The 226,342-nt window shown below is 70.0% G+C and carries 220 protein-coding genes, 2 tRNA genes, 3 rRNA genes, 1 pseudogene and 1 riboswitch (2 of these 227 running past the window's edge); of the genes and pseudogenes, 137 read left to right on the forward strand and 89 right to left on the reverse strand.

Features of this window, described 5'->3' with window-relative positions; translation table 11 throughout:
* The 12 genes from KZJ41_RS02560 to KZJ41_RS02615 form a co-directional block, all read left to right on the forward strand.
* Positions 1–26 carry the final stretch of an enoyl-CoA hydratase gene (locus KZJ41_RS02560; protein WP_006947482.1) on the forward strand. It extends 754 nt beyond the left edge of the window, so the window shows 26 of its 780 coding nt (coding positions 755–780); the start codon falls outside the window, past its left edge; the stop codon is at positions 24–26.
* Positions 27–300: 274 nt separating this feature from the next.
* On the forward strand, positions 301–1,884 hold the full coding sequence (gene fadD5 / locus KZJ41_RS02565; RefSeq protein ID WP_006947483.1) for a fatty-acid--CoA ligase FadD5: 1,584 nt from the start codon (positions 301–303) through the stop codon (positions 1,882–1,884).
* Positions 1,885–1,955: 71 nt separating this feature from the next.
* Positions 1,956–2,765: an ABC transporter permease gene (locus KZJ41_RS02570; RefSeq protein ID WP_251550086.1), complete on the forward strand. Its 810-nt coding sequence runs from the start codon at positions 1,956–1,958 to the stop codon at positions 2,763–2,765.
* Positions 2,765–3,625: an ABC transporter permease gene (locus KZJ41_RS02575; protein WP_006947487.1), complete on the forward strand. Its 861-nt coding sequence runs from the start codon at positions 2,765–2,767 to the stop codon at positions 3,623–3,625. The genes KZJ41_RS02570 and KZJ41_RS02575 overlap by 1 nt, the downstream gene beginning before the upstream one ends.
* Positions 3,622–4,920, forward strand: a complete 1,299-nt coding sequence (locus tag KZJ41_RS02580; protein WP_251550088.1) for an MCE family protein — start codon at positions 3,622–3,624, stop codon at positions 4,918–4,920. Before KZJ41_RS02575 ends, KZJ41_RS02580 begins: the two co-directional genes overlap by 4 nt.
* The gene (locus KZJ41_RS02585) at positions 4,917–5,939 is read left to right on the forward strand and encodes an MCE family protein (protein ID WP_251550090.1); all 1,023 of its coding nucleotides are present in this window, start codon (positions 4,917–4,919) and stop codon (positions 5,937–5,939) included. The genes KZJ41_RS02580 and KZJ41_RS02585 overlap by 4 nt, the downstream gene beginning before the upstream one ends.
* Entirely contained in the window at positions 5,936–6,973 is a 1,038-nt protein-coding gene (locus KZJ41_RS02590) for an MCE family protein (RefSeq protein ID WP_251550092.1), read from the forward strand. The genes KZJ41_RS02585 and KZJ41_RS02590 overlap by 4 nt, the downstream gene beginning before the upstream one ends.
* Positions 6,970–8,097 (forward strand): MCE family protein, encoded by a 1,128-nt coding sequence (locus KZJ41_RS02595; RefSeq protein WP_251550094.1) that lies wholly within the window; start codon positions 6,970–6,972, stop codon positions 8,095–8,097. Before KZJ41_RS02590 ends, KZJ41_RS02595 begins: the two co-directional genes overlap by 4 nt.
* Positions 8,094–9,152, forward strand: a complete 1,059-nt coding sequence (locus tag KZJ41_RS02600; RefSeq protein WP_251550096.1) for an MCE family protein — start codon at positions 8,094–8,096, stop codon at positions 9,150–9,152. The genes KZJ41_RS02595 and KZJ41_RS02600 overlap by 4 nt, the downstream gene beginning before the upstream one ends.
* Positions 9,149–10,360, forward strand: a complete 1,212-nt coding sequence (locus KZJ41_RS02605) for an MlaD family protein (RefSeq protein WP_102800373.1) — start codon at positions 9,149–9,151, stop codon at positions 10,358–10,360. The genes KZJ41_RS02600 and KZJ41_RS02605 overlap by 4 nt, the downstream gene beginning before the upstream one ends.
* Positions 10,360–10,899 carry a hypothetical protein gene (locus KZJ41_RS02610; protein ID WP_006947497.1) on the forward strand — a complete coding sequence of 180 codons (540 nt, stop codon included), beginning with the start codon at positions 10,360–10,362 and terminating at the stop codon, positions 10,897–10,899. Before KZJ41_RS02605 ends, KZJ41_RS02610 begins: the two co-directional genes overlap by 1 nt.
* Positions 10,889–11,404: a hypothetical protein gene (locus KZJ41_RS02615; protein WP_251550098.1), complete on the forward strand. Its 516-nt coding sequence runs from the start codon at positions 10,889–10,891 to the stop codon at positions 11,402–11,404. Before KZJ41_RS02610 ends, KZJ41_RS02615 begins: the two co-directional genes overlap by 11 nt.
* Positions 11,405–11,449: 45 nt before the next feature.
* On the opposite strand, the gene KZJ41_RS02620 is transcribed toward KZJ41_RS02615, so the two are convergent.
* Both KZJ41_RS02620 and KZJ41_RS02625 read right to left on the reverse strand, forming a co-directional pair.
* Positions 11,450–11,590, reverse strand: coding sequence for a hypothetical protein (locus tag KZJ41_RS02620; RefSeq protein WP_006934528.1), 141 nt, complete (start codon positions 11,588–11,590; stop codon positions 11,450–11,452).
* 216 nt (positions 11,591–11,806) lie between these two features.
* Positions 11,807–12,040 (reverse strand): hypothetical protein, encoded by a 234-nt coding sequence (locus KZJ41_RS02625; RefSeq protein ID WP_029547149.1) that lies wholly within the window; start codon positions 12,038–12,040, stop codon positions 11,807–11,809.
* A gap of 257 nt (positions 12,041–12,297) precedes the next feature.
* Here KZJ41_RS02625 and KZJ41_RS02630 point away from each other — a divergent pair, with 257 nt between their 5' ends.
* The gene (locus KZJ41_RS02630) at positions 12,298–13,014 is read left to right on the forward strand and encodes a GAF and ANTAR domain-containing protein (protein ID WP_050034479.1); all 717 of its coding nucleotides are present in this window, start codon (positions 12,298–12,300) and stop codon (positions 13,012–13,014) included.
* A gap of 31 nt (positions 13,015–13,045) precedes the next feature.
* Here the strand turns inward: KZJ41_RS02630 and KZJ41_RS02635 are convergent, their stop codons facing one another.
* From KZJ41_RS02635 to KZJ41_RS02645, 3 genes are all read right to left on the reverse strand, one after another.
* On the reverse strand, positions 13,046–14,275 hold the full coding sequence (locus tag KZJ41_RS02635; RefSeq protein ID WP_251549569.1) for a transposase family protein: 1,230 nt from the start codon (positions 14,273–14,275) through the stop codon (positions 13,046–13,048).
* Between the two features lie 286 nt (positions 14,276–14,561).
* Positions 14,562–15,269 carry a type 1 glutamine amidotransferase gene (locus tag KZJ41_RS02640; protein ID WP_102800374.1) on the reverse strand — a complete coding sequence of 236 codons (708 nt, stop codon included), beginning with the start codon at positions 15,267–15,269 and terminating at the stop codon, positions 14,562–14,564.
* Positions 15,262–16,515 carry a Mur ligase family protein gene (locus KZJ41_RS02645; protein WP_006934534.1) on the reverse strand — a complete coding sequence of 418 codons (1,254 nt, stop codon included), beginning with the start codon at positions 16,513–16,515 and terminating at the stop codon, positions 15,262–15,264. The genes KZJ41_RS02640 and KZJ41_RS02645 overlap by 8 nt, the downstream gene beginning before the upstream one ends.
* A gap of 178 nt (positions 16,516–16,693) precedes the next feature.
* Here KZJ41_RS02645 and KZJ41_RS02650 point away from each other — a divergent pair, with 178 nt between their 5' ends.
* Both KZJ41_RS02650 and KZJ41_RS02655 read left to right on the forward strand, forming a co-directional pair.
* Positions 16,694–18,067, forward strand: a complete 1,374-nt coding sequence (locus KZJ41_RS02650; protein WP_006932597.1) for a TrkA family potassium uptake protein — start codon at positions 16,694–16,696, stop codon at positions 18,065–18,067.
* Positions 18,068–18,116: 49 nt separating this feature from the next.
* Positions 18,117–18,644, forward strand: coding sequence for a DUF488 family protein (locus KZJ41_RS02655; protein WP_006932598.1), 528 nt, complete (start codon positions 18,117–18,119; stop codon positions 18,642–18,644).
* On the opposite strand, the gene KZJ41_RS02660 is transcribed toward KZJ41_RS02655, so the two are convergent.
* From KZJ41_RS02660 to leuA, 3 genes are all read right to left on the reverse strand, one after another.
* Positions 18,641–19,423, reverse strand: coding sequence for a crotonase/enoyl-CoA hydratase family protein (locus KZJ41_RS02660; protein ID WP_065923115.1), 783 nt, complete (start codon positions 19,421–19,423; stop codon positions 18,641–18,643). The genes KZJ41_RS02655 and KZJ41_RS02660 overlap by 4 nt on opposite strands.
* 25 nt (positions 19,424–19,448) lie before the next feature.
* Positions 19,449–19,823, reverse strand: a complete 375-nt coding sequence (locus KZJ41_RS02665; RefSeq protein ID WP_006932600.1) for an SHOCT domain-containing protein — start codon at positions 19,821–19,823, stop codon at positions 19,449–19,451.
* A 155-nt stretch (positions 19,824–19,978) separates the two neighbouring features.
* Positions 19,979–21,787 carry a 2-isopropylmalate synthase gene (gene leuA / locus KZJ41_RS02670; RefSeq protein WP_050034480.1) on the reverse strand — a complete coding sequence of 603 codons (1,809 nt, stop codon included), beginning with the start codon at positions 21,785–21,787 and terminating at the stop codon, positions 19,979–19,981.
* Between the two features lie 355 nt (positions 21,788–22,142).
* On the opposite strand from leuA, the gene KZJ41_RS02675 reads away from it, so the two are divergent.
* On the forward strand, positions 22,143–23,360 hold the full coding sequence (locus KZJ41_RS02675; RefSeq protein ID WP_251550100.1) for a DUF4185 domain-containing protein: 1,218 nt from the start codon (positions 22,143–22,145) through the stop codon (positions 23,358–23,360).
* 15 nt (positions 23,361–23,375) lie between these two features.
* On the opposite strand, the gene KZJ41_RS02680 is transcribed toward KZJ41_RS02675, so the two are convergent.
* Positions 23,376–24,578, reverse strand: coding sequence for a low temperature requirement protein A (locus KZJ41_RS02680; protein ID WP_029547152.1), 1,203 nt, complete (start codon positions 24,576–24,578; stop codon positions 23,376–23,378).
* 175 nt (positions 24,579–24,753) lie between these two features.
* On the opposite strand from KZJ41_RS02680, the gene KZJ41_RS02685 reads away from it, so the two are divergent.
* Positions 24,754–26,019, forward strand: a complete 1,266-nt coding sequence (locus tag KZJ41_RS02685) for an aspartate kinase (protein ID WP_006932606.1) — start codon at positions 24,754–24,756, stop codon at positions 26,017–26,019.
* A gap of 5 nt (positions 26,020–26,024) precedes the next feature.
* A complete protein-coding gene (locus KZJ41_RS02690; protein ID WP_072634118.1) occupies positions 26,025–27,056 on the forward strand; it encodes an aspartate-semialdehyde dehydrogenase in 1,032 nt (343 codons plus the stop codon).
* Here KZJ41_RS02690 and KZJ41_RS02695 read toward each other — a convergent pair.
* From KZJ41_RS02695 to KZJ41_RS02710, 3 genes and pseudogenes are all read right to left on the reverse strand, one after another.
* A pseudogene (locus KZJ41_RS02695) lies at positions 27,032–28,479 on the reverse strand (thiamine pyrophosphate-dependent enzyme). The gene KZJ41_RS02690 and the pseudogene KZJ41_RS02695 overlap by 25 nt on opposite strands.
* A gap of 318 nt (positions 28,480–28,797) precedes the next feature.
* Positions 28,798–29,952, reverse strand: a complete 1,155-nt coding sequence (locus tag KZJ41_RS02705) for a 2-oxo acid dehydrogenase subunit E2 (protein ID WP_251550102.1) — start codon at positions 29,950–29,952, stop codon at positions 28,798–28,800.
* Between the two features lie 42 nt (positions 29,953–29,994).
* Entirely contained in the window at positions 29,995–32,346 is a 2,352-nt protein-coding gene (locus KZJ41_RS02710; protein WP_251550104.1) for a pyruvate dehydrogenase, read from the reverse strand.
* A gap of 265 nt (positions 32,347–32,611) precedes the next feature.
* Here KZJ41_RS02710 and KZJ41_RS02715 point away from each other — a divergent pair, with 265 nt between their 5' ends.
* Positions 32,612–33,088 (forward strand): Lrp/AsnC family transcriptional regulator, encoded by a 477-nt coding sequence (locus KZJ41_RS02715; protein ID WP_006932622.1) that lies wholly within the window; start codon positions 32,612–32,614, stop codon positions 33,086–33,088.
* 11 nt (positions 33,089–33,099) lie between these two features.
* On the opposite strand, the gene KZJ41_RS02720 is transcribed toward KZJ41_RS02715, so the two are convergent.
* From KZJ41_RS02720 to KZJ41_RS02740, 5 genes are all read right to left on the reverse strand, one after another.
* Complete coding sequence (locus KZJ41_RS02720; RefSeq protein WP_006932624.1) at positions 33,100–33,726, reverse strand: malonic semialdehyde reductase; 627 nt, start codon at positions 33,724–33,726, stop codon at positions 33,100–33,102.
* Between the two features lie 8 nt (positions 33,727–33,734).
* Positions 33,735–35,723, reverse strand: coding sequence for an acetoacetate--CoA ligase (locus KZJ41_RS02725; protein ID WP_251550106.1), 1,989 nt, complete (start codon positions 35,721–35,723; stop codon positions 33,735–33,737).
* Between the two features lie 107 nt (positions 35,724–35,830).
* The gene (locus KZJ41_RS02730) at positions 35,831–37,597 is read right to left on the reverse strand and encodes an FAD-dependent monooxygenase (protein WP_251550108.1); all 1,767 of its coding nucleotides are present in this window, start codon (positions 37,595–37,597) and stop codon (positions 35,831–35,833) included.
* Positions 37,590–38,480 carry a fumarylacetoacetate hydrolase family protein gene (locus KZJ41_RS02735; RefSeq protein ID WP_251550110.1) on the reverse strand — a complete coding sequence of 297 codons (891 nt, stop codon included), beginning with the start codon at positions 38,478–38,480 and terminating at the stop codon, positions 37,590–37,592. Before KZJ41_RS02735 ends, KZJ41_RS02730 begins: the two co-directional genes overlap by 8 nt.
* Before the next feature lie 55 nt (positions 38,481–38,535).
* A complete protein-coding gene (locus KZJ41_RS02740; protein WP_043801665.1) occupies positions 38,536–39,108 on the reverse strand; it encodes a VOC family protein in 573 nt (190 codons plus the stop codon).
* Positions 39,109–39,413: 305 nt separating this feature from the next.
* On the opposite strand from KZJ41_RS02740, the gene KZJ41_RS02745 reads away from it, so the two are divergent.
* From KZJ41_RS02745 to KZJ41_RS02770, 6 genes are all read left to right on the forward strand, one after another.
* Positions 39,414–40,688 (forward strand): CdaR family transcriptional regulator, encoded by a 1,275-nt coding sequence (locus KZJ41_RS02745; RefSeq protein ID WP_251550112.1) that lies wholly within the window; start codon positions 39,414–39,416, stop codon positions 40,686–40,688.
* A gap of 252 nt (positions 40,689–40,940) precedes the next feature.
* Positions 40,941–41,393 carry a flavin reductase family protein gene (locus tag KZJ41_RS02750; protein WP_044475691.1) on the forward strand — a complete coding sequence of 151 codons (453 nt, stop codon included), beginning with the start codon at positions 40,941–40,943 and terminating at the stop codon, positions 41,391–41,393.
* Between the two features lie 79 nt (positions 41,394–41,472).
* Positions 41,473–42,114, forward strand: a complete 642-nt coding sequence (locus tag KZJ41_RS02755; protein WP_006932643.1) for a 3,4-dihydroxy-2-butanone-4-phosphate synthase — start codon at positions 41,473–41,475, stop codon at positions 42,112–42,114.
* 121 nt (positions 42,115–42,235) lie between these two features.
* The gene (locus tag KZJ41_RS02760; RefSeq protein WP_251550114.1) at positions 42,236–43,399 is read left to right on the forward strand and encodes an acyl-CoA dehydrogenase family protein; all 1,164 of its coding nucleotides are present in this window, start codon (positions 42,236–42,238) and stop codon (positions 43,397–43,399) included.
* A 77-nt stretch (positions 43,400–43,476) separates the two neighbouring features.
* Complete coding sequence (locus KZJ41_RS02765) at positions 43,477–43,866, forward strand: nuclear transport factor 2 family protein (protein ID WP_029547162.1); 390 nt, start codon at positions 43,477–43,479, stop codon at positions 43,864–43,866.
* Positions 43,867–44,009: 143 nt separating this feature from the next.
* Positions 44,010–45,773, forward strand: a complete 1,764-nt coding sequence (locus tag KZJ41_RS02770; protein ID WP_251550116.1) for an FAD-dependent monooxygenase — start codon at positions 44,010–44,012, stop codon at positions 45,771–45,773.
* On the opposite strand, the gene KZJ41_RS02775 is transcribed toward KZJ41_RS02770, so the two are convergent.
* Positions 45,742–46,134 (reverse strand): SPW repeat protein, encoded by a 393-nt coding sequence (locus KZJ41_RS02775; RefSeq protein WP_006932652.1) that lies wholly within the window; start codon positions 46,132–46,134, stop codon positions 45,742–45,744. The genes KZJ41_RS02770 and KZJ41_RS02775 overlap by 32 nt on opposite strands.
* 101 nt (positions 46,135–46,235) lie before the next feature.
* Here KZJ41_RS02775 and KZJ41_RS02780 point away from each other — a divergent pair, with 101 nt between their 5' ends.
* The gene (locus KZJ41_RS02780; RefSeq protein WP_251550119.1) at positions 46,236–46,793 is read left to right on the forward strand and encodes a TetR/AcrR family transcriptional regulator; all 558 of its coding nucleotides are present in this window, start codon (positions 46,236–46,238) and stop codon (positions 46,791–46,793) included.
* 82 nt (positions 46,794–46,875) lie between these two features.
* Here KZJ41_RS02780 and couM read toward each other — a convergent pair whose 3' ends face one another.
* The 3 genes from couM to couN are packed head-to-tail and all read right to left on the reverse strand — an operon-like array spanning position 46,876 to position 49,183.
* Positions 46,876–47,355: a p-hydroxycinnamoyl-CoA hydratase gene (gene couM, locus KZJ41_RS02785; RefSeq protein ID WP_006932658.1), complete on the reverse strand. Its 480-nt coding sequence runs from the start codon at positions 47,353–47,355 to the stop codon at positions 46,876–46,878.
* A 29-nt stretch (positions 47,356–47,384) separates the two neighbouring features.
* Positions 47,385–48,275 carry a 4-hydroxyphenyl-beta-ketoacyl-CoA hydrolase gene (gene couO, locus KZJ41_RS02790; protein ID WP_006932660.1) on the reverse strand — a complete coding sequence of 297 codons (891 nt, stop codon included), beginning with the start codon at positions 48,273–48,275 and terminating at the stop codon, positions 47,385–47,387.
* Entirely contained in the window at positions 48,272–49,183 is a 912-nt protein-coding gene (gene couN / locus KZJ41_RS02795; RefSeq protein WP_029547165.1) for a 4-hydroxyphenyl-beta-hydroxyacyl-CoA dehydrogenase, read from the reverse strand. The genes couO and couN overlap by 4 nt, the downstream gene beginning before the upstream one ends.
* 115 nt (positions 49,184–49,298) lie before the next feature.
* Between couN and KZJ41_RS02800 the strand changes: the two genes are divergently transcribed.
* A complete protein-coding gene (locus KZJ41_RS02800; RefSeq protein ID WP_251550121.1) occupies positions 49,299–49,748 on the forward strand; it encodes a MarR family winged helix-turn-helix transcriptional regulator in 450 nt (149 codons plus the stop codon).
* A 39-nt stretch (positions 49,749–49,787) separates the two neighbouring features.
* Here KZJ41_RS02800 and KZJ41_RS02805 read toward each other — a convergent pair whose 3' ends face one another.
* The 3 genes from KZJ41_RS02805 to KZJ41_RS02815 all read right to left on the reverse strand — a co-directional run bounded on the left by KZJ41_RS02805 (position 49,788) and on the right by KZJ41_RS02815 (position 52,326).
* Positions 49,788–50,363 (reverse strand): AmiS/UreI family transporter, encoded by a 576-nt coding sequence (locus KZJ41_RS02805; protein ID WP_251550123.1) that lies wholly within the window; start codon positions 50,361–50,363, stop codon positions 49,788–49,790.
* A gap of 115 nt (positions 50,364–50,478) precedes the next feature.
* Positions 50,479–51,780 (reverse strand): acetamidase/formamidase family protein, encoded by a 1,302-nt coding sequence (locus KZJ41_RS02810; protein WP_251550125.1) that lies wholly within the window; start codon positions 51,778–51,780, stop codon positions 50,479–50,481.
* Between the two features lie 114 nt (positions 51,781–51,894).
* Positions 51,895–52,326, reverse strand: a complete 432-nt coding sequence (locus tag KZJ41_RS02815; RefSeq protein ID WP_006932669.1) for a MarR family winged helix-turn-helix transcriptional regulator — start codon at positions 52,324–52,326, stop codon at positions 51,895–51,897.
* An 86-nt stretch (positions 52,327–52,412) separates the two neighbouring features.
* Between KZJ41_RS02815 and KZJ41_RS02820 the strand changes: the two genes are divergently transcribed.
* Entirely contained in the window at positions 52,413–53,465 is a 1,053-nt protein-coding gene (locus KZJ41_RS02820) for a substrate-binding domain-containing protein (protein ID WP_006932670.1), read from the forward strand.
* A gap of 193 nt (positions 53,466–53,658) precedes the next feature.
* Here KZJ41_RS02820 and KZJ41_RS02825 read toward each other — a convergent pair whose 3' ends face one another.
* The gene (locus tag KZJ41_RS02825; protein WP_251550127.1) at positions 53,659–54,681 is read right to left on the reverse strand and encodes a helix-turn-helix transcriptional regulator; all 1,023 of its coding nucleotides are present in this window, start codon (positions 54,679–54,681) and stop codon (positions 53,659–53,661) included.
* 124 nt (positions 54,682–54,805) lie between these two features.
* Between KZJ41_RS02825 and KZJ41_RS02830 the strand changes: the two genes are divergently transcribed.
* The gene (locus KZJ41_RS02830; protein ID WP_251550129.1) at positions 54,806–56,254 is read left to right on the forward strand and encodes an amidase; all 1,449 of its coding nucleotides are present in this window, start codon (positions 54,806–54,808) and stop codon (positions 56,252–56,254) included.
* A 398-nt stretch (positions 56,255–56,652) separates the two neighbouring features.
* On the forward strand, positions 56,653–57,885 hold the full coding sequence (locus tag KZJ41_RS02835) for an SLC13 family permease (RefSeq protein ID WP_251550131.1): 1,233 nt from the start codon (positions 56,653–56,655) through the stop codon (positions 57,883–57,885).
* Between the two features lie 89 nt (positions 57,886–57,974).
* Here KZJ41_RS02835 and KZJ41_RS02840 read toward each other — a convergent pair whose 3' ends face one another.
* Both KZJ41_RS02840 and KZJ41_RS02845 read right to left on the reverse strand, forming a co-directional pair.
* Positions 57,975–58,304, reverse strand: a complete 330-nt coding sequence (locus KZJ41_RS02840; protein WP_251550134.1) for a hypothetical protein — start codon at positions 58,302–58,304, stop codon at positions 57,975–57,977.
* A 123-nt stretch (positions 58,305–58,427) separates the two neighbouring features.
* Positions 58,428–59,072 carry a dihydrofolate reductase family protein gene (locus tag KZJ41_RS02845; RefSeq protein ID WP_050034487.1) on the reverse strand — a complete coding sequence of 215 codons (645 nt, stop codon included), beginning with the start codon at positions 59,070–59,072 and terminating at the stop codon, positions 58,428–58,430.
* Positions 59,073–59,790: 718 nt separating this feature from the next.
* Here KZJ41_RS02845 and KZJ41_RS02850 point away from each other — a divergent pair.
* On the forward strand, positions 59,791–59,964 hold the full coding sequence (locus KZJ41_RS02850; RefSeq protein WP_006942037.1) for a hypothetical protein: 174 nt from the start codon (positions 59,791–59,793) through the stop codon (positions 59,962–59,964).
* Between the two features lie 57 nt (positions 59,965–60,021).
* Here KZJ41_RS02850 and KZJ41_RS02855 read toward each other — a convergent pair whose 3' ends face one another.
* The 5 genes from KZJ41_RS02855 to KZJ41_RS02875 form a co-directional block, all read right to left on the reverse strand.
* Complete coding sequence (locus tag KZJ41_RS02855; protein ID WP_251550136.1) at positions 60,022–60,861, reverse strand: CoA ester lyase; 840 nt, start codon at positions 60,859–60,861, stop codon at positions 60,022–60,024.
* A 27-nt stretch (positions 60,862–60,888) separates the two neighbouring features.
* Positions 60,889–61,677, reverse strand: coding sequence for an SDR family oxidoreductase (locus tag KZJ41_RS02860; RefSeq protein ID WP_251550138.1), 789 nt, complete (start codon positions 61,675–61,677; stop codon positions 60,889–60,891).
* 90 nt (positions 61,678–61,767) lie between these two features.
* A complete protein-coding gene (locus KZJ41_RS02865) occupies positions 61,768–63,129 on the reverse strand; it encodes an MFS transporter (protein WP_006942028.1) in 1,362 nt (453 codons plus the stop codon).
* Positions 63,130–63,167: 38 nt separating this feature from the next.
* Positions 63,168–64,172 (reverse strand): alcohol dehydrogenase catalytic domain-containing protein, encoded by a 1,005-nt coding sequence (locus KZJ41_RS02870; protein WP_251550140.1) that lies wholly within the window; start codon positions 64,170–64,172, stop codon positions 63,168–63,170.
* A 132-nt stretch (positions 64,173–64,304) separates the two neighbouring features.
* On the reverse strand, positions 64,305–64,841 hold the full coding sequence (locus KZJ41_RS02875) for a 2,4'-dihydroxyacetophenone dioxygenase family protein (RefSeq protein WP_006942026.1): 537 nt from the start codon (positions 64,839–64,841) through the stop codon (positions 64,305–64,307).
* 316 nt (positions 64,842–65,157) lie between these two features.
* On the opposite strand from KZJ41_RS02875, the gene KZJ41_RS02880 reads away from it, so the two are divergent.
* Together KZJ41_RS02880 and KZJ41_RS02885 are read left to right on the forward strand one after the other, a co-directional pair.
* Entirely contained in the window at positions 65,158–66,153 is a 996-nt protein-coding gene (locus KZJ41_RS02880; RefSeq protein WP_251550142.1) for a LacI family DNA-binding transcriptional regulator, read from the forward strand.
* Positions 66,154–66,419: 266 nt separating this feature from the next.
* Entirely contained in the window at positions 66,420–67,085 is a 666-nt protein-coding gene (locus KZJ41_RS02885; protein ID WP_251550144.1) for a GAP family protein, read from the forward strand.
* Positions 67,086–67,200: 115 nt separating this feature from the next.
* Here the strand turns inward: KZJ41_RS02885 and KZJ41_RS02890 are convergent, their stop codons facing one another.
* The 3 genes from KZJ41_RS02890 to KZJ41_RS02900 all read right to left on the reverse strand — a co-directional run bounded on the left by KZJ41_RS02890 (position 67,201) and on the right by KZJ41_RS02900 (position 69,727).
* On the reverse strand, positions 67,201–68,250 hold the full coding sequence (locus KZJ41_RS02890; RefSeq protein WP_006942020.1) for a nitroreductase/quinone reductase family protein: 1,050 nt from the start codon (positions 68,248–68,250) through the stop codon (positions 67,201–67,203).
* A 59-nt stretch (positions 68,251–68,309) separates the two neighbouring features.
* Complete coding sequence (locus KZJ41_RS02895; protein WP_006942019.1) at positions 68,310–68,525, reverse strand: hypothetical protein; 216 nt, start codon at positions 68,523–68,525, stop codon at positions 68,310–68,312.
* Positions 68,526–69,127: 602 nt separating this feature from the next.
* The gene (locus tag KZJ41_RS02900) at positions 69,128–69,727 is read right to left on the reverse strand and encodes a TetR/AcrR family transcriptional regulator (RefSeq protein WP_251550146.1); all 600 of its coding nucleotides are present in this window, start codon (positions 69,725–69,727) and stop codon (positions 69,128–69,130) included.
* A gap of 80 nt (positions 69,728–69,807) precedes the next feature.
* Here KZJ41_RS02900 and KZJ41_RS02905 point away from each other — a divergent pair, with 80 nt between their 5' ends.
* From KZJ41_RS02905 to KZJ41_RS02915, 3 genes are all read left to right on the forward strand, one after another.
* On the forward strand, positions 69,808–71,049 hold the full coding sequence (locus KZJ41_RS02905) for an oxygenase MpaB family protein (RefSeq protein ID WP_029547175.1): 1,242 nt from the start codon (positions 69,808–69,810) through the stop codon (positions 71,047–71,049).
* 131 nt (positions 71,050–71,180) lie between these two features.
* Positions 71,181–71,729, forward strand: a complete 549-nt coding sequence (locus tag KZJ41_RS02910) for a GNAT family N-acetyltransferase (RefSeq protein ID WP_251550148.1) — start codon at positions 71,181–71,183, stop codon at positions 71,727–71,729.
* An 80-nt stretch (positions 71,730–71,809) separates the two neighbouring features.
* Positions 71,810–72,217 carry a hypothetical protein gene (locus KZJ41_RS02915; RefSeq protein ID WP_251550149.1) on the forward strand — a complete coding sequence of 136 codons (408 nt, stop codon included), beginning with the start codon at positions 71,810–71,812 and terminating at the stop codon, positions 72,215–72,217.
* Between the two features lie 18 nt (positions 72,218–72,235).
* Here the strand turns inward: KZJ41_RS02915 and KZJ41_RS02920 are convergent, their stop codons facing one another.
* The gene (locus KZJ41_RS02920) at positions 72,236–72,916 is read right to left on the reverse strand and encodes an NUDIX domain-containing protein (protein WP_043802267.1); all 681 of its coding nucleotides are present in this window, start codon (positions 72,914–72,916) and stop codon (positions 72,236–72,238) included.
* Positions 72,917–72,992: 76 nt separating this feature from the next.
* Between KZJ41_RS02920 and KZJ41_RS02925 the strand changes: the two genes are divergently transcribed.
* Positions 72,993–73,991, forward strand: a complete 999-nt coding sequence (locus KZJ41_RS02925) for an ADP-ribosylglycohydrolase family protein (RefSeq protein WP_006942008.1) — start codon at positions 72,993–72,995, stop codon at positions 73,989–73,991.
* Positions 73,988–74,497: an O-acetyl-ADP-ribose deacetylase gene (locus KZJ41_RS02930; protein ID WP_006942006.1), complete on the forward strand. Its 510-nt coding sequence runs from the start codon at positions 73,988–73,990 to the stop codon at positions 74,495–74,497. The genes KZJ41_RS02925 and KZJ41_RS02930 overlap by 4 nt, the downstream gene beginning before the upstream one ends.
* An 84-nt stretch (positions 74,498–74,581) precedes the next feature.
* Here KZJ41_RS02930 and KZJ41_RS02935 read toward each other — a convergent pair whose 3' ends face one another.
* The gene (locus KZJ41_RS02935; protein WP_006942004.1) at positions 74,582–77,014 is read right to left on the reverse strand and encodes a glycoside hydrolase family 65 protein; all 2,433 of its coding nucleotides are present in this window, start codon (positions 77,012–77,014) and stop codon (positions 74,582–74,584) included.
* 37 nt (positions 77,015–77,051) lie between these two features.
* Positions 77,052–77,864, reverse strand: a complete 813-nt coding sequence (otsB, locus tag KZJ41_RS02940) for a trehalose-phosphatase (protein WP_050034495.1) — start codon at positions 77,862–77,864, stop codon at positions 77,052–77,054.
* Positions 77,865–78,042: 178 nt separating this feature from the next.
* On the opposite strand from otsB, the gene KZJ41_RS02945 reads away from it, so the two are divergent.
* The 19 genes from KZJ41_RS02945 to KZJ41_RS03030 all read left to right on the forward strand — a co-directional run bounded on the left by KZJ41_RS02945 (position 78,043) and on the right by KZJ41_RS03030 (position 94,133).
* A complete protein-coding gene (locus KZJ41_RS02945; RefSeq protein ID WP_006942001.1) occupies positions 78,043–78,420 on the forward strand; it encodes a metalloregulator ArsR/SmtB family transcription factor in 378 nt (125 codons plus the stop codon).
* 72 nt (positions 78,421–78,492) lie between these two features.
* Positions 78,493–78,822 (forward strand): hydrogenase maturation nickel metallochaperone HypA, encoded by a 330-nt coding sequence (locus KZJ41_RS02950; protein WP_161995087.1) that lies wholly within the window; start codon positions 78,493–78,495, stop codon positions 78,820–78,822.
* A 4-nt stretch (positions 78,823–78,826) separates the two neighbouring features.
* The gene (gene hypB / locus KZJ41_RS02955) at positions 78,827–79,654 is read left to right on the forward strand and encodes a hydrogenase nickel incorporation protein HypB (protein WP_251550150.1); all 828 of its coding nucleotides are present in this window, start codon (positions 78,827–78,829) and stop codon (positions 79,652–79,654) included.
* A 111-nt stretch (positions 79,655–79,765) separates the two neighbouring features.
* On the forward strand, positions 79,766–80,821 hold the full coding sequence (locus KZJ41_RS02960) for a hydrogenase expression protein HypE (protein ID WP_029547180.1): 1,056 nt from the start codon (positions 79,766–79,768) through the stop codon (positions 80,819–80,821).
* A gap of 24 nt (positions 80,822–80,845) precedes the next feature.
* Entirely contained in the window at positions 80,846–82,630 is a 1,785-nt protein-coding gene (locus KZJ41_RS02965; protein ID WP_029547181.1) for a nickel-dependent hydrogenase large subunit, read from the forward strand.
* A 3-nt stretch (positions 82,631–82,633) separates the two neighbouring features.
* Positions 82,634–83,506 (forward strand): NifU family protein, encoded by an 873-nt coding sequence (locus tag KZJ41_RS02970; RefSeq protein ID WP_029547182.1) that lies wholly within the window; start codon positions 82,634–82,636, stop codon positions 83,504–83,506.
* The gene (locus KZJ41_RS02975) at positions 83,506–84,132 is read left to right on the forward strand and encodes a DUF5947 family protein (protein ID WP_065923103.1); all 627 of its coding nucleotides are present in this window, start codon (positions 83,506–83,508) and stop codon (positions 84,130–84,132) included. The genes KZJ41_RS02970 and KZJ41_RS02975 overlap by 1 nt, the downstream gene beginning before the upstream one ends.
* Positions 84,129–84,800, forward strand: a complete 672-nt coding sequence (locus KZJ41_RS02980) for a DUF6084 family protein (protein WP_029547184.1) — start codon at positions 84,129–84,131, stop codon at positions 84,798–84,800. The genes KZJ41_RS02975 and KZJ41_RS02980 overlap by 4 nt, the downstream gene beginning before the upstream one ends.
* Entirely contained in the window at positions 84,797–86,170 is a 1,374-nt protein-coding gene (locus tag KZJ41_RS02985; protein ID WP_251550152.1) for a hypothetical protein, read from the forward strand. Before KZJ41_RS02980 ends, KZJ41_RS02985 begins: the two co-directional genes overlap by 4 nt.
* Positions 86,167–86,286: a hypothetical protein gene (locus KZJ41_RS28570; RefSeq protein ID WP_006941977.1), complete on the forward strand. Its 120-nt coding sequence runs from the start codon at positions 86,167–86,169 to the stop codon at positions 86,284–86,286. The genes KZJ41_RS02985 and KZJ41_RS28570 overlap by 4 nt, the downstream gene beginning before the upstream one ends.
* Position 86,287: 1 nt before the next feature.
* Complete coding sequence (locus tag KZJ41_RS02990) at positions 86,288–86,785, forward strand: hydrogenase maturation protease (protein WP_251550154.1); 498 nt, start codon at positions 86,288–86,290, stop codon at positions 86,783–86,785.
* A gap of 3 nt (positions 86,786–86,788) precedes the next feature.
* Complete coding sequence (locus KZJ41_RS02995) at positions 86,789–87,046, forward strand: HypC/HybG/HupF family hydrogenase formation chaperone (protein WP_006941975.1); 258 nt, start codon at positions 86,789–86,791, stop codon at positions 87,044–87,046.
* Entirely contained in the window at positions 87,043–89,385 is a 2,343-nt protein-coding gene (hypF, locus tag KZJ41_RS03000; protein ID WP_084648674.1) for a carbamoyltransferase HypF, read from the forward strand. Before KZJ41_RS02995 ends, hypF begins: the two co-directional genes overlap by 4 nt.
* Positions 89,382–90,137 carry a HypC/HybG/HupF family hydrogenase formation chaperone gene (locus KZJ41_RS03005; protein WP_006941967.1) on the forward strand — a complete coding sequence of 252 codons (756 nt, stop codon included), beginning with the start codon at positions 89,382–89,384 and terminating at the stop codon, positions 90,135–90,137. Before hypF ends, KZJ41_RS03005 begins: the two co-directional genes overlap by 4 nt.
* On the forward strand, positions 90,134–90,814 hold the full coding sequence (locus KZJ41_RS03010) for an SIS domain-containing protein (protein WP_006941965.1): 681 nt from the start codon (positions 90,134–90,136) through the stop codon (positions 90,812–90,814). The genes KZJ41_RS03005 and KZJ41_RS03010 overlap by 4 nt, the downstream gene beginning before the upstream one ends.
* Positions 90,811–91,896, forward strand: coding sequence for a hydrogenase expression/formation protein HypE (hypE, locus tag KZJ41_RS03015; protein WP_006941964.1), 1,086 nt, complete (start codon positions 90,811–90,813; stop codon positions 91,894–91,896). The genes KZJ41_RS03010 and hypE overlap by 4 nt, the downstream gene beginning before the upstream one ends.
* Before the next feature lie 16 nt (positions 91,897–91,912).
* On the forward strand, positions 91,913–92,185 hold the full coding sequence (locus tag KZJ41_RS03020; RefSeq protein ID WP_006941963.1) for a HypC/HybG/HupF family hydrogenase formation chaperone: 273 nt from the start codon (positions 91,913–91,915) through the stop codon (positions 92,183–92,185).
* A 27-nt stretch (positions 92,186–92,212) separates the two neighbouring features.
* Positions 92,213–93,346: a hydrogenase formation protein HypD gene (hypD, locus tag KZJ41_RS03025; protein WP_065923100.1), complete on the forward strand. Its 1,134-nt coding sequence runs from the start codon at positions 92,213–92,215 to the stop codon at positions 93,344–93,346.
* 46 nt (positions 93,347–93,392) lie between these two features.
* A complete protein-coding gene (locus tag KZJ41_RS03030) occupies positions 93,393–94,133 on the forward strand; it encodes a DUF6390 family protein (protein WP_051446126.1) in 741 nt (246 codons plus the stop codon).
* A gap of 6 nt (positions 94,134–94,139) precedes the next feature.
* Here KZJ41_RS03030 and KZJ41_RS03035 read toward each other — a convergent pair whose 3' ends face one another.
* The 4 genes from KZJ41_RS03035 to KZJ41_RS03050 are packed head-to-tail and all read right to left on the reverse strand — an operon-like array spanning position 94,140 to position 96,692.
* Positions 94,140–94,892 (reverse strand): energy-coupling factor ABC transporter ATP-binding protein, encoded by a 753-nt coding sequence (locus KZJ41_RS03035; RefSeq protein WP_144414996.1) that lies wholly within the window; start codon positions 94,890–94,892, stop codon positions 94,140–94,142.
* Positions 94,889–95,647, reverse strand: a complete 759-nt coding sequence (gene cbiQ / locus KZJ41_RS03040) for a cobalt ECF transporter T component CbiQ (RefSeq protein WP_251550156.1) — start codon at positions 95,645–95,647, stop codon at positions 94,889–94,891. The genes KZJ41_RS03035 and cbiQ overlap by 4 nt, the downstream gene beginning before the upstream one ends.
* Positions 95,644–96,006: a PDGLE domain-containing protein gene (locus tag KZJ41_RS03045; protein WP_006945654.1), complete on the reverse strand. Its 363-nt coding sequence runs from the start codon at positions 96,004–96,006 to the stop codon at positions 95,644–95,646. Before KZJ41_RS03045 ends, cbiQ begins: the two co-directional genes overlap by 4 nt.
* Complete coding sequence (locus tag KZJ41_RS03050) at positions 96,003–96,692, reverse strand: energy-coupling factor ABC transporter permease (protein ID WP_251550158.1); 690 nt, start codon at positions 96,690–96,692, stop codon at positions 96,003–96,005. Before KZJ41_RS03050 ends, KZJ41_RS03045 begins: the two co-directional genes overlap by 4 nt.
* A gap of 246 nt (positions 96,693–96,938) precedes the next feature.
* Between KZJ41_RS03050 and KZJ41_RS03055 the strand changes: the two genes are divergently transcribed.
* Positions 96,939–97,331 (forward strand): hypothetical protein, encoded by a 393-nt coding sequence (locus KZJ41_RS03055; protein ID WP_124258510.1) that lies wholly within the window; start codon positions 96,939–96,941, stop codon positions 97,329–97,331.
* Between the two features lie 117 nt (positions 97,332–97,448).
* Here KZJ41_RS03055 and KZJ41_RS03060 read toward each other — a convergent pair whose 3' ends face one another.
* On the reverse strand, positions 97,449–97,883 hold the full coding sequence (locus KZJ41_RS03060; RefSeq protein WP_251550160.1) for a hypothetical protein: 435 nt from the start codon (positions 97,881–97,883) through the stop codon (positions 97,449–97,451).
* A gap of 340 nt (positions 97,884–98,223) precedes the next feature.
* Here KZJ41_RS03060 and KZJ41_RS03065 point away from each other — a divergent pair, with 340 nt between their 5' ends.
* Entirely contained in the window at positions 98,224–98,565 is a 342-nt protein-coding gene (locus tag KZJ41_RS03065; RefSeq protein ID WP_072634159.1) for a DUF3703 domain-containing protein, read from the forward strand.
* Positions 98,566–98,613: 48 nt separating this feature from the next.
* On the opposite strand, the gene KZJ41_RS03070 is transcribed toward KZJ41_RS03065, so the two are convergent.
* The 4 genes from KZJ41_RS03070 to KZJ41_RS03085 form a co-directional block, all read right to left on the reverse strand.
* Positions 98,614–99,459: a PhzF family phenazine biosynthesis protein gene (locus KZJ41_RS03070; RefSeq protein ID WP_006945646.1), complete on the reverse strand. Its 846-nt coding sequence runs from the start codon at positions 99,457–99,459 to the stop codon at positions 98,614–98,616.
* A gap of 266 nt (positions 99,460–99,725) precedes the next feature.
* Positions 99,726–101,066, reverse strand: a complete 1,341-nt coding sequence (locus tag KZJ41_RS03075) for an MFS transporter (RefSeq protein WP_050034503.1) — start codon at positions 101,064–101,066, stop codon at positions 99,726–99,728.
* Positions 101,067–101,091: 25 nt separating this feature from the next.
* Positions 101,092–102,615 carry a long-chain fatty acid--CoA ligase gene (locus tag KZJ41_RS03080; RefSeq protein ID WP_006945643.1) on the reverse strand — a complete coding sequence of 508 codons (1,524 nt, stop codon included), beginning with the start codon at positions 102,613–102,615 and terminating at the stop codon, positions 101,092–101,094.
* Positions 102,616–102,664: 49 nt separating this feature from the next.
* The gene (locus KZJ41_RS03085; protein WP_029547195.1) at positions 102,665–103,831 is read right to left on the reverse strand and encodes an acyl-CoA dehydrogenase family protein; all 1,167 of its coding nucleotides are present in this window, start codon (positions 103,829–103,831) and stop codon (positions 102,665–102,667) included.
* Positions 103,832–104,028: 197 nt separating this feature from the next.
* Between KZJ41_RS03085 and KZJ41_RS03090 the strand changes: the two genes are divergently transcribed.
* From KZJ41_RS03090 to KZJ41_RS03105, 4 genes are read left to right on the forward strand one after another with little or no spacing between them, the layout of a single operon-like run.
* Positions 104,029–104,607 carry a TetR/AcrR family transcriptional regulator gene (locus KZJ41_RS03090; protein ID WP_006945640.1) on the forward strand — a complete coding sequence of 193 codons (579 nt, stop codon included), beginning with the start codon at positions 104,029–104,031 and terminating at the stop codon, positions 104,605–104,607.
* The gene (locus KZJ41_RS03095) at positions 104,604–106,109 is read left to right on the forward strand and encodes an NAD(P)/FAD-dependent oxidoreductase (RefSeq protein ID WP_251550162.1); all 1,506 of its coding nucleotides are present in this window, start codon (positions 104,604–104,606) and stop codon (positions 106,107–106,109) included. Before KZJ41_RS03090 ends, KZJ41_RS03095 begins: the two co-directional genes overlap by 4 nt.
* Positions 106,106–107,821: an FAD-dependent oxidoreductase gene (locus tag KZJ41_RS03100; RefSeq protein ID WP_251550164.1), complete on the forward strand. Its 1,716-nt coding sequence runs from the start codon at positions 106,106–106,108 to the stop codon at positions 107,819–107,821. Before KZJ41_RS03095 ends, KZJ41_RS03100 begins: the two co-directional genes overlap by 4 nt.
* On the forward strand, positions 107,814–108,440 hold the full coding sequence (locus KZJ41_RS03105; RefSeq protein ID WP_029547198.1) for an acetoacetate decarboxylase family protein: 627 nt from the start codon (positions 107,814–107,816) through the stop codon (positions 108,438–108,440). Before KZJ41_RS03100 ends, KZJ41_RS03105 begins: the two co-directional genes overlap by 8 nt.
* 16 nt (positions 108,441–108,456) lie before the next feature.
* On the opposite strand, the gene KZJ41_RS03110 is transcribed toward KZJ41_RS03105, so the two are convergent.
* Positions 108,457–109,254, reverse strand: a complete 798-nt coding sequence (locus tag KZJ41_RS03110; RefSeq protein ID WP_006945634.1) for a DUF5602 domain-containing protein — start codon at positions 109,252–109,254, stop codon at positions 108,457–108,459.
* A gap of 2 nt (positions 109,255–109,256) precedes the next feature.
* On the reverse strand, positions 109,257–110,057 hold the full coding sequence (locus KZJ41_RS03115) for a DUF5602 domain-containing protein (protein ID WP_006945633.1): 801 nt from the start codon (positions 110,055–110,057) through the stop codon (positions 109,257–109,259).
* 137 nt (positions 110,058–110,194) lie between these two features.
* On the opposite strand from KZJ41_RS03115, the gene KZJ41_RS03120 reads away from it, so the two are divergent.
* From KZJ41_RS03120 to KZJ41_RS03135, 4 genes are all read left to right on the forward strand, one after another.
* Positions 110,195–110,626, forward strand: coding sequence for a Fur family transcriptional regulator (locus tag KZJ41_RS03120; RefSeq protein WP_044476473.1), 432 nt, complete (start codon positions 110,195–110,197; stop codon positions 110,624–110,626).
* Positions 110,627–110,710: 84 nt separating this feature from the next.
* Positions 110,711–112,171, forward strand: a complete 1,461-nt coding sequence (locus KZJ41_RS03125; RefSeq protein WP_102800623.1) for a catalase — start codon at positions 110,711–110,713, stop codon at positions 112,169–112,171.
* A gap of 298 nt (positions 112,172–112,469) precedes the next feature.
* Positions 112,470–112,943, forward strand: a complete 474-nt coding sequence (locus KZJ41_RS03130; RefSeq protein WP_006945630.1) for a Dps family protein — start codon at positions 112,470–112,472, stop codon at positions 112,941–112,943.
* 143 nt (positions 112,944–113,086) lie between these two features.
* The gene (locus KZJ41_RS03135; protein WP_006945629.1) at positions 113,087–113,881 is read left to right on the forward strand and encodes a metal-dependent hydrolase; all 795 of its coding nucleotides are present in this window, start codon (positions 113,087–113,089) and stop codon (positions 113,879–113,881) included.
* Positions 113,882–113,895: 14 nt separating this feature from the next.
* Here KZJ41_RS03135 and KZJ41_RS03140 read toward each other — a convergent pair whose 3' ends face one another.
* Entirely contained in the window at positions 113,896–115,026 is a 1,131-nt protein-coding gene (locus KZJ41_RS03140) for an LLM class flavin-dependent oxidoreductase (RefSeq protein WP_006945628.1), read from the reverse strand.
* A 315-nt stretch (positions 115,027–115,341) separates the two neighbouring features.
* Between KZJ41_RS03140 and KZJ41_RS03145 the strand changes: the two genes are divergently transcribed.
* The 3 genes from KZJ41_RS03145 (at position 115,342) to KZJ41_RS03155 (ending at position 119,547) form a co-directional block, all read left to right on the forward strand.
* Positions 115,342–117,126 (forward strand): cholesterol oxidase substrate-binding domain-containing protein, encoded by a 1,785-nt coding sequence (locus KZJ41_RS03145; protein ID WP_006945626.1) that lies wholly within the window; start codon positions 115,342–115,344, stop codon positions 117,124–117,126.
* Between the two features lie 139 nt (positions 117,127–117,265).
* Positions 117,266–118,717, forward strand: coding sequence for a family 43 glycosylhydrolase (locus KZJ41_RS03150; RefSeq protein WP_006945624.1), 1,452 nt, complete (start codon positions 117,266–117,268; stop codon positions 118,715–118,717).
* Positions 118,718–118,782: 65 nt separating this feature from the next.
* Positions 118,783–119,547 (forward strand): maleylpyruvate isomerase family mycothiol-dependent enzyme, encoded by a 765-nt coding sequence (locus tag KZJ41_RS03155; protein WP_251550167.1) that lies wholly within the window; start codon positions 118,783–118,785, stop codon positions 119,545–119,547.
* Positions 119,548–119,559: 12 nt separating this feature from the next.
* Here the strand turns inward: KZJ41_RS03155 and KZJ41_RS03160 are convergent, their stop codons facing one another.
* The 3 genes from KZJ41_RS03160 to KZJ41_RS28410 form a co-directional block, all read right to left on the reverse strand.
* Positions 119,560–120,579: an ABC transporter substrate-binding protein gene (locus KZJ41_RS03160; protein WP_006945587.1), complete on the reverse strand. Its 1,020-nt coding sequence runs from the start codon at positions 120,577–120,579 to the stop codon at positions 119,560–119,562.
* A gap of 51 nt (positions 120,580–120,630) precedes the next feature.
* Positions 120,631–121,872 (reverse strand): fatty acid desaturase, encoded by a 1,242-nt coding sequence (locus KZJ41_RS03165; protein WP_251550169.1) that lies wholly within the window; start codon positions 121,870–121,872, stop codon positions 120,631–120,633.
* Positions 121,873–121,938: 66 nt separating this feature from the next.
* Positions 121,939–122,067 (reverse strand): hypothetical protein, encoded by a 129-nt coding sequence (locus KZJ41_RS28410; protein ID WP_256997136.1) that lies wholly within the window; start codon positions 122,065–122,067, stop codon positions 121,939–121,941.
* Positions 122,068–122,181: 114 nt separating this feature from the next.
* On the opposite strand from KZJ41_RS28410, the gene KZJ41_RS03170 reads away from it, so the two are divergent.
* Positions 122,182–122,904: a TetR/AcrR family transcriptional regulator C-terminal domain-containing protein gene (locus KZJ41_RS03170; protein ID WP_251550171.1), complete on the forward strand. Its 723-nt coding sequence runs from the start codon at positions 122,182–122,184 to the stop codon at positions 122,902–122,904.
* A gap of 20 nt (positions 122,905–122,924) precedes the next feature.
* On the opposite strand, the gene KZJ41_RS03175 is transcribed toward KZJ41_RS03170, so the two are convergent.
* The 3 genes from KZJ41_RS03175 to KZJ41_RS03185 all read right to left on the reverse strand — a co-directional run bounded on the left by KZJ41_RS03175 (position 122,925) and on the right by KZJ41_RS03185 (position 124,673).
* Positions 122,925–123,395, reverse strand: coding sequence for a DUF5994 family protein (locus KZJ41_RS03175; RefSeq protein WP_251550173.1), 471 nt, complete (start codon positions 123,393–123,395; stop codon positions 122,925–122,927).
* Positions 123,396–123,591: 196 nt separating this feature from the next.
* Positions 123,592–123,665: transfer RNA gene (locus tag KZJ41_RS03180), tRNA-Pro, on the reverse strand.
* 54 nt (positions 123,666–123,719) lie between these two features.
* Positions 123,720–124,673 (reverse strand): metallophosphoesterase, encoded by a 954-nt coding sequence (locus KZJ41_RS03185; RefSeq protein ID WP_102800625.1) that lies wholly within the window; start codon positions 124,671–124,673, stop codon positions 123,720–123,722.
* A 65-nt stretch (positions 124,674–124,738) separates the two neighbouring features.
* Between KZJ41_RS03185 and KZJ41_RS03190 the strand changes: the two genes are divergently transcribed.
* Positions 124,739–125,215: a GatB/YqeY domain-containing protein gene (locus KZJ41_RS03190; protein ID WP_006945572.1), complete on the forward strand. Its 477-nt coding sequence runs from the start codon at positions 124,739–124,741 to the stop codon at positions 125,213–125,215.
* Between the two features lie 43 nt (positions 125,216–125,258).
* On the opposite strand, the gene KZJ41_RS03195 is transcribed toward KZJ41_RS03190, so the two are convergent.
* Positions 125,259–127,610, reverse strand: coding sequence for a penicillin-binding protein (locus KZJ41_RS03195; protein WP_029547209.1), 2,352 nt, complete (start codon positions 127,608–127,610; stop codon positions 125,259–125,261).
* Positions 127,611–127,911: 301 nt separating this feature from the next.
* Here KZJ41_RS03195 and KZJ41_RS03200 point away from each other — a divergent pair, with 301 nt between their 5' ends.
* Complete coding sequence (locus tag KZJ41_RS03200) at positions 127,912–128,235, forward strand: WhiB family transcriptional regulator (protein WP_026137870.1); 324 nt, start codon at positions 127,912–127,914, stop codon at positions 128,233–128,235.
* Positions 128,236–128,260: 25 nt separating this feature from the next.
* Here the strand turns inward: KZJ41_RS03200 and KZJ41_RS03205 are convergent, their stop codons facing one another.
* Both KZJ41_RS03205 and KZJ41_RS03210 read right to left on the reverse strand, forming a co-directional pair.
* Positions 128,261–129,400 (reverse strand): ArsA family ATPase, encoded by a 1,140-nt coding sequence (locus KZJ41_RS03205; protein ID WP_006945569.1) that lies wholly within the window; start codon positions 129,398–129,400, stop codon positions 128,261–128,263.
* On the reverse strand, positions 129,397–130,410 hold the full coding sequence (locus KZJ41_RS03210; RefSeq protein WP_006945568.1) for an ArsA-related P-loop ATPase: 1,014 nt from the start codon (positions 130,408–130,410) through the stop codon (positions 129,397–129,399). The genes KZJ41_RS03205 and KZJ41_RS03210 overlap by 4 nt, the downstream gene beginning before the upstream one ends.
* Before the next feature lie 42 nt (positions 130,411–130,452).
* On the opposite strand from KZJ41_RS03210, the gene KZJ41_RS03215 reads away from it, so the two are divergent.
* The 3 genes from KZJ41_RS03215 (at position 130,453) to KZJ41_RS03225 (ending at position 131,958) form a co-directional block, all read left to right on the forward strand.
* Positions 130,453–130,617 carry a DUF4177 domain-containing protein gene (locus KZJ41_RS03215; protein WP_006945567.1) on the forward strand — a complete coding sequence of 55 codons (165 nt, stop codon included), beginning with the start codon at positions 130,453–130,455 and terminating at the stop codon, positions 130,615–130,617.
* A 5-nt stretch (positions 130,618–130,622) separates the two neighbouring features.
* A complete protein-coding gene (locus KZJ41_RS03220; RefSeq protein WP_006945565.1) occupies positions 130,623–131,102 on the forward strand; it encodes a RidA family protein in 480 nt (159 codons plus the stop codon).
* A gap of 67 nt (positions 131,103–131,169) precedes the next feature.
* The gene (locus KZJ41_RS03225) at positions 131,170–131,958 is read left to right on the forward strand and encodes an MBL fold metallo-hydrolase (RefSeq protein ID WP_102800627.1); all 789 of its coding nucleotides are present in this window, start codon (positions 131,170–131,172) and stop codon (positions 131,956–131,958) included.
* A gap of 62 nt (positions 131,959–132,020) precedes the next feature.
* Here KZJ41_RS03225 and KZJ41_RS03230 read toward each other — a convergent pair whose 3' ends face one another.
* Together KZJ41_RS03230 and KZJ41_RS03235 are read right to left on the reverse strand one after the other, a co-directional pair.
* Positions 132,021–132,695 carry a Crp/Fnr family transcriptional regulator gene (locus tag KZJ41_RS03230; protein WP_003935274.1) on the reverse strand — a complete coding sequence of 225 codons (675 nt, stop codon included), beginning with the start codon at positions 132,693–132,695 and terminating at the stop codon, positions 132,021–132,023.
* 198 nt (positions 132,696–132,893) lie between these two features.
* Positions 132,894–133,163: a hypothetical protein gene (locus tag KZJ41_RS03235; RefSeq protein ID WP_029547213.1), complete on the reverse strand. Its 270-nt coding sequence runs from the start codon at positions 133,161–133,163 to the stop codon at positions 132,894–132,896.
* Between the two features lie 72 nt (positions 133,164–133,235).
* On the opposite strand from KZJ41_RS03235, the gene nth reads away from it, so the two are divergent.
* The 4 genes from nth to KZJ41_RS03255 are packed head-to-tail and all read left to right on the forward strand — an operon-like array spanning position 133,236 to position 136,573.
* Positions 133,236–134,030 carry an endonuclease III gene (gene nth, locus KZJ41_RS03240; protein WP_037201375.1) on the forward strand — a complete coding sequence of 265 codons (795 nt, stop codon included), beginning with the start codon at positions 133,236–133,238 and terminating at the stop codon, positions 134,028–134,030.
* A 37-nt stretch (positions 134,031–134,067) separates the two neighbouring features.
* A complete protein-coding gene (locus KZJ41_RS03245) occupies positions 134,068–134,691 on the forward strand; it encodes a TlpA disulfide reductase family protein (protein ID WP_006945557.1) in 624 nt (207 codons plus the stop codon).
* The gene (locus KZJ41_RS03250) at positions 134,688–135,386 is read left to right on the forward strand and encodes a CoA pyrophosphatase (RefSeq protein WP_006945556.1); all 699 of its coding nucleotides are present in this window, start codon (positions 134,688–134,690) and stop codon (positions 135,384–135,386) included. Before KZJ41_RS03245 ends, KZJ41_RS03250 begins: the two co-directional genes overlap by 4 nt.
* A complete protein-coding gene (locus KZJ41_RS03255) occupies positions 135,383–136,573 on the forward strand; it encodes a MarP family serine protease (protein WP_006945555.1) in 1,191 nt (396 codons plus the stop codon). The genes KZJ41_RS03250 and KZJ41_RS03255 overlap by 4 nt, the downstream gene beginning before the upstream one ends.
* A gap of 12 nt (positions 136,574–136,585) precedes the next feature.
* Here KZJ41_RS03255 and KZJ41_RS03260 read toward each other — a convergent pair whose 3' ends face one another.
* From KZJ41_RS03260 to nhaA, 3 genes are read right to left on the reverse strand one after another with little or no spacing between them, the layout of a single operon-like run.
* Positions 136,586–137,530 carry an alpha/beta fold hydrolase gene (locus KZJ41_RS03260; protein WP_006945554.1) on the reverse strand — a complete coding sequence of 315 codons (945 nt, stop codon included), beginning with the start codon at positions 137,528–137,530 and terminating at the stop codon, positions 136,586–136,588.
* A gap of 8 nt (positions 137,531–137,538) precedes the next feature.
* Positions 137,539–138,039 (reverse strand): phage holin family protein, encoded by a 501-nt coding sequence (locus KZJ41_RS03265; RefSeq protein WP_006945547.1) that lies wholly within the window; start codon positions 138,037–138,039, stop codon positions 137,539–137,541.
* On the reverse strand, positions 138,036–139,253 hold the full coding sequence (gene nhaA / locus KZJ41_RS03270; protein ID WP_029547217.1) for a Na+/H+ antiporter NhaA: 1,218 nt from the start codon (positions 139,251–139,253) through the stop codon (positions 138,036–138,038). The genes KZJ41_RS03265 and nhaA overlap by 4 nt, the downstream gene beginning before the upstream one ends.
* A gap of 196 nt (positions 139,254–139,449) precedes the next feature.
* On the opposite strand from nhaA, the gene KZJ41_RS03275 reads away from it, so the two are divergent.
* Complete coding sequence (locus tag KZJ41_RS03275; RefSeq protein WP_006945544.1) at positions 139,450–140,823, forward strand: MFS transporter; 1,374 nt, start codon at positions 139,450–139,452, stop codon at positions 140,821–140,823.
* Positions 140,824–140,894: 71 nt separating this feature from the next.
* On the opposite strand, the gene acs is transcribed toward KZJ41_RS03275, so the two are convergent.
* Entirely contained in the window at positions 140,895–142,832 is a 1,938-nt protein-coding gene (gene acs / locus KZJ41_RS03280) for an acetate--CoA ligase (protein ID WP_029547218.1), read from the reverse strand.
* Positions 142,833–143,036: 204 nt separating this feature from the next.
* Here acs and KZJ41_RS03285 point away from each other — a divergent pair, with 204 nt between their 5' ends.
* Positions 143,037–143,789, forward strand: a complete 753-nt coding sequence (locus tag KZJ41_RS03285) for a hypothetical protein (protein ID WP_029547219.1) — start codon at positions 143,037–143,039, stop codon at positions 143,787–143,789.
* 409 nt (positions 143,790–144,198) lie between these two features.
* On the opposite strand, the gene KZJ41_RS03290 is transcribed toward KZJ41_RS03285, so the two are convergent.
* Positions 144,199–145,041, reverse strand: a complete 843-nt coding sequence (locus KZJ41_RS03290) for an HAD-IB family hydrolase (RefSeq protein WP_006941337.1) — start codon at positions 145,039–145,041, stop codon at positions 144,199–144,201.
* Positions 145,042–145,418: 377 nt separating this feature from the next.
* Between KZJ41_RS03290 and ssd the strand changes: the two genes are divergently transcribed.
* From ssd to KZJ41_RS03325, 7 genes are read left to right on the forward strand one after another with little or no spacing between them, the layout of a single operon-like run.
* Positions 145,419–146,492 carry a septum site-determining protein Ssd gene (gene ssd / locus KZJ41_RS03295; protein WP_006941338.1) on the forward strand — a complete coding sequence of 358 codons (1,074 nt, stop codon included), beginning with the start codon at positions 145,419–145,421 and terminating at the stop codon, positions 146,490–146,492.
* The gene (locus tag KZJ41_RS03300; RefSeq protein ID WP_050036261.1) at positions 146,489–147,661 is read left to right on the forward strand and encodes a TadA family conjugal transfer-associated ATPase; all 1,173 of its coding nucleotides are present in this window, start codon (positions 146,489–146,491) and stop codon (positions 147,659–147,661) included. The genes ssd and KZJ41_RS03300 overlap by 4 nt, the downstream gene beginning before the upstream one ends.
* On the forward strand, positions 147,658–148,458 hold the full coding sequence (locus KZJ41_RS03305) for a type II secretion system F family protein (protein WP_006941346.1): 801 nt from the start codon (positions 147,658–147,660) through the stop codon (positions 148,456–148,458). The genes KZJ41_RS03300 and KZJ41_RS03305 overlap by 4 nt, the downstream gene beginning before the upstream one ends.
* Positions 148,422–149,060 carry a type II secretion system F family protein gene (locus KZJ41_RS03310; RefSeq protein WP_029547221.1) on the forward strand — a complete coding sequence of 213 codons (639 nt, stop codon included), beginning with the start codon at positions 148,422–148,424 and terminating at the stop codon, positions 149,058–149,060. The genes KZJ41_RS03305 and KZJ41_RS03310 overlap by 37 nt, the downstream gene beginning before the upstream one ends.
* Positions 149,061–149,102: 42 nt before the next feature.
* Complete coding sequence (locus tag KZJ41_RS03315) at positions 149,103–149,306, forward strand: DUF4244 domain-containing protein (RefSeq protein WP_006941350.1); 204 nt, start codon at positions 149,103–149,105, stop codon at positions 149,304–149,306.
* A 17-nt stretch (positions 149,307–149,323) separates the two neighbouring features.
* On the forward strand, positions 149,324–149,638 hold the full coding sequence (locus tag KZJ41_RS03320; RefSeq protein WP_006941351.1) for a TadE family type IV pilus minor pilin: 315 nt from the start codon (positions 149,324–149,326) through the stop codon (positions 149,636–149,638).
* Positions 149,635–149,979: an Rv3654c family TadE-like protein gene (locus tag KZJ41_RS03325; RefSeq protein WP_044476208.1), complete on the forward strand. Its 345-nt coding sequence runs from the start codon at positions 149,635–149,637 to the stop codon at positions 149,977–149,979. Before KZJ41_RS03320 ends, KZJ41_RS03325 begins: the two co-directional genes overlap by 4 nt.
* Before the next feature lie 9 nt (positions 149,980–149,988).
* Here KZJ41_RS03325 and KZJ41_RS03330 read toward each other — a convergent pair whose 3' ends face one another.
* Positions 149,989–152,334 carry a DEAD/DEAH box helicase gene (locus KZJ41_RS03330; protein WP_050034521.1) on the reverse strand — a complete coding sequence of 782 codons (2,346 nt, stop codon included), beginning with the start codon at positions 152,332–152,334 and terminating at the stop codon, positions 149,989–149,991.
* A 391-nt stretch (positions 152,335–152,725) separates the two neighbouring features.
* Here KZJ41_RS03330 and KZJ41_RS03335 point away from each other — a divergent pair, with 391 nt between their 5' ends.
* The 4 genes from KZJ41_RS03335 (at position 152,726) to KZJ41_RS03350 (ending at position 157,422) form a co-directional block, all read left to right on the forward strand.
* Entirely contained in the window at positions 152,726–152,929 is a 204-nt protein-coding gene (locus KZJ41_RS03335; protein ID WP_003935252.1) for a cold-shock protein, read from the forward strand.
* A 129-nt stretch (positions 152,930–153,058) separates the two neighbouring features.
* Positions 153,059–153,646, forward strand: a complete 588-nt coding sequence (locus KZJ41_RS03340) for a hypothetical protein (RefSeq protein WP_029547224.1) — start codon at positions 153,059–153,061, stop codon at positions 153,644–153,646.
* A gap of 135 nt (positions 153,647–153,781) precedes the next feature.
* Complete coding sequence (topA, locus tag KZJ41_RS03345; RefSeq protein WP_029547225.1) at positions 153,782–156,715, forward strand: type I DNA topoisomerase; 2,934 nt, start codon at positions 153,782–153,784, stop codon at positions 156,713–156,715.
* 32 nt (positions 156,716–156,747) lie between these two features.
* Positions 156,748–157,422 (forward strand): AraC family transcriptional regulator, encoded by a 675-nt coding sequence (locus KZJ41_RS03350; protein ID WP_006940060.1) that lies wholly within the window; start codon positions 156,748–156,750, stop codon positions 157,420–157,422.
* A 4-nt stretch (positions 157,423–157,426) separates the two neighbouring features.
* Here the strand turns inward: KZJ41_RS03350 and KZJ41_RS03355 are convergent, their stop codons facing one another.
* Complete coding sequence (locus tag KZJ41_RS03355) at positions 157,427–157,813, reverse strand: VOC family protein (RefSeq protein ID WP_050034523.1); 387 nt, start codon at positions 157,811–157,813, stop codon at positions 157,427–157,429.
* A 94-nt stretch (positions 157,814–157,907) separates the two neighbouring features.
* Here KZJ41_RS03355 and KZJ41_RS03360 point away from each other — a divergent pair, with 94 nt between their 5' ends.
* The 6 genes from KZJ41_RS03360 (at position 157,908) to rrf (ending at position 165,441) form a co-directional block, all read left to right on the forward strand.
* Positions 157,908–159,095, forward strand: a complete 1,188-nt coding sequence (locus KZJ41_RS03360; RefSeq protein WP_029547228.1) for a DNA polymerase III subunit delta' — start codon at positions 157,908–157,910, stop codon at positions 159,093–159,095.
* 65 nt (positions 159,096–159,160) lie between these two features.
* Positions 159,161–159,233: transfer RNA gene (locus KZJ41_RS03365), tRNA-Thr, on the forward strand.
* Positions 159,234–159,519: 286 nt separating this feature from the next.
* Positions 159,520–159,717 (forward strand): hypothetical protein, encoded by a 198-nt coding sequence (locus KZJ41_RS03370; protein WP_029547229.1) that lies wholly within the window; start codon positions 159,520–159,522, stop codon positions 159,715–159,717.
* Positions 159,718–160,213: 496 nt separating this feature from the next.
* Positions 160,214–161,735: ribosomal RNA gene (locus tag KZJ41_RS03375) — 16S ribosomal RNA — on the forward strand.
* A 293-nt stretch (positions 161,736–162,028) separates the two neighbouring features.
* Positions 162,029–165,166 (forward strand): 23S ribosomal RNA (locus KZJ41_RS03380).
* Between the two features lie 158 nt (positions 165,167–165,324).
* A 5S ribosomal RNA gene (gene rrf, locus KZJ41_RS03385) occupies positions 165,325–165,441 on the forward strand.
* Together the 16S, 23S and 5S rRNA genes form the textbook arrangement of a ribosomal RNA operon.
* A gap of 540 nt (positions 165,442–165,981) precedes the next feature.
* Here rrf and KZJ41_RS03390 read toward each other — a convergent pair.
* On the reverse strand, positions 165,982–166,362 hold the full coding sequence (locus tag KZJ41_RS03390; protein WP_029540694.1) for a hypothetical protein: 381 nt from the start codon (positions 166,360–166,362) through the stop codon (positions 165,982–165,984).
* A 235-nt stretch (positions 166,363–166,597) separates the two neighbouring features.
* On the reverse strand, positions 166,598–166,939 hold the full coding sequence (locus KZJ41_RS03395; RefSeq protein WP_006930444.1) for a YciI family protein: 342 nt from the start codon (positions 166,937–166,939) through the stop codon (positions 166,598–166,600).
* 325 nt (positions 166,940–167,264) lie between these two features.
* Between KZJ41_RS03395 and KZJ41_RS03400 the strand changes: the two genes are divergently transcribed.
* Both KZJ41_RS03400 and KZJ41_RS03405 read left to right on the forward strand, forming a co-directional pair.
* On the forward strand, positions 167,265–167,906 hold the full coding sequence (locus KZJ41_RS03400; RefSeq protein WP_006930442.1) for a GntR family transcriptional regulator: 642 nt from the start codon (positions 167,265–167,267) through the stop codon (positions 167,904–167,906).
* 83 nt (positions 167,907–167,989) lie between these two features.
* Positions 167,990–169,171, forward strand: coding sequence for an MFS transporter (locus tag KZJ41_RS03405; protein ID WP_230304602.1), 1,182 nt, complete (start codon positions 167,990–167,992; stop codon positions 169,169–169,171).
* A gap of 4 nt (positions 169,172–169,175) precedes the next feature.
* On the opposite strand, the gene KZJ41_RS03410 is transcribed toward KZJ41_RS03405, so the two are convergent.
* Together KZJ41_RS03410 and KZJ41_RS03415 are read right to left on the reverse strand one after the other, a co-directional pair.
* A complete protein-coding gene (locus KZJ41_RS03410) occupies positions 169,176–170,537 on the reverse strand; it encodes a M1 family metallopeptidase (RefSeq protein ID WP_006930439.1) in 1,362 nt (453 codons plus the stop codon).
* On the reverse strand, positions 170,534–174,448 hold the full coding sequence (locus KZJ41_RS03415; protein WP_251550175.1) for a Pls/PosA family non-ribosomal peptide synthetase: 3,915 nt from the start codon (positions 174,446–174,448) through the stop codon (positions 170,534–170,536). Before KZJ41_RS03415 ends, KZJ41_RS03410 begins: the two co-directional genes overlap by 4 nt.
* A 248-nt stretch (positions 174,449–174,696) precedes the next feature.
* Positions 174,697–174,812, forward strand: a riboswitch (SAM riboswitch).
* A 66-nt stretch (positions 174,813–174,878) separates the two neighbouring features.
* Between KZJ41_RS03415 and KZJ41_RS03420 the strand changes: the two genes are divergently transcribed.
* Entirely contained in the window at positions 174,879–176,198 is a 1,320-nt protein-coding gene (locus KZJ41_RS03420; protein ID WP_029540699.1) for an aminotransferase class V-fold PLP-dependent enzyme, read from the forward strand.
* 55 nt (positions 176,199–176,253) lie between these two features.
* On the opposite strand, the gene KZJ41_RS03425 is transcribed toward KZJ41_RS03420, so the two are convergent.
* The gene (locus tag KZJ41_RS03425; RefSeq protein WP_006930436.1) at positions 176,254–176,727 is read right to left on the reverse strand and encodes a YbaK/EbsC family protein; all 474 of its coding nucleotides are present in this window, start codon (positions 176,725–176,727) and stop codon (positions 176,254–176,256) included.
* A gap of 65 nt (positions 176,728–176,792) precedes the next feature.
* Entirely contained in the window at positions 176,793–177,314 is a 522-nt protein-coding gene (locus tag KZJ41_RS03430; protein ID WP_006930435.1) for a 2-oxo-4-hydroxy-4-carboxy-5-ureidoimidazoline decarboxylase, read from the reverse strand.
* Positions 177,315–177,461: 147 nt separating this feature from the next.
* Here KZJ41_RS03430 and KZJ41_RS03435 point away from each other — a divergent pair, with 147 nt between their 5' ends.
* Both KZJ41_RS03435 and KZJ41_RS03440 read left to right on the forward strand, forming a co-directional pair.
* A complete protein-coding gene (locus tag KZJ41_RS03435; protein ID WP_006930434.1) occupies positions 177,462–178,292 on the forward strand; it encodes a crotonase/enoyl-CoA hydratase family protein in 831 nt (276 codons plus the stop codon).
* Positions 178,293–178,303: 11 nt separating this feature from the next.
* Complete coding sequence (locus tag KZJ41_RS03440) at positions 178,304–179,413, forward strand: SRPBCC family protein (protein ID WP_006930433.1); 1,110 nt, start codon at positions 178,304–178,306, stop codon at positions 179,411–179,413.
* Positions 179,414–179,467: 54 nt separating this feature from the next.
* Here the strand turns inward: KZJ41_RS03440 and KZJ41_RS03445 are convergent, their stop codons facing one another.
* The gene (locus KZJ41_RS03445) at positions 179,468–179,959 is read right to left on the reverse strand and encodes an inorganic diphosphatase (protein ID WP_006930432.1); all 492 of its coding nucleotides are present in this window, start codon (positions 179,957–179,959) and stop codon (positions 179,468–179,470) included.
* A gap of 170 nt (positions 179,960–180,129) precedes the next feature.
* On the opposite strand from KZJ41_RS03445, the gene dacB reads away from it, so the two are divergent.
* Genes dacB through hpt form a run of 4 tightly spaced genes read left to right on the forward strand, consistent with a single transcriptional unit; the run spans position 180,130 to position 184,143 of the window.
* The gene (dacB, locus tag KZJ41_RS03450) at positions 180,130–181,536 is read left to right on the forward strand and encodes a D-alanyl-D-alanine carboxypeptidase/D-alanyl-D-alanine-endopeptidase (RefSeq protein ID WP_029540702.1); all 1,407 of its coding nucleotides are present in this window, start codon (positions 180,130–180,132) and stop codon (positions 181,534–181,536) included.
* On the forward strand, positions 181,527–182,567 hold the full coding sequence (locus tag KZJ41_RS03455) for a zinc-dependent metalloprotease (RefSeq protein WP_006930430.1): 1,041 nt from the start codon (positions 181,527–181,529) through the stop codon (positions 182,565–182,567). Before dacB ends, KZJ41_RS03455 begins: the two co-directional genes overlap by 10 nt.
* A gap of 2 nt (positions 182,568–182,569) precedes the next feature.
* Positions 182,570–183,568 (forward strand): tRNA lysidine(34) synthetase TilS, encoded by a 999-nt coding sequence (gene tilS / locus KZJ41_RS03460; RefSeq protein ID WP_251550177.1) that lies wholly within the window; start codon positions 182,570–182,572, stop codon positions 183,566–183,568.
* Positions 183,569–183,588: 20 nt separating this feature from the next.
* Positions 183,589–184,143: a hypoxanthine phosphoribosyltransferase gene (gene hpt / locus KZJ41_RS03465; RefSeq protein ID WP_006930428.1), complete on the forward strand. Its 555-nt coding sequence runs from the start codon at positions 183,589–183,591 to the stop codon at positions 184,141–184,143.
* Here the strand turns inward: hpt and KZJ41_RS03470 are convergent.
* Entirely contained in the window at positions 184,131–186,275 is a 2,145-nt protein-coding gene (locus KZJ41_RS03470) for a protein kinase (protein ID WP_251550179.1), read from the reverse strand. The genes hpt and KZJ41_RS03470 overlap by 13 nt on opposite strands.
* A 224-nt stretch (positions 186,276–186,499) precedes the next feature.
* Here KZJ41_RS03470 and ftsH point away from each other — a divergent pair, with 224 nt between their 5' ends.
* The 16 genes from ftsH (at position 186,500) to KZJ41_RS03550 (ending at position 202,991) form a co-directional block, all read left to right on the forward strand.
* Positions 186,500–188,806, forward strand: a complete 2,307-nt coding sequence (gene ftsH / locus KZJ41_RS03475; RefSeq protein ID WP_065923084.1) for an ATP-dependent zinc metalloprotease FtsH — start codon at positions 186,500–186,502, stop codon at positions 188,804–188,806.
* 32 nt (positions 188,807–188,838) lie between these two features.
* A complete protein-coding gene (gene folE / locus KZJ41_RS03480; RefSeq protein WP_006930424.1) occupies positions 188,839–189,492 on the forward strand; it encodes a GTP cyclohydrolase I FolE in 654 nt (217 codons plus the stop codon).
* A gap of 32 nt (positions 189,493–189,524) precedes the next feature.
* On the forward strand, positions 189,525–190,346 hold the full coding sequence (gene folP / locus KZJ41_RS03485) for a dihydropteroate synthase (protein ID WP_044475554.1): 822 nt from the start codon (positions 189,525–189,527) through the stop codon (positions 190,344–190,346).
* Positions 190,343–190,711, forward strand: a complete 369-nt coding sequence (folB, locus tag KZJ41_RS03490; RefSeq protein WP_006930416.1) for a dihydroneopterin aldolase — start codon at positions 190,343–190,345, stop codon at positions 190,709–190,711. The genes folP and folB overlap by 4 nt, the downstream gene beginning before the upstream one ends.
* Entirely contained in the window at positions 190,708–191,232 is a 525-nt protein-coding gene (gene folK, locus KZJ41_RS03495; protein ID WP_050034528.1) for a 2-amino-4-hydroxy-6-hydroxymethyldihydropteridine diphosphokinase, read from the forward strand. The genes folB and folK overlap by 4 nt, the downstream gene beginning before the upstream one ends.
* Positions 191,232–191,696 carry a DUF3180 domain-containing protein gene (locus KZJ41_RS03500; protein ID WP_037200442.1) on the forward strand — a complete coding sequence of 155 codons (465 nt, stop codon included), beginning with the start codon at positions 191,232–191,234 and terminating at the stop codon, positions 191,694–191,696. The genes folK and KZJ41_RS03500 overlap by 1 nt, the downstream gene beginning before the upstream one ends.
* A gap of 130 nt (positions 191,697–191,826) precedes the next feature.
* Positions 191,827–192,636 (forward strand): DUF6779 domain-containing protein, encoded by an 810-nt coding sequence (locus tag KZJ41_RS03505; RefSeq protein ID WP_231772049.1) that lies wholly within the window; start codon positions 191,827–191,829, stop codon positions 192,634–192,636.
* Positions 192,637–192,765: 129 nt separating this feature from the next.
* Entirely contained in the window at positions 192,766–193,701 is a 936-nt protein-coding gene (locus tag KZJ41_RS03510) for a Rossmann-like and DUF2520 domain-containing protein (RefSeq protein ID WP_006930399.1), read from the forward strand.
* Positions 193,694–194,635, forward strand: coding sequence for a pantoate--beta-alanine ligase (panC, locus tag KZJ41_RS03515; RefSeq protein ID WP_006930397.1), 942 nt, complete (start codon positions 193,694–193,696; stop codon positions 194,633–194,635). Before KZJ41_RS03510 ends, panC begins: the two co-directional genes overlap by 8 nt.
* A gap of 32 nt (positions 194,636–194,667) precedes the next feature.
* A complete protein-coding gene (panD, locus tag KZJ41_RS03520) occupies positions 194,668–195,105 on the forward strand; it encodes an aspartate 1-decarboxylase (protein ID WP_029540720.1) in 438 nt (145 codons plus the stop codon).
* 2 nt (positions 195,106–195,107) lie between these two features.
* Positions 195,108–195,950 (forward strand): type III pantothenate kinase, encoded by an 843-nt coding sequence (locus KZJ41_RS03525; protein ID WP_006930394.1) that lies wholly within the window; start codon positions 195,108–195,110, stop codon positions 195,948–195,950.
* Positions 195,951–196,037: 87 nt separating this feature from the next.
* Entirely contained in the window at positions 196,038–196,481 is a 444-nt protein-coding gene (locus KZJ41_RS03530; protein ID WP_006930391.1) for a rhodanese-like domain-containing protein, read from the forward strand.
* A 91-nt stretch (positions 196,482–196,572) separates the two neighbouring features.
* Complete coding sequence (gene lysS, locus KZJ41_RS03535; RefSeq protein WP_065923081.1) at positions 196,573–198,081, forward strand: lysine--tRNA ligase; 1,509 nt, start codon at positions 196,573–196,575, stop codon at positions 198,079–198,081.
* 102 nt (positions 198,082–198,183) lie between these two features.
* The gene (locus KZJ41_RS03540; protein ID WP_006930387.1) at positions 198,184–198,540 is read left to right on the forward strand and encodes an Lsr2 family protein; all 357 of its coding nucleotides are present in this window, start codon (positions 198,184–198,186) and stop codon (positions 198,538–198,540) included.
* A 238-nt stretch (positions 198,541–198,778) separates the two neighbouring features.
* Complete coding sequence (locus tag KZJ41_RS03545; protein WP_065923080.1) at positions 198,779–200,209, forward strand: phospholipase D-like domain-containing protein; 1,431 nt, start codon at positions 198,779–198,781, stop codon at positions 200,207–200,209.
* A gap of 256 nt (positions 200,210–200,465) precedes the next feature.
* Positions 200,466–202,991: an ATP-dependent Clp protease ATP-binding subunit gene (locus KZJ41_RS03550; RefSeq protein ID WP_029540728.1), complete on the forward strand. Its 2,526-nt coding sequence runs from the start codon at positions 200,466–200,468 to the stop codon at positions 202,989–202,991.
* A gap of 70 nt (positions 202,992–203,061) precedes the next feature.
* On the opposite strand, the gene KZJ41_RS03555 is transcribed toward KZJ41_RS03550, so the two are convergent.
* A complete protein-coding gene (locus KZJ41_RS03555; RefSeq protein WP_050034530.1) occupies positions 203,062–203,655 on the reverse strand; it encodes a TIGR03086 family metal-binding protein in 594 nt (197 codons plus the stop codon).
* A gap of 93 nt (positions 203,656–203,748) precedes the next feature.
* On the opposite strand from KZJ41_RS03555, the gene KZJ41_RS03560 reads away from it, so the two are divergent.
* Positions 203,749–204,696 carry a YafY family protein gene (locus tag KZJ41_RS03560; protein ID WP_006930367.1) on the forward strand — a complete coding sequence of 316 codons (948 nt, stop codon included), beginning with the start codon at positions 203,749–203,751 and terminating at the stop codon, positions 204,694–204,696.
* A gap of 9 nt (positions 204,697–204,705) precedes the next feature.
* Here the strand turns inward: KZJ41_RS03560 and KZJ41_RS03565 are convergent, their stop codons facing one another.
* Positions 204,706–205,470, reverse strand: a complete 765-nt coding sequence (locus KZJ41_RS03565) for a PIG-L deacetylase family protein (protein ID WP_029540736.1) — start codon at positions 205,468–205,470, stop codon at positions 204,706–204,708.
* 106 nt (positions 205,471–205,576) lie between these two features.
* On the opposite strand from KZJ41_RS03565, the gene KZJ41_RS03570 reads away from it, so the two are divergent.
* Positions 205,577–206,776: an acyl-CoA dehydrogenase family protein gene (locus KZJ41_RS03570; protein WP_029540738.1), complete on the forward strand. Its 1,200-nt coding sequence runs from the start codon at positions 205,577–205,579 to the stop codon at positions 206,774–206,776.
* 24 nt (positions 206,777–206,800) lie between these two features.
* On the opposite strand, the gene KZJ41_RS03575 is transcribed toward KZJ41_RS03570, so the two are convergent.
* Together KZJ41_RS03575 and KZJ41_RS03580 are read right to left on the reverse strand one after the other, a co-directional pair.
* Complete coding sequence (locus KZJ41_RS03575; RefSeq protein WP_251550182.1) at positions 206,801–209,659, reverse strand: BTAD domain-containing putative transcriptional regulator; 2,859 nt, start codon at positions 209,657–209,659, stop codon at positions 206,801–206,803.
* A gap of 48 nt (positions 209,660–209,707) precedes the next feature.
* Positions 209,708–210,325 carry a YrhK family protein gene (locus tag KZJ41_RS03580; protein ID WP_006930360.1) on the reverse strand — a complete coding sequence of 206 codons (618 nt, stop codon included), beginning with the start codon at positions 210,323–210,325 and terminating at the stop codon, positions 209,708–209,710.
* A 133-nt stretch (positions 210,326–210,458) separates the two neighbouring features.
* Between KZJ41_RS03580 and KZJ41_RS03585 the strand changes: the two genes are divergently transcribed.
* Positions 210,459–210,899: an OsmC family protein gene (locus tag KZJ41_RS03585; RefSeq protein ID WP_006947898.1), complete on the forward strand. Its 441-nt coding sequence runs from the start codon at positions 210,459–210,461 to the stop codon at positions 210,897–210,899.
* A 79-nt stretch (positions 210,900–210,978) separates the two neighbouring features.
* Here the strand turns inward: KZJ41_RS03585 and KZJ41_RS03590 are convergent, their stop codons facing one another.
* Complete coding sequence (locus KZJ41_RS03590) at positions 210,979–211,482, reverse strand: DUF1990 family protein (protein WP_006947899.1); 504 nt, start codon at positions 211,480–211,482, stop codon at positions 210,979–210,981.
* A gap of 10 nt (positions 211,483–211,492) precedes the next feature.
* Positions 211,493–211,819: an antibiotic biosynthesis monooxygenase gene (locus KZJ41_RS03595; RefSeq protein ID WP_006947900.1), complete on the reverse strand. Its 327-nt coding sequence runs from the start codon at positions 211,817–211,819 to the stop codon at positions 211,493–211,495.
* A 32-nt stretch (positions 211,820–211,851) separates the two neighbouring features.
* Here KZJ41_RS03595 and KZJ41_RS03600 point away from each other — a divergent pair, with 32 nt between their 5' ends.
* Positions 211,852–212,592, forward strand: a complete 741-nt coding sequence (locus tag KZJ41_RS03600) for an alpha/beta fold hydrolase (RefSeq protein WP_006947901.1) — start codon at positions 211,852–211,854, stop codon at positions 212,590–212,592.
* On the opposite strand, the gene KZJ41_RS03605 is transcribed toward KZJ41_RS03600, so the two are convergent.
* Positions 212,593–213,483, reverse strand: a complete 891-nt coding sequence (locus tag KZJ41_RS03605; RefSeq protein WP_029540757.1) for an A/G-specific adenine glycosylase — start codon at positions 213,481–213,483, stop codon at positions 212,593–212,595.
* Between the two features lie 95 nt (positions 213,484–213,578).
* Here KZJ41_RS03605 and KZJ41_RS03610 point away from each other — a divergent pair, with 95 nt between their 5' ends.
* Positions 213,579–214,205 carry a carbonic anhydrase gene (locus KZJ41_RS03610; protein ID WP_006947904.1) on the forward strand — a complete coding sequence of 209 codons (627 nt, stop codon included), beginning with the start codon at positions 213,579–213,581 and terminating at the stop codon, positions 214,203–214,205.
* Positions 214,206–214,263: 58 nt separating this feature from the next.
* Positions 214,264–215,025, forward strand: a complete 762-nt coding sequence (locus tag KZJ41_RS03615) for a hypothetical protein (protein ID WP_029540760.1) — start codon at positions 214,264–214,266, stop codon at positions 215,023–215,025.
* Positions 215,026–215,067: 42 nt separating this feature from the next.
* Here the strand turns inward: KZJ41_RS03615 and disA are convergent, their stop codons facing one another.
* The gene (gene disA, locus KZJ41_RS03620) at positions 215,068–216,153 is read right to left on the reverse strand and encodes a DNA integrity scanning diadenylate cyclase DisA (protein ID WP_168579032.1); all 1,086 of its coding nucleotides are present in this window, start codon (positions 216,151–216,153) and stop codon (positions 215,068–215,070) included.
* A 97-nt stretch (positions 216,154–216,250) separates the two neighbouring features.
* Here disA and KZJ41_RS03625 point away from each other — a divergent pair, with 97 nt between their 5' ends.
* A complete protein-coding gene (locus KZJ41_RS03625) occupies positions 216,251–216,811 on the forward strand; it encodes a PaaI family thioesterase (protein WP_029540763.1) in 561 nt (186 codons plus the stop codon).
* Positions 216,812–216,820: 9 nt separating this feature from the next.
* On the opposite strand, the gene dinB is transcribed toward KZJ41_RS03625, so the two are convergent.
* From dinB to KZJ41_RS03640, 3 genes are all read right to left on the reverse strand, one after another.
* A complete protein-coding gene (gene dinB / locus KZJ41_RS03630) occupies positions 216,821–218,068 on the reverse strand; it encodes a DNA polymerase IV (protein ID WP_251550184.1) in 1,248 nt (415 codons plus the stop codon).
* Positions 218,069–218,093: 25 nt separating this feature from the next.
* Positions 218,094–219,512 carry a DNA repair protein RadA gene (gene radA / locus KZJ41_RS03635; protein WP_050034535.1) on the reverse strand — a complete coding sequence of 473 codons (1,419 nt, stop codon included), beginning with the start codon at positions 219,510–219,512 and terminating at the stop codon, positions 218,094–218,096.
* A gap of 92 nt (positions 219,513–219,604) precedes the next feature.
* Positions 219,605–220,243, reverse strand: a complete 639-nt coding sequence (locus KZJ41_RS03640; RefSeq protein ID WP_050034536.1) for a hypothetical protein — start codon at positions 220,241–220,243, stop codon at positions 219,605–219,607.
* A gap of 287 nt (positions 220,244–220,530) precedes the next feature.
* On the opposite strand from KZJ41_RS03640, the gene carD reads away from it, so the two are divergent.
* The 6 genes from carD to KZJ41_RS03670 all read left to right on the forward strand — a co-directional run bounded on the left by carD (position 220,531) and on the right by KZJ41_RS03670 (position 225,213).
* Positions 220,531–221,019: an RNA polymerase-binding transcription factor CarD gene (gene carD, locus KZJ41_RS03645; RefSeq protein ID WP_003935974.1), complete on the forward strand. Its 489-nt coding sequence runs from the start codon at positions 220,531–220,533 to the stop codon at positions 221,017–221,019.
* Between the two features lie 27 nt (positions 221,020–221,046).
* Entirely contained in the window at positions 221,047–221,739 is a 693-nt protein-coding gene (gene ispD, locus KZJ41_RS03650; RefSeq protein WP_006947915.1) for a 2-C-methyl-D-erythritol 4-phosphate cytidylyltransferase, read from the forward strand.
* Positions 221,740–222,216 carry a 2-C-methyl-D-erythritol 2,4-cyclodiphosphate synthase gene (gene ispF / locus KZJ41_RS03655; protein WP_029540770.1) on the forward strand — a complete coding sequence of 159 codons (477 nt, stop codon included), beginning with the start codon at positions 221,740–221,742 and terminating at the stop codon, positions 222,214–222,216. It begins immediately after the preceding gene.
* Between the two features lie 11 nt (positions 222,217–222,227).
* Entirely contained in the window at positions 222,228–223,622 is a 1,395-nt protein-coding gene (gene cysS / locus KZJ41_RS03660) for a cysteine--tRNA ligase (protein ID WP_029540772.1), read from the forward strand.
* Entirely contained in the window at positions 223,622–224,584 is a 963-nt protein-coding gene (gene rlmB / locus KZJ41_RS03665; protein WP_029540775.1) for a 23S rRNA (guanosine(2251)-2'-O)-methyltransferase RlmB, read from the forward strand. The genes cysS and rlmB overlap by 1 nt, the downstream gene beginning before the upstream one ends.
* Before the next feature lie 143 nt (positions 224,585–224,727).
* Complete coding sequence (locus tag KZJ41_RS03670) at positions 224,728–225,213, forward strand: hypothetical protein (RefSeq protein WP_029540778.1); 486 nt, start codon at positions 224,728–224,730, stop codon at positions 225,211–225,213.
* Positions 225,214–225,225: 12 nt separating this feature from the next.
* Here KZJ41_RS03670 and KZJ41_RS03675 read toward each other — a convergent pair whose 3' ends face one another.
* Positions 225,226–226,095, reverse strand: a complete 870-nt coding sequence (locus KZJ41_RS03675; RefSeq protein ID WP_251550186.1) for a biotin-dependent carboxyltransferase family protein — start codon at positions 226,093–226,095, stop codon at positions 225,226–225,228.
* A gap of 49 nt (positions 226,096–226,144) precedes the next feature.
* Positions 226,145–226,342, reverse strand: the 3' portion of a protein-coding gene (locus KZJ41_RS03680; protein ID WP_029540784.1) for an STAS domain-containing protein. It continues 234 nt past the right edge of the window; only the last 198 of its 432 coding nucleotides appear in the window; the start codon falls outside the window, past its right edge — the gene reads right to left on this strand; its stop codon occupies positions 226,145–226,147.

The following is a 226,342-nucleotide window of genomic DNA, read 5'->3' on the forward strand; positions in this document are numbered from 1 at the left end:
AGAAGCGCCCACCCCGATTCTCCTGACGATCGCTCGCATACTTCCAGGCCCGGGTGCCCGGGCCGCCGAGGGGCTAGTCTGCGCCGAGGATCTCTGTTATACCCCTGGGAAGCAGTAACATTCATGCCGGAGAGCGGTCCCGTGCTGCGTGCACCCGCCCCTGCATCGACGGTCAGATCGGATGAGAATTTCGATTAACAAAGTGGTGGCCGAATGTGGCCGATGCCTGTAATGTGCCTCACATCGAGAACCGGGATCGCGTCCCGTCGGCACCCCCGTCACGCCCCGAGAGGAACCCTCATGGTCACCCCGTCAGCCCTCGCCGAGACCCAGCGCCTGCGCCGCAACAACTGGAACAACCACGTCGCGCGGCACGCTCTGATGATCCCGGACCGCACTGCGCTGCGGTTCCAGGGCCGGTCGATCACGTGGGCGGAGTTGCACGAGCGGGTCGAGCGGCTCGCCGACGCCCTCGCGCGGCGCGGCGTCGGTTTCGGCGACCGGGTCGTCGTCCTCATGCTGAACCGTCCCGAGTATCTCGAGACCGTGCTCGCCGCCAACGCCCTCGGTGCGATCGCCGTCCCGGTCAACTTCCGCCTCACCGCACCCGAGGTGGCATTCCTGCTGCGGGACAGCGGATCCAAGGCGATCGTCGTGGAAGCGCCGCTCGCTCCGCTGGCCGCCGCGGCCCGTGCGGAGAGCGAAGGCCTGGAACTGTCCGTCACCGTCGGCGGCATCCCCGAGGGCGACGGCCTCGCCTACGAGGATCTGATCGCCGAGGCGGGCGACCCCCACCCGGCGGTCGACGTCCCGGACGACACCCCGGCCCTGATCATGTATACCTCCGGCACCACGGGCCGGCCCAAGGGCGCGGTGCTCTCCCACAGCAACATGTCCGCGCAGGCGCTCACGTGCATCCGCGCGTTCCACCTGTTCGACGAGTCCGGCGTCGGGTTCTGCGCCTCCCCGATGTTCCACATCGCCGCGCTCGGCGCGATGGCGCCCAACCTGATGCTGGGCGTTACCACCGTGATCCATCCGGTCGGGGCGTTCGACCCGAACGACCTGCTCGACGTCCTCGAGGCGGAGCAGGTCACCAACCTGTTCCTCGTGCCGGTGCAGTGGCAGGCGGTGTGCGCCGCCCAGCAGGCGAATCCGCGGAAGCTGGCCCTGACCAACATTTCCTGGGGCGCGGCGCCGTCGTCCGACACCATCCTGCGCGCCATGGCCGAGACGTTCCCCGACGCGTCGAACGTCGCGGTGTTCGGCCAGACCGAGATGTCGCCCATCACCTGCGTGCTGGACGGCGCGGACGCGCTGCGCAAGCTCGGTTCCGTCGGCCGCGTCATCCCGACGATCCAGGCGCGCGTCGTCGACGACGAGATGAACGACGTGGCGCCCGGTCAGGTCGGCGAGATCGTCTACCGCGGGCCCACCATGATGAGCGAGTACTGGAACAACCCGGCTGCGACGGCGGATGCGTTCCACGGCGGCTGGTTCCACTCCGGCGACCTCGTGCGCGTCGACGCGGAGGGATTCGTCTACGTCGTCGACCGCAAGAAGGACATGATCATCTCCGGGGGTGAGAACATCTACTGCGCCGAGGTCGAGAACGTGCTGTTCTCGCATCCGAAGATCCTCGAGGCGGCCGTGATCGGGCGTCCGGACGCGAAGTGGGGCGAGGTGCCGGTCGCGGTGATCGCGTTGCGGCCCGGCCACGACGATCTCACGCTCGACGAGTTGCAGCCGTTCTTCGACGCGCAGCTCGCGCGCTACAAGCATCCGAAGGAGGTCGTGATCGTCGAGGCCCTGCCGCGCAACGCCAGCGGCAAGGTCGTCAAGCACCAGCTGCGCGGCGGCCTGTCGGCGGTCGTGCAGGGCTGAAGACCGCAGGGGCCGAAGGGGTTCCATCGGGGGACGGGGGACGCCGCGATGACGCGTACGGGAGTGTGGGAGTGACGTTCGAGCTGCCCAAGGCGAGGGGGCCGGTGCACGACCTGGCGATCCAGGTGGGTGCGCTGGTGGGGTTCTCGGTGGAGACCCTCGCCACGACCGTGCGCGTCGTCGTCGGCCGTCGCCTCTCGCTCCGCGAGACGATCACGCAGTCGCTGTTCATCGCCAAGGTGTGCAGCGGTCCGGCCCTGCTGCTGATGCTGCCCGTGGGGGTGCTCATCGCGGTCTCCGTCGGATCCCTGGCGGGCCAGCTCGGAGCCGGCGCCTACTCCGGCGCGATCGTCGCCTTCGTCGTGGTCGGACAGGCGGCCGCACTCGTGTGCGCCCTCATGCTGGCCGGCGTGGGCGGCTCCGCGATCTGCGCCGATCTCGGCGCACGCACCATCCGCGAGGAGATCGAGGCGATGGAGGTGATGGGGCTGAACGTCATCGAGCGCCTCGTCGTGCCGCGGCTGCTCGCCGCGGTCCTGGTGTCGGTGATGCTCTGCGCGCTCGTCACGCTCGTCGGGGTGGGCGCCTGCTATCTGTACGAGATCTACCTCAACGATGCCTCCGGCGGCGGATTCCTCCGCACCCTGGGCGAATACGGCCGGTTGTCGGATTTCGCGACGGCGATGGTCAAGTCGGCGTTCTTCGGGATCACCTCCGCCCTCATCGCCGCGTTCAAGGGCCTGCACGCCAAGGGCGGTCCCAGCGGCGTGGCCGACGCCGTCAACGAGGCGGTCGTGCTGGCATTCGTCATGGTGTTCGTCGTCAACACCGTTCTGTCCCAGATGTACACCGTGATGGTGCCGGCCGTGAGGACGTACTGATGCTCTCCTGTTCGGCGGTGACACAGGCCCGGGCCGTCCATCGGTCGCTGACCGGGGTCGTGGGCGCGTTCGCCACGGTGGGCCGGCACGTGGTGTTCGCGGTCGAGGCGATCGCCGGTGTCCCCACGGCGCTGCGCCGCTACTTCAAGCACGTGATGTACCACGTGGGGGAGGTCAGCTTCGGCTACGCCTCCCTGCTCGCCGGGGGCGGCACCATCGGCATCGTGTTCGCGATGTCCGCCGTCGCCGCGATGATGGTCGGAGTCGAAACCCAGCGGGGTCTCGAACTGATCGGGATGACCTCGCTGTCGGGCATGCTCTCCGCTCTGGCCAACACCCGCGAACTGGCGCCGGTGGTCGCGTCCATAGCCCTGGCCGCGAAGGTGGGTACCGGCTTCACCGCGCAGCTCGGCGCCATGCGGATCTCCGACGAGATCGACGCCCTCGACGCCATGGCCGTGAAGTCGGTGCCCTTCCTGGCCAGCACCCGGCTCATCGCCACGGCCGTGTGCGTGGTCCCGATCTACATGGTGGGCCTGCTGTCCGCGTTCGTCGCGACGCGCCTCGTGGTCGTCACCTTCCAGGGCAACTCGGCCGGCACCTACGACTACTACTTCCACCTCGCGCTCTCCCCGGCCGACCTGTGGTACTCGCTGACCAAGGCCGTCGTGTTCGCGGTGATCGTCGGCATCGTGCACTGCTCGTACGGCTACCACGCCACGGGCGGCCCGGAGGGCGTCGGCCGGGCCGCCGGGCGCGCACTGCGCACCAGCATCCTGGCCATCGGCATCACCGACGTGGTCCTGACCTTCGCGTTGTGGGGTCTCGTGCCCACCGTGCCGGGGGTGGGGCTGGCGTGACGACCCAACGCGACCGGACGACTCCGTCCGGCACGGGCATCCCGCCGAACGGCCGGACCCGGTCCGCGGCGCCCCGCCGCAGTCGCCGGCTCGGACTGCGCACCGGCACGCTGGCCGTCGTCGGTGCGCTCGCCGTCGCGGTGCTCACCGTCACCGGCGGACTGCTCGTCGTCTCCGGATCCGGTGGGCTGTCGAGGGATCCGGAGATCACCGCCGTCGTCCCGGCCGGCGCCGGGGTGATCTTCGGTGCCGCGGGTGTGCAGTACCAGGGCGTGCACGTCGGCCGGCTCGCCCACCTGGACGCGGGCGTCACCGGCTCGCGTATCACGATGCAGCTCGACCCGGACGCGATCCGGAACATCCCGGCAGCCGTGCGGGTGCGGATCGTGCCGCGCACCCTGTTCGGTGACGTCTTCCTCGAACTGGTGCCGCCCCACGACCCCGCCGCCGGGCCGCGCCTGCGCGACGGTGCGCAGGTCACCGCGGACACCTCGGCCGAGGCCGTGCAACTGGCCGGCCTGTACTACACCACCACGGAGCTGCTGCAGGAACTGCGCCCGGACCGGCTCGCGGTCGCGCTCGACGCGATGAGCCAGGCGCTCGCCGGCCGCGGTGAGACCCTCGGCCGGACCCTCGACCGCACCGCCGCGCTCACCGAGCAGCTCGGTCCCCGGATCGACGCAGGCCTGGCGGCGTCGCCGCAGCTGGCGGCGGTGACCGAGGCCCTGGCCGCAGCGACGGACGACATGATCGGCACGATGCAGAACGCGGCCACGCTCTCCGAGATCGTCCTCGAGCGCCGGGACGGCATCGCGCGGCTGCTGCGCGGCGGCGCCGGCCTGGCCGCCGAGGGCTCCGCGCTGATGTCGGAGAACACCGACCGGATCATCTCGGTCGTCCGCAACGGCGGCCCGGTGCTCGGTACGTTCGCCGCGGACACCACCGGCCTCGACGACACCCTGCGCTACCTCACGACCTTCGGCGACGCCGGCGCGCGGGTCTTCGCCACCGGCCGGTTCGACATCACCGCGGTCGTGGATTTCTCCGATCCGATGCCGTATACCGCGGCGGACTGCCCGCGCTATCCCGGCCTCGACGGCGCGAACTGCGGTGACCCGGTCGACGGCCGGCCGGTCCTCTCGGCCGCAACCGAACGCGACACCCTCGGCTACCTGGAGCAGATCGCGGGCGGTGTGGATCCGTCCGACCCGAAGGCGACGGAGGTGGACCCGTCCACCGCGGCCTCGGTTCTGCTGGCACCCCTGGTCCGCGGCACGGAGGTGGCGGTCTCGTGAACACGCTGCTCCGGCCGGCGCTGCGCCTGGCGGCGTTCTGCACGGTGGGGGTCCTCGCCGCGGTCGTCGTCGGCAACACCCTCGACAGGACCGTCACCGGGCCCACCCGCGACTACGCCGCCGAGTTCACCGACGTCGAGGGGCTGAGCCCCGGCAGCGACGTCACGCTCGCCGGCGTGCGCGTCGGGCGCGTCTCGGACGTGAGGTTCGCCCCCCGGGACGACGGGACCTCGCGGGCAGTGGTGGATTTCGAGATCGACTCGGAATTCGAGCTCACCACCGATGTCACCGCCGACATCAACTACGGCGACATGATCGGCGTCCGGTACGTCGCGCTGACACTGCCGGAGCGCAGCACCGGCACGGTACTGCCGGAGGGCGCGACGATCCCGATCGAGCAGACCGCACCCGCCCTGGATCTCACCGCGCTCGTCAACGGATTCGAGCCGCTGTTCGAGTCGATCGATCCGGCGCAGATCAATGCGCTCGCCACCGCGGTGATCGAGGCGTTCCAGGGGCAGGGCGGCACCCTCGATTCCCTGCTGCTGCACATCGCCGCGGTCAGCAGCGACATCGCCGACCACGAGCAGGTCTTCGACAGTCTGGTCGGCAATCTCGAGACGCTCGTCGCCGTGGCGGACCGGCGCAGCGAGGACATCAGCCGGCTGCTCTCCGGGCTGGCCGTCGTCGGTGACGCACTCGCCGGGGACGGTGAGCAACTCGCCACGCTCGTCGACCGTGGCAGCACCGCGGTGCGTTCGACGGCGGTGCTCATGGCCGGCGCGATGGCGCCCCTCGACCGGTCCGTCACCGATCTGCGGGTGATGACCGACGCCTGGATCCCGCAGACGGAGAACTTCGAGCAGGCGGTGCGCCGGCTGCCGGAACTGGCCGACAGCCTCAACCGCATCAGCGACTACGGCGGCTGGCTGAACCTCTACATGTGCAACTTCACCATCAAGGCAGGCGATTTCGAAACCAACATCTTCGGTTCGACGTACTCGGAGGTGTGCCGATGAGGCGCGCGCAGCAGATTCGCGACGCGCTGCGGGCCGTGTTCGCGGGCCGCCGCGGCCGCGCCGGCAACCCGCTCGTCGTCGGGGCCGTGGGCATCGTCCTCGTCGCCCTGGTGATGACCGTCGCCCTGGCCGCGCCCCGGGCCACGTACCTGCTCCGGACGAACGGCTACACCGCGGAATTCGCCAACGCCGCCGGTCTGCAACCCAACGATCCGGTGTATGTGGCGGGTGTGCCCGCCGGACGGGTGGAGAGCCTCGAGCTCGCGGCGGACCGGGTGATCGTGGCGTTCCGCGTCGACGGCGGCCAGCCGCTCGGCGACCGGACGACCGCCGAGGTGCGGCTCAGGACCATCCTCGGGAAGATCTACCTGGCGGTGACGCCCGCCGGTGCCGGAGAACTGCCCGACGGGCGTATCCCCCTGGCGCGGACCTCCGTTCCGTACAGCCTCGACGACCTCGCGTCCGAGGCGCAGCACGTGGCCCGGGAACTCGACGTGCCCGCCCTCGAGGCGATGATGCACACCCTGGCCGAGGCCGTGCCGTCCGACCCGGGCCGGATCGCCGATGCGCTCGCCGGAGCCACCGCCGCGGCGGAGATGCTGTCCCGCAACGACGCCCGCATCCACTCCCTGCTGCAGGCGTCGAAGTCGCTCACGTCCATCGTGGCGGGCCAGAGCCGGGACGTCGAGCTGCTCGTGCAGAACGCCACGACCGTGGTGTCGATCCTCGAAGCCCGTAAGGAATCCCTCGTGCAACTCGTCGAGGATCTGCGGCTGCTCACCGAGCACACCGCGACGTTCCTGACCGACAACTCCGGCGAAATGGACGCGTTGCTGGGGAACATGCGGTCGGTGACCGACACGCTGAACCGCAACGCCGAGCAGATCGACGTGCTGATGACCCGGCTTCCGCCCGCCCTGCGCGCCGCGGCCGACGCCTCGGGCAACGGCAACTGGGTCGACGTCCACGCCCCGGCCGGGCCGATCCCGGACAACCTGCTGTGTGCCCTCGGAGTGATGGAGGGTTGCCGGTGACCACCGTCGGAACCACGCGGAAGACCCGGCTGCTGCGCGGCATCGGGATCGTCGTCGTCGCGGCGCTGTGTGCTGCCGCTGCCTGGTACGTGTTCGTCGGGACCGACCGCACCCGCACCGTGACCGCCGAGTTCGCGTCCGTCGGAGGCATCTACCCGGGGAGCAAGGTCGCGGTCCTCGGCCTGCCCGTCGGCACCGTCGAAGCCGTGGAACCGGCCGGAACGGTGGTCGAGGTGACGATGCGGATCCCCGACGACATCACGCTGACGGCCGACGTGTCGGCGTTCGTGATGAACCCGTCGATCATCAGCGACCGGTTCGTGGAACTGAGCCCGGTGTACACCGCCGGACCGCGGTTCGAGGGCGACGATGTCATTCCGCCCGAACGCAGTCACGCGCCGATCAACTGGGACGAACTGCTCGAGAGCGTCGATACGATCGCCGCGGCGCTGGGACCGGAATCCGGGTCGCTCGGATCCACCCTCGACCTCGCCGCCGGCGCCACCGCAGGTCTCGGGCCGGAGATCAACCGGGCGTTGCGCGCGCTCGGGGCGGCCGGCTCGGTGCTCGGTGCCCGGTCCGAGGACATCGGTGCCCTCGTCGACGACCTCGGCGTCGCGGTTGCCGCCGTCGACGCCCGGCAGGGCTCCCTGTCCGAGCTCGCCGGGGGGCTGTCCGAACTCGGCGCCGAGATGCAACGACAGAACCTCGACGTCGCCGGGCCGATCGGTCAGCTGACGACCATCCTCGATCGGCTCGACGTCCTGCTCGGCTCCCGCGGCGAGGACATCGCCGCCGTCGTCTCGAACGCCCAGGTCCTCACCGGGCAGTTCGCACAGCACGAGGTCGACTTCGCCGAGTTCATGGACGTGTTGCCGCTGGCGATGCAGAACATCGACAACACGATCGGCGCCGACACCACCGCGCGTATCCGCCTGAACATCTCCACCCAGGTCGGCCAGTTTCCCCGCGCGAGGGAACTCTGCGAGCGCGAGCGCCTTCCCCTGTGCACGGGCGCCGGCTTCACCAACCCGATCACCGTTCCCTTCGACCTGTCCGATCCGTTCCAGGACCTCGTGCCGGAGTCGCTCGACCGGGCGCTGAACGAGGGAGGCGTCCGGTGAGCCGTTGGGGGAGAACAGGATTCGTCGCTGCGCTGACCGCGGTGGCCGTCTCGGTGACCGGCTGCGGACTGGGTCTGCATCAGTTGCCGACGGGACGCAGCGGCGCCGGCGAGACCTACCGCGTGATCGCCGTGTTCGACGGAGCCGATCGGATCGATCCCGGCACCGAGGTGCGGGCAGGTCAGGCTGTGGTCGGCCGGGTCCACGGGATCTCGACGGACGGGCACCGGGCCTTCCTCGAACTGAGTTTGAGTGAATGGGCCGCGCTTCCGTCGAACGTCGGTGCCTCCGTGCGGCTCCCGTCCGCGCTGGGCAACCCGTTCGTCCAGATCGATCTGCCGGAGCAGCCGTCGCCGGAGTTGCTCGCCGACGGCGACGTCATCGACCGGACGGAGATGGGGCCGGAACTCGAGGCCACGTTCGCGATGCTCGGACAGGTGATCAACGGCAGCGGTCTGGACCAGCTGCGCACGATCACCACCGAGCTGAACGCCGCCTTCGGCGGCCGGGGGCAGACCGTTCGGGAACTGCTCGAGCGGACGGACCGGACGATGGCGCTGGCCGCCGAGAACGGCGACGACATCTCGCGGGCGCTGCGGGCCACCGACGCGGTGGCCGCGCGGCTGGCGCAGCAGCAACAGCTGATCGACGACGGTCTGGCGAGCAGCGCGGAGGTCGTGGACCTGCTCGCCGCTCAGGAGCAGGACCTCCGGTCGCTGGTCTCGAGCACCTCGTCGGTGCTCACCTCGCTGGACACGGTGCTGGCGGACTCCGGCCGGATCGGCGGAGCGGTCGACGACCTGGACGAAATACTGTCCGGGATAAGGGACTTCAACAACACCGTGGGGTCTGCGCTGACCAACATGAACGCCTTCATGGACGGCTTCGCGCGGTCCGTGCACGGCGACTACCTGTTGTTCGACGGCGCCCTGGACGTGCCGGGAGCGATCGACATGCTGCTCACCGGCGGCGTTCCGGTGACGATGCTCGGCGAGTCGCCGCCGGTCACCGTCCCGGCGGGGCTGCCGGACCTGCTTCGGGGCGGTGTTCGATGAAACGCCCGGTGCTGGTGCAGGTTTCACTGTTCGTTGTGGTAGGCCTGCTGGCCACCGCCTTCGGCGTCCGTTACGTCCTGGGCCCGCAGAGCTTCGGTGGCGGCATCGAGGTGCGAGCGCACCTGGTCGATGCCCGCGGTATCGGCCCCGGAACGACGGTGACCTACCGCGGGGTCGCGGTAGGGGAGATCGAATCGGTGACGATCGACGACGGCGGTCGCGGCTCGACGGCGGTGCTCGTGCTGGATCCGGACACCCGCATCCCGGTGGGCAGCACCGGACGGATCGCCACCGCGACCGCGATCGGCATCCTCACCCTCGACATCGAACCGCAGACCGCCGACGGCCCCTATCTGACGGACGGCCACACCGTCGAGGTCCCGGCGGACGAGCAGGGACTGCGCCTCGATCAGCTGCTCGTGCGGATGAGCGCACTGGTCGAGAGCATCGATCCGCAGTCCGTCGCCACGCTCGGCGAGACGTGGGGCACCGCCCTCGCCGGGACCGGAGCGGACCTGCAGTCGATGATCGAGAACGCCGACGCCCTCTCCACGATGGCATCCGAACGGGCGCCGGCCCTGGCGGCACTCCTCGAACAGGGTGTCGATCTGGTGAACACGCTCGCCGAGGACGCCGGCACCTTCCCGGGTGCGATGCGCGCCGTCCGGGACGTCTCCGACCAGCTCGTGGGCAGCCGGGACGCGCTCGTGTACCTGCTGGACCGGTCGCCGGACGCGCTGGCGAAGACGGAGGAGCTGTTCGCCGAGACCCGCGACGACTACGGGCTGCTGCTGACGAACCTGGTGACCGTGGGCGACGTGCTCGCCCCGCGGACCCCGGCGCTGGCGGCCGGCCTCGACTCGATCCCTGCGGCACTCGGCGATCTGACCTCGGTGGTCAAGGGCGACCGCGGCGACTTCTCGCTCGTCGCCACGCAGGGTCCGGTCTGCTACTACGACACACAGCGCCGCACGGTCGGCGACGAAAGCCCCCGCACGCCGAACCTGTCGCTCTACTGCCCGCCGGGCGAAGACCTCGCCCAGCGCGGCGCCCGCGTCGCGCCGCGGCCCGACGACCTCGGACTGCAACACCAGAGCACCCCGGGAAGGGTGACCGGGCCGGACATGGCGCAGGACCCGCTGCTCGTCCCGACCGGAGTCGAGGTTCTGCAGTACTGGCAGAAGCTGTTGGAAGGACTGGGTAACTGATGCCGACCACGGACCACACTGTCGACGACACCCCCGCGACCGCGCCGCCGGATCCGCCGGCCCCGCGCTCCCGGGTGCGGCGATGGCTGACGCCCGCACTGATCGTGCTGCTCGCCGCGGCCGCCGGCTTCTGCGGATTCCGGTGGTGGCAGGCCGAGCAGGCCGAGGGCCTGCGCGCCGACGCGCTGGACCGGGCGCGGGAGTACGCGATCGCCCTCGGCACCTACGACTACCAGCATTTCGACGATGCGCTGGCCGCGGTCACCGACGTCTCCACCGGGGAGTTCGCCGAGAAGTACCGCTCGGTGGCGGGGGACCTGCGCGGGCTCGTCGAGAACGGGCAGGGCGTGTCCGTCGCGACCGTGTCGCACGCCGCGGTCGAGACACTGGACGCGGATCGCGCGACGGTGCTCGTGTTCCTCGACCAGGACGTGAAGAACGTCGCGGTGCCGGACGGGCGGGTCGACGCGACGCGGTTCCTGATCACCCTCGCTCGAGTGGACGACCGGTGGCTGCTGCAGGGAGCGGATGCGAAATGACGGCGTGCGGGGCGGTGACATGCCGCGGGGCGGTGACATGCCGCGGGGCGGTGACATGGCGCGGCGCGGTGACATGGCGCGGCGCGGTGACATGGCGGACCTGACCGGACCCGGCGACGGTACGTCGGGACGGATCAGGAGGCTGACACAGGCCGCGCTCAACGCGGACGTGACGATCGCCCGGGTCGAGGGCGTGGCCGACGGGATCGGCGTCTCGCTCGCGAACTTCGACCGGGTGCTGGGGCGGTTCGACGAGCAGCTCGGGGACTTCGCCGTGGCGGTGGACCGGCTCGGCGCGTCGATCGACCGGGTGGACCTCACTCTCCGGAAGATCGAACGGATCGTGGACACCGCCGATTGGCTGCTCACCCCGGTGACGGCGACCCGCCGGCAGCTGACCCGGTTGCCGGCGGAGATACTGCCGGTTCTGCACGGACCGTGGCGCGACGTGTCGGGACTGGCCCGCACGGTGCTCCGAGGGCCGGGCCGTCCGGGCCCGGGCTGAGAAGACCCGCCCGGGAGAGGAGTCTCCCGGGCGGGTGCCGTCTCGTCAGTACCGGGGCCGGGGGCCCAGGTCGTCGGACAGGTGCGGATGCTCGGAATCCGATCGCACCAGGTAGGCCTTGAAGGCCGCGGTGCCGCCCAGTGCGGCACCGAGCAGTAGCAGTAGCTGGACCACGTTCGCGTTCATTTCGGTTCTCCTCTCGACGTGTGGCCCGAGTTGCCGAGGGTCAGTCGGCCGTCGGGTGCTCCTGCTGGTCGTGTTCCGCGAACATGGCCTCGATGCGGGCCTTGATCTCCTCGGTGCTCATGGAGCGACGGGCCGCGGCGACAGCGGAGGTGTGCATCTGTGGTGTTGTTCCTGTCTGTGGTGTCGGAATGGACGGGGCTCGGTCGACCGGGACGATCAGTTCGTCCGGAGGAAGGACACGAGACCAGTGACGGTGGTGGTGGTGCCGATCGCCGTCAGGCCGGTGACCATGAGGGCCGCGGCGCTGACGGAGACGGCGGTGCCGAGTGCGTGCCCGAGGGCGGAGCGCCACCCCGACGTCGATGCGCCGGTGGTGGACGTGAGCACCAACGGGGTGCTCCGGGCGTCCTCGTCGTGTGCTGTGTGGCGGCGCGTTGCCGTGCCTGTCATATTCGGTTTATCCCCCTGCAAACAAATCGTGACTTGGTTCACAAAACCAATGCCGATGTGTTGTACCGCATCACAGCGACCGGCGCCACTCGAACGGATGTCCAACTCGTGCCGCGGCACCGCCGGACCGCCCCGAATTCGCATGTAGGAAGCGAATTCGCCGTCCGGGCGAATAGGGGGGTGTTCCGGCGTCTCTGGTTGAATGGCGATCCGACGCCCCGCACGGAAGGGCGCGGCGAAGAGGTCGAGGAGCGCTCATGCAGAACGGACAGTCCGCGGCTGATCCGGCGACGGTGTTCGCCGCACTGGCCGAGATCGTCTATGGCGGCGCCGAGCCCTCGGAGGCGTACGCGGCGATCTGCGTGGCCGCCACGATGCTGGTTCCCGGCTGCGACCATGCGAGCCTCATGCTGCGGGAAGGCAGGGCGTACGTCACCGTCGGCGCCTCCGACGCCGTCGCGCGGCACGTCGACGACCTCGAGCGCGCCACCGGCGAGGGGCCGTGCCTGGATGCGATCGAGGAGGAGGCCGCCCAGATCGAGCCGGACCTGAGCGTCTCCGAGCAGTGGCCGCACCTGGCTCCCGGCGTCGTGAAGCAGACGCCCGTGCGGGGGGCGATGGGATTCCGGTTGCGGGTCGACGACCGCAAGGTCGGGTCGCTGAACCTGTTCTCCGACACGCCTGGGGCCTTCGACCTCGCGGCCGCCGCGAACGGCACCGTCCTGGCCGCCTTCGCGGCCGTCTGCGTCGCCGCCGTCTCCCGCGGCGAGGACGTCGCCTCGCTCCGCAACGGCATCGAGAGCAATCGGGAGATCGGCAAGGCGATCGGGCTCCTCATGGCGCTGAACAAGATCTCCGACGACGAGGCGTTCGATCTCCTCCGCCGGACGTCGCAGCAGGTCAACGTCAAGGTTGCGGAGCTGGCCCGCACCGTCGTCGACCAGCATCGCCGCGAGATCAAGGGGAGTAGCTGAACCCCGGATCCCACCCCCCTATTGCCTCATGTCAAGATGCGCGCGAGGTGCGCTTCGTTGACTCATTCAAGGATGCGCGCGTGGAGGAGGGCTCGACGATGGGGCTACGCCCCGGGCCGGCCTTGGCGGTGGTGAGCGTGAGCAGCTCGGCGGTCAGGGCCTGAATCTGCCGCTGGATCGCTGCCGGGTTGAGCGTGACGTAGGTGCCGGCGAGGATCGCCTTGTCCTCGGCCGCGACGGCATCGTGCCGCTCGACGCGACGATGCGGAGTGGTCGCGGTGTCGTACTTCTTGGTCACCTTCGCCCCGTCACGGACCTTCGAGATCAGCTTCTGCTGCGGGCAGAAGAAGTTCGACAGACTCGACTGCAGAACCCAAATACTGTTGAGCAACAACAACTCTGCCGATGTGTCGTAGCGGTGGTAGCCGACCACGGTCCGTACGATCGCCCAGTTCTTCTGCTCGACGTGCGCGCCGTCGTTGGAGTTGCCGGGCCGGGACCGTGTGAAGGTGATCTGCCGCTGCGCGCACCAGGCGAGCAGGTGATGGTTGATGAACTCACTGCCGTTGTCGGAGTCGACCCCGCGGATCGGGAACGGCAGGATGCCGGCGATCTCCTCGAGGGCGGCGAGCACCCACTTGCGCGCCTTGTTCGGCACGCTCCGGTTCTCCGTCCACCCGGTGGCGATGTCGGTGACCGTCAACGTGTAGGCATGGTCGCCGACCGCGTTGCCGCCCTCGTGCCCGACCAGGTCGATCTCCACGAACCCGGGCACCGCGTCGTCCCACTGCGCCCACGTGCGGATCGGGATCTGCGACTTGAGCAGCGACCCCGGCTTGGTGTGCGCTCTGCCCTTCGGATCGAGCCTGCGCCGGTCCTCGGCCAGCCGACGGTCGATGGTCGCCGCCGACATCGACACCAACAACGCTGCGGTGGCGTCGTCGATGCTCAACTCGCCGAACCGACGCAGGATCGGCACCAGGTCCGGCAGCACCGCCGCGAGGCGTTTACCCGCCGGCGCACCGAGCACCGCCCAGCAGAACCGCAGCGCCGCAACCACCTCCGAGCCGTACTTCGGCGATCTCGGGGTGCGTCCCCTGACCGTCGTGGGGTGCAACGCCTGCGTCAACGCCTTGCGGGCGTGGTTGCGGTGCCAGCCGGTCGTCGCACACAACTCGTCGAGGATCACACCCTTGGTGGCCTTGTCGGCCCGGGCGTACCGCGTCGCAATCGTCTTGGTCACGGCCTTGCGTTGACTCATCGACAGCCCCATCGTCCGGGCCTACAGCCCGGCCCAGGCCGGACACGGCAGGCGCTCCGTACGCGCGCATTCTCATTTGAGGCAACGACTACCTCTACGCGCGCATTTTGGATGAGTCAACGCGACCCCTTGCCATCGGGGTGTGATGCAGGTAACATCAGTAGTGCGAATCGAGCAGACGTCCGAGGACGACAGAGGCTCGTGAAGCAGAGATCCGGCCCGGAGGTTGCGAAAGCGATTCCCGGGCCGAACCCCTGTCCGGGGGTGGTCTCGTCCGAGCGGCGGGTCAGGCGAGCCGCTCGCGGCGCAGCTGCTCGACCTCCGGCAGGTCCAGCGGCGGCAGCGAGTCCACACCGAGCGCGCGGGTCAGCAGCAGGTCCGCCAGCTCGGGATTGCGGGCCAGCACCGGGCCGTGCATGTACGTGCCGACCACCGAGCCCTGGACGACCCCTTCGGCGCCGTCGCCAACGCCGTTGCCGACGCCCCGGGTGACCCGGCCCAGTGCGCGGGCGGCGGGGCCGAGAGTCGTTCCGCCGCGGTGGTTCTCGAATCCGGTCAGCGGCAGGCGCAGGCCCTCGACGAGGGGAGTGGTGACCACCTCGCCGATGGCCCGGGTCTGCTGCGGAGCGGTGGTCACGTCGAGCAGGCCGACGCCGTCGACGCGCTCGCCCGCCGACGTCTGGTACCAGTTGCCGAGCACCTGGATCGCCGCGCAGATCGCCAGCACCGGCGCCCCGCGTTCGACCGCCCGTTGCAGGCCCGGATGGTGCTGCAGGTGCCGAGTGGCGAGGCGCTGCGCCGAGTCCTCGGCCCCGCCGAGGGTGTACAGGTCCAGGGACTCGGGCACCGGGTCCGTCAGGTTGATCGACACGACCTCGGCGTCCTGCCCGCGCATCCGCAGGCGCTGCCGCAGGACCAGCGCGTTGCCGCCGTCGCCGTAGGTGCCCATCACGTCGGGCAGCACGAGCCCGATCCGCACGGTGGACTCAGACATGCGCGGCTCCCTTCGCCAGGGCGGTGTTCAGATCCCGGAACGCGGTGTAGTTGGCCAGGACCTCGACCCGTCCCGGCGGGCACGACGCGATGGCCCGGATCGGATCCGCCACCAGCGTGTGCTCGACCCCGGCGTAGGTCAGCCGTACGGCCAGGTCGGTGCCGCGCTCGCCGGACGCCACGACGTGCACGCCCTCGAAGTGCTCGAACCGCACGTCCCACAGCCACGACAGGTCCTCCCCGTCCGGCACCTGCCCGTTGACCGCGATGACGAGACCGTCGACCGTCGGGTCGATCATCGACAGGGCCTCCTGCCACCCGGCCGGGTTCTTCGCGAGCAGCATGTGCACCGAATGCGGACCCACCTGCACGGTCTTGTACCGGCCGGCGACCTCCTCGACGACACCCGCGGCCGCGACGGCCGCGGCCGGATCGGCGCCGAGGGCGACCGCCGCGGCCACCGCCTGAGCGGCGTTACCGCGGTTGGCGCGCCCGGGCAGGGTCAGCGTCATCGGCAGCACCAGACCGTCCGGCCCGTAGAGATTCTCGTCGTCGACCCACCAATCCGGTTCGGGCCGTGCGAAATCCGAGCCCGTACTGTGCCAGCGCCCGTCTTCCCAGAGGATCGGCTCACCGGTGCGGGGGCAGCTGACCGAGTCGCCCGACCAGCCGGCACCGGCCGCCACCCAGACCACGTTCGGGTGGTCGTAGGCGACGGAGGTGACGAGCACGTCGTCGCAGTTGGCGACGACCACCGCGTCCGGGTGGCGTTCGAGGCCCGCACGCAGCTTGCGTTCGATCATGTTGATCTCGCCCACGCGGTCGAGCTGATCGCGGCTGAGGTTGAGCAGCACGATCGCTTCGGGGTCGAGGGCGTCCGCGACGTGCGGGGTGTGCAGCTCGTCGACCTCGATCGCGGCGAGCGGCGCCTCCTGGTGGGCGACCAGCGCGGCGACGATGCCGGCGTCCATGTTCGCCCCGTCGGCCTGCGTGGCGACGGCGTCCATCGTCTCCAGGGCCGCCGCCGTCATCCGGGTGGTGGTGGACTTGCCGTTGGTGCCGGTGACCAGGACGGTGCGACGGCCGCGGCCGAGCTGTTCCATCAGGCGCGGATCGATCTTCAGCGCGACGAGGCCGCCGATCATCGACCCCTTGCCGCGCCCCGCCTTCTGCGACGCCCACGAGGCGGCCTTCGCCGCGCGCAGCGCCAGCCGCCCGCGCCCGGTGATTCGAGTGCTTGTACCCACGTCGCGAGTTTTCCACAGCGGCGCCTCCACCGCCGCGGCGCGGCCGTGTCCACCGCCGCGGCGCGGCCGTGTCCGCACGGTCACACGCCGCTACGCTGCGGGAATCGCTCACAGCGACCGCGCCGCCGGATGCGCCGCCGCAGGTTGCGTGGTCCCCTGAGGCGGGGAGGTGGTCGCCGTGGCGGAGGCGGATACAACCGGCGGGAACACCGGGACGTACGTCGTGGTGGGCGACACCACCGTCGCGCGCCGGGTCTGCGCCTCGCTCGTCGACCTCGGCTGCGCGGTGCGGCACGCGCCCCGGCCCGACGACGAGGAGCTGCGGGCCCTCCTGGACCGGCCGCCGGTCGCCGGGATCGCGGTGCTCCTGCAGGACGACGTGGTCGCGCTGCGGTATGCGCTCGCCGCGGCGCACCTGCAGCCGGACGCACCGATGGTCGCGACGATCTTCGACCGCACGATCGGCGATCAGCTCGCACGGTTCCTGCCGCAGTGCGACGTGACGTCGCCGGCGGATCTCGCCGTGGCCTCCCTGGCCGGGCCGTGCGTGGCACCCGGCCTGCTGGCCGTGACCTCCACCCGCGAACCGCGCGGCATCCGCGTGGCCGGCGACGTGCTCGACGAGGTGCCCGTCGCGGTACCGCGACGGATGGTGTGGCAGCGGTGGGCCGGGCAGCTCACCGCGGTGCTGCGCACCCACGAGACCGGCACCCGCATCCTGCTGGCCGGGCTGCTCGGCCTGGCGGCGGTGCTGTTCGGCGACTGGGCCTGGCTGACCTTCGGGGAGGGCAAGGGGGCGATCGACGCGTTCCACGAGGCGGTCCGCGTGGTTACGACGGTGGGCCCGGCGGCCGATCCGCACGGCAACGAGGCGTACGCCGCGATCGCGTCGACCGCGATGCTGGCGACGATCGTGTTCACCGCCATGTTCACCGCCGGGGTGGTGGACCGGCTGCTGGGCCCCCGCCTGACCGCGCTGCTCGGCCCCCGGTCGCTGCCCCGCTCCGGGCACGTGATCGTGGTGGGCCTCGGGCAGGTGGGCCTGCGGCTGTGCCGGGAGCTGCGGGACCTCGGCATCCCGGTGGTGGGCGTCGAGCGGGACACCAATGCCCGCAACCTGCGGCTCGTGCGCGACCTGAACATCCCCGCCGTGGTCGGCGACGGCGGCGACCGGCGGCTGCTCGAACGCGTCGGGGTGCATCGCGCGGCGGCGCTCGCCGCGGTCGGCTCCGACGACCGGGACAACGTCGCGGTCTCGCTCGCCGTCCAGGGCGTCGCGCCGGGCCTGCGGCTGGTGTTGCGCGCGGGCGAGCGCGAGGTGCTCGCCGAGACGGGCTCGCTGCTGCCGCTGGGCGTGATCCGCGACGTGACCAGCCTGAGCGCGACGTACGTGCTCGCGCGCCTGCTGGGTCGCGAGCCGCTGGGGGTGGTCGCCGGTGCGGTGCACGTGCACCTGCGCTTCCCGGACGGCCGGTTCGAGGAGCTGCCGATCGCGTCGCCGGGTGGATGCCGGCACACGTCGGCTGCAGGCGTGGGGACGAGCCTGCGGTAGCCGTCGGTGGTATGCCGGAGAGAACCGATCTGAGGGAAGGATCATCGAGGTGTTGCTCTCCGTGGGTCACGGACGGCTGGACCGGGCGCAGCTGACCGAGCTGCTGCGATCCGCCGGCGTGGAGTCGCTCGTCGACGTCCGGCGCTTCCCGGGCAGCCGGCGCAACCCGGACCTCGCCGGCGACGCGATGACGGAATGGCTGACCGATGCCGGCATCGGCTATCGGCTCGAGCGGCGGCTCGGGGGCCGGCGACGGCTACCCGCCGGGACGGCGCCCGAGGATTCGTGGTGGCGGGTCGAGCAGTTCGCTGCCTACGCCGCCCACACGCGCACCGAGGAGTTCGCCGACGCGCTCGACGGCCTGCTCGTGGAGTCCGCGCGGCGCCGGACCGCGATGATGTGCAGCGAGAGCGTGTGGTGGCGCTGCCACCGCCGCCTCGTCGCGGACATCGTCGTGTTGCGTTTCGGCCGCGACGTCGAACACCTCATGCACGACGGCCGCCTCGTCGCGCACGAGGCGGCCCCCGGAGCCCGCGTGCGGGCCGACGGCCATGTGGTGTGGGACGGCTCCGGCTAGCTGCCGGATTCGCCGAAGCTGCCGTGCCGCCCGGCGCCGGCGGCGAACCGGGAGGCGCCCTCGAGCGTGTCGTGGGCGAGGGAGACCGTGCCGTGCCGGAACTCGTTGAGCAACGCCTGGTCCTCGTCGAGACCGTGCTGTTCGAGCAGGGAGAGACGATCCCGGCGCAGGCAGGTCTGGGGGAAGGCGGCGATCTCGGCGGCGAGCGTGCGGGCCGCGGCGAGCGCCTGCCCGGCGGGCACGAGCCGGTTGACCAGCCCGATGCGCAGCGCCTCGTCGGCTTCGACGGGACGGCCGGTCAGGACGAGATCCATCGCGCGGCTCTCGCCGATGAGCCGCGGCAACCGCACCGTGCCGCCGTCGATCAGCGGCACGCCCCAGCGGCGGCAGAACACGCCCAGCACCGCCCCCTCCTCGGCGACGCGCAGATCGGCCCACAGCGCCAGCTCGAGTCCGCCCGCGACGGCGTGGCCCGAGATCGCGGCTATGACGGGCTTGGACAGCCGCATCCGCGACACGCCCATCGGCCCGTCACCGTCCGGGGCGACCCGGTTCGCGCGTCCCTCACTGATCGCCTTCAGGTCGGCGCCGGAGCAGAAGGTGCCTCCCTCGCCGTGCAGGACGGCGACCGCCGCCTCGTCGTCGGCGTCGAAGGCGCGGAAGGCGTCGGCGAGCGCCTGCGCCGTCTCCCGGTCGACCGCGTTGCGGACCTCGGGACGGTTGATCCCGATGGTGGTGACGGGCCCGTCGCGGCGGACCCGAACCGGATCGGACGTCATCGTCGTGATCCCCCCGGGGGCGGCGTCAGGCCAGCGCCTTGGCCTTGAGGGCCTGGTATTCGGCCTCGGTGATGGTGCCCGCGTCGAGCAGGGCCTTGGCGTCGGCGATGTGCTCGGCGGGCGACTTGCCGGCGACCTCGCGGATGTAACTGTCCTGGGCCTGCTTGACCTGGGCGTACTCCCGCGCGGAGCGCTCGGCCATGCCCTTGCCGTTGACGATCAGATAGATCAGGGCGGTCAGGAACGGCAGGAAGATCAGGAAGACGATCCAGATCGCCTTGATCCAGCCGGACTGCTGGTGGTTGCGGAACAGGTCCCCGATGATGGAGAAGAGCACCATCAGGTACGCGATGAACGCGAAGCTGACGATGATGAACCAGATGATGTCCCAGAAATCCATGTGACGCTCCCTTTCGTGGGGCACGTGCGGAGACGGATCCGAACCGAGATTCGCCCGGCCGACAAACGGACACGCGGCGGCACTCCTGCGAAAGAGTACCGCCGCGTTCGTCCGAATTCGCGCCGTTTGCCGCGGTGTTCGCGGGACCGGAGGGCTCAGTGGGCCCGGTTCACCGCCGAGACCACCGCGCGCAGCGACGCCGTCGTGATGGACGGCGCGATTCCGACACCCCAGACCAGGGCCGAGACCCCGTCGGGCCGGGTCACGTCCGCCTCGACGTACGCGGCCGCGAGGGCGTCGTCACCGGCCGACATGGCGTGCTCGGCGTAGCCGCGGACCGCCACCTGGTAGCCCAGGGTCTCCAGGGCGTCGACGAAGGCGGCGAGCGGGCCGTTGCCGGACCCGGTGATCTCCTGTTCCTTGCCGTGATACTTCACGACCGCGGTGACGGTGTCGGTGCCGTCGTCGGTCTCGGCCGCGGCGACCTTCTGCCGGATCCGCTCGAGCGGGGTGATCGGGGTCAGGTACTCCTCGTGGAAGATGTCCCACATCTCCTTGGGGCTGACCTCGCCGCCCTCACCGTCGGTGACGCGCTGCACCGCCTGCGAGAACTCGATCTGCAGCCGCCGCGGCAGGTTCAGGCCGTGGTCGTGCTTCATGATGTACGCCACGCCGCCCTTGCCGGACTGCGAGTTCACCCGGATCACGGCCTCGTAGCTGCGGCCGACGTCCTTCGGGTCGATCGGCAGGTACGGAACCGCCCAGGTCAGGTCGTCGACGTCGGTGCCCGCCGCGTCGGCGTCGGCCTTCATCATGTCCATGCCCTTGTTGATGGCGTCCTGGTGGCTGCCCGAGAAGGCCGTGTACACCAGGTCGCCGCCGTAGGGGTGCCGCTCGGGCACGGGCAGCTGGTTGCAGTACTCGACGGTGCGGCGGATCTCGTCGATGTTGGAGAAGTCGATCTGCGGGTCCACGCCGCGGCTGAACATGTTCAGGCCGAGGGTGACCAGGCACACGTTGCCGGTGCGCTCGCCGTTGCCGAACAGGCAGCCCTCGATGCGGTCGGCGCCGGCCTGGTAGCCCAGTTCGGCCGCCGCGACGCCGGTGCCGCGGTCGTTGTGCGGGTGCAGCGACAGGATGATCGAGTCGCGCTTGGCCAGGTTGCGGTGCATCCACTCGATCGAGTCGGCGTACACGTTCGGCGTGGCCATCTCGACCGTCGCCGGCAGGTTGATGATCACGGGGTTCTCGGGGGTCGCGCCCAGGGTGTCGACGACCGCGTCGCACACCTCCTTGGCGTACGACAGTTCCGTGCCGGTGTACGACTCGGGGGAGTACTCCCACCGCCAGTTCGTGTCGGGGTGGTTCTTCGCCTCCTCGAGTACCAGTTCGGCCGCGTCGGTGGCGATCTTCTTGACCGTGTCCTTGTCCGCCTTGAACACGACGCGGCGCTGCAGGATCGACGTCGAGTTGTAGAAGTGGACGATGGCCGTGTGGGCCCCGGCGCACGCCTCGAAGGTGCGCTTGATCAGCTCGGGGCGGGCCTGCGTCAGGACCTGGATGGTGACGTCGTCGGGAATCGCGTTGTCCTCGATGATCTCTCGGACGAAGTCGAAATCGGTCTGGCTCGCCGACGGGAAGCCGACCTCGATCTCCTTGTAGCCCATGCGTACCAGCAGGTCGAACATGCGCCGCTTGCGGGCGGGGCTCATGGGGTCGATGAGCGCCTGGTTGCCGTCACGCAGGTCCACGGCGCACCAGGCGGGGGCCCGGTCGATGACCTTGTCCGGCCAGGTGCGGTCCGGCAGCGTGACCGGCTCGACCTCCTCGGCGAACGGCCGGTACCGGTAGGTCGGCATCGAGGAGTTCTTCTGCGTGTTCCACGCCGGCTGATCGGCGGGGGCGGGCTTGCTCGGCGGCGTGATAGTGCGCGAGCCGGAGGTGAATGCGTCGGCGGGTGACATGACGTAACTCCAAAAAAAGGGGACCGGTGAGTCCGGATGAGGATACGACCGGCGCGACCACACCCCGCGACGGGAAGCCGGTCTGGTCAGATCCCGCCGCGGCGGCCGAGGAGAAGCGCGCGCTGCATGCCAGGCAGTGTACTCGCTCGCCCCCGCCGGAGCCCACCCGGGATGCGGGGATTTCGCTGCCGGGGCCGGGCGGAGCAGGCCGTGCGAACGTGACCCGATCGATACGGAGGGCGCTGTCGCGAGCCCCATCGATCCAATACGTTGACCTCATTCGTCACACAGACATCATTGGTCACAGGAGTATCAGGGAAGACGCGTTTCGGTCACCCGGCCGGGAGGAGGGCTCATGAGGGCGGTCCGGTCGGCGACGACGTTCTCCTCGGCGCTGCTGCTCGCGCTCGGCTGCGCGGTGCCATTTGCCGCCACCGCTCAAGCGGAACCGTGCGGGGGCTCCGGGTCCGGAAGCAGCGGCTTCGGCAGCAGCAACCCCGGTGCCGGGACGCCGCAGGGACCGCTGCCGACGATCACCTCCGGGCCCACCCGCACCGTCGCCTGGGTCACGGGACCGCGCAGCCCGAACCGGACCGACACCCGCTTCTCCGTCTCGGGCACCGACCTGGGAATCATGTGGGACAACGGCGGGACCGGCCCCGGCCGGCAGGTGCTCGCGGCCTTCGGAGACACCTTCGGCGACTGCTCGGTCGAGGGCGACGAATGGCGCCGCAACATCCTCATGCGCAGCGGCGACACCGAGCTGTCGGACGGCATCGCCGTGCCCGACCCCCGACCCGGGGATCGCTACTCCGGGGCGCCGGTGCTCTCCTCCGACCCGAACTTCGCCCGCGAGGTCCTCGGCAGCGTCGGCATCGACAGGGTCGAGACCACCGTCGTGCCCACCGCCGGCATCTCGGTCGGCGGCACGCAGTACATCAACTTCATGTCGGTGCGCGCCTGGGGCGAACCGGGCGAATGGTGGACCAACGCCTCGGCCGTCGCGTACTCGACCGACAACGGTGAGACATGGACCGTCGACCCGGCCACCGCGCGGGTGAACACCCCCGTCGAGGTCCCCGGCGTCCAGCAACTGGCGACGGGCAACAGCAACTTCCAACAGCACGCGTACGTGAAGCACGAGGGCTACGTCTACGACTTCGGCACGCCCGACGGGCGCTTCGGTCCGGCCTACGTCTCGCGCGTGCCCGAGGCGCAGATCCGCGACCTCACCGCCTACGAGTTCTGGACCGGCACCCACTGGATCCTCGGCGGGATCGATGCGGCGGTCCCCGTCGTCGACGCCCCGGTCGGCGAGATGTCGGTGCACTGGACCGGCAGCACCTTCGTCCTCCTCTACGGCAACGAGGAACGCGGGCAGATCGAGATGCGCACGAGCGCGCGCCCGGAAGGCCCGTGGAGCGCGCCGCGGGCGGTCGTCACCGGCGCCCAGATCGGCGGCCTGTACGCGCCGTACATCCATCCGTGGTCCAGCGGCAACGACCTGTATTTCGTCGCGTCCCGCTGGAGCGACTACAACGTCATGCTGCTGCGCACGACCGTCGCGGGATGAGCCGCCCGTCCGGTCTCAGCCCCCGTGACGGATCGTCTCGCGCGGCTCGGCGTAACGGACGGTCTCGTACCCGATGAGGACGAGCAGCACCGCCACCAGGATGCCGAGGGTCGCCAGCGCCGGGACGTGCCCCACCACGGGAAGGAGTGCGAGCAGGACGACCGCCGTCGTCGCCCGGGGAACCTCGACGCGACCGGTCGCGTAGGCGCGAAAGAACACCAGGGCGAGGAGATAGAGCGCGGCCCCGCCGTACAGGCCGGCCAGCGGCCAGCCCTGGAGGGGATCGGTGAGCCGATGATGGTTCCCGTCCCCGACGTAGGCGAGGATCTTCTTCAGGCCCAGCGAGAGCATGACGATTCCGATCACCATCGGCAGGTGGGCGTAGCTGTAGCAACGCTGGGCGATCCGGATCAGCCGGGTCCCGGTTGCCGCGTCGAAGACCTTCTCGACGGCCAGGGACGTGACGTCGAAATACGCCCACCACAGCAGCGCCGAGACGGACAGACCCAGCAGTGACGCGACGATGATCGCCCAGGAGATCGGCAGCGCCGCGACGCCGATCCCGATCGAGACGATCGACTCACCGAGGGCGACGATCACCATGAGTCCGTGCCGCTCCGCGAAGTGGCTCACCGAGCGGAGCCGCCACCCGGTGCCCCCGGCCAGGGTGCCGAGGTAGTCGCCCGCCAGGGCGAGGATCCACAGCACCGTCTGCGCGGGTCCGGACAGCTGCGAGGCGATCAGCAGGAACGCCGTTCCCGCCAGCATGCTCGGAAGGAATCGGAGCACCTGCCGCCGCAGCTGCGGATCGTCCCGGCTCAGGACGAGGAACGTCGACAGGTGGATCAGGCGCACGGTGAAGTAGCCGACCGCGAAGATCACCGGTCCGTCGAGGCCACCCGGCATGTCGTCGAACGCCTCGGGAATCGTCAGGGCGACGACGAACACGGCCCCCATCGCGGCGAACATCACCACTCGCATGAGGCCCTCGTCGGCGCGGGCGAGATTGCCCAGCCACGAGTAGCCGACCCACACCCACCACAGCACCGCCATGACGAGGGCGGCGCGCAGCACGTCGACGCCGCTGGTGTCCACCGCCATGAGGTCGGTGACCCGGGTCAGGGCGAAGACGAACACGAGATCGAAGAACAACTCGATGGGGGAGGCGGAGGAACGTTCGTCCAACGCTCGGACCTGCAGGCGTCTGCCGATGCTCACGCCGGAGATGCTGTCACCACCCGAGACCGCTGTCACGCCCGACGGTTCCGGCCCTCGCCGCGGGCCGGTAGCGGACGGCTGCCGGGTGCCGGGGCAGGTCGAGCCCCGTCCCTCCAGGCCGCATCGGTAAGCTGATCCCCTGGACTTGCACCCAAGACCCCGGAGGTTCGCCAGCGTGGCACTCGTCGTCCAGAAGTACGGAGGATCCTCGGTCGCGACGGCCGAGCGGATCCGGCGCGTCGCTGAACGGATCGTCGAGACCAAGAAGGCGGGCAACGACGTCGTCGTCGTGGTCTCGGCGATGGGCGACACCACCGACGAGCTGCTCGACCTCGCCCAGCAGGTGTGCCCGGCGCCGCCGGCGCGGGAGATGGACATGCTCCTCACCTCCGGTGAGCGGATCTCCAACGCCCTGGTCGCGATGGCGATCCACTCGCTCGGCGCCGAGGCGCGGTCGTTCACCGGCTCGCAGGCCGGCGTGATCACCACGAGCAGCCACGGCAACGCGAAGATCATCGACGTCACCCCCGGCCGCGTCCGGGCCGCGCTGGACGAGGGCAGCATCGTCCTCGTCGCCGGCTTCCAGGGCGTGAGCCAGGACAGCAAGGACATCACCACCCTCGGCCGTGGCGGCTCAGACACGACCGCCGTCGCCCTGGCCGCGGCGCTGAACGCCGATGTCTGCGAGATCTACACCGACGTCGACGGCGTCTTCACCGCCGACCCGCGCATCGTCAAGGACGCGCAGCGGCTCGAGAAGGTCTCCTTCGAGGAGATGCTCGAGCTCGCGGCGTGCGGCGCGAAGGTGCTCATGCTGCGCTGCGTCGAGTACGCCCGCCGCTACAACGTGCCCGTGCACGTTCGTTCGTCGTACACCACCAAGCCCGGCACCATCGTGTCCGGATCGATGGAGGACATCCCCGTGGAAGAGGCTCTGATCACCGGCGTCGCGCACGATCGCGGCGAGGCCAAGGTCACCGTCGTCGGCCTGCCCGATACCCCCGGTTACGCCGCGAAGGTGTTCCGCGCCGTCGCCGACGCCGAGATCAACATCGACATGGTGTTGCAGAACATCTCCAAGGTGGAGACGGGCAAGACCGACATCACCTTCACCCTGCCCAAGGGCGACGGCCCGCGCGCCGTGGAGCTGCTGAGCAAGCAGCAGGAGGAGATCGGCTTCACCCAGGTGCTGTTCGACGACCACATCGGCAAGGTCTCGCTCGTCGGCGCCGGCATGAAGAGCCACCCGGGCGTCACGGCGAAGTTCTGCGAGGCCCTCGCGGGTGCGGGCATCAACATCGACCTCATCTCCACGTCGGAGATCCGTATCTCGGTCCTCGTCGACGACACGGAACTCGACGACGCGGTGCGCGCCCTGCACGCCGCGTTCGAACTCGGCGGCGAGGAAGAAGCCGTCGTCCACGCCGGAACGGGACGGTAATCGCTGTGACCACTCTCGCTGTCGTCGGTGCCACCGGACAGGTCGGCATCGTCATGCGCACCCTGCTCGAAGAGCGCAACTTCCCCGCCGACCGGGTGCGGTTCTTCGCCTCGGCCCGCTCGGCCGGCAAGAAGCTGCCGTTCCGCGGTGAGGAGATCGTCGTGGAGGACGCAGCGGCGACCTCCGACGAGGATCTGAAGGGCATCGACATCGCCCTGTTCTCGGCCGGAGCGACCCTCTCGCGCGCGCAGGCGCCGCGGTTCGCCGCCGCCGGCGCGACCGTCGTCGACAACTCCTCGGCCTGGCGCAAGGATCCCGAGGTTCCCCTGGTCGTGAGCGAGGTGAACCCGCAGGAGGCGAAGAACCCGCCCAAGGGCATCATCGCCAACCCGAACTGCACCACCATGGCCGCGATGCCGGTGCTCAAGGTCCTGCACGACGAGGCCGGACTGCAGCGGCTGATCGTCTCGAGCTACCAGGCCGTCTCCGGCAGCGGCATCGCCGGCGTCGACGAACTGCTCGGCCAGGCGCGCGCCGTCATCGGCGACGCCGAGAAGCTGGTGCACGACGGCAGTGCCGTCGACTTCCCGGCCCCGGACAAGTACGTCGCGCCCATCGCGTTCAACGTGCTGCCGCTGGCCGGCTCCCTCGTCGACGACGGCAGCGGCGAGACCGACGAGGACCAGAAGCTGCGCAACGAGTCCCGCAAGATCCTCGGACTGCCGGACCTGCTGGTGTCGGGTACCTGCGTGCGCGTGCCGGTGATCACCGGCCACTCCCTGTCGATCAACGCCGAGTTCGAACGCCCGCTGTCGGTGGAGCGCGCGAAGGAACTGCTCGCGAACGCCCCCGGCGTGCGGCTCGTGGACGTTCCGACGCCGCTGCAGGCCGCGGGCCAGGATCCGTCGCTGGTGGGCCGGGTCCGTCAGGATCCGGGTGTGCCGGAGGGCCGCGGTCTCGCGCTGTTCGTCTCGGGGGACAACCTCCGGAAGGGCGCCGCCCTCAATACCATTCAGATCGCCGAGCTGCTGGTGTAGGTTCTTCGCCCCCGAGGGGGAGGTTGCCGCGACACGTCGCCGGCAACCTCCCTCTCGTCGTTCTCGGTGGGGCGTCGACGCATGGGCGCGGCGTTCCTCGTGCCGATTTCGCCGGCAGAGACGATCAGGACGCGTGTGTGTCCTCTGACGAGACCGGATGATCGGATTCGTCGAACGACGGCCTGTTCCCCTGAGCGAGCATGAGGTGGTCGTTGCTGGCGCCCGCTGCGATCACCGGCCAGACCAGGGCGGTGTCGTCGACGATGAGGTCGACGACGACGGGACGGTCTTCGATGGCGCGTGCGCGATGGTGTCCTCGAGATCCGCCTCGTGTTCGCAACGCAGCCGAGCGCTTCGGCGAGGAGGGCCAAGTCCGGGATGCGCCGCGAATGGGTGGCGAGGTCGACGCTCGAATAGCGGCCCTGGTAGTGGATTTGCTGGAGTTGCCGGACCATGCCGAGGTTGCCGTTGTTGATGATCGCGACCTTGATGGGATGCCTTCGACGGCGGCGGTGGCCAGTTCCTGGTTGGTCATCTGGAAACATCCGTCACCGTCGATCGCCCAGACCTCCCGATCCGGGGTGCCGAGTCTGGCGCCGAGTGCGGCGGGAACGGCGTAGCCCATGGTGCCGAGGCCGCCGGAGTTGAGCCAGGTGCGGGGCTTGTCGTAGGTGATGAAGTGTGCGGCCCACATCTGGTGCTGTCCGACTCCGGAGACGTAGATCGCGTCCGGGCCCGCCGTGCGTCCGATCGCATCGATGACGCGTTCGGGCGCCAGAGCGCCGGTGGGCGGGCGGGTGTTGCCGAGGGGGAAGGTGTCGCGTAGTCGGTCCAGATCGGCGTACCAGCCGGTCGGATCGGGTGCGGGAGGGCAGGCTGGGCGGGCGCGGATGTGGCGTATCAGGGAGCTGATCGTTGTCTTGCAGTCGCCGACGATCGGTACGTCGGCGAAGCGGTGCTTGCCGATCTCGGCCGGGTCGATATCGACGTGGATGACCCGGGCGTGCGGGGCGAACGAGGCGGGGTCGCCGGTGACCCGGTCGTCGAACCGTGCGCCGAGTGCGATCAGCAGGTCACTGCGTTGCAGGGCGGCGACGGCGGCGACGGTGCCGTGCATGCAGGGCATGCCGTAGTGCAGTCGGTGACTGTCGGGAACGCGCCGCGGGCCATGTGGGTGGTCACCGACGGGGATGCCGGTCTGCTCGGCGAGTTCACGCAGTTCGTTCGAGGCGTCGGCTTTGATCACTCCGCCGCCGACGTAGAGCACCGGGCGTTCGGCTGTGGCGATCAGGTCGGCTGCGGCCCGGAGCTGCTTGTCGTGGGGTTGCGTGATGACGTGGTACCCCGGTAGCTGTCGTTCCGCGGGCCAGGAGAAGGTGGTGCGGGCTTGCAGCACGTCCTTGGGAATGTCGACGAGCACCACGCCGGGTCGGCCGCTGGAGGCGATGTGGAAGGCGTCGGCGAGGGCTCGGGGGATCTCGGCCGGGTCGGTGAGCAGGACGTTCGGGACAGCTTCGAGACGCAGAACTGTCGTAGGAACGTACAGGTCGCGAAATCCACTTCATCGATCGGAGTGGTGGTCACCATCGCCAGAAGGCGTTGGTAGAACACCGCGGGGGTGAGGCCGAATTCGGGAAGGATGTACTCGTCTCCTCCGCCGAAGGGGGACCATTTGACGGCGAATGCCAGCAGGGTGCGATCGTCCGGGCTCACGCTTGCTCCTTCCGGGTGTGGTGGGCGGTCAGGTCAGGTCGGTTGTGGTGAAGCCGCATTCGAGGGTGTTCTTGACTGTGGTGAGGAAGCGGGCGGCGTCGGCGCCGTCGACGATGCGGTGGTCGTAGGTGATCGACAGGTAGGCCATCGAGCGCACGTCGATGCGGAGTTCACCGTCGGCTCGGATGGGGATCAGTCGTTCGACCACGGCACCGACGCCGAGGATGCCGGTCTGGGGCTGGTTGAGGATCGGGGTGTCGAACAGGGCGCCGCGGCTTCCTGTGTTGGTGAGGGTGAAGGTGCCGCCGGTCAGTTCGTCCGGGGAGATGGTGCCGGTGCGGACGCGTTCGGCCTTGTCGGCGATGGCCCGGGCGAGCCCTTCGATCCCGAGATTCTGGGCATCGCGGATGACCGGCACCATCAGCCCTTTGTCGCTGTCGACGGCGATGCCCAGGTGGCAATGGTCGAAATAGGTCACCTCGGTGACCTCGCTGTTCAGCGAAGCGTTCAGAATCCGGTGCTGCGCGAGCGCGTCGACGGCGGCCTTGGCGAAGAACGGCAGGAACGAGAGCTTGATGCCGGTGCGGTCGTAGAACTCGTCCTTGTGGGTGGTGCGCAACCGGGCGATGGCGGTGACGTCCACCTCGAACACCGTAGTCAGCTGGGCGGCGGTTTGTAGCGACTCGACCATTCGCCGGGCGATGGTGCGGCGGATGCGGGGCAGCTTTTCCACTGTGGTGTCGCCGGTCCCGGGGTCCTTCGGTTGTGGGGCAGCGTCTTTCGGTGTGGGGGGCGGTGCCGGGGGCGACGGCCGCAGGGGAGGAGCCGCCGCCACCGGCGCCACCGGCGCCGCCGCGGCCGGGGGTGCCGGATTCGCAGCAGGCACCGGGATGGGTGGCTCAGAGGGTGTATCCACCGATCCGGTGTCCGGTTCGGCGATGACGGCCAGGTCGGCGCCGACGGCGACGACGTCGTTCTCCTCGGCGAGGATGCGTTGCAGGACACCGGTGACGGGGGAGGGGATCTCGGTGTCGACCTTGTCGGTGGCGACCTCGAGCAACGGTTCTTCGGCGGTGACGTGGTCGCCGGGTCGTTTGAGCCAGCGGGTGACGGTGCCCTCGTCGACGCTCTCGCCGAGGGCCGGCATGCGCACGGTGGTGCCGGTGAGTTGTCCGGTGGTCATGGGGGTCTCTTCTGTTTCCGGTGATGCGTGAACGGTGCCAGGTCAGGGGAGGAGGTCGAGGGCGGCGGCGACGATGCTGTCGGTGTCGATGCCGTGGTAGCGGTAGACGTCGTCGAGCCCGCCGACCTGCCCGAACTTGCTGACGCCGAGGCAGGTGCTGCGCACCCGGTTGATGCCGGCGAGGAACGCGAGGGTGTGGGGGTGGCCGTCGAGGACGGTGACCATCGGGGTGGCGCGGTCGGCGGGGAAGAGCTGATCGAGGATCCAGCTCTGACCCGAGGCTCGGCCCTGGCGGGCCTGCCAGGCCTCGAACAGCAGTCCGGGGCTGGTGATGCACAGCACGTCGGCCGGCGCACCGGAGGCCTCGAGCCGGTCGGCGGCGGCGAGCGCCTCGGTGATCATCGCGCCCATCGCCACGATCGTGACCTGCGCGTGGTCGCGGCGCCGGATCGGGTAGCCACCGGCGACGACCTGGCGGCGGCGGCGTTCGCGCGCGGCCGGGTCGGTGGGCACGGCGGCAAGGGTCTGATCGACCGGGCGGGTGGACAGCCGCAGGTACGCGGAGGTGCCGTCGGGGCGGCCGAGCCGGGCGAGGGAGGCGAGCAGGGTCCATTCGACGTCGATCGCGAAGGCAGGTTCGTAGCTGATGCAGCCGGGTTGTTCGAGGCCGATCGAGGGGGTCTTGATCGACTGGTGCGCACCGCCTTCGGCGGCGAGGGTGACCCCGGAGGGGGTGCCGACGAGGATGGACTGTCCGCCGGCGTAGATGCCGTACGACCAGGGCTCGAGGGCGCGTTCGACGAACGGGTCGTAGAGCACCCCGATGGGCAGCAGCGGCTGGCCCCAGCGGCTCCAGGTGGCGCCGAGTTCGCCGATCAGTCCGACCAGGTTGGTTTCGGCGATGCCGAGTTCCATGTGCTGGCCGGTGGGGCGTTCGTTCCAGTGCATGATCGTTTCGGCGTCGTCGGCGAACCAGTTGTGCCGCTCGGCCGCCGACCACACGCCGACCTTGTTCACCCAGCCGCCGAGGTTGGTGGTGGAGCTGACGTCGGGGCTGACGGTGACCACCCGCCCGGCGGCCTCGGGGGCTTCGCGGGTCAGGTCCAGCAGTACCCGGCCGAGGGCGGCTTGGGTGGTGGCGGTGCCCTTGGGGGTGCGGCCGATATCGGTGGGAATCGTCAGGTTCGGCAGCGCCGGGGTCGCGTCGCGCCGCAGCCGATCGGCGGTGCTCTGGCACAGCTGTCCTGCTGAGGTGTCGGCCGCGAACCGGCCCCACGGGTGCTGCGGGTCCATTCCCAAGGCCGAGGCCAGTTGCGTGTATTCGTCGACGGTCAGCAGCGCGGAGTGGTTCTGCGGGTGGCCTTCGGTGGGCAGGCCGTAGCCCTTGATGGTGTAGGCGATGATCACCGTGGGGCGGGTGTCGTCGATCTGCCGGTACGCCTCCGAGAGGGCTCGAAGGTCGTGTCCGCCGAGGTTGCGGACCGCGGCGGTGAGTGTCGCATCGTCGAGGGTGGCGATCAGCTCGGCGATCTGCGTGCTGCCGGGGCCGTCGCCGGGCAGCCGGTCGCGGACCTCGGCCGGGGTGCAGCGCAGCAGCCGCTGGTATTCCGGATTCGGCATGTCCAGGATGCGGGTGCGCAGCGCATCCCCGCCGGGTCGGGCGAACAGTTCTTCGAGCAGCGTGCCGAATTTGACGGTGACGACCTGCCAGCCGGCGGCGTCGAACATCTTCTCCAGGCGGCGGGCGGCGATGTGGGGCACCACCCGGTCCAGGGACTGGCGGTTCAGATCGACGATCCACACCACCTCACCGAGGTCGGTGATACCGGGATCGAGGATGGCCTCCCAGACCGCGCCCTCGTCGAGTTCGGCGTCGCCGACCAGTGAGTACTGCCGGCCCCGGCCGGTGTCGCCGAGGTGGGTGTCGACGTAGCGGCGGGCCATCGCACCCCAGATCGGGGCGGTGGCGCCGATCCCGACCGACCCGGTGGAGTAGTCGACCGTGTCCGGGTCCTTCGACCGGCTCGGATACGACTGCAGGCCCCCGAACTCGCGCAGGGTGGTCAGGTACTTCTCGTCCAGTTCGCCGAGCAGATAGTTGATGCTGTGCAGCACCGGGGAGGCGTGGGGTTTGACCGAGACCCGGTCCCCGGGCTGCAGGTGCTCGAACCACAGGGTGGTCATGATCGAGACCATCGACGCGCAGGACGCTTGATGGCCACCGACTTTCAGGCCGGTGGGGTTGGGGCGGACCCGGTTCGCGTGGTGGATCATCGAGGTCGACAGCCACAACACCCGCTGCCGGATCGCCTCGAGGGCGGCAAGGTCCTCGGACGCACCGGTGTGGTCGGTGGGGTGCGGGGTCACGGAGTCGAGGGACACGGGCAGGGACATCGGAATTCTCCTTGAAGACAACAACGCGGAACCGGGCAGGACTACTGCATCAGGTGCCGAGGGGAGCCGGCTCGGCCGGCGACGGATGAGACGCGGCCGAGCGGCGAAGGAATGGGGATGCCCACCGGATTGTGTCTGGGAGGCTGCCCGACCTGCGGGGTGTTACAACAGTCCACCAGCGGGTGTCTGTTTGCGCAATACTGGAACCGAAAATTGAGCATTATGCACCCCGCTGGCGGGTGTGGACGAAAGGGAGGTGGGCACTGTGCCAAGCACACACCGAGCCGACCGGATCGACGCGCGAATCCTGACCGCCCTGTCCGACGACCCCCGCGCCACCGTCCTGGCGGTGGCCGAGCGAACAGGTCTGTCCCGCAACACTGTTCAAGCACGTTTGAGCAAGCTCGACGAGGCGGGGGCGCTGCGCTCGTTCGAACGCCGCATCGACCCGGCAATCCTCGGGTATCCGCTGCAGGCGTATGTGCTCACCAACGTCACCCAGCGCAAACTCGACCGGGTCGGGGCCGCACTCGACGCGATACCCGAAGTTCTGGAAGTGCACGGCCTCAGCGGCGTCGCCGATCTGCTCGTCCACGTCGCAGCCCGGGACGCGGACGATCTGTATCGCGTCGCCGGGGACATCCTGAACATCAAGGGCGTCAAACGCACCACGACGGCCTTGGTGATGCGCGAAATGGTGGACTACCGGGTCCGACCACTGCTCGACACGCTCGCGGAGTAAGTAACCCACGATCACTCCCAGCGGAGGCACTCGGTGTGCTCGAGGCGCGGAAGCCGCTCGAACCACGGATTCTGCCCCGGGTAGCCGATGTTGACGACCAGCAGCGACCGCCACTGCCCGTCGGGGAAGAAGTCGGCATCGAGTGCGGCGGCGTCGAAGCCGCTCATCGGCCCGGCCGCCAGACCGCGGGCCCGGACGGCGAGGATGAAGTAGCCGGCCTGCAGCGCCGCGTTCAGCTGGGCGGTGGCCGACCGGACTGCCTCGTTCGATTCGTAGAGCGGCCCGAGTTCGGGCTTGAACGGCAGCAGCGTGCCCATATGGTCGTGGAACCGGGTGTCGACGGCCAGGATCGCCGCGGCCGGAGCCGAAGCGGTCTTGGCCTTGTTGCCGTCGTTCATGTGGGCGACCAGACGATGACGCCCGGACTCGGTGCGTACGAACACCACTCGCAGCGGCTGAGTATTGGCCCCGGTCGGTGCCCAGCGTGCCAGCTCCCAGATCTCGGTGAGGTGTTCGTCGGACACCGGGATGGGTGCGAAGGTGTTCGCGGTCCGCGCCGCGGTGAACAACGCCTCGAGCGCCCGGTCTTCGACAGGCTCGAGCCGGTGGGGTGCAGGGTTCTCGACGGTGTCGGTCACGGCAGTCCTCACTGATCTTGTGTCTGGCGAGAGCGGTGAAAGGCGTTGGCATAGTCGATGTACCAGTCCAGAGCGTCGGTATCGGCGACGGTGGCCCGGTTCAGTGCAGTCTCCGGCGGGGCCCCTTGGATGAGCTTCTTGATCGGCACCTCGAGGCGCTTGCCGGTGCGGGTGGTGGGTACGGCCGGGACGTCGACGATCTCGTCGGGCACGTGGCGGGGGGAGACCTCGGTGCGGATGGTGGTGCGGATCTTGTCGACGAGAGCGTCGTCGAGGTCGTATCCGGGGTGGAGTACCACGAACAGAGGCATGTGGTAGCCGCCGTCGGGGAGTTCGGCGCCGATGACCAGGGCATCGGCGATCTCGGGGAGGGCTTCGACGGCCTGGTAGATGTCGGCCGAGCCCATCCGCACACCGCCGCGGTTGATGGTCGAATCGGAGCGGCCGTGGATCAGGCAGCTGCCGCGGTCGGTGACGGTGATCCAGTCGCCGTGCCGCCACACTCCGGGAAAGGTGTCGAAGTACGCGTCGTGGTAGCGGTGACCGTCGGGGTCGTTCCAGAAGTAGATCGGCATCGACGGCATCGGCGCGGTGATCACCATCTCCCCGACCTCGTCGATCACCGGGTGTCCCTCGGCATCCCAGGCCTCGACGGCGACGCCGAGGCACGGTCCCTGCAGCTCGCCCGTGTACACCGGCTGGAGGGGATTGGCCCCGACGAACGCGGTGGCCACATCCGTCCCTCCGCTGTCGGAACCGAGGTGCACATCGGTCTTGACTGCCTGATAGACCCAGGCCCAGGTGGAGTCGGGCAGCGGCGAGCCGGTGCTCATGATCGACCGCAGGGAGCCGAGGTCGAAGTCCTCACCCGGTGTGGCGCCGGCCTTTTCGCACAGGGTCAGGTAGGCGGCTCCGGTGCCGAAACGGGTGACGCGTTCCTTACCGCAGATACGGAACAGGGTGTCGGGGCCGTCGGCGGTGGGGCTGCCGTCGTAGGTGACGATGGTCGCGCCGGTGACCATGGCGTCGACGAGCATGTTCCACACCACCCATGCGGTGCTGGCGGCGATGAACACCCGATCGGTGGGGCCGAGGTCGTAGTGCAGGGCGTTGGCCTTGAGGGATTCGAGCAGGATGCCGCCGTGGGAGTGCACGATGCCCTTGGGCAGCCCGGTGGTGCCGGAGCTGTAGAGAATCCACAGGGGATGGTCGAACGGCACCTGCTCGTACCGAGGTTCGGCGTCACCGGTGATCAGCTCGGCGAAATCGAGGACACCGACGGGAAGCGGTGCCGTGCTGTCGAGGTGGCGGACCATGATGGTGTTTTCGACGGTGGGCAGGTGGGCCTGCAGCTCGGCGAGCAGGGCGCGGCGGTCGACGGTCTTGTGGTTGAACCGGTAGCCGTCGACGCCGATGAGCACGGTCGGTTCGATCTGGGTGAACCGGTCCAGCAGTCCCTTGAGACCGAAGTCCGGTGCGCAGCAGGACCACACCGTGCCGACGCTGGCCGCGGCAAGCACCGCGACCACGGTCGGCGCGATGTTCGGCAGCACCGCCGCGATCCGGTCGCCGGGGCGCACCCCCATGGCGCGGAACTGTGCGGCGAGAGTGGCGACCTGGGACACCAGCTGCGCCCGCCCGATCTCGGATCGGTGGCCGTCCTCGTCGAGCGAAATGATTGCCGGGCCGTCGGCGTCGATGTGCCGTAGCAGGTTCTCCGCCCAGTTCAGCCGCGCCCCGGGGAACCACTGCGCCCCGGGCATCTTGTCTGCGGCCAGCGCGGTGGAAGCGGGAACCGAGGCGAGGACGTCGAAGTACTCCCAGATCGAGGACCAGAATCCCTCCGGATCGGTCACCGACCATTGCCACAGCGACCGGTAATCGGTGGTGCTCACGTTCTTTTCGGTGGCGAGCCAGCGCTGGTACTGCGACATCCGGCAGGAGGCGACCCGCTCGGCAGCGGGAGACCACAACAGTTCGGGCTCGGGACCGGACATCGGTGGGGGTTTCCTTTCGACTGGTATGCCACCCCGGCGACCGACCGAGGTATGCGCTGGTGAGTGCGCGGGGAGTCGGTCGCCGGGACGGCGTGTGCGGCGTCGGCTCAGCGGGACAGGAGGGTGCCGACGGTGCGTGCGAGCTCGTCGGCCGGAGCGGCGGCGCGTTCGGCGCTGCGCCAGGCGACGTGGTTGTCGGGGCGGACCAGGATCGCCCCGTCTTCTGCGATCTCGCGCAGTTCGTTCCAGCGGCCGGTGGGATCGGTGTAGTCGGCGCCGTCGGCGATCGTGACGACCTTGATGCGGATCCCGAACTTCTTCTCGACCGTGTCGGCCGCGCTCACCCAGGCCTCGCTCTCGGCGCCGGTGACGAGCACGAAGGCGGTATCGGTTCCGGTGAGATCGTGGGTGGAGACCCGGCGGCCGTGGTGCTCGATCCAGGCGTGGGGAAGGCGGTGTCCGGGGCGGGTGGTGGGGAAGTACACGCTGCCCATCGGGTCCCGCGGCGGAGCGTCGCTGCCGTCGGGTACCAGGGCGCCGTTCTGGTAGGCGAAGCCGATCTCGAGGTCGTGCGCCTGGAACTCGGTGCGCTGGGTGTTGGCGACCTCGAACGCCCGCGCCCGGCGGGTTTCGCCCATGGGGGTGTCGGAGAAGAAGTCGCGGAACACCTGGGTGCGGAGCTCGAGAGGCTGATCGGGGCTCAGCCCGAGGCCGGCGTCGATGACCATGTGGTTGAGGAAGGTGAACATGGCCCAGTCGACGTTGCGCATGCCCACCAGGCGCCGTTCCGGCTCGTAGGTGTCGAGCAGCGCGGGCGAGGCGTCCCCCCGCAGGACCGCGGCGAGTTTCCACACCAGGTTGTGGGCGTCCTGGATCGCGGTGTTGAGCCCGAGACCGGTGGTCGGGGGGTGCCGGTGGGCGGCGTCCCCGGCGAGGAAGATCCGCCCGACCTGGTACTTGTCGGCGAGCACCCCTTCGAGGATCCAGTGGCTGACCTTGTGCACCTTCGGTTCGAGGTCGGGCAGCTTGAGCAGTTCCCGCAGCCGGGGAACGATGGCCTCTTCGTCGAAGCGGTTGGGGTCGTCCGGGCGGAAGGTGAAGTGGATGACGAACTCTTCCGAATGCTTGCCCCAGGTCGGTCCCATCGCGGCCATGGCGCCGCTGTGCCACGAGCCGGCCCCTTCCGGGTTGACCAGCCAGGTGATCAGCACGTCGTCTTCCCAGTACTGCGACAGATCCGCGGTGAAATGGGTGCTGACCATGTCCAGGATCCCGGTCGGGCCCTCCAGCGTCACCCCCAGTTCGGGGCCCACGGTCTTGCCGCCGTCCGCGGCGACCAGGTACTGGGCGTGGACGGTGTAGGTCTGCTGCGTGTCCCGGTCGAGGATGACCGCATCGACGCCGTCGTCGTCCTGGGTGAACGAGACCAGTTCCCGGTGGAAGTGGATCGAGCCCGGTGCGCGCTGCTCGGCGTGCGCGCGCAGCAGCGGCTCGAGCCGCACCTGCGGGTAGTTGCTCGACAGGCACGGGCTGTCGTCGGCGTACTTGTTCTCGAGGCCGCCGCCTCCGAAGGAGTCGAGGGTGAACAGGGTGCGGCCGTCGAGTTCGCCGTCGCCGCCCAGGGAGGTCACCCAGCGGGTCTTGCCCATGTTCTTCGGCGGCGTGCCGACCTCGTAGATCGAGTCCGCGACGCCGTACTGCCGGAGCACCTCCATGGTGCGCTGGTTGAGGTAGTGGGCCTTCGGCAGCGGCGAGGTGCCGGTGTGCCGCTCGACGAGATGGTGGTCGATGCCGTGCTCGGAGAGCAGGATCGAGGTGGTCAGGCCGCAGCCGCCGCCGCCGACGACGAGTACGGGAACGGTGATGTCAGACATGGTGCGTGCTCCTGGAAACGGTGGTGAGGGGGTGGGGGCGGCCGGTGGCGACGAAGCGGTGGCGCATCTCGCCGATGCCCTCGGCCCGGCTCACGAGTTCGTCGTCGGTGCCGATGAGGCGTTTGGGCTCGCGGGTGAAGCCGATGCCCGCGGGGGTGCCGGTGAAGATCAGATCGCCGGGACGCAGCGGCACGATCGACGACAGGTAGGACACCAGGATGGGAATGGGGAAGATCAGATGCCGGGTGCGGGAGTTCTGCATGAGTTCACCCGAGAGCACGGTGCTCACCTCGAGGTCGTCACGATCGGCGAACTCGTCGGGGGTGACCAGCACGGGTCCGATCGGCGCGAAGCCGGTGAAGGACTTGCCCAGGGCGAACTGCTGCGGCGGTGGTCCGGACAGCTGCAACTCGCGTTCGGAGAGGTCCTGACCGAGGGTGAGGCCGGCGACGTGGTCCCAGCCTTGCGAGACGGGAACGTGGCGGGCGTGTTTGCCGATGACCGCGACGAGTTCGACCTCGAAGTCCACCGAGCCGCCGGGGTGTTCGATGGTGTCGTACGGTCCGGCAATCGCGGCGGGGAACTTCGTGAACACGAAGGGCGCATCCGGGAGTTCGAGGCCGGATTCTTCGACGTGATCGGCGTAGTTCACGCCGACGGCGAAGATCTGGCCCGGCCGGGGAACCGGAGCGTGCAGCTCCGATTCGATCACCGAAGCAGCATTGGAGAAGTCCACTGTCCGGGCCCACGAGACGAACTCGTCCCAGCGCTCGAAAATCTGCTGGGGATCCGCAGAGAAACGCCCGGCGCTGGCGGTTTCGACGTCGACGCCGCGTCCGTCCGCGACGAGGGTGAGCCGGCCGGATTGATTTGCCACACGCATGAGAACGAGTCCTTCGAGAGACGATCGAGTGTCGGTATCGGTAGAGGCCGTCGGGTCAGCTGGTGAGCGCGACCATCGGATCGGGCAGATGGGGGCTGGTCTCGAGAGCCCAGGCATGGGTGGTGATCTCCGAGACCGGGGTGCCCATCGTGAGCGCCTCGCGCATCAACTCGGGGACGAACGACACACCGACGGGGTTGTTGCCGTATTCCGGCCCGTGCATGTACTCGGTCGCCTCCTCCGGGGTGGCGAAGTTGTCGATCTGCAGTTCGACGAAGTTCCCGTCCGGGTCCTGGTAGTACAGCGACGTGGTCACCCCGTGCTGGATCGGCACCTTCGGTTCGATGCCCTTGGCCTTGAGCATGTCGTACCGGTCGAGTAGATCCTGCAGGGTGTCGAAGGTGTAGGCGGTGTGGTGCATGCCGGCGGCTCCGGGGTTGCGCGGCGCCAGCTCGACGGGAGCGCCGAGCAGAGCAACCCGGTGATGCTCCTCGTCGAAGGTGATGAAGCACAGGCCGTGGCCCTCGTAGACCACGTGAGCGTCGAGGACGGTGCAGTACCAGTCCCGCATCTCGTCGAAACGACTGGTCTGCAGCACAACGTGAGCGAACTTGGGGGTGGAGGTCATCGGTGTCTCCTTCGGAGCTGAACGTGGTCGTCGGTGCGAGACCTCGCGCGAATCCGGGCGGATCTCCACGTGGGCCGCTCGGGCAACAGCGTGCTCAGGACGGGAACGCTGCTGTCTGTGGAAGCGACGGCGCTGCCGGGACGGATTCTTGATGTGGTCTCTGTCATGTGATCTGTTGCACAATTCCATCCGATGTCGCCTTGTGCGGCTACGGGCTGGAAGCCAAGAAATCCGGACAGAGTTGGTCTGGAGCCCAATAGAGTCGTCTACACACCGTGCCGGGGTCGGATCGGAAGGATGCCGAAGTGGCGCATTGGACAGATGAGCTCTCGGGAGCACGTGCACCCCAGGCCGAGGACGAGTGGCTGAGCCCGGATGCCGAGCGCGTCAGGGAGGCTCTCGGGGGCGGGGCGGTGACCTGGGCGGTCGAGGTCGGTCAGGACATCGCCGCCAGGATTGCCCAGAAGATACCGGCCCTGGCGGACGAGGCGGCTGGCATGGAGGCGGTACGTCGTGCCACCACCTCCACCACGCTGCGCGCACTGATGTTGGTGGCCGGTCTCGGCGAGCCCGAAGCCACGCTGGCCAGTGCCGAGGTGGGCGAGATCGCCCGGGACTTCGCTCGTCGAGGTATGGCCCTCGACGATCTGCTGCGTGCCATTCGCGTGGGGTACGCCGTGCTGGCCGCGGCCCTGCTCGACGCGGCGCGCCTTGTGCTCCCGCCCACGGAGAGCAGTGCCGAACTTCGGCGGATCTCGGTGTTGCTCTTCGAAGTGCACGACGACTTCACGGCCGTGGCTGCCTCGGCCTTTATCGAGGAGCAGAGTGTCTGGGCGGCGGGGGTGTCTGCAGCCCGATTCGATCTGGTGAACCAGATCCTGGGCGCCGAGGACGTCGATCGGGTCCACGCCGAGAAGGTTCTCGGCTATGCGCTCGCCGGCCCCCACATTGCACTCGTCGCGTGGAGCGGACCGCACTCCACCCGGGATCTGCGTGCCGTCGTCGACACCGTCCTGCGGCAGCGAGGCGTCCCGTCGGCCTCGTTGGTACTACCGGTCGGGCTCCAGACGGTATGGGCATGGGGAACCATGACCTCCGGGAGTTCGCCGCACCGGTATGCGCTACCCACGTTCGACGATGCGTTCGTCGTGGTAGGGGAGATGGGCGTCGGGGTGGAGGGCTTCCGTCGAAGCCATGCCGAAGCCAAGGCGGTCGAACGGCTGATCCGCCTTCGCCCGGGTCAGGGTCCCTGCACCGTGGCCCACGAACACGTCGCACTCGAGGTGTTGCTCCTGTCGGATCCGGACGCGGCAGAACAGTTCGCATCGCGGCTGCTGGGCCCACTCGCGCAGCGCGAACCTCGCATGGCAGAGCTTCGGTCGACGCTGCGCCGCTATCTCGACATGGATCACAGTCTGTCCAAGGTGGCTGCGGCAGAGCATATCTCGAAGAACACGGTGACCTATCGCGTGCACAAGGCGTTGAATCTGTGTGGTCATTCGGGGGAGACGACCACCGACCTGCGTGCCGCGCTCCGCATTCACGAGTGGCTTCGAGGAGATCCGCTCGCCCGAGAATAGCGCTCGGCGGTACCGGCATCCTGCGTCCGCAGGTTGGTCTGGAAACCAAGGTTGGTGCGCAACCTTAGGCTGCGCACCAATGCGCAAGGCGCAACCCGTGCGGTCTACTTGTGTCCTAGAACACAGCCGGCCACCGCGGTGAGAGCAGTCGAAGCGGGTCCCGGCGCCCCATCCTCCAGACCCGCGGCATGTCCCGCGGTCGATCGAAGGACACGTCCGTTGACCTCGCTCCAGGAAACATTCAAGAACGTGATGGCGCACGTAGCCACCCCCGTCGCCGTCGCAACCTCCATGGACGGCGGGCTGCCTGTCGGCACCACCGTCAGCGCCTTCCTCTCGCTGTCGATGAACCCTCCGATGGTCCTCGTCTCCCTCGACCGGGGGTCCGAAACCCTCGAACTCGTCACCGAGTCGCGCAAGTTCGGCCTGAACATCCTGTCCAGTGACCAACACAGCGCCGCCCTGAAATTCGCCACCAAGAACGGCCTCGGCAAGTTCCACGGGGTCCGCTGGGACATCGACCACGACCTGCCCCGGATCACCGGTGCGGCCGGATGGGTAGCGTGCACCGTCGAACGGATCCTCGAAGGCGGCGACCACATGATCGTGCTGGGCACTGTCGTCGCCGCCGAGCAGCGCGACAGTGACCCCCTCACCTATCACCGCCGCACCTTCGGCACCCACTGCGCGCTGGAAATGGTGTAACCGGACAGTGCCGGTCGGCAGCGTCTGTCGCTTCTGCCCCTGTTCCCCAGCGCCGAACACCCTCGAAGAGAGGAAAGTCATGACCACCTCCGTTGCATATGCCGCTCTCCCGCGGACACCGTGGTCGACTGCAGCCGAGGGCATGCGCGCCCTGGCACGAGGCGAACTGATCATCCTGCGGCACGGTGCTCGTCTCGTGCTCGTCGGATGTGCAGGCACCGTGACCACCGAGCAGATGGCCTTCGTCATTCGACACAGCACGGGATTCGTCCAAGTGGCCCTCCACGAGCGGGACTGCGACCGGCTCGGTCTGCCCGAAGCCACTCCGAGTTCGCGCGCACCGTCGGTATGCGCATACGGCCAATGTGTTGCCGTCGACGCTTCGGCCGGAGTCACCACCGGTATCTCCGGGGCAGACCGGGCTCTCACCGCCCGGGTGCTCGCGGATCCCCGCTCGAGCGTCGACGACCTCAGCAGGCCCGGGCACCTCGTCCCCGTGCGGGTCGATCCGCGAGTCCTGTGCGAACGACAGACAGTCGCCGCCTGCGCGCTCGCGCTGACCGATCTGGCACGGCCGGAATACTCCGGTGCGGTCTTCGCCGAACTCGACGGCATCAGCGACCCGGTGAACACCGCCGGCCCCCACGACGCCGAGGCACTGGCCGACAGCTACGACCTCACCCTCGTAGCACCCGACGAGCATCACGAACGCTCCCGCTGACCGCCACCCTTTTCCGAATCTCTTCCGATCCAGCCGATGTCGCGCACCCGAGGTGTGCGGTGCCGGCGTGGGTCAGCTCTCTGCGATCAGTTCGACCCCCCCATCCCGAAGCGAGGAAACCATGGACATCACCGCCGATCAACTGATGAGCCGCGTCAACGACCTGGTGCCGGCCTTGGCCGAACGCGCCCAGAAAACCGAGGAGAACCGAGCGCCGCTCGACGAAACGATCACCGACCTGATCGACTCGGGGATCCTGGCGACGCTGACACCGAAAGCGTACGGCGGGCTCGAACTCGGTCTCGACGTCGCAGCCGACATCGTTCGCGCCATCAGCGCGGTGTGCCCGTCGACGGGGTGGGTCACCTCCTTCTACATCGGCGCGGCATGGCGCGTGAACATCTTCCCCGAGCAGGCACAGCGGGAGATGTTCGCGGACAAGCCCTACACCCTCACCGCCGGCACTGCCGCCCCGCTGCGCGGAGTGCAGAAGGTCGAGGGCGGCTACCGGATCACCGGCCAGACCGCCTGGAACTCCGGTTCCGCCCACGCCGAATGGTTCACCTTCGCAGGAGTTTCCATCGAGGAGGGGCGCCCGCCGGCGCCTTTGTGGTTCCTCGTTCCTCGCAGTGAGGTCAAGATCCACGACACCTGGTACATCTCCGGCATGGCCGGGACCGCCAGCAACGACGTCTCCGTCGAGGACGTGTTCGTCCCCGACTACCGGACCGGCCCGTTCGACCTCGCCCTCGCCGGCACGGCCCCCGGCATGCTGATCCACGAGAACCCGATGTACCACCTGCCGTTCCTGCCCTTCGCGATGGCGGAGGTGACCCCCGTCGTCGTCGGCGCCATGCGGGGGGCGACGAACGCCTTCGTCGACCGCACCCGTCAACGGCAGGGAACCTTGAGCCAGGAGAAGGCCGCCGGCAAGCAGGCCGCCCAGATGCGGCTCGGCCGTGCCCTTGCCGCGGCGGACGCCGCAGAGACTCTCCTGCACGCCTTCTTCGAACGCCTCACCGCACAGCGTCCCGAGCAGTCGGATCCGCAGGATCGGGCCGAAATGAAACTGAAGGCGGCGTACATGACCGACCTGTGCCGCAATGCACTCACCGACATGGTGCGCGGCATCGGCGGCGACGGATTCCGCACCGCCTCGCCGATCCAGCGCTTCCATCGCGACCTCAATGTCCTGGCGGTACACGCCTTCCTCGACATCGACACCGCATCGGAAACGATGGGTCGCTTCACCCTCGACCTCCCCGTCGCCGACCCGCTGCTCTGACACACCCGAATCGGTCCACCCACACGCCTCCAGGTGCGCGACGTACGAGCACCTTCACCGCAACGGAAGTGAACGCCATGACATCGGATACGACCTCGCACGATCTCACCGCCCTCGAGATCACCCGCAACCTTCTTCATGCTGCGGACACCGATATCGCCCGATTCTTCGGGTACTTCTCCACGGACTGCATCTTCCGCATGGGGAACAACGACCCGGTCGAAGGAAGCGAGGCGATCCAGGAGTGGGTGGCGTCCTACCTGGGATCGGTCGCCGGAATGCGGCACGTCATCCTCGAAGAATGGTTCGACGGGAACGTCACCGCCTTGCATGTGAACGTCACGTACACGATGAACGACGGCACCACGTTCACCCTTCCCGCGGTCACCCGCACCCGCATCGAGGACGGGAAAGTGACCGAGTATCTGATCTTCATGGATCCCAGCCCGGTCGTCGCCGCGCGTTGACACCGAGAGGCGGCTGCTGCCGCAGACCTACCGGTGGCAGCCACCCGACTCGGTGACGCCACATCGCCCCACCCTGCGCATCCCCCACGCCCAGTCGTACTCCACGATCGCGTACGGGGTGGAACACCTCGAAAGGAACCACCATGAACCATCCCACAAGTCGCGAGCCGGAACAGGACTCGGTCGGCCCCGAGTCGTCGTCGACGAACGCCGCCACGGCGATCGATGTGTCGTCGCGGCGACCGGTGGTGATTTCCGGCGCGGGCCCGGTAGGGATGATTCTCGCGCTCGAACTCAGCCTGCACGGGATCCGCAGCACCCTCGTCGAACAGGCTCCGCAGACGACCCGCTTTCCGAAGATGGATCTGACGAATGCGCGCAGCATGGAGCTTCTCGACCGGCTCGGTCTCGTCGACGACATCCGGTCGGTCGGCGTCGCCCCGGAGCACTCGCACGATGTCGTCTTCTGCACCTCGATGGCAGGCCGGCAGGTAGGCCGCTGGAAGTACCCCAGCGTCGACGAGATGTCCGAGTGGATCGCGTCCAGGAACGACGGCACCACGCCGGCGCACGCCTGGCAGCGGGTCACCCAGATCGAGGTCGAAAAGCTGCTCATGCGCCGCTGTCTCGCAGACGAGAACATCGAGGTTCTCCGGCCCTGGCGCGTCACCGCCGTCACCCAGGACGACAGCGGCGTCCGGATCGAGATCACCTCCCCGGTCGACGGCACCGTCCACACACTCGCGGCGGACTACGTCGTCGGATGTGACGGCGCCGCCTCGGTCGTGCGCCGCGCCATGGGGCTGACCATGGAGGGCGAGCGCGGCGTCATCACGTTCTGCCAGGTGCATTTCAAGTCCCGGGATCTCGAGACCCTGCACGCGCACGGCCAGTTCTGGCACACCTTCTTCGTCGGCGGCGGCGTCGGCGCGATCATCGCCCAGGACGAACGCGACACGTGGACGCTGCAGACCAGCGCCATCACCGACGGTGTGCGGACCGAAGACATCGACAAGCAGGAACTGCTGGACGCGGTCTGCGGCCGGCACCTCGACGTCGACGAGGTCCTGCAGAGCAGTGTGTGGCACGCGAACGTACTCGTCGCCGACCGGTACCGCCTCGGTCGGCTGTTCGTCGCAGGCGACGCCGCCCACGAGGTCATCCCGACCGGCGGATACGGACTGAACACCGGCATCGCCGATGCCGTCAACCTCGGATGGAAGCTCGCCGCAGTCATCCAGGGATACGGCGGCAACGATCTTCTCGACAGCTACGAAACCGAGCGTCGTCCGGTCGCGGTCATGGCCCGGGACTGGTCGTTCCGCCATCTCGGCGTCCACGTCGAAGCCCAGCAGCTCGTCGACCGCGAACTCGTCGAAGCCGACACCGCCGAAGCAGACGAGCACCGGCACGCCCTGGAGGAGTACTTCGCTTCCCACACCGGTGAGCACGAGAGCTTCGGCGTGGAAATGGGGTATGTGTACGCCTCGCCGGTGATCGTCCGGGACGACAGTCCTGTCCCCGACAACGACGGTTCGACCTACATCCCCACCACTCTTCCCGGCGCACGCGCACCGCACGTGCGGCTGCCGGACGGCCGGTCCATGCTCGACGCCTACCGCGACACGTTCACGATCGTCAGCTTCGTCGGCAAGGACGCCGCGACGGAACTGGTCGATGCTGCAGCCGCCGCGAACATGCCCATTCGAGTGCTCGCGGTGGACGACACCACGGTGCGCGCCGTCTACGAGGCCGATCTCGTACTCGTGCGGCCGGACGGTCACGTGGCGTGGCGCGGAAACAGCATTCCCGAGGATGTGTCCGCGCTGATCGGGGCGGTCACCGGTCGAGTCGACACATCCGCGTGCTTGGCCATTACTTCTGTTCGAGGACCACAGTTTTCGTGATCGGGGACCGTCCCTGGGTCGACGCCGTGACGTCGGCGAACTCGTCGGCGAGGTAGGCGCTGCTGCCGACGAGCATGATGAGCGCGCCCGCGATCCACGCGGTCCAGGCCGCGCCGTCGCCGGCGAACTGCCCGATCCACGGCGAGATGAACAAGATCAGGCCGACGACGGACAGGGACCAGTGGTCCTTGGTCGGATCCCGGGCGATCAGCGACCACAGGGCGTAGATCGCGGCGATGGCGCCCAGTCCGAGAGTGACCCCGGAGCCGACGGGGGTGGTGTCGAACCATACCGATGCGGTCATGGTGACGATGCCCAGGATCAGGGCGATCGCTCCGGCCGACGAGTTCGAGATCTTCATGTGCGTCCCTCTCTTCGAATCGCTACATGTTGCGTAGCTACATATAGTGTAGCGCTATTGTAGGATTGTCGTAAGTCCAGACAGCGGACAGGAGGGGGCGCATGCGGCAAGGTGAGGGGACTGCCACGCCGGAGGAACGCATCGCCGACGCCGTGCTCGAGCTGCTGCGTCGCAAGGGGCCCAAGGCGGTGACGATCGAGGCCGTGGCCGCACACACGGGCATGGCCCGCACCACCATCTACCGCCGCTACCGCGACCGGGACGAGATGCTCACCGCGGTGATGGAGCCGATCGCGCAACCGTCGCCTCCCGCGCCGGATGCCACCGCGCAGCAGGTGCTGACGTGGCTGGCCGAGCAGTCCCTCCGTTCGGTCGACGGGGGCGTCGGCTTCGGCGGCCTCGCCGCGCTGGTGACCGATGCGGATCCCGCGTTCACCGGTCTCATCCGCTCGGTGCTCGTGCGCCACCGCAGCACCTTGACCGAGGTCGTGCGACACCACATCTCGCGGGGACTCGTGCGAGCCGACCTCGACGTCGAAACATTTCTGGACTGCATCGTCGGTGCCTACTTCGCGGAACGGGCCCGGAGCGGTGACATCGACGCCAACTGGAACGAACGGGTCGCGCAGACGCTGCTGCCCGCGTTCGTGCAACCGTGAGCCGTCCTGGAACGAGCGAATGTACCCTTCCCCCTTGTAGATCGACGGAAGGGTACATTCGCTCGGCTGCAGGCGGCGGCCGCTAATCGAACATGCGGTAGACCGCCTCGACGACGACGGCGGGCCGCTCGCTGCCCTCGAGCTCGATCATGCCGTCGATTGTGATCTGCACGCCGCCCTTCGGCAGCTTCTCGAGCGACTTCAGCGTGGCGTTGAGGCGGACCTTGCCGCCGGCCGGAACGGGGTTGGTGAAGCGGACCTTGTTCAGGCCGTAGTTGACGGCCATGGTCACGCTGTCGACCTTCAGCACCTCGCTCCACATCGGGATGATCAGCGAGAGCGTGAGGTAGCCGTGGGCGATGGGGCCGCCGAAGGGGCTTTCCTTCTTCGCCCGTTCGACGTCGAGGTGGATCCACTGGTGGTCGTCGGTGGCGTCGGCGAAGGTCTGGATGCGGTCCTGCTCGACGGGCAGCCACGAGCTGACACCGAGCGGTTGCCCGACGAGTGCCTCGAGATCGTCCAGGGTGGCGACGTGGGTGGTGGCGGTGGCGGGAATGGTCATGGGAACTCCTCGGTTCGCAGGTACCGACGTCAGCGCTCGATGCCGAGAACGCGCAGCGCGTTCTGCTTGAAGATCATCGGGGCTACGTCGGGTTTGATGTCGAGAGTGGCGAAATCGTTGCGCCATCGATCCACTTGGATGACCGGGAAGTCGGATCCGAACAGCACCTTGCGGCGCAGCATCGTGTTCGCTGCCTTGACCAGTTGCGGCGGAAAGTACTTCGGCGACCAGCCGGACAGGTCGAGGTAGACGTTCGCCTTGTGGGTGGCGATGGAGATCTGCGCGTCGACCCACGGTACAGCGGGGTGGGCCATGACGATGGTCAGATCGGGGAAGTCGGCAGCGACGTCGTCGAGCAGCATCGGGTCGGAGTAGCGCAGCTTGATGCCGTGCCCGCCGGGCAGCCCCGCGCCGATGCCGGTCTGCCCGGTGTGGAACAGGGCCGGCACCTGTGCCTCGACGAGGGCCTCGTACAGCGGGTAGAAGCGCCGGTCGTTGGGCTCGAAGCCCTGCATGCTCGGGTGGAACTTGAAGCCCTTGACGCCGTACTCGTCGACCAGGCGGCGCAACCGCTGGACGGCGGCCTTGCCCTGCAGGGGGTCGACGGAGCCGAACGGGATGAGCACGTCGTTGTTCTCGGCGGCGAACTCGGCGATCTCCTCGACCGAGTTCGGGGCGTGCCCGGTGGCCGACTGCGCATCGACGGTGAACACGACCGCGGCCATGTTCCGCTCGCGGTAGTGCTCGGCGATGGACTTGATGGTCGGGGTGCGTTCCTCGCCGGACTTGAAGTACTTCTCCGACGCGGCCATCAGTTCGTCGTCCATGGACCGGTGGCCGCAGCCGTCGATCTCGACGTGGGTGTGGATATCGAGGGCGTCGATCTTGTCGAAGTCGATGCCGTATTCGTAACGGCTCACTTGGCGAGCACCTCCTCGGGGAATTCCTCGCCGACGGACTCGACGCGGTCGGCGAACACGATGGGCCACTGGGCGGCGACGTCGTCGGCGGAGAAGCCGCCGTCGTGGAAGGCGGTGGCGGTCAGCTGCGGGTGCGACCACAGTGCGAGGCGATCCCCGCCGACGGAGAACGCCTGACCGGTGATGGCGGCGGCGTCGTCGGAGGCGAGGAAGGCGATCAGGCCCGCGACGTCCTCGGGGGTGCCCATGCCGACCTCGCGGCGGATGACCGCGGGCAGCTCGCCGGTCTGCTTCATCTGTTCGATGTAGGGCGCGAAGATCGGCACGGTCTCGGTCATCGCCGTGACGGCGACGGGGCACACGGCGTTGGCGGTGATGCCGGCGCGCTGCAGTTCCATCGCCCAGGTGCGGACCATGCCGACGACGGCGGCCTTGGCGCCGGCGTAGTTGGTCTGGCCGAAGTTGCCGCGCTGGCCGGCGGGGGAGCCGATGGCGATGATGCGCCCGCCCTCGCCCTGCTCGCGGAAGCGCAGCACGGCCTCGCGCACGCACGTGAAGGTGCCGCGCAGGTGCACGTCGATCACGGCGTCGAAGTCGTCGTCGGTCATCTTCCACAGCACCTTGTCGCGCAGGATGCCGGCGTTGGTCACCATCACGTCGAGGCGGCCGAAGTGCTCGACCGCGGCCGCGACGAGCTTCCTCGCCGTCTCTGTGGGGCCGACGGGGGCGACCACGGCGACGGCGCGTCCGCCCGCGGCGGTGATCGTCGCGACGGCGGCATCGGCGGTGGCCCGGTCGACGTCGTTGATCACGACCGCGGCGCCGTGACGGGCCAGCTCGGTGGCGTAGGCGAGGCCGAGGCCCTGTCCGCTACCGGTGACGACGGCGACTTTGTTGCTGAGGTCCACGAGATCCTCCGTTGCTCGAGCTGATGTACTCCCAATCACATAGGAACATCTATTATTGAAAAAGTCAACGATTGAGGAACTGTTACCCTGAGGGTCACGACGAAAGGCTGTCGGAATGGAACGTCGACGCGTCCTCGAGGACGACCTGGGATTTCTGCTGACGCGTGCCAGCGCGATGGTGGTGCGATCGGTGAACGAGGCCCTCGCCCCGCTCGGGCTGCGGGTGCGCCCGTACACGGTGCTCTCCCTCGCGTGCGACGAACCCGCCGGTGTGGCGCAGCGCCGCATCGCCGCGGACATGGGACTAGATCCCAGTCAGATCGTCGCGATCGTCGACGAACTCGAGAACCGTGGCCTCGTCGCGCGCACCGCGGATCCGGGCGACCGGCGCAACAAGCTCATCGTCGCCACCGACGAGGGGCGAAAGCTGTGCGACGAGGCGCGCCGGCTCAGCGAGGAGGTGTCGGACCGGCACTTCGCCGGCGTGAACCCGGCTCTTCTCACCGAAATGCGCAATGTGCTCGGCCGCATGGTTTTTCCCGAGTCGGTGAACTCGGTCTCCTGAACGGCCGCAAGCCGCCTCGCAGACGGCGCTGGGTGCATGTCAGCCTTGCCGGGCAGGAGTCGACGCATCGATCGATGCCGGACGGGTGACCAGCCACAGCGCCGCCACTACGGTGCCTCCGAGTGCGGTCGCGGCAAGAGCGGCGGCGGCGGAATCGATCCACAGTCCGGCAAGTGCGAGGCCTGCCGGAACAGCCGCGGTCAGCACCCCCTCCGTGATCGCCACGGCACCGGTGAAGCGGGTGAGTTCGGTGCGGCCGAGAGCCAGGACCAGAAAGAAGAGCAACCAAAGCCCGGCCCAGGCCAGCCAGAATACGACGAAGAGCCGGCCGCCGTCGTACCAGGTGCGGGCGGCAAACCCGACCGCGGCCACCGCAACGAAGAGGGAGAACCAGCCCAACCCTTCCGGAGGCCATCCCGTCGCAGCGTTGATCCCGACCCACAGGTACGTGAAGCCGAACAGGTAGAGACCGGCTGCCCCGGCGATTGCGGCGCCGCCACCGTCCGTGGTGACGATCAGGACGGTCGGGATCACCACCTGGAGGGTGCCGACGCACAGGTTCAGCGGCGCAGCGGCGCGGGCGGAGATCCGCCCGAGAAGCATGATGCCGTTCACGATCAGGACGGCACCGACGTAGAACAATCCGACATCGGTCATCTGCGGTCGCTTTCCGCCGAGGCGCCCGCGGTGCCGGGGTGTCCGAGCATCCCGGCACCGCGGACCCGTCGACTTACCGGGGGAGGATGTCCTTGTCGAAGATGTCGAGCGGAATCTTCAGCGTGACAGCCGCGTTCGGAATGTCGACGATGCCGCCGACGTGCATCTCGCACGGTGCGACGCTGATGATCGTGTACGCCTGCTCGGGCGCGTAACCGAACTTACCGAGGTAGTCGATCGCCTGTTCGACGGCGTCGACCGCGGCCATGGTGGTATCGATGTACTTCTGCTCCCGGCCGCGCGCGGACAAACCGGTGAACGACAGGTACCGGGTACCGAAGTTCGGGTCGACAGGAGAGGGTCGCAGCATCGGGTTCCGCACCCCGTACTTCGCCATGCCACCCTTGATCAGGTTGAACCGCAGCCACGTGGACCCATCCATTTCGATGGCGTTCCAGGTGATTTCACCATCGCCCTCGGCGAAGTGAAGGTCGCCGCACGAGAAGAGCGCCCCCTCGACGAAAACCGGGAAGTACACCCGCGAGCCGCGGGAGAGGTTCTTGATGTCGAGGTTGCCGCCGTTCTCTCGGGGCGGCACCGTGCGCGCCGCCGTGGCGGCGACCCGCGCCCATTCGTCGCCCTCCAGGGTGCGCAGCACCGACGTCGCGATCGCGTCCTCCCGCGGGCCGGCCAGGCCGTCGGCGATCAGCGGATCCTCCCGCTCGTTCCAGATCTGCAGCAGCTCGTGCGACGGCGCCACGCCGATCACACCGGGGTGGCTGATCGCGGGGATCTCCACGCCCGGGATCTGCCGGCTCGTCGCGAACAGACCGTGCAGGTCCCACACCGTCTTGAAGCCTCGAGGGAACCAGCTCGCCAGTGGTCCGCCCATTCCGGGCAGGATGTTCGAGTATCCGATACCCGAGAGCGGCTGCACGTCCAGAACATCGACCACCAGTAGGTCGCCGGGCTCGGCGCCGTTGACGTAGACCGGTCCGGCGATCGGATGGGTACGGGTCAGGTCCAGATCCCGGATGTCCTGGTCCTCGTCGGCATCCTGGAGCTGGTAGTCGTCGTAGCCGGGGGTTTCGAGGATCACCTCGTCACCCGGATCCAGTTCGTGCAGCGGCGGAATGTCGGGATGCCAGCGGTTGTGCCCGAGCTCCTTCTGCTCGGCAAGGGGGACGCCCACCTCGCAGCAGAATCTCGGAACGCCGAGATCGCGGTTGGGGAAACGGGATACGCCCGAGCGCGTGAAGTCCACGTCGGCTCCGAGCGAACGGGGGAGAGCAACATCGCTTGACATCTGTCCGACCTCCAATGGGGGATGTGCGTGGTGCGGCTCACAATTTACTTCCATTTGGAACTGTGTCAAGTGGAAATAATCTCGGAGCGGACGCCGCTACCTCCGTGCGCAGGGGTGCGTGGCGCGCGAGGAAAGCTGCCGCGCGGCACGCGGCAGCATCCGTGAGTCACACGGGGGCGACGGTCAGCGAGTGGTGAGCTTCTCCAGAAGCGTTCCCAGTTCACGCAGCTCCGCAGGCGCGAGCGGGGCGAACGCGTCCGCGAGCGCGGCGGTCACCGCCGGGGCGAGTGCACGATGACGAGCGATGCCGCGGGCACTGAGGCGGACCATCATGCGTCGCCGATCGTAGGAATCCAAGGTCCGGTACGCCAGCGCGGCGTCGACGAGCCGATCGACCGTCCGGGTCAGGCTCGGCCCCGGGATGAGGGTGACGGCGGAGATCGCACTCATCGTGGCCTCTTCCACGGAGGCGAGGTGGTCGACCACCCGCCACTGGTCGAGGGTGAGATCCGACCCGGTGAGGGCGCCCCGCACGGCCGCGCGGACCAGGGCGGCCGCCCGATCGACCGCCAGCGTATCCACCATGACCGCGTCGTCCCGATCAGCCTGCACCATGGGCACCCCTTGCTGAGACATCGTTCCGAACGCAATACTTCCAGATGAATATTCCACCGCGCGTGCAGCGGCCGCAAGGAGGCTCGATGATGTCGAGGAGCTATCGCATCGGACTGGTCATTCCACTGCGCGGGCCGGGCGGAATCTACGGTCCGTCGTGTGAGGCCGTCGCGAACCTCGCCGCCGCGACCCTCAACGACAACGGCGGCATCCTCGCCCGCGAGGTGGAAATCGAGGTGATCGACGCGAGCCTGCCCGCGCCGGAGCTTCGCGCCGAGATCGCTCGACTGCTGGCCGCAGACCGCATCCACGCGGTGACCGGCTGGCACATCTCGACGGTACGCGAGCAGCTCTCCTCGGTCCTGGCCCATCGGATCCCGTACGTGTACACCTCCCTCTACGAGGGCGGCGAGTCGCGTCCGGGCATCATCTGTTCCGGTGAAACCCCGGGCCTGCAAATCGGTCCCGCGTTGCGATGGCTGCGGGAGCACGCCGGCATCCGGCGGTGGACGGTCGTCGGCGCCAACTACGTGTGGCCGCGACGGACCGTCCCCGCCATCCGCGCCTACTGTCACGAGCTCGATCTGCAGGTCGTCGAGGAGATCTACGTCGACTACGGCACCACCGACTTCTCCCGGGTGCTGCCGCGTATCGAAAAGAGCGGCGCCGAGGGCACCGTCATGTTGCTCGTGGGTCGTGACGCAGTCGCGTTCAACCGGGCGTTCTGCGGACGGGGTCTGCATCAGCGGCTGTTGCGGTTCAGTCCGCTGATGGAGGAGAACATGCTACTGGCAAGCGGGGCGGACGCTACCGAAAACCTGTTCGTCGCCGCGAGCTACTTCACATCACTCGTCACCGCGTGTGCGCAGGATTTCATGTCCGCCTATGTCCGTCGGTTCGGTCCGGGCGCACCACCGCTGAACAACGCCGCCGAATCGTGTTACGAGGGCGTGACCACTCTCGCCGCGCTCACCGCCGCGGCCGGATCCAACACGATCGACGAGATCCTCCGTCACTCGGGCACATTGAGCTACGACGGCCCCCGCGGGTCGGTGCACGCCAGCGCCGGGTTGATGCACCAGGACGTGCACATGGCCGTGGCCGACGGGTACGAATTCGACGTCGTGGCCACGCTCTGACGCTCCTGCTCCGGGCGCAGGACTCCCGATGGTCATCAGCACAGGAGACCAGCCGGACAGATGCCATGCCTCGGTTCGAACAGGACTGGAAGCACATGCATTTCCGCGGGGATCCCGGGGCGGAGCAGGAACACACCGGCCGGTCCCACGGCGCCTCGGCGAGGATCGGACTCAGCGAGGCCATGGGCCGTGGTCACGACGCCGGCGCGTTGCCGGCGAGGACTGGCGGCGCGGCGCGGTCGACGAGCCGCAGCTTCCACTCGGCAGCACGCACGGCTGCAACCGTGCGGTTGGCGGCGCCCGTCTTGCGCAGCACGTGCTCCAAGTGGGTGGACACCGTCGACGGGCGGATTCCCAGCTCCCGACCGATAGCGGTATTCGACGCGCCGTCACGCACCAGGCCGAGCACCTGCAGTTCCCGCACGGTCAGACCGTCGGGCGGTGGCACGACACGCGCCCGCACGAGGACCCCTCCGCCGCGGGCGGGCGCTAGGTGGGCGTCGTAGACAATGCCGGTGGCGATGAGCAGGTAGTCGGCGGCGCGCCCGCGGCGACGCACCTCGGCCGCGACCGCACGCAGCCCGTCGCCCGCGGCTACGAGCGCGGCGGCGGCGGGCTCCGGGGGCGCGTCGAGGGGGCGGTCGATCGCGCCGGATGTGGCGACAACGAGCACGATCCCGCGCCCCGGATCTCGGTCAGCGGGGCCGGGCGCGGCAGCCGGGTCGACGACGCAGGCGAGGTCGGCGGCGAGCAGCGCCACCATGACCAGGTCTTCCCGATCGAACACCCGTCCACCGGCAGCGCTCAGGTTCAACATCCCCACATAGCGCCCGTCGGGGGCAAACAGGCATTGGCTGAGGCCGTCGGTGTACTGCTGCGGCACGATGACCTCGTCGAAGACGGGACCGTGGCGCAGCCGCGGGGGCACCGTGCACAGCTGCTGCGGCAGGCGCCGGCCGAGCATGTCGTCGAACAGCGGGTGGCGGGGCAGAAAGCGATTGATCGCGTCGACGATCGGCCGCGGGTAGCCGAGGCTGGAGGCGGTGCGGTGGCACCCGCGCGCCGCGTCCCAGCGAGAGATGGCGCCATGCGCGAACGGCACGCACGCGGACAGCTCGAACAGGACGCGAGCTGGGTCGGGCGGGTTGTCGTCGCGGGCGAGGCGTGCACTCAGTGCCAGCGCGGCCGCGAGGCGTTCCGTGTCGGCGCGGGACATGAGGTGATCATCCCCGGCGCGTCGCGCGTTGGCCAGGGGCATCGTTTCGGCGTTCGCGCATCGGTCGTTCGGCCGATGTTGTGTTACGGGCGTCACCCTACTGTCGGGCCGTTCGTTCCCCCGAATGGAGATCACCGTGGACATCAACGACTACACCGCGCACGACGCAACCGGCCTGGCCCGCCTCATTGCTGACAGGCAGGTGAGCCCGGCCGAGGTGCACGACGTCGCGGCGCGGGCGATAGACGCCGTCGATCCGGTTCTCGGCGCAGTCGCCGGCGAACGGTTCGCCACCCCGCTCGACCACAGCAGCGACGGCCCGTTCGCGGGCGTACCGTTCGCGATCAAGGACCTCATCGCGCACGCGGCCGGCGTCCCGCAGCGCAACGGAAGCCGGCTGTTCGGCGACGGTCTCGTGCCCGCGGAGGACACCTATCTGATGGCGCGTTTCCGCCGCGCGGGCCTGGCCACCATGGCCGTGACCACCACGCCGGAGCTGGGGTTCAACGCGTCGACGGAGGCGGCCGCCGCGTACGGGCGCCCCACTCGCAACCCGTGGGACACCGACCGCAGCCCGGGCGGGTCGAGCGGCGGGTCGGCGGCGCTGGTGGCGGCGGGTGCACTACCGATGGCACACGCCAATGACGGGGGCGGGTCGATCCGGATCCCCGCCGCCGCGTGCGGGCTGGTAGGCCTGAAGCCGACCCAGGGCCGCACCACCCCCGGACCCGAATACGCCGACCCGCTCATGGGCCTGGGCATCGAATTCGCGGTGACGCGCACCGTCCGCGACAGTGCCGGGCTGCTCGACGCGGTGCACGGCAGTGAGCCGGGCGATCGGCATCTGCTCCCGGCGCCCGAGCGCCCGTTCGCCGAGCTGGTCGGGCAGGACGTGCGGCCGTTGCGGATCGCGGTGTGCACCACCCCGTACGACCCGTCCCGCGCGGTCGACCCGCAGTCCGTCGCCACGGTGCAGGAGGTGGCGGCAGTACTCGAGCGACTCGGCCACCACGTCGAAGAGGCGGCCCCGCGTATCGACGCGCAGACCTTCGACGACGCGAACTTCACCGCCTGGTGCAGCTTCCTCGCCGACGGCGTCTACGCAACCGCAGAATTGCTGGGCGTCACCCCCAGCCGCGAGCACCTGGAGGCGACGACGCTCGAGTGCGCCCGGTACGGCGCGACGCTCACCGCGCGCGATCTGTACGCCGCCGACCGGGTGTTCAACACGGTGCGCCGCGAGGTGGCACGCTTCCTCGGCGAGTACGACGTGCTCCTCACACCGACGACCGCGCAACCGACCGTCCCGCTCGGGCACCTCGACGCCGACAACCCGGAGCTGGACGCGCGCGGATGGTACGACCGCATCTTCGACTACGGAGCGTTCACCTCGGTGTTCAACACCACTGGGCATCCGGCGATCTCGCTGCCGCTCGGGCAGTCCGCCGAGGGCTGGCCGGTCGGGGTGCAGTTCGCCGGGCGCTACGGAGACGAGGCGACCCTGCTGCAACTGGCGGGCACGATGGAGCGGGCGATGCCGTGGGCGCATCGCCGTCCTCGCGTCCACGCCTGACCGGCGGCGGCCCCGGCGTCGAGGCGCGAACCGGGGCCGCCGCTCGCACGCCGCGAGTCCGAGCCGGCGAAAGACCTGGGTGCGACGGTGCCGGGCCGGTTCCACGCGTCTCTTTCGGTGAACCGCCCTCGATCCGCCCCGTGGCCCCCATAGTCGTGGGTGCGCCGTTCGGGCATGCCCTGACGGCGCACCAGCGCTGACCCCGGCTCGTTGGTGGAATGGGCAGGGCGGGGCGAAGGTGCAAGGCGCAGCGAGACCGCTCATGCCGCTGCCGAGGCGAGCAGGACCTCCGGCAGGGAACATGCCGGCTTGCTCCTGTCGGCGCGCCGATTCTGGACGTTCATCGCGTGCTCGGAGTTCGGTGCCCGAGCATTTCGTGCGCTGGCACTATCGACCTTGTGGTTGCTGTAGCGGTGGCGATGCTCGCCGGGGTGCTCGTCTTCGCCGTGATGCGTCCGTGGGGACTGCCGGAGGTGTTCGTGGCACTGCCGGCCGCGGCCGCAGTCGTCGCATTCGGCGGCGTAACCCCGCACGAAGTAGAGCAGCAGCTGCGCACGCTGTTCCCGACCGTTGCGTTCCTCGCCGTCATACTCGTGCTCGGGCATCTCGCCGACGCGCTCGGCGTGTTCGCGTGGGTGGCGTCGGTTCTCGTCCGGCGCGCGAATCACGACCCGCGACGTCTGCTCAACGCCGTGTTCGTCACCAGCGCCGTCGTGACCGCCGTGCTCAGTCTCGACGCCACCGTGGTCCTGCTGACGCCGATCGTCCTGCGGGCCGCGACGGCGCTGCGGATGTCGCCCCGACCGCACGTCTACGCCACCGGCCACCTGGCGAACTCGGCGTCGCTGCTGATGCCCGTCTCCAACCTGACGAACCTGCTGGCCTTCACCGCTACCGGGCTCACATTCCTGCACTTCACCGTCCTCATGACGCTGCCGTGGCTCGCGGTGGTGCTCGTCGAGGGTCTCGTCTTCCGGTGGTTCTTCGCGCGCGACCTCGCCTCGTTGCCACCGCTGCAACCCGACCCGATACCGCCCGTGCACGCGCCGCGTTACGCGCTCGGGATCGTCGCCGCCACCCTCGTCGGATTCGCGGCGACGGGGCCGCTGGGGATCGAACCCGTGTGGGCGGCGGCGATGGGCGCGGCGGCCCTTGCCGTCCCGGCCCTGCGGCGGCATCGCACCACCCCTCGGCGAGTTCTCGCCGCCGCCGATCTGTGGTTCTGCGTGTTCGTCTTCGCGCTGGCCGTCGTTGTCGCCGGCGTCTCGTCCGGCCCCGTCGGCGACGCGTTGGCGAACGTGCTGCCCACCGAGCCGAGCCTCGGGGCGCTGCTCGGGGTGGCGGCCGCAGCCGCGGTGGCCGCCAACGTCGTCAACAACATTCCCGCGACGTTGATGCTCCTCACCGCTCTGGGCCCCGGGGCCCCGCCCGCTCTGATCCTTGCTGCGCTGCTCGGTGTAAACCTCGGTCCGAATCTCACCTACGTCGGTTCCCTCGCCACGATGCTGTGGCGACGTCTGCTCGAAGGCTCCGCCGGCCGTCCGGACCTTTACACCTACACCCGGCTCGGCGTGATCACGACGCCGCTCACCCTGGTCGTCGCGGTTCTGGCGCTGTGGATCGTCACCTGACTCCGCGTCGGACCTGACCGACCACCTCGGCGCAACCTCCGGGTCGAACTCGTTGCACGGTGCAGCGTCCCGGCTCCGACGACCCGCCCTCAGCGGTGAACCGGCGGCACGTCCCGTTGCCCCAGCCGCAGACGGGCGGCGGGAATGACCCCGGGAAAGTAGTAGTGGCCCTCCGGAGACTCGACCAGATCCTCGGCATCGATACCGTGGACCTCCCACACGTCGACCGCGCCGCCGGTGTTGTTCATCTGCACGAACCAGTCCCGCTCCCACTCGCCGGCGCAGAGGAAGCAGCCCTGCTGCTCGGGCCGTCGGCTACCGGCGATACCGGGCGCGGCATCCATCCGATTCCAGTCCAGGCCGTATCGCGAGATGGAAGCACGGTTGAGCACGGAGGTGACGTGGTAGCGGATAGCCATCCGCCGACGGTAACAACGACGAACTATCCCGGATAGTAGATTTTTCCGGAACCCCTGGGTATGGAACGCCGCATACCGGACTCGGCTGAGGTGACTTCGATGCGAGAAGTCCGTGCCCGGGCGTCACCTTCGCCAGAACAGGTGGTGCGTCACGCCGCTCGGGCTGGGCACGACCTCGAGATGGAACCGGTCGAGTAGCTCATCGGGTGACTCCCAGAGTCGTACTCCGGATCCGAGCTGCACCTGCGAGACCGCCACGTGCATGGTGTCGACGAGGTCGGCCTCGAGAAACTGCCGGATGGTGGTAGCCCCGCCACCGAGTCGGACATCCTTGCCCCGCGCCGCCTCCCGCGCCCGCTCGAGGACCGTGGCCGGGTCGCCGTCGACGAAGTGGAAGGTGGTGTCGGAGAGGGTGAACGACGGGCGCGGGTGGTGGGTCAGCACGAACACCGGGGTGCGGAACGGGGGTTCGTCGCCCCACCATCCGCGCCACTCGTGGTCGTGCCAAGGCCCGCGTTGGGGACCGAACTTGTTGCGGCCCATGATCTCGGCACCGATATTGCGGGCGTAGTCCCGCGTGAAGTAGTCGTCGAGGCCACGGCTGCCGCCAGGGTCTGTGCGCATGGGCCAGCTCGCCGTCGCGCCGGCCCACGCGAACATCTCGCCAGGGTCGGCGTGTCCGAACGGCCTCTCGAGGCTCTGGTGTACACCGGCCCCGAAGCCGTCACACGAGACGGTGAAGTTCTGGACTCTCAGCAGCTGATTCACTCGGTTCCTCCCGCACTCTCGATGAGGATGATACGGAGATTGAGACTCCACGGGGTGGACAAACTCATCGGTGGGGTGGCAATCATCCGAAATTCGGATCACTTCGAGAGACGACGGGAGGAACATCCGGGGAACAGAGTTCCTTGTCGGGGCGTCGGCCGCCCGGCCATGGTGATCGCAGGTGACACCGGGTCCGTGGCCGTCGTGCCGCGGTTCGTCGAGTACTCGAGGCATGAGATGCACAGGTTCACCGAACCGATCCCCATCCCTCCTGCGGCATTCATCGCAGCCCGACGTGGTTCACCCGCGACCTCGACACCACGGGACGGATCGAGACCGGTGTACTGATGGAGGTGGCGGTGCCGCGCTGATGGGAACCGACTCGTCGATCCTCGCCGACAGCACGCCATCGCCACCGTCGGCCAACTCTTGGACGGCATCGCCTGCCGGGACCGAGGGTCGATCGCCCGGCGGTCGACCGGCCCACTCCTCGATGAGCTGCTGCCGGGCAGCAGCCAGCCCTTGTCCACAGGTCAGCACAGCCGGTACCACCCCGGTCTCGGCGGGGCGCCCATTGCCGTCGTCGAGGACGACGTTGCCGTGGTGCTCGGCGCCACCGACGAATCCGCCGAGCGTGCACCGAGGCCGGTCCCGGCCGTGCTCGTCGCATCCTCCTCCGCGCCTCGAACGGGACGCTGGGACGATCCCACCGTGATCCTTGGACCGACGCGCGGACAACACGGTCGCGGACGCGGTCGCCGAACCGGCCGAGTGGGACCGGAATGCCTGGCCGTGGATCGCCGACGACTGCGCGCTGTGGTGCGGTCTGCATCTGCGAGCTCGCCATCCCGAACTCGTCCGCCGGTACTGGGTGCTGTCTCCGTTGTCATGACACCCACCGCCGCTGAGTGCTGCCGACTGGGTTCTCGTCACGCCTGTCCCATTATCCTCACGATCGAGCGAAGACGGAGGCGAGGCGGTGGATCGCTCGGGCTCGGGCCAGCCGGGGGATGTCGCTACCGTCTCTGACACGGGTGCCGTCCGCGCCGAGTTGGTCGATGACGTCGCGGGCCCAGTCGATGTCGGTCGGGGTAGGGCTCAGGGCGCGGTTGATGACGGGGGCCTGCTCGGGGCGCATGCACAGCTTGCCCGACAAACCCATGGTGCGGGACACGGCGAGCGCGTCGGTGAGCGCGTCCTCGGCAGTGGTGAGTGTGGGGCCGTCGATGGGGCCGGGCAGTCCCGCTGCTCGGCTCGCTACCACCAGTCGTCCCCGCGCGTAGGACAGGGCCGGTGCTAGATCGGCTGCCCCGGTGTCGCGGCGGAAGTCGCCGCTACCGAAGGCGAGCCGGAAAGTTGGTTCTGCGGAAGCGATGTCGTAGGCGCGTTCGATGCCGAGTGCCGACTCGACGAGTGCCAGGACGGGGGTGCCGGCAGGTAATCGTATGAAGGTCTCGGTGACCTGTTCTGCCGATTCGCATTTGGCGAGCATCACGCCCAGCAGTCCGGGTGCTCCATCGAGTGCGTCGAGGTCGTGGTTCCAGTCCTCGCTTCCGGCGGGGTTGATTCGGACCCAGCCGGTGCCGCCGCGAGTGAGCCACAGGTAGAGGGCTTCTCGTGCCGCGGGTCTCGCGGAGGGGACGACACCGTCTTCGAGGTCGTAGATGACGGCGTCCGCCGCTCCGGTGCACGTGTCACCGAGATGCCGGCTGTGGGCTGCGGATACGAGCAACCACGATCGGGCATCGGTGGCGGGGACGACGGGATGGTCCGGGGGCATCGGTGCCATGGGCGGTCCTCCAGGTAGTCGCTGTTGTTATCGGGACAGCCATCCACCGTCGACGGACAGGGCGGTGCCGGTGACGTAGGCGGACGCGGCCGAGGCGAGGAAGACGACCGCGCCGGCGAGGTCTTCCGGCCGTCCCCAGGTGCCGGTGGGGATGCGACGCAGCATGTTCTCGGCCCGGGTGGGGTCGTCGCGGTGGGCGGCGGTGAATTCGGTTTCCATGTAGCCCGGGGCGATCGCGTTGACGCGGATGTGGTGGGCCGCCCACTCGTTTGCCAAAGCGCGCGTCAAGCCGAGGATTCCGTGTTTGGAGGCGGCGTAGGACGGGACCTCCATCCCGCCCTGGAACGAGTTGACCGATGCGATGTTGATGATGCTGGCGGCGGCGTTGTCGTCGAGGGCGGACCTCGCGAAGGCCTGGGCGAGTAGGAAGGGGGTAGTGAGGTTGAGGTCGAGCACCGCCGACCAGTCCGAGGGTGTGGTTTCGGTCGCGGGACCACGGCGGATGATGCCGGCGTTGTTGACCAGGATCGTCGGGTGCGGGAACTCGGTCTTGGCCCAGGAGAAGAGTTCTGCCGCCGATTCGGGGGTCAGGCCGCTGAGGTCGGCGGTGCGGGTCGCGCAGCGGACTCCCCGGGCGCGCACTTCCTTGGCGACCTGATCGAGTTCCCCGATGTCGACGGCGACGATGTCGGCTCCGGCCTCCGCGAGTGCGATGGCGAGCGCGCGGCCTAAACCGCGCGATGCCCCGGTCACGATGGCCGCGTTGCCGTCGAGTCGGAACAGGTCCAGGACCGGGGTGTGGACGGGTGCGTTCATGCGAGAGCTCTTTCTGCTCGGATCGGGAGACGAGACCTTTTGGCCGGGCCGGTGTGCGGGTGAGCGCCGCACACCGGCCCGGCGGCGTTGTCAGTTCCGGGTGGCCTCGTCGAGGACCCGGTCGTGGACGAGGGAGGTGCGGGCGGTTTCCTTCGCGGCGATCACGGCGATGATGGTGATCACGGCCAGGATGGCGAGGTAGATGCTGACCGCGATCGTGTTCTTCTCCTCGACGGTTCCCAGCAGTGAGACTGCGATGACGGGGGCCAGACCGCCGGCGAACACCGAGGCGAGTTGGTAGCCGAGGGAGGCGCCGCTGTATCGGACGCTGGTGCCGAACAACTCGGAGAACATCGCCGCCTGTGGCGCGTACATCAGTGTGGTGAAGATCAGGCCGATGAAGATGGCCGCCGCGATGATGGTCTGGTTGCCGGTGTCGATGAGGGGGAAGAACACGAATCCCCATATGCCGGCGCCGAGTGCGCCGGTGAAGTAGAGGGGTCGACGGCCGACTCGGTCGGACAGGGCGCCGATGAGCGGCGTGAGGAAGAACTGGGCGACGGAGGCGATGAGCACACCGGCGATCGCGGCACTCTTGGGCATATCCAGGTAGGTGACCATGTAGGTCATCACCACGACGGTGAAGATGTAGTACGAGGTGTTCTCCACCAGTCTCAGTCCCATGGCGATGAGCACCTCGCGCGGGTACTTGCGCAGGACTTCGATGATGGGGGCGTGTTCGCTCTTGTGGTTTTCGAGGGCCCTCTTGTTTTCGGCGAAGACGGGGGATTCCTCGATGCTCAGACGGATCCAGAGACCGATCAGGACCAGTACTGCACTGAGCAGGAAGGGAACTCGCCATCCCCAGGAATCGAAGGTTTCGTCGCTCTGGACCAACGCCAGCACCCAGAGAACCACCGCGGAGAGGAGGTTTCCGAGAGGAACGCCGGCCTGGGTCCACGAGGTCCAGAATCCGCGACGATCGTTGTCGCCGTGTTCGGCGGCCATGAGCACTGCTCCGCCCCATTCGCCTCCGACGGCGAAGCCCTGCAGTAGCCGGCAGCCGATGAGCAGCATCGGCGCGGCGATGCCGATGCTCGCGAAGGTCGGCAGCAATCCGATGGCGAAGGTCGCGGCGCCCATCATGAGCAGGCTGACGACCAGCATCTTCTTGCGGCCGAGTTTGTCGCCGTAGTGACCGAAGACGATGCCGCCGAGCGGTCGGGCGAAGAATCCCACCGCGAAGGTCGCGAACGCGAGCAGGGTGGCCGTGGCAGGTTCGCTGTCGGGGAAGAACAGGGGCCCGAAGACGAGCGCGGCGGCGGAGCCGTAGAGGAAGAAGTCGTACCATTCGACGGCTGTGCCGATCATGCTGGCGAAGGCGACCTTGACGATCGACGTGCGCCCGGCCGCGTGAGTAGCTGGTTCGACAGCGACATCGGAACTGGACATGGCGTGGCCTTTCGGGACAGGGGTGGGGTCCGGTGTGGTCATGGGACGAGCACGACCTTCATGTCGTGGCCGGCCGCGGCACGTTCGAGTGCCGAAGCCGCGTCAGTGAGGGGAATCTCGGTCACCAGCTGCGGCCACGGTGTCGGGTCGACGGCCATGGCGGTGGCAGCGGCCCGGTAGTCGACCTTGGTCGATCCGTAGCTGCCTTGCAGGCGAATCTCCTTGCGGGTGACGGCGTTGAAGTCGACCGTTCCGGTGCGGGCGAACAGGCCGACGACGGAGATGGGGCTGCCGGGGAGGACGGCAGCGATGGCGGCGTCGAGTGCCGCGGTCGAACCGGAGGCGTCGACCCAGGCGGTAGGGGTGAACGGCAGCTCGTCCCGTCCGGCGATCACGGTGCGCAGACCGAGGGAACGGGCGAGCGGCAATCGCCCGTTCTCGTCGTTGTCGACTCCTGAAAGTACGACATCGTGGCCTCGCTGGGCGAGGACGAGAGCAGCCATCGTGCCGATCGGTCCGGGTCCGGAGACCACCACCTGGGTGGGGCCCTCGCCGGCGTTCTCGATGTGCGCTACAGCGCGGCAGGCGACCGAGAGTGGTTCGGTCAGGGCCAGTGTCGACGCCGGCAGGTCGCGGTCCACCTCGACCAGGCGGACCTCGGAGACGACGAACGATTCGGCGGCGGCGCCGTCGAAGGACAGCCCGAGGACAGTGCGTTGGGGACAGATCTGGCGGAAGCCGCGCTCGCACAGCGTGCATACCCCACAGCCGTCGATCGCCACGGGCACCACTCGCTTGCCGAGCCAGTTCGGGTCGACACCATCACCGAGAGCTTCGACGCATCCGACCGCCTCGTGTCCGAGCACTACCGGGGGGTGGATCCATTCATAGCCGGTGTCGTGACGCCAGGCGTGCACGTCGCTGCCGCACAGGCCGCAGGCCTCGGTGCGAACCCGCACCTGTCCCGGGCCCGGTTCGGGCTTGGGTAAATTCTGCACGCGGACGTCGCAGGGGGTGGCACTTTTCTTGGTGAGAGCTCGCATGGGGAACCTGTACTTTCGCCCGCGGGCGGGCTCAGGGCTGAAAGAGGGTGAAATGCCGGCGGACACCGCCCCCGCGTGCGTAGAGCACTCGGTGTGGTTGCACCAGGCCGGGCGGTGTCCGCCGGAGCGGCGTCAGCGGATGAAGCGGTCGACGTAGTCGGCGCCGAGACCGACCGTCTCGTAGTGGGCGCGGGCCTTGTCGATCTTGCTGAAGACGTCCTCGATGCCGACGGTGTTGCCGTCGACGTCGACGTAGATGTAGGCGCCGCTCACGTGGAACAGGGTGGCCATCTCGGTCACGTCTTCGGGGACCTCGAGGGTGTGGATGTCGCCGGGCGGCTCGAAGGCGTAGGTGCCCTCTTCGGCCCACCAGTCGTATTCGAGGTAGTGCCAACGGCCGCGCAGGGTGAACGCGTGCACCGCGCCGGCGTGCCGGTGGCGGGACAGGATTCCCGAGCGGCGTACTCGCAGGATGTTCACGAAGTAGCCCTGGCTCGCCGACAGCACCAGCGGGCGGAACTCGACGTCCTGGGACTGGGGGACCCACAGCCGTTCGTCGCAGTCGAGGTCCAGGGCACCCGGAACGATCAGGTCGTCACTCATGCCATACGGCTTGGGCCCCGTGTACGCGACCGCGGCCTCGTCCCTCATCTCAACGGTGGAACTCATGATGCTCTCCTTTCGCTTAATCGCATAAGTTACGGTACAGCCCTGTGTTCCAGCGCACAAGCCCCAAAGATGTCAGGGAGGTATTACGCGTCCACCTGGTCATATGCGGGCGGCGTCGCGTTCGTATGGGGCGACTCGAGTCCGCCATGCCGGTAAGTCAATCTGATTAACCGAATCAGTCGGACCTGGGCGCACGCCGTGGCAGGAAGTCCCGGCCTGTGCCGAGTGCTTAACCGACTAAGCTTTCGGTATGGCTGATGTCTCCCACCCCCAGAGCGGGGACCGTCCCCGCGGAGGGCGTCCTCGCCGAGTGACGATGAGCGATGTCGCTCGTCGGGCAGGGGTGTCCTCGGCAGCAGTCTCCTACGCGCTCAGTGGGGCGCCGGGGGTGAGCGAGGAGCGACGTCAACGGATCCTCGCCATCGCCGAAGAAATGGGATTTCGGCCCAGCAGAATCGCCCGGGAGCTTCGCGCCGGTACCACGAAAGCCATCGGACTGCTCCTCGCCGACATCGCCAACCCCTTCTACACCGAGGTCGCCGGCGGTGTGGTCGCTGCCGCCGCCGAAGAAGGCTACGAGGTGTTCGTCTCCCATGTCGGCGTGGATGGCTCCCGCCAGGCCGATGTCGCACTGGCCCAGGTCGATCGAAACTGCAGCGGCCTGATCTTCACCTCGCTCGTCGCCGACGACAAGCCGCTCCTCGACAAGCTCCGGCACGAGAACATCCCCGTGGTGCAGCTCTATCGCAAGGTCGAGGACGAGCCCTCCGACTGGGTCGGCATCGACGACTATTCCGCCTCGTTCGAAATGGCTTCCCACGCCGTCGCCACCGGCCGACGCAAAGTCGCGATCCTCGGCGGTCCCGACACGTCCAGTGTGTCCGTCAACCGCATGGCGGGATACCGCGACGCCCTCACCAAAGCAGGCCTGCAGGCGATCAACGAACCAGACCTGTGGGGCGAACTCACCCGCGCCTCCGGGGCGCTGCGCGCACGGGCGCTGTTCGCCGAACGCCCCGAAACCGATGCGATCGTCTGCGGCAACGACCTGATCGCCCTCGGCGTTCTCGACGTCTGCCGAGAAATCGGCAAGCGCGTACCCGAGGATGTGGCCTTGACCGGTTTCGACGACATGAGTTTCTCGAGCGCAGGCCCGTTGCAGCTGAGCACCGTGACGGTGCCGCGGGACCTGATGGGGCAACGAGCCGCCCGCATGCTCATCCAACGGATCACCGGCGACGAGAGTCCCCCACGAAACGAACTACTGCCCTACAGCATTCAGGTACGGGAAACGACCGCCCGCCGCGGATAGTTCGCTCAACCGGAGCGTCGTAGCGATCCGGTTGAGCGCTGCGCACCGCCGAATGGGCGAACCGATGCGCAGGCATGGCCGAACGAGGGCGAGGCGTGCTCGATACGTCGTTGGAAGGGCATCCGTCCCGGTACGGGCATGGTGGCTGCACCTGCGCACAACCCCCTTTCCACAGGGACCGGAGAAGATCGCGTGCCTGTGCCGTCCCCACCGGATGGCTGAGGCGACTACCCTTCGTCGATGATCGGTACTCCGAGGAGTGACTCGTGACAGGCGCGATCGGGCAGTCCCTACCGATTGCGGTCGGCCTGCTGCTGGCCGCGATGCCGATGGTGATGCTGTCGGTGCTCCTGGTCACCAAGCGGCCGGTGAGCGTGTCGTACGCCTTCGTCGGTGGCTGGGTTGCGGGCCTGCTCGTCGTGGGCGCCGTGGTGCTCGCGGTGGCGGATGTGATCATGCTGGCCGACGAGCCCACCTGGTGGGCCGGTGCTGTGAAACTCGCGCTCGGGATCGTGCTGGTCCTGATGGCTGTCCGGAAGTGGCGGCCGCGGCCGCAGGCCGGAGAGGAGTCCACCGTGCCAGGGTGGATGGCGGCCGCACAGACCATGACCGCTCGACGGGCTCTGCGTCTGGGGTTTCTGTTTGCGGCGGCGAATCCGAAGAACCTCGCCCTGGTCGCGGCGGGCGCAGCGGTCATCGCGGACGCGACTGCGCGGGTACTCGAGCAGGTCGTGGCGCTGGTTGTCTTCACGGTCGTGGCGAGCCTGGGCGTGGCCGCCCCGGCCGTGGTTCGGGGCGTGTTCACCGACCGCGCTGATCGCGCGCTCGCCGTGGCCGATGAGTGGATGACCCGGCACCACGCGGCGATCATGGCGGCGGTCCTGCTGATTCTGGGCGTGCTTCTGATCGGCAACGGGATCGCCGGGCTGTAGACGCCTGCCCTGAAGCTCCGTCGTCGGCAGGCTTGTTGCCGCCGGATCGATGCAACGACGTCGGCAATTCTGCACTGCGGTGGTGGTCTCCACGGTGGCGAGTTACGGGTTTGCGCTAGACGGTTTGGATGAGACGCAGGAGCGGAAGTACGCGATCGGTGCGGCGAAGATACCTGGCATAGTCGGGGGCGGTCTGCAGTATCCGCGGCCAGAACGCGGCTGCCTGCTGGGGTGTCAGCTCTTCGGCGCGAACCTGTTTCGTCTCGCCGTCGACCTCGACCTGGGCCTGGGGGTCGGCTTTGAGGTTGAAATACCAGCCCGGATGGGTTGGCAGCCCGCTGTTCGCTGCGACGACTATCAGGTCTGGGCCGTCCGGGAAGTACTGCAGTAGTACCGTGCGCGGCAGGCCGGAGCGTCGCCCACGGGTGGTGAGGATGAGCGCTCGGCGGTGCCACGGACGCACGATCCGGCCCCGGGTCCGTCGGATGAGCCATGCCCCGATCCCGACCGAACGGGTGTCGACGACGTGTTCGATGCGTGTCTCGAGCCGTTCGACGCGCCGGGCAGCACTGTTCGTGTGGTCGTTCGAATCGGAGTTGCGCAGCTCGGTGGCGAGCAGCCGTAAGGCGCTCCGGCGGATCAGGCCGCTGAAGGGACCGACGACGGTCCAATAGCGGCCGAACCGCCGTCTGCTCTCCGCATCGGTCACGGCGACGCGCGTTTCTACTGTGAGAATCGACGACTCGGCGCCGTATGGGGCGACTCTGAGGTTGAGCACGATCTTGGCAAAGCCCGGCTCTTCGAAGGTGGCGAAGCCATCCGGGCTGACGTTCGGACCGGACGAGGCGTCGGCAGCCGCCCACGGGCGACCGATCTGGCCGAGGACCATCTCGAGATTCGGTGCTTCTGCGAGCAGAACCCAGCCATGGTCGGTCATGTCCGTGAGCCGGAAGGTCGGTGCAGCGGCGGCAGCTACTCCCGGGCCGGTCCGGTGCGCGATGAGGCGTTGGGGGAGGGCGCGCAGACCGATGAGCGTCCGGATCAGCGGGGCCTGGAACAGGTCGAGCTGACGCGCGGCGCGGTAGCACGATCGGGGGTGGGCGCGGACGATGTCGGCGTGTGCGATGGAGTAGTCGTAGTGCGGTAGGAACTCATCGATCAGCATCGCTGACGCGGTCGTCGGGGCGGGCGCGGGGTGCGGCCGCGGGGCCGATTGCTCACCGGTCACCACGATGCCTTCGGCATCCCGGGTACCGGCGGCTGCGACGGGGACGTCACTGTGCAGCGGAAGCGGGTGCCGACACCGATCAGCCCATCGATGAGCTTGTTCGCACGTAGCATCCGCGGGGTGTAGGCAGGTTCGTTGCGCTTGTCTATGACGACGTCGAACACTTCCTCAACCGGCCGGTGGATGAGGATCTCCCCGGTGATGGTCGCCATGGTGCTCTCCTGTCGACCTTCTCGGATGCTTGGGAAACTACCTCGAATGATACGGCCGGCAACTCCAGTAGTTCGCAGAAGAACTCAGCGAACTACTGGGGCGCAGCGGTGTGGTCGCGGGTTCATATCCTCCGAATCGGTACTGTTCGCCGGCGAGGCGCAGCTTGCGGTCCTCGACCATCGGAGTCGCACGCCCCGAGGTGGCAGCCGTGACCGGCGCGCCGGCGTGGACGCGGCGACATGTCGGTCCAGCACCCGCACGCACGCCGCGTCCCGCGGTGGATCCACATCAACGGCATACCGACTGTGGATGCGGCTATCGGCCGAGCCGGCAACACCTGCCGACTGATAGCCGGCGACCCACCGCTCGAGTGTGCTCACCGACACGTGCAGCTCCTCGGCTTGGTGGCCATGGCGCCGATCGGAACATTCCGGCGTCGTCGCGACGGGACTACCGGTGTCCTGCACGTATCCGACCTCGACTTCGCCGGTCCGGGCACGATTCCTGTGTTGACCCCGAGGGACATCGAACCGCATCGAACTCGGTCCGGTTTCATTCAGCTGCCTGATCGGTCGACGACAAGCGGGCGAGGTGTCGAGTGTCAGTCCAGCATTTCCTTGAGATAGGCGGTGATCATGGCCGTCAGCTGGTCCGCGATGACGTCCGGCTCGATGGGCGGCTGATCGAGCACGTAGCCGACCGCGACGTTCTCGACGGTCCGGACGAGCATCCACGCGATGGCCTCGGGATGCTCGATCGGGCGCCGGCCGGGATTGAAGCGCAGCCACATGGCCAGCAGCGCGTCGATGCGGTGTTCGAACGCGACCAGCCGGCTGTCCGGCGTGCGGGGGAGTTGCTCGATGAGCACGCGCAGCAGGCGGGGGTTCTCGCCGAGAGCCTCGAGCAGCACCCGCATGTTGGTTCGCACCGATTCGGTCCAGGTGGGGGCGTCGAGCGCACCGGTGAACACGTGCGAAATGCGAGCTTGCACCTCCTCGGTCCAGCGGTCGACGACTTCGGCCACGATGGCGTCCTTGCCGGGGAAGTACTGGTACAGCGATCCGGGGCTGATGCCCGCCGCGGCGGCGATCCGATTGGTGGAGGCGCTCTCGTATCCGTCGGTGAGCAGGACCTCCCGGCCGGCGGCGACGATGCGTTCGACCATCTCCTGCGAGCGGCGCTGCTGCGGTACCCGGCGCATTCGGCCCTGCTCCGCCGGCCTCACCGGCACCGTCCGGATGCGAATTGAACGCGAGTATTTGCTCGTGTAAGCATCGGCCCATGGTGGCACAGGAGATTCGACAGGACTCGCCGGCGGTGCGTTACCCGCACCGATACGCCGGCATCCGACCCAGAAACGAGCGCATCGGGCGTCCTCTGCGCGCCTACGCGCGGATCGGTGCCGTCGACGAGGAACTGCTCGACCGGATCGGCCGCCGGATGGTCGCCCGCGACGAGGTGGGCGCGGACCTGGTGCGCGCGATGCGCCGCCCCCGGACGGACGCCGAGCGGGTGACCATGGCGCAGTTCCAGCGGGCGCTCGAGCACGGCATCGACGCGGTGCCGGACGCGCCGGACGCACTGCGACGGTTCTTCGCCGTGGTCGATCACGTCCCCGAATGGGTGGACTTCGGCCTGGTGGAGAAGGGTGCCCGGGCCTTCCGCCGGATGGGCCGCAGCCGCATCGACGTGCTGCTCCAGCTGTCGCTCATCGGCGGTTACCGGTTCGGTGGGCCGCCGGATCTGCTGGTCGAGACCGGGGGCCTGACCGGTTCGACCGCGATGCGACGCCTCGGCGAAACCCAGAAGTGGGGTACGGCGGTCGGCGAGCCCGGTGGGATGCGCCGGGACGGTGAGGGATTCAAGCTCACCGTGCACGTGCGCGCCATGCACGCGCTGATCAACCACCAGTTCGAGACCAACGGTCGATGGGACATCGAACGCTGGGGGCTGCCGATCAACCAGACCGACCAGGCGGCAACCCTGGGGCTGTTCAACGGCACGCTGCTGCTCGGCATGCGGGCGCTCGGCTACTTCGTCACCCGTGAGGAGTCCCGGGCGGTGATGCACCTGTGGAAATACGTCGGATGGCTCATGGGCATCGACGAGGACTGGCTGTTCGACACCGAACGCGAGCAGCACGTGTTCAACTACCACGTGCTGTTGGTGCAGGACGACGTCACGCCCGCGGGGGCCGCGCTGTCCGGGGCCCTCGTGGAGGGCCAGCGCACCCTCGACTACGGCCGGTTCGGCGACGTGCGCGGCCGGTACGAGCGGCAGCGCCTGCTGAGCATGCTCCGGTACTTCCTCGGCACGCAGAGCCTGCGGGAGCTGGGTCTGCCCGTCACCCCGGCATGGGCGGTTCCGCCGGTGGTGGTCAAGAACGTCGTCTTCTCCACAGTGGTCGCACGCACGCGCACCGGGAGGCGGTTCCTCGAGCGGCTCGGCGACCGGGCCGCACGGCGCGAACTCGCCTCGAAGTTCGGGGCGTCGAGGCCCGCCGTCGGCGCGCTGCCCGGCTGAGCTTTTCCCGGCCGCCCACCGGGGGCCGGATCGGTCGCGTCGTCCCGGTCGCTAGGCTTGTCCCGGCAAGCCGGACCGCCGGTCTCCAGCAGCTGCGGGCGGCGGTCGTCGAGTGGAGCGGGTGAAAGACGTTGACGGACTCCGGAGAGCTGAGCATCGGGCCCCTTGTGCGCCCGTCCGACGGCAGTGACGACACGGCGAAGGTGGTCGCCGACCTCGTCAATGCCGTCTATGCGGTCGCTGAGGAAGACATGTGGCCGGAGGGAGCCACCCGGACCTCGGCGAGCGAGATCGCCGAATTGGCCGGTGCCGGCCGGCTCTTCGTCGCCTCGCTCGGCGACCGGATCGTGGGCTGCGTGAAGGTGGTGCAGCTCGACGCCCGCGTCGCCGAGTTCGGGATGCTCGCTGCCGATCCGGAGGTGCGGGGCGCCGGCATCGGCCGTGCCCTCGTGCGGTTCGCCGAGGCCCACGCGGCACGGCTCGGGAGCGAGATCATGCAGCTCGAGGTCATCCAGCCGAGAGACTTCGAGCACCCGTCGAAGGTGTTCCTGTCGCAGTGGTATCCGCGAATGGGGTACGTGCCGGTGCGGACGGACGGGCCCGAGGTCATGTACCCCGAACTGGTCCCGCTGCTCGCGGTCCCGTGCGACGTCGTCGTCTACCACAAGCGGCTCGGCTGACCGGTCCGTCTCCGCGTGGCGCCCGGCGCGGGCGGCGGCGACGTGCTTCCATGGTCGGACGAGTTCCGCGAGGAGGCGAGATGACGAGCAACCGTATCGGCCGCCATGCCCGGCGCGCGGGAGCCACGCTGCTGCTGACGGCCGCGGCCGTCCTCGGTGCGTCCGGTCCGGCAGCGGCCCAGGACGAGTGGCCCGAGATTCCGTCCTATCCGACACCGATGGTGCCGTTCGAGACCAAGGACTTCCTCATCCCGGCGGACCTCGACTACTGGAATCCGCTGGTGAACCGGAATCGGCTCACGTCACCGTTCGGCACCGGCACCCGGATCGTCTGCGTCGGATTCCACGGCGTGACCACCGACTGCTGGCAGGCCGATCAGAACGGACAGCCGCACAAGCTGATCCGGCTGCCGGCCAATCTGCCGAACGTCACGGGTTCGAGTCTGCCGGGCGGTGGGCCGGGACACTTCGTCTACCCGATCCTCTGAATCCGCACCGCGGACATATCAGCCGGTGAACAACACCGCTGCCTGAGCCGGCAACCGCGCGCCGTCCTTGCGGCGGAACAGTTCCGCCGGCCGGCCGGCGCCCGGACTCGACATGCGCCCGGTGCTGACGAGAGCGTCGACCACGTGGCGGCGGAACGAATCCTTCTGCAGCGGAACGCCGAATATCACCTCGTACAACCGCCGCAGCTCGAGGACGGTGAACTCGTCGCCGAGCAGTCCGTCGGGATCCACGCGCTGCGCGTAGCGGGTTCGCAGATCCGCGACGGCCGCCGCCACCATCTCGGCATGGTCGAAGGCCAACGGCTGCTCGGCCTTTCCGTCGCGCACGCACACGAGGTGGGCGTCGCCCGGAAGGTCCTTGCGAGGCAACGCCGCGGCGTGGGCGATCGAGATCACCCATCCGCGCGGGTCCCGGTCGGGAGCGTCGAACACGCCGATCTGATGGAACCGGATGCCGGTGAGGCTCGTCTTGTCACGCAGTGCACGTCGGGCGGCGTCGGCGGCGCGTTCGCGTTCGTGGAGGAAGGTGCCGGGCAGGGCCAGGTCTCCGAGACTGTGCTCGACCACCAGCACTCGCAGTTCGCCGTCGGAGTAGGTCAACACGGCGATGTCCACCGCGGTCGAGGGGTGCGGGTACTCGGCCAGCTTCCGGCCCGCCCCGTCCGTCCAGTCGCTCACGGTTGCACTTTAGCGTGATTTTGATCTAAATTGATAGCGCAGATTTGATCGAAATGGTCGGCGGAGGGAGCGGGAAATGGCGTTGACGGCGCAGCAGTGTGACCGGGCGGTGGGGGTGCTTCTCGCGACGGCGGCAGGGGACGCCCTCGGTGCCGGCTACGAGTTCACTCATCCCACCGCCGACGCGGTGATCGACATGATCGGCGGGGGCGTGTTCGGCTGGGAACCGGGGGAGTGGACCGACGACACCGCGATGGCCGTCGCCGTCGCCGAGGTCGCGGCCACCGGCGTCGACCTCGGCGGCGCAGCAGGTCTCGACGCGGTGGCCGCGCAGTTCGTGCGGTGGTTCGACTCCGGCCCGAAGGACATCGGCAACCAGACCCGCGCCGTGCTCTCGCATCGCCCCGCCGGCGCCGCGGCGATGCAGGCCCGCGCCCGCGCGCTGACCGGTCGCAAGGGCGGCAACGGCGCCCTGATGCGGACCGCCCCGGTCGCCCTGTCCTATCTCGGCTCGGGCGACGCGGACGCTGCCGTCGCCGCCGCCGGGGAGGTGGCGCTGCTGACCCACGACGACCCGCAGGCGGTTCAGGCCTGCCGGCTGTGGACGTATGCGATCCGCCACGCCGTCCTGCACGGCACCTTCGACGGTGTCCGCGGCTACCTGCAGGTCTGTCCCGCCGACGTCGCCGGTTACTGGGCTCCGCTGCTCGACCGGGCCGAGCACGGCACGCCCGGCGACTTCGCGAACAACGGATGGACCGTCCACGCCCTGCAGACCGCGTGGTGGGCGATCAGCACCACCGACGATTCCGACGCCGGGCACCTGCAGCGTGCCCTCGAGGCCGCGGTCCGCGCCGGCGGTGACACCGACACCACCGCCGCCATCGCGGGCGGACTGCTCGGCGCCCGCTGGGGAGCCTCGGCGGTCCCCGATCGGTGGCGGCGCATCCTGCACGGCTGGCCCGGGCACACCGCGCACGACCTGAACCACCTGGCCACGGACGCCGCGCGGAAGGGATACGACCGCCGCGCCGCCGTCTCCGCTCACCCCACCGAACTCCAGGAGCAATCGTGACCCTGATCGACGTCGTCCACGGCGACATCACCACCCAGCGCGTCGACGCGATCGTCAACGCCGCCAAGTCCTCCCTCCTCGGCGGCGGCGGCGTCGACGGCGCCATCCATCACGCCGGCGGTCCGGAGATCCTCGCCGCCTGCAAGGCCCTGCGCGCGACGACGCTGCCCAACGGTCTGGACGTGGGCGCGGCGGTGGCCACCACCGCAGGAAAGCTCCCGGCGCGCTGGGTGATCCACACCGTCGGGCCGGTCTACTCGCCTCACGAGGACCGCTCGCACCTGCTGCGGTCGGCGTACACCCGCAGCCTTGCCGTCGCCGACACCCTCGGTGCCCGGACCGTCGCGTTCCCGTTGATCTCCGCCGGTGCCTACGGCTGGCCGAAGGAAGACGCGATCCGGCAGGCGGTCACCGCCCTCACCGCCGCCCGGACCGCGGTCGAGATCGTCACGCTCGTCGCGTACGACCGGAGCGTCGCCGAACTGATGCGCCGCACCCTGGCGTAAGGCGCTGGAGCCGGCGGCCGAATGTCACACGCGTTCAATTGGATCGAATGCGTGTGACATTCGGCCGCGGCGATCCTGCGGCGCTCAGGACATCGACGGTTCCTGCGACGGCAGGGTGAACACACAACTCTCCCCGGCCCCGAGTTCGCACACCTGGCCGTCGAGACCCACCCGGACGGGGCCGTGGAACCCTTCGGGCTGAGCGAGCACCGTCAACTCGTTGCCGACGATGCGCACCCGCAGTGGCGTGCCCCGGAACCGGATCGAGAAGGACACGCCGTCGAGCCGGTCCACCAGCCGGGGCCGGAACAGCAGCACGCCCTTGTAGACCCGGGCCCCGACGAAGCTGCTCTGGAGCAGGTCCAGCGTGCCGGACATGACCCCCATGTGGATGCCTTCCTTGGTGGTTCCGCCCTGGATGTCACTGACGTCGCTCTCGAGAGCCACCATGAAGCGCTCCCACGAACTGGGCGGGTGGATGTCGGCGAGCACGCCGGCGAACGTGACGTGGCTGAGCGTCGACCCGTGCGAGGTCCGTTGGTCGTAGTACTCGATGGTGCGCCGGGCCAATTCCTGGTCGTACGGATAACCCAGCCGCTCGAACGTCGCGTGCAACTCGTCGTCGTCGAACAGGAAGAACAGCATCACCGTGTCGGCCTGCTTGGCCATCTTGAACCGGTTCGGATCCTCGCCCTCCGCCCGGAGGATGCGATCGAGCCGCTGGATGTTGGGGTAGGCGGCACGGTAGTGCTCCCAATCGAGCTCCTCGAGCTCGTCGTAGCCCTCGAACTGGCTGATGACCCCCTCGTGGAAGGGCACGAACATCCGCCGGCTCATGTCGTCCCACGTGTGCAGCTCCTCGTCGGTCACCGCGAGCTGGGCGAGCAGGGCGCTGCGGCGGCTGGCCGAGAGCGAGTCGAGCACCGACGGCACCGTCGCCATGATCCAGGCCACCATGACGTTGGTGTAGGCGTTGTTGCGCAGTCCGTCCTCGGACGCCCCGGGATGGCGCTCGTGGAACTCGTCCGGCCCCATCACACCGTGGATCTCGTAGCGTTCGCGCTCGGGGTTGAAGTGGGCGGTCGACGCCCAGAATCGGGCGATCTCGAGCATGAGCTCGGCGCCGTAGTCGGCCAGGAACTCCGTGTCGTCGGTCGCCTGCAGGAAACGCCACACGTTGTAGAAGATCGCCGCGTTGACGTGCCGTTGATTGCGGCTGAGGTCTGGATCCCACTGTCCGGAAAGGGGATTGAGATGGACGGCCTGGGTCTCCTCGGTGCCGTCGCTGCCGCTCTGCCAGGGGAACATCGCACCGCGGTATCCGGCCTCCTCGGCCGCGGCCTGGGCCTCCGACAACCGTCGGTACCGGTAGAGCAGCAGGCTCCGGGTCACCTCCGGCATCCGCAGGTTCAGGAAGGGGTAGATGTACATCTCGTCCCAGAACACGTGCCCCCGGTAGGCCTCCCCGTTGAGGCCCCGCGCCGGCACCCCGACGTCGTGCCGCGCCGTGTGCCGGGAACAGACCTGCAGCACGTGCGCCACGTGGAGCCGCAGCAGCAGGTGGGCGCGCGGCTCGCTGGGCAGCCGGACGTCGCAGATGTCCCACAGCTCGTCCCACGCCGCCTCGTGCTCGGCGTACGCGGCGGCGAAGTCGGGGTACCGCAGCACGTGCCGGCCGGACGCGGCCAGCGCCTCGGTGATCGCATTGTCCCGGGAGGTGAACAACGAGACCATCTTCTCCACGCGTGTCGGCCGGCCCTCCTCGACATCGAAGCAGAGCACCTGCTGGATGTAGTCCTCCATCTGGTACAGCGAGCGGTCCACCTCCACGGGTCCGTCGTCGTAACCTTCCCCGCGGAAGACCCGGGTGCGTGCGGCCTCGGCGACGTAGATGTCGGACTGGCGGGTCTGCACCCGCAGGGCGATCGTCTCGGTGCCGAACGTGCGCGGGGACACCGGATCCAGATGACGGCCTTCGAGCTGCCGGTAGCGGGCGACGATCTGGTTCGTGACGCGACCGTCCAGCGCGGAGACCACCTCGATCTGCCCCGACCAGTTCTCCGGGACGAGCGTCCACTCGATCCCGGCCTGGTGGCTGTGGGCCATGCTCACGAAGCGGCGGCTCCGCAGCGTCGTCTCCCGCCCGAAGCGGTCCCGGAACCGCAGCTCGCGCATCACCGTGGCGAGCCGGATGTCGTAGGTGTGCCGGTAGGACAGCACGTCGACGTTGTCGAGCCGGACCGCGTCCTGGCCCTCGATGCGCAGCTTGAGGACGAGCCAGTTGGACACGTTGACCAGGTCCTCGTTGAGTACCGGGCGTCCGCCCATGATCGTGGTCTCGCGGTTGTAGATCCCGTGCACATAGGTGCCGGGATAGTGGATGGGGCTCATGTCCTCCCACTCGGCGGTGCCGCGCGTGCAGAAGTAGCCGTTCCCGGTGGAGGTCAGCGCCTCCCGCAGTCCCTCCGACGCGCTGTCGAACCGGTCGTAGTCGAGCTCGAACTTCGGCTCCTGCACGACGTTCCCTCCCGGACTCCCGTGGCGTGGTCCGCGATCACCGCGCCAGTGCGGTCAGAAAGCGCTCCACCTCGTCGACGGAGGAGAGCACGAACTCGGCGGCCGTGGTCCGGCCTGCCATCTCCGGATCGTCCGCCCGGCCGACGAGGATGCCGATCCCACGTCCGCGCAGCGCCCGGAAGGCGTCCTCGTCGGTGATGTCGTCGCCCAGGTACACCGGTACGGTGTCGGCGGAGTCGAGGTCGAGCACCTCGATCAGGTACAGCACGGCTCGGCCCTTGTCCCAGTCGACGGCGGGCGCGAGCTCGTACACCATCTTCCCCGGGGTGACCTTCAGCTCGCCGCGGTACTCGGCGAGCAGCCCCTGCACGACCGTCGCGATCCGGTTCCGGTCGGCGGGTTCGGCGAGCCGGTAGTGCACGGCGACCGACGCCCGTTTGGGCTCCACCAGCGCCCCGGGGATCGCCCCGATCTCGGTGCGGAGCCGGTCGGTCACCGCCGCGACGAGGTCCGCGAACCGGGCGACGCGGTCGTCGGAGACGGAGCCGCGTTGCGGGGTCCAGATGTCGAAGCCGTGGCTGCCGGCCACCACCAGGTCGTCGATACCCATCAGCTGCTGCACCACCGCCCGGTCCCGGCCGGTGACGACGCATACCGGGCAGCGTGACGCGAGTTCCCGGACCACGGTGCGCATGCCGTCCGAGATCACCGCGTCCTCCGGTCGCGGCACGATCGGGGTGAGTACTCCGTCGTAGTCCAGGAACACCGCCGGCCGGCACTCCGCCAGCCGACGGGTCAGGCTTTCGTTCCCCAGCGCGCGAGGCAGATCGCGGACCGAAGTTTCCTCCATCATCGGGGCACCCCCTGTGGCGCGGCGGACGCCGCGCCTGCGGCACGGCCACGGTCTACCCTTCCACTGTAGGACCGTGTCGTGGGACGAGGGGGGTATCCCGTCCGTACCCGCGGTACGGGTGTGGGCACTACGACGGCCCGCGGGTTCGTAGACTTCAGCCATGACGTCCGGCGCAATGTTCGACCCCGCCGACGTGCAGCGCGCCGTTGCGGCACTGCACACGCCGGACATCGACCGGTGGGCCCACCGCTTCGAACTGTTGTCCGACGTGAACCGGCTGCGCTTGTTGCTGTGCCTGCACCACGCACCGGGCATCTGTGTCACGGACCTTGCCGCAGCCTTGGAGATGACCGGCACCGCGGTGTCCCACGCGCTGCGCCTGCTGCGCAACCAGGGCTGGGTGGCTGCGGAGCGTGAGGGTCGTATGGTGCGGTACCGCCTCGTGGACGAGACGGTCCACGAGTTGCTGCATTCGATCGGCGCGACCCACCAGCACGCCGGGCACACGCACCCGGACCGTGACCACGCCGCCCCGGAGAACGGAAGCATCTGATTCCGCGTCCCCGGGGCGGGCCCGCGGCCTATCGTGAAGACGAGCCCGTGAGGTGGGCGGAGTGGGGCCGCGATGCATGAATTGTCGATCGCGCAGAGCGTGGTGGATGCGGTGTGCGAGCACGCCGGCGACCGTCGCGTGCACAGTGTGCGCGTCGCGGTGGGAGCGCTGTGTGCCGTGATCCCCGACTCGATGCTGTTCTGCTTCGAACTGGTCACGGTGGGCACCGTCGCGGAAGGTGCACGGTTGGACATCGAGACGCCCGCCGGTGTCGGGCACTGTCGGGGCTGCGGGTCCGAGTTCGCATTGTTCGATCCGATTCTGTTGTGCTCCTGTGGAAGTGCCGATGTCGAAGTGCGGTCGGGCCGCGAGCTTCGCATCGTGTCGATGGAGGTGAGCTGAAGCGATGTGTGCCACCTGTGGCTGTGACGACGAGGCGGGGCCGCGGATCACGGTGCCGCACGCGCACGACCTTCCCCACGGCCATGAGCACGGCCCCAGTCACGACCTTCCCCACGGCCACGGCCACGGCCACGAGCACGGACACGGACACGGGCACGACAGTGCGCCGGTGCAGACCGAGACCGTCACTCTCGAACAGCAGGTGCTCGCGAAGAACGACCTGCTCGCCGAGCGTACGCGGGGGTGGCTCGCGGGTCGCGGCGTGACGGCGATCAACGTGATGAGTTCGCCGGGGGCCGGCAAGACCACCCTGCTCGAACGAACGATCCGTGAGCTGTCCGGCTCTGCGCCGATCGCGGTGATCGAGGGCGACCAGGAGACCCTGCTCGATGCCGAGCGTATCCGCTCGACGGGATGCGCCGCGGTGCAGGTCAATACCGGTGCCGGATGCCATCTCGACGCGCAGATGATGCACGACGCGCTCACCGCCCTGGATCCGGCTCCGGGAACGCTGTTGTTCGTGGAGAACGTGGGGAATCTGGTGTGCCCGGCCCTCTTCGATCTGGGGGAGCAGGCCAAGGTGGTGCTCATCTCGACGCCGGAGGGAACGGACAAACCGCTCAAGTATCCGCACATCTTCGCGGTCGCCGATCTTGTCGTCGTCAACAAGGTCGACCTGCTGCCGTACGTCGACTTCGAACTCGAAACCTGTGTCCGCTACGCCGGATCGGTCAACCCCGGCGTTGAGGTGCTCGCGGTGTCGGCCACCACGGGGGAGGGCATGCAGGCGTGGTACCGCTGGATCGCCGACCGCCGGTCGGGACGATCATGATTCGTTGACATCCCTCCGGAACGGGGCGTTAATAGAGAAAGCGCCGCGCAAGTGGGCCGAGGGTCGACTCCTGCGGCGCAGGAGCGTGGGGCGCTCCGGAAGGTGGTCGGCATGCCCACACCCGAGGCCCAGGCGGCCGAAGAGGCCTTGATCCACGTGTTGTGGATCAACGCCGGGCTCAGTTGCGACGGCGATTCCGTGGCTCTCACCGCCGCCACGCAACCCAGTGTGGAAGAGATTGCACTCGGCGCGCTGCCGGGGCTGCCGAAGGTCGCGGTGCATTGGCCGCTGATCGATTTCGAATGCGGCCCCCAGGGTGGTGCGGACGACTTCCTCGAATGGTTCCGCAAGGCGGACCGCGGCGAGCTCGAGCCGTTCGTGCTGGTGGTCGAGGGTTCGATCCCCAACGAGAAGCTGCACGACGAGGGGTACTGGTCCGGCTTCGGCAACAACGAAGAGACCGGGCAACCGATCACCACCAGCGAGTGGCTCGACCGGCTGGCGCCGAAGGCCACGGCGATCGTCGCGGCGGGCACCTGCGCCACGTACGGCGGCATTCACGCCATGGCCGGTAACCCGACCGGCGCGATGGGCGTGCCCGACTACCTGGGCTGGGAATGGAAGTCGAAGGCGGGTATCCCGATCGTGTGCGTGCCGGGATGCCCCATCCAGCCGGACAACCTGTCCGAGACGCTGACCTACCTGCTGTACCAGGCGACGAATCAGGCGCCGATGATCCCGCTGGACGAGGCGCTGCGGCCGCAGTGGCTGTTCGGCATCACCGTCCACGAGGGCTGCGATCGCGCCGGGTACTACGAGCAGGGCGACTTCGCCACGGAGTACGGCTCCCCGAAGTGCATCGTGAAGATCGGCTGCTGGGGGCCGGTTGTCAAATGCAATGTCCCCAAACGGGGTTGGATGAACGGAATCGGCGGATGCCCCAACGTCGGGGGTATCTGCATCGGCTGCACGATGCCCGGCTTCCCGGACAAGTTCATGCCGTTCATGGACGAGCCGCCCGGGGGGAAGCTCTCGACGCGGGCGGTCGGCGTGTACGGCTCGGCCGTGCGGCAGCTGCGGAGCCTGACGAAGAGCACATTGGACAAGGAGCCGTCCTGGCGTACGCCCGGTACGGAACTCACCACCGGCGCGACCCGTACCTGGTAGTCCCGCCCCGAGAGAGGCAGCCCGATGACAGCCACCGTCCCCGATCCCGCCGCCGGCAGCAACCTGGTGGAGATGGCGTGGGATCCGATCACCAGAATCGTGGGCAGTCTGGGTATCTACACGAAGATCGACTTCGCGAACCGCGAAGTGGCCGAATGTCACAGCACCTCGTCGATCTTCCGTGGCTACTCGCTGTTCATGAAGGGCAAGGACCCGCGCGACGCGCATTTCATCACCAGCCGCATCTGCGGCATCTGCGGGGACAACCACGCCACCTGTTCCTGTTATGCGCAGAACATGGCGTACGGCGCCAGGCCGCCGCACCTCGGTGAGTGGATCGTCAACCTCGGTGAGGCCGCGGAATACATGTTCGACCACAACATCTTCCAGGAGAACCTGGTGGGGGTCGACTACTGCGAGAAGATGGTCTCCGAGACCAATCCGGGGGTGCTGGCGAAGGCCGAGAACACCCGCGCCCCCCGGGCGGACCAGCACGGCTACCGCACGATCGCGGACATCATGCGCTCGCTCAACCCGTTCACCGGCGAGTTCTACCGCGAGGCACTGCACGTGAGCCGCTCGACCCGGGAGATGTTCTGTCTCATGGAGGGTCGCCACGTGCACCCGTCCACCCTGTACCCGGGCGGTGTCGGCACGGTCGCCACGATCCAGCTGATGACCGACTACCTGACCCGGCTCATGCGCTACGTCGAGTTCATGAAGAAGGTCGTGCCCATGCACGACGACCTGTTCGACTTCTTCTACGAGGCGCTGCCGGGGTACGAGAAGGTGGGGCTGCGGCGCACCCTGCTCGGGTGCTGGGGTTCGTTCCAGGACCCGGAGACGTGCAACTTCGCCTACCGGGACATGGAGGACTGGGGCCGGAAGATGTTCGTCACCCCGGGGGTGGTCGTCGACGGCAAGCTGGTGACGACCTCGCTGGTGGACATCAACCTGGGCCTGCGCATCCTGCTCGGCTCCTCGTACTACGAGGACTGGACGGATCAGGAGATGTTCGTGAAGACCGATCCGCTGGGCAATCCTGTGGACCGTCGCCATCCCTGGAACCAGCACACCAATCCGAGACCACAGAAACGCGATCTCGAGGACAAGTACAGCTGGGTGATGTCGCCCCGCTGGTTCGACGGCACCGACTACCTGGCCCTCGACACCGGAGGCGGGCCGCTGGCCCGGCTGTGGTCGACGGCGCTGGCCGGGCTCGTCGACATCGGCTACGTCAAGTCCACCGGGTCGAGCGTGCAGATCAACCTCCCCAAGACCGCGCTGAAGGGGCCGGTGACGTTGGAGTGGAAGATCCCGCAGCACGGCAGCAACACCCTCGAACGCAACCGGGCCCGCACCTACTTCCAGGCCTACGCCGCGGCGTGCGCCCTGCACTTCGCCGAGAAGGCGCTGGTGGAGATCCGGGCCGGGCGCACCAAGACCTGGGAACCGTTCGAGGTCCCCGACGAGGGCATCGGCTGCGGGTTCACCGAGGCGGTGCGCGGCGTTCTCTCGCATCATCTGGTGATCCGCGACGGGAAGATCGCCAACTACCATCCGTATCCGCCGACACCGTGGAACGCCAGCCCGCGCGACAGCTACGGCACACCCGGCCCGTACGAGGATGCGGTGCAGGGGCAGCCGATCTTCGAGGAGAACGACCGCGAGCACTTCAAGGGCATCGACATCATGCGCACCGTGCGCAGTTTCGACCCGTGCCTGCCCTGCGGGGTGCACATGTACCTCGGAGACGGGAAGACCCTCGAGAAACTGCACTCGCCGACCCAGTCGGTCACCGGGGAGTGACGGATGGAGCGATGGCGGGAGTCGGGTGAACGTATCGAGGCACTGCTGGACGCGAGCTCCGCGGCCGGGCCGGCGGCGCGCGAACGGGCCGAGGACCTGGTCCGGGAGGTGATGGGACTCTACGGGGCGGGACTCGCCGGAATCTGCGACGCGCTGGCCCGGTATCCCGGCGCGATGGACGACCTGGCCCGCGACGACCTGGTCGCCAGCCTGCTGCTGATCCACGGGCTGCACCCGCACGACGTGGAGACCCGGGTGCGCACGGCGCTGGACGGGGTGCGCCCGTACCTCGGGTCGCACGGCGGGGACGTCGAGCTGGTCGCGATCCGCGACGACGTGGTCCGGTTGCGTCTGCTCGGCAGCTGCCACGGATGCCCGTCGTCGGCGGTGACCCTGGAGCTGGCCGTGCAGGACGCGGTGCGGGCGGCGGCGCCGGAGATCACCGAACTCGAGGTCGAGACCGCCGGGTCCACGGGGCAAGGACTCATTCCCGCGGCGGCGCTGTTCACCCGGGTGCATTCCGATGTTCGTGGAACATGGTGTGCGGCGCCGGAACTCGACGAGATCCCGGAAGGTGAGGTCGGCGGCTTCGTCGTCGCCGGCCTGCCGGTTCTGGTGTGCCGCGTCGCCGGTGAGCTCCTCGCCTACCGGGACCGGTGCCCGGTCTGCACCCACGCGTTCGCCGGCGCGGCGCTGCACCGGCGGGCCGGGGCCGGGGCGGACGCGGCGGTGCTGCGGTGCCCGACCTGTGCGGCGCACTTCGACGTGCGCGGTGCCGGGGTCCGGCTCGACGCGGGCGACGAACACCTCGAACCGGTGCCGGTGCTGGTGCGGGACGGCGTGCTGTCGGTGGCCGTGCCCGCCGGGGTGGCGTGATGCCGTCCCCCTTCGAGGTCCTGCAGCGCATCGCCGCACCTCGGCCGGCGGGGGAGCGCTGCGAGATGTGCGCCGTGGGCATCGGCGACGGGCACGGGCACGTCGTCGACGTGCAGGCACGCCAGCTGATGTGCGTGTGCCGGGCCTGCTGTCTGCTGTTCACCGATCCCGGGGCGGAACTGCGCTACCGGGCGGTGCCGGAGCGGTACCTGTCCTTCCCGGAGTTCGCGCTCACCCCCGGCGCCTGGGCGAGCCTCGAGATCCCGGTGAACCTGGCGTTCTTCTTCCGGAATTCGACCCTGGGCCGGACCGTCGCGTTCTATCCCGGCCCGGCCGGCGCGACCGAATCGGAGCTGCCGCTCGACGCCTGGGAGGCGCTGTGCGGCGGCAACCCGTCGCTCCTGCCCCCGCTGCCGGACGTCGAGGCGCTGCTCGTGCGGGTTCCGCGACGGGGCGCCGCCGACTGTCATCTGGTGCCCATCGACGCCTGCTACGCGCTGGTCGGGCGGCTGCGACGGGTCTGGCGCGGCTTCGACGGCGGCACCGATGCCCGTGCCGAGCTCGACGCCTTCTTCGCGGAGGTCGCCCGGCGGAGCCGTCCCGTCCCGGCGAGGGGGCAGGCGTGACCGCTCTGGACTTCACGGTCGTCGACATCGCTCCCGAACCGTATGCCGCCACCCCGAGCCTCTCGGCGCGCCTCCGGATCCGGGAAACCACGGGTGCGCCGGTGCACAGCGTGGCGCTGCGCTGCCAGGTGCGCCTGGAACCGGCCCGCCGACGCTACGGTCCGGACGCCGAGGCCGCCCTGGGAGACCTGTTCGGCACCCGCGACCGGTGGGGCAGCACCCTCTCCTCGTTCGCGTGGTTGCAGACGTCCACGATGGTGCCGGGCTTCGCCGGCGAGTGCGAGACGGCACTGCCGCTGCCGTGCACGTACGACTTCGAGGTCGCGGCCGCCCGGTATCTGCACGCCCTCGGCGACGGCGCGGTGCCGCTGCTGCTGCTGTTCAGCGGGACGGTGTTCGGCCGCGGCGGCGGCGGGGTGGCTGTCGAGCCGGTGCCGTGGGATCGCGAGGCCCGCTACGACCTGCCGGTCTCGGTGTGGCACGAGATGATCCGCAGCCACTTCCCCGGCACCGGGTTCGCCCGCATGGGGCACGACACGCTGGCCGCGCTGACCCGGTACAAGGTGGCGCACGGGCACACCGATCTCGACGCGGCGGTCACCGAACTGCTCGCCGCGGCCGAGGCGAGGCCGGCCGCGGCGACCGGCGCGGGGGAGGCGGCGTCGTGACCGTGCAGGGACAGGCTGATCGGGTGCGAGCGGTGGCCGACGCTGTGCTGTACGAGGGGTATCTGTTGTACCCGTACCGGGCGAGTTCCCGTAAGAACCACTCCCGCTGGCAGTTCGGTGTGCTCGGCCCGCCCGGCGCCGCCGCGGGGATCGGCGAGGAGCCGGCGCTGGCCACGCAGTGCGTGCTGCGCCCACTGCGCGCCGACGCCACGATCGACGTGGTCGTGCGGTTCCTGCAACTGCAGACCCGCACGGTGCAGCGCCGCGACGGCGACGACTACGTCACCGTGGCCGAACTGACCGTCGCGGGCCGCTCGTGGATCGGGTGGGACGAGGCCGTGGAATGCGAGATTCCCCTCGGGCCGCTGCCGGTCACCGAACTCGCCGTCCCGCGTATGGTTCCGGTCGCCGTTCCCGGCGGTGCGGACATCGAACTGCTCACCGCCGCGGACGGTGCCGTCACCGGCCGGGTGGTACGCACGCGGTGGCCGGTGCACGCCGTCGTCCGCGTGGAGCGGGGCCCGTCCGCCGGAACCGGTGCGGCGATGCGCCTGGATCTCGCCGTCGAGAACACCGGCGACGCACCCGTGGACGCCGCCGACGCGCTGCGACGATCGCTGATCGGGGCGCATCTGATCCTCGCCGCCCGCGGCGGGCGGTTCGTCTCGCTGCTCGAGCCGCCCGCCGACGTCGCCGGCCTCGCGGACGAGTGCGCACACACCCGGTGTTTCCCGGTCCTCGCCGGCGACGCCGACCCCGCCACACCCGGCGAGTCCGCCACGCTGCTGGTGTCCCCGATCATCCTGTACGACCATCCGCAGGTCGCCGAGCAGAGCGGCGGGGACCTGTTCGACGCCACCGAGATCGACGAGATCCTCACCCTGCGGGTCCTGACCCTGACCGACGAGGAGAAGGCCGAGGCGCGGGCCACCGACCCCCGGGCCGCGCAGATCGTCGAACGCTGCGAGACGATGACCCCCGCCGAGATGCAGGCCCTGCACGGCATCCTGCGGGACCCGCACCGCGAGGGCGGGCTGATTCCAGAACTGCCCGACGGCGTCGACTGGTGGACCCCCGAGGCGGACACCAGCGTCCGGCCCGAGACGGACGGGGTGCTGATCGGCGGGATCCGGGTCGCGCAGGGCAGCCTGGTGCGGCTGCACCCGTCGCGCCGGGCCGACGCGCAGGACCTGTTCTTCCGGGACCGGGTGGCGCGCGTGGCCACCGTGCACGCCGACGTCGACGGCGAGACCCACGTCGGGGTCGTCCTCGTCGACGATCCGGCCGCGGACCTGCACGACTGGTACGGGCGCTACCTGTACTTCGCGCCCGACGAACTCGAGCCGCTCGGGAGGAAAGAGGAGCCATGAGATTCATCGGAATGCTGGCCACCGCGGCACTGGCCGCCGCGGTGATCGGCGGGGTGGTCGTGACGGTGCAGTCGCTGCCGGACATCCAGCGGTACCTGCGGATGCGCAGGATGTGACGTGGTGCGGATCCTGGTGGCGGGCATCGGCAACATCTTCCTCGGCGACGACGGCTTCGGCCCCGAGGTGGTGCGGCGGATCCCGGCCGACATACCCGGAACCCGGGTGGTGGACTACGGGATCCGCGGCATGCACCTGGCCTACGACCTGCTCGACGGGTGGGACGCGCTCGTGCTCGTCGACGCCGTCCCCGGCGCCGGCGAGCCGGGCGCCGTGCGGGTCTTCGAAGCCGACACCGCCACGCGGGGACCGGCGGGAATCGACGCGCACGCCATGGACCCGGCCGCGGTGTTCGCGAGCCTCGAGGCGCTCGGCGGGCAGGCGCCCCCCACCGTGGTGGTGGGCTGCCAGGTGGCGGCGGTCGAGGAGGGCCTCGGGCTGTCCCCGGCGGTCGCCGCGGCCGTCGGCCCGGCCGTCGATGCCGTCCGGCGCACCGTGCGCCGCCTGCATGCGCAGGCGCCGCCGGCGGGAGCCGCGGCCGCCGGGGACGAGGGCTGAGCGGTGTGCCTCGGCATCCCGGGACGGGTGATCCGGCGGCTCGACGGCTACGCCGGGCAGCTCGCCCTCGTCGACGTGGCCGGCGAGGAGCGCAAGGTGAACGTCGGCATGCTCGACGACCCGGACCTCGCGCCCGGCGACTGGATCGTCATCCACATGGGCTTCGCGATGGATCGGGTCGACGAGGCCGGCGCGCGGCGCGCGATGGAAGGGCTCGAACTGATGGGACGGCCCCGGGACGAACCGGGAGCGGCACCGTGAACCCCGTGGCCGAGCGACGGCGCCTGGTGGTGCGTGGCGTGGTGCAGGGCGTCGGCTTCCGGCCGTTCGTCGCCGGGCTGGCCCGCGAGTTGCGCCTGGGCGGGTACTGCGGCAACGACGACTCCGGGGTGTTCCTCGAGATCGAGGGTGCCGCCGCGGATCTGGACGAGTTCACCCGCCGCCTGCGCGACGACGCACCGCCGCTGGCCGTGCTCGTCGACGTGGCCGCCGCCCCGCGAATGCCGCGCGGCGAGGACGACTTCCGCATCGTCGAGAGTCACCACGCGGACGGGGCGCGCACCCTGGTCCCGCCGGACGTGGCGACGTGCGCCGACTGCCTGCGCGAGCTGAACGATCCCGCCGACCGGCGCTACCGGCATCCCTTCGTCAACTGCACCCACTGCGGGCCCCGCTACACGGTGATCACGGACCTGCCGTACGACCGGCCGGCGACGACCATGGCCCGGTTCCCCCTGTGCCCGAGTTGCGCCCGCGAGTACACCGATCCCACGGACCGCCGCTACCACGCCCAGCCGATCTGCTGCCCGGACTGCGGGCCGCGGATCTTCGCCGTACGCGACGGCCGCCGGATCGACGGAGACGCGGAGGTGCTGGCCACGGTGCAGGCGGCGCTCGCCGCCGGGGACATCGTGGCGGTCAAGGGACTCGGCGGCTTCCATCTCGTGTGCGATGCCACGAACCCCACCGCGGTGAACCGGCTGCGGGAGCGGAAACACCGGCCGGACAAGCCGTTCGCCGTGATGGCGCCGGACGTCGCGGCCGTCGCCGCGGTGTGCCTGCTGTCCGCGGCCGGGCAGGCCGTGCTCACCGCGCCGGCCCGGCCGATCGTGTTGCTGCGGGCCCGTCCCGGCGCGGCCGTCGCCGACGCGGTCGCACCCGGACTCGACGAGCTCGGGGTGATGCTGCCGTACACGCCGCTGCACCACCTGTTGTTCGCGCCGGTGCCCGGGCACGGGAACGATGTGCCGCGGCTGCTGGTGGCGACGTCGGGAAACCTGTCCGGTGAGCCTCTCTGCTTCCGCAACGACGATGCCCTGGCCCGGCTCGGCGGCATCGCCGATCTGTTCCTGATGCACGACCGGGACATCGCGGTGCCGTGCGAGGACTCGGTGGTCGCGGTCGCCGACGGCGTGGAACTGCCGCTGCGGCGCTCACGGGGATTTGCGCCGATGCCGGTGCTGCTCGGCGGCGCGGCGCCGGTGGTCCTCGCGGTCGGCGCCGAGGTGAAGAACACCTTCTGCCTGACCCGGCAGGACTACGCCTTCTGTTCGGCGCATCTCGGGGACATGGGCACGGTGGAGAGCCGGCGCGCCTTCGAGGCGTCGGTCGCGCAGCTGACCGCCCTGCACCGCGTCACCCCCGAGGTGGTGGTGGCCGACGCGCATCCCGGCTACGCGACCCGGGAGTGGGCCGAACGCTACTGCGAGGACCACGACGTCGAGCTGCGCGCAGTGCAACACCACCACGCGCACGTCGCGTCCCTGCTCGCCGAGCATGGCCGGCTCGGTACCCCCGTGCTGGGGATCGCGTTCGACGGCACCGGATACGGCTGCGACCGCACCGTCTGGGGCGGGGAGCTGCTGCTGGTGGGAACGGATCCCTGCGACGCCCGGCGCGCCGGGCACCTGCGGTCGTTCCCGCTGCCCGGCGGCGACGTCGCCGTGCGCACCCCGGCCCGGGTCGCGCTGGCCGTGCTGCGGGAGGCCGGCATCGAGGAGATCGAGGACCTGCCGTGCGTGAGCGCGCTCGGTGCCGCCGAACGCGCCCTGGTGGACTCGCAGCTGGCGTCGGGCGTCGGCTGCGTGCGCACCACCAGCGCCGGCCGGCTGTTCGACGCGGTGGCCTCCGTGCTGGGGGTGCGGCACCGGATCAGCTACGAGGCGCAGGCCGCGATCGAACTCGAGGTGCTGGCGCGCACCGCCACGGATGCCGCGCCGGTGCATTCGTCGCTGCGGGGGGACGAGCTGGACTGGGCCGGCACGCTGGCCTGCCTCGTCGCCGGCGTCCGGCTCGGGGTCCCCGCCGCGGACCTCGCGGCAGGCTTCCACCGTGCGCTGGCATCGGCAACAGTGCGGTTGGCGGCCCGGATCGCCGATGCGGCGGAGGTACGCACCATCGGCCTGACGGGCGGCGTGTTCCAGAATCGGCTCCTGCTGGGCATGGTCCGAACTATGCTGCAGGACAGAGGGTTCGAGGTGCTGACACACAGGCGGGTGCCGCCGAACGACGGTGGCCTGTCGCTGGGGCAGGCCGCGCTCGGTGCCGCGTTCGCACGCGGCCGGGCCGTGGACCCTGCCGGGACGGGACGAGCGCGATGACATCGACACACGACACCGAGCCGATCGGCGCGGAACTCGCCGCCGACCTCGCCGCGACGGCGCTGAGCCTGGCCCGCCGGTTCCATGCCGGGGCGACCCTGTGGGTGGTGTCCCCGCAGTGGGAGCCGCACGCCCATCACGTGGCGGTCGAGTTCGTGCACCCCGTGATCATGGGTAAACGGGCGTTGCCGTCGGTGTCGCTCGTGGAGCCGGACCCGGTCGCCCAGTGCCGGGTCGCCGCCCGCCCCGGCGACGTCATCCTGGCGGTCGCCTCCGCCGATCAGCCGGCCGTGCGCGAGATCGCCCGGCGCGCACCCGCGTGGGGCACCGACACCATCTGGATCGGCTCCGGTCCGCGGCCCGCGCCCGGTGCGGCCACCCACGTGCTGTGGGTGGACTCGGACGATCCGATGGTGCCCGCCACCGGGCGGTTCGTCCTGCTGTACCACCTGCTGTGGGAACTGACGCACGTGTGCTTCGAGCATCCAGGCCTGCTCGCCGACCCGGGCTGCACCGACGAGGTGTGCGTGACCTGCAGCGACGAGGGCCGGCTCGGCGAGGTGATGTGGCCGGCCGACGACACCGGCGCCGCGCCGGTGCGGACCGCGGCCGGCCGGGAGCGGGTCGACGTCTCCCTCCTCGGCGACGTCACGCCCGGCGACCTGGTGCTGGTGCACGGCGGCGTCGCCCTCACCAGACTCGACGCGCCGGAACTCGATGCTGGGGCACTCGATGAGGGGGAACGGCTGTGAGCACCGAACCGGACGGCACCGACTTCCTGTACCCGTTCATCGACGCGCAGGAGCACGACGCCACCGCCCTGTTGCGCGACCTTGCGGAATCCGCCCGCGGCAAGGCGGCCGACAGCGCGCGTCTGCAACGGGCTTCGCTGGACGAATGGGGCGAGGACCTCGTCGCGGCGGGGCAGCGCATGGCCGAGCGTTTCGCTCGCGGCGGCCGGCTCTACACCTTCGGCAACGGCGGCAGCTCCACCGACGCGGCGACCCTGGCGACGCTGTTCAGCCGGCCGGCCCGGGGACGGCCGGTGCCGGCCTGGTCGCTCGCCGCGGACCAGGCGGTGGTGACGGCGCTCGGCAACGACGTCGGATTCGAGCTGATCTTCTCGCGGCAGATCATCGCGCACGCGCACGGCGACGACGTCGCGATCGCCCTGTCCACGTCCGGCAACTCCGACGACCTGATGACGGCGCTGGCGGAGGCGCGGCGGCGGGGACTGCTCACCATCGGATTCGCGGGGCACGACGGCGGCCGGATGGCCGCCACCGACGATCTCGACTTCTGCTTCACCATCCGCTCGCAGAGCATCCACCGGATCCAGGAGAGCCACGCCCTGATCGGGTACCGGCTGTGGTCGGCCGCGCAGGAACATCTGGCGCGCGCGGAATCGGCGACGGGAGGCGGACGGTGAGCACATCGGCCGAACGCGAGGACCGGGTCCTCGAACGGATCGAGGCGTTCCGGCGGCGCCGGCCGCGCCTGCGCGACACCGTGATCTCCCTCTCGCACGGCGCCGGGGGCAAGGCGTCCGCGGCACTGGTGGATTCGGTGTTCGTCGAGGCCTTCCGCAACACCGAACTCGAGCAGCTCGGCGACGCCGCCACCGTGCGCCTCGACTCCGGGGAGAGACTGTCGTTCTCGACGGACTCGTTCGTCGTCAAGCCGCTGTCGTTTCCGGGCGGCTCGATCGGGCACCTCGCCGTGCACGGCACGGTCAACGACCTCGCCGTGTCGGGCGCGCGGCCGCGGTGGCTGTCCGCGGCGTTCGTCATCGAGGAGGGCTTCGAGATCGCGCGGCTGCGCGAGATCGTCGCCGACATGGCTGCGGCCGCCACCCGGTCCGGGGTCGAGATCGTCACCGGCGACACCAAGGTGGTGGGCCGGGGCGCCGCCGACGGTCTCTACATCAGCACCGCCGGGGTCGGCCTGGTTCCCGCCGGGCGCCGCCTCGGGGCCGACCTGGTGCGCCCCGGCGACCGCGTGCTGATCTCGGGGACGCTCGGCGACCACGGCATGGCGGTGCTGCTGGCCCGCGGCGACCTGGCGATCGAAGCGGACATCGCCTCCGACACGGCGCCGGTGCACGAGCTGGTGGCGGCCCTGCTCGCAGCCGCGCCGTCGACCCGGTGGATGCGTGACCCCACCCGCGGTGGCGTCGGTACCGTCTGCAACGAGCTGGCGCAGGCCACCGGCCTGGCGGTGGTGCTCGACGAGGCCGCGCTGCCGATCCGGCCGACGGTGACCGGGGCGTGCGACATGCTCGGCATCGACCCGCTGTACGTCGCCAACGAGGGCAAGTTCGTCGCGGTCGTCGCCCCGGACGAGGCGGACGCCGCCCTCGCCGCACTGCGGGCGTGCCCCGGCGGCGGCGACGCCGCGGAGATCGGGGAGATCCTGGCCGAACCGGAGGGCATCGTCGCGTTGCGTACCGCGTTCGGGGGCAGCCGGATCGTGGACATGCTCGTGGGCGATCCGCTGCCCCGGATCTGCTGAGGTGAGGAGAGACGCAATGTGCCTGGGAATTCCCGGCCGGGTGGTCGACATGGTCGACCCCGCCCAGCATCTGGCGAAGGTGGACGTCAACGGCGTGCAACGCGCCATCAGCGTCCGGCTGCTCGCCGGCACCGGCCTGCAGGTCGGGGACTGGGTGCTGGTGCACGTCGGCTTTGCGATGGCCCGGATCGACGAGGACGAGGCGAAGCTGACCCTCGATCAGGTGCGGAAGATGGGCGCCGACTACGTCAACGAGATCGAAGCCTTCAACGCGTCCGAGATCGCGTGAGCACCGGATGAAAGGCGGAGCAGGATCATGAAATTCGTCGACGAGTTCCGCGACCCCGCCGCGGCGCGCGCCCTGGTGGCCTCGATCACCGACCTCGCCGCCGGGGAGGAGTTCAAGTTCATGGAGGTGTGCGGCGGCCACACCCACACCATCTACCGGCACGGCATCGAACATCTGCTGCCCGCGTCGGTGGAGCTGGTGCACGGCCCCGGCTGTCCGGTGTGCGTGATCCCCATGGGCCGCATCGACGACGCCATGTGGCTGGCCGAGCAACCGAACGTGGTGTTCACGACGTTCGGAGACATGATGCGGGTGCCCGGCTCGCGCGGGAACCTGCTCGAGGCCAAGGCCCACGGCGCCGACGTCCGATTCGTGTATTCCCCGCTGGACGCCCTGAAGATCGCGGTGGACCACCCGGACCGGCATGTGGTGTTCTTCGCCGTCGGATTCGAGACCACCGCCCCGTCCACGGCGGTGACGCTCGTGCGGGCGAGACAGCTCGGCCTGAGCAACTTCACGGTGTTCTGCAACCACGTGACGATCGTGCCGCCGATCAAGGCGATCCTCGAGTCGCCGGATCTGCGGCTCTCGGGATTCCTCGGACCGGGGCACGTGTCGACCGTGGTGGGACTGCGTCCCTACCGCTTCGTCCCCGCCGTGTACGGAAAACCGATCGTGGTGGCCGGATTCGAGCCGCTCGACATCCTCGCCTCGGTGCACATGCTGCTGCGGCAGATCCGGGACGGCCGGTGCGAGGTGGAGAACCAGTACAGCCGGGTGGTGCGGCCCGAAGGAAACGTGCAGGCACTACGGCTGATGGCGCAGACGTTCGCGCTACGGCCGCACTTCGAGTGGCGCGGCCTCGGATTCATCTCGCAGAGCGCGCTCGGCATCCACCCCGACTACGCGGATTTCGACGCCGAGCAGCGGTTCTCGATGCCCGGCCTGCGCGTCGCCGACCCGAAGGCATGTCAGTGCGGCGAGGTGCTCAAGGGCGTCATCAAGCCGTGGGAATGCAAGGTCTTCGGCACGGCGTGCACGCCGGAGACCCCCATCGGCACCTGCATGGTGTCACCGGAGGGGGCGTGTGCCGCCTACTACAACTTCGGCCGGCTGCACCGGGACACCGCGGCGCTGGTGGGGCAACGCGGAACGGCCTGATCCGTGGCGGTGGTGACGGAGGGGCAGTGGTGACGGAGGGGCAGTGGTGACGGAGGGGCAGCGGCTCTTCGCCCGTTACGCCCATGCGCCGAACGCACTGGGCTACTGCGGCCCGGCAGGGGCGGCGGCCCTCGAGGCCGCCGCGTGCGGGCACGGCGACGGCGCGGCGGTCGTGGCCGCCGCCCGGCGGTTCACCGGAGCATGGCCCTACCAGGAGCTGATCGCGGCCCTGGCCGGCCGGACCGACCCCCTCGACGCAGAGGTGGTGCGCGCCTACTGGACCGGCAACGCCCTGACGGACCGGATCGATCCGGTGGAGTTCGGGACCCGGCTGCTCGAGCGGCTGGGCACGCAGGCGGGGCACTACTGGACCCACCTGACACCCGAACTGCTTGCCGAGGCGGCCCCGACGCACGCGTTCCACGTGCTGGGGGTGTACCCGTGGTCGCGACTGCTGACCACCGGGATGCCCCAGCCGGTGCAGGTTCTCGATTCCTGCCGGATCCGCTGGGGCACCGTCGTCGCCGTCGGACCCGACACGGCGACGGTGCGCAGCCGCCGGCTCGAGTTCGACGGTGCCCGCCTGCGTCTCGGCGCGGAACGCGCCGAGACGGTACGGCGCCGCACCGGTGCGGGTGTGTTCGTGCCGGGACTGCGGCTCGGCGAACATGTTGCGCTGCACTGGGATTTCCTGTGCGACCGGCTCGAGGAGGAGGAGGTGGGCCGGCTGGAGGCCGCGACGGTGCGGCAGCTCGACCGCACCAACGGCCGGCTCGCCGCGGGGTGACGGCGCTCAGCGCGGGTCGGTCTCCGGCAGGGTGAATCCCCACGGCAGTTCCAGCCGGTTCGCGGCGAGCAGGTCGGCGTCGGCGAGCAGGGCGGTGATCGGACCGTCCGCGACGAGTCGTCCGTCGCTCACGATCACGGCCCGGCTGCACACCTGCGCGGCGTACGGCAGGTCGTGGGTGACCAGCAGCAGGGTGGCGTCGATGCCGAGGAGGACCTCGGCCAGTTCCCGGCGGGCGACGGGATCGAGGTCGGTGGACGGCTCGTCCAGGACCAGAACGTCGGGCCGGCACGCCAGCACGGTGGCGAGGGCGACCCGTCGACGCTGACCCGCGGACAGATGCGCGGTGTTGCGGCCGGCGTGCTCGGTCATGCCGACCGCCTCGAGGGCCTCGCGGACCCGGGCGTCGAGTTCGGCTGCGGAAACGCCGAAGTTGGCGGGCCCGAACGCCACGTCCTGTGCGACGGTCGGCATGAACAACTGGTCGTCGGGATCCTGGAACACCAGTCCGACCCGTCGCCGGATCTCACGCAGGGTGTTCCGCGCGACCGGCAGCCCGCCGATCCGGACGGTCCCGGACGACGGCGCCAGTACGCCGTTCAGGTGCAGCATCAGGGTGGTCTTGCCGGCGCCGTTCGGGCCGAGGACCGCGACCCGCTCACCGGCGGTGACGGCGAGGTCGATGCCGTCGAGGGCGCAGTGCCCGTCGGGGTGGACGTGCCGTACCCCCGTCAGCAGCACGGCCGGCTCCGCGGTCATGCCGTCACCCAGGCGGCGGCGCAGACGGCACCGGCGACGGCGGCCGGCAGCAGGCCCGCAGTCCAGGCCATCGCGGTGGCGGGAGGACCGGAGGCCGGGACGGCACCGGTGAATCCGCGGGAGAGCATGGCCAGATGCACCCGCTCACCGCGCTTGTAGGCGCGGACGAACAGCCCCCCGATTCCCCGGGCCGTCGCTCCGATGCGGTGGAGGGTGCGTGGGTCGTCGCCGCGGGAGATCCGGGCACGGTGCATTCGGTTCGCCTCGGCGGCAAGCAGTTCGAGATAGCGCAGCATGAGCACCGCCACCGTCGTGAGCAGTGCCGGAACCCGGAGGCGGGCCAGGCCGGCGGGCAGGTCCTGGGCCGGGGTGGTGGCCGCGAGGACGAGGGAGACGAGCACCCCGAGGGTGCCCTTGACGAGGATGCCCCACGCCGCGTACAGGCCCGGAACCGACAGGGAGAACCCCAGGACGTCGACCCGGTCGCCGGCCTCGGCGAACGGGAGCAGGACGGCGAGCGCGACGAACGGAGCCTCGATCGACATGCGCGGCGCCAGCCAGGCGCAGCGGATCCCGGCGACCGCGCAGATCGCCGCGACGACCGCGAAATGGAGGGCGAAGGCCCACATCGCCTCGCGCGGAGTGGCGACCACGACGAAGACGAATGCCGTTGCGGCGACGATCTTCACCTCGGTGGGCAGGCGGTGCACAGCAGTCGTCGCGCGTGCAGGCCCGCCCCGCAGCGCGGTGGTCACGGCCGCGCTCCCGGAGTCCTGTTCCCGGATGCGCCCCGTCGACGGACGAGGAGACGGAACAGCGCGGCGGCCACCGCCGAGGTCGCGGCGACGCCGAGAACCCCGGCCACGCCGGTGGATCCGGTGTGGCCGCCGACCGTGTAACCGGCCAGCGGACCCGCGTCCCACGGATGATCGGTGGCCTCACCCGCCAGGCACTCCCCGGTGACCGTGGCGCTACCGTCGACTTCGACCACGGCACACCCCCGCGCGGTCGCGGCCTCGAGGCCGTCGGGGCTCGAATCGGCAAGGTACGAAAGCATCCCCGCGCACAGGAACGCCGCCACCGCGAACAGGATCAGGAGACGCCGGCGCGTCATGCCGGTGCCCGGGTCGGCGGCCGCAGCGGGCGGAGCAGATGGACGATGTCGGGCCGCGCCCGTGCCACCGCGACGACGGTGACGGCGGTGACGAGTCCCTCACCGGCGCCGATGAGAACGTGGGTGCCGAGAAGGAACGCAGCGACGGTGCCGGCGGACCCGGCGGTGCCGCCGACCGCGTACTCGACCAGGAACCCGGTCGCCGCGGCGACCGTCGCGACCAGCGCTGCGGCAAAAGAGATCACGCCGAGGGTCGGTCCGCACGGGTACCGGCGCAGCAGCGGACGCAGCGCCACGGCCGTGCCGTACCCGGCGAGCACGCCGAGCAGGGCCATGTTGGTGACGTTGGCGCCGAGGGCGGTGAGACCGCCGTCGGCGAAGAGCAGTGACTGCACGACCAGCACGACCGTCAGGCACAGGGCGGCGGTCGCGGGACCGACCAGGACGGCGGCGAGCGCGCCGCCGAGTACGTGCCCGCTCACCCCCGGCAGGACCGGAAAGTTGATCATCTGCAGGGCGAAGACGAAGGCCGCGACGAGGCCGGCCAGGGGAGCGATGCGCTCGTCGAGCTCGGAGCGGGCCCTGCGGAGCGCCACCGCGAGGCCGAGCGCGGCGACGACGAAGAACGCCAGCGAGGTCCGCGCGTCGAGCAGACCGTCGCTCATGTGCATGGCTACGACGTCCATCGGAAGAACCTCCGAGACGTGAGGATGCGTCGACGCGATTCTAGCTGCCTACCTGAACAACTGAACAGTCTTTCGGCCGTCGGGCCGGTTCGTCCCGTTCCGCCGGGACCTTCGTGCGGCGCGGTCCGCAGTGGGGCGTCCTGCCGTCTCCCCGGCGAGATCGACTGTCGACAAACGCGGCGCCGCGTGCTCGGATGGAGCGAGGGGGTCCATTCGTCGGAATGCTCGAATCCCCGAGGAGAAGCGATGAACGACGGAACCGGAAGGCAAGAGGAACCGCAGTCGGAGCGGGGTGCCCCCGGCTCGCGCGACATGGGCTCCACCGGCCCCGGAGGAGGGCCCGCGGACCGCCCCGCCGGCGCGTTCGAGGACGACGAGATGATCTCCGCCGACCCCGGCGACGCGGGATCGCACCGACCCGGGCACACCACGACGGTCGGGGATGCGGACGCGGCCGTCCCGCCCTACGAGGGGCGGACGGAGCGCGGGGATGTCCGTCCCGCGCCGGACGACAGGGGAGAGGCGAGCACCGGGGGTGCCGGACGGCCGGTGGCCGACGAGACCCGCAAGTCGGCGGAGCCCTCCGAGACCCCGGGTGGCGCCACGACGTCGCCGACCGAGGAGCGGCCCGCCGGGTGAGCCGACACGAACCGAGGTGACGACGAGGGGCCGGCCCCGCCCACCGGGCGAGGGTGCACCGCGCCGAGGACGCGCGCTGTTCGGGCGGACCAGGGAGCCCGGTGCGCCGGGGCGGCGTCAGACGAACGTGCGCGGCAGCACGATCGCCAGCGCGATCAGCAGTGCGACCTTGACGATCTCGAGCGCCACATAGGCGTAGTGCACCTTCGAGCGGGGTGCGTCCTCCCCCGCGAGGATGCGGTTCGAGCGGCGCGTCAGCGGCGGGCGGATCACCGCCACCTGGACCGCAAGCACGGCCACCGTCACGAGGAGCAGGATCCACCCGGTCGTGCCGGGCGACGAGACCAGGCACGCTGCGATCAGTACGAGGGCGAGGACCCCCTCCACCGTGTTGAGTGCCCGGAACACCAGGCGACCGATACCGAGTCCGAGGGGGATGGTGATTCCCGGCGCCCGGAACTTCAGGGGTGCTTCGAGGAAGGAGATGGCGAGCACCATCCCGAGCCAGAGCATCGGCACGAACAGTTCCACGTAGCGTGCGAGAGTTTCCATCACCCGTCCTCGACTGCTGTGATCGGCACCTGATCGCCGATCCTAGTGGCGCCTGCGGCGACGGGGACGCCGGCCGTCCTTCGTCACGGCGAGAAGGGTGAGGACGAGGGCCGTCGCTGCGAGAGCGACGACGAAGACGACCACGTGGGCCGCACCCGCGCTGCGGTCACTACAGTCCTGACCGTCCTCGGATCACTCGTTGCGCAGAGGGGGCGCGGGAATTCCGGCCACGGACGTGTGTGAACGATCGACCCGTGGCGGCCCGTTCTTGCTCGGCAGCCGAGACCGAGGAATGCTGCTGACAACTCGCGCTCGACAACGTTCACCGAAAGGATCGGTCATGCCGCGCATCGGTACCGCCGCCCGGGACCTCTACCGACGGGAGATGGCCGCGTCGAAAACTGCCGGCGACCCGCAGCAACGGTGGCGCCACCTCGAACGGGCGCACATCCTGTCCCAGCCGGATCCGTGGTTGCACACCTGCAATCACGTCGCGATGCTCGCCCTGGCGCTGCGCTGCCGTGACCGCCGCGAGGCCCTCGGGCAGGTCGTGCGGATCGTCGTTGCTGCTCCCGGTTCGATGACCGGCCGGTATCCCGAAGGCAACACCGGACGGGTCGCCGCCGGCCTGACGACCCCGATGCCGGTTCCGGCCGATCTGGCCCGGGCGCTGTCGGCGTAGTCGCCCACCCCCGGATTCGGAGGGGCGGACCCCGCTCACGACCGGCTCCTACAGGTGCACGGTCCCGCGGATGCACGTCGTGCTGTGTCCGCCGATCCACACCTCGTCGCCCGACGAGTGCACGGTCACGATGCCGCGGCGGCCGACGCGCGTCCCCTGGCTCGCTCGGTAGTCGGCCGGCGCGATGCCGGCGCCGATCAGCCACTGGGCCAGGCCGGCGTTGAGGCTTCCCGTCACCGGGTCCTCCTTGACGCCGACGGGCGCGGCGAAGGCGCGGACCTCGAACTGCTGCGGCGATCCCGGCGGGTAGGGGCCGACGACACCGAGCATCAGGTCGCGCATGTGCTGGTCGTCGGGTTCGAGGTCGAGCACGTCCTGCGCGGACTCGAGCAGGACCGCAGCCCAGCCGGGCCCGTTGTCGACCCAGTTGTGGGCCACGATCCGCTCGCGCGCGATCCCGAGGCCACGGGCGATGCGGGCCAGGTGGTCCTCGTCGAGGTCGCCGCGACGGACCAGCTCGGGGGCGCGGAACGCTGCCGACTCGTCGGTGTGGCGCAGTTCGACGAGTCCGGCTCCGCATTCCTGGACGAGAAGGCCCGGGGTTTTCGGCACGCCGCCGGCCTCGAGCCACGCGTGCGCCGAGCCGAGCGTGGGATGGCCGGCGAACGGGATCTCCGCGCCGGGGGTGAAGATGCGCAGCCGGTAGTCGGCCTCGGGGGTCGTCGGGGGAAGAACGAACGTGGTCTCGGACAGGTTCGTCCACGCCGCGAACTGCGCCATCGCCTCGTCGGGGATGCCGTCGCCGTCGAGGACGACCGCGACCGGGTTTCCCCGGTACGGCTCGGCGGCGAACACGTCGACCTGCGCGAAGTTCCGGGAACGTGGCTGCACCATCGGCTGTGTCTCCTTCGTCGGTTCCGTCCCGACGATTGTGGTCGCGGCGCCGGCGGGGCGCATCCGAATATGCCGGCGACCCTGCGATGGGCTCAGTGCGGACCATCCGTTCCGCGACGCTCGACCGCATCGGTCCGAACCACCTCGAGGCCGGGATCGATCACGTGCCGATGCGGCGCTGAACGACTGCGGCGCTGAACGACTGCGGCGCTGAACGACGAAGGGCGCGCAGGGAAGTCCCTGCGCGCCCTTCACGGTTCGAGGATTCAGTGCTCGTACGTGCTCAGGTCGCGGTCCTTGCTCTCCTTCGCCAGGAGGATGAACACCGCGCTCAGGACTGCCAGCCCGATCATGAACGCCGCGACCAGGCCGGTGCCGCCGCCGGCGGCCGCCTGCAGCGACGCGAGGATCACCGGCGTGAAGCCCGCGCCGAGCAGTGTCGCGCCCTGGTAGCCGAGCGAGGCGCCGGTGTACCGGGCCGCGGTGCCGAACTGCTCGGCGATGTACGCCGCCATCGGACCGTAGGTCGCGGACTGGCAGACGCCGAAGCCGAGCACGAACCCGAGCGTCACCAGGGCGACGTTGCCGGACGACAGCAGCGCCAGGATCGGCACGATCAGCACGACGAACGCGCCGAGACCGAAGAGCATCACCGGTCGCCGGCCGACGCGGTCGGAGAGGCGGGCGAATCCGAGCAGGGTGAAGATCGCGACGAACTGGCAGACGGCGAACGCCAGGAGCGCCTGCGATCGGGTCACCCCGGAATGGGACGCGTACCCGATGGCGAACGTGGTGAACATGGTCTGGATGCCGAAGCTGGCCATGCACCCCAGGGCGACGAGCAGCAGGTTCCGGGGACGGCGCAGGATGCTCAGGATCGGCGGGGTCCGCCTGTCGACCGCGGTGGCGTCCACCTCGGCCTGCTTGGCCATCGCCTCCCGGAACAGCGGGCTCTCGGACACCCGGGCCCGGACGAACAGGCCGACGGCCAGCATCACCGCGGACAGCAGGAACGGGATGCGCCAGCCCCACGACAGGAAGTCGTCCTCGGGCAGCAGCGCCACCAGCGCCAGGGCGAGGGTGCCGAGCAGGGAACCGGTGGGTGCGCCGGCGTTGGTGAACGAGGCGGCGAAGCCGCGCCCCCGCCCGCCGACGTGCTCGAGGGACATGAGCGCCGCGCCGCCCCACTCACCGCCCACGGCGATACCCTGGCACACGCGCAGCAGCACGAGAATGATTGCGGCCCAGGATCCGATCGCCGACGCCGGCGGGACGAGGCCGATGAGGAACGACGCGACGCCCATGACCGTCATGGAGATCAGCAGCATCGACTTGCGGCCGTACCTGTCGCCGAAGTGCCCGAAGACGACGCCGCCGAAAGGACGGGCCAGGTAGCCCGCGGCGAACGTGCCCATCGACGCGATGGTCCCGGCGAGCGGGGACAGGTCCGAGAAGAACACGGGTGCGAAGACGATCGCTGCCGCGGTCGCGTAGAGCAGAAAGTCGTAGAACTCGATGGTGCTGCCCAGATAGCTCGACAGCACGACGCGTCGAACTTCCTTCTTTCTCTGGGCCGCAGTGATGTCCGCGGATGCGGTGACGGTCATGGGAGCTCCTGCCGTGGCGGTCGGGTCAGTGGGCGTACTGCTCGCGCAACTTGTCCTTGCGGATCTTTCCGGTGGCGTTGCGGGGGATCTCGTCGAGAACGAGAAGGGATTTGGGGATCTTGTACCTGGCGAGGCGCTCGCCGAGGAAGGCGAACAGCTCGTCCTCGGTGAGGGTGGCGCCGTCGGCGAGGGTGACGGCGGCCCGGCCCACCTCACCCCACTTCTCGTCGGGCACACCGAAGACGGCGCAGCCGAGGACGCCGGGCAGGTCGAGGATGGCGGCCTCCACCTCGGCGGGGTAGATGTTCTCGCCACCCGAGATGATCATGTCCTTGAGCCGGTCGACGATCGTGACGAAGCCGTCCTCGTCGGGAACCCCCACGTCGCCGGATCGGAACCAGCCGTCGCCGGTGAAGGCTTCGGCGGTGGCGTCGGGGCGATTCCAGTACCGCCGCATCACGTTCGGGCCGGAGATCTGGATCTCGCCGCGGTCGCCGGGGGCGACCTCGGTGCCGTCCGGGTCGACGACGCGCACGTCGGTGAAGAAGTGCGGGGCGCCCGCGGTGCCGAGCTTGCGCTCGGCGTCCTTGGGCGTGAGGATCAGCGCGCCCGGGCCGGTCTCGGTCAATCCGTATCCCTGGCAGAGGCGGACGCCACGGGCGGTGTAGGTCTGCAGGGTCCGTGGCGGTACCGGTGCGGCCGCGACGATCCAGCGACGGATCGAGCTCAGGTCGGTGCGGTTCCAGTTCGGGTGGGTGCTCATCGCGTCGAGCATCGTGGGCACCCCGAACGAGTACGTGACCCTCTTGGTTTCGATCAGGTGCAGGATGCGGCCGGGCTCGAAGCCCTCCTCGACGATCACGGTGCCGCCCTTGAGCAGGGTCGGCAGGGCGACGAAGTTCAAGGCGGCGGTATGGAAGAGCGGTGCGGCGACCAGGGCCACCTCGTCGGAGAGGAAGTCGAGATCGACGATCGGATTCATCACCGCGAACACCACGTTGCCGTGGGTGAGGACGACGCCCTTGGGCCGGCCGGTGGTGCCGGAGGTGTACATGATGAAGCACGGGTCGTCGTGCGTGACCGGGACGTCGAGACGGTCGGCGGGGGCGGTCGCGATGATCTCCTCGTAGCCGACGGCCCGGTCGTCGGGTGCCCCGTCGAGGACCACGCGCCGGGCGGTGCCGGCCGCGGTGGCGGCCGCGTCGGCGACGTCCGCGAGGGCGGCGGAATGGATCAGCACGGCGCTGCCGGAGTCGGCCAGGCAGTACTCCACCTCGGGGGTGGTCAGCCGGGCGTTGAGCGGCACGAACACGGCCCCGAGCAGGCCGGCGGCGAACAGCACCTCGAGGTAGGCGGGGTGGTTCGCGGACAGCAGCGCGACCCGGTCTCCGGGGCCGATACCCCGGGCGCGCAGGGCGTGGGCGAGCCGGGTGACCCGCTCGTCGAGTTCGCGGTAGGTGACGGTGGTGCCGCGGAAGTCGAGCGCGACCGCGTCGGGGGCCTGCCGGGCGCGTCGGTGCGGCCAGGTTCCGGTACCTTGATTGAGCACGGGATCTCCTCGATGCCTTGGGATGCGGGATGGTCTGTGGCCGAAGCGACTACGTCCGGGTGAGCCGGCGACCGACGATCTCCTTCATGATCTCCGTGGTGCCGCCGTAGAGGGTCCCGGCCCGGGAGTCCAGATAGTCGCGGGCGACGTCGTACTCCTTCATGAACCCGTAGCCGCCGTGCAGCTGCACGGCCCGGTGCACCACCTTCAGATGCAGTTCGGTGACCCACCACTTGGCCATCGCCGCCGTCACCTCGTCGAGCCGGCCGTGGGCGGCGTCGAGGATGCAACGGTCCACGAACACCTGCGCGATCTCGATTTCGGTGGCCAGTTCGGCGAGGTAGAAGCGGTTGGCCTGGAAGTCGGCGATGCGCTGCCCGAACGCTGTGCGGTCGGTGGCGTAGCGCAGCGCCGTCTCGAACGTGCGGGTCATCAGGGCCATGGAGGTCACCGCGATGCTGAGCCGCTCCTGCGGCAGGTTGTGCCGCAGATAGCCGAAGCCCCGGTTCTCCTCGCCGAGCAGGTTGGCGCGGGGCACGCGGACGTCGTCGAACACCAGCTCGGCGGTGTCCTGTGCGGACAGGCCCACCTTGTCGAGCGGGCCGTTCTTCGTGAACCCGGGCATGCCGTCCTCGACGACGAGCAGGCTCACCCCGTTCTTCCCGGCGGCGGGATCGGTCTTCGCGACGACGATGATCGTGTCGGCGAGCAGGCCGTTGGAGATGAAGATCTTGCTGCCGTTCAGCACGAAGTGGTCGCCGTCGGGAATCGCGGTGGTGGCGACGGCGGCGAGGTCGCTGCCGGCGCCGGGTTCGGTCATGGCGATCGCGCCGATCGCCTCACCGGCGACCATGGGGGCGAGCCAGCGATGGTTCTGCTCCTCGGTGCCGAGGGCCGTGAAGTACGGGGCGACCAGGTCGTTGAATCCCGACAAGCCCATGGTGACGGCCTGGGCGCCGACGCGGGCGAGTTCCTCGATGAGCACGGCGCCGAACCGGAAATCGTCGATGCCCCCGCCGCCGAACCGTTCCGGCACGGCGACACCGAGCAGGCCGAGCTTGCCGGCCTGCCGGTACAGCTCGCGATCGACGCGGCCCGCCGCGGCCCACTGCTCGAGGTGGGGGGCGACCTCGCGCTCGGCGAAGCGTCGCGCGGTTTCGCGGAACGCGGCGTGGTCGGGTTCGTAGATGGTGCGTTCGAGCGACACGGCACTCATGGAGACGGCGGTCCTCCTTCTGCGACCTCGTGGTTTGTCGCGCAGATCACAGTAGACCAATAATGATTGAAATAGTCAACGGTTGAATTCCATCTGCTTTCCGGGTGGGCGGTGCCCTCAGCTGGGGATATGTGTCTCGGCTAAAAACTTGCAAGCAGTCTGGACTGTTTGTTGTTTTGCTGTTACCGTCCGTTCTTGTGACTCGAACCACATCCACGGGCACGGGGCGCACGCAGGCCGAGCGCACCGCCGTGACCCGGGCGAAACTCCTCGACGCGGCCGTCGACTCGCTCGTCGAACTCGGCTACGCGCGCACCACCACCCAGGTCATCGCCAAACGGGCCGGGGTATCCCGGGGTGCGCAGCTGCATCACTTCCCGACCAAGGAATCGCTCGTCGTCGCCGCGGTCGAGCACCTCGTCGACAAGCGCCTCACGGAGATCCTCGAGGCCAGCCCGGACCCCGAGCGTGGCCTCGACGTCCTCACCGACGCGTTCCGCGGACCGTTGTTCCACGCCGCGCTCGAGCTGTGGGTGGCCGCCCGGACCGATCCCACCCTGCACGAGGCGGTGATCCCCCTCGAGCGCAAGGTCTCCGACGCGCTGCGGGTCGGCTGCCTCGAGATCATGGGGGACCGGATGGGCCCCGACGGAATCGACCTGAGCATCGAGCTGGCCCGCGGCCTCGCCGTCGCCGCCCTGATGCGTACCCCCGAATCGGATCGTGAGATCCGGGAGCGGCTGCTCCCGGTCTGGAAGGAACTGGTGATGAAGTGAGCATCGAGACCCTCCCGCCGCACGTCCACACGCTCGTCGTGGGGGCCGGCTTCGGGGGCATCGGCATGGCGGCCACGCTGCTGCGTGAGCACCCGCGCGCCGACGTCCTCGTGATCGAGCGGGGCGACGACGTCGGCGGCACCTGGCGGGTGAACACCTACCCGGGCGCGGCCTGCGACGTGCCGAGCGCGCTGTACTCGTTCTCCTTCGCGCCCGAACCGGACTGGTCGAAGGCCCACGGCACCCAGGAGGAGATCTACGCCTACCTGCGTCGGGTCGCGACGGAACAGGGCGTCACCGACCGGACGATGTTCGGGTGCGAACTGCGCAACGCGCAGTGGGACGACGAGAACACCCGCTGGATCGTGTCGACGTCGCGGGGCGACCTCACCGCCGACGTGCTGGTCTCGGCGACCGGTGCGCTGTCCACCCCGACCCTCCCGAAGGTGCCGGGCCTGGAGATGTTCCGCGGCAAGATGTTCCACTCGGCAGAGTGGGACCACGGCTACGACCTGCGCGGCAAGCGCGTCGCCGTGATCGGCACCGGCGCCTCCGCGATACAGTTCGTCCCCGCCATCGTCGACACCGTCGGGCACCTGACGCTGTTCCAGCGCACCGCCTCGTGGGTCATGCCCAAGCACGATCACACCATTGCGCGCCCGGTGCGCGCCCTCTACCGGCGTTTCCCGCTCGCGCAGAAGGTCGTTCGCGGGGCCGTCTACGGGCAGAAGGAAACGTACGTCGTCGGGATGACACGGCCGTTCGCGCGCCGGTGGCTCGTGCCGTTGTTCGAGCGCCGAGCGCTGTCGGTCCTCGACAAGCAGGTCCCGGATCCGGATCTGCGGACGAAGCTCACCCCGGGGTTCCGGATCATGTGCAAGCGGATCCTGCTGTCCAACGACTGGTTCCCGGCGATCACCCGGCCCGACGTCACCGTGGTTGCCTCCGGGCTGACCGCGGTCACCGAGAAGGGTGTCGTCGACGAGACCGGCAACGAGTACGAGGTCGACGCCGTCATCTTCGGCACCGGCTTCACCGTCACCGAACCGCCTGTGGCCCGGCACATCCGGGGACGCGACGGCTGCACCCTGGCCGAGGCCTGGAACGGCAGCCCCAGCGCCTACCTGGGCGTCTCGGTCCACGGCTTCCCCAACCTTTTCCTGATGTACGGGCCGAACACCAACCTCGGCCACAGCTCGATCGTGTACATGCTCGAATCGCAGGCCGCCTACATCGCGGACGCCCTGCGCACCATGCGGTCCCGGGAACTGGCCACCGTCGAGGTGACCGCCGGCGCGCAGCGCGACTACAACGCCGAACTCGACCCCGCCCTCGCCGGCACGGTGTGGAACGCGGGCGGCTGCCACAGCTGGTACCTCGACCGCAAGGGGCGCAACTCGGTGATGTGGCCGACGTTCACCTGGCGGTACCGCGCCCGGACCAAGCGCTTCGATCCCGAGAACTACGTGACCCGTCCCGCTGCCGAAAGGATTGCGGCATGACCCATTACGACGTTCTGGTCGTCGGGTCCGGATTCGGCGGCAGCGTCGCCGCGCTGCGCGCGACCGAGAAGGGCTACCGCGTCGGCGTTCTCGAGGCCGGCCGCCGCTTCGCCGACGACGAACTGCCGAAGACCAGCTGGCGACTGCGCAAGTACCTGTGGGCCCCGGCCCTGGGCTGTTACGGCGTGCAGCGCATCCACCTGCTGCCCGACGTCCTGGTCATGGCGGGTGCCGGCGTCGGCGGGGGATCGCTCAACTATGCCAACACCCTCTACCGGCCGCCGGCCCGGTTCTTCCAGGACCCGCAGTGGGGGCACATCACCGACTGGCAGGCCGAGCTCGGACCGTACTACGAGCAGGCGGCGCGGATGCTCGGCGTGCGCCCGAATCCGCTGACGACCCCCGCCGACGAGGTGATGCGCTCGGTGGCCGAGGAGATGGGGGTCGGCGAGACGTTCACCACCACGCCGGTCGGCGTGTTCTTCGGCGAACCGGGGAAGACGGTGCCGGACCCGTTCTTCGGGGGCGCCGGGCCCGAGCGCACCGGCTGCACCGAGTGCGGCGGCTGCATGACGGGTTGCCGGGTGGGCGCGAAGAACACCCTCGTCAAGAACTATCTGTACCTTGCCGAGCAGGCCGGGGCGACGATCCATCCGCTCACCACCGTCACCGAGATCAGTCCGCGCGCCGAGGGGGGATACGAGGTCCGTGCCCGCAGCACGAACCGGATCCGCAAGCGCCACACAGTGTTCACCGCCGACCAGGTGGTGTTTGCCGCCGGCACCTACGGCACGTCGCGGCTGCTGCTCGCGATGCGCGAGACCGGTGCCCTGCCGATGTTGTCGCCGCGACTGGGCACGGTGGTGCGCACCAACTCCGAAGCGGTGCTCGCCGCGACGGCGCAGGACCGCACCGTGGACTACTCCCGCGGCATCGCGATCACCGCCTCCTTCCACCCGGACGACCACACCCACATCGAACCGGTGCGGTACGGCAAGGGCAGCAACGCCATCGGGCTGTTGCAGGCCCTCCTGGTCGACGGTGGGGGCCGGACACCGCGGCTGGTGAAGTTCCTCGCGGTGGCGGCCCGCAACCCCGCCGCGTTCCTGCGCACCCTGTCGGTGCGGCACTGGTCCGAGCGGACCGTGATCGCGCTGGTCATGCAGACCGACGACAACTCCCTCGAACTGGCGAGCACGCGCGGGCCGTTCGGACGCCGGCTCACGAGCCGTCGCGGGCCCGGCGCGCCACCGCCGGAGTGGATTCCGGTGGGTCACGAGGCCATCCGGCGGGTCGCCGGCAAGATCGACGGCGACGCGGGCGGATCAGTTGCGGACCTGGTCAATATTCCCATGACCGCGCACTTCCTCGGCGGCTGCGTGATCGGGGACTCGCCCGAGTCCGGTGTCGTCGATCCCTACCTGCGCGCCTACGGCCACGAGGGCCTGCATGTCGTGGACGGATCCGTGGTCAGCGCCAACCTGGGCGTGAACCCGTCGCTCACCATCACGGCGCAGGCCGAGCGGGCGATGGCGTTGTGGCCCAACAAGGGTGACGCCGATCCACGCCCGACGCTCGGATCCGGTTACGTGCCGGTCACTCCGGTGCGGCCGGTGCGGCCCAGCGTGCCGGAGTCGGCTCCCGCGGCGCTGCGCCTGCCGATCCATCCCGTCCGACGAGAGGAGGCCGCCCGTGTTGTGGAGCGTGCCTGAGAGCACCGACGAACGTACCGACTGGCCGACGTCCGCGCCGCCGCCGTGGTCGGCGCAGGCGCGCGCGGCCCTGTGGTGGCACCGCAGCGCGCCCGGGGCGGCCCAGTTCGGCCCCGGCGGCCGGACCCTGCCGTTCACCCTCGCGATGGTGGTGGACTACCTCGAATCGCCCGTCGGCCCCTACCGCGAGGTGCTCGCAAGTCCCGTCCTGCGCCCGGGACTGATCCCGGCGATGGCCGTGCCGTTCATCGCCGTGGACTCCGAGGCGTCCGTGCACGGCGGGCGCGAGCACTGGCATCTGCCCAAGGTGCTCGCCTCGTTCACCGGCGACGTCATCGGCCGGTTCTCCGCCACGGGCGACACATGGAAGGTGGACACCGACGCGACCCCGCGCGGTCCGGAACTGCCGATCGTCGGGGGACTGGCGTTCGCACAGCCCGAACCGGACGGCAGCCAGGCCCGCGCCACGGCACGGCTGAGGGGACGGTTCCGCTATGCCCGCGTCCGCGTCGAGGCGCAGGGCCCGACACTGGGACGGTGGCTGCTGCCGGGGGCCCACCACGGCATCGTCATCACGTCGGGCCGGATGAGCATCGGCCCGGCCCGGACGGTGCGCTAGGGAACCTGCGGTGGGCTCACGACGCCTCGCGCATCGTGAGCCCACCGAGTTCGACGACGTACTGCCCGGCTGCGTCGTCCCACGTCACCGAGTAGGTGGTGGGGTAGTAGCCGGACTGCTGATACGCGCTCGGCTGCCGCAGTTCCTCGTGCAGGTCGGGCCGGGACGCCAGCCAGTCCCGGGTCATCATCGGCTCGATGAAGACGTGCCGGCCGTCCCACGAGCCCTGCAGGACCGTCTCGGTGAAGTGCCCGTGCGGCTCGGCGGTGTCGAGCCAGTGCAGTCCCATGTTGGGGACGGTGCCGAGAATCGGCTGGGGGTCCGACGGCGCGTAGCCTTCCGGGAGGTACTTCGGGTCCGGCAGCTTCGCCGCCCGCTCGAGATACCCGGGGACGAGCGGGTTGATCGACTCCACCGTCGCGGTGTCGACGAGGTAGAAGTGCACATCGAAGTGCGGCTGGTCGAACCCGTGTTCCGGATTGTGGCCGTGAGAGTTCCAGTCCAGCGTGACATGGTCGACGACCGTCGCGGGCGCCCCGTCGGGAACGTCGAGCACGTAGGCCTCGGTGGTGGGCAGCAGACCGCTCGTGAGGCCTTCGAGAGCGGCGGCATCGAGGCGGACGCCGATCGCGGTGGGGGTGTCGTCGGGTCCGACGGTGACGTACGTGTGCGCCGATCCGTTACCGACGGGGCGGGGCGGGCCGTCGACGGACGTGGAGCCCTGGGCTCCGGCCACGGAACCGACGACGAGTGCCGTCGCCGTCGCCGTCACGCCGACGACTCCGAGCACCGCGAACGTGCGAAGGTGCACCACTGTCACGACTCCTCTCGCATGGTGAGTCCACCGAGTTCGACGACGTACTCCTGCGCCTGGTCGTCGAAGCTCACCGAGTAGGTGGTGGGGTAGTACGCGCTCTGCTGATAGGCCTCGGGCTGTTTCACCGGCTCGTCGATCGTGGGCCGGGTGAGCAGCCAGTCGCGGGTGAGCATCGGCTCGATGAAGGTCCATTCGCCGTCCCAGGATCCCTCGATGAGGATCTGGGTGAAGTCGTACTGTCCCGGCGCGATCGGCAGGGTGCCGTCGACCCAGTGCATCCCCATCTGCGGGACGAGCGCCATCTCCGGCGGACCGGCGGGCACGTAGTCGGCCGGCATGTACCGGGCTTCGGGCATGTTGGCCGCCGCGTCGGCGTACCCGGGTGCGGCCGGGTCGATCTCGGAAATCTGCTCGGCGCCGATCATGTAGAAATGGATGTCGAAATGAGGCTGGTCGAACAGTCCCACCGGTTCGTGCCCGTGCGGGTTCCAGTCCATGGTCAGGTGGTCGAACGCGGTCTCGTCCGCCTCGGCCGGGAACTCGAGCGTGTGCACCTCGAGGGCGTCGGAGAGGCCGTCGAGCGCCGTCGCCGAGAAGCGGACCCCGATCGCCGCGGGGGCACCGTCGTCGCCCTGCTCGACGTAGGTGCGGGCCGTGCCGTCGCCGACCTCGACGGTGGGGCCGTAGGAGTAGGGCTCGGATTCCGTGTCGGATCCGCTGGAGCAGCCGAGCAGCAGGGTGAGCGCGGTGCCGGCCGCGATCGCGATCCCGGAGGCGCGAGAGATCGGGTTGGTGCGCATGGCGAACCTCTTCCGGTGGGCTGAGAAGCAGGGTAGACCCGGCCGGCGGGTCCGTTGTGCGGAATCAGGCGATCGTGTGCGGACCGATCCCGCCCGTCTTTTCTTGACTAATTCCAGAAAAGGGGCATACTGGGGTCATGCAACGAGCGAATGAGCACCTCGACCCCCCGGCGCAACTGCGCTCCGTGGGTCTGCGGGTGACCGCTCCGCGTGTTGCCGTGCTCGGTGCGGTTGCCGCGCACCCCCATTCCGATGCGGACGAGATCGCGGCCGCGGTGCGGAGCGAACTCGGCTCCGTCTCCACGCAGGCGGTGTACGACGTGCTCAAGGCGTGCGTCGGGGCCGGGCTCCTGCGCCGCATCGAACCCGCGGGTTCGCCGGCCCGGTACGAGACCCGGATCGGCGACAATCACCACCACCTGGTGTGCCGCAGCTGTGGCGCGGTCACCGACATCGAGTGCGTCGTCGGAGCGGCGCCGTGCCTCGAACCCTCGGACGACCACGGCTACGTCGTGGACGAGGCCGAAGTGACGTTCTGGGGACTGTGCTCCGACTGTCGAGAGTCTTAGTCCCGCACCATTTCTCCACTCCGACTACGACCCGCACCGCGGCGACGTGGCGCGGAGCGTGCACCCTTCCAGAGGAGGATCACCGTGACGAATCCTTGCCCCACCACCAACAACGTCGGCATTCCGGTCGCGAGCGACGACGAATCGCTCACCGCAGGAACGCAGGGCCCGGTACTGCTGCACGACCACTACCTGATCGAGAAGCTCGCCCACTTCAACCGCGAACGGGTCCCGGAGCGTGTCGTGCACGCCAAGGGCGGCGGCGCGTTCGGCGAACTCGTCGTCACGGGCGACGTCAGTGCCTACACCAAGGCCAAGCTGTTCCAGCCGGGCGCGAAAACCGAATCCCTCGTGCGTTTCTCGACGGTCGCCGGGGAGCAGGGCAGCCCCGACACGTGGCGCGACCCGCGCGGTTTCGCGGTGAAGTTCTACACCGAGGACGGCAACTACGACCTCGTCGGCAACAACACCCCGGTGTTCTTCGTCAAGGACCCGATCAAGTTCCCCGACTTCATCCACTCCCAGAAGCGGCTACCCGGTTCGGGTCTGCGCGACCACACCATGCAGTGGGACTTCTGGACGCTGCGACCCGAGAGCGCCCACCAGGTGACGTGGCTGATGGGTGACCGGGGCATCCCCCGAACCTGGCGCCACATGGACGGTTTCGGCTCCCATACCTACCAGTGGGTCAACGCCGCCGGAGAGCGGTTCTGGGTCAAGTACCACTTCAAGACGAACCAGGGCATCGAATTCCTCACGCAGGCCGAGGCCGACCGCCTCGCCGGCACCGACCCCGACTACCACCGCGCCGACCTCCACGACGCGATCGAGCGGGGCGAGTTCCCCAGCTGGACGCTGAAGGTGCAGATCATGCCGGTGGCCGAGGCGGAGGGGTATCGCTTCAACCCGTTCGACCTGACCAAGGTGTGGTCGCAGCGCGACTATCCGCTGATCGAGGTCGGCACCTGGACGCTGAATCGCAATCCGCGCAACTTCTTCGCCGAGATCGAGCAGGCCGCGTTCGCGCCGTCGAACATCGTGCCGGGCATCGGCCTGTCGCCGGACAAGATGCTGCTCGGCCGCGTGTTCTCCTACGCCGACGCGCACCGCTACCGCATCGGCGCGAACCACGCGCAGCTGCCGGTCAACGCGCCGAGGAACGAGGTGAACTCGTATTCCAAGGACGGCGCCATGCGGTACTCGTTCAACGACCCGGGCACCCCGGTGTATGCGCCGAACAGCTTCGGCGGCCCGCACGCCGACCCGCAGGCCGCCGGCGACGAAGGTTTGTGGGAGTTCGGCACCGAGGCGGTGCGGGCCGGCTACGTCCGGCATGCCGAGGACGACGACTTCGGTCAGGCCGGCACGCTGGTCCGCGAGGTGCTCGACGACGCGGCCCGTGAGCGGCTGGTGGGCAACATCGTCGGCCACATCCTCGGGGGGACCGCGGCGGCGTTGTACGAGCGGATCTTCGAATACTGGTCGAACGTCGACGCCGACCTCGGCAAGAAGGTCGAGGAGGGCGTGCGGGCGGGCCGGGCCTGACCTCCCGTCAGAGAATGCCCCACCAGTAGAGGAGGGTGGCCAGTATCCACACGATGACCGTCTGCATCACTCTGTCCTCCCTCGATACGGATTCTTCCTCCATCATCCGCCCGCGCGGCCGCGGCTGCCACGGACACTCCGGGCCGAAGGGGCCCCGTATCCACTTCGTTGCCTGCGGCCGCGCGGAACTCGGTCACCGCGTCGAGCGTTGAAGCGGGGGAGATATGTCCGAAGCACGGCCGGCGCGCGACGTCCGTCGCCGCCGGGAGGCACATCGACACGGATAGGAGCTCGGATCATGACCGGACCGATCACCAGCACGTTGAGCCCGGACCAGCAGAAGGTCGCCGGGGACGCTCTGCAGGGCACCCTCGTCGACATGATCGACCTGAGCCTGATCGCCAAGCAGGCGCACTGGAACGTCGTCGGCCCGCAGTTCCGCAGCCTGCATCTCGCGCTGGACGAGATCGTCACGGCCGCCCGCACCTACACCGACGAGGTGGCGGAGCGCCTCACGGCGATCGGCGTCAGCCCGGACGGACGGGCCACCACCGTCGCCCAGGACTCCGGCACCACGGGTTTCGGCGCGGGCTGGACCAAGGACGAGCAGGTCGTCGCGGCGATCACCGACAACCTCGCGGCCGTCATCGGACGCTTGCGCGAGCGCATCGCGGCGACGGACGAGGCCGACCCGGTCACGCAGGACCTGCTCATCGCCCAGACCGCCGGCCTCGAGCAGGCGCACTGGATGTGGCAGGCGCAGCTCGCCTGAGCCGTCGAGTGCGAGAGGGCCACCCGTTCCCGCGGGTGGCCCTTCGTGTGCGCCGGGCGATCGAACACCTGTGTTACTGAAGTGTCGGATGTGATTGCTACGTTGGCATCGGTTCGTTCTTCGATCGAAAGGTGCCTGCAGCGATGGTCATGGGTCCCACCCACGCGGTGTCCGGGGCGCTGGTCGGCCTCCTCGTCGCCGACGTGCTGCCCCGCGAGTGGGGCGGGCCCACATCCACGGCCGAGACGTTCGCGTTCGCCGCGGTCTGCGCCGGTTCGGCCCTCCTGCCGGATCTCGACACGCCCCAGTCGACGGTGGCGCGGTCCTTCGGGCCGGTGAGTCAGGTCGCGGCGCGCGGCATCGACAACCTCTCGCTCGGTTACTACACGCTCACCAAGGGCCGCCGCGACCGCAGCCGTCGCGGCGGGCATCGCACGCTGACGCACACGGCCCTGTTCGCGGGCCTGCTGGGGGCGGGGGTGTCGACGCTTGTCGCCCGGTTCGACCGGGTCGCGGTCGTCGCCGTCCTGTTCGTCACGCTCGGCCTGGCGCTGCGCGGGCTCGCGGACGGATGGGCCAAGCGCAACGGCTGGCTCGTGGTGACCGCGACCTCGGCGGTGCTGTCGGTGCTCATGTGGAACTGGTTCCCCGGAGAGGTCGGTTCGGTGGGCCTCGGGGTGGCAGTGGCGCTGGGATGCGCGACGCACTGCCTGGGCGACGCCGTCACCAAGGAGGGCATACCGTTCCTCGCGCCGTTCCTGCCGTGGCGCGGCGAGCGCTGGTGGGAGATCAAGATGCCCGGGTTCCTTGCCATCCGTGCCGGCGGCGCCTTCGAGCTGGCGATCCTCGGTCCAGGGCTGACGATCGCCGCGTTCGCGATGGCGGTGTGGTCGATCGACGGCGCGCCGGAACTCCTGCGGGAGGCCGTCGGCGTGTAGGTCCTCGAGGGTGCTCACCTGCGCAGCGACGCGGCGATGCGATACACGGCGGGCACTGTGTACGCCCAGTCCTGCAGCGACAGGTAGGCCGACGTGGGGACGAGCACCACATGCCGCAGCCCGGCCTCCCCGAACTCCCGCAACCGCGCGGTGATCCGGCCCGGTGTGCCGACGAGGAATCCGTATTCGGTGACCTCCGGGGGCACCGCCGCGAGCGCCTCCTCCCACCGGGCCCGGTCGTAGCGTTCCGGGATCACGTCGACCGAGCCGCGGAACTCCGGCCCGAAGGGATGTACCGCGCCGGCCGCAGCCCAGTGCTCGGCGGAGAACAGCAGCGTCCAGTACCGCATCATCCGGCTGTGCAGCATCGCCTGCGCCCGCTTCTGTGTGGGGGCGACGAGGATGTAGGCCACCAACGCCGGCACGATCCGGTCGGGGTCGCGACCGGCCTCGGTGGCGGCGGTACGGATGCGCGCCAGTTTCGCCCCGTACTCGTCCGGGGTGCGCAGTGCGATGGTCATCGGCAGCCACCCGTCGCCGTAGCGCCCGGTCAACTGCAGCATCCGAGGTCCGTGGGCGGCGATCCAGATCTCCGGGGTGCGCCCGGGTGGGGCCTGCAGGTCCATCACCGCCCCGTCCAGGTGGAAGTGCGTGCCGTGGAAGTCGAACGGGCCGTGCGAGTCGAAGCAGCGGCGGACGATCTGCACGGCTTCGGCGAGTCGGTCGACCGGGTGGGCCTGCGACAACCCGTACGGGTCGATGTTCATCCGCTCCCCGCAGCCCAGGCCGAGGATCGGCGCGCGCTTGGTCAGATGCGCCAGGGTCAGGGCGGCCTGAGCGAGCAGCACCGGGTGGCGCCGGATCGGCTCGCTCACTGCCACCCCGAGCCGCATCCTCCCCGCAGGGGCCGCCAGTGCCCCGAGCAGGGTCTGGTAGTCGAACACCTCGTGCGGACTCGACACCTGGTCGCTGAAGCGGGTGAAGGTCCTGTCCCACAGGGCGGTCGGGAAGAACTCCTGGAAATGGTCCCAGACGAACAGCGACGTCAGCCCGCCATACCTCGCCAGCGCCGTGATGACCCGCACCTCGCGCCACGGTGGGTTGGACGAGGTGTACATGCCGGTATCGATCGTGGTGGACGTCATGGCGTTCCCTTCCGGGCCTGTCCGTTCACCGGCGGCCGGCGGTGCTCTGACGCCGCCGTGCAACGGCACTCTGTCGCCGCCGTGCAACGGCACGCTGTCGCCGCCGTGCAACGGCACGCTGTCGCCGCCGTGCAACGGCACTTGCCACTGTCTGCCCGTGACCGGGTGCGGGGCTAGCGTCCTACGTCCTCGCTCCGGTCGTGGACGGCGGCGTTCAGCCGGTTCGGCGGCGCATTACGGAACCACTGGCATCGAAAGAGAACTTGTTCTATTTTTGCTCTGTTTCTGCCTCCTCCCAGATCGGAGCCCAGCCCGGTGGACCCCCGCGACGCCCGGACGGACGGCGACCCCGCCTCGACCACGACCCTCAGCCGACGAGCCCTCCTCGGCGCCGCCGGTGCCGCCGGTGCCGTCGCACTGACCGGCCTCGCCTGGACCCCCGCCGGTGCGGTCCCGGCCGGCGATCCGCGCGCCACCATTCCGGCACCGCCGGAGTTCCCCGCAGACATCCCGCTGGCCCAGCAGCGCTTCGAGAACTGGGCCCGGACGATCCGCTTCGACGCGGTGTGGACCGCCACCGCACGCGATGCGCACGACGTCGTGCGCATCGCCGACTGGGCCCGCGCCCACGGTTACCGCGTCCGGCCGCGCGGCACCATGCACAGCTGGAGCCCGCTGACCGTCGTGCCCGGCGAGAGCGTCGAGAAGATCGTGCTGATCGACACGATGGTGCACCTGAACGCCGTCACCGTCGATCCCGCGGGAACACCCGCCACCGTCACCGCCGGCGCGGGTGCGAGCATCGAGTCGATCCTCGCCGCGCTCGAACAGCACGGCCTCGGCTGGGCCAATGCCCCCGCGATCGGCGACATCACCATCGCGGGCGCGCTGTCGATCGGCGCGCACGGCGCCACCTATCCGGCCGCCGGGGAGCGTGCGCTCCCCGGCCAGTCGTTCGGCTCACTGTCGAACCTCGTCGTCGCCCTCACCGCCGTCGTGTGGAACGCCGCCGCCGGCGCCTACGAACTGCGTGAGTTCCGTCGGTCCGAACCCGAGATCACGCCCCTGCTCGCCCACCTGGGCCGCAGCTTCGTCACCTCGGTGACCCTGCAGGCCGGGGCCAACTACCGGCTGCGCTGCCAGAGTTTCACCGACGTGCCGTGGCAGGAACTGTTCGCCCCGCCCGGTTCCCCGGGCCGTACCTTCGAGCGGTTCGTCGAGGAGTCCGGCCGCGTCGAGGCGATCTGGTTCCCCTTCACCGAGACGCCGTGGCTGAAGATCTGGTCGGTGTGCCCCGAGAAGCCACCGACCGCGCGCGAGGTGCACGGCCCGTACAACTACTTCTTCTCCGACAGCATCCCCGAGGAGGTCACCACCCCTCTCGGCCGGGTGGCGAGCGGGATGCAGGCTGCCACCCCGGCCTTCGGTGCCGGCCAGTTCGGGGCCGTCGCCGCCGGTCTCGCCGCCACCGGCACCGCCGACCTGTGGGGCTGGTCGAAGGACCTGCTGTTCTACCTGCGGGCCACCACGCTGCGCGTCATCGCCGGCGGTGGGGTGGTCGTCACGCGGCGCGCGAACATCGCCCGCGTCGTCCACGAGTTCACCACCTGGCTGCACGAGCGGATGACCCACTACGCCTCGCTCGGGCAGTATCCGGTCAACATGCCGTTCGAGGTGCGACTGTGCACCGTCGACGACCAGTCGGAGGTGCTCGTCGATTCGGCCGGAGCGCCGAATCTGTCGGCCGTGCGTCCCCGTCCCGACCGGCCCGACTGGGACACTGCCATCTGGATGAACGTCGTCTCCATTCCCGGCACCGCGGGGCAGTCCGCGTTCTTCCGGGAGATGGAGCAGTGGATGGCCGACCACTACTCCGGTGACTACGCCGCCTTCCGGTCCGAGTGGTCGAAGGGCTGGGCGTTCGACGAGCAGGGGGGGCACCGGGATTCGCGGTTCCTCGGCGAGACGATCCCGGCGATGTACCGCACCGGACTGTCCGCCGACGAGGGCTGGGACGCGGCGCGCGCGGCGTTCGATCGGCACGATCCGCACCGGGTGTTCAGCAACGGTTTCCTGGACCGGCTGCTGCCGCCGGTGTAGGGGCCATGGGAGGGGGTTCCGGTACGGTCCGAGGGCACGGTTCGGTTTCGATCCGGCCGCTTGCGCCTTTCACAACTCCCACACCAGTCACATCCGTATACATTTGCCCCGTTCCATGTGAGTCGACGGTGGGAGCGACGTGCGGAAGTTCGAGACGGGGAAGAAGGCGGGCGGTCACCACGCGGCTCGACGCCACGTCCGCCGTGGATCCGTCGCGGCCGCGATGTCGCTGCTCGCCTTCCTGATCGCGCCGGCGCCACCCGCCGCGGCGAACCCGATCGTCGAGCCCGTCGCGGCCGACCCCAGCATCGTGCGGGCGCCCGACGGGGCGTACTACATGTACACCACGGGCGACGACTGGGGCGACGGCCGGGGACTGCGGGGGATGTCCGTCTTCAAGTCCTTCGACCTCACGGACTGGATGTACGTCGACGACGTGTTCTCCGAGATTCCCGGATGGCATCCGGCGAACAACTACGTCTGGGCTCCCCACGTGATCGAGTCGGACACCGGGTACAGCCTCTACTACGCGCTGCCGGACGGGGCGAATCCGTGCATCGGCCTCGCCACCGCACCCGGACCGGCCGGCCCGTGGACCGACCTGGGCCGCCCCGTGTTCTGTGCCGAGGACGTCGGCGTCCAGGGCACGATCGATCCGTTCGTGTGGGACGACGGCACGACGAAGACGATGTTCGTCGGGAACTTCAAGGGCGTCTACGCCATCCCGCTCGCCGCGGACGGAACCGCGCCCGCAGGCGAACCGGTCCGGGTCGCGGACGAACGCTTCGAGGGGCCGCACGTCGAATACCGCGACGGCTACTACTACCTGTTCCTCTCCTCCGGCCACTGCTGCAACGGCGCAGACACCGCCTACCGGGTGCTCGTCGGCCGGTCCGAGTCGTTGACCGGCCCGTACGTCGACCGCAAGGGTGACGACCTCGACGGCGGTGGCGGCGCGCTCATCCTGGCCGGCAGTGATCCGTGGGCGGGACCCGGGCACAACACGGTGGTGACCGACGACGCCGGCGACGACTGGATCGTCTACCACGCGATTCCCCGCGACGATCTCCAGCTTCCCAGCGGTGCCCAGCGACGGGAGGGCATGATCGACCGGATCGTGTGGGCCAACGGCTGGCCGGAGATCGGCGACGGGTCCCCGTCGTCGACCCGCCCCGACGTTCCCCGGACGGATCTTCCCGTGCGCGTCTCGCTCACGGCCGACACGGCCACGACGCTGCCCGCCTCGGGCGGGGTGATCGAAGCCACCATGCTCGTCGAAGCACCCGGCGACGCGCCCTACACGGGTCAGGTGTGGGGCAGCGCGGTCCGTCCGAACGGCGAGGAAGGCGAACCGGTCCTGGGCCCGATCGACGTCGATCTGGCGCCGGGGGAGACCCGCGAGGAGCGAATCGCCTTCACGGTGAGCGACAGTGCGGCGAACGGCACCTACGGCCTGTACGCCTTCGCCGGCACCCACGGTGTGGAGACGGTCGAGTTCGGTGCCGTCACCGCCCGCAAATCCGACGGGCTCTCGGACGTCGGCGAGTCCCTCGACGTGGTGACACTGCGAGTGCGCGAGACGGCCCGCTGACCGCGTGGTCCCACCCCGGCGCGCCGGGGCTTCGGCGAGACGGGGGAGCCACCCATAATCGAGGGATGGATCGAGCCTCCTATCCGGCGCTGTTGCGCGCAGACACCGAGCGGCTGCTCGCCGCCGGCGAAGGCCGGCTCGACCGGCCGGTCCCGACCTGCCCGCGCTGGTCCGTCGAACGGCTTCTCGGGCACGTCGGCCGAGTGCACCGGAACGCGGCGGGCTGGTTGCGCACCGGCGGTCGCACCGAGATCCCCCCGGCTCCGGCCGGGGCCGCCGTCGTCGCATGGGTGCGGGACGGACTCGAGGAGCTGACGGAGGCCGTGCAATCGGCCGATCCGCAGGTCGACGAGCAGACCTTCGCCGGACCGCAACCGGCTTCGTTCTGGGTCCGTCGCATGGCGGTCGAGACTGCGCTGCACCGGATCGACGCCGAACTCGCCGCGGGCGAGGGCACCACGCCCGTCGACACCGCGCTGGCCGTCGAGGGCATCGACGAACTCTTCGGGGTGCTGCTCCCGTTCCGTGCCCTCGGCGGCGCGGGGGCCCTCGGTGGGGCGGGGAGTGCCGGGTCGCCGGCCGGGTCGGGGAAGACGATGCACCTGCATGCGACCGACCCCGCCCTCGCCGCCGGCGAGGGCGAATGGTTGATCACCTTCGATGCCGACGAACCTTCCGTCGTCCACGCCCACGCCGAGGGGGACGTCGCGGTCCGCGGGCCGGCGTCGGATCTGCTGCTCCTCCTGTGGAACCGGGCGTCCCTCGATCGATTCGACGTGTTCGGTGACGCCGCGCTGCTGACCCGTTGGCGCGACGAGGTGACGATCTGACGCCGATCTCGGTTACTGCCGTGCGAGCAATCGCTCGAGGTCGTCGAGAACGAGCATCGCGCCGGTCGGGCCGAGTGCGAGGAACCACGTCTCGTCGCTCACCGCGACGGCGCGCCCCTGCTGCACGGCTGTGAGGCTCGACCACAGCGGGCCGCCGACGACCGCCGCCTCGTCGGTTTCCCTGCCGTAGCTCGAGTAGAAGATCCGGTCGCCGTCCGCCTCCGTGATCGTTTCCGGGCTGACCTCGGCCGCAAGTTCCTCGATGTCCTGGACCGGCGGACGTCGCAGCCCGACGTCCTGCAGGATGACGCCGATGAACGAGAGGTTCCCGTACAGGCGGATCTTGCCGGACATGAACCGCACGAGCGAGATGCTCGGATCGCCCTGGATCGAGTCCCGCACCTCGTCGGCGCGGCTCTGGTAGGCGTTGAGGACGGACTCGGCCTTCTCCTCCTCGCCCAGCGCGTCCGCGACGAGCAGGAAATTCTCCTTCCACGGGAAACCGGGCCGGATCGAGAACACGGTCGGGGCGATGGCGGACAGCTGCGGGTACATCTTGTCCGCGCGGAGCTTGCTGCCGACAATCAGATCCGGCCGCAGCGCGCCGATGGCCTCGAGATCGAGGTTGTTGATCGTGCCCACGTCGGCCACACCGGCGAGCCGGTCCGCGAGGTACGACGGCTGCTCCGCCGCGCCCTCGGGACTCGCGAGGCCCACGGGTGTGAGGCCGAGGGAGAGGACGTCGTCGAGTTCGCCGCCGTCGAGCACGACGACGCGCTGCGGCTTGGCCGCGATCTCCGTCTCGCCGAGAGCGTGGGTGACCACGCGCGGGAACCGGCCGGGTTCCGCGTCGCTGCCGAGCTTCGCCGTCTCCTCGTCGGCGGTGGCGAACAGCCGGCCGCCCGTGGCCACGTCGGTGTTGCCGGAGCCGGTGTCGCGGGTCGACTCGGCCGCGCCGCCGCACGCCGCGACGGTGAAGGTGACGAGCAGGGCCGCGGCGGTGAGGCGGCCGAGGTGTCTGAGCTTGTGCATGAGGGCAGGCTATCCTTGCCTCATATCCTCCGTGGCCCCACCCCCGGAGGATCAACCCGTTGTCGGGGTCCCTCGCCGGCGGTTGCGCCGGTCGATGTGCAGGGTCCGCAGAACTGCCCGACGGCCGGGTCGCGGGACTGCCGGCGGAACGGTCGGCGCGGTAGTCGGGGAGCGGAACTTCAGTTCGGAGGCGGTTTCCGGGGCGTCATCGGAGGTCGCGCGCAGGAATCGATCAGGCAGAGCGAGCTTGTGGATCGTGCGCAGCGTCAGAAGGTACTGCCGGACGAGCGAGCCGGTGGTGTACGGCAGATCGTACTTCTCGCACAGCGCCCGGACCTTCGTGGAGATCTCTGCGTAGCGGTTGCTGGGCAGGTCCGGGAACAGGTGATGCTCGATCTGGTAGCAGAGGTTACCGCTCATGAAGGCCATCACCGGACCGGCGTGGAAATTGGCGCTTCCGAGCATCTGCCGGAGATACCATTCCGCCCTTGTCTCGCGCTCGAGCTCGACGAGGGTGAACTTCTCGGCGCCGTCCGGAAAGTGCCCGCAGAAGATCACCACGTACGACCACAGGTTCCGGAGCAGATTCGCGGCCAGGCCGGCCGTCAGGGTGCGCCGCCAGCGACGACCGCTGAGGGCGGGGAAGACCAGGTAGTCCTTGAGTGATTGGCGGACAACCTTTCCCAGCAGTGCCCGGTTGTGGTCGGTCTTCTCGGCCGCGCTGCCGGCGTGCTCGTTCACGGAGTGCAGACCGTGCAGTGCGATTCCCCACTCGAATGTGGTTGCCAGCAGCAGGTTTCGCAGCGGTTGCGCCAGATTGCCCGGATGCCAAGGCTGGTCGCGGGTGATCCGGATGACGCCGAAGCCGAGGTCGTCGTCCATGCCGACGACGTTGTTGAAGACGTGGTGGCGGTAGTTGTGGGAGTACCGCCACTGTGAGGAGAGCCCGGCCATGTCCCATTCCCACGTGGTGGAGTGGATCTCCGGGTCGTTCATCCAGTCCCATTGCCCGTGCGAGACGTTGTGGCCGATCTCCATGTTCTCCACGATCTTGGCCCCGGCGAGGGCCGTCACCCCCAGCGCCCACCCGGCCGGCGCCTTGCTGGCGCATATCATCAACCGCGCAGCGACATCCAGCGCACGTTGGAATGCGATCGTGCGCCGGATGTAGGCGGCGTCCGCCGCGCCGAGCGACTCGGTGACGTCCCGGCGGATCCCGTTCAGCTCGGTGCTCAGCGCCTCGACGTCATCCGCGGTGAGGTGCGCATATTCCTTGATGTCGGAGATCGCCATCGTGTTCTTTCCGTATCGAGTCCGCAACGTGCGATGCCGGATTCGGCCCCGCACGGCAGGACTGAATCAGTAGTGGTTGCGGCGGCTTGCCACGGCGTACTCCGTGGAGTCGGGTGCCCGCTCGCTGTCGCTCGGCCCTCCGGGCCCGACGATCGCAGCAGCGAGCAGGGGGTTCGGTCGCAGAACGTCGATCATGGCGGCCTCCGGGCCTGGGGTGTAGACCCAGTCAACACCCGCAGCACTCGAGGTGTCAACACTGTAGACCTACAGCATAGGGCTACAGTGGAGGCGAACGGAGAGGAGTCCGTGATGCCGAAGGTTCCTGCGGGCCGCTCGATCGGATTCGACGACGGCAGGTCCGGCAGGAACACTCGAGCCCGGGAATTGATCCTTGCGTCTGCGCTCGCGATCATCGATCGCGACGGCGTCGAGGGGCTTTCGATGCGCCGCCTCGGCAAGGCTCTCGGCCGGGATCCGATGACCCTCTACCGTCACGCGCCGAACAAGGCCGCCCTCCTCGACGGAGTTGCCGAAATCGTCCTCGAGCAACTGGTCGTCGACCCCCGCGACGGCGACTGGGAAGATCAACTACGCACGGTTGCAAGGGATTTCCGGCAACTTGCCCTCGACCACCCGCACGTGGTTCCGTTGCTGGTCACCCGCCCCCTGTCCACACCCCTCGCGCTGCGGCCGCTCGGCACGCTGCGTCCGCTCGAAGGCATCCTGACCTTGCTCACCCGGGCCGGATTCTCCGCGGCCGAGGCGTTACACGTCTACCGGGCCTTGTTCGGATTCCTCCACGGTCACGTCCTCGACGAGCTGCAGGAACTCGTCGAGCAGCCCGAGGAGTCCGACGACCTGCTCCGCCTGGGACTGCATCGCCTGCCGATCGACGAATTCCCCCTCCTGCGCAGTCTCGCGCCGATACTGGCCTCCTACGACGGCGCCGCCGAATTCGAACGCGGCCTCGACCTCTTCTTCTCCGGCCTGAGGGCAACACTGGACGCGGGGGGCGGCCGGCCGTCCGGATGAGCCGCCGGCGCCGGCCGGACCTACGAATCCGCCAGCGTGCGCATGATGCCATAGGCGTGATCCGGTTCGGTGTCGGGGGACAGGAGTACCAGCACGAGTTGGGTGCCGTTGCATCCGAGGAAGTACATCGTGTGCGGTGGTTGTCCGGGTGCCGGCTCGCGCAGTGCGATACCGCCGGAGTCGAGGTCGAACTCGTCGATTCGCTTTCGCGGTATCTGCAGGGCGTTCCAGTCGAAGCAGACCCGGGCAACGGGGCCGAGTCGCAGGGTGAGCGCGGAGATCAGGTCGTCCAGCTCATCGGTGAGGTTCGCGGTCCACGGGAACCACGAGCCGTCGATCGGGGACGGTGGTGCCGAGTTCGGCCGGAGCAGGAAGCGGGGAGTCTGGGTCGGGGTGGGAAATCGAGCAGGGGGGCGTCGCGACGGTACGGGGCGCTCGGGCGGGCCGGAGCGATTCCCGTTGCTGTGGGTGATGGCGTGGTTGTGCGTCATGAGACGCTCCTTGCGCGGCCTCGAGGAGGCCGACTTGTCACCGGGAGGCGTCGAGCCGGGCGCTCGAGGCGGGGAACGTGCCGGTCTGCTCACCGTACTTCACGATCGCGTCGGGCGCGTCGTGCCGAGACCCGGAGAACGGGACCGGGGCCCCTTCTCCGGATGGAGAAGGGGCCCCGGTCAGGTCCTTCACGAGTCGGGGTGGCGGGATTCGAACCCACGACCTCTTCGTCCCGAACGAAGCGCGCTACCAAGCTGCGCCACACCCCGTTTCGAACCTCGGTTAGCTTACAGCACGATCGGGGTGACGGTTAAATCGCCTGGTCAGTGCGGTGAAAACGTGCTCCGGGTGCCCGCGTCCGCGGTGCTGCGAGCCTGCTCGCGGGGGGCCGGGATCAGCGTCAGCAGCGTCGCCTCGGGCCGGCACCAGAACCGGGCGGGGGCCGTCGGCGACGTGCCGATGCCCGCCGACACGTGCAACCGCATGTGCGAGCCCCAGCGCGACACGCCCTTGACCCGCGACCGGTCCAGCCCGCAATTGGTCACCAGCGCGCCGACCAGCGGCAGGCACAGTTGGCCCCCGTGGGTGTGGCCCGCCAGCACGAGGTCGTAGCCGTCGTCCGCGAACCGGTCCAGCACGCGCGGCTCGGGGGAGTGGGTCAGCCCCAGCCGCAGATCCGCCGCCGGGTTCGCCGGACCCGCGACGGTGTCGTACCGGTCCCGGTCGATGTGCGGGTCGTCGACACCGGCCGCGCTGACGCGCACCCCGGCGATCTCGAGTTCGCGGTGCACGTGCGTGACGTCGAGCCAGCCGCGCTCGCTGAACGCGGCGCGCAGATCGCTCCAGGGCAGCGGCACGCCGTGTACGCGCTCGTGGTCGCGGTCGAAGTACTTCAGCGGGTTCTTCACCCGGGGCCCGAAGTAGTCGTTGCTGCCGAAGACGAACAGCCCCGGCCGGGCGAGCAGACCGCCGAGCGCCTGCACGACGGCGGGCACAGCCTTCGGATGCGCAAGGTTGTCGCCGGTGTTGACCACGAGGTCGGGTTCGAGGCGATCGAGTTCGCGGAGCCAGTTCTGCTTGAGCCGCTGCCCGGGCGTCATGTGGATGTCGCTCAGGTGCAGCACGCGCAGCGTCGAGGCGTCCGGCGCAAGGACCGGGAGGGTCACCTCCCGCAGGGCGAAGGCGTTGCGCTCGATGAGCGTCGCGTAGCCGAGGCCCAGGGCGGCGGCACCGGCCGCACCGATCGCGGCACGTCGAAGAGTGGGAACGTCTGGCACGTCTCCAGCGTACCGCCGGGGCTCGTCCGCGCACGGGTTCGCGGGGCGCCGCGTAGCGTCGAGGCATGTCCGACACCACGTCCTCGCTCAAGTCCACGCTCCGCGCCGACCTCACGGCCGCGATGAAGGACAAGGATCCGCTGCGGATCACCACGCTGCGCATGCTGCTTGCCGCGATCCAGACCGAGGAGGTCGCCGGCAAGCAGGCGCGCGAGCTCACCGACGAGGACGTCGTGACGGTGCTCGCGCGCGAGGCGAAGAAGCGCGGCGAGGCTGCCGAGGTGTATACCGAGAACGGTCGCGGCGAACTGGCGGCCAAGGAGCACGCCGAGGCCCGCATCATCGACGAGTACCTGCCGACGCCGCTCACCGACGCCGAGCTGGCCGACGTCGCGGATACCGCCATCGCGCAGGTCGCCGAGGAGATCGGGGAGCGGCCCGGGCCGCGGCAGATGGGTCAGGTCATGAAGGCCGCGACCGCGATCGCCGCCGGGAAGGCCGACGGCAAGCGCCTGTCCGCCGCCGTCAAGTCGCGCCTGTAGCCGAAGACCCCGTCCGGTCGTCGTGCGACCGGACGGGTGACGGTCATCGTCCCGGGATGGGTGCCGGCGCGGCCGGCACCGTCGTGTCCGGCACCTGGCTCTCGGTCGGTCGGCCGGGGGTCGCGCTCGGGCTCGGTGGCGCGGCGCGCACCGAGCCGTCGCTGACGAAGATCGTCACCGTGGACCCCGGGACGGCCGACCCCGACGGGGAGACCGAGGCGACGGTGCCGCTGCGGCCCTCCGCCTTGACCGTCGTCTCCGTCACCTGGAAGCCGGCGTCGATCAGCCGTTGGCTCGCCTGCTGACGGTTCAGACCCACGACGTTGGGCACCTGGGCATTGCCGGCGCCGCGCACGTACTTCTGGTCCGCGGGCGGCAACTCGGTGGGCCCGAACTTGTTCGCGACGGGCAGCAGTGCCGTGAACCAGGTGCGGGCCGGCTCGGTGCCGCCGAACAGATTGCCGTCGGAGCACGGGCGCACGGGTCCGCTGCAGATCTGCCCCGGCGTGGGGGAGTCGCCGTAGGTGTAGACCGCCCCGGCCAGGTTGTTCGTGAACCCGACGAACGCCGACGACATGTGCGACTCGGTCGTTCCGGTCTTCGCCGCCACCGGCAGGTTCCAGCCCACCGATCCGGCCGCACCGGACGCCGTACCACCGCCCGCGGTGTCCTTGCTCAGGGCGGTGGCGAGGGTGTCGGCCAGCCCCGGTTCGACGACCTGCTCGCACGCCTGCTGGGTGATCGGCACGGGCTTGCCGTCGCGGTCGAACACGGCGTCGATCGGCGTCGGCGGGCACCACTTACCGTGCGAGGCCAGCGTGGCGGCGACGTTCGACAGCTCCAGCGGGTTCACCCAGGTGGGGCCGAGCGTGAACGAGCCGAGGTGCTGGGCCTTCTGCATGTCGACCATGCTCTGCTCGCCGAAGCCGGACGTGTTGGGCTGCGCGTACGAGCGCAGGCCCAGCCGCACCGACATGTCGACGACCGCGTCCACACCGGTGGCCTCGATCAGCTTGACGAAGGCGGTGTTGGGGGACTGTGCGAGCGCGTCCGGCACCGACAGCTTCGCCGGGTACGGTGCGGCGTTCTCGACGCAGTAGGTGGCCGGCGGGCATCCGGGGGCACCGCCGTCGCCGAGGCCGCGGGCGTTGTAGCGGGACGGCACGTCCAGCACGGCGCTTGTGCCGAGGCCCTTCTCCATCGCCGCCGCGACGGTGAAGATCTTGAACACCGAGCCGGCGCCGTGACCGGTCAGCGAGTACGGCTGCGGCTGCACCGTCTGCGAGGCCCCGCCGTCGAGGCCGTACACGCGGCTCGACCCCATCGCCAGGACGCGGTGCGAATCCTCCCCGGGCCGGATCACGTTCATCACCGTCGCGACGTCATCGACGGTCGGGCTGGTGAACCTGTCCAGCGACGATTTGACCGAGCCCTGGATCTCGGGGTCGAGCGTGGTGCGGATCAGGTACCCGCCCTTGTCGATCTGCTCGCGCGACAACCCGGCCTCGGCCAGGTACTGCAGGGCGTACTCACAGAAGAACCCGCGGTCGCCCGCCGCGATGCAGCCGCGCGGCAGGGTCTTCGGCTCGGGCAGGACGCCGAGCGGCTGCTCCTTCGCGGCCCGGATCTCGGCGGCGCGCTCGGGGATGTTCTGGATCATCGTGTCGAGCACGACGTTGCGTCGCGCCAGCACGCCGTCCGGATTGGTGTACGGGTTCAGCGCGGAGCTGGACTGCACCATGCCGGCGAGCATCGCGGACTGGGTGACGTTCAGATCCTTCGCGTCGATGCCGAAGTACGTCTGGGCGGCGTCCTGCACGCCGAAGGACCCGTTCCCGAACGGCACGAGGTTCAGGTAGCGGGTGAGGATCTCGTCCTTGGTCAGCTCGTCGTCGAGCGTCAGCGCCATCCGGATCTCCCGGATCTTGCGCGCGGGCGTCGTCTCGATCGCCGCGCGCCGCTCGGCGTCGGTCTTGGCGACCACGTGGAGCAGGTAGTTCTTCACGTACTGCTGGTCGATCGTGGACGCGCCCTGCTCGACCTGACCGCTGGTGGTGTTGGTGAGGAAGGCGCGGATCGTGCCCTGCCAGTCCACGCCCTGGTGTTCGGCGAAGCGTTTGTCCTCGATGGAGACGATGGCGAGTTTCATCTCGTTGGAGATCTGGTCGCTCGGCACCTCGAACCGGCGCTGGTCGTAGAGCCAGGCGATGGGGGTACCCGCCGCATCGGTCATCGTGGTGACCGCCGGCACCACACCCTCGACGAGTTCGGCGGAACTGTTGTCCACCGTGTCCGCGGCGCGGTTCGACACGTAGCCGAAGCCTCCGGCCGCCGGGAACATCACACCGGCCAGCAGGACTCCGCCCAGTGCCGTGCATCCTGCGAGCTTCGCCACCGTTTTTCCGATCGACACGTCTACACAGTACGTGCCACCCCGGGGCGCAGACCCCGGCGCACGCGTTCCCGTGTGTGCGTTGCGCTGGCAAAAGCCCTCCGACGTGCAGTGATGCACGGGCGTACCAGAAAAGTGTTTCTCCGCCTTGCATCCGGGGAAGTCTTTACCTAGATTGAGTCCTCAGTGTGATGCAGATAACACCTGAATAGGAATGTGGTGCAGATCCGTCGTGCTACGCCGCCGATTCTGCGCGCCTTCCAGGACCCCGTGACACGGCGTTCGGAGAGTAAGGGGCAACTGAATGCACATGACCACCCCGATGGCCCGGCTCGACGTAGACCAAGCAGAAGCACGCATCGCATGGGTATCGAAAGCCCGATGCCGTGAAGTGGACCCCGATCAGTTGTTCGTCCGCGGCGCCGCCCAGCGCAAGGCCGCAGTCATCTGCCGGCACTGCCCGGTGATGCTGCAGTGCGGCGCCGACGCCCTCGACAACCGCGTCGAATTCGGCGTGTGGGGCGGGATGACCGAACGTCAGCGCCGGGCGCTGCTCAAGCAGCACCCCGAAGTCGACTCCTGGGCCGACTTCTTCGAAGCGCAGCGTCAGCACCAGAACGCCGTCTGACCGCGCACCCCCGAGACCCGCGAGGTTACGCCTCGCGGGTCATCTGATCCGCGACGGCGCGCAGCCCGTCGAGGTCCGAGACCTCGAACGGCAGCGACGGCACGCCGACGACCGGAACCCGCGGGTGCGCACTCGTGAACCGGGCCAGCAGCCGCAGCTCCCGCTTCGCCGTCACCGCCCGGTGGGCATGGACCCGGAGCACGGCCTCGGCCGGCGCGGTCTCCTTCCGTCCCTGCTCCTCGAGCAGATCCGCCGCGGTCAGGGCGTGGTCGGCCGGCAGCGGGCACAGCGTGGGATGCGTGCGGTTGAGGATCAGACCCGCGAGCGGCATGCGGTCCTCGGAGAGCCGCTCGACGAAGAACGACGCCTCGCGCAGCGCATCCGGTTCGGCCGCGGCCACCACCATGAAGTGGGTGCCCGGCTGCTGCAGCAACTGGTACGTGCGGTTGGCCCGCTCCCGGAACCCGCCGAACATCGAATCGAGTGACTGCACGAAAGCCGAGGCATCCGAGAGCATCTGGCTGCCGACGATCGTGGAGACCGCCTTCAGGGCCAGGCCCATCGCGCCCGTGACCAGCCGCCCGAGCCCGCGGCCCGGCGCGGTGAACAACCGGATCATCCGGCCGTCCAGGAACGCCCCGAGCCGCTGCGGTGCATCGAGGAAGTCCAGCGCGTTCCGCGACGGCGGGGTGTCGACCACGATCAGATCCCACGTGTCGCTCGCCGCGAGCTGCCCGAGCTTCTCCATCGCCATGTACTCCTGCGTGCCGGAGAACGACGAGGCCACCGTCTGGTAGAAGGGGTTGTCGAGGATCTGCTGCGCCTTCTCCGGTGCCGAGTGCTCGAGCACCATGTCGTCGAAGGTGCGGCGCATGTTCAGCATCATCGCGTGCAGCTCGCCCTTCGCGTCCGGCCCCAGCTGCACGAGTTGCGGGCTGTTGTCGAGGGCCTGCACGCCCAGCGCCTGTGCCAGCCGCCGAGCCGGATCGATCGTCAGCACCACGACGTTGCGGCCCTGCTCGGCCGCACGCAGGGCCAGCGCCGCCGCGGTCGTCGTCTTGCCGACCCCGCCCGCGCCGGTGCACACGATGATGCGCGACGAGGGGTCGGCGAGGATGGATCGGACGTCGAGCGGGGGCGCGTGGTGCGCCCGCGGCGCGGTCACCGCACGCCCTGTTCGCCGAGCTGCTCGGCGAGTTCGTACAGCCCGCCGAGATCCACGCCGTCCGCCAGCGCGGGCAGGTGCATTCGTGCCACGTTCACCTCGTCGAGTTGGGCGGCGCTGACCTGCTGCGCCTGCAGGGTGGATGCGTACTCGATCGTCTCGGTCAGCAGACCCGCGAAGTCCTCGTCGCCGAGGGCGACCCCGGCGCGGTCGAGCCCCTCGCGTACCGCCTCCGCGTCGATCCGGCCGGCGGCGGCCTCGTCGACCATCTCCTCGGGCAGGAAGTCGGGGGCGGTGCGGTTGACGATCACCGTGCCCAGCCGCAGGTCCGCCGCGAGCAGCTCGGCCACCGCGTCGGCGGTCTCCTGGACCGGCAGCGCCTCGAGCAGCGTGACCAGGTGGACCATCGTCTCGTCGGAGTGCAGCAGCCGCACCACACCCTCGCTCTGCGACCGGATCGGACCCGACTTGGCAAGGTCGGCCATCGCCTTGGTCACGTCGAGGAAGCTGCCGATGCGTCCCGTCGGCGGGGAGTCCACCACGACCACGTCGTACACGGGTTCGCCGGTGCGGTCGGTACGCACCACGGTCTCCTTGATCTTGCCGGTGAGGATCACGTCCCGCAGGCCCGGCGCCAGCGTGGTCGCGAACTCGATCGCACCGATCCGGCGCATCGCCCGTCCCGCGAACCCGAGGTTGTAGAACATGTCCAGGTACTCGAGGAAGGCCGTCTCGATGTCGATGGCGAGGGCATATACGGCGCCGCCGCTATCCGTCGTGGCGATCTTGGTCTCGACCGGCGGAAGCGGCGGCACGTCGAACAGCTGCGCGATGCCCTGCCGTCCCTCGACCTCTACGAGCAGCACCTTGCGGCCGCCCGCCGCCAGGGCCAGGGCCAGCGCCCCCGCGACGGTCGACTTACCGGTACCGCCCTTGCCCGAGACGAAGTGCAGCCGCGCCTGCGCGGCCGTCGCCGGCCAGACGTCGTGTTCAGCAGTCGTTGATGCCACGACGTCGAGCCTATAAGTCCGGTGCGCATATAGGGTCGAGACATGAGCGAATTGACAACGTGGGAGTACGCGACGGTGCCCCTGCTGACCCATGCCACGAAGCAGATCCTGGACACGTGGGGAGCCGACGGCTGGGAACTCGTGTCGGTGCTCCCGGGACCCACCGGCGAGCAGCACGTCGCCTACCTCAAGCGCCCGAAGGGCTGAGCCGCGTGGCAGCAGAGGATTCCGCGGGGCGGACCTGGACGGCGCGGCTCGCCGAACTGGGTCTGAGCCTGCCGCCGGTGGCGGCACCCGTCGCCGCCTACGTTCCCGCCGTCCGCACCGGTGACCACGTCTACACCTCGGGGCAGCTGCCGTTCGTCGACGGCACGCTCGGTCTCGTCGGCAAGGTGGGCGCCGACGTCTCGGCCGAGGCCGCCAAGTCCGCGGCGCGTATCGCCGCGCTCAACGCGCTGGCCGCGCTGGACGGCCTCGTCGGCATCGACAACCTCGTCCGCATCGTGAAGGTCGTGGGCTTCGTCGCCTCGGCGGAGGGCTTCACCGGCCAGCCGGGTGTGATCAACGGCGCGTCCGAACTCCTCGGTGAGGTGTTCGGGGAGGCGGGCGTGCACGCCCGCTCCGCCGTCGGCGTGGCCGAACTGCCGCTCGGCGCTCCCGTCGAGGTCGAGATCATCGCCGAGGTGCGCTGACGGGCGCGGGGTGAGCCGGATCTAGAGTGGGACGCACCCCACACCTTCCGACGGAGGAGGCCGGATCATGACGCTGGTTCACCCCGCGTACGCGCAGTTGCGACAGGTCACCACCAATGCCGCGGTGGTGCTGGCGGAGAACCCGTCGATGATGACGCTCGACGGCACCAACACCTGGATCCTGCGGGCGCCCGGCAGCGACGAGTGCGTCGTGGTCGATCCGGGCCCGCTCGACGAGGCGCACCTCGCGCGCGTCGCCCGGGTGCCCGTGGCGCTGACCCTGGTCAGCCACCGGCACGGCGACCACACCGACGGCGCCGGACGGTTCGCCGAACTCACCGGCAGCGCGGTGCGGGCCGTGGACGCCCGGCACCGGCACGGCGGGGGAGCGGGCCTGGCCGACGGCGAGGTGATCGAGGCGGCCGGACTGCGTATCCGGGTACTCGCCACGCCGGGTCACACGGCGGACTCGCTGTCCTTCGTCCTCGAGGACGACCGCAGCGTGCTCACCGCCGACACCATCCTCGGTCGGGGCACCACCGTCCTCGACGACTCCGACGGCGACCTCGGGGACTACCTCGGGTCGCTGCGCCGGCTGATCGACCTCGGCGCCGGCTACACCGTTCTGCCCGGGCACGGACCGGACCTGCCCGACCTGGAGACCATCGCCCGCGGCTACCTCGACCATCGGGAGGAGCGGCTCGACCAGGTGCGGGCCGCGCTGCGGGTGCTGGGGGACGACGCCACGCCGCGGTCCGTCGTCGAGCACGTGTATGCCGACGTGGACCCGTCGCTGTGGCCGGTCGCGGAGAAGTCGGTCAACGTCCAGCTCGAGTACCTGCGCAGCTTCGCCTGACCTCCCGAACGATCGAGGCCGGTGCATCGACGATGCACCGGCCTCGATTCGTGGAACGGGTGTTACCGCGCGCGGCGGGCGAGGCGCTCCGAGTCGGAGATGAGCACGCTCTTGCCCTCGAGCCGCAGCCAGCCGCGGTGGGCGAAGTCGGCGAGCGCCTTGTTCACGGTTTCGCGGGAGGCGCCGACGAGCTGTGCGATCTCCTCCTGGGTCAGGTCGTGCGTGACGCGCAGCGCGCCCGCCTCCTGGGTGCCGAACCGCTGCGCGAGCTGCAGCAGAGCCTTCGCGACGCGACCGGGCACGTCCGTGAAGATCAGGTCGGCCAGGTTGTTGTTGGTGCGGCGCAGACGGCGCGCGAGCACGCGCAACAGCTGCTCCGCGATCTCCGGGCGCTGGTCGATCCAGGCCTTGAGGGCGTCGCGGTCCATGCTCACGGCGCGGACCTCGGTCACGGTCGTGGCGGTGGAGGTACGCGGGCCCGGGTCGAAGATCGACAGCTCACCGAACATGTCGGACGGGCCCATGATGGTCAGCAGGTTCTCGCGGCCGTCCGGCGAGCGGCGGCCGAGCTTCACCTTGCCGGAGACGATGATGTACAGGCGGTCGCCCGGCTCACCCTCGTTGAAGATGACATGTCCGCGGGGGAAATCGACCGGCTGAAGCTCTTTGACCAGCGCCGCAACCGCCGAGGGTTCGACTCCTTGGAAGATGCCTGCTCTGGCCAGGACGTCGTCCACGTGCGCTCCTTTGGGGAAAATTCTCGTCGTCATGCTGCCGGGTCTGCACGACGTCCACGGGCGCCCGGACAGGCCACCTGCAACGCGTACGGAAACGAAGTCTACTGTGCGCGCACTCGGCATGAGTGATTGACACCACGACAGCTGCCGTGCCGTTCCTGCAGCAACGCCCACGCATCCTACCGATGCGTCCCGAAATCAGCTCGCGCGGCGCGCTCCCATGTCGGACTCCGCATCGTCGAGCTCCATGACGAGGACCCGCCGCCGACGGCGGTGGAACCGGGCGAGAGCGTGGGGGAATCCCTCCCTGGCCAGGGTGGCGACGTCGTCGTGGCTCGCCTTGTCGAGGAACTCCTCGACCTCCTGCTGGCGAACGGACAGACGGCTCAGCCGGGACTCGACCCGCTCCATCGCCAATGCGAACAGCATGAGCAGCACGGGGAAGAGTACGACAGCAAGAGCTTGCATACCGGGAAGTAAACACAAGAAAGGTCTCAGAAGCGACACAGCGCCGAATCCGCGACCGGCCGGGTACGTACAGTGGAGCAGGTGCATGCGACCCCGTCCGAGAGTCCCGACGTGCGCCGACGACGCGTGTCCGGAGGCGAGCGGAAACCCGAGAGCAGGCTCGCCCTGGTGCGGCGGGCCCGCCGCATGAACCGGCGGCTCGCCGAGGCGTTCCCCCACGTGTACTGCGAACTCGACTTCACCACGCCGCTCGAGCTGGCGGTCGCCACGATCCTGTCCGCGCAGTGCACCGACGTGCGGGTCAACCAGGTCACCCCGGCCCTGTTCGCCCGCTACCCGGACGCCCGCGCCTACGCGGAGGCCGACCGGGCCGAGCTCGAGGAGTACATCCGGCCCACCGGTTTCTACCGCAACAAGGCCAACTCCCTGATCGGCCTCGGACAGGCCCTGCTCGAGCGGTTCGACGGCGAGGTACCGCGCCGCCTCGAGGATCTCGTCACACTTCCCGGATTCGGCCGCAAGACCGCCAACGTGGTCCTCGGCAACGCGTTCGACATCCCCGGCATCACCGTCGACACCCACTTCCAGCGTCTCGTGCACCGCTGGAAGTGGACCGAGGAAACCGACCCCGTCAAGATCGAACACGCCGTCGGCGCGCTCGTCGACCGCAAGGAATGGACCCTGCTCTCGCACCGGGTGATCTTCCACGGCCGGCGCGTCTGCCACGCCCGCAAACCCGCCTGCGGCATCTGCGTGCTGGCCAAGGACTGCCCGTCCTACGGCATCGGACCCACCGACCCCGTGACCGCCGCCGCGCTGGTGAAGGGACCGGAGACCGAGCACCTGCTCGAACTGGCCGGACGGTGACCCGGTGCAACTGACCCGCGCAGGCCGCTGGAGCCTGGTGGCCCTCGTCGTCGTGGTGGCCCTGATCGTCGCGATCTGGCCCCGCGACGCCGACGACCCGGCGCCGGCCGCCGACGGTGGTCGCCCGACCGCGGCGCCGGTGGACCGCCGCGCCCAGGACACCCCAGAATCCCTCGCGCCGCTGCGTGCCGCGGCGGCGCTCGAGCCCTGCCCGGCCCCGGCCGGGAACGGGGCCGGGCCCCTCGCGGGGTTGCGGTTCGAGTGCCTCGGCGACGGCAGCAGCGTCGATCTGGCCGCCGCGCTCGCGGGCCGGCCCGCGCTGGTGAACCTGTGGGCCTGGTGGTGCGGGCCGTGCGCCGAGGAACTGCCCTACCTGCAGGAGTACGCGCAGCGTGCCGGTGACGCGGTTGCGGTCGTCACCGTCCACACCGACCCCAACGAGGCCAACGCCCTGTCCCGGCTCGCCGAGTACGCCGTACGGCTGCCGGGGGTGCAGGACGGGTCCGCGCGCGTGCAGGCAGCGGTGCAGTCGCCACCCGTGCTGCCGGTGACGGTGCTGATCCGGCCCGACGGTTCCGTCGCGAAGGTGCTGCCTCAACCGTTCCGCAGCGCCGACGACGTCGCCGCAGCCGTGGAGAACCACCTGGGGGTGAAGGTATGACGCCGTACTGGCTGCGCCGCGTGTCCACCGTGGCGCCGAGCGATCCGCACCAGGTCAACCCGGTGCTCGACCGCCGCGCACCGAACGGGTTCACCGTCCGTCCGGCGGCCGTGCTCGTGCTGTTCGGTGGCTCGTCCGAACCCGATCCCCTCGCGCGGGGCGGTCTGCCCGCCGACGCGGATGTCCTGCTCACCCAGCGGGCGCCGACGATGCGTCAGCACAGCGGGCAGGTCGCCTTCCCGGGTGGCGCCGCCGACCCGGAGGACGACGGCCCGATCGCGACCGCGCTGCGCGAGGCGCAGGAGGAGACGGGCCTCGACCCCGCCGGCGTCCGTCCGCTGACGGTGCTGCCCGAGATCTTCATCCCACCGTCGGGGTTCGACGTCACCCCGGTGGTCGCCTTCTGGGAGAAGCCCACCCCCATCGGGGTGGTCGATCCCCGCGAGGCCGTCCGGGTGGTGCGTGTCTCTCTGCACGACCTGCTCGATCCGGACAACCGCTTCCAGATCCGGCACGAGCGCGGCTACCAGGGACCGGCTTTCCTCGTGGACGACATGCTCGTGTGGGGGTTCACGGCGGGGATCCTGGCGGGCCTGTTCGCGGTGTCGGGCTGGGAGATCGAGTGGGACCACACCGACATCCGTGACTTCGAGGTCACGCTCGCCGAGCTCGAGACAGGGGTGGTCGAACCGTGACACCGTCCGGATGGATCGACGTGCTCATCCTGCTGGTCGTGCTCGTGGCCGCGTCGTCGGGCCTGCGGCAGGGCGCGGTGGCGTCTGCGCTGGCGTTCCTCGGCGTGGTGCTCGGCGCGGTCGCCGGCATCCTCATCGCCCCGCACGTGCTCGTGCACGTCGAGGAGGGACGGATGCGGATCCTCGCCGGGATTGCGCTCATCGTCGTGCTCGTCATCATCGGCGAGGTCGCGGGCATGGTGCTCGGCCGGGCGGCACGGAGCAACATGCACAGCCCCGTCGCGCGGGGCGTCGACAGCGTGGTCGGGGCCGGTCTGCAGGCCGTGGCGGTGCTGGTGGCGGCGTGGCTGCTCGCGATTCCGCTCACCGCGTCGTCGCAACCGGAGATCTCGGCCGCCGTACGCGGCTCCCGGGTGCTGGCCACGGTCGACGTGCTGGCCCCGGACTGGCTGCGCGGCGTCCCCAAAGAGTTCTCGGCGCTGCTCGACACCTCGGGCCTGCCGGAGGTGATCGGGCCGTTCGGCCGCACGCCCATCACCGAGGTGGAGCCGCCGGACCCGAGCGTGCTCGCCAGTCCCGTCGCGCTCGACCTGCACCCGAGTGTGCTGCGCATCAACGGCGTCGCGCCGAGCTGCCAGCGTGCGCTCGAGGGATCCGGGTTCGTCGTCGCGCCCGAACGCGTCATGACCAACGCGCACGTCGTCGCCGGCACGTCGGCGGTGTCGGTGGAGACGCTCGGTGGGGCGCTCGACGCCGAGGTCGTGCTCTTCGATCCCGCCGTCGACGTCGCGATCCTCTCGGTGCCGGGACTCGACGTGGCGCCGCTCGCGTTCGCGCCCGCGCCCGCCGATTCGGGTCAGGACGCCCTCGTCCTCGGATATCCCGGCGGGGGCCCGTACACGGCGAGCGCCGCACGGATCCGGGAGACGCTCGACCTGCAGGGGCCGGACATCTACCGCTCCGGCACCGTCGAACGGGAGGTGTACACCGTCCGCGGTTCGATCCGTCAGGGCAACTCCGGCGGGCCGCTCGTCGACGATCAGGGCCGGGTGCTCGGCGTCGTGTTCGGCGCGGCCGTGGACAACAGCGATACCGGGTTCGTGCTGACCGCGGCGGAGGTGAGCAGTCAGCTGGAGCTGGCCGACGATTCCTTCGCGGCGGTGGCGACGGGTACGTGCATCGCCTGAGCCGGGGCGTCCCTACAGTCCGGCGGCGAAGTCGAGCAGCGCGGCGGTCACGTCGTCGGCGCATTCCTGGTGGGCGTAGTGCCCGGCGTCGTCGATCATGAGCAGTTTCCGGCCCGGAGCGTGGCGGACGCACCGGCGCACGGTCGCCGGCAGCACGTACGGGTCCAGCGTGCCGTGCAGTTGCAGGACCGGCAGGGTCAGCGTCTTGTCCATTGCGGCCATGAACCGGCGTCCGTCCGGCCGCCATTGGCTGCGGAACGCCCAGCGCTGGTACTCGAGCGTGCAGTGCGCGGTGCCGGGAATCCGGATGGCCGACCGCATCCGCTCCGCGACCTCCCGGAATTCGTCCGACTGCTGCCACCGCGCGCCGGAACGGGCCTGCAGCAGTCGTTCGATCTCCCACCCGTCGTCGCGCACGAGCTTGCGTTCGGGCCGCCACGGCACCTGGTAGGCGAGGAACGTGGGCAGCAGCGCCGACCGCTGCGCGCGGTCGTGCAGCGCCGCGTCCCGCAGCGAGATCGGGTGCGGCGAGTCCACGAGGGCGATCGCCCGGACGAGCCGCGGGTGCAGCACGGCCGTCGCCCAGCACACCAGGCCTCCGTCGGCGTGTCCGATCAGCGTCGCCTCGGAGCAGCCGAGGGCGCGGATGAGGCCGGCGACGTCGCCCGACAGGGTCCAGCCGTCGTAGCCGCGCGGCGGCTTGTCGGAGTCACCGTAGCCGCGCAGGTCCACGGCGACGGCGCGGTATCCGGCGTCCGCGAAGGCGGTGAGCTGGTGGCGCCACGACCACCACAGGTCGGCGAACCCGTGCAGGAACAGCGCCAGCGGCGCGTCGGGGCCGGACGGGCCGGCCTCGACGGCGTGCAGGCGGATGCCGTTGGCGTGGATGTCGCGGTGCGTCCACGGCCCGGGGTACCGGACCGTGGACGGATCGGGGAGGGACACGGTGCCCTGCATGTGGAGGGTCAGCGCGCGTGCCGGGGGCCCGGTGCCGGCTCCGCGTCGTGCTGCTGCGGCAGGACGGTACGGGCCTGCCTGAGCGAGTCGATGGTCTTCTCCGGGGCGCGCAGCTTGCGCACCCGCAGGTAGCCGATCAGGGCGAAGATCGCCGTGACCACGACCATGATGAGGAAGACGATCAGGAACGCCAGCCAGCGGGGCGTCCAGATGTCGATCAGTTCGGCGAGGAAGAAGAAGAAGAAGAACGAGCTGAACACCAGGACCGCGAAGGCCAGGATGAAGAACAGGCTGCCCTGCAGGCCCTTCTTCACCTCCCCGGTGACCTCGGCCTTGGCGAGTTCGACCTCGGCGCGGAACAGCGTCGAGACCTGTGCCGTGGCATCGCGGACCAGGTCTCCGATGCTCGCTTCCTGAGGAGTGCGGGCGCGCACCTCGGTCAGCGGAATGGACGAGATGCTCGTCGGTACCCCGTCACCCTGCTTCCGGTTCCCGTTCGTCACGCTCAATTGTCGACCCCTCCAGTTGGTTCGTATTGACTACGGTGGGCTCGCCCACGCCGTAACAGTAGCGTCGATCCCAGCACCGAGGCGATCAGTGACGTGACGAGGACGGACGCCTTCGCGATCTCCGCGGGCGCCCCGCCGTCGATACCGGCGAGCGAGAGGTCGGCGATGAGCAGGCTCACGGTGAATCCGATGCCGCCGAGCACGGCGAGTGCCAGCAGGTCCTGCCACGCCAGCCCGGTCGGCCTGGTGGCCACGCCCACGCGGATCGCGAGCCAGGACGCGCCGAAGATGCCGACGGTCTTGCCGATCAGCAGGCCCAGCAGGACGGACAGGCCCACCGGGCTGGTGAACACGTCACCGAGGACCTCACCGTTGATGGGGACGCCGGAGGCGAACAGCGCGAACAGGGGCACACACAGGCCGGCGGACCAGGGCTGGATGTCGTGGGCGAGCCGTTCGGCCGGTGCCTGCCGCTCGCCCGGGTCGGTGCGGACGCGGGTGAGCAGGCCCAGTACGACGCCCGCGATGGTGGCGTGGATGCCGGCCTCGTGCATGCCGTACCAGGTGAGCAGCGCCAGTGGGACATACAGCCACGAGGTCGTGATCCGCTTGTGCTGGGCGTACCAGTAGGCGGCGGCGCACGCGACGGTCCCGAGCAGCCACAGTGCCGCGATGGACGTGGTGAACAGGACGGCGATCAATGCGATGCCGATGAGGTCGTCGACGACGGCGAGGCTGAGCAGGAATACGCGCGCGCCGGTGGGGATGCGGGAACCGGTAAGGGCGAGGACTCCGAGTGCGAAAGCGATGTCGGTGGCGACGGGGATCGCCCAGCCGCGGTCCATGCCCGGGCTGCCCCACCCGACCGCGGCGGCGATGAGCGCCGGGAGCAGCACGCCGCCGCACGCGGCGATGACCGGCAGCAGGGCTCTCTTACGGTCCGCCAGTTCACCGACGACCAGCTCGCGTTTGAGCTCGAGTCCGGCGACGAAGAAGAACACGGCGAGCAGGCCGTCCTGCGCCCAGGTGCCGACGGTGAGGTTCAGGTGCAGTGATTCCGGCCCGAGGGGGAAGTCGCGCAGCGCCTCGTAGGCGGGTCCGAGCGGGGAATTGACCCACAGCACGGCCACGGCGGCGGCGACCAGGAGGATCGCGCCACCGACGGTCTCGGTACGCAGGTACCGGGTGAGTTCCGAGCGCAGTGGCTGGTTCACGAAGGCCTTTCGATTCGCGAATTCGGGGTACGCGGGGAGCGCCGCCGAACGGGCGTCCCGGCGTATCCCGGCACGAATCGTAGCCGTCGCCGACCCGGACGACCGATGTCCGATTTGATTCGCTCGGGAAAGGAAGTGTTCACTTTCCTAGCAACTGGGATCGATTCCCATCATGTGATTCTCTGGAGCTGGTTTCGTGAGCACTTCCCTCGACAACACCGCCGGCCGGGACGGATCGCTGGTCGCGGGAGTACCGCGCAGCCGCATCATCGTCGCGAGCACCGTCGGCACCTCGATCGAGTTCTACGACTTCTACATCTATGCGACCGCCGCCGTGTCGGTGTTCCCGCACCTGTTCTTCCCGAAGGGCAACGGCACCACCGCCCTGCTCGCCTCGCTCGCGACGTTCGGTCTCGCGTTCGTCGCCCGGCCGGTCGGCTCGATCCTGTTCGGCCACTTCGGGGACCGCATCGGCCGCAAGGCCACCCTCGTCGGCTCGCTGCTGACGATGGGCATCGCGACGTTCCTCATCGGAATCCTGCCGACGTACCACCAGGTGGGACTGCTGGCCCCCGCACTGCTCGCACTGATGCGCTTCTGCCAGGGCCTCGGCCTCGGCGGCGAATGGAGCGGCGCGGCGCTGCTGGCCACCGAGACCGCCGAGAAGGGCAAGCGGGCCTGGGCCGCCATGTGGCCCCAGTTGGGCGCGCCGATCGGATTCTTCCTGGCCAACGGCCTGTTCCTGATCATCACGCTGTTCCTGAACCACGACAACGCCGACCCCGACCTGGGCAGCGCGTTCCTGACGTGGGGCTGGCGGATCCCGTTCCTGCTCAGCGCCGTGATGGTGATCATCGGCCTCTACGTGCGGCTCAAGCTGGAGGAGACCCCGGTGTTCGCCCAGGCCGTCGCCGAGGGCAAGAAGGTCAAGACGCCACTGGCCGAGGTGTTCAGGACGAGCTGGCGTCAGCTGATCATCGGCACGTTCGTGATGCTCGCGACGTACACCCTCTTCTACATCATGACGACCTGGGTGCTCAGCCACGGCACCGGCAAGACCCCCGCCCAGGGCGGCACCGGCGCCGGCTTCCAGTACTCGGACTTCCTGGTGCTCCAACTCGTCGCCGTGCTGTTCTTCGCGGCCGCGATCCCGGTGTCCGGTCGTCTCGCCGATCGCCACGGCCGCCGCATCACGCTGCTGGTCATCACCGGAACCATCATGGTGTTCGGCCTGACCTTCGGGATCCTGCTCGCCCCGGAGGGCATGAGCGAACCGCGCATGCTCCTGTTCCTGATCATCGGCATGATCCTCATGGGCTTCACCTTCGGCCCCATGAGCGCGGTGCTGCCCGAACTGTTCCCGACCAACGTGCGCTACACCGGTTCGGGCATCGCCTACAACGTCTCGAGCATCCTCGGCGCGGCCGTCGCCCCGTTCATCGCGACGTGGCTCGCCACCACCTACGGCGTCGGCTGGGTGGGTGTGTACCTGCTGGTGGCCGCCGCGCTGACCTTCGTCGCGCTGCTCGTGATGCACGAGACCAAGGACCGCCACCTCGAGGAGGTGTAGGGCCGCTTCGCGGCCGGTGCGTCCTTCGGGCGGCTACGACAACCCGAAGGACGCACCGGCAGCTCCGCTGCCTACTTGCCCTGGGCGCGGATCGCCTCGAAGACCTTCGGGTCGACCAGGGTGGAGGTGTCGCCGAGTTCGCGGCCCTCGGCGACGTCGCGCAGCAGGCGGCGCATGATCTTGCCGGAGCGGGTCTTGGGCAGTTCCGGCACGATCGAGATCTGCCGGGGCTTGGCGATCGGGGAGATCTCGGTGGAGACCTGGTTGCGCAGCTCGGTGATGAGCTGATCGCCGGTGTTGGTCACGCCCTCGCGCAGGATGACGAACGCGACGATGCCCTGGCCGGTGGTCTCGTCGGCGGCACCGACGACGGCGGCCTCGGCGACGGCCGGGTGCCCGACGAGCGCGGATTCGACCTCCGAGGTCGAGATCCGGTGTCCGGAGACGTTCATGACGTCGTCGACGCGGCCGAGGACCCACAGGGCCCCGTCCTCGTCGTAGCGGGCGCCGTCGCCGGCGAAGTACCAGCCCTCCTCGGCGTACCGGGACCAGTAGGTGTCCTTGTAGCGGTCCATGTCGCCCCAGATGCCGCGCAGCATCGACGGCCACGGCTGATCGAGCACCAGGTAGCCGTTGCCGCCGGCCCCCAGCGGCACGGCGTTGTCGTCGACGATCTTGGCGGAGATGCCGGGCAACGGCGCCATCGCCGAGCCCGGCTTGGTGGCGGTGATCCCCGGCAGCGGGGAGATCATGATCGCGCCGGTCTCGGTCTGCCACCAGGTGTCGACGATCGGGGCCTGGCCGGCGCCGATGACCTCCCGGAACCAGCGCCACGCCTCGGGGTTGATCGGCTCGCCGACCGAGCCCAGCAGCCGGATCGAGGACAGGTCGTGCGCGTCGGGGATGTCCCGGCCCCACTTCATGAAGGTGCGGATCAGGGTCGGGGCGGTGTAGTAGATGCTCACCCCGTACTTTTCGATGATCTCGAAGTGCCGGTGCTCGTTCGGCGAGTTCGGGGTGCCCTCGTAGACGACCTGGGTCGCGCCGTTGCTCAGCGGCCCGTACACGATGTAGCTGTGCCCGGTGACCCAGCCGATGTCGGCGGTGCACCAGTACACGTCGCGGCCGGGCTTGTGGTCGAACACGTAGTGGTGGGTGTAGGAGGCCTGCGTCAGGTAGCCCCCGGAGGTGTGGATGATGCCCTTGGGCTTACCGGTGGTGCCCGAGGTGTAGAGGATGAACAGCGGGTGCTCGGCGTCGAACGGCTGCGCCTCGTGCTCGGCGGAGGCCTTGTCGACCGTCTCGTGCCACCACAGATCGCGTCCCTCGGTCCAGTCGACGTCGATGCCGGTGCGCTTGACCACCAGCACGTGCTGCACCGACGCCGCATCGGCGACAGCTTCGTCGGCGGCCGGCTTGAGCGGGGCGGCCTGACCGCGGCGCCACTGCCCGTCGACGGTGACGACGAGTTTGGCCTGCGCGTCGTCGATGCGCGAGCGCAGCGCGTGCGAGGAGAACCCGGCGAAGACCACCGAGTGGGTCAGGCCGAGGCGGGCGCAAGCCAGCATCGCCACGATCGCCTCGGGGATCATCGGCATGTAGATCGCGACCCGGTCGCCGGCGACCAGGCCCAGGTCGGTGAAGGTGTTCGCCGCCTTGCACACCTCGGCGAGCAGATCGTTGTAGGTCAGCGCGCGCGAATCGCCGGGCTCGCCCTCGAAGTGGATGGCGACGCGGTCGCCGTTGCCGGCGAGGACATGCCGGTCGACGCAGTTGTAGGCGACGTTGAGCTGCCCGCCGACGAACCACTTCGCCACCGGCGCGTCGGACCAGTCCAGCACCTCGGACCACTCGGTGGCCCAGTCCAGCCGCTGCGCCTGCGTCGCCCAGAATCCGAGCCGGTCGGCGTCTGCGGCGGCCTGCAACTCGGGACCGGCGTTGGCGGTGGCGACGAACTCGGGGCTCGGTGGGTACACCTGCTGTTCGTGGTCCTGCGCTGCGCTCGTCATGGTTGCGGGGCCTCTTTCCGGTCGGTCCAAACAGTTCGGGCACCTGTGAGGGTAGTCACCTGTGACCGACATCGCACCGTTGCATCCGGCTGCAACCTGGTCACTTTCGACGATCGGTCGGTCCCGCGCGACGGGCGGTCGGCCTCCGCGGCCAGTGGAACCGCGGGCGCGGGTGGTCGGCAACGGCCGGTACCGTCGGATGCCGTGACCGACCCCTTGCAGCCCCTGCTCGACCTGCCCGGAGTGCGCGATGCCGCGGACCGGGCGCGCGATGCCCTCGCCGAGGTGCACCGGCACAGGACCAACCGGCGCGGCTGGCCGAACACCGCCGCCGAGGCGTCGGTTCGGGCGGCCCGGGCCTCCGCCGCGCTCGACGGCGGATCGATGGAGCTGCCGCCGCCGGGGGAGGCGGGTGATCCGATCCTGGCCGGTGCGCTGCGGGTGGCGCAGGCGCTCGACGGCGACGGCCTGGCCGTCATGGTGTCCACCTGGCAGCGCGCGCCCCTGCAGGCCCTTGCGCGCCTGCACCTGCTCGCGGCGGCCGACCTCGTCGACGAGTCGGAGGCGCTGGGCCGGCCTCGCACGGAACCGGGCGTGGGGGAGCGGCTCGACGCGCTCGCCCAGTTGGTGACCGGAGGCACCCGGGCGCCGGCGCCGGTGCTGGCCGCGGTGGTGCACGGTGAGCTGGCGGTGCTGCGCCCGTTCGGTGTCGCCGACGGCGTGATCGCCCGGGCGGCGTCCCGCCTCGTGTCGGTCGCGAGCGGGCTGGACGTGCACAATCTCGGTGTTCCCGAGGTGAGCTGGATGCGTCGCGCCCAGGCCTACCGCGACGGGCTCGCGGGCTTCGAGTCGGGCACCGCGGAGGGCGTCGGGGGTTGGATCGTCTTCTGCTGCGGCGGGCTGGAAGCGGGCGCGCGCGAGGCGACATCGATCGCGGACGCCTTCGCCGGAGGATGATCCGGAGCGTGAATCGTCAAGCGTGTCACCGATTTTCATGCAGGTGACCACATGTAAGCGGGCGACGTCGCCGAATGACTTCGGTGGCGTCGCCCGCCGGCACGGACTGCCGAGTTACCAAGCGTGCTGCATGGGTTGTGTGTCACTGGCCTCGGCGAGGGTTCGGATATCGCTGGTTCGTCCTCGCAACGGGTGCGGGGTGTTCGCCTTCGAAGACCCGAATCTCGCAAGCCCACAACACTTTTGCCCTTATAGTGGCATCGGCTCCGCGTGGGTGCTCGGTGTCCGTGCTGGGAATTCCGGTCGGGAGATCGAACCTTCTCTTCCGATTCGCTCTTGGCCTTCCGTCCTTCCGTAACTCCTTTCTACTCCCGGTCTCCGAGGGGGGCAAGTCCCATTTTCGGGACCGTCACCCGCGCGCCGCGAACCCCGGCCGGTGCCGCCGGCGCAGCGCGAGGTACGTCGCCGCGCCCGCCGCCACCGCGCCCGCCGTGATCGCGGCCGTCGCGGCGACGGCGGCCGGCGGCGTCGCGGTGAGACGATGCAGGAGCGGCACAGGACGCGTGAAAGTAAGTATCGGCCAACCATTTTCGAGGGATTCTCGACGCAGCACCCGATCCGGGTTCACCGCGCGCGGATGGCCCACGGCCCGCAGCATCGGAATGTCCGTCGACGAGTCGGAGTACGCGTAGCAACGTGCGAGATCGTAACCGTACTGCAGCGCCAGTGCCTGTATCGCCTCCGCCTTGGCCTCGCCGTAGCAGTAGAACTCCAGCTCTCCGGCGTAGCGGCCCTCCTCGATCCGCATCCGGCTGGCGGTGCTGTGCGTCGCCCCCAGTGCCGCCGCGATGGGAGTGACCACCTCCTCCCCGGACGCGGACACGATGATCACGTCGTGCCCGCGGAGCTTGTGGTCCGCGATGAGATCGGCGGCCTCGGCGAAGACCAGAGGATCCACGATATCGTGCAGCGTCTCGGCGACGATCGACTTGATCTGCTCGACATCCCAGCCCGTGCACATCGCCGCGATGTGGGCCCGCATGCGCTCCACCTGATCGTGGTCGGCCCCGGACAGCATGAACAGGAACTGGGCATAGCTGCTCTTCAGCACCGCCCGCCGGTTGAGGAGTCCCTGGGCGAAGAACGGCTTGCTGAAGGCGAGTGCGCTGGACTTCGCGATGACGGTCTTGTCGAGGTCGAAGAAGGCGGCGATTCGGCCGGACTGGGTCGGGGCCACGGTCGCGTCGGTCACGGCACCACAATAGGTGTGACTGCTCCTTCCCGGTACGCCCTGCGCTCCGGCCGGTCGTCCGGCCCCTCCACCTGCGCAAAACCCGCGACGGTCGAACCTGCACACTGCGTGAAATGCGCGACGGTTGAACTTGCAAATATCGGGTCGGGGCGTAGTATCGACGACACCTGGACATAGTCCAGGGGGTGTTCAGCCCGACCCCCCGGGGCTGAACATGACGACCCTCGCCTCCTCCCCCCCTGGCGAGGGTCGTCCTCTGTTCCGGGACCTTTCGGAGCCCGGCGCGTTCATCCACAGGCAGCGCGTTCATCCACAGATTCGCCGGTTCCCCCGGCAGCTGCTTCCGGGGCGCCCGGCCACCGCGCAAGCTGGGCGCCATGACCGATGTCCTGGCCCTCGTCGACGATCCCGCGCTGATGGCGAGCCTGCGTCGCGTGGCGGCCGCCTCCGACCGCACGGTCGGTGAGACGGTGACGACACCGTCGCGCAGAACCTGGCTCGACGCCGGACTCGTCGTGATCGACCGCACCGCGGCCCTGGCATGCGCGCAGCAGCTCCCCCGGCGGGGCGGAATCGTCCTGGTCACCGCCGGCGGCGCCGACCTCCCCGATTGGCAGGCGGCCACCGCGGTCGGCGCCGAACACGTGGTGGGGCTGCCCGACGACGAGGTCGAACTGCTCACCGTGCTCGGCACGGCCGCCGAGCCCGACGCGGGCGGCGGCCACGTCGTCGCTGTCCTCGGCGGCTGCGGCGGCGCCGGCGCGTCCACGTTCGCAGCCGCCCTGGCATGGACGGTCGCCGCCTTCCGGCGCAGTGCGGGAGCCCTCCTCGTCGACGGCGACCCCCTGGGCGGGGGACTGGACGTCCTCACCGGAATCGAGGACCGGCCGGGTGTCCGCTGGCCCGGTCTCACCGTCGATCGTGGCCGTCTCTCCGCCCGGACCCTGCGCGATGCGGTGCCCGAATGGCTGCCGGGACTCGGCGTGCTGTCCGCAGATCGCGAGTCCGCCGCAGAGCCGGCGCCCGCCGCGGTCACCGCCGTGCTCGACACCGTCCGCCGCTCCGGCGACCTGGTGGTGTGCGACGTGCCCCGCAGCCGCGGGCCCGCCGCCGAGGCGATGGTGGCCGCCGCCGACCTGACCGTGCTGGTGGTGCCCGCCCGCGTCCGCGCCGCCCTCGCCGCGGGGCGGGTCGCCGGCTGGGTCGCCGAACAGAACACCAATCAGGGCATCGTCGTGCGCGGCCCGGCCCCCGGCGGGTTGCGCGGCCGGGACGTTGCCGACGTGGTGGGGCTGCCGCTGATCACCACGATGCGCGCGCAGCCCGGGCTCGCCGCGGCGCTCGAACGCGGCGGACTGCGGCTCGGACGGCGCTCTCCACTCGTCCACGCCGCCGAGTCCGTTCTCGACGTGCTGACCGGACCCGAACCGGGCTCGCGGTGGGCGGCATGAGCGCCGTCCTCACGGCCGAGCTGCTCGACCGGGTCCGCGAACGGCTCGCGACCGAGGCCGGCGAACCCACGCCGGACCGCGTCGCCGCCGCGCTGCGTGCGGAGTCCGGCGGGGTTCTCGGCGACTTCGACCTGCTCACGGCCCTGCGGCACCTGCAGACCGAGCTCTCCGGCGCCGGCCCGCTCGAAGCGCTGCTCGCCGAGCCCGGCGTCACCGACGTCCTCGTCACCGCCCCGGACCGGGTCTGGGTCGACCGCGGCGCCGGGCTGCGGCTCGCTCCCGTCGCCTTCCCCGACGAGGCGTCGGTGCGGCGACTCGCCCAGCGCCTCGCGCTGTTCGCCGGACGGCGCCTCGACGACGCGCAGCCGTGGGTCGACGGCCGGCTGCCCGGGCACGGCGATTTCGGGGTGCGCCTGCACGCCGTCCTCGCACCCGTCGCGCAGGGCGGCACCTGCCTGTCGCTGCGCGTGCTGCGGCCCGCCACCCAGGGGCTCGACGCGCTGCGTGATCGCGGCGCCGTCGATCCGCACGCCTATCGGCTGCTGCGACGGATCGTCGCCGCCCGGCTCGCCTTCCTCGTCGTCGGGGGCACCGGGGCAGGCAAGACCACCCTGCTCGCGGCACTGCTCGGCACGGTGGACCCGGGCGAGCGGATCGTGTGCGTCGAGGACGCCGCCGAGCTCGCTCCCGCCCATCCCCACGTCGTGCGGCTCGTCGCCCGGGCCGCCAACGTCGAAGGCGTCGGTGAGGTCGCGGTGCGCGACCTCGTGCGGCAGGCGCTGCGGATGCGGCCCGACCGCATCGTCGTCGGCGAGGTGCGCGGCGCCGAGGTCGTCGATCTTCTGACGGCACTGAACACCGGTCACGACGGCGGCGCGGGCACGGTGCACGCCAACTCGCCGGACGAGGTGCCGGCGCGGCTCGAAGCGCTCGCCGCACTCGGCGGCCTGGACCGGGCCGCCCTGCACAGCCAGCTCGTCGCGGCGGTGCAGGTGGTTCTGCACGTGCACCGCACCCCCGACGGGACCCGCCGGCTGACGGAGATCGGTGTCGTGCAGCGGGACACCGTGTCGGGTGTCGTCGTCGCGCCCGCGTGGACCCACGAGCGCGGCACGGAGGCCGGCATGGACCGACTCGAAGAGCTCTTCCGCCGACGGGAACCGCGGTGACCGCGGCGGCCCTGTGCCTGGCCGCGGCCGTGCTGGTGGCGCCGGGTGCGGTCGCCACGCCGCGGCTGCGGGCACTGCGCACGACGGTCGCCGCCGGACGGTCGTGGCGGCCGCCGCAGGAGGTGACGGTCGGGCTGTGCGTCCTCCCGGCGCTGCTGCTCGGCGTCGCGCCCGCCGTCGCGGCGGCGGTCGTCGCCGGCACCGCCGTGCGACGGCTGCGGCGACGGCGCCGGGACCGCGCACTCGACGCCGAGCAGCGGACCCTGCTCGCCGGGCTCGAAACCGTTGTCGCCGAGCTCGAGGTGGGCACCCATCCGGCCGAGGCGTGCGCGACGGCGGCGCGGGAGACGACCGGGCCGACTGCCGACGCCTTCCGCGTCGCGGCGGCGCGGGTCCGGCTCGGCGGCAGCGCGGCCGACGGCCTGCGCGCCGCGGCCCGCGCGCCGGGACAGTCGGGGCTCGCCGCGTCGCTCGAGCGGCTCGCCGCGGCCTGGGAGGTGTCGGACCGGCACGGGCTGGCGCTGGCGCAACTCCTCACGGCCGCGCGCTCGGATCTGTCCGGCCGCATGCGGCTGCGCTCGCGCACCGAGGCGGGACTGGCGGGGGCCCGCGCGACGGCGACGGTGCTCGCGGCCCTTCCGGCGCTCGGTGTGGCGCTGGGGCAGATGATGGGGGCCGCGCCGGTGACGGTGCTGCTCGGCGACGGTCTCGGTGGTGTGTTGCTGGTGGTGGGCACCGTGCTGGCGTGCGCCGGGCTGCTGTGGACCGATCGGATCGCGACGCGGGTGGCATCGTGACGGCGTCGCTGGTGTGCCTTGCCGTGGCGCTCGTGATCCTGCCGGACCTGCAGGCGCGACGGTTGCAGGCCCTCGCCGCCGGGGCTGCGACGTCCGGCGGAGCGGCCGACTCCGGCGGTGCGCCGGACGACCCCCATGCCGTGCCCGCCGCGTTCGACCTGATGGCCGCCTGCCTGCGTGCCGGCCTGCCGACGGCGACGGCGGCCCGGGCGGTCGCCGACTCGGCGCCGCCGGCCCTCGCACGGGCCCTGCGTCGGGGCGCGGACCGGCTCGAGCTCGGGGCCGCCCCGACGGACGCGTGGAGCGGTCTCGGGGCCGCGACCTCGGACGGCTCCGGCGCCGAGACGGAGGCGCTGGAGGCCTTCGCCCGCGCGGCGCGGCGATCGGCGCGGTCCGGTGCCCCGCTGTCGGGCATCGTCGCCGAGGTGGCGGAGCGGCAGCGCGAACAGGCGGAGGACCGGGCGGCTGCGGCCGTCGAGCGTGCCGGGGTCCTGGTCAGCGGCCCGCTCGGGCTGTGTTTCCTGCCGGCGTTCGTATGCCTGGGCATCGTGCCCGTCGTGATCGGGCTCGCGGGACGCGTGCTCGGCGACGGGCTGTTGTGAGACGTCGGCGCGGACGGTCCGCGCCGAAGGAGGGGAGGAACCATGGTAGGCAACGTGATTCGGGCGGCGGCGCAGCGGCTGAGCGGTGCCGTCGCGGCGGAGGACGGCATGTCCACCGCGGAGTACGCGATCGGCACGATCGCCGCGGCGGCGTTCGGTGCCGTGCTGTACACGGTGGTCACCGGCGACAACATCGTCACCGCGCTCACCGGCATCGTCGAGCGCGCGCTGAACACGGCGGTGTGAGCGGGGACGACGGCGGGGTGACCGTCGAGGCGGCGATCGCCCTCACCACGCTGGTGAGTGTTCTCGTGCTGTGTCTCGGTGCGGTGCTGTGTGTTTCGAATCAGCTCCGGTGTCAAGACGCGGCGCGGGAGGCCGCCCGGCTCGCGGCTCGCGGCGACGGGGTGCGAGCGGTGGAGGTGGCGGCGCGGGTCGCTCCGGAGGGCGCACGGATCTCCGTGCGCCCCGACGGTGACCTCGTCGTGGCGACGGTGACGGCGGACGGTCCGCTGCTGCCGATGGTGACGCTCACGGCGGAGGCGGTATCCGTGCTTGAACCGGAAGTGGCGCAGTGACATTCGGGGACGACCGGGGTAGTGCGAGCGTGCTGGGGTGTTTCGTCGCGGTCGCGCTGATCGTGGTCACCGGGCTGCTCGTGCAGACGGGTGCGGGGGTCGCGACGCGGCACCGGGCACAGGCGGCGGCCGACCTGGCGGCCCTGGCGGTGGCCGGTGCGCTCGATCGCGGATCGGACACCGCATGCTCGGAGGCGGACCGGATCGCGGCGCGGATGCGGGTGCAGGTGCGCTCGTGCACCGTCGACGGCTGGGACGCCGTCGTCGAGGTCGGGGCCGAGGTGTCGCTGCCGGCTGGGCGGCAGGCCCGGGCGATCGCGCGGGCGGGGCCGGCCGGGTGAGACGCGAGGTCAGGCGAGGGTGTCGAGCACCGCGCCCAGCAACGCGACCGCGCCGGCCTTGTCGAGCGGGTCGTTGCCGTTGCCGCACTTGGGGGAGTACACGCATGACGGGCAACCGGCGACGCATTCGCAGGCCGTCACGGCCGCGCGGGTTGCACCGAGCCACTCGGCGATGCGCGCGTACCCGCGGTCGGCGAAACCGGCGCCCCCGGGATGCCCGTCGTAGACGAAGACGGTGGGCAGCCCGGTGTCCGGGTGCACCGCGGTGGACACGCCGCCGATGTCCCAGCGGTCGCACGTCGCCACGAGCGGCAGCAGGCCGATGGCGGCGTGCTCGGCGGCGTGCAGCGCGCCGGGTACCCGTTCCGGTCCGATCCCGCACCGGTCGAGCAGTTCGGGGGTGACGGTGTACATCACCGCGCGCGTCGGCAGGCACTGGGACGGCATGTCGAGGTCGGTGCTGTCGAGCACCTCGCCGGACGGCAGCCGTCGCAGGTACGAGACCACCTGGTGGGTCACCTCGACCTCGACGAGGCCTACGGTCACCGGCCCGAGCGAGCGCTCCTCCGCCACGGCGGTCACGACGATGTCGGTGATCTCCCGCGCGGAGGTGGACCATTCGGGGTCCTCGGCGTGCACGAGCGCGATTCCGTCGTCGAGGTGCAACTCGTCGACGACGAACGACTCGCCGCGGTGCAGGTACACCGCTCCCGGATGCACGGTCGCCGGTGCGCGACCGCCGTCGACGGTGCCGAGCATCCGTCCGGTGTCCGACTCGACGATGGCGATCTGGGTGCCGATGCCGCCGCGGATGTCGATGTCGGAGTGGGGACGGGTGTCCGGGGTGACGAACCAGCCGTGCGGGCGCCGCCGGATCGCTCCCTGCGCGGCCAGGGCGGCGAGCACGTCGGCCGCACCGAACTCCTCGACCTCGGCGTCGGTGAGCGGCAGCTCGAGTGCGGCGCACAGCAGTTGCGGGCCGAGCACGTACGGATTGGTGGGATCGGTGACCGTCGCCTCGACGGGCTTGTCGAGCAGCGCCGCCGGATGGTGCACGAGGTAGGTGTCGAGCGGATCGTCGCGGGCGACGAGCACGACCAGCGATCCCGCACCGCGGCGCCCGGCCCGGCCGGCCTGCTGCCAGAACGACGCGACGGTGCCCGGGAATCCGGCGACGACGACGGCGTCCAGGCCGGCGATGTCCATGCCGAGTTCCAGGGCGTTGGTGCTGGCGGCACCGAGCAGCCGGCCGTCCGCCAGGGCCGCCTCGAGCTCGCGGCGCTCCTCGGCGAGGTAGCCGGCGCGGTAGGCGGCGACCCGATCGACGAGCTCGGGGGCGGCCTCGGCGAGCAGCCGCCGCGCACCGAGCGCGGTGAGTTCGGCACCGCGCCGGGACCGCACGAAGGCGAGGGTGCGGGCACCCTCGACGACGAGGTCGGCGAGGATGCGGGCGGCCTCGGTTCCGGCGGCGCGGCGCACGGGGGCACCGTTCTCGCCGGTCACCTGCTCGAGCAGCGGCGGCTCCCACAACGCGACGGTGCGAGGTCCGTGCGGGGAGCCGTCCTCGGTCACCTCCCGGCAGGGCGCGCCGACGAGCCGGGACGCCGCGGCGCCGGGGTCGGCGGTCGTGGCGGAGGCGAGGACGAAGACCGGCCGGGCGCCGTAGCGCGCGGCGATCCGCCGCAGCCGGCGCAGCACCAGGGCCACGTTGGAGCCGAAGACGCCGCGATAGGAGTGACACTCGTCGACCACCACGTAGCGCAGCCGGCGGAAGAACCGGGACCAGCGGGCGTGCCCGGGCAGCATCGACATGTGCAGCATGTCGGGGTTGGTGAAGATCCACCGTGAGTGGCTGCGCGCCCACTGCCGCAGTTCGGTGGAGGTGTCGCCGTCGTAGGCGCACGCGTGCACGTGACCGAGTTCGGGCTCGGCGGCGGTCACCTCGGTGACGGCGCGCAACTGGTCCGCGCAGAGCGCCTTCGTGGGGGAGAGGTACAGCGCGGTGGCGTGCGGGTCCTCGGCGAGGGCGGTGAGCACGGGTAGCTGGTAGGCGAGGGACTTGCCCGAGGCGGTGCCGGTGGAGACGACGACGTGCTCCCCGCCGGCGGCGAGGTCGGCGGCCTCTGTCTGGTGGCTCCACGGCCGGGGCACGCCGGTGGCGCGCAGAGCCCGGACGACGGCGTCGGACGCCCAGTCCGGCCAGTCGGTGTGGCGAACGTCGCGGGCGGGCAGGTCCGCGCTGTGGGTGAGGGGATGTTCCGAGGCCGGCGTGCCGGCAAGCACCCGTTCGAGCAGTTCGTGGCCGAAGCTCGACGGCCCGTCGCCGACGGGACGGCGGTGCGGCGAGCTGGTCACACTGGGTACTCCGGAGGATGCGGTCGGGATGGGTAACCAGCGTAGTAGGCCATCGCTCCCGGCGTTCGGTCGGTGTCCGGTCGCGCGCGGGGTAACATCGACGTAACCGTACCGGCGAGTAATCCTGCCGTCGGCATATACAAGATCAAATTTTCGGGCGAATTGTGCGCCCGCCTACTGTTGTCTGCGCCCGGAACGTGGTTCACTGACATCGGTCGCAGCTTCTGTGTTCGGTGACTTGAGAAAGTGCACGGCTCGCAGGATCGATGGTTGCGAGCGCGGTGCTTTGCTCTTCCTGTGGGGGGATCAAGAAGTACAGCGGTCGGAACCGGCCCGGCGGCTCGCTCGCCCGCGAACCGCCGCATCCGGTGTTAGAAAGAGAAGGAAAAGCATGGCACAGGGCACTGTGAAGTGGTTCAACGCGGAGAAGGGCTTCGGCTTCATCGCTCCCGAGGACGGCTCCGCCGACGTTTTCGTCCACTACTCGGAGATCCAGGGCAGCGGCTTCCGCACCCTGGAGGAGAACCAGCGCGTGGAGTTCGAGGTCGGCCAGGGCACCAAGGGCCCGCAGGCCACCGGCGTTCGCGCGCTCTGATCGTCGACGCTCCTGCCGGAGCCTGACGTGACTCGGTCCGCAGGGACCGAATCCTCGATCGTCCCCCGTCACCATCGGTGAGGGGGGACGATCTGTTTCTGCGGCAGGTAGCGGAGGAAGGGCGGGTGAGTGAGCCAACTGTCGTTCTTCGGGGCCGAGGAGATGCCCCCGGACCCGACCGACCTCGGCGGCCTGCTGGCCGCGCACGGCCACGCGGTGGTCTCCGGTGACGGCGCACGGATCTCCGTGGTCGTGGACGAGCCGTGGCGGGCGGAGGCGATCGCGGAGCTGATGGCGCAGGCCGCGCTGTCCCCGGAGGTCACCCGGACGGACGAGGGACACCCCCTGGTGCGCACCGCCGCCCTACCGGAACTCGTCCCGGTGGCGGCCGCATGGACACGGGGTGCGGTGAAGGCGGTGCCGGCGGGATGGGTGCCGGGCTCGCGAGCTCTGCGGGCGTGGGTGCTCGCGGCCGGCCGCGCCGAGGCCGAGGGCGAGCGCTACGTGCTGGGGCTGGATCCGCATGCCCCGGACACCCACCCGGTGCTGGCCCAGTCGCTGATGCGCGCCGGGATCGCGCCGACGCTGATCGGCACGCGCGGCGCCGCACCGGGCCTGCGGGTGTCCGGGCGACGCAGGTTGATGCGTCTCGTCGAGAACATCGGGGCGCCGCCGGACGACGCCCGCGCGCGGCAGATCTGGCCGCGCGTGCGGTAGGCGCCGCATCACAGGTGACAGGCCTTCCGTCGCAGGTGTGCGACCCTGTGTATGGCCGCGTCCGGGGAACGGGTCGGTATACATGTCGGGGAGAAGCACGACATGTCAGCGAACAGGGAAGGTGCGGGCAGCGCTGTGGCAGCACGGGACAACAGCACGTCGAACGGCTCGTCGGGCACGCGTCGGCTCGTGATCGTCGAGTCCCCGACCAAGGCGAAGAAGATCGCGCCCTACCTGGGCCGGGACTACGTCGTCGAGGCCTCCGTCGGGCACATCCGTGACCTGCCGCGCGGTGCCGCCGACGTGCCGGCCAAGTACAAGGGCGAGTCGTGGGCCCGGCTCGGCGTGAACGTCGACCACGGCTTCGAGCCGCTGTACGTCGTCAGTCCCGAGAAGAAGTCCAAGGTCACCGAACTGAAGGGGCTGCTGAAGGACGCGGACGAGCTGTACCTCGCGACCGACCCCGACCGTGAGGGCGAGGCCATCGCCTGGCACCTGCTCGAGACCCTCAAGCCGAAGGTCCCGGTCCGCCGGATGGTGTTCCACGAGATCACCGAGCCGGCCATCCGGGCCGCCGCGGAACACACCCGCGACCTCGACAACAACCTCGTCGACGCCCAGGAGACCCGCCGCATCCTCGACCGCCTCTACGGCTACGAGGTCAGCCCGGTGCTGTGGAAGAAGGTCATGCCGCGGTTGTCGGCGGGCCGCGTGCAGTCCGTCGCCACTCGGGTCATCGTGCAGCGCGAACGCGAGCGCATGGCCTTCCGGTCCGCGACGTACTGGGACATCGCCGCCACGCTCGACGCCGGCGCCGACGCGAGCCCCCGCTCGTTCGGGGCCCGGCTCGTCGGTGTCGACGGCGCCCGCGTCGCGGCCGGCCGCGACTTCGGACCCGACGGGCAGCTCAAGTCCACCGGCGTCGTCGTGCTCGACGAGGCGTACGCGCGACGGCTCGCCGAGGCCCTGCACGGTGTCGACCTGACGGTGACGTCGGTCGAGAGCAAGCCGTACACCCGCAAGCCGTACGCGCCGTTCATGACGTCGACCCTGCAGCAGGAGGCGGGCCGCAAGCTGCGGTTCTCGTCAGAGCGCACGATGCGCATCGCGCAGCGCCTGTACGAGAACGGCTACATCACGTACATGCGTACCGACTCGACGACCCTGTCCGAGAGCGCGATCTCCGCCGCCCGGGCGCAGGCCACCGAGTTGTACGGCGCGCAGTACGTGCACCCCACCCCGCGGCAGTTCACCCGCAAGGTGAAGAACGCGCAGGAGGCGCACGAGGCGATCCGTCCGGCCGGCGACGTGTTCGCCACGCCCGGCGAGCTGCACTCACGCCTCGACACCGACGAGTACCGGCTCTACGAGCTCATCTGGCAGCGCACCGTCGCCTCCCAGATGGCCGACGCGCGGGGCACCACCCTGACGCTGCGCATCACCGGCACCGCCGCGAGCGGCGAGGAGTGCACGTTCTCCTCGTCGGGCCGCACCATCACCTTCCCGGGCTTCCTCAAGGCGTACGTCGAGAGCGTCGACGAGGAGGCCGGCGGCCAGTCCGACGACGCCGAGTCCCGGCTGCCCAACCTGTCCGAGGGACAGCGCGTCACCGCGACCGAGCTCGATCCGGACGGCCACTCGACCAACCCGCCGGCCCGCTACACCGAGGCCAGCCTGATCAAGGCGCTCGAGGATCTCGGCATCGGCCGGCCGTCGACGTACGCGTCGATCATCAAGACCATCCTCGACCGCGGCTACGTCTACAAGCGTGGCAGCGCCCTGGTCCCGTCGTGGGTGGCGTTCGCGGTCATCGGGCTGCTCGAGGCGCACTTCGGACGCCTCGTCGACTACGGCTTCACCGCCGCCATGGAGGACGACCTCGACGAGATCGCGGGCGGCCACGAGCAGCGCACCGACTGGCTGACGAGCTTCTACTTCGGTGGTGCCCACGGCGCCGAGAACTCGGTGGCGCGCGAGGGCGGCCTGAAGAAGATGGTCGGAGAGAACCTCGAGGACATCGACGCCCGCGAGATCAACTCGATCCGGCTGTTCGACGACGCCGAGGGCCGGGAGATCCACGTGCGCGTCGGCCGGTTCGGCCCCTATCTCGAGCGGATGGTCCCCAATCCCGACTCCCCCGACGGGGAACCGGTCTCCCAGCGGGCGAACCTGCCCGACGACCTGCCGCCGGACGAGCTGACGCTCGAGTACGCGGAGAAGCTGTTCTCGACCCCGCAGGAGGGCCGGGTCCTCGGCGTCGACCCGGCCAGCGGCAACGAGATCGTCGCGCGGGAGGGCCGCTTCGGTCCGTACGTGACCGAGCTGCTGCGCGAACCGGAGCCGGAGCCGGAACCGGACATCACGCCCATCCCGGTCGAGGAGGCACCCTCGGCGGGCGGCACCGCGACTGGTGGTGGCACGGCCACCGTGACGAAGAAGGCCGCGAAGAAGGCGCCGGCGAAGAAGGCCGCCAAGAAGGCGGCCGGCCCCAAGCCGCGCACGGCCTCGCTGCTCAAGTCGATGGAACTGTCGACGGTGACGCTCGAGGACGCCCTGCGGCTGCTGTCGCTGCCGCGGGTGGTCGGGGTCGACCCCGCGACGGGCGAGGAGATCACCGCCCAGAACGGCCGCTACGGGCCGTACCTGAAGAAGGGCACCGACTCGCGGTCGCTGGCCGACGAGGAGCAGATGTTCACCGTCACCCTCGAGGAGGCGCTGAAGATCTACTCCGAGCCCAAGCGCCGCGGTCGGCAGGCCGCCGCCACGCCGCCGCTGCGGGAGCTGGGCACCGACCCGGTCAGTGGCAGCCCGATGGTGATCAAGGACGGGCGCTTCGGCCCGTACGTCACGGACGGCGAGACCAACGCCAGCCTCCGCAAGGGCGACGAGGTCGACACCATCACCGACGAACGCGCCTCCGAGCTGCTCGCGGATCGTCGCGCCCGGGGCCCGGCGAAGAAGACCGCGAAGAAGACCGCGGCCAAGAAGGTTCCGGCCAAGAAGACGGCCGCCAAGAAGACCGCGGCAAAGAAGACGACCGCGAAGAAGGCCGCCGCGAAGAAGGAGTGACCCTCCCCGGAGCGGCGGCCTATCCTCGCCGTGTGTACCGCGAGGCGGCGTCCGGCATACCCGGCGTGCTCGTGTGGACGGCGACGAGGACCGCGGGTACGGCCGGAACGTCCGTGCTGCCCGACGGCTGCACGGATCTGATCTGGCACGAGGACGGCTTCCTGGTGGCAGGACCGGATACCCGCGCCCAGTTCTCCGACCTGGGCACCCGCCGGGACCTGACCGCGGTGCGGTTCGGTCCCGGGGTGGGGCCGGCGGTGCTCGGGGTGGACGCGGCCGAGCTGCGCGACGCGCGCGTACCGCTGGACCGCATCCGGCCCGAGGCGCACGTTCGTCGCCTGGTGTCGGCCGCGGAGTCCGACCCGCTCGGTGCGCTCCTGCACGAGACGCGGCGCCGCCTGGACGGCGTCGACCGCAGCGTCGAGACGGGCATCGCGTCGCAGCTCGGCGCCGGAGCGTCCGTCGCCGAGGTGGCGACGTCGATGGGTTGGAGTGCGCGGCGGTTGCACCGGCACGCGCTGCGGGTCTACGGCTACGGTCCGAAGACGCTGGCGCGCGTGCTGCGATTCCGTCGCGCGGTCGGTCTCGCGCGCGCCGGCCGGTCGTTCTCCGACGTCGCGGCCGAGTGCGGTTTCAGCGACCAGGCCCACCTCGCACGGGAGGTACGCGCCCTCTCCGGCGTTACGCTCGGCGCGCTCGTTCGCTGAGCGGTCACGCGGGCAAGGCCGCGAACAGTTCGATGCTGTGCCCGTCGGGATCGTGCACGCTCGCATACCGCTGCTTCCAGAACGCGTCCCACGGTTCGAGCACGCTCGTGCATCCCGCCTCCAGCAGGTCGCGGTACGTCGCGTCCACATCCGCTGGTGAACCACAGTCGAACGCGAGTGCAGGACCACCGGTGCCCGGCCGGAAGCCCGGATGGAAGGTCCGGACCGACTCGAGGGTGTCCCACGCCAGGCGGAGCCCGCCCGGCAGCGTCGTCTCGTAGTGCGGTTCGTCGGAGCCGGCGGGCAGGTCCAGCCCGAGGCGGCGATAGCAGTCGAAGGAACGGGTCATGTCGGCGACGACGAGCCCGACCAGCGCGAGTTGTGCAGTCATGACGGTGACGCTAGGCCGCCGCGACGTCGCCGTCTTGAAGGTTTCGGACGGCCGACGCACCGGCCGCGTCGGAGCCGGTCGCTACGCTGAGGCCATGCCCGGTGTCTTCGAACGTCTCGTCGGCCAGCGCGACGTGGAGACCGAACTGACCGCCGCGGCCACCGCCGCGCGCGGGGGCGGAGCCGGTTCTCGGATGACGCACTCGTGGCTGTTCACCGGGCCCCCCGGCTCCGGGCGGTCGATCGCCGCCCTCTGCTTCGCCGCCGCCCTGCAGTGCACCGACCCCGCGGCACCGGGCTGCGGTCACTGCCACGCATGCAGCACCACCATGGCCGGCACCCACGGCGACGTCCGTCGGGTGATCCCCGAGGGGCTCACGATCAGCGTCAAGGCGATGCGCGACATCGTTCGGACCGCCTCGCGTCGCCCGAGCACCGGGCAGTGGCAGGTCGTGGTGATCGAGGACGCGGACCGGCTCACCGAGGGCGCCGCGAACGCGCTGCTCAAGGTCGTCGAGGAACCGCCCGAACGCACGGTGTTCCTGCTGTGCGCGCCGTCGATCGATCCGCAGGACATCTCCGTGACCCTGCGCTCGCGATGCCGGCACGTCGCACTCGTCACGCCCAGCCCGGACGCGATCGCCCGGGTCCTGCGCGAACGCGACGGGCTCGACGCCGAGACCGCGAGCTGGGCGGCGTCGATCAGCGGCGGCCACGTCGGCCGTGCCCGGCGTCTGGCCACCGACGAGTCCGCCCGCGCCAGCCGGCGGCGTGCGCTGGATCTGGCCGAAGCCGTGCTCCGCCCCGCGACCACCTACACCGCCGCAGACGAGCTGGTCCAGCGTGCCGAGGCCGAGGCGAAGGAGATCAGCGTCGCGCGCGACGAGCGCGAGACCGAGGAACTCCGGACGGCTCTCGGCGCCGGTGGCACCGGTAAGGGCGCCGCCGGGGCGCTCCGCGGTGCGGCCGGCGTCCTCAAGGACCTCGAACGCACCCAGAAGTCCAGGCGCACGCGGACCGAGCGCGACATCATGGACCGCGCCCTCATCGATCTGGCCGGTCTCTACCGGGATGCGCTGGCACGTTCCCTGGGCGCTTCCGGCACCGCCAACCATCCCGACATGGCCGAGCGTGCCTCCGACCTGGCTTCGCGGGCCCGGCCGGAGGCGTTGCTGACCTGCATCGAGGCGATCCTCGAATGCCGTGAGGTTCTCGCACAGAACGTCAAACCGCGCTTCGCGGTGGCCGCCATGGCGGCCCGGCTGAGCTCGGCATTCCGGTAGGCGGCGAGGGGTGGTTTGCATTGGACAGGGGGGTAGGCGCTAAACTCGTGCGCGCCGTCAGGCACGCTGCCTTAGCTCAGTCGGTAGAGCATTTCACTCGTAATGAAAAGGTCGCGAGTTCGATTCTCGCAGGCAGCTCGGAGCGACGAAGGCCCTTCACCCGGAAGACGGGTGGAGGGCCTTCGTCGACCGGGGGACCCTTCCGGTCCGCTCGCCCACGACGAAGTCGCCCGCCGGCGCCCTCCGTGCCGGATGATGGCACGTGTGCTTCTGGAAATTTTCTCGATCGTTCTGATCGTCGGCGCCCTGGTCGTTCTCATCCCCACCGCGATGCGCGTGTTCCGCCGGCGCGACGACGACCACTAGGTCGGTCTTCGCCGCTCGGCACCCCGCTCGGGCGGCGCCCCCTCAGTACACTCGACTTATGAGTGAGTCGTTGAAAGAGCGGGTGCGAGCGAAGATTCTGCGCCAGCGCGGCGAAGACGGCGGGCGCCCTCTCGGTGACGCCGAAGGGGACAACCCCCGGCTCATCGACATCGACCTCGACCTGGCGCTGCTGGAGCAGGCCGCCGAGGGCGATGCCGTCGTGGAGGAGCTGGCCGTGAAGTACTGGGTGCCCTGACTCGGCGCAGAAAAGCGGTCTGACCAGGCGATTTGGTGAGAGCGCAATGTTCACGTAACTTATTCCAGGTCAGAGCGACACGGACACCGACCCGGCCCGCAGGGGCTCGGGACAACGAGGTTGGACGCAGGCGCCTGATTGTTCGGTTCGGAATCTTCTGGTAGGGTTCTGGGCCGTTGCCGATCCCACCGAGCGCGTCGGGTTTGTTTTCGCCGGGTGGTGTGGGTAGGCTGGAACGGTTGCCCCGGAACGCCGCGGACCTCGGTTCGTGGGTGATGGTGTGTGCGTGTTCTTTGAGAACTCAACAGTGTGCCGATGAATGTCAGTGCCAAAATATTTTTGGTGCGACCGCCTCTCTTTTCGGGGGGTGGTTGTTGCTGGCTGCCGCATTCTTCCGTCTGTGGTGGTCAGTGTTTTTTGCTGGTTTGAGTTTTTTGCTGGTGATTTGGCTCGATGTCTATGACTGATCGGCCCTTCGGGGTTTGATTGTGAGTCTTCAACGGAGAGTTTGATCCTGGCTCAGGACGAACGCTGGCGGCGTGCTTAACACATGCAAGTCGAACGATGAAGCCCAGCTTGCTGGGTGGATTAGTGGCGAACGGGTGAGTAACACGTGGGTGATCTGCCCTGCACTTCGGGATAAGCCTGGGAAACTGGGTCTAATACCGGATAGGACCTCGGGATGCATGTTCCGGGGTGGAAAGGTTTTCCGGTGCAGGATGGGCCCGCGGCCTATCAGCTTGTTGGTGGGGTAACGGCCCACCAAGGCGACGACGGGTAGCCGGCCTGAGAGGGCGACCGGCCACACTGGGACTGAGACACGGCCCAGACTCCTACGGGAGGCAGCAGTGGGGAATATTGCACAATGGGCGCAAGCCTGATGCAGCGACGCCGCGTGAGGGATGACGGCCTTCGGGTTGTAAACCTCTTTCAGTACCGACGAAGCGCGAGTGACGGTAGGTACAGAAGAAGCACCGGCCAACTACGTGCCAGCAGCCGCGGTAATACGTAGGGTGCGAGCGTTGTCCGGAATTACTGGGCGTAAAGAGCTCGTAGGCGGTTTGTCGCGTCGTCTGTGAAAACCCGCAGCTCAACTGCGGGCTTGCAGGCGATACGGGCAGACTTGAGTACTGCAGGGGAGACTGGAATTCCTGGTGTAGCGGTGAAATGCGCAGATATCAGGAGGAACACCGGTGGCGAAGGCGGGTCTCTGGGCAGTAACTGACGCTGAGGAGCGAAAGCGTGGGTAGCGAACAGGATTAGATACCCTGGTAGTCCACGCCGTAAACGGTGGGCGCTAGGTGTGGGTTTCCTTCCACGGGATCCGTGCCGTAGCTAACGCATTAAGCGCCCCGCCTGGGGAGTACGGCCGCAAGGCTAAAACTCAAAGGAATTGACGGGGGCCCGCACAAGCGGCGGAGCATGTGGATTAATTCGATGCAACGCGAAGAACCTTACCTGGGTTTGACATACACCGGACCGCCCCAGAGATGGGGTTTCCCTTGTGGTCGGTGTACAGGTGGTGCATGGCTGTCGTCAGCTCGTGTCGTGAGATGTTGGGTTAAGTCCCGCAACGAGCGCAACCCTTGTCCTGTGTTGCCAGCAATTCGGTTGGGGACTCGCAGGAGACTGCCGGGGTCAACTCGGAGGAAGGTGGGGACGACGTCAAGTCATCATGCCCCTTATGTCCAGGGCTTCACACATGCTACAATGGCCGGTACAGAGGGCTGCGATACCGCGAGGTGGAGCGAATCCCTTAAAGCCGGTCTCAGTTCGGATCGGGGTCTGCAACTCGACCCCGTGAAGTCGGAGTCGCTAGTAATCGCAGATCAGCAACGCTGCGGTGAATACGTTCCCGGGCCTTGTACACACCGCCCGTCACGTCATGAAAGTCGGTAACACCCGAAGCCGGTGGCCTAACCCCTCGTGGGAGGGAGCCGTCGAAGGTGGGATCGGCGATTGGGACGAAGTCGTAACAAGGTAGCCGTACCGGAAGGTGCGGCTGGATCACCTCCTTTCTAAGGAGCAACTCCCGTCGGTGGGTCACACAGGTGACTCCGCCGCGGGCAGAGCCATTTCGGATTCACACGTAATCCGGTGGTGCTCATGGGTGGAACGCTGACAGTCATCACCGCGCGGGAAGGACCCGAGTGTCCTTCTGCGGTGGTTATATCGGTGCACTGTTGGGTCCTGAGAGAACACGCGAGTGTTTTGTCAGCGACGATGATCGGGAACGAAGGGGTTGTTTCTTCTTCCGGTACCGGTTGTTGTGTGTTGTTTGAGAACTGCACAGTGGACGCGAGCATCTTTGTTGTAAGTGTTTATGAGCGTACGGTGGATGCCTTGGCACCAGGAGCCGATGAAGGACGTGGGAGGCTGCGATATGCCTCGGGGAGCTGTCAACCGAGCTGTGATCCGAGGATTTCCGAATGGGGAAACCCAGCACGAGTGATGTCGTGTTACCCGCGCCTGAATATATAGGGCGTGTGGAGGGAACGTGGGGAAGTGAAACATCTCAGTACCCACAGGAAGAGAAAACAACATGTGATTCCGTGAGTAGTGGCGAGCGAAAACGGAAGAGGCTAAACCGGATACATGTGATACCCGGCAGGGGTTGTGTGTTCGGGGTTGTGGGGTTCGATGTGTCGGTGCTGCCGCGCCGGCCGACAGTGAGAAATCGCCTGTGTTAGTCGAAATGGTCTGGAACGGCCTGTCGTAGAGGGTGAGAATCCCGTAGACGAAAACGCGGTGACTGTCGATTCGAATACCCGAGTAGCAGCGGGCCCGTGAAATCTGCTGTGAATCCGTCGGGACCACCCGATAAGCCTGAATACTCCCTGGTGACCGATAGCGGACTAGTACCGTGAGGGAAAGGTGAAAAGTACCCCGGGAGGGGAGTGAAATAGTACCTGAAACCGTGCGCTTACAATCCGTCGGAGCCTTCGAGCAGTTTGGTCTGCTGGGGGTGACGGCGTGCCTTTTGAAGAATGAGCCTGCGAGTTAGTGGCATGTCGCGAGGTTAACCCGTGTGGGGTAGTCGTAGCGAAAGCGAGTCCGAACAGGGCGTCTGTAGTGGCATGTTCTAGACCCGAAGCGGAGTGATCTACCCATGGCCAGGGTGAAGCGACGGTAAGACGTCGTGGAGGCCCGAACCCACTTAGGTTGAAAACTGAGGGGATGAGCTGTGGGTAGGGGTGAAAGGCCAATCAAACTCCGTGATAGCTGGTTCTCCCCGAAATGCATTTAGGTGCAGCGTCGCGTGTTTCTCACCGGAGGTAGAGCTACTGGATGGTCTAGGGGGCCCACAAGCTTACCGAAATCAGCCAAACTCCGAATGCCGGTGAGTGAGAGCGCGGCAGTGAGACTGCGGGGGATAAGCTTCGTAGTCGAGAGGGAAACAGCCCAGATCGCCGGCTAAGGCCCCTAAGCGTGTACTAAGTGGAAAAGGATGTGGGATCGCTGAGACAACCAGGAGGTTGGCTTAGAAGCAGCCACCCTTGAAAGAGTGCGTAATAGCTCACTGGTCAAGTGGTTCTGCGCCGACAATGTAGCGGGGCTCAAGTACACCGCCGAAGCCGCGGCACTCGCACAACACCCCGGAGGGTCCACGGATCGTCCGGCAGTGGTGCGGGTGGGTAGGGGAGCGTCGTGCAGCCGGGGAAGCGCCGGAGTGATCCAGGTGTGGAGGCTGCGCGAGTGAGAATGCAGGCATGAGTAGCGAAAGACGAGTGAGAAACTCGTCCGCCGAATGACCAAGGGTTCCTGGGCCAGGTTAATCCGCCCAGGGTGAGTCGGGACCTAAGGCGAGGCCGACAGGCGTAGTCGATGGACAACGGGTTGATATTCCCGTACCCGTGTGAACGCGCCCCTGGTGAATCATCGGTACTAACCGTCCAAAGGGTGATCGAGTTCCTTCGGGAGCCGAGAGCCTGCTGCACGGGACCTTCGGTGGTAGTAGCCAAGCGATGGGGTGACGCAGGAAGGTAGTGGGGCCGGTCAGTGGTTGTACCGGTGTAAGCCCGTAGGGCGCGGCACAGGCAAATCCGTGTCGCACACAGCCTGAGAGGTGATGCGTAGCCGAATGAGGCGAATTCCATGATCCTATGCTGCCGAGAAAAGCCTCTAGCGAGCTTTCACACGGCCCGTACCCCAAACCGACACAGGTGGTCAGGTAGAGAATACCGAGGCGATCGAGAGAACTGTGGTTAAGGAACTCGGCAAAATGCCCCCGTAACTTCGGGAGAAGGGGGACCAGTCCCGGTGACCGGACTTGCTCCGTGAGCCGGGGGTGGTCGCAGAGACCAGAGAGAAGCGACTGTTTACTAAAAACACAGGTCCGTGCGAAGTCGTAAGACGAGGTATACGGACTGACGCCTGCCCGGTGCTGGAAGGTTAAGAGGACCGGTCAGCGGAGTTCACTCCGCGAAGCTGAGAATTTAAGCCCCAGTAAACGGCGGTGGTAACTATAACCATCCTAAGGTAGCGAAATTCCTTGTCGGGTAAGTTCCGACCTGCACGAATGGCGTAACGACTTCTCTGCTGTCTCAACCACAGACTCGGCGAAATTGCACTACGAGTAAAGATGCTCGTTACGCGCGGCAGGACGAAAAGACCCCGGGACCTTCACTACAGCTTGGTATTGGTGTTCGGTTCGGTTTGTGTAGGATAGGTGGGAGACTGGGAAGCCCGCACGCCAGTGTGGGTGGAGTCGTTGTTGAAATACCACTCTGATCGTATTGGACCTCTAACCTCGGACCCTGATCGGGTTCAGGGACAGTGCCTGGTGGGTAGTTTAACTGGGGCGGTTGCCTCCCAAAATGTAACGGAGGCGCCCAAAGGTTCCCTCAGCCTGGTTGGCAATCAGGTGTCGAGTGCAAGTGCACAAGGGAGCTTGACTGTGAGACCGACAGGTCGAGCAGGGACGAAAGTCGGGACTAGTGATCCGGCACCGGCATGTGGAAGCGGTGTCGCTCAACGGATAAAAGGTACCCCGGGGATAACAGGCTGATCTTCCCCAAGAGTCCATATCGACGGGATGGTTTGGCACCTCGATGTCGGCTCGTCGCATCCTGGGGCTGGAGTAGGTCCCAAGGGTTGGGCTGTTCGCCCATTAAAGCGGCACGCGAGCTGGGTTTAGAACGTCGTGAGACAGTTCGGTCTCTATCCGCCGCGCGCGTTAGAAACTTGAGGAAGGCTGTCCCTAGTACGAGAGGACCGGGACGGACGAACCTCTGGTGTGCCAGTTGTCCCGCCAGGGGCACGGCTGGTTGGCTACGTTCGGAAGGGATAACCGCTGAAAGCATCTAAGCGGGAAGCCTGTTCCAAGATGAGGTTTCTCACCCCCTCGAGGGGGTAAGGCCCCCGGCAGACCACCGGGTTGATAGGCCGGAACTGGAAGTGCGGTAACGCATGCAGGTGACCGGTACTAATAGGCCGAGGACTTACCACAAAGAAGCTACGCGTCCACTGTGCGGTATCTGAAACAACACACCCGATTCACACGCTTTTCGTGAATCGAGTGAAGGCGAAGCCCCCGGAACAAGGGGGAACAGCGTTCACTCGATCGTTCACGAGCGAAGCGAGTGGGTATGGGTCGTTTCACAGAGTTACGGCGGCCATAGCGGAGGGGAAACGCCCGGTCCCATTCCGAACCCGGAAGCTAAGCCCTCCAGCGCCGATGGTACTGCACCCGACAGGGTGTGGGAGAGTAGGACACCGCCGAACACCCGTTACCGGAAGCCCCCCAACCTCGTTGGGGGGCTTCCGGCATTTTTCGTGTCTATTCCGGGGCGTCGCCATTCCCTTCCGGAAACCTGCGTTCACGGCCGTGACCGGGCCCCGTGAACTGCTCCGTTTCGTGTGAGAGTCGGTCATTGCGGTGCAGGCACCAGGTTGTACCGCTGGTAGCCCACGGGCATTGCCTCCTCGAGTTCCACTCGATGAGGGGACGGGCCGCTGTGCGCGGTGTGTCGGTGTTCGCCGGCTGGTTCGGGATGCTGAACGACGAATTTCTCCTGCCCTGGAGGTCTATCTCAGCGGAACAGCCCGGCGGGCTGGAGGCGAAGGCGACAGGAGTGGAGCGCACCCATGGTCATCGTTGCAGGACACCTCACCGTCGAGCCGTGGCGGCGCAAGTCCTACTGAAGCACAGGCGATAGGTGCCCCAGTCGGTGAGAGTCGATCAGGGAGAGGTGCGGGTTGGCGCGTAGACCGCCGGCGGCTACCTGCCCGGGTGCAGCGTGTCGACGACCTTCTCCAGTCCGATCAGCCTGCCAGTGCCTCGCGCCGCCGCCACAGCCGGGCAACCGTCCATGGCCCGAACACGAGCGAGATGATGTTGATCCCGGTCTCGACCGCCATGTCCGCAGTCATGTGCCGGTAGCTGCCGTGCTCGAGGTTCCACAGCGTATCCATGGCGCCGAGGAATGTCATCGCGCCGCCGGCCGCGATCCCGAGCGGGATGGCGACCGCTCGTCCCCTTGTCAGGTGCCAGGCACTCGTTGCGAAGCTCGCGGCCATCAGTCCGTCGGCGGCCGGAAAGGCGTTCTCGAACGCGATATAGGCGGCATCGTCGGACGACCTGACATGTCCGGCAGTGAAGTAGTCGAGCCAGTACGCCGCGACGCCGCCGGCGACGCTGCCCATCGCAACCGCGTGCAGCCGATCGCCCCACGTCGGCGGTGGTTTCATCACGCTCCCTTCAATGCATCCGAGTATGGCGGCTGCTCTTCGCAGTTGAGGGTGTAGGGCTGGTCGGCGCGTCGGTGGCCGGGTCGGCCGGCGAGGTGCCGCCGGTCGGGGTCACCCGCCCTGTGCGCTGCTGCACGCCTTTCATTATGGGCGCGCGACGCACGACCGGCTCCGGCTGGGGTTGCCCTCGTCAGCGGGCCGGGTCGTCCTGGAACTGCCGGACCTCTTGCGAGCAGCGGCAGGCGACGGCGATCTTCGCGGCCCACTCGAGTGCCGCCTCCCGCGAGGGCAGCTCGAGAACGGTGTAACCGCCGTTGGGCACCTTGTGGCCGGGGTACGTGCCCTCGGTGACGGTGCCGTCACCGGCCACGAGCACCGGGTCTACGTCCTCATCGATCCCTCCGGCGAAGACGTACACGCCCGCCGCCTTGGCCTCGTCGATGACGGCATGGGAGGCTTCGACCACCGCCTCGAAGTCCTCCTCGGGGAACACCATGGCCTCGCCAGGGAACGAGATCAGGTACTTCGCCATTCGAGGACTCCTCTGCTCCTGCCGCGTCATCCGCCGGCTCTTCTCTACGGCACCGCTCGAATGCCCAGCCCGATTGTGGCTCCGGCGCCCGACATGTGCTCGAGGTAGGGCGTCGCGACGGACCCGCAGAACCTCCTCGACGCTCTCCCCACGACCGCTTTCGCCTGTTGCGATGGACGGGTTCACCGGATTCGAGGCCGCCGCCGCGAAGAGCTCCCCGAGGCGGTCGCGGTCATGGCTCCCTTCCACCTTGCCCTCCTGGGCAAGCCGGCAGGGCCGCGTGGTGCCCCACCGTCGGCCTACGGTATAAATACATCTTGTGTCTATGTCGTATTCAGCCGCCGAGGCGGCCTACCGCGAGGTCAAGGAGCTGATCCTCTCGGGTGAGCTGCCCGGCGGGGATCTGATCAGCGAAGGGGAGATCGCCGCACGGATGTCGTGCAGCCGCACCCCGGTGCGCGAGGCCTTCCTCCGGCTCGAGGCGGAGGGCTGGATGCGCCTGTACCCCAAGCGGGGCGCGCTCGTCGTCCCGGTGGCGGACGGGGAGGCCGAGCACGTCGTCGATGCGCGACGGCTGCTGGAAACGCACGCCGTGCGCGCCGTCGCGTCGGCTCCGCAGGCGCGGGAACGGCTCGAGCGCACGTTGCGCGAATGCCTGGACACCCAGCGGGAGCTGGCCGAGCGCGGGGACGTCGGCGCCTTCAGCGGCGCCGACGCGGACTTTCACCGCAGCATCGTCGCGGCGGGCGGCAATCCGCTCCTCGACAACTTCTACGCAAGCCTGCGTGAACGCCAGCGACGGATGACGGCGCGTTCGGTCGCTCGTGATCCGGCGCAGCTGCAGAAGATCATCGCCGACCACACGCACCTGGCGGATCTCGTCGCCGCCGGGGATGCCGACGCGTTCGACGAGGCGCTTCAGGTGCACATGCGTGAGGTGCACGGACTCGGAGGGGGACGACTGTGACCGCTACTACCACCGACCCCGGTCGGCTGCCGACACTTACGGAAACGGTCCCGCGCGGGACGTGGCTGCTCGTGGCCGCCGCGATGTTCACCGTCGCCTGGGGCGGCAACGAGTTCACGCCGCTGCTCGTGATGTACCGGCTCGAACACGGTTTCGCGCCGGTCGTCGTCGACCTGTTCCTCTTCGCGTACGTCCTGGGCATCGTGCCGGCCCTGCTCGTCGGCGGCCCGCTCTCCGACCGGCTCGGGCGGCGACCGGTCATGGTGCCCGCGCCGTTCGTCGGCCTGGCCGGTTCCGCGGTGCTCGCCCTCGGGGCGGACTCCGCGCCGCTGCTCATCCTCGGTCGCATCCTCTGCGGGATCGCCCTCGGTCTCGGCATGGCCGTCGGCGGCAGCTGGCTGAAGGAACTGTCCGATCCGCGCTGGGATCCGCGCGCGACTCCCGGTGCCGGTGCGCGACGGGCCGCGATGAGCCTGACCGCCGGCTTCGGGGTCGGGGCCGGGGTCGCGGGGGCCCTCGCGCAGTGGGCGCCGATGCCGAGCGCCCTGACCTACCTCGTGCACATCGGGCTGAGCGTCGGCGCCGGTGCGGCGCTGCTCCGGACGCCGGAGACCCGGCCGGCGCAGCCGGAGGTGGAACGGACTCCGCTGCGGGAGGATCTGAAGATCCCGGCGGCCGGGCACGCCCGCTTCCTGTTCGTGATCGCCCCCGTCGCCCCCTGGGTGTTCGGTGCCGCGAGTTCGGCCTACGCGATCATTCCGGCGCTGATGACCGGGCACAGCGGCGACGCGCCGGTCGCGTTCTCGGCACTGCTGTGCGTCGTGGCCCTCGGTGCCGGTTTCGCGATCCAGTCGCTGGGCCGCCGGATCGACACGCCGCGCAACGCCCGGGCCGTGGTGGTGGCGCTGACGCTGCTCGTGGTGGGGATGGTCACGGCGGCGGTCGCGGCCGCGGCACTGACCGTGCCGCTGGCGCTGCTGGCCGCGGTCGTCCTGGGGTGCGGCTACGGCATGGCACTGGTGTCGGGTCTGCAGGAGGTGCAGCGCATCGCCGGCCCCGACGACCTCGCCGGGCTCACCGCGGTGTTCTATTCGCTGAGCTATCTCGGTTTCGCGGTGCCCGCCGCCATGGTGTACCTGTCGCAGACGTACCCGGTCCTGACCTACCCGGCGATGTTCGTCGTGGGCGCCGTCGCGGCGGCCGCGTGCCTGGTGCTCGTCCTGGTCAAGTGGCGGGCGCACCTGCCGGAGCGAGCACAGGCCTGACGCCTCACGGCTCGGGCATCGGCGGCAGTGCCTTCTCGGCGAGCCACGCGTCCCACAGCGGACGCAGCGGTGCATCCGCGAACCGCGCCGCCAGATCGGTGAACTGCTCGGTGGTGACGGTCCCGTGCCGGTGCTCGGCGGTCCACTGCCGCAGCAACGCGAAGAACTTCTCGTCGCCGAGGCGCAGGCGCAGCGCGTGCAGGGTCAGGGCGCCGCGCTTGTAGACGCGGTCGTCGAACATCAGCTCCGGACCCGGGTCGCCGAGGAGGAGGTCCTGGGGTTTGCGGCCGAGCCCCCGGTGCGCGTCGGCGGCGATCGTGTGCGCCGACGGGCCGTCGGAGTTCTCCGACCACAGCCACTCCGCGTAGCAGGCGAAGCCCTCGTTCAGCCAGATGTCGCGCCACCGCGACAGGGTGAGGCTGTTGCCGAACCACTGGTGGGCGAGTTCGTGCGCGACAAGCCGCTCCTCGCCGCGGCTGCCGTCGCAGTGGTTCGCGCCGAAGATCGACAGGGTCTGCGCCTCGATCGGGATCTCGAGTTCGTCCGCGGTGACGACGACGCTGTAGTGCGTGAACGGGTAGGGCCCGAAGAGCCGGGAGAAGACGTCCATCATCTGTGGTTGCCGGCCGAAGTCCCGGTCGAAGTTCGCCTTCAGGCGCGGGGGATGCACCGCGTAGAGGGGCACCGGCCCGTCGGACACCCTGCGGGTCTCGTAGTTTCCGATCTGCACGGTGGCCAGGTAGGTCGCCATCGGTTCCGGCTGTTCGTACTCCCAGGTGGTCTGGCTGGCCCTCGTCGTCCTGCGCACCAGCGTGCCGTTCGCGATCACCTGGAAGGGCGAGTCGGCGGTGACCGTGATCCGGTAGCTGGCCTTGGCGCCGGGATGGTCGTCGCAGGGGAACCACGATGCGGCGCCGTTGGGCTGACTCGCGACGAGCGACCCCTCCTCGAGTTCCTCCCAGCCGACCTCGCCCCAGGGGCTGCGGATCGGTTTCGGTGTTCCGTGATAGTGAACGACGATCGTCAGGACCCCGCCCACGGGAATCTTCCGGGCCGGGGTGACGACGAGCTTGCCGTCGCGCTGGGCGTACTTGGCGGGCCGGGATCCGTTGACCGACAGTTTCGTCACCCGCATCGTCGGTGCGAGGTCGAGCGCGAACTTGCCGCGTGCGTCGGTGGTGGTGGCGATGACGGTGGCCGTGCCGGTGAGCCGGTTGGCCACCACCCGGTAGGTCAGGTCGAGCTCGTACCGCGACACGCGGTACCCGCGGTTGCCGCTCCGCGGCAGGTACGGATCGATCGGGGCGTCCGGCTTCGCGGTCCTGCCGTTGTCGCGCGACTTCTTCGGGTCGTTCCCCGGCTTCACTGCGGGGACCAATCGCTCGGGTGTGACCACGGTGCGATCGGATTGCCTTGCCATCTGCTCGAATCCGGAACGACGTCGCCGCGCATCACCAGCGAGGCGGGACCGACGGTGGCGCCGGCTCCGATTCCGGCCGCGGGCAGTGCGACGCACTGGGGGCCGAGGGTGGCGCCGGCGCCGAGCGTGACGGTGTCCATGGACATGATCCGATCATGGAACAGGTGCGTTTGCACAACACATCCGCGTTCCACCGTCGCGCCGTCGCCGAGGGTCACCAGGTCGGCCTCCGGCAGCCAGTAGCTCTCGCACCACACCCCGCGGCCGATCTTCGCGCCCAGGCCCCGCAGCCACAGGTTCATCACGGCCGTTCCGGTGGCGGGCCGGGCGAACCACGGCGCCGCGACGGTTTCGACGAACGTGTCGGCCACCTCGTTGCGCCACACGAACCAGCTCCACAGCGGGTGCTCCTCGCGGCCGATGCGCCCGACGGCCACCCACTTGGCGGTCACGGACACGATGCCGGCCACGGCGCCGGCAAGGATGAGCACGAGGCCGCTCAGCGCCGCGGCCGGGCCGTATCCCGCTGCGCCGGCCAGCGCCTGCAGGGCGAACAGGACGCCGAGGCCGATGCCGAACGTGACGATCATGGGGAGCAGGCGGAAGGTCTCGACGAAGCCGCGTGCCACCCGGAGCCGCAGCGGGGGCGCGAACGTGCGGCTCGAGTCGCCGTCGTTCGCGGCGCGGCGCAGCCGCACCGGTGGGCTGCCCAGCCACGAGGAACCCGACTTGGCCTTCGACGGGGCAGCGGAGAGCACGGCGACGAGCCCGTACTTGGGCACCCGGCGCCCGGGGGCGGCCATGCCCGAGTTGCCGAGGAACGCGCGCTTGCCGACCTTGGCCCGGGAGATGTACAGCCAGCCGCCACCGAGTTCGTAGCTGGCGACCATGGTGTCGTCGGCGAGGAAGGCGCCGTCGGCGACGCGGGTGAACTTGGGCACCATCAGCACGGTGGAGGCTTCGACGTCCTTGCCGATGTCGGCGCCGAGCAGCCGCAGCCAGCCGGGGGTGAGCATCGAGGCGTAGAGCGGGAACAGGAACGTGCGCGAGCTGTCCATCAGGCGCTCGGTCGCCCACACCTGCCAGCCGACGCGGCTGCGGACGGGGTGGTGGCCCTCGATCATGCCGAGGGACAGGGCGCGCACCGACAGCACCGTGAGCGCGGCGAACACGAACAGGGTCAACAGTGCGGCCACCGGCAGGATCGCTGCGCTGCGAAGCAACGCGTCGGTCAGGTCGGCGGTGCCGCGGATCCACCATCCGACCAGCGTGAGGCCGGCGGCGATCGAGACGATCGGCAGCGAGGCCAGCGCCACCGACGTGAGGCCGAAGACCGGCACCCACCACGCGGCGCGGCGCGGCGGCTCGTCGGGCCACGGATGTACGGCTTTGCCGACCTTCCGCGCAGGGGAGCCCGCCCAGTGCTGGCCGGCCTTGACCCGGCCGAAGACGGCGGAGCCGGCCTCGACCTCGGCGTTCTTGCCGATCTTGGCGCCCGGGGCGAGCGTCGAGCGGGCACCGACGGTGGCGCCGGCGCCGATCCGGATGGTGCCGATGTGGACCTCGTCGCCGTCGACCCAGTGGCCGGACAGGTCGACCTCGGGTTCGACGGAACAGCCGTCGCCGAGTTCGAGCATGCCGGTCACCGGCGGCAGGCTGTGCAGGTCGACGCCCTGACCGACCTTCGCGCCGAGGGCGCGGGCGTAATACAGCATCCACGGCGCCCCGGACAGGTTCACCGCGCCGCTGGCCTCCGACAGCCGCAGCGCCGTCCACAGCCGCAGGTGTTCGCTGCCGCCCCTCGGATAGGTGCCGGGTTCCAGGTTGCGCAGCAGCAGCCGCGTCCCGGCGACGGCGACGGACATCCGGCCGAGCGGGGTCAGGAACAGCAGGATGCCGAGCGCCACCCACCACCACGACACCGGCGCGAGCCACGGCAGGTCGACGAACAGCGCGAAGACGTTGTTCGCCGTCGCCAGCCATGTCACCCATTGCAGTCCGGTCAGGGTGGTGAGCGGCACCGTGATGGCCAGCTGCAGCAGCTGCGTCCGGCGTGGGACGGGGGCCACCTGCCGCGGCGCGACCACCGCGGACGGTGCGAGGTCGTCGAGGTACCCGGCCAGCGAGCCGAGCCGCGGATGGTCGTACAGTTCGGCGACGGTCATCGCGGGGTAGCGCTCGCGCAGGGCGGTCACCAGCTGGGCCGCGGAGAGGGAGCCGCCGCCGAGTTCGAAGAAGTCGTCGTCGATGCTCTCGATCGGGGTGCCGAGGATCGACATCCACAGTCCGGCGACCCACTCGGCGGTCGGGTCGAGACCCAGGGCCTCGGCGGAGTCGGCCTCGGCGCCGGGCAGCGGCCACGGCAGCGCGTTGCGGTCCACCTTGCCGGAGGTGCGGGTGGGCAGCTCGTCCACCAGCGCCAGCCGCGGCACCAGGGCCGCGGGCAACTGCTCGCCGAGCAGGTCGCGCGCGGAGGCGAGGTCGAACTCCGGGTCGGTGCTGGCGATGTACCCGACGAGGATCGAGTGCCCGGCCGCGGTCTTGCGCACGGCGGCCGCGCCGCCGGCGACGCCGGGCAGGTTCTGCAGAGCGTTGTCGACCTCGCCGAGCTCGATGCGCCGACCGCCGATCTTGACCTGATCGTCGGCGCGTCCCTGGAACAGCAGGCCCCTGCGGTCGAGGGTGACCAGGTCGCCGCTGCGGTACGCGCGGTCCCAGCCGAGGGTGGGCATGGGGGCGTATTTCTCGGCGTCCTTGGCCGGGTCGAGGTAGCGAGCCAGTCCGACGCCGCCGATGACGAGTTCGCCGGTACCGCCCTCGGGCACGGGCCGGCCGTCGGCGTCCACCACGGCGAGGTCCCAGCCGTCGAGCGGCAGGCCGATGCGGATCGGGCCCTTGCCGTCCATGGTTGCCGCGCATGCGACGACGGTGGCCTCGGTCGGCCCGTAGGTGTTCCACACCTCGCGACCGGGCACGGCCAGTCGCTCGGCGAGGTCCGGCGGGCAGGCCTCGCCACCGAAGATCAACAGCCGCACCGCTTCGAGCGCCTCGGCGGGCCACATCGCCGCGAGGGTGGGGACGGTGGAGACGACGCTGATGTCGCGGGAGACCAGCCACGGCCCGAGGTCCATCCCGGACCGCACGAGCGAGCGGGGCGCCGGCACGAGGCACGCGCCGTGCCGCCACGCCAGCCACATCTCCTCGCAGGAGGCGTCGAAGGCGACCGACAGTCCGGCCAGTACGCGGTCGCCGGGCCCGATCGGGTTCTCGCGCAGGAACAGCCGGGCCTCGGCGTCGACGAAGGCGGCGGCGCTGCGATGGCTGACCGCGACGCCCTTGGGGGTGCCGGTGGAGCCGGAGGTGAAGATGATCCAGGCGGCGTCGTCGAGGCGCGGGCCGCGCAGCTGTGGCGCGGGCGACGGCGGCGCGGTGCCCGGGCCGATGCCGTCGGCGGTGACGACGGCGGTGACCATCGCCTCCCCGAACACGAGTTCGGCGCGTTCGTCGGGGTCGTCCGCGTCCACCGGCACGTAGGCCGCGCCCGCCGCGAGGATGCCCAGGATCATCACGTACAGGTCCTTGGAGCCGGACGGCATGCGCACGCCGACGCGGTCACCGGCGCCGACTCCCGCGTCGGCGAGCCGGTACGAGCAGGCGATGACCTCCTCGACGAGTTCGGTGTAGCTGAGAGTGACGGTGCCGTCGTCGACGGCCGGGGCGTCCGGGTGGGTGTCGGCGGTGGCCCGCAGGATGTCGACGAGGGTGCGGGGGGCCGGGGCGTGGGAGGAGCGAACGAACTCCTCGGGGATGCGATACGACCGATCCGGATCCGTCGTGGGCTGGGCAGGCAATCGCATGTCCTTCTCTCGGCCTGGTGATGCGTTCGTCCGGTTATCTCACGGTCAGATGGACGGAGGGTGAACATCGGGTGTGTCGGTGCCCACTCCATCGGTGGAATCTCCCGCTCGACCCGACGTCGCGCTCCGCGGCGCGGCGTCCGATTCCGCTCGAAAAACCTTATCTCCCTGAAACTTCCGTTTGCGGGACGACGGCCGCCGCGATTCCGGTTTGACATCCGTGCGCGCTCCTGCAATCCTCTTCGGCAGGTCACGAGAACCAGCGACAAGCCCCGGCTAGCTGGTCGGCAACCCTCCTCCGCGGTGGGGTGCTCCGGGTGACGACCAGGCCGTGTTTCCACACCGGACACGGCAAGCGCGGATTCGGACCGTGATCGCACTCGGGCGACGAGGCGACCACCGGCGAATCCCTGAACGACGAGGGAACGTCATGACTGCTGCCGTACTGACCGCCGACACCTGCATCGCCCCGTTCGCCCGGGTCACCGGATGTGACCTGCAGGTACCCCTGGTCCAGGGTGGTACCTGCACCTACGCCAACTTCGACTACGCGGCGAGCGCGCCCGCCCTCGAAGCGGTCACCGAGCGGATCGCCGAGCTCCTGCCGTACTACGCCAGTGTGCACCGCGGTGCCGGTTACGCCTCCCGGATCTCCACCTCGAGCTACGAGCAGGCTCGTGAGTCGGTGGCCCGATTCGTGTGCGCCGCAGACGATCAGGTGGTGGTGTTCACCCGCAACACCACCGACTCCCTCAACCTCCTGGCCGGAGCCGTACCCGGCGACGTCGTGGTGCTCGACGTCGAGCACCACGCAAACCTGTTGCCCTGGAAGAACGCCCGCGTCGTCGAGGCCGCGGACACCGTCGCCGAGACGGTCCGCCGGCTCGTCGCCGAGCTGTGCAGCAAGCCCGCCGCGCTGCTCGCCGTCACCGGCGCCTCCAACGTGACCGGCGAGGTCCTCCCGATCGCCGAACTCGCCGACGTGGCGCACGCCTGCGGCGCCCGGATCCTCGTCGACGGAGCGCAATTGGTGCCGCACCGGCGGATCGACCTCACCGCTCTCGGCGTCGACTACCTCGCGTTCTCGGGTCACAAGCTCTACGCCCCGTTCGGTGCCGGCGCTCTGGTCGGACGCCGGGACTGGCTCGACGTCGCGGAACCGTATCTCGCAGGGGGCGGTGCGGTCCGCGAAGTGCGTCTCGGTCACACCGAATGGGCGTGCGCCCCGGCGCGGCACGAGGCCGGCACGCCGAACGTGCTCGGCGTCGCGGCCCTCGCCGCGGCGTGCGACGCGCTCGCCGGTTTCGACGCCGACGCCGTCGCCGAGCACGAGGAGGCGCTGTGCCGGCGCCTCCTCGGCGGGCTGCGCGACCTCGACGGCGTGGAGATCCTGCGGCTGTGGAGCGACTCGCCGGACTCGGTCGGCATCGTCACCTTCACGGTCTCCGGATTCGAACCCGGCGAGGTGGCGTCGTACCTGTCCGCCGAGCACGGAATCGGTGTGCGCGACGGCCGGTTCTGCGCACACCCGCTGCTCGCGCGGGTCGGCCTGCCCGGCGGTGCGGTGCGCGCCTCCCTGGGGCTCGGCAGTTCGTCCGCCGACGTGGACCGCCTGCTCGACGCGCTGCGCGGGCTCGTCGACGCCGGTCCCGGCTGGACCTACGCCAAGACCGACGGCCTGTGGGGACCGTCGCCCGAGACCCGTCCGGGCCTGGTGGAGTCCACCGCCGGCGCCGCGCAGTGCAGCTGACCGATTCCCGGGCGGACCGCCGGACAGGCACTGCCCGCCGGTCGAGCCGGCAGGTCTAGTCGACGTCGACGTCGACGGCCGCCGTGATGCGCATCAGCTCGCGGAACGTCGTGCGGAACAGCGTGCGCGGATGCCCGCCGGAGGCCCACAGCTCGGGGAAAGCGGCCAGGGCGGTGTCGACGTACGTGGTCAGGTTCGTCGGATGCCCGAGCGGTGCCACCCCGCCGACGGGCTGCCCGGTGACCTCGGTGACCACGTCCGGGGGCGCCGCAACGAGCGCACCACCGAGGCGTTTGCCCGTCCGTTCCGGGTTCACCCGATGCGCACCCGAGACCAGCAGCAGCACCGGTTCGTCGTCGAGCAGGAACACCAGCGACTTGACGATCGCACCCACGTCGACCCCGAGTGCGGCCGCCGCCTGCTCCGCGGTGTGCACCGACTCCGGCTGGGTTGTGATCAGCCCGTGATGACCGCGCGCGATGAGCGTGTCGGCCACCCGAGCGGCATTCGGATGCAGTGTCCCGGACATGGTTCCAGCCTAGGAGCCCACCGCCGTCCGTGGCCCCGATCGACAGGGCTGCCCGCAGTCGGCGGTCAATACAGGGGAAAGCCGTCCTCCGGTCCGAGCATGCGCTCGAGCCGGGTACGGGTGATCTTGGCCAGTTCCTCCGTGCACGCTTTGCGCTCCGCCTCGGGTTCGTGCGCGAGGCGGTGGTGAAGATCCGTCAGCAGTTCCCCCGGCCCGCGTCCCTGGGGGCACCACAGGTAGCGGTAGCCGAAGCGCTCCTCGTAGGCGGCCGCCGCGGCCGTGATCGCGGTCATCAACGCCTCGTCCTCGTCCCACAGCGAGCACTGCTCGAGCCGCGAGGCGGTGCTGCCGCGCCGGCGTCCCACCACCGGGTGGCAGTCGAGGGCCTCCGCGATCTCCGCGTCGCCCAGCGAGAACAGGGCGGCGTCGGCTCGGGCGAACAGTTCCGAGTAGCTCGCGTAGGGTCGCCCGGCCGCCACCGACTGGGCCCAGGTCAGCGACGCGCAACACTCGTACAGCGCGTGGGTGGCGCCCCGCCGGGACAGGGCATTGAAGGCGCCCAGACCGATGCCCTGATGCATCAACATGGCAGTCGCTCCTTTGCGAGTCGGACCGTTCGTGTCCTCAGGATCCGTCCGGTTCGCGGCGGTCACCAGTGGGGTAGCAGGGAATTTTCGAGGCTGTAACGAGCGGCCCTCGTCGGCCGTCCGAAGCGCAGACATTACTGTTGAGTAATGACTGCAGATTCCCGCTGGAAAGCGTTCACCGTCGACGTCGCCGACCACGTCGCCCGCGTCACGCTGGTCGGGCCCGGCAAGGGCAACGCGATGGGTCCCGACTTCTGGACCGAGCTGCCCGTGCTGTTCGGCGAGCTCGACGCCGATCCGGACGTGCGCGCCGTCGTGCTCGCCGGCGCCGGCAAGCACTTCTCCTTCGGCCTCGACCTGCCCGCCATGAGCGGCGACCTGGGCAAGGTCCTCGCCGACAAGGCGCTGGCCGCCCCGCGCACCGAGTTCCACGAGATGGTCAAGCGGATGCAGGCGGCGATCACCGCGGTCGCGGACTGCCGCAAGCCGGTCGTCGCGGCCGTGCAGGGCTGGTGCATCGGCGGCGGCGTGGACCTGATCTCGGCGGCCGACATCCGCTACGCCAGTGCCGACGCGAAGTTCAGCGTCCGCGAGGTCAAGGTCGGGATGGTCGCCGACGTGGGTAGCCTCGCCCGCCTGCCGCTGATCATCGGCGACGGGCACCTGCGCGAACTCGCCCTCACCGGCAAGGACATCGACGCGGCACGTGCGGAGAAGATCGGTCTGGTCAACGACGTCTTCGCCGACGCCGACGCCGTTCTGGCGGCCGCGCAGGCCACCGCCGCCGAGATCGCGGCGAACCCGCCGCTGGTCGTGCACGGCATCAAGGACGTCCTCGACCACAGCCGCTCGGCGCGCGTCGACGACAGCCTGCGCTACGTGGCGGCCTGGAACGCGGCGTTCCTGCCGTCGGAGGACCTGACCGAGGCCATCACGGCAGTCTTCGAGAAGCGGCCCCCGGAGTTCCGGGGGCGGTAGAGGATGGACGGGTGCGACGGCATCCGGCCCTGACGTGGGGCGGCCGGCTGGTGCCGGTCGTCCCACTGTTGTATCTGGCGGTCTATCGGCCGTGGCAGCTGCGCTGGGGTGCGACCAGGACCGAAGTGGCTCAGCGGGTTCCGGGTGATGAGATCGTGCCCGGTCCGCACTGGTCGGCGACCCGTGCGGTGTCGATCGCGGCCGACCCCGAGGACGTGTGGCCCTGGCTGGTCCAGATGGGGGCGGGGGACCGTGCCGGCTGGTACAGCTACGACCTCGTCGACAACGGCGGGAAGCCGAGCGCCGGCGAGATCCGGCCCGAACTGCAGCGGCTCGAGGTCGGCGACCCCGTCCGGCTCGTCGCGGGTTCTCCGGCCGCCTTCCGGGTGGAGTCGATCGACCCCGGACGTTCGCTCGTGTATGCCCACTCGCACGACGGTGGCACGGTCACCGCCGTGCTGGTGCTGCGCCCGGACGGTCCCGGCCGTAGCCGGCTGGTGCATCGCGTGCGATTCCGCATCCCTCCGTCGCCGTTCGCTGTCGGCTGGGCCGCCCTCATGGACGCGGGGGACTTCGTGATGTCCCGGCGGATGCTGCTCGGCATCCGGGACCGGGCCGAGCGGCATGCCCGACGGCGCCGGGGCGGGCCGCCGCCTGTCGACGAAAGTCATGGGGCCACAATGGATTTCCGGCTCATGATCCCGGTGCGCCGACCGCCCGGTGCGGCGTTCGCGCTGCTCGCCGACGTTCAGGAACACGTGGGTGCACCGGCGCGCACGGGCGTCCGGATGAGCAAATCTCCACTCGGTCCGACCGCCGAGGGCACCCGGTGGTACGAGCGGGTGCGGCTCGCGCCGGGCTGGTGGATGTCCGTCGACAGCGTCGTGACCGCGATCGAGGAGCCGGAGCTGCTCGGGATGGACTTCCGGAGCGCCTGGTTCACCGGTCACCTCGACTACCGGATCGAGCCCACCCCGGGGGGATGTCTCCTGCGGCAGCACTTCGTCATGCGGTTGCCGCGCCCGCTGCAGTCGTGGTCGGCGCGGGTGGACGCCCGGCTCCGCCCGCGCCTGCTCGATCGGCTCGCCGAGGTCCGGGACGCGATCGAGCAGGGCGTGTGAGAACGCGTTCGGGCTCCGCAGCCGGCGGCCGCGGAGCCCGAACGATGCGTGGTGTCAGTGCCCGCCGTCGGCCTTCAGGCGCTCGATCGACGCGGAGACCTCGGCCTCGGCCTCGGCGCGGCCGACCCAGTCCGCGGCCTCGACGTGCTTGCCCGGCTCGAGGTCCTTGTAGTGCACGAAGAAGTGCTTGATGGCGTCCAGTTCGAACTGCGAGACGTCGCTGATGTCCTTGACGTGGTCCCAGCGCGGATCGCCCGCGGGCACGGCGAGGACCTTGTCGTCGCCCCCGGCCTCGTCGACCATCTTGAACATGCCCACCGGGCGGGCCTCGACGATGACGCCGGGGAACACCGACTCGGGCAGCAGCACCATGCAGTCCAGCGGGTCGCCGTCCTCGCCGAGGGTGTTCTCGATGTAGCCGTAGTCGGCGGGGTAGCCGAACGAGGTGTAGAGGTAGCGGTCCAGCTTCACACGGCCGGTTTCGTGATCGACCTCGTACTTGTTGCGCTGTCCCTTGGGGATCTCGATGGTGACCTCGAACTCCACGCCGTGTCCTCACTTGTAAGTCGATACGACTGCCGTATCTGCGGTGATGGTCCGCACAGAGGATAACGGGTCGGCGCTAGGCTGGTGGCGCAGGTGCCGGACCAGCGGGGCGGCCACCAGGGCGCGGGTTTCGCCGGAGCGGACGCCGCGGGATTCGACACAGCGGAGGCGTGTTGGCGGGGCAGGGCAAGAAGAAGCTGGGCACACTGGCGGGACGGCGCCGCCGGAACCTCCGGATCCTGTTCACCATCTGGGGAGCGGGAACCGTCGCGCTGCTCGTGGGGGGAGCCTTCGCGCTCTCCGACGTCCGCAGCGGGGAGGCCGCCGCCGCGATAGCGCCCGCGCCGGCGCCCGTCACCGCAACCCCGCAGGTGGCGCCGGTACCCGCCGACGCGCTCGCCCCCACCGCTCCCGCGCTGGCGGCCACGCTCGCACCGGCGCTGGGGAACGCGGGACTCGGCAACTTCACCGGCTCGATCACCGACGCCGCCACGGGCACCGTGCTGTGGTCGAAGGATCCCGCCCGGCCGATGATCCCGGCGTCGACGACGAAGGTCCTCACCGCCGCCGCGGCGCTGCTCGCCCTGCCCGCCGAACACCGCGTCACCACCAAGGTCGTCGAGGGTGGCCGGCCGGGGGAGATCGTGCTCGTCGCCGGCGGCGATCCCACCCTCACCGCCCGGCCCGTCGGCGAATCCGGCTTCTACGCCGGCGCCCCGCGCATCGCCGACCTGGTGCAGCAGATTCAGCGGAGCGGCACCGTCGTCGACACGGTGCTCGTCGACGCCGGTGCCTACGCCGGCGACCCTCTGGCCCCCGGCTGGTTCCCGGCCGACATCGCCGGCGGTTCCGTGGCCCCGATCGAACCGGTGATGCTCGACGGCGGCCGCCTGAACCCGCTCGAGGACGAGTCGCCGCGCACGCCCACCCCCGCCCTCGACGCCGGTCGGGCCCTCGCCGCAGCACTCGGCGCCGACCCCGCCCGGGTCGCCGCCGGCACCGCCCGGCCCGGAGCAGCCCCGCTGGCCGCGGTCCAGTCGGCGCCGCTGCGCGACCGGCTCGGGCAGATGATGGGCTACTCCGACAATGTCCTCGCCGAGGCCGTCGGCCGCGAGATCGCCGCGGCCGAGGGCGCCGAGCCGTCGTTCCGCGGCGCGGTCGACAGCGTCTCCGCGGTCCTGCGCGAGGCCGGATTCGACCTGACCGGGCTCACCCTCCACGACGTGAGCGGGCTGTCCGTCGACAACCGGATTCCCGCGCAACTGCTCGACGGGGTGATGGCCGCCGCCGCCGGAACCGAACAGGCGTCGCTGCGCCCGATGCTGGACTACCTGCCCGTCGCCGGCGCCACCGGCACCCTCTCCGAGCGCTACGCCTCGACCAATCGCGACGGGGCGGGTTGGGTCCGCGCGAAGACGGGCACTCTGTCACAGGCGAGCGGCCTGACCGGATTCGTCGTCGACACCGACGGACGGGTGCTGACGTTCGCCCTGTTGTCCAACGACCGTCCGCCGGGCGAGAGCCGGCCGGCCCTCGACGCGGTGGCGGCGACCCTCCGAGGATGCGGATGCCGATGACCGACCAGGACCGGACGCTGGGTGACGCGATCGACTGGAAGCTCGCGGCCGGGATCGGGGCGCGCCTGACCCGACCGGGCCCGGCGATGTCGCGCTACACCGCCGAGACCGTCTCCGCCGAGCTGGCGTCGGCCGCCGACCGCGCCGAGCCGCCGGTGCGGGAGCTGACCGGACTCGGTGACGGGCGGGACGTGCCGCCCGCCGCGGTCGTCGACCGGTCCGGCTGGGTGCACGCCGCCGCCAGGTCGATGGCAGACCTCACCGGTTCCGGGCCCGCCGACGGCCGCTGGGTCGGCAAGCCCGCCGGCGTGCAGGCCGGTGCGATGCTCGCGTACCTTTCCTCCGCCGTGCTCGGTCAGTACGACCCGTTCTCACGGTCGCTGCTGCTCGTCGCGCCGAACGTCGTCGCGGTCGAGCGGGCGCTGCGGGTGCCCACCGCCGACTTCCGGCTGTGGGTGTGCCTGCACGAGGTCACCCACCGCGTGCAGTTCGCCGAGGCGCCGTGGATGGCAGATCTGATGCGCGAGGCCGCGGCGGAGCTGGGCCGGACCGCGGAAGAGTCGTTCACCGACCTGGCCGGCCGGATCACCGGGGTCCTGCGCGATCGCCGGCCGGGCGAGGAGAAACCCATGGCCGAGCGCGGCGTGCTCGGTCTCGTCCGAGCGGTGCAGTCCGAACCCCAGCGCGCCGCACTCGACCGCATGCTGGCCCTCGGCACCGTGCTCGAAGGCCACGCCGACCACGTGATGGACGCGGTCGGGCCCACCGTGGTGCCCGCCGTCGCGCAGATCCGCCGGGCGTTCGACAACCGCCGGCGCCGGGCCGTGAACCCCGTCCACCGCATCATCCGCGCACTGCTCGGGATGGACGCCAAGATGGCCCAGTACGTGCAGGGCAAGAAGTTCGTCGACACCGTCGTCGAGCGGGCGGGCATGGCCCGGTTCAACGTCGTCTGGAGCGGTCCGGACGCGATGCCGACCCTCGCCGAGATCGACGACCCCCACGCGTGGATCGCGCGGGTGCTGGGCTGACGGTGTCGTCCGAGCGGCCGCTCCTGCCCGAGACCCCTGCCCTCCACGAGGTGCGCCTGGCCGTGCGGCGGTGGGTCGCGGCCCACGGCCGGTCCGTCGCGGTCGGCCTGTCCGGCGGCGCCGACTCGTCGGCCCTGACCGCCGCCGCCGTCGCCGAGGCGGATTCGGTGCGGGCCGTCGTCGTCGACCACGGCCTGCAACCCGGCTCCGGCGACGTGGCCGCCCTGGCCGCGGAGTTCGCGCGATCCGCCGGGTGCGGATCGGTGCAGGTCGTCCGCGTCGCGGTGACCGGCCCCGGCGGACTCGAGGCGGCTGCGCGCGCGGCCCGCTACCGGGCGCTCGGCGAGGCCCGGGCGGGGTTGCCCGTGCTGCTCGGGCACACGCTCGACGATCAGGCCGAGACGGTGCTGCTCGGGCTGGGCCGCGGTTCCGGTGCCCGGTCCCTCCGCGGCATGTGCGAGTTCGACGATCCGTGGGGCCGCCCCCTGCTCGGGGTGCGCCGCGAGGTCACCCGCCGGGCATGCGCGGAACTGGGGTACGCGCCCTACGAGGACGCGCACAACAGCGACCGGCGCTTCACCCGGGTGCGGCTGCGTGAGGAGGTGCTGCCGCTGCTCGAGGAGGTGCTCAGGGGTGGGGTCGCTTCGGCCCTGGCGCGCACGGCCCGGCAGTTGCGCGAGGACGAGGACGCATTGGAGGAGCTGGCCCTGCAACTGCTCGCGGAGGCCCGGGCCGGGACCGGCCTGGCCGTGGACGCCCTCGCCGGCACTCCCGTGGCGGTGCGACGGCGGGTCCTGCGGCGATGGCTGCTCGACTCGGGGGCGTCGGCGCCGACGGACCGCACCCTGCGGGCCGCCGACGAGCTGATCGGCCGGTGGCGCGGGCAGGGCGCGGTGGCCGTGGGCGGCGGGCCGGAGCCCGGCGTCAGGTTGGTGGTCACGCGTCGGCGTGGCAGGCTGATCGTCGAGTTCGTCGGCCGGCGACAGGGCGCGGACGACTGAGGGAAGGCAGGAAGAACCCGGTGTACGAGAACGACATCGCGTCGGTACTGATCTCCGAGGACCAGATCAAGCAGCGCACGAAGGAGCTGGCCGAGACCATCGCCACGCGCTACCCGGTGGGCGCACCCGAGGGTGACCTGCTGCTCATCGGCGTGCTCAAGGGCGCGATCTTCTTCATGACCGACTTCGCGCGGGCACTGCCGATCCCCACCCAGATGGAGTTCATGGCGGTCAGCTCGTACGGGTCGTCCACGTCCTCGTCCGGTGTGGTGCGCATCCTCAAGGACCTCGACAAGGACATCGCCGGCCGGAACGTGCTGATCGTCGAGGACATCATCGACTCCGGCCTGACGCTGTCCTGGCTCATGCGCAACCTCTCCTCGCGCAACCCGGCGTCCCTCGAGGTGGTGACGTTGCTGCGCAAGCCGGAGGCCGTGAAGGTCGACGTCCACGTCGCCGACGTGGGATTCGACATTCCGGACGAGTTCGTCGTCGGCTACGGCCTCGACTACGACGAGCGCTACCGCGATCTGCCGTACATCGGCACCCTCGACCCGAAGGTCTACACCGGCTGATCCGAGGTCGGCCCCACCGGATCGCGCGTCGACCGCGTCGGGGCCATGCCGCGCTGCAGTGCCCGCAGGTCGTCCTCCATGATGCGGAACAACCAGTACACGAGCACGAACGCGGCGATGCTGCCCACCGCCAGCACCCGGACCGCGACGAGAACCTGCTGGATCTCCTCGGGCGAGAGATACGTCACGCCGGCGACCCCGACGAGCGGCACGGCCGCCGCGAGCGCCAGGTAACGCACACTGCGCCGGTGCAGCCCCTCGAGTTCGCGGGCGTCCGTGGCGTCGGTCGCCCCGTGCGGCAGGAACGCCGGATACAACGATCGCACCATGTAGAAGGCGACCAGGAAGAACGGGTAGGCGACGGCGATCGCGCCGCACACCAGGATCGACGTGAGGAAGTGCGCGGCCGAGGGGCCGTCGATGTTGCCGCCGACGAAGTGCAGCGCGACGGGGAACGCGATGCCCGCGACCGTCCACAGGGTCATCACCACCGCGGCGACGCGGTCGCTGATCAGCAGCGCGTCGTGCCGGGCCCGGGCGAGTTCCACCGCGTTGTAGCTGCGGCCGCGGTGGAGGCCGCGCGGCACGGTGATCAGCCGTCGGCACAGGTACACGATGATCACCGTGCCGAGGGGGAAGGTGATCCCGTTGATGATCAGCGCGAGCTGTTCGAACTCGCGCTGGGTGTCCGGTGGGAGCCGGTCGACGATCAGGTTCGCATTGTGCTGGTAGTTGTACAGGGCGGCCAGCACGTTCGGGATCGCGATCGCGGCCGTGAGGATCGGCACCACGGGGCGGCGCAGCCGGGCCCGCCAGCTGTGCGGCGGCGGGTCGACGAGGTCCCGGGCCCGCGGATCGAGGCATAGGTCGAACTGCTGGGCCAGCTCCGCGCCCGACGCCCACCGGTCCGCCGGATCCGGCTCGAGGCACTTCGCGAGCACCCGGAGCAGGGTCTGGGGGCAGTCGGCCGGGACCCGCTCGCGTGCAGCCGCGGTCAGTCCCGTGCGGCGCCGCGCGAGCATGGTCTCGAGCGCGGGCAGGGTCTCGGCGCCCAGATCGTCCTCGCTGTTGGGCCGGCCGCCGGTGAGCAGTTCCCACAGCATCACCCCGAGCGCGTAGATGTCGCTGCGGGTGTCCATGTCCGCGGCGGTGCCGGGCAGCCCGGGATGGCACGCCTCGAGTTGTTCGGGCGACATGTAGGCCAGGGACCCGCCGAGGTACGCCACGGCGGACGTGCCGCCGACGGACTCGGCGAAGCTGATGTTGAAGTCGGCGAGCTTGGGCACGCCCTCCGCGGTGAGCAGGACGTTGGCCGGCTTGACATCGCGGTGGAGCACGCCGCGCCGGTCGGCGTAGTCCAGCGCGGAGGCGAGCCGGCGGCCGAGCCACGCGACGGTCTCGGGCCAGGTCAGGCTCTCGAGCCGGCTGCGCACGGTCGACTCGGCGGGCCGGATCTCACCCTTCTCGGCGAGGGTCTCGTCGACGACGTCGAGCAGGAGGCGGCCGCTGCGCTGCTCCGGCGGGGTGGTGCGCACCCGGTGCAGCACCCGCAGCAGCGTCCCGCCCGGCAGATACTGCATGTACAGCAGCCGCAGGCCGTGTTCCGGCAGGATCCGCTGGTCGAAGACGCGGACGATGTAGTCGTGGTCGAGCTGGGCGAGGGTCTGCGCCTCGGTGCCGCGGTCGGGGGAGATCTTCACCGCGACGAGCCGCTGCATCGAGTGCTGCCGGGCGAGGAACACGCGGCCGAAGGCGCCGCGGCCGAGGTTGGTGAGCAGGTCGAAGTCGTCGATCCGGTTCCCGGCCTCGACGTCGTCGATGCCGGCGGGGACGCGGACCGGGAAGGGCTCGGTCGTCGCCTCGCCAGGAAGGACGGCCGCAGCCGTGCGGGTCGGCTCGGTGGTCGCATCGGCCGTGCGCGTGAGGTCAACAGGTGCGGTACGGGTGGGATCGGCCGCAACCGTGCGGGTCGGCTCGGCCGCAGCCGTGCGGGTCGGCTCGGCCGCAGCCGTTCGGGTCGGCTCGGCCGCAGCCGTTCGGGTCGGCTCGGCCGCAGCCGTTCGGGTCGGCTCGGCCTCGGTGATCCGGGTCGGGTCGGCCTCGGTTGCAGCGTCCGGCTCCTGCATGGCCATGCGAAATGATAACCACGTCGTGGCCCGTGACCGCAGGCACCTGACGCGACCGGGAACCCCCGGGTGGTCCCGGACGTTGATCCTTCGGACCGTGCGGCCGCGCGAGGGCAACGCTGCGCGTCCACGCGGTAACCTTGCGGTGTCCGGTTCGTCGCCGGACTCCTCGGGACGACCACGATGATGACCGCACTATCGAAAGGACCGGCCGGCCGGGCCGAACCTGTATGAACCGCAAGACAGTGTTCCGTAATCTGGCGATCGTCGCCGGCATCCTGTTGGTCATCTACGCCTTCAGCTACTTCGGTGACGACACCCGCGGTTTCGCCAAGGTGGACACGTCTGTCGCGATCGCCCAGCTCGACGCGAACAACGTCAGCCGGGCGCAGATCGACGACCGCGAGCAGCAGGTCCGCCTGTGGCTGAAGAGCGGCAACGAGGCGACCGGGGACAACACCGAGATCCTCGCGAAGTACCCGGAGTCGGCGTCCGAGCAGATCTTCGACAAGGTCGCCGGCGCGGGCCTCGAGAAGTTCGACACCACCGTCACCCAGGAGAGCTGGCTGACGTCGATCCTGCTGTTCGTGCTCCCGATGATCATCCTGCTCGGGGTGTTCTTCTTCGTGATGAGCCGCATGCAGGGCGGTGGCCGCGGCGGCATGATGGGCTTCGGCAAGTCCAAGGCCAAGCAGCTGTCCAAGGACATGCCCAAGACCACGTTCGCCGACGTCGCCGGTGCGGACGAGGCGGTCGAAGAGCTGTACGAGATCAAGGACTTCCTCCAGAATCCGGCGCGCTACCAGGCCCTCGGCGCGAAGATCCCGAAGGGCGTGCTGCTGTACGGACCTCCCGGTACGGGCAAGACGCTGCTCGCCCGCGCGGTCGCCGGCGAGGCCGGTGTCCCGTTCTTCACCATCTCCGGTTCGGACTTCGTGGAGATGTTCGTCGGTGTCGGCGCGTCCCGCGTGCGCGACCTGTTCGAGCAGGCCAAGCAGAACAGCCCGTGCATCATCTTCGTCGACGAGATCGACGCGGTCGGCCGCCAGCGTGGCGCCGGCCTCGGCGGTGGCCACGACGAACGTGAGCAGACGCTCAACCAGCTGCTCGTCGAGATGGACGGCTTCGGGGACCGGCAGGGCATCATCCTCATCGCCGCCACCAACCGTCCCGACATCCTGGATCCGGCCCTGCTGCGTCCGGGCCGGTTCGACCGGCAGATCCCGGTCAGCAATCCCGATCTCGCCGGGCGCCGGGCGATCTTGCAGGTGCATTCCAAGGGCAAGCCGCTCGACCAGAACGCCGACCTCGAGGGGCTGGCCAAGCGCACGGTCGGCATGTCCGGTGCCGACCTGGCCAACGTCGTGAACGAGGCCGCGCTGCTCACTGCGCGCGAGAACGGCACCGTCATCACCGAGGCCTCGCTCGAGGAGTCGGTGGACCGCGTGATCGGCGGCCCGCGGCGCAAGAGCCGCATCATCAGCGAGCACGAGAAGAAGATCACCGCCTACCACGAGGGCGGGCACACGCTCGCCGCCTGGGCGATGCCGGACATCGAGCCGGTCTACAAGGTGACGATCCTCGCCCGTGGCCGCACCGGTGGTCACGCGATGACCGTCCCCGAGGACGACAAGGGCCTGATGACCCGCTCGGAGATGATCGCCCGCCTGGTGATGGCCATGGGTGGCCGCGCCGCCGAGGAACTCGTGTTCCACGAGCCGACGACGGGTGCCTCCTCCGACATCGACCAGGCCACCAAGATCGCCCGGGCGATGGTCACCGAGTACGGCATGAGCGCCCGCCTCGGCGCCGTCCGCTACGGGCAGGAACACGGCGATCCGTTCCTCGGCCGCTCGATGGGCGTGCAGTCCGACTACTCGCACGAGGTGGCCCGCGAGATCGACGAGGAGGTACGCAACCTCATCGAGGCCGCGCACACCGAGGCGTGGGCGATCCTCAACGACTACCGCGACGCGCTGGACCTGCTCGCCGGTGAGCTGCTCGAGCACGAGACCCTCACCCGCAAGGACCTCGAGCGGATCCTCGCCTCCGTCGAGAAGCGGCCACGGATCACCGAGTTCAACGACTTCGGTGGACGCACGCCGTCGGACAAGCCCCCGATCAAGACGCCGGCCGAGCTGGCGAAGGAACGCGGCGAGCCGTGGCCGCCGGAAGCGGTGCGCCCGTCCTTCACCAAGCCCGCCCAGCCGCAGCCGCAGCCCGCGGCGCCGACGAACGGGCATCCGGCGCCGGTGCCGGCGCCCGCCTCGGAGCCCCTGCCGGGCTTCGGGCAGCCGCCGCACCCGGGTGGGCCGCGTCATGCGACCCGGCCCGACTACGGCGCGCCGGCCGGCTGGTCGGCACCCGGTTGGCCGCCGGCCGAGTCCGAGCAGCCGCCGCAGAGCACCTATCCTGGGTATCCGCAATGGACCCAGCCCGCGCGCCCGGCCGACGACGACGAGCGGCAGACCGGTAGGAACGTGGCTCCCGAGCCACCGCCGACACAGCCGTGGGAGGGGCCGACCGGTCCGCGCTGAGCCCGAGTCAACGAGAGTGGAGGTACGGTCTGGTGTCGGTGAATCACCTGGATTCCGAGACGGATTCCGCGTCGATCGGCGGTGACGGCGAGGTCCTGCGCAGCCTGGAATCGGGCCGGGTCTTCGATCAGGCCCGCGCGGAGGCGGCCGTCCGGGAACTGTTGATCGCGGTGGGGGAGGACCCCGAGCGCGAAGGTCTGCTCGACACCCCGGCCCGCGTCGCGCGGGCGTACCGGGAGATGTTCGCCGGCCTGTACACCGATCCGGACTCGGTCCTCGACAAGACCTTCGACGAGGGCCATCAGGAACTCGTCCTGGTGCGTGACATCCCGATGTACTCCACGTGCGAGCACCACCTGGTCTCGTTCCACGGGGTCGCGCACGTGGGCTACATTCCCGGCCGCACCGGCCGGGTGACCGGGTTGTCGAAGCTGGCGCGGGTGGTGGACCTGTACGCCAAGCGCCCGCAGGTGCAGGAGCGGCTGACCAGTCAGATCGCGGATGCGCTCGTGCGCAAGCTCGATCCGGTCGGGGTGATCGTCGTCGTCGAGGCCGAGCATCTGTGCATGGCCATGCGGGGCATCCGCAAGCCCGGGGCGAGCACCACCACCTCGGCGGTGCGGGGGCTGCTGCAGTCCAACTCGGCGTCGCGCGCCGAGGCTCTGGATCTGATCCTCCGCCGGTGAGCGCGCTCCCGAACCCCGGGCGCCCGGTGGTGATGGGCGTGCTGAACGTGACCCGGGATTCGTTCTCGGACGGTGGCCGGTACCTCGACCGCGACGCGGCGATCGCGCACGGTCTGGAACTGCGCGACCTCGGCGTGGACATCGTCGACGTCGGCGGCGAATCCACCCGTCCCGGAGCGGCCCGGGTCGACCCGGAGGTCGAGGCCGGGCGCGTCGCGCCGGTCATCGCCGCCCTGAGCGCCGCCGGCATCCCCACGAGCGTCGACACCATGCGCGCGTCCGTGGCCGAGGCCGCGATCGAGGCCGGCGTCACCATCGTCAACGACGTCTCGGGTGGGCGCGCCGACTCCCGGATGGCCGCGGTCGTGGCGTCGGCAGGCGTGCCGTGGATCCTCATGCACTGGCGGCCCGCGGGCGGCTTCGTGCACGCCGGCGGGTCCACCCACTACGACGACGTGGTCCGGGAGGTCCGCGATGAGCTGATGGTGCAGGTGGATGCCGCGCTCACGGCAGGCGTGGAGCCGGCGAACATCATCCTCGATCCCGGACTCGGTTTCGTGAAGGACGCCGACCACAACTGGGAACTGCTGCACCGGCTGCCCGAGCTGACCGAGCTCGGCTACCCGGTGCTGATCGGCGCGTCGCGCAAGCGGTTCCTCGGGTCCCTGCTCGCCGCCCCCGACGGCACGATCCGGCCACCCGGCGGCCGCGAGGTGGCCACCGCGGTCGTGTCGGCGCTCGCGGCGGAGCGCGGGGCCTGGGGGGTGCGCGTGCACGACGTGCGGGCGTCGCTCGACGCCGTCGCCGTCGTCGGCGCGTGGCAGCGCGGCAGTGCGGCGGGAGGACCGGCGTGAGCGACCGGATCGAACTGCGCGGACTGCGCGTACGCGGCCACCACGGCGTGTTCGACCACGAGAAGCGCGACGGTCAGGACTTCCTGATCGACATCGTCGCGTGGCTCGATCTCGCGCCGGCCGCGGCGAGCGACGCCCTCGACGACACCCTGCACTACGGCATCCTTGCCGAGCGGGCCGCCGCGATCGTCGCGGGCCCGTCGCGGGACCTCATCGAGACCGTCGCCGGCGAGATCGCCGACGACGTCCTCACCGATCCGCGGGTCACTCGGGTCGAGGTCACCGTCCACAAGCCGTCGGCGCCGATCCCGCTGACCTTCGCGGACGTAGCGGTGGTGGTCGATCGCACCCGGAGCGGCTCGTGAGCCGGGTGGTGCTGTCCATCGGGTCGAACATCGGGGACCGGCCGGCGCACCTGCGCTCGGTCACCGAGGCCCTCGCCGACCGGATCGTGGCCGTGTCGCCGGTGTACTCGACCGCGCCGTGGGGCGGGGTCGAGCAGCAGGACTTCCTCAACGCGGTCGTCGTCGCGGAGGACCCGTCACTGGACTGCCGCGGCTGGCTCGAGCTGGGCCGGCAGCTCGAGGCCGCCGCCGACCGGGTCCGGGAGCAGCGGTGGGGCCCGCGCAGCCTCGACGTCGACGTGGTCACCTGCCACGACTCGGACGGCAGCGAGGTGCTCAGCGACGATGCCGAACTGACCCTGCCGCATCCGCGCGCCCACCTGCGCGCCTTCGTGCTCGTCCCGTGGTGGGACGTCGAACCCCAGGCGACGCTGACGGTCGACGGCACGCGACGACCGTTGACGGAGTGGCTCGCCGCTCTCGACGTCGACGAACGCGAAGGGGTGCGCCGCACCGAGTACCGGCTGGAGCCGCCGCGGTGATGAAGGCGACGCGTATCCGGGACCTGCTGGCGCTGGCGGTGCTCGCCGCCGTCGCGGCGTGGTTGCTGGCGCGCGGCCTGTACGGCACGTTGCCGCCGATCCCCGTCTACGCGGGGGCGTCGCTGTACCCGGTGGCGATCGTCGAGGTGGTGCTGGCGTTCATGATCCGTTCCCGGGTGGGCAAGCACGAGATCGGCGACGGGCCGCACCAGTTGCATCCCATCACGGCGGCCCGCGCGGTGGCGCTGGCGAAGGCGTCGGCTCTGGTCGGGGCGGCCAGCGCGGGCATCTGGGCAGGATTCCTGCTGTACCTGGTTCCGCAGCGGCCGGTGCTGCAGGCCGCAGTCGAGGACAGCGCCGGGGTGATCGTCGGGCTGCTCGCCGGCGTGGCGCTCGCGGCTGCCGCGCTGTGGCTCGAACACTGTTGCCGGACACCGGAAGACCCGGACGAGCCCGCGACCTGACCGGGGCGGCGAATCCTGTGCGCTCGACTCTCGGGACCCGGCGGCCGCGCCCAGTAGTCTGGAACGCATGGGGACTCCGGTGCGAACGAGGAAGGGCCGTCGGTCACGGCGCAGCGCGAGTTCTGTGATCGTGGCGGCGCTGCTCGCCCTGGCGTTGATCGCGTCGCTGTTCCTGGTCTTCAGCGACAGCGTCCAGCTGCTGCGCGTCGGTCTGGTCGTCGCGTTGTGGGCCGCCACCGTCGGCGCGATCGCGATGACGAAGTACCGTCGCGAGTCCGCGCTGGACCGTGCCAAGGTCCGGGATCTGCAGACCGTGTACGAGTTGCAGCTCGAACGGGAGATCGCGGCGCGGCGGGAGTACGAGCTGACCGTCGAGGAGAAGGTCAGGTCGGAGCTGCGGATCGATGCCGACCAGATGGCGGCCCTGCGCGCCGAGCTCGGTGCCCTGCGCCGCAACCTCGAGGTGCTCTTCGAGGGCCGGCTGCCCGAGGACCGCGCGGCGTTGTGGGCGGGCCGGGGACAACTGCAGGAGCTCGGCGGCGGGAACTTCCGGGTGACGGCCGCGCCCCGTCCGGCAGGCCCGTTCTTCGCCTCGCCCGACGACGAGCCGGTGACCGCCGAGACCACGGTGGTCACCGACGGCGACACGACGACGGCCGTGCCCCGCCGGCCGGCGGGCGCGACGGCCGCTCCCGGCGGATCCGAGGACACGGAACGGCGGGACCGGACCGAGCCGGAGGAACCGGCCGAACCGGAGGGCCGGGCCGAGTCCGGGTCGCAGCCGGAGGAACCCGAGGAGCAGGCCGAGGCGGACGACGACGCCGAGCCCACGGGCCGACGCGCCCGGCGACGGCGGCCGGACGGTGCCGGCGGCGAGGGGGCACACAGCCAGGGCCGCACGGTCGCGGAGATCCTCGCCGCCCTGTCCGCCGAGCGCTGAGCGTTCGCCGCGCCGGGTGAGGCGCAGATCACGTTCCCCGGCCATGGCCGGGGTTGCTCGGGCCGCGCTATTGTCGGTCGGAACGTCTGGTACCCGCCGAGCGGGACTGGAACGAACGAGAGGACTCCCGTGACCTCCTTCGGGATCACAAACGAGCCTGCGCCTGCACGACTGACGGTCGGAATCGTTTCCGCCGGGCGGGTGGGCACGGCGATCGGCGCGGCACTCGAACGCGTCGGCCACCTGGTCGTGGCCTGTTCCGCGGTATCCGAACTGTCCAAGCACCGCGCCCGCACCCGGCTTCCGGACACCGAGGTTCTCCCCGTCGACGAGGTCGCCGCCCGCTGCGACCTGCTGCTCCTCGCCGTTCCGGACTCGGAACTCGGCTCGCTCGTCCGCGGGCTCGCCGCCACCGGCTCCGTCTCGCGCGGCACGATCGTCGCCCACACGTCCGGCGCGAACGGCGTCGGCATCCTCGCTCCGCTCACCGAGCAGGGCATCGTGCCGCTCGCCATCCACCCGGCGATGACCTTCACCGGCCACGACGAGGACACTGCCCGGCTCGCCTCGGCGTGCTTCGGCATCACGGCTGCCGACGACATCGGCTACGCGATCGCCCAGTCCCTCGTGCTCGAGATCGGTGGCGAACCGGTGCGCGTCCGCGAGGAGCGGCGCGCGCTGTACCACGCCGCGCTCGCGCACGGCAGCAACCACCTCGTCACCCTCGTGGTGGATGCGGTGGAGGCGCTGCGGGTGGCGCTCGAGGGCGACGAACTGCTCGGCCAGCAACTCGTCGACGACGCGCCCGGCGGTGTCGCCGAGCGGGTGCTGCAGCCGCTGTTGTCGGCGGCCCTCGACAACGCGTTGCGCCGCGGGCCGTCCGCGCTGACCGGACCCGTCGCCCGCGGCGACGCACAGGCCGTGGCCACGCACCTGCGGGTGCTCGGGGAGGTCGATCCCCGGATCGCTGCCGGATACCGCGCGATGTCCCTGCGATCCGCGCAGCGCGCCGGAGCGAAACCCGAACTGATGGAGATCCTCGAAGGGGCTGATCACGGTGAGTGAATCGCAACAGGGCGGCTACGTGCGCGGCGAACTGACCGTGCACCACGACCCCGCCGCCCTGACCAAGGTCACCAAGGCGCTGCGTGGTGTCGGCCGCACGGTCGCCCTCGTGCCGACGATGGGCGCCCTGCACGCCGGTCACCTGGAGCTCGTGCGGCAGGCGAAGCTCACCGGTGCCGTGGTGGTGGTGTCCGTCTTCGTCAATCCGTTGCAGTTCGGGGCCGGTGAGGATCTCGACGCCTACCCGCGCACCCTCGACGCCGACCTGGAGCTGCTGCGGGAGGCCGGCGTCGAGCTGGCGTTCGTGCCGTCGGTGTCCGCGATGTACCCGAAGGGCCGGCGGACCGTGATCCACCCGGGGCCGCTGGGGGCGGAGCTCGAGGGTGGCAGCCGCCCGACGCATTTCGCGGGGATGCTCACGGTGGTGGCGAAGCTGCTGCAGATCGTCGCCCCCAATGTCGCCTTCTTCGGCGAGAAGGACTACCAGCAGCTCGCCCTGATCCGGCAGATGGTGGAGGACCTCAACTTCGACGTCCGCATCGTGGGCGTGCCCACGGTGCGTGAGCAGGACGGGCTGGCGCTGTCCTCACGCAACCGCTACCTGGATCCGGAACAGCGCCGGGTCGCCACCGTGCTGTCCGCGGCGCTGGTCGCCGGGGCGCACGCCGCCGCCGGCGGTCCCGAGGCGGTGCTCACCACCGCGCGCGAGGTGCTCGCCGCCGCGCCCGAGGTGGAGCTGGACTATCTCGAGCTGCGCGGCGTGGACCTCGGGCCCGCGCCGGAACGCGGCGACGGCCGGCTGCTGATCGCCGCGCGGATCGGCACCACCCGGCTCATCGACAACGTCGGTGTCGCGATCGGCACCGGATTCCTCGAACGCGAGACCGGCCCGGTCGACGCGTCCACCCCCGACGACCTGCTCACCCGCCGATAGCGCGACCGGCCCGAAAAAGCTGAGGAGACACCATGTTCCGCACGATGATGAAGTCGAAGATCCACCGCGCCACGGTGACCCACGCCGATCTGCACTACGTGGGTTCGGTAACCGTCGACCAGGACCTGATGGACGCCGCCGACCTGCTCGAGGGCGAGCAGGTCGCCATCGTCGACATCGACAACGGCAACCGTCTCGAAACCTATGTCATCGCGGGCGAGCGCGGCTCCGGCATCATCGGGATCAACGGTGCGGCAGCGCGTCTCGTGAGTCCCGGTGATCTCGTCATCCTCATCGCCTACGGCGTGATGAACGAGCAGGAGTGCCGCGACTACGACCCGCGCGTGGTGTTCGTCGACGCGGACAACCGGCAGGTCGAACTCGGCAACGATCCGGCGCACGCGCCGGAGGGTTCCGGCCTGATCACCCCGCGCATGCTCGCCACTCTCGACTCCGGTTCGTTGGTGTAGCAGTGCTCCTCGCTGTCGACGTCCGGAACACGAACGTCGTCCTGGGTTTGTTCACCGGCAGCGGCTCGCACGCGAAGCTGTTGCGGGACTGGCGGATGCGCACCGATCCGCGCATGACCGCCGACGAGCTCGCGCTCATCTTCCGTGGTCTGCTCGGCGGGTACGCCGACCAGATCACCGGCGTGACCGCGTTGTCCACGGTGCCGTCGGTGCTGCGCGAGATCCGGGTGATGCTGGGCCGCTACTGGGAACACGTGCCGCACGTGGTCGTCGAGCCGGGTGTGCGCACCGGGGTGCCGCTGCTCGTCGACAACCCCAAGGAGGTCGGCGCCGATCGCATCGTCAACAGCCTTGCGGCACATCACTTCTACGACCGGCCGTGCATCGTGGTCGACTTCGGGACGTCCACGTGCGTGGACGTGGTCTCGGCGAAGGGCGAGTTCCTCGGCGGCATCATCGCCCCCGGCATCGAGGTGTCGATGGACGCGCTGGCCTCCCAGTCCGCGGCGCTGCGCAAGGTGGAACTGCTGCGCCCGCGCGCCGTGGTCGGCAAGAACACCGTCGAATGCATGCAGTCCGGTGCGGTTTTCGGATTCGCCGGGATGGTCGACGGGCTGGTGCGCCTGGTGCGTGCCGAGCAGCGCGGATTCGAGGGTGACGACGTCGCGGTCATCGGGACCGGCGACCGTGCGCCGTTGATCATGCCGGAGTCCGAGACGCTCGAGCACCACGAACCGGACCTGACGCTGGAGGGCCTGCGCCTGGTGTACGAGCGCAATCTCGCACGGCGCGGCGCCCGATCCGCCGCCGTGGGTTCCGCCCGCCGCGATCCTGTGCAAGAATAGTCGCCGTGATCCGCTGCATGAGCGCCCAGGAGTGTTGTCGAGGCTGACGTCCGCCTCGATCGTTCACCCATACCTGGAGTCACCCTCATGCGCACTGCGCTTGCTGCATCCTTCGTCGCCGCACCCGTTCACACTCTCCCGCTCACCACCGAGCGCACCTATCCGGCCGGGCTGGCTGCGACCGTCGCGCGCGGCGCGGTGGTCGTCGACATCCGCACCCACGCCGAACGCGCGGTCCAGGGCACCCTGCCCGGGGCGCTGGCCATCTCCGCCGAGCTGCTGCCCCGGCGCCTGCATCCCACCAGCGACGAGCGTCTGGCGGTGGCCGTCGACCGCGACGTCGAGTGGGTCGTGGTCTCGGCCTCCGGCGCGGAGACCGACGCCGTCGTCGCCGCGCTGCAGGCGCTCGGGCTGCGCCGCGTCACCGGCCTCGTCGGCGGGTACGCGGCTCTCGCGGCGGCCGGGGCGACCGATGCGATCGCCGCGGCCCCGCACGTCGAGGACGACGTGGCGCGCGTGACCGCGCACTGACCCGGCGGGCGCCGGCGCCCCGGGCACCTCGGCCCTGCGCAGCCGCTGGTCCTGCGCAGGCGCTCGAGGCGGTCCGATAGTCTGGTCACCCGTGAGTGATGCACCCGTTCAGCAGTCCGACGACACCCCCGAGCAGATCCGCATCCGCCGCGAGAAGCGCGAACGGATCCTGGCGCAGGGCAAGGACGCGTACCCCGTCGTCGTGCCCCGCACTCACACCCTCGCGGAGATCCGGGAGAAGTATCCGGACCTCGAGCCCGACACGACGACCGGGGAACAGGTCGGCGTCGCGGGCCGGGTCATCTTCTTCCGCAACACGGGCAAGCTGTGCTTCGCCACGTTGCAGGAGGGCGACGGCACCCAGTTGCAGGCGATGATCAGCCTCAACGGCGTCGGCGAGGAGTCCCTTGCGGCGTGGAAGCACGACGTGGACCTGGGCGACTTCGTGTTCGTGCACGGCGAGGTGATCAGCTCTCGGCGCGGCGAGCTCAGCGTCATGGCGGACTCGTGGCAGATGGCCGCCAAGGCCCTGCGGCCGCTGCCGGTGGCGCACAAGGAGATGAACGAGGAGACCCGGGTCCGGCAGCGCTACGCCGACCTGATCGTGCGTCCCGAGGCCCGCGCCAACGCCCGCATGCGTGTCGCGGTGGTGCGCGAGTTGCGCAACGCGCTCGAGCGGCGCGGCTTCCTCGAGGTCGAGACCCCGATGCTGCAGACCCTGCACGGCGGCGCGACGGCCCGTCCGTTCGTCACCCATTCGAACGCCCTCGACATGGATCTGTATCTGCGCATCGCGCCGGAGCTGTTCCTCAAGCGCTGCGTGGTGGGCGGCATCGAGAAGGTCTTCGAGATCAACCGCAACTTCCGCAACGAGGGTGCCGACTCCACGCACTCGCCCGAATTCGCGATGCTCGAGACGTACGAGGCGTACGGCACGTACGACGATTCGGCGACGATGACCCGGGAACTCATCCAGGAGGTGGCGATGGCGGTGTTCGGCACTTACGTCGTCACCCTCGCCGACGGCACCGAATACGACCTCGGCGGCGAGTGGAAGACGATGGAGATGTACCCGTCGCTGTCGGCGGCCATCGGAACCGAGGTCACGCCCGACACGTCGCTGGAGGAGCTGCACGCCCTCGCCGATCGGGTGGGTCTCGAGGTCCCGGAAGGCAAGGGCTGGGGCCACGGAAAGCTCGTCGAGGAGTTGTGGGAGCACCAGTGCGGCGACCAGTTGCACGAGCCGACGTTCGTGCGGGACTACCCCGTCGAGACCTCGCCCCTCACGCGGCAGCACCGCAGCAAGAACGGCGTGACCGAGAAGTGGGATCTGTACGTGCGTGGTTTCGAACTCGCCACCGGTTACTCGGAACTCGTCGACCCCGTGATCCAGCGGGAGCGGTTCGTCGACCAGGCGCGGCTCGCCTCGGCCGGTGACGACGAGGCGATGGTTCTCGACGAGGACTTCCTCGCGGCGATGGAACAGGGTATGCCTCCGACGACCGGAACCGGCATGGGAATCGACCGTTTGCTGATGGCGCTGACGGGCCTCGGAATCCGGGAAACAATCCTGTTCCCAATTGTTCGCCCGGCGAGGTAATTGATCGCATTCGTTTTCCGTATTGCCATGAATTGATTCCCGGGTATTGTTGTCTCGTACCGCGGGGGGCCGCGCTTCTTCATTCGAGAGGATTTGCAGCACATGGCAAAGAAGGTCACCGTTACCCTGATCGACGACGTGGACGGGGAGACGGCGGCGGACGAGTCCGTGGAATTCGGGCTCGACGGAGTCACCTACGAGATCGATCTGTCGGAAGACAACGCGGCCAAGCTCCGGGAGGAATTGGAGTTCTGGGTCACTCATGCCCGCAAGGTGGGTGGCCGTAAGCGCGCGAAGGTCGTGCCCACCGCGCCCGCTCCCCGCAAGTCTTCTCGCGGCGGCACGGACCGGGAACGTACCGCGGAAATTCGGGAATGGGCCCGCAACAACGACATGCCCGTCTCGGCCCGAGGCCGTATCTCCGCCGAAATCATCGAGGCTTACAACAAGGCGCACTGAGCCGGAAGCGTCGCCTTCCGTCCGACCGAGGCGATATCCGCGACAACTGTCGCGGATATCGCCTCGTCGTCGTACCCCGCGGAATTCTTTGCTATTCGTTCGAGAAAAGAAACGGTCGGTCGGAACGGGGCGCCGCCGGGAAGCGGAGACAGTCGGGAATCGGAGACAAGGGTCACACCCGCTCGGTATCCCGTCCGTCGCGGCGGAAACGGCGGTATCCCCGGGTAGCGTGTCGGCCATGGGAGAGCGGATTGCCGTCCCGGGTGAGACGTGCTGGCGGGTCGATCGTGCCGATCGCCTCGCCTGCATTGTCGACGCCGCCGACTATTTCCGATACGCCAAGTCGGCGATGCTGCAGGCACGGCGGCGGATCCTCCTGATCGGGTGGGACTTCGACACGAGGATCAAGCTCGAACCCGACCGGAAGACCCTCGAGGGCCCGAACCGGCTGGGCGCATTCCTCAAGTGGCTGCCGCACCGGCACCCGGATCTCGAGGTGTTCCTGCTGAAGTGGAACATCGGCGCATTCGCAGCCATCGGGCGCGGGATGACACCGGTCTTCGTGCTCAACTGGATGAGCGACCCGCGGCTCCGGCTCGAAATCGACGGCGCCCATCCCGTGGGAGCGGCACACCACCAGAAGATCATCGTGATCGACGACGCCGTCGCGTTCTGTGGGGGCATCGACATGACCGTCGATCGCTGGGACACCAGCGAGCATCCCGACCACAGCCGCTACCGGCGGGAGCCGAACGGCCGTCGGTACGGACCGTGGCACGACGTGACGACCGCGGTGGACGGCGCGGCCGCCCGCGCGATCGGCGAACAGGCTCGCGCCCGGTGGAAGGCGGCAACGGGGGAGGACCTCGAGCCGGTCGACACCGGGCACACCATCTGGCCCGACGGGCTGCGCCCGGCCCTGCGCGACGTCGATGTCGCCGTCGCACGGACCCTCCCCGAACTCGGCGACCGGGCGGAGGTCCGGGAGATCGAGGCCCTCTACCTGGCGGTGATCGCCGGCGCCCGCCGCACGCTCTACCTGGAGAGCCAGTACCTCGCGTCCCGGACCCTCGCCGAGGCCCTCGCGAAGCGGCTGCGGGAACCGGACGGCCCGCAGATCGTACTGGTGCTGCCGCGCAACGCCGAGGGCTGGCTCGAGCAGAAGGCGATGGACGGCGCCCGCCGCAAGCTGCTGCACCTGCTGTGGAACGCCGACGTCCACGGCCGGTTCGCCGCCTACTACCCCGTCACCGCGGGTGGGGCGCCGATCTATGTGCACGCCAAGGTCGTCGTCATGGACGATGTGCTGCTGCGCATCGGCTCGTCGAACCTGAACAACCGGTCCCTGGGCTTCGACACCGAGTGCGATCTCTTCGTCGAAGCGGACCACGAGGGCGACCACATCAGCCGCGCGGTGGTCGAGATGCGGGAGCGCCTGCTGTCCGAGCACCTCGGGGTGTCCCCGGACGACGTCGCGTCCGCCGTCCGGTCCGAAGGTTCGCTCGTCGCCGCGGTGGAGCGGTTGCGCGGACCCGGTCGGACCCTCGCGCTCTTCGAGCCGGGCACCGTCGCCGACGAGGACAGCCCCCTCGCGGAGAACGAACTCGTCGACCCGGAACGCGCCCCGCAGCGCATCGGACGGCGCATTCGCCAGCTGATGCCCCGCTGAGCAGCGTGTTCGCTGCTGGCGTACACGGAGGCGGGAACGCCGTGCCGACGTGCAGCGTTACCCCTCGTGACCGGAGTTGCCGCCGGCGCCGATCGGGTGGAGGGGCAGCGCCTCGAAACGGCGGCAACTAGAGTGTCAAGTGGGGTCGTGGAACCTGGTTCCACTCGACGACTCGAGTGCCGGAGCGAAACGCGGCAGCCGGGTCCGGAACGATCCGCGTACCGGACCTGTCGGCCGGAGAGTGTGAGGGAGTGCGATGTTCGAAAGGTTCACCGATCGCGCGCGGCGCGTCGTCGTCCTGGCTCAGGAAGAGGCCAGGATGCTCAACCACAACTACATCGGCACGGAGCACATTCTCCTGGGCCTCATTCACGAAGGCGAGGGCGTAGCGGCCAAGTCGCTCGAATCTTTGGGGATCTCCCTCGAAGGCGTCCGCAGCCAGGTCGAGGAGATCATCGGCCAGGGACAGCAGGCCCCGTCGGGCCACATCCCGTTCACGCCCCGTGCCAAGAAGGTGCTCGAGCTCAGCCTGCGTGAGGCGCTGCAGCTCGGACACAACTACATCGGTACCGAGCACATCCTCCTCGGCCTCATCCGCGAGGGCGAGGGCGTCGCGGCACAGGTGCTCGTCAAGCTCGGTGCGGACCTGAACCGGGTGCGCCAGCAGGTCATCCAGCTGCTCTCCGGGTACCAGGGCAAGGAGCCCCAGGAATCCGGCACCAGCCGTGGCGAGGCCGGCACCCCGTCGACGTCGCTGGTGCTCGACCAGTTCGGCCGCAACCTCACGCAGGCCGCGCTCGAGGGCAAGCTCGACCCCGTCATCGGTCGCGCCAAGGAAATCGAGCGCGTCATGCAGGTCCTGAGCCGCCGCACCAAGAACAACCCGGTGCTCATCGGCGAGCCGGGCGTCGGCAAGACCGCCGTCGTCGAAGGCCTGGCGCAGGCCATCGTCAACGGCGAGGTCCCCGAGACGCTCAAGGACAAGCAGCTGTACACCCTCGACCTCGGTTCGCTGGTCGCGGGCAGCCGCTACCGCGGTGACTTCGAGGAACGCCTGAAGAAGGTGCTCAAGGAGATCAACAGCCGCGGCGACATCATCCTGTTCATCGACGAGCTGCACACGCTCGTCGGGGCGGGTGCCGCCGAGGGCGCCATCGACGCGGCGTCGATCCTGAAGCCGAAGCTGGCGCGCGGCGAGCTGCAGACCATCGGTGCCACCACCCTCGACGAGTACCGCAAGTACATCGAGAAGGACGCCGCGCTCGAGCGCCGGTTCCAGCCGGTGCAGGTGGGCGAGCCGACGGTCGAGCACACCATCGAGATCCTCAAGGGCCTGCGCGACCGGTACGAGGCGCACCACCGCGTGTCCATCACCGACAAGGCGCTGGTCGCCGCGGCGAGCCTGGCCGACCGCTACATCAACGACCGCTTCCTGCCGGACAAGGCGATCGACCTCATCGACGAGGCCGGTGCGCGCATGCGCATCCGCCGGATGACCGCGCCGCCGGACCTGCGCGAGTTCGACGACAAGATCGCCGACGCGCGCCGGGAGAAGGAGTCCGCGATCGACGCGCAGGACTTCGAGAAGGCCGCGAACCTGCGCGACAAGGAGAAGCAGCTCGTCGCGCAGCGCGCCGAGCGCGAGAAGCAGTGGCGCGCCGGTGATCTCGACGTCATCGCCGAGGTCGACGAGGAGCAGATCGCCGAGGTCCTCGCCAACTGGACCGGTATCCCGGTGTTCAAGCTCACCGAGGAGGAGACCACCCGTCTGCTCCGCATGGAGGACGAGCTGCACAAGCGGATCATCGGCCAGGAGGACGCCGTCAGGGCTGTCGCCAAGGCGATCCGGCGTACCCGCGCCGGCCTGAAGGACCCGAAGCGTCCCGCCGGTTCGTTCATCTTCGCCGGCCCGTCCGGCGTCGGTAAGACCGAGCTGTCGAAGGCGCTCGCGAACTTCCTGTTCGGCGAGGACGACGCGCTCATCCAGATCGACATGGGCGAGTTCCACGACCGGTTCACCGCGTCGCGGCTCTTCGGTGCCCCTCCGGGCTACGTCGGCTACGAAGAGGGCGGCCAGCTCACCGAGAAGGTGCGCCGCAAGCCGTTCTCCGTGGTCCTGTTCGACGAGATCGAGAAGGCCCACCAGGAGATCTACAACACCCTCCTGCAGGTCCTCGAGGACGGCCGCCTCACCGACGGCCAGGGACGCACGGTCGACTTCAAGAACACCGTGCTGATCTTCACCTCGAACCTCGGTACCGCCGACATCTCGAAGGCGGTCGGCCTGGGCTTCACCAAGGGCTCCGGCGCCGAGTCGAACTACGAGCGGATGAAGCTCAAGGTCAACGACGAGCTGAAGAAGCACTTCCGGCCCGAGTTCCTCAACCGCATCGACGACATCATCGTCTTCCACCAGCTCACGCAGGATCAGATCATCCAGATGGTGGACCTGATGATCGGCCGCGTCGAGGTGCAGCTGAAGAACAAGGACATGGGCATCGAGCTCACCGAGAAGGCGAAGTCGCTGCTCGCGAAGCGGGGCTTCGATCCGGTCCTCGGCGCCCGGCCGCTGCGCCGCACGATCCAGCGCGAGATCGAGGACCAGCTCTCGGAGAAGATCCTCTTCAACGAGATCGGCCCCGGCCAGATCGTCCTGGTCGACGTCGAAGGCTGGGACGGCGAGGGTGCCGGAGAGAACGCGAAGTTCACCTTCACCCCGAGCGAGAAGCCGGCCGCGGTGCCCGACACCCCGGCGGTGGCCCTGGCCAAGGACGCCGAGTAGTCCTGCTCCGACGAACGCCGACGGGCGGCACCCACTGCGGGTGCCGCCCGTCGGCGTTGGTGTGTCGGGATCAGCGCCGCCAGGCCGCGGTGTCCCGCCCGGACCAGTTCGCGAGCCGCTCGACGGGGCTCGCGTCCGGCGCCGGCTCGACGGCCGCGCCGAAGGGAACCCGTCCGCCGCGCACGGAGGCGGGGATCTTGCTGCGCGCGACGACGAACGCGGCCTCCACGAGCACCGGATCCGGCTCGGCCGGCAGTCCCGTGGCGACGGCGAGATCCCAGCCGTGCACGAGGGCCTCGTTGAGACTGCTCAGCACCGCGGCGCGGCCGGGCACCGTTCCCCACGGCGCGACGACGGGCCGGTCGAGCAGGTCGTCGTCGCTCCACACCTTCCGGTAGTGGGCCTGCGCCCGCTCGAGTTCGGCGCGCCACGCGTCGTCGGGCACGCCGGTCAGGAACTCCGGAACGCTCAGCGGGTCGCCGTCGCTGCCGATCACGCGGCCGCGATCGACGGTGGCGACGAGGTGGCCGAGCAGCGCGCGCACGTCGTAGTCCGGGCAGGGCGTCGGGTCGGTCATCTGCTCGGGGCGGACCTCGTCGATCAGCGTGGCCACCCACGCCAGGGCGTCGCGGTAGAGGGGACGGGGGTCGGACGCGGTGCTCATGTCGGGCCTTTCGGTCGTGTGGTTGCTGCCGGACACGATCCTGCGCGCGAAACACGACACCTTCTGTCATGTATTTCTGGGAGAGTTCGGCAGGTGCGAGCCGATCGGTTGCTGTCCCTGGTCCTGCTGCTGCGACACCGGGGCCGGATGACCGCGCCCGCGATCGCCAGGGAACTCGAGGTCTCGGTGCGCACCGTGCTGCGCGACGTCGAGGCCCTGTCGGCGGCCGGGATCCCCGTCTACGCCGAACGCGGACGCGACGGCGGTTTCGCGCTGCTCCCCGGCTTCACCACCGACCTGACCGGCCTGACCGTCGACGAGGCGACCGCCCTGCTCGCGGCGAGCGCGTCGGCCACCCCCGACTCGCTCGGCATGGCCTCCGCGTTCGCCTCGGCGATGCGGAAGGTGACCGTCGCGCTGCCCGAGGCGCAGCGCACCGCCGCCGCACGGGTCGGGGAGCGGATCGTCGTCAGCTCGTCGGGGTGGGTGGTCGATCACCGGCGGGACGAGCACCTCGGCGTCGTCCAGCAGGCCGTGTTCACCGATCGCCGCCTGCGCATCCGCTACCGCTCCCGTGGCGCCGAGGCGCGGTGGCGGACGGTCGACCCGCTCGGGCTGGTCAGCGCGGCGGGCCGCTGGTATCTGGTGGCGCTGCATCGCGGCGCCGAACGCACCTACCGCCTCTCCCGCATGGAACGGGTGCAACCGCTCGACACCGCGGCTCACCGCCCACCCGACGTCGACCTCGCCCGGATCTGGCAGCGGCGCCGCACCGAGTTCCGGGCCGGTCTGGGCACGGTCACCGCCGCGGTGCGGATCCGGGACCGGCGCCGGGAAGACCTCGCGGCGATCGCGATCCGCGTCGTCGCGCAGCGGCCCACCGGCGACGGCTGGTGGGAGGCCGAGGCGGAGTTCGGCGGGGCCACCCACGCCGGCGCCGCGATGTGGCAACTCGGCGACGACGCCGAGCTGCTCGGGCCGCCCGAACTCCGGGAGCAGGTCCGGTCGTCGGCCGAGCGCCTCGCCGAGCGGCACCGGTAGCCCGGCCCGTCACCGCGCCACTGCGGTTCTCGTCGCCGCATCGCCGCGGTCCGGGACGCGAGGGGCGGCGACGAACGCCTCCTCCGCGATCTGGGCCGCGTAGACCGCCGGGTCGATCCGCGCGACGAGGTCGGCGGTCTGGGTCGCCATGGCCCGCAGCGCGGTGAGTTTGCGGTCGAGCGCGAGCCCGTGCAGCCGGACGTGGACCGCGAGCCGCTCTTCGCGCACGCCCGTGGGGCGCTCGTCGCTCATGTACATGCCCCATTCCTCGTAGAGGTCCCGGAACCGGTCGAGATGCTCCACGGTGGGGGTGGCGTACAGCAGCCGGGAACGGCAACCGCGGTCACGCCAGGCCCGGGTGACCCAGCGGTGCACGGCGGTGTGGTCGGGGTGGTAGGTCATCCCGTCGGCACCGAAGGTCAGGATCGTGCCGGGGCGGACGTCGTCGAGGAGCCGTCCGGCCCACGCGAGACCGGTGTCCTCGTGCTCGGCGAGGGCACCGTCCGGCAGGCCGAGGACGTGGTGCTCTTCGACACCGAGGACGGCCATGGCGGCGGCCGCTTCCCAGCGGCGGACCCGGCCCAGCCGCTCCGGAGGCCACGAGCGGGGGTCGGCGGTTCCGTGCTCGCCGGCGGTGGCCGAGGCGCACACGACGCGCCGGCCGTCGTCGCGGGCGGCGGCCATGACGCCGGCGGCGAGGTAGGTCTCGTCGTCGGGGTGGGCCCAGATCGACAGGATCGTCCCGGACAGGGGCAGGGATGTCGTCGCGTTCATGCCTCTCACGGTCCGTGCGGGCCCTGCCCCGGCGCTCCCGCGCGCTCTCGGCGCGCTGGGATCCGGTGGGAGCGCGGTGAGAGCAGGCGGGCGCATCGTCGTGGCCATGGACACCACACTCACCATGAACCCCACCCGGAACCGGACCGCGGCCGAGTTGCCGACCGAGATGCTGGAGCGGTTCCGATCCCGTGCCGGCGAACTCGACCGGTCCAACTCCTACTTCGACGAGGACCTCGCCGAGCTGCGGGCCGCCGGCTATCTCGCCGCCGCCGTACCCACCCGCTACGGGGGATGGGGCCTCGATCTGGCCCGGCTGGCCGCGAGCCAGCGGCGCCTCGCCCGCTACGCCCCGGCGACCGCGCTGGCGATGACGATGCACTCCTACTGGATCGGGATCGCCACCGAAATGGAACGCACGGGCGACACGTCGCTCCGCTGGATCCTGGAGGCCGCGGTGGCCGGCGACGTGTTCGCCGCCGGACACGCCGAGACGGGCAACGACATCCCGGTGCTGCTGTCGACGTGCCGGGCGCAGCGCGTGGCGGGCGGCTACCGGCTCACCGGCCGCAAACAGTTCGGCTCCAACGGTCCGGCGTGGCGGTGGCTCGGCGCACACGCCGTCGACGCGGACGCGGCGGGCGGGCCGCACATCGTGCACGCCTTCGTCGAACGGCGCAGCGCGGGGGTGAAGGTCGTGGAGACGTGGGACACCCTCGGCATGCGGCCGACGCAGAGCCACGACACGGTTCTCGACGACGTCTTCGTGCCCGACGACCGCATCGGGCGGGTCGTCCCCGCGGGCGACGGCAGCGACCCGTTCCTCGTGGCGATGACGATGTGGCCGCTCTCGCTCATGGCGGCGGTGTACCTGGGGATCGCCGACCGCGCCCTGGAACTCGCCGTCCGCAGCGCCCGGCGCAAGACCTCGGTGGCGATCGAGCGGGGCGCGTACGCGTACAACCCGTTCGTGCAGCACCAGGTCGCGGAGATGTATCTCGAGCTGGACGCCGCCTCGGCGACGCTCGACCGGTTCGTCGCGGACTGGGTGGCCGGCACGGACCACGGCGACGAGTGGGTGCCCAAGGTGTATGCGATGAAGTGGCGGGCGGTGGAAGCGGCCAAACGGGTCGTCGACATCGCCCTCGACGTGGCCGGTGGCGCCGGCATGTTCACCGGGAACGAGCTCGAACGCCTCTACCGCGACGTGCGGTGCGGGGGATTCCACCCCGGCAACGACGCGCTCACCCACGAACTCGTCGGCAAGTCGCTGCTCGGCATTCTCGGCGAACAGCCCAGGTGGTGAGGTCGCGGCTCCCGGCCCGGGCGGTCACAGCGCGCGGAGCGCATGCTCGGCGGCGGCCTCGCCGTCGAGCATCGCGCCGTGTCGTCGCGCCGCCTCGTACGCGTCGTCGCCGAGCGCGGCGCGCAGTCGCGCGCCGAGCTCGTCCAGGGCCACCTCGTCGGCGCCGAAGATGCGATGACCGGCCGCGGTCGCGCGCACGGCCCCCTCGAGCACCGCGGCGTCGCGGTAGCGGTCCAGGCGTTCGAGAAGCCCGGCGATCGAGCGCAGCATCGTCCACTGCGTCGACCACATCCCGGCGCGCCGCCAGTGCGGGATCAGGCGCCGGTACTCGTCGGCGGCGGCCGCCGGGTCACCGATCCGGGCGTCGATGGACGCCTTCGACGCGCCGGCGAGACCGGTCACGAACGAGGCGTTCGTCTGTTCCGCGATGTCCAGTGCCCGAGCGAAGCGCGCGCGGGCCCGTTCGACGTCGACTGCCAGGTCCGCCTCCCCGGCGCAGTGCCAGACATACGCGGCGTGCGGGGTGCGTGCGTCGGCGACCTCGGCGAGGAGTGCCTCGGCCTGCTCGACGGCGGCCGGGTCACCCGCATAACCCAACGGCAGCAGCTCGGTGGCACGCGCCATGAGCCGCTGCGCCGGGTCGTTCGCGGCGGCCGCGGCGGCCCGCCGGTACCAGGCGGCGGCCTCGTCGAGATGCCCCTCGAACAACTCGTAGCTCCCGCGAACGGTCATCGCCTCCGCCGCCGGCTCGGTCTTCGCCCGCTCGACGGCGCGCAACGCAGCGGCGCTGAGCCGGCCCGTCTCGGCCACGTCGCCGGACATCCATGCCGCGTAGGCGGCCACCACCCGCACGCGCGCGGCGAACGGGCTCCGGCCCTCCGGATCGGCGTCGATCACCAGCCGCGCCCAGCCCAGCACGTCCGGTCGCAGCCGGAAGATCCCGTAGTCCAGCAGGGCATTGACGAGACGACCCGCGAGCGCGACCTCGTCGTGGTCGAGCAACCAGCCGAGCGCGCTGCGCAACTCCGGTACGGCGGCATCGATCTGCGCCAGGACCGGCTCGCCCGGCTGCAGCAGTCGTGAATCCGCCCGGTCGACCCAGTCGGCCAGGTGCCGGGCGTGCCGTTCCGCGACGAGGTCGACCCGGCCCTCGCGGGTGAGTTGTTCGGCGCCGAACGCCCGCAGCGTCTCGAGCAGCATGTACCGGCGGCCGGGTATCCGCATCACCAGCGAGCGCTCCACGAGGTGTGTCAACGCCGCGGTGACCGTCCCCGGATCCGTGCCGCAGACCGCCGCGGCGTCGGCCGCGTCGAACGAGCCCGAGAACACCGACAGTTCCGCGAAGGTCCGCTGCAGATCCTCCGCGAGCAGCCCGAACGACCACGACACCGCCGCGGCCAGCGACCCGTGCCGCGGCGACGTGCGGTACCCCGACGCCAGCAGCTCGAAGCGGTGGTCCAGGCCCGCGGCGACCTCCGCGACCTCGTGGGTGTGCAGGCACGCGGCTGCCAGCTCGATCGCCAACGGCAACCCGTCCAGGCGCCGCACGATCTCGGCGATGCAGGCGAGTTCTCGCCCGTCCGGCTCGAAGCCCGGGACGACGGCCCGCGCCCGCTCCTCGAACAACCGCACGGCCGGTGCGTCCTCGCCGTCGTACGACAGCGTCGGCACCTGGCGGACGTGCTCGCCTACGACTCGGAGCCGCTCCCGGCTCGTCGCCACGATCCGCACGTGCGCGCAGGTGGCGAGCAGGCGTTCGACGACAGCGGCGATCGGATCGAGCACGTGCTCACAGTTGTCGAGCAGCAGCACGAGCTCGGTGTCGCCCAGCACGTCGGCCACCCGCTCGGCGAGGGAGGTGCCGGGACGGGCGTCGATCCGCAGGGCGGCGGCGGCCACGTCGACCGCGGAGTCCGGGTCGGCAGTGGCCAATTCGCACAACACCACCGGCCGATCCGGTCGGGCGGCCCGGAGCCGGTGCCCGACCTCGAGGAGCAACCGGGTCTTGCCGACCCCGCCCGGACCGACCAGGGTCACCAGGCGCCCGGACTCCGCCAGCTCGGTCACCGCCACCGCCAGGGCGTCCCGGCCGACGAGCGACGTCGCCGGAACCGGCAACCGGCCCACCGGCGCCCACACCCGGTCGGCGGCACCGGCGAGCAGTTCCGCGTGGTGAGCCGCCAGTGCCGGCGACGGTTCGATGCCCAGCTCGTCGCCGAGCAGCCGCCGGAAGTCGTCGTAGACCCGTAGCGCCTCGGCCCGGCGTCCGGTTGCCGCGAGCGCCGTCATCAGCAGCGCGCGCGGCCGTTCCCGCAGCGGCTGCGCGTCGGCGAGCGCCACCAGTTCGGCAACGAGGCCGTCGGTGTCGCCCCGTCCGAGCCGCACCTCGGCCCGGACCTCGTGGGCCCGGGAACGCAGCTCCTCCAGCCGCGTCGCCTCGGCCCGGGCCTCGTCCACCTCGTCGAGTTCGGGGTAGGCGGGGCCCTGCCAGCGCGCGAGCACGGCGTCGATCTCGGCCGACACGCCCGCACCCCCCGTCGCCCCCGCGCTCAGGGCCACCACGAGCCGGTCGGCGTCGACCTCGACACCGGCCGGATCGAGCCGATAGCCCTCACCGACGGACTCGATCAGGCCGTCGGGCAGACCACGGCGAAGCCGGAACATGTGGTTCTGCAGGGCGGCGGCCGGATCCGCCGGTCGCCTGGACGGCCACAGGGCATCGACGGCGGAGTGCGCCGGCACCACCCGGCCCCGCCGGAGCACCAGCAGTGCCAGCAGGCGTCGCTGCAGCAGCCCGTCGGGAGTGATGTCGCGCCGATCCGCATCCAGCACGCGGAGCGGGCCGAGTACCTCGACTCGCGCCCGGTCGCCACCCGTGACCACGGAACCATTGGACCACTCCCGCCGGTCTCCTGCCGAGACCCGGGGCCTTCACGTGCGATGCGGTTCCGGCGGATCGGCGGGCCGCATCCACAGCGCCGCGACGAGGAAGCACACCGCCCCGACGAACGTGCCGAGGTCCGCGAGCCGCGGCGCGAGTGTTTCGCCGGCCGGATCGATGTGGGCGCCGACGGCCGAGGCGCCGAATGCGAGCGAACCGAGCATGTTCAGCCACGTGCTGCGCCAGTTGCGGGCGTGCGGATCCCACAGCGCATCGGTGTCGGTGGTGGCCACCACCGCCAGTGCGCTGCTGACGAGGAAGCACACCGACCCGACGGCGTCGGGCCGCCACACCAGGTTCCGCTCCTCGGACGCCGTCAGGCCGGCGACGAGCGCGAATCCGGTGCTCACGTTGAACGCGAGTGTGCCCGCCCACTGCACCGCGGCCGACCACCAGTCGTACCGGTCCACGCGCGTCGCCGCGGGCGGGCGGTGCGTCAGCAGCAGTTGCACGGTCGCTGCCGCGGTGAAGAACCACGAGCCCACGAAGTAGAGCAGATTCGAGGTGGCGGCGGGGAGGACGAGCACGCCGCCGGAACCGGCGGCGAACAGGGCGGAGCCGATGACGAACAGCCGCGACTCGCGGCGCAGCGTCGGCCGGGTGAACACACCCGCGAACCTAGCGGGCGCGGCCCGCCGCCGTGCAGAGGCGCGGCCCGCCGCCGTGCAGAACCGGAGCCGGGCCGCGCGACGTGGCGTAGGTTCGGCGGGGGAGGACACCCCACGACGAAGGGACCGATCGATGCCCACACGTACCGCTCGCACCGCCTGGAACGGTGGCCTGCAGGACGGCGCCGGACAGGTCGAACTCACCAGCTCCGGCCGCGCCACGTTCGACGTCTCGTTCCCCAAGCGGGCCGCCGAGGACGCCGGTGGCACCACCAGTCCGGAGGAGCTCATCGCCGCGGCACACTCGTCGTGCTACGCGATGCAGCTCTCGGCGCTGATCGCCGAGGCCGGCGGCACGCCGCAGAGCCTCGACGTCACGGCCGACGTCTCGCTCGGCCCCGACCCGGACGGCGGTTTCCGGCTCACCGGCATCAAGCTGACGGTGCGCGGCGAGGTCGACGGCCTCGATGCCGACGGGTTCGCGAAGGCCGCGCAGGGTGCCAAGGAGGGCTGCCCGGTCAGCAAGGCACTGACCGGGGTGGACATCACGCTCGACGCGGCACTCGAATCCTGAGCGATTCCACCACCGCGGGTGCGCACCCGCTGCGGCGACGACCGTGTCGTCCCCGGCACCCGCGCACCCGCGGTGTGGGTCACCGTCCGGCGAGCGCGTCGAGGTAGCGGCCCATCATCCACCGCTGAGCGAGCGGCAGGACCGGCGCGCCGAGGCGGGTGAACCATCGGCCGGGGCGGGAGACGGCGCTGATGTGGCCGAACACCGCGCCGTCGGGCCGTCGCTCGACGACGAACGCCTCCTCACCGCTGACGGGGTGACCGTCGAGGGTGCCGTACGCGAAACCGCGGCGATCCGGCTCGTCGACGACGTAGACCACGCGGCACCACGCACCCCAGCGCGCCGGACCGAACCGTGGATCCAGCCGTACCTCCAGCCCCGCCCGCGGCCGCGGAGTATTCGCATCGACGCGAAACCCCGCATGCCGCTGCATGTTCCAGCTTTCCAGTGCCCGAACGGCGGTGCGGAACGCGACGTCGCCCGAGCCGAGGCGGCGGGTGAGGTGCGCGTGCCGGAACCCTGCCGGAACCCTGCCGCGCGTGGCGCCGACGTGCGGGTAGTTGAAAGAGCGCTGCGCGTTCACGGCGGCGCGCTCAGCCCTGATCGGTGTCCTCGCCGGCGGCCTTGACGTCGAGCACGACCTCGAATTCGAGCAGCGACGCCCCCGACGCGACCGGCCGCTTCGCCTCACCGGCGTGCGCCTGCCGGGCCGGGCCGTCCCGCCACGCCGCGAACGCCTCCTCCGACTCCCACTGGGTCACCACGAAGTAGCGCGTCTCGCCCTGCACCGGCCGCAGGAGCTGGAAACCGAGGAAGCCCGGCGAGTTCTCCACGGTGTGCGCGCGATGCGCGAAGCGCGTCTCCAGTTCCGGGCCCGCGCCCTCGGGGACCTCGATTGCATTGATCTTCACCACTGCCATGGCGGCGAGCGTACTCCGCTACCTTGGCGGTTGTGTTGCACGACGAAGGTGGTTCCGGGCGGCCGATCCTGCTGCTGCACGGCCTGATGGGCAGCTCCCGCACGTGGCGCCGGCAGTTGCCGTGGCTGCGCGCGCACGGCCACGTCCACACCTTCGACGCCGCCGGCCACGGCCGTCCCGCCCCGGATCGGCTCACCACCGAGGCGTTCGTCGCAGACCTCGCCGCGCACCTCGACGGCATCGGTGAACCGCTGGTGGTGATCGGGCACTCGATGGGCGCCCTGCACGGGTGGTGCTTCGCCGCCGCGCACCCCGGCCGGGTGGCCGCGCTCGTCGTCGAGGACATGGCCCCCGACTTCCGGGGCCGCACCGCGGCGGACTGGGCCGCGATGATCGCGCGGTGGCCGCAGCCGTTCCCGGACGAGGAGGCGGTCGTCGGTTACTTCGGCGACGTCGCCGGGCGGTACTTCCTCGACTCCTTCGAGCATCGGGCCGACGGCTGGTACCTGCACGGCGAGGTGGCCACCTTCCGCGACATCTCCGAGGAGTGGGGCGCCCGGCACTTCTGGGACCAGTGGCGGTCGATCTCGGTGCCTGCCCTGCTCGTCGAGGGGGAGTTCACCATCACCCCGGATGGACAGATGCGGCGGATGGCCGACGAGCACCCCGGGGCCCGGTATGCCCGGATTCCGGGCGCAGGGCACCTGGTGCACGACGAACGCCCCGACGAATATCGCGCCGAGGTCGAACGATTCCTCCGTACCCTCGCCTGATCACGCCTGGCCGGCGAGGCCTTCGCCGGCGAGCGCGAAACGTCCGTCGTCGGTCTGCTCCACGAGACCGTCCACGAGCAGCGAGTGCAGCGCCCGGTCGCGCTGCCCCGGATCCGTGAGCCACACCCGGTCCAGCACCGGCCGCTCGACCGGGACGTCGCTCTCGCGCAGCACCGCCATGAGCTTGCCCCGCACCTGACGGTCGGTGCCCGTGAACTTCTGCACCCGTCGCGGCGGGCCGTCGTGGGCGGGCCGGCCGGCCTCCACCCATGCGCACCGCGGCAGCGGGCACCGGGCGCAGTCGGGCGAGCGGGCCGTGCAGATGGTCGCACCGAGTTCCATCAGGGCTGCGGAGAACGTCGCCGCCCGCTCGCGGGTTCGCGGCAGGAGCGATTCGACGTCGGCCAGGTCCCGGGTGACCGACGGATTACCGGGTTCGGCGGCACCGTGCACCGCCCGCGCGACGACGCGACGGACGTTCGTGTCCACCACCGGGACGCGCCGGCCGTACGCGAAGCAGGCGACCGCCCGCGCCGTGTACGCGCCGATGCCCGGCAGCGACAGCAGCACGTCCACGTCGGCAGGGACCACGTCGCCGTGCTCGGTGGCCAGGACCCCGGCGCACTCGTGCAGCCGCAGCGCCCGGCGCGGATATCCGAGCCTGCCCCAGGCGCGCAGGACGTCGGCCTGGCTCGTCGCGGCCATCATCGACGGCACCGGCCACCGCTGCACCCACTCCAGCCAGATCGGTGCCACGCGGGCCACCGGCGTCTGCTGCAGCATCACCTCGCTCATCAGGATCTGCCACCCGGTGACGCCCTCCTCGCGCCACGGCAGATCCCTCGCCTCGGCGGCGTACCAGCGCAGCAGGGCGGTCGCGTCGACCGGCATCTCTCACATCCTCCCGTCCCGTTGTCGGCCCGATTTAGCCCCGCGGTAACTCCACCGAGCGGGATGCGTCACAGTAAGGGATGGATAATGCCCTTATGCCTAACTCCAACCCCATATCCGCGTGGAAGGCCCTGACCGAGGGTAACCAGCGTTTCGTCAGTGGTACCCCGCTGCACCCCAGCCAGGGCATCGACCACCGTGCCACCCTCGTCAACGAGCAGCACCCCATCGCGGTGCTCTTCGGATGCGGCGACTCGCGGGTGGCCGCCGAGATCATCTTCGACCAGGGCCTCGGCGACATGTTCGTCGTGCGCACCGCCGGACACGTGATCGACAGCGCGGTGCTCGGTTCGATCGAGTATGCGGTCGGCGTGCTGAACGTGCCGTTGATCGTCGTGCTCGGTCACGACAGCTGCGGCGCGGTCAAGGCCACCCTGGACGCCCTCGACAAGGGAGACATCCCGCCGGGATTCATCCGGGACATCGTCGAGCGCGTCGCGCCGTCGATTCTCATGGGCCGCAACGACGGGCTGTCCACGGTCGACGAGCTCGAGGGCCGCCACGTGGTGGAGACCGGGAAGTTGCTCAGCCAGCGGTCCCAGATCATCGCCGAGCGCATCGCCAAGGGGCAGTGCGCCATCGCGGGCGTGACCTACAAGCTCTCCGACGGTCACGTCCAGTTGCAGGGACACGTCGGCGACATCGGTGTGACCGTCGACTGACGCGACACGCCGACTTCGGTGCGGCGACGCCTCGCCGGTGGCACATACCGTGTGAGGCGTGCTTGAACCGACCGGGCCGCTGCCCCCCGAGATCTACTGGCGTCGACGCGCGCTCGCCGTGGGTGTCGGCGTGGTCGTGCTCGCGCTCGTCGTGTGGCTCGTCCTGTCCCTGACCGGCGGGGGCGACGACCCGGAGCCCGACCCGGCGGCCGCCGGCGTCCTGACGTCCGAGACCAGCACCACCCGCACACCCACCAGCAGCACCGGGAGCGAGGAGGCCGACGGCGTCGCCGCCGCCGGCCCCGGCGGGTCCTCCGGAGGCTCCGATTCGGGGTCGTCGCAGTCGGGGTCGTCGCAGTCGAGCACGACGTCGGGGTCCGCCGGGTCCTCGAGTTCCGCGGCGGCGAGTGCGTCCGCCGTCGCGGCCGGGCAGTGCCCGGACCAGTCGCTCGCCGTGCGGGTGACCGCGGACCGGCCCAACTACCAGGTGGGCGAGGAGCCCGAGTTCACCATCGTCATCACGAACATCGGCACGGCCGCCTGCGAGCGCGACCTCGGCGCGGGCCTGCAGCAGGTGCTGGTCTACTCGCTCGACGGCAGCCGGCGGTTGTGGGCGAACACCGACTGCTTCCCCGAGTCCACCGCCGATGTGCGCAAGCTGGCCCCGGGTGACCAGGCCGCCTTCGCGGTGAAGTGGTCCGGAACGACCTCCGAGCCCGGTTGCCAGGCACCGCGGGAGCGGGTTCCGGCCGGGGCCTACACGGTGGTCGGCCAGCTCGGGGGCCTGCGCAGCACGCCGGAGCCGTTCAACATCGCCTGACCGGCCGACACCGCCCGACCGGCGCGCCGCCGTGCTCGCGGATCAGTCGTACGGGCCGCTGATGGACGATTCCGCCAACCGCGACAGCCCTTCGCGGATGTAGCGGGCCCACAGCCCGCCGATGCCCTCCACGGACTGCAGGTCCGCCGCCGTCGCCGCCAGCAGGCCCTGCAGGCTCCCGAACGAGCCGACCAGCCGATGGATCTGCGACGACTGCAGCCGCGGCACCCGATGCAGCACGCGGTAACCGCGCGGACTCGTCGCCGCGTCCAGCGCCTCGATCGTGCCCGGATACCCGAACACGCGCGCCAACGTCGTCAGATCCAGCAGATCGACGTCGGTGAGCCGGTCCAGCGCGGCGAGGGTCTGCTCGACGGCGACGAGCTGCGGCGCGTCGGTGCCGGCCAGATAGTCCCGCACGATCAGCTGCCGGGCCAGGTCGTTGTCTCCCACCAGCTCCTCGAGCTGCAGTGCCAGCTGCCGCCCGTCGGTGCCCAGTTCGAGCACCTCCTGTTCGATCTCCACCGAAACGCGGCGCACCATCTCGAGCCGCTGCGCGACGGTGAGCGCGTCGCGCAGCGTCACGAAGTCCTCGATCTCCACCACCGACAGCTGCCGGGTGACCTCGTCCAGCCGCGACTTGTAGCGCTCGAGCGTCGCGACGGCCTGGTTGGCGCGGGAGAGAATGGTCGCCGAATCGTTGATCACGTGCCGCTGGCCGTCGACGTAGACGGTCACGATGCTCATCGACTGGCTCACCGACACCACCGGGTAGCCCGTCTGGATCGCGGTGCGCTCGGCGGCGCGGTGCCGCGTGCCGGATTCGACGGTGGGGATCCGGTGATCGGGTACCAGCTGCACGTTGGCCCTGACGATGCGGCCGCCGTCGGTGGACACCACGACCGCTCCGTCCATCTTCGACAGCTCCCGCAGCCGGGTGGGGGCGAACTCCACGTCCAGCTCGAAGCCGCCGTCGCACAGCGCTGCCACGTCGTCGTCGAACCCGAGAACGATCAGGCCTCCGGTGCGGCCGCGCAGGATGCGCTCGAGTCCGTCGCGCAGGGCGGTGCCGGGCGCGAGCCGGGCGATGGTCTCGCGCAGCGTCACGGACGGTGCCACATCGGTCATCGATGGATCCTTCCCGTGTCCGGCCGGTGCGGCGAACGTCACTTCGTGTCGGTCCGCCGGGTGGAGCCGACCGAACCGCCGACTAGATTACTGCCCCATGAGCGGTACCTGGACCCTGCCCGACGACCTCACCCTTCCCAAGCTTCCCGACGACCATCCCGGGGCAGGCGCGCCGATTCCGTCCCATTGGAGCAAGTGCTTCGGCTGCGGCGACGACCAGCCCGCGGGAATGGCGATGCAGTTCACGTTCGGCGAGGGTCTCGAGATCACCGGCATGCTCGACGTCGCGAACCGCTACCAGGGCGGTCCCGGCTTCATCCACGGCGGGATCCTGAGCACGGCGTTCGACGAGGCGCAGGGCATGGCATGCATGGTGCTGCGCCGGCCCGTCGTCACCGGCCACCTGCAGATCGACTTCGCCAAGCCTATCCCGCTCGGGTCGGTGCTCGAGCTGCGCGCCCGGATCGACGGGACGGTGCGCCGCAAGGTGTACACCAGCGCGGAGGCCCGCATCGTCGAGGGACCGTTCGCCGACCCGGACGTCGTCGTCGCGACGTCGCGCGGGTTGTTCCTCACCGTCGGCGCGCAGCACTTCGACAGGGCCAAGGACTTCGTCGACGGGGTACCCAGGTCGCCGCACGGCACCTCGTCCGTGTAGCCGCCCCGGTCACTCCGGCAGGAGGGGCACGGCCGGGTGCGGACGCCGGCCGAGCAGCGAGGCCGACGTGAGCGCCCGCGTGCCGAACCGGCCGTGCACGTCGTCGAGCACGGCGTCCAACGCGTGGCGGTCGACGGGCGGATGGCCGGCCGCCGCACCGTCGGAGGCCGGTTCGTCGAACGGCAGCTCGAGCTGTTCGGTGTCCGCGGAGTCGAGATTCGACACGGCCACGCCGATCAGGGTCAGCCCCCGATCGGCGACCAGCGGCCCCGCTTGCGCCAGCAGTTCCCGCGCGGCGCCGAGGACGACGTCCGTCCGGGCGGTGGGTCCGCGCAGCGTGTGCGACCGCGTCACCCGCGTGTAGTCGGCGAAGCGCAGGCGCAGCACCACGGTGCGACCGGGCTGCCCGGCCGCGCGCATGCGGCCGGTGACCCGTTCCACCAGCATCCGCAGCGTCCCGTCGACCTTCTCGGGATCGTGTCCGGCGGCGCTGCGGGGCCGGCCGAGGGCGTGCTGCGCGCCCATGGACCGGCGCCGGTGGTGGGGGCGGACCGGTCTCGGATCGTGCCCGTGGGCGAGCGCATGCAGGTGACGTCCCATGGACGTGCCGAGCAGGGCGACGAGCTCGACCTCGCTCTCCCGCGCCAGGTCGGCCACGCGACGGATGCCGTGCGCGTGCAGGGTCGCGGCGGTGACCTTGCCGACGCCCCACAGGCGTTCGACAGGCAGCGGGTGGAGGAACTCGAGTTCCCGGTCGGGAGGCACCACCAGCAGCCCGTCCGGCTTGGCGACGCCGCTCGCGACCTTCGCGAGGAACTTGGTCCGGGCCACCCCCACCGTGATCGGCAGCCCCACCTGTTCGGCGACGTCGCGCCGCAGCCGGGCCGCGATGTCGGCCGGGGTGCCGCCGATTCGCCACAGCCCGGCGACGTCGAGGAAGGCCTCGTCGATGGAAACGGCCTCGACGAGCGGCGTGGTCTGCTCGAATACCGTGAACACGGCGCGGCTGGCCTGCGCATACGCGTGCATGCGCGGAGGAACGACGATCGCCGCCGGGCACAGGGCGCGGGCGGCGCGCCCGGGCATGGCCGTCGCGACGCCGCAGGCCTTGGCCTCGTAACTTGCGGCGAGTACGACGCCACCCCCGCCCACGATCACGGGCCGGCCGCGCAGGCCCGGGTCGTCGCGCTGCTCGACGGATGCGTAGAACGAGTCGAGATCGGCGTGCAGGATGGTCGCGTGACCGGACACGAACACATGTTCGCATCCGGTTCCGACACGTCTACATGCCCAGCGCGGCGAGCGCCTGGCCGACGTTGCCGACCTCGATCGGATCCCCGTCGGAGGCCGGGGACCGCGACGTGCGGCCGCCCACCGGGGCCGCCGCGGGTTCGTGCGGCACGATCGCGCGGGTGAATCCGAGCCGCCCCGCCTCCGCGATGCGCCGCCCGACCCCGGTGACCCGGCGCACCTCGCCGGCGAGGCCGACCTCGCCGAGCAGCACCGTGCCCGGCGGCAGGGGGCGCTCACGTGCGGCCGACGCGACCGCCAGGGCCAGGGCCAGGTCCGCGGCCGGATCGGTGATGCGCATGCCGCCGACGGTCGAGGCGTAGACGTCGCACTTGCCGAGCGGCAGCCGGCATCGCCGCTCGAGTACCGCCAGCACCATCGCGACCCGTGCCGCATCCAGGCCGCTGACCGCGCGCCGGGGTGCGGGGTTCTGCGTCGGCACCACCAGCGCCTGCAGTTCGCCGAGCAGCGGCCGCTTGCCGTCCATGGTGACGGTGACGGCCGTGCCGGCCACTTCCTCGGTCCGATGGTGCAGGAACAGGCCCGACGGGTCGCTGACACCGACGATGCCGCCCTCGGTCAGTTCGAAGCAGCCCACCTCGTCGGCGGCACCGAAGCGGTTCTTCACCCCCCGCACCATGCGCAGGGTGGAGTGCTTGTCGCCCTCGAAGTGCAGCACCACGTCGACCAGATGCTCGAGCGAACGCGGACCCGCCACCGCACCGTCCTTGGTGACGTGCCCGATGAGCAGCACCGGGACGCCGCTGGCCTTGGCGAGCGAGGTCAGCGCGCTGGTCACCGCCCGGACCTGGGTGACGCCGCCGGACACGCCCTCCACGTCGGCGGCGAGCATCGTCTGCACGGAGTCCACCACCAGCAGCGTCGGCTTGACCTGCTCGATGTGTCCGAAGATGGTCGCCAGATCCGACTCGGCGGCGAGGAAGACGCGTTCGTGCACCGAACCCGTGCGGTCGGCGCGCAACCGTACCTGTCCCGCCGATTCCTCCCCGGTGACGTAGAGGGCCCGGTCGTCGCTGCCGCGCCGCGCCCAGCGGTGGACCACCTCGAGCAGCAGGGTGGACTTGCCGACGCCGGGCTCCCCGGCGAGCAGCACCACCGAGCCGGGAACGACGCCGCCGCCGAGCACCCGGTCGAGTTCCTCGATGCCGGTGGGCTTCGCGTGGGTGGTCCGGCTGTCGACGAGGGTCAGCGGCGTGGCCGGGGTCGTGGGGAGAAGTGCCGCGGCCCCGGCGCGGGCGAGCGAGGTGCCGGGCCGCGACGCCACCGCGGCAGGCAGGGCCGGCGCCTCGTCCATCGAACCCCACGTCCCGCAGTCGGGGCAGCGGCCGACCCATTTCGCGACGGTGTGCCCGCAGTCGGTGCAGCGGTAGATCGACTTCGTCTTTGCCACCGCGTCAGCCTAGGGCCGGGGGCCGACACGAAACCGGGGCCCGGGGCGAGCGGAGTGCTCGCCCCGGGCCCCGGGTGCGTCGGGGGTGCCGGTCAGTGACCCTCGCCCTCGACCGGCGACTTCTCGGAGACGTTGCGCTCGACGTCCGGTCCGGCGTCGACCGGGACCTGCATGGTGACGTCGCCGGCCTCGGCGAAGGTGAACGTGACCGGGATGGTCAGGCCGGGGCGCACGCCCTCCTTCAGTCCGGTGAGCTCGACCTGGGCCACGGACGGGGTGTCGGAGGACTCGGCGGCCTCGGCGGGACGCGGGGACTCGTCGGTCGCGGCTTCGGCGGTCGCGTCCTCGGCGAGGGTTTCACCGGTCAGGCCGGCCGAGATCGAGGCCTGCGGCTCGATGCGCAGGCCGGACACGCCGGTGGCGGAGGACGCGAAGTCGGTGGTGATGCGGGTCAGCTCGTCGGGGGTGGTCTCGCTCAGGTTGACCACGGTGAAGCCGAGCGCGGCCTTGCCGCCGGGTTCGAGGCTGTACTCCTCGGAGTCCGGGTAGATCACGTGCACGTTGCGCAGCGCGATGTTTCCGAGCTCGGCGCTGTTGCCGTTGACCGCGGCCACCTGGGTGGCGGTCTGGCTGATCTGACCGGCGCCGCAGGCGGACAGCGTGAGCGCCGCACCCGCGGCCAGGGCGAGAGCGGTCGCGACTCGGCGAGTCGGCGCTTTGGGAGCAGTCACGGGTTGTCCTCCACTCGAGTAAGGCTCGCAATCCACTAGGCAGAGTAGTAGTCGAAGGGCGCCGAGTCTGCGCCGGGGGCGGAAGTCGGGGCTTTCGTCCCCCTCGGGCCGCGTCCGCGGGGCCGCGAGGGGCCGCTCCGGGCGGTGTGTCGAACATCACCGGATGCACGTAACCGGTTGGCTGTCAAGTCCTACGCGCACGCGTCTGTGCCCCTGACCTGCGCCGTTGATGAGAGCCGGACGTAAGCACGTGTTAAACTCGAAGAATCGAAAGGGGCACGGGACACATGATTTTCAAGGTCGGAGATACCGTCGTATACCCCCATCACGGTGCGGCGCTGATCGAAGCTATCGAAACGCGCACCATCAAGGGTGAGCAGAAGGAATATCTGGTTCTGAAAGTCGCCCAGGGCGACCTGACGGTTCGGGTACCTGCGGATAATGCAGAATACGTCGGCGTTCGCGACGTGGTCGGGCAAGAAGGCCTCGACAAGGTTTTCCAGGTGCTGCGCGCACCGCACACCGAAGAGCCGACCAACTGGTCGCGGCGGTACAAGGCCAACCTCGAGAAGTTGGCCTCCGGAGACGTGAACAAGGTCGCCGAGGTCGTGCGCGACCTGTGGCGGCGGGAGCAGGACCGCGGCCTGTCCGCAGGTGAGAAGCGGATGCTGGCCAAGGCGCGGCAGATCCTCGTCGGCGAGCTCGCGCTTGCGGAGGGCACGGACGACGTCAAGGCCGACAGCCTGCTCGACGAGGTGCTCGCCGCCGCTTCCTGAGCGGCCGCGCGAACTGCAGAATTACAGATGAGCGATCGCAACGGGCCGGTCGTCGGAATCATTCCGGCGGCCGGCCGTGGTGTACGTCTGGGCGAATCGCTGCCCAAGGCGTTCGTCGAACTCGACGGGCGCACGATGCTGGACCGGGCAGTGGAGGCCATGCTGGCCTCGGCGGTGGTCGACCGCGTGGTCGTGGTGGTGCCGCCGGAGCTGGTGGCGTCCGTCGCGGCCACGGCGCCGGCGCGGGTGTGCGTGGTGGCGGGCGGCGCGGAGCGCACCGATTCGGTGCGCGCCGGGCTGGCGGCGGCGGAGGACGCCGCCTACGTCCTGGTGCACGACGCCGCACGCGCCCTCACTCCGCCGCGGTTGTTCGCCCGGATCGTGGTGGAACTGCGCGGCGGACGGTCCGCGGTGATCCCCGTGCTGCCGGTCGCGGACACCGTCAAGAGCGTCGACCGCGACGGCCGTGTCACCGGCACCCCCGACCGGTCCGTCCTCCGGGCGGTACAGACCCCGCAGGGATTCGAGGCCGGCCTGCTGCGCCGCGCCAACGCCGGCGCCGGGGACGCAACCGACGACGCCGGTCTCGTCGAGCGCCTCGGCGAGGGCGTGTACACCGTCCCGGGCGAACCGCTCGCCTTCAAGATCACCACACCGCTCGATCTGGTCCTGGCCCGTGCCGTGCTCGCGGCCGGGGCCCCCGTCGGACAGGAGAGCTGAGTGCGCGTCGGGATCGGAACCGATGTCCATCCGATCGAGCCCGGACGGCCGTGCTGGCTGGCCGGTCTGCTGTTCGAGGACGCCGACGGGTGTGCGGGGCATTCGGACGGTGACGTCGCGGCCCACGCGCTGTGCGACGCCCTGCTCTCCGCGGCCGGCCTCGGCGACCTCGGTTCCGTCTTCGGCACCGGCCGGCCGGAGATGCACGGCGCGAGCGGTGCGGCCATGCTCGCCGAGGTGCGGCGCCTGCTCGACGGCGGGGGCTTCGCGATCGGGAATGCCGCCGTCCAGGTGATCGGGAACAGGCCCAGGATCGGTCCCCGCCGCGACGAGGCGCAGCGGGTGCTGTCCGAGGCGCTCGGGGCGCCGGTGTCGGTGTCGGCGACGACGACGGACGGCCTCGGCCTGACCGGGCGCGGCGAGGGCGTCGCGGCCGTCGCGACGGCACTCGTATTTTCGCGCGACGACGACCGGTAGGATGGCCGGTCGTGACCTTGCGCTTGTTCGACACCGAATCGCGGGCCGTGCGGGATTTCGTTCCGCTGGTCCCCGGCCGGGCTTCGGTGTACCTCTGTGGCGCGACGGTCCAGGGTGAGCCCCACATCGGTCATGTGCGCAGCGGCGTCGCCTTCGACGTGCTGCGGCGCTGGCTCATGGCGAAGGGCCTGGATGTCGCCTTTGTGAGAAACGTCACAGACATCGACGACAAGATTCTGCGCAAGGCCACCGAGGCGGGCCGGCCCTGGTGGGAGTGGAAGACGACCTACGAGCGGGCCTTCGCCCGCGCCTACGACCAGCTCGGTGTGCTGCCGCCGTCGGTGGAGCCTCGCGCGACGGGTCACGTCACCCAGATGGTCGAGCTGATGCAGCGCCTGATCGACGCCGGGCATGCCTACGCGGCCGACGGGAACGTCTATTTCGACGTGCTCAGCTACCCCGAGTACGGCCGGCTGTCGGGCCACCGGATCGACGACGTCCATCAGGGGGAGAGCGCGGGCAGCGGCAAGCGGGATCCGCGGGACTTCACCCTGTGGAAGGCGGCGAAGCCGGGCGAGCCGTCGTGGCCGACGCCGTGGGGCCGCGGCCGCCCGGGCTGGCACCTCGAGTGCTCCGCGATGGCCGAGTACTACCTCGGCGAGTCCTTCGACATCCACTGCGGCGGAATGGATCTCGTCTTCCCGCACCACGAGAACGAGATCGCCCAGGCCAAGGCCGCCGGCGACGGGTTCGCGCGGTACTGGCTGCACAACGGCTGGGTCACGATGGGCGGCGAGAAGATGTCCAAGTCGCTCGGCAACGTGCTGTCCATCCCGAACGTGCTCGCCCGGGTGCGGCCCCAGGAGCTGCGGTACTACCTGGGCAGTGCCCACTACCGGTCCATGCTCGAATACTCCGACGCCGCGCTGCACGAGGCGGCGGCCGGGTACCGCGGCCTCGAGGCGTTCGTCCTCAAGACCCGGGACCGGGCCGGCGACATCCCGGTAGGAACGTGGACCGAGGAGTTCGCCGCGGCGCTCGACGACGATCTCGGCGTCCCGAAGGCGCTCGCCGAGATCCACGGCCGGCGCAGCGAGGGCAACAAGGCGCTCGACGCCGGCGACCTGGACACCGCGGTGCACATCGCCGCGCAGGTACGCGCCATGCTCGGCATCCTGGGGGTGGACCCGCTCGACCCGCACTGGGCCGAGGTGGCCGGCCGCGACTCGGCGGCCCTCGAGGCCCTCGAGGTGCTGGTGGCTGCCGAACTCGACCGCCGGCAGGCGGCGCGGGCCGCGAAGAACTGGGCGCTCGCCGACGAGGTGCGCGATCGATTGACGGCGGCGGGCATCGAGGTGACCGATACGCCGAACGGACCCGAGTGGTCCCTGAAAGCAGGGCAGTGATGGCTGGAAATTCTCAGCGACGAGGTGCGGTCCGCAAGGGCGGCACCAAGAAGGGCCAGGTCGTCGGGTCCGGCGGGCAGCGCCGCCGCGGCCTCGAGGGCCGCGGTGCCACCCCCAAGGCCGAGGACCGGCCGTACCATCCCGCCGCGCGGCGCGCCCGCGCCGCGGCGAAGGCCGCCGACAAGCGCGGCCGCAGCACCGCCGGCCGCAAGGGCGAGGACGGGCCGGAGATGGTGCTCGGCCGCAACCCGGTCGTGGAGTGCCTGCGCGCGGATGTTCCCGCGACGGCGCTGTACGTCGCGGTCGGCGCCGAGGCGGACGAGCGCCTCAAGGAGGCCGTGCAGCGGGCCGGGGACGCGGGCATCTCGATCCTCGAGGTTCCGCGCGGCGAGCTCGACCGTCTCACCGCCAACGGCATGCACCAGGGCATCGGGTTGCAGGTCCCGCCGTACCGCTACGCCCATCCGGACGACCTGCTGGCCGTCGCCCACGACCACCACGAGCGGCCGCTGCTGGTGGCCCTCGACAACATCACCGATCCGCGGAACCTCGGCGCGGTGATCCGGTCGGTGGCCGCGTTCGGCGGGCACGGCGTGCTGATCCCGCAGCGGCGCAGCGCCGCGGTCACGGCGGTGGCGTGGCGGACCAGCGCGGGTGCCGCGGCGCGCCTCCCCGTCGCCCGGGCGACGAACCTGACGCGCACCCTCAAGGAGTGGCAGTCCCGGGGCGTCCGGGTCGTCGGGCTGGATGCGGGGGGCGACACCAGCCTCGACGAGTTCGACGGCACCGATCCGGTGGTGATCGTCGTCGGCTCCGAGGGCAAGGGACTGTCGCGCCTGGTCCGCGAGACGTGCGACTCGATCCTGTCGATCCCGATGGCCGGCGACGTGGAGTCGCTCAACGCGTCCGTCGCCGCCGGCGTCGTCCTCGCGGACATCGCGCGTCAGCGCCGCCTGCAGTAGTCCCGGATCCGCGCCGACGGTCGGCCGCGACACCCATCGAGGTGGCGGCCGACCGGGGACCACGCGGCCGGATGTTCCGGGGAACGGTTCCGTCCCCGACTGCGTCGAATCGGGTAGAGCGATCGACCGCGGACGGGGGACACATGGCACATCGAACCGAATTCACCGGACGGATCGAGATCGATCCTCCGCTGAACCGGCAGGAGATCGACTTTCTCGTCGCGTTCGCCGGCCCGGCGAGTGGCCCGCACCGGTCGCCCGCCGACGGACTGCCCAGGCGGGGGCGCCCGCTGTCGTGGTGCCAGTGGGTGCCCACCGCCGACGGCACCGCACTCGGCTGGAACGGCGGCGACTGCTTCTACTTCTACACGGAGTGGCTGGCCTACCTGATCGACACCTTCCTCTCGCGCCGGGCGCGGTTGCGCCGCGCGTCGCGGGGCCCGCGTGCGACGGTCCCGGCCGGATGCACGGGTTTCACGTTCGACCACGTGCTCGACGGCACGGTCGACGTCCGCACGCCGGCCGGCACGTTGCGACGAATCACCGTGCGGGACAATCGCGTCGAGGAACACCTCGTTGCGGGCCCGGGCCTCGCGGTCCGGTCGTCGAGCGATGCGGCGGTGTCCTGACCGGTCGCGGGGTCACCGCGTGAGGGTGGCGACGAACCGCACCCGGTGCCCCGGCTCGAGCTGCGCGGCGACGGGAAGATCGACGGGCACGACGACGGCGATCACCGGGTGGTCGCCGACGACGGGATGGTCGGCCAGGAACAGGATGGGGTTGCCGTCCGGGGGAACCTGCACCGAGCCCGCGACGGTCGGCTCCGGGCGGTCGGTCCCGCCCCGCGCGAGATGCAGCCTGCCCGGGCCGTGCAACCGGATCCCGACGCGGTCCAGTTGTGGCGTCACGGTCCACGTCTCGTGCAGCAGCGCGTGCACCGAACCGGCGCTGAACACCTCGGAGTGCCGGCTCAGTCGCACACGCAGCATCGCCGGATCCTCGATCGGGGCCGGCGGCGGGATCTGCTCCTCGATGGGCAGCTCGCCCGCCAGGGTGCCGACCGGGAGCCGGTCGCCGTCCCTGATCGGGGCGGGGCCGGTCCCGGTCAGGGTGTCGGTGGATCGGCTGCCGTGGGTCTCGGGCACGTCGATTCCGCCGCGCACCGCCAGGTACGAGCGCAGCCCCCTCGACGGGCTGCCCAGCGCCAGCACGTCACCGTCGTCCAGCTTCAGCATCGCGTAGTCGGCCTCGGGGTGGCCGTCGACGGTCACCGGCACGCGGGCGCCCGTCACCGCGACGACGTTCTCGCCGATGCTGCGCACGGTCAGCCCGCCGGCGGCGACCTCGAGGGTCGCGGCGGCGGGCTCGTTGCCGACCAGCCGGTTGGCGGCGTCGTGCGCCGCGCGGTCGGCGGCGCCGGACGTGCCCAGCCCGTGGTCCCCGTGTTCCGGCCGGCCGCGGTCCTGGACGGTGGTGAACATCCCGCTGTGGACGACTTCGAGCCCCTGCATGGGGAAATTGTCCCCGGAACCGCGGGGGTGCCGGGGGCGTCTTCGCGAATCAGCTCGCCGCGGAGCAGGGCGGTTCGACGGCGGTGACCAGCGGGCCGCCGGCCGGAACCAGGGAGCCGACGGCCGAATCGAGGTTGTCGTGCAGATTCAGGCGGGAGCGGACCCCGGCCGCGGCGATCGTCCGGCGGACGCGTCCTGCCGGGGCGACGACGGCGACGGTGCCGGGATGGGCGGAGGTCGCGCGCAG

Origin of the sequence: Rhodococcus sp. 11-3 (assembly GCF_023704055.1) — a bacterium.
Taxonomy (GTDB): Bacteria; Actinomycetota; Actinomycetes; order Mycobacteriales; family Mycobacteriaceae; genus Rhodococcus; species Rhodococcus aetherivorans.

What these genes read in the sequence shown, in the direction of transcription:
- fadD5 (WP_006947483.1), top strand. Translation starts at nt 301, where the DNA reads ATGGTCACCCCGTCAGCCCTCGCCGAGACCCAGCGCCTGCGCCGCAAC.
- KZJ41_RS02575 (WP_006947487.1), top strand. Translation starts at nt 2,765, where the DNA reads ATGCTCTCCTGTTCGGCGGTGACACAGGCCCGGGCCGTCCATCGGTCG.
- KZJ41_RS02590 (WP_251550092.1), top strand. Translation starts at nt 5,936, where the DNA reads ATGAGGCGCGCGCAGCAGATTCGCGACGCGCTGCGGGCCGTGTTCGCG.
- KZJ41_RS02605 (WP_102800373.1), top strand. Translation starts at nt 9,149, where the DNA reads ATGAAACGCCCGGTGCTGGTGCAGGTTTCACTGTTCGTTGTGGTAGGC.
- KZJ41_RS02610 (WP_006947497.1), top strand. Translation starts at nt 10,360, where the DNA reads ATGCCGACCACGGACCACACTGTCGACGACACCCCCGCGACCGCGCCG.
- KZJ41_RS02615 (WP_251550098.1), top strand. Translation starts at nt 10,889, where the DNA reads ATGCGAAATGACGGCGTGCGGGGCGGTGACATGCCGCGGGGCGGTGAC.
- KZJ41_RS02620 (WP_006934528.1), bottom strand. Translation starts at nt 11,590, where the DNA reads ATGAACGCGAACGTGGTCCAGCTACTGCTACTGCTCGGTGCCGCACTG.
- KZJ41_RS02625 (WP_029547149.1), bottom strand. Translation starts at nt 12,040, where the DNA reads ATGACAGGCACGGCAACGCGCCGCCACACAGCACACGACGAGGACGCC.
- KZJ41_RS02630 (WP_050034479.1), top strand. Translation starts at nt 12,298, where the DNA reads ATGCAGAACGGACAGTCCGCGGCTGATCCGGCGACGGTGTTCGCCGCA.
- KZJ41_RS02635 (WP_251549569.1), bottom strand. Translation starts at nt 14,275, where the DNA reads ATGAGTCAACGCAAGGCCGTGACCAAGACGATTGCGACGCGGTACGCC.
- KZJ41_RS02640 (WP_102800374.1), bottom strand. Translation starts at nt 15,269, where the DNA reads ATGTCTGAGTCCACCGTGCGGATCGGGCTCGTGCTGCCCGACGTGATG.
- KZJ41_RS02660 (WP_065923115.1), bottom strand. Translation starts at nt 19,423, where the DNA reads ATGACGTCCGATCCGGTTCGGGTCCGCCGCGACGGGCCCGTCACCACC.
- KZJ41_RS02665 (WP_006932600.1), bottom strand. Translation starts at nt 19,823, where the DNA reads ATGGATTTCTGGGACATCATCTGGTTCATCATCGTCAGCTTCGCGTTC.
- leuA (WP_050034480.1), bottom strand. Translation starts at nt 21,787, where the DNA reads ATGTCACCCGCCGACGCATTCACCTCCGGCTCGCGCACTATCACGCCG.
- KZJ41_RS02675 (WP_251550100.1), top strand. Translation starts at nt 22,143, where the DNA reads ATGAGGGCGGTCCGGTCGGCGACGACGTTCTCCTCGGCGCTGCTGCTC.
- KZJ41_RS02705 (WP_251550102.1), bottom strand. Translation starts at nt 29,952, where the DNA reads ATGACCACCGGACAACTCACCGGCACCACCGTGCGCATGCCGGCCCTC.
- KZJ41_RS02710 (WP_251550104.1), bottom strand. Translation starts at nt 32,346, where the DNA reads ATGTCCCTGCCCGTGTCCCTCGACTCCGTGACCCCGCACCCCACCGAC.
- KZJ41_RS02725 (WP_251550106.1), bottom strand. Translation starts at nt 35,723, where the DNA reads ATGTCCGGTCCCGAGCCCGAACTGTTGTGGTCTCCCGCTGCCGAGCGG.
- KZJ41_RS02730 (WP_251550108.1), bottom strand. Translation starts at nt 37,597, where the DNA reads ATGTCTGACATCACCGTTCCCGTACTCGTCGTCGGCGGCGGCGGCTGC.
- KZJ41_RS02735 (WP_251550110.1), bottom strand. Translation starts at nt 38,480, where the DNA reads ATGCGTGTGGCAAATCAATCCGGCCGGCTCACCCTCGTCGCGGACGGA.
- KZJ41_RS02740 (WP_043801665.1), bottom strand. Translation starts at nt 39,108, where the DNA reads ATGACCTCCACCCCCAAGTTCGCTCACGTTGTGCTGCAGACCAGTCGT.
- KZJ41_RS02750 (WP_044475691.1), top strand. Translation starts at nt 40,941, where the DNA reads ATGGCGCACGTAGCCACCCCCGTCGCCGTCGCAACCTCCATGGACGGC.
- KZJ41_RS02755 (WP_006932643.1), top strand. Translation starts at nt 41,473, where the DNA reads ATGACCACCTCCGTTGCATATGCCGCTCTCCCGCGGACACCGTGGTCG.
- KZJ41_RS02760 (WP_251550114.1), top strand. Translation starts at nt 42,236, where the DNA reads ATGGACATCACCGCCGATCAACTGATGAGCCGCGTCAACGACCTGGTG.
- KZJ41_RS02765 (WP_029547162.1), top strand. Translation starts at nt 43,477, where the DNA reads ATGACATCGGATACGACCTCGCACGATCTCACCGCCCTCGAGATCACC.
- KZJ41_RS02770 (WP_251550116.1), top strand. Translation starts at nt 44,010, where the DNA reads ATGAACCATCCCACAAGTCGCGAGCCGGAACAGGACTCGGTCGGCCCC.
- KZJ41_RS02775 (WP_006932652.1), bottom strand. Translation starts at nt 46,134, where the DNA reads ATGAAGATCTCGAACTCGTCGGCCGGAGCGATCGCCCTGATCCTGGGC.
- KZJ41_RS02780 (WP_251550119.1), top strand. Translation starts at nt 46,236, where the DNA reads ATGCGGCAAGGTGAGGGGACTGCCACGCCGGAGGAACGCATCGCCGAC.
- couM (WP_006932658.1), bottom strand. Translation starts at nt 47,355, where the DNA reads ATGACCATTCCCGCCACCGCCACCACCCACGTCGCCACCCTGGACGAT.
- KZJ41_RS02800 (WP_251550121.1), top strand. Translation starts at nt 49,299, where the DNA reads ATGGAACGTCGACGCGTCCTCGAGGACGACCTGGGATTTCTGCTGACG.
- KZJ41_RS02815 (WP_006932669.1), bottom strand. Translation starts at nt 52,326, where the DNA reads ATGGTGCAGGCTGATCGGGACGACGCGGTCATGGTGGATACGCTGGCG.
- KZJ41_RS02820 (WP_006932670.1), top strand. Translation starts at nt 52,413, where the DNA reads ATGATGTCGAGGAGCTATCGCATCGGACTGGTCATTCCACTGCGCGGG.
- KZJ41_RS02825 (WP_251550127.1), bottom strand. Translation starts at nt 54,681, where the DNA reads ATGTCCCGCGCCGACACGGAACGCCTCGCGGCCGCGCTGGCACTGAGT.
- KZJ41_RS02830 (WP_251550129.1), top strand. Translation starts at nt 54,806, where the DNA reads ATGGAGATCACCGTGGACATCAACGACTACACCGCGCACGACGCAACC.
- KZJ41_RS02840 (WP_251550134.1), bottom strand. Translation starts at nt 58,304, where the DNA reads ATGGCTATCCGCTACCACGTCACCTCCGTGCTCAACCGTGCTTCCATC.
- KZJ41_RS02855 (WP_251550136.1), bottom strand. Translation starts at nt 60,861, where the DNA reads ATGGCACCGATGCCCCCGGACCATCCCGTCGTCCCCGCCACCGATGCC.
- KZJ41_RS02860 (WP_251550138.1), bottom strand. Translation starts at nt 61,677, where the DNA reads ATGAACGCACCCGTCCACACCCCGGTCCTGGACCTGTTCCGACTCGAC.
- KZJ41_RS02865 (WP_006942028.1), bottom strand. Translation starts at nt 63,129, where the DNA reads ATGTCCAGTTCCGATGTCGCTGTCGAACCAGCTACTCACGCGGCCGGG.
- KZJ41_RS02870 (WP_251550140.1), bottom strand. Translation starts at nt 64,172, where the DNA reads ATGCGAGCTCTCACCAAGAAAAGTGCCACCCCCTGCGACGTCCGCGTG.
- KZJ41_RS02875 (WP_006942026.1), bottom strand. Translation starts at nt 64,841, where the DNA reads ATGAGTTCCACCGTTGAGATGAGGGACGAGGCCGCGGTCGCGTACACG.
- KZJ41_RS02880 (WP_251550142.1), top strand. Translation starts at nt 65,158, where the DNA reads ATGAGCGATGTCGCTCGTCGGGCAGGGGTGTCCTCGGCAGCAGTCTCC.
- KZJ41_RS02890 (WP_006942020.1), bottom strand. Translation starts at nt 68,250, where the DNA reads ATGCTGATCGATGAGTTCCTACCGCACTACGACTACTCCATCGCACAC.
- KZJ41_RS02895 (WP_006942019.1), bottom strand. Translation starts at nt 68,525, where the DNA reads ATGGCGACCATCACCGGGGAGATCCTCATCCACCGGCCGGTTGAGGAA.
- KZJ41_RS02900 (WP_251550146.1), bottom strand. Translation starts at nt 69,727, where the DNA reads ATGCGCCGGGTACCGCAGCAGCGCCGCTCGCAGGAGATGGTCGAACGC.
- KZJ41_RS02905 (WP_029547175.1), top strand. Translation starts at nt 69,808, where the DNA reads ATGGTGGCACAGGAGATTCGACAGGACTCGCCGGCGGTGCGTTACCCG.
- KZJ41_RS02915 (WP_251550149.1), top strand. Translation starts at nt 71,810, where the DNA reads ATGACGAGCAACCGTATCGGCCGCCATGCCCGGCGCGCGGGAGCCACG.
- KZJ41_RS02925 (WP_006942008.1), top strand. Translation starts at nt 72,993, where the DNA reads ATGGCGTTGACGGCGCAGCAGTGTGACCGGGCGGTGGGGGTGCTTCTC.
- otsB (WP_050034495.1), bottom strand. Translation starts at nt 77,864, where the DNA reads ATGGAGGAAACTTCGGTCCGCGATCTGCCTCGCGCGCTGGGGAACGAA.
- KZJ41_RS02945 (WP_006942001.1), top strand. Translation starts at nt 78,043, where the DNA reads ATGTTCGACCCCGCCGACGTGCAGCGCGCCGTTGCGGCACTGCACACG.
- KZJ41_RS02950 (WP_161995087.1), top strand. Translation starts at nt 78,493, where the DNA reads ATGCATGAATTGTCGATCGCGCAGAGCGTGGTGGATGCGGTGTGCGAG.
- hypB (WP_251550150.1), top strand. Translation starts at nt 78,827, where the DNA reads ATGTGTGCCACCTGTGGCTGTGACGACGAGGCGGGGCCGCGGATCACG.
- KZJ41_RS02960 (WP_029547180.1), top strand. Translation starts at nt 79,766, where the DNA reads ATGCCCACACCCGAGGCCCAGGCGGCCGAAGAGGCCTTGATCCACGTG.
- KZJ41_RS02965 (WP_029547181.1), top strand. Translation starts at nt 80,846, where the DNA reads ATGACAGCCACCGTCCCCGATCCCGCCGCCGGCAGCAACCTGGTGGAG.
- KZJ41_RS02970 (WP_029547182.1), top strand. Translation starts at nt 82,634, where the DNA reads ATGGAGCGATGGCGGGAGTCGGGTGAACGTATCGAGGCACTGCTGGAC.
- KZJ41_RS02975 (WP_065923103.1), top strand. Translation starts at nt 83,506, where the DNA reads ATGCCGTCCCCCTTCGAGGTCCTGCAGCGCATCGCCGCACCTCGGCCG.
- KZJ41_RS28570 (WP_006941977.1), top strand. Translation starts at nt 86,167, where the DNA reads ATGAGATTCATCGGAATGCTGGCCACCGCGGCACTGGCCGCCGCGGTG.
- KZJ41_RS03005 (WP_006941967.1), top strand. Translation starts at nt 89,382, where the DNA reads ATGACATCGACACACGACACCGAGCCGATCGGCGCGGAACTCGCCGCC.
- KZJ41_RS03020 (WP_006941963.1), top strand. Translation starts at nt 91,913, where the DNA reads ATGTGCCTGGGAATTCCCGGCCGGGTGGTCGACATGGTCGACCCCGCC.
- hypD (WP_065923100.1), top strand. Translation starts at nt 92,213, where the DNA reads ATGAAATTCGTCGACGAGTTCCGCGACCCCGCCGCGGCGCGCGCCCTG.
- KZJ41_RS03035 (WP_144414996.1), bottom strand. Translation starts at nt 94,892, where the DNA reads ATGACCGCGGAGCCGGCCGTGCTGCTGACGGGGGTACGGCACGTCCAC.
- KZJ41_RS03045 (WP_006945654.1), bottom strand. Translation starts at nt 96,006, where the DNA reads ATGACGCGCCGGCGTCTCCTGATCCTGTTCGCGGTGGCGGCGTTCCTG.
- KZJ41_RS03050 (WP_251550158.1), bottom strand. Translation starts at nt 96,692, where the DNA reads ATGGACGTCGTAGCCATGCACATGAGCGACGGTCTGCTCGACGCGCGG.
- KZJ41_RS03055 (WP_124258510.1), top strand. Translation starts at nt 96,939, where the DNA reads ATGAACGACGGAACCGGAAGGCAAGAGGAACCGCAGTCGGAGCGGGGT.
- KZJ41_RS03060 (WP_251550160.1), bottom strand. Translation starts at nt 97,883, where the DNA reads ATGGAAACTCTCGCACGCTACGTGGAACTGTTCGTGCCGATGCTCTGG.
- KZJ41_RS03065 (WP_072634159.1), top strand. Translation starts at nt 98,224, where the DNA reads ATGCCGCGCATCGGTACCGCCGCCCGGGACCTCTACCGACGGGAGATG.
- KZJ41_RS03070 (WP_006945646.1), bottom strand. Translation starts at nt 99,459, where the DNA reads ATGGTGCAGCCACGTTCCCGGAACTTCGCGCAGGTCGACGTGTTCGCC.
- KZJ41_RS03075 (WP_050034503.1), bottom strand. Translation starts at nt 101,066, where the DNA reads ATGACCGTCACCGCATCCGCGGACATCACTGCGGCCCAGAGAAAGAAG.
- KZJ41_RS03085 (WP_029547195.1), bottom strand. Translation starts at nt 103,831, where the DNA reads ATGAGTGCCGTGTCGCTCGAACGCACCATCTACGAACCCGACCACGCC.
- KZJ41_RS03100 (WP_251550164.1), top strand. Translation starts at nt 106,106, where the DNA reads ATGACCCATTACGACGTTCTGGTCGTCGGGTCCGGATTCGGCGGCAGC.
- KZJ41_RS03115 (WP_006945633.1), bottom strand. Translation starts at nt 110,057, where the DNA reads ATGCGCACCAACCCGATCTCTCGCGCCTCCGGGATCGCGATCGCGGCC.
- KZJ41_RS03120 (WP_044476473.1), top strand. Translation starts at nt 110,195, where the DNA reads ATGCAACGAGCGAATGAGCACCTCGACCCCCCGGCGCAACTGCGCTCC.
- KZJ41_RS03130 (WP_006945630.1), top strand. Translation starts at nt 112,470, where the DNA reads ATGACCGGACCGATCACCAGCACGTTGAGCCCGGACCAGCAGAAGGTC.
- KZJ41_RS03135 (WP_006945629.1), top strand. Translation starts at nt 113,087, where the DNA reads ATGGTCATGGGTCCCACCCACGCGGTGTCCGGGGCGCTGGTCGGCCTC.
- KZJ41_RS03140 (WP_006945628.1), bottom strand. Translation starts at nt 115,026, where the DNA reads ATGACGTCCACCACGATCGATACCGGCATGTACACCTCGTCCAACCCA.
- KZJ41_RS03155 (WP_251550167.1), top strand. Translation starts at nt 118,783, where the DNA reads ATGGATCGAGCCTCCTATCCGGCGCTGTTGCGCGCAGACACCGAGCGG.
- KZJ41_RS03160 (WP_006945587.1), bottom strand. Translation starts at nt 120,579, where the DNA reads ATGCACAAGCTCAGACACCTCGGCCGCCTCACCGCCGCGGCCCTGCTC.
- KZJ41_RS03165 (WP_251550169.1), bottom strand. Translation starts at nt 121,872, where the DNA reads ATGGCGATCTCCGACATCAAGGAATATGCGCACCTCACCGCGGATGAC.
- KZJ41_RS28410 (WP_256997136.1), bottom strand. Translation starts at nt 122,067, where the DNA reads ATGATCGACGTTCTGCGACCGAACCCCCTGCTCGCTGCTGCGATCGTC.
- KZJ41_RS03170 (WP_251550171.1), top strand. Translation starts at nt 122,182, where the DNA reads ATGCCGAAGGTTCCTGCGGGCCGCTCGATCGGATTCGACGACGGCAGG.
- KZJ41_RS03175 (WP_251550173.1), bottom strand. Translation starts at nt 123,395, where the DNA reads ATGACGCACAACCACGCCATCACCCACAGCAACGGGAATCGCTCCGGC.
- KZJ41_RS03190 (WP_006945572.1), top strand. Translation starts at nt 124,739, where the DNA reads ATGTCCGACACCACGTCCTCGCTCAAGTCCACGCTCCGCGCCGACCTC.
- KZJ41_RS03200 (WP_026137870.1), top strand. Translation starts at nt 127,912, where the DNA reads ATGCACATGACCACCCCGATGGCCCGGCTCGACGTAGACCAAGCAGAA.
- KZJ41_RS03215 (WP_006945567.1), top strand. Translation starts at nt 130,453, where the DNA reads ATGAGCGAATTGACAACGTGGGAGTACGCGACGGTGCCCCTGCTGACC.
- KZJ41_RS03225 (WP_102800627.1), top strand. Translation starts at nt 131,170, where the DNA reads ATGACGCTGGTTCACCCCGCGTACGCGCAGTTGCGACAGGTCACCACC.
- KZJ41_RS03235 (WP_029547213.1), bottom strand. Translation starts at nt 133,163, where the DNA reads ATGCAAGCTCTTGCTGTCGTACTCTTCCCCGTGCTGCTCATGCTGTTC.
- KZJ41_RS03250 (WP_006945556.1), top strand. Translation starts at nt 134,688, where the DNA reads ATGACGCCGTACTGGCTGCGCCGCGTGTCCACCGTGGCGCCGAGCGAT.
- KZJ41_RS03260 (WP_006945554.1), bottom strand. Translation starts at nt 137,530, where the DNA reads ATGCAGGGCACCGTGTCCCTCCCCGATCCGTCCACGGTCCGGTACCCC.
- acs (WP_029547218.1), bottom strand. Translation starts at nt 142,832, where the DNA reads ATGACGAGCGCAGCGCAGGACCACGAACAGCAGGTGTACCCACCGAGC.
- ssd (WP_006941338.1), top strand. Translation starts at nt 145,419, where the DNA reads ATGACCGATGTCCTGGCCCTCGTCGACGATCCCGCGCTGATGGCGAGC.
- KZJ41_RS03300 (WP_050036261.1), top strand. Translation starts at nt 146,489, where the DNA reads ATGAGCGCCGTCCTCACGGCCGAGCTGCTCGACCGGGTCCGCGAACGG.
- KZJ41_RS03315 (WP_006941350.1), top strand. Translation starts at nt 149,103, where the DNA reads ATGGTAGGCAACGTGATTCGGGCGGCGGCGCAGCGGCTGAGCGGTGCC.
- KZJ41_RS03335 (WP_003935252.1), top strand. Translation starts at nt 152,726, where the DNA reads ATGGCACAGGGCACTGTGAAGTGGTTCAACGCGGAGAAGGGCTTCGGC.
- KZJ41_RS03355 (WP_050034523.1), bottom strand. Translation starts at nt 157,813, where the DNA reads ATGACTGCACAACTCGCGCTGGTCGGGCTCGTCGTCGCCGACATGACC.
- KZJ41_RS03360 (WP_029547228.1), top strand. Translation starts at nt 157,908, where the DNA reads ATGCCCGGTGTCTTCGAACGTCTCGTCGGCCAGCGCGACGTGGAGACC.
- KZJ41_RS03370 (WP_029547229.1), top strand. Translation starts at nt 159,520, where the DNA reads ATGAGTGAGTCGTTGAAAGAGCGGGTGCGAGCGAAGATTCTGCGCCAG.
- KZJ41_RS03390 (WP_029540694.1), bottom strand. Translation starts at nt 166,362, where the DNA reads ATGGGCAGCGTCGCCGGCGGCGTCGCGGCGTACTGGCTCGACTACTTC.
- KZJ41_RS03395 (WP_006930444.1), bottom strand. Translation starts at nt 166,939, where the DNA reads ATGGCGAAGTACCTGATCTCGTTCCCTGGCGAGGCCATGGTGTTCCCC.
- KZJ41_RS03400 (WP_006930442.1), top strand. Translation starts at nt 167,265, where the DNA reads ATGTCGTATTCAGCCGCCGAGGCGGCCTACCGCGAGGTCAAGGAGCTG.
- KZJ41_RS03405 (WP_230304602.1), top strand. Translation starts at nt 167,990, where the DNA reads ATGTTCACCGTCGCCTGGGGCGGCAACGAGTTCACGCCGCTGCTCGTG.
- KZJ41_RS03415 (WP_251550175.1), bottom strand. Translation starts at nt 174,448, where the DNA reads ATGCGATTGCCTGCCCAGCCCACGACGGATCCGGATCGGTCGTATCGC.
- KZJ41_RS03420 (WP_029540699.1), top strand. Translation starts at nt 174,879, where the DNA reads ATGACTGCTGCCGTACTGACCGCCGACACCTGCATCGCCCCGTTCGCC.
- KZJ41_RS03425 (WP_006930436.1), bottom strand. Translation starts at nt 176,727, where the DNA reads ATGTCCGGGACACTGCATCCGAATGCCGCTCGGGTGGCCGACACGCTC.
- KZJ41_RS03430 (WP_006930435.1), bottom strand. Translation starts at nt 177,314, where the DNA reads ATGTTGATGCATCAGGGCATCGGTCTGGGCGCCTTCAATGCCCTGTCC.
- KZJ41_RS03435 (WP_006930434.1), top strand. Translation starts at nt 177,462, where the DNA reads ATGACTGCAGATTCCCGCTGGAAAGCGTTCACCGTCGACGTCGCCGAC.
- KZJ41_RS03455 (WP_006930430.1), top strand. Translation starts at nt 181,527, where the DNA reads ATGCCGATGACCGACCAGGACCGGACGCTGGGTGACGCGATCGACTGG.
- KZJ41_RS03470 (WP_251550179.1), bottom strand. Translation starts at nt 186,275, where the DNA reads ATGGCCATGCAGGAGCCGGACGCTGCAACCGAGGCCGACCCGACCCGG.
- ftsH (WP_065923084.1), top strand. Translation starts at nt 186,500, where the DNA reads ATGAACCGCAAGACAGTGTTCCGTAATCTGGCGATCGTCGCCGGCATC.
- folP (WP_044475554.1), top strand. Translation starts at nt 189,525, where the DNA reads ATGGGCGTGCTGAACGTGACCCGGGATTCGTTCTCGGACGGTGGCCGG.
- KZJ41_RS03500 (WP_037200442.1), top strand. Translation starts at nt 191,232, where the DNA reads ATGAAGGCGACGCGTATCCGGGACCTGCTGGCGCTGGCGGTGCTCGCC.
- panD (WP_029540720.1), top strand. Translation starts at nt 194,668, where the DNA reads ATGTTCCGCACGATGATGAAGTCGAAGATCCACCGCGCCACGGTGACC.
- KZJ41_RS03530 (WP_006930391.1), top strand. Translation starts at nt 196,038, where the DNA reads ATGCGCACTGCGCTTGCTGCATCCTTCGTCGCCGCACCCGTTCACACT.
- KZJ41_RS03540 (WP_006930387.1), top strand. Translation starts at nt 198,184, where the DNA reads ATGGCAAAGAAGGTCACCGTTACCCTGATCGACGACGTGGACGGGGAG.
- KZJ41_RS03545 (WP_065923080.1), top strand. Translation starts at nt 198,779, where the DNA reads ATGGGAGAGCGGATTGCCGTCCCGGGTGAGACGTGCTGGCGGGTCGAT.
- KZJ41_RS03550 (WP_029540728.1), top strand. Translation starts at nt 200,466, where the DNA reads ATGTTCGAAAGGTTCACCGATCGCGCGCGGCGCGTCGTCGTCCTGGCT.
- KZJ41_RS03555 (WP_050034530.1), bottom strand. Translation starts at nt 203,655, where the DNA reads ATGAGCACCGCGTCCGACCCCCGTCCCCTCTACCGCGACGCCCTGGCG.
- KZJ41_RS03565 (WP_029540736.1), bottom strand. Translation starts at nt 205,470, where the DNA reads ATGAACGCGACGACATCCCTGCCCCTGTCCGGGACGATCCTGTCGATC.
- KZJ41_RS03570 (WP_029540738.1), top strand. Translation starts at nt 205,577, where the DNA reads ATGGACACCACACTCACCATGAACCCCACCCGGAACCGGACCGCGGCC.
- KZJ41_RS03585 (WP_006947898.1), top strand. Translation starts at nt 210,459, where the DNA reads ATGCCCACACGTACCGCTCGCACCGCCTGGAACGGTGGCCTGCAGGAC.
- KZJ41_RS03595 (WP_006947900.1), bottom strand. Translation starts at nt 211,819, where the DNA reads ATGGCAGTGGTGAAGATCAATGCAATCGAGGTCCCCGAGGGCGCGGGC.
- KZJ41_RS03605 (WP_029540757.1), bottom strand. Translation starts at nt 213,483, where the DNA reads ATGCCGGTCGACGCGACCGCCCTGCTGCGCTGGTACGCCGCCGAGGCG.
- KZJ41_RS03610 (WP_006947904.1), top strand. Translation starts at nt 213,579, where the DNA reads ATGCCTAACTCCAACCCCATATCCGCGTGGAAGGCCCTGACCGAGGGT.
- disA (WP_168579032.1), bottom strand. Translation starts at nt 216,153, where the DNA reads ATGACCGATGTGGCACCGTCCGTGACGCTGCGCGAGACCATCGCCCGG.
- KZJ41_RS03625 (WP_029540763.1), top strand. Translation starts at nt 216,251, where the DNA reads ATGAGCGGTACCTGGACCCTGCCCGACGACCTCACCCTTCCCAAGCTT.
- carD (WP_003935974.1), top strand. Translation starts at nt 220,531, where the DNA reads ATGATTTTCAAGGTCGGAGATACCGTCGTATACCCCCATCACGGTGCG.
- ispD (WP_006947915.1), top strand. Translation starts at nt 221,047, where the DNA reads ATGAGCGATCGCAACGGGCCGGTCGTCGGAATCATTCCGGCGGCCGGC.
- rlmB (WP_029540775.1), top strand. Translation starts at nt 223,622, where the DNA reads ATGGCTGGAAATTCTCAGCGACGAGGTGCGGTCCGCAAGGGCGGCACC.
- KZJ41_RS03670 (WP_029540778.1), top strand. Translation starts at nt 224,728, where the DNA reads ATGGCACATCGAACCGAATTCACCGGACGGATCGAGATCGATCCTCCG.
- KZJ41_RS03675 (WP_251550186.1), bottom strand. Translation starts at nt 226,095, where the DNA reads ATGCAGGGGCTCGAAGTCGTCCACAGCGGGATGTTCACCACCGTCCAG.